The following is a 166,657-nucleotide window of genomic DNA, read 5'->3' on the forward strand; positions in this document are numbered from 1 at the left end:
ATTTGTTTCAGAGTTTCATTTTAAAACTTCACCTCACCAACCTTAATTAATTTCTTAGAAGTTGCCAATTGATTTGGATTTGTTCCTGGTTCGTCTTGCGGAACTTTTTTTCCTTTTTTACGATAGAAATCTATCCAAAAATCATCAATAATTCCAGTTTCTTTGTTTTTGAAATTCATGGGAATCAATTCAAAAATAGTATCATCACGAAAAGCTCTTTCCACAAAATCTGAACAATATAATTCGTCATCATTCAAAATGTATAACCAATTATAAGGTTTTCCGAGCATTGTTTTAGCTTTTTCAATTGCATGAGGAATTGTATATTGATATTCATTTTTGAGACGATAAATGACAATTTTATTATTCTTTTCGGTTTGAGAAATGTAAAAATGATGAATTTCCTCTCGTTGCGATCCGCCCATTGGAGCAGCATGTAGAACAAAAATAGAATCATCAGTTTTTTCGATTAAACCAACATGATCAAAATTGGTTTCGTCATTTATTTTTGTCACTCTATTTATCGCGCCCGAAAGTTCTTCTGTTTGCGCACCAACAAAAATCAAATCTCCATTTTGGATATTTTGTAATGAAATTGAATGTTTTTCTTTTAATATTTTTGCTTTTGTACAACTATTCATTGTCAATGTAAATAGAAGTAAAAAGATAGGAAATAAAACGAATATTTTTTTCATTCGGAATGAATTATTACTTTTAATCTACGAATTAACCAAAAAGATGGATTTTAAAAAAATTTTGACCATATCAATTGTCGTTTTATTGATTTTAGTTGGTGCTGCAATTATTATTGGAAGCAACAAAGATCGACGCGTTTTCTTTATTGAGAGCTTTAATAAACCAATTGAAAATGTTATTAATTCTCGTTTGGATACAGATTATTCGTACGAAATTGTAAAAGTAAAAGGTAAAACAAACGATACCATTTTGATTATTCCTTGCGAAGGTTGTCAACCATTGAAATTATCAGGAAAAATAAACGAAAAGTTTATGAACAAATTTGGTAAAGGAAAATCGGTTATGCGTTTCGAGCCGTATAAAGCGACGGAAGGGAATTTAAAAATTATTCATAAAATTAGATAATCTTCTATTAAAGAAATTTTCCTAACAATTAATTCCTTATTTTTGGGAGAATTATAAACTTATCAAAGCAAACAAACAATGAAAGTAACTGCATTAAACCAAAAGCACAAAGATTTAGGTGCGAAAATGGTTCCTTTTGCTGGATATGAAATGCCAGTGCAATACGCAGGTGTTAACCAAGAACACTTTGCTGTTCGAGAAAAAGTTGGTGTTTTTGACGTTTCTCACATGGGACAATTTTTTGTAAAAGGAGAAAAAGCAACAGACTTATTACAACACTTATTGACGAATGATGTAACGAAAGTTGCCATTGGTCAAGCTCAATATAATGCAATGCCAAACGAAAAAGGAGGAATTGTAGATGATTTAATCATTTATAAAATTTCTGATGATGAATGGATGGCAGTTGTAAATGCATCTAATATCGATAAAGATTGGGAATGGATGAACAAACACAATACGTTTGGTGCAGAGTTAACAAATAAATCTGATGAGATGTCTTTGTTAGCAATTCAAGGTCCAAAAGCAATTGAAGCAATGCAGTCGTTGACAGATGTTAATTTAGCTGAAATTCCGTTTTATCATTTCGCAATTGGTACGTTTGCAGGTATGGAAAATGTGATTATTTCTGCAACTGGTTACACTGGTTCAGGAGGTTTCGAGATTTATTTCGCGAATGAGCAAGCAAACGAAATGTGGGACAAAGTAATGGAAGCTGGAAAATCTTTCGATATTGAGCCTTGCGGTTTAGCTTCTCGTGACACATTGCGTTTAGAGAAAGGATACTGCTTATACGGAAATGATATCAATGATGATACAACTCCATTAGAAGCTGGTCTTGGTTGGGTAACGAAATTGGACACAAATTTTATTTCATCTGATATTTTAAAAGCTCAAAAAGAAGCTGGAGTTGAGAAGAAATTAGTTGGTTTCAAAATGATCGAAAGAGGAATTCCTCGCCACGATTATAAAGTTGTAGATGACAACGAGAATACAATCGGTATTGTGACTTCAGGAACGCAGTCTCCAATGTTGAAACAAGGAATTGGTTTAGCATATGTTCATACAGATTTTGCTAAAGTTGGAACAACAATTAGAATTCAAATTCGTGATAAAAATGTATTAGCAGAAGTTGTAAAAACTCCTTTTGTTTAAAACAATATAAAGTCAAAATACAAAAAAGCTTTCGAGGATTTCGAAAGCTTTTTTTATGAATTCATATTAATTGATACATTTATTGATGTCTTTTTTAGATAAAATTAATAAAATAGATTATTAACTACGAATATTATAAAATTGTTAATATTTCTTAAAAAAAACATAACTTAGATTTGCTTAAATATGATATATGTTATATTTATTGAGATAATAATATTACTGATCAGTAATACAATTAACACTAATTATGATTTTAAGACCTCTATTAGAGGTCTTTTTTATTTTTTAAAACTTTTGAGAATCAGCACTTGGTCCATAACTAGAAGGTAAATCTATTCCCAATAAACGATAAAATACCCCTAATTGAGCGCGATGATGTGTGATTTGATTTAGTGCATGACGAATTGCTTCATATTTTGTAAAATCTGCGAAGACTGTATCACCAGCAACAATTTTCCAATTATTATTCAATTCTTCATCCGTTGCGTTTTTCAAGGAATTTTCACCCGCTTCGTAATCTTCGTCTAATTTCTTTTGTAAATCTTGCACAGAAGTAAAACTTGTCGGTTTGTAATCTCCTGTAGCAAAATCTAATTTATCAGTTGTTAAGATCAAAGCTGGCCAAGCAAATATTTCAACCACATGATTTGTTAAAGTTGTAATATCCATACTTTTTTCATGAGGTTTGTATGTCGTTTTATCCTCAGGAAATCTTGCAATAAATTCTTTGGTAATTTGATACTCGTTTTGCAATTCTTTTGCTAATAATTCTACTATTTTCATGTTGTTTTGATTTGTAGTTAAAAGGTACAAATTTTTGAAATAATTCATAAAAAAACTGCTTTACAATTTAGTAAAACAGTTTATATTTTTAGATATCGTCTGTGTATAAATCAATAATTGGACGAGGCTTTTTTCGCTTGATTTGAGTTAGCCAATAGACAAAAATTCCTATTCCATTTCCAAAAATAATAATCGTAATCCAGACCAAACGATCATCACTTTTTATCAAATTTGGATTCTTTAAAGCATGCACAATAAAGTATACAAAAGAAATCACGCCAGTAAAAAAACTCATCAATACCAAAAAGATAAAAATGATAAGATTCCCTAATAACGCACTCAATAACGATTTAGAACTTCCTGAATGTCCTAGCTGCACATCGAGCGTACTAAACATCGAATAAAAAATTCCAAAATAACTTAACAAGCCAAGTACAAATAATGTGATAGGAACAATTGCCAAAGTGGCTTGTAGCTTTGGATTGTTCAAAAGAGACGTTAAATCTCTGTCAATTAGTAGATTTTTCATCATTCGAAAAATAATCTTTTATTTTTTTTGCTTTAGATTTTCCTATACAATCGGTTAATTCTAACAAAGATGCATTTTTTATTCGTTCGACCGATTTAAATTTTGTTAATAATTCTTTAATTGTTTGCGGACCGATACCTTCTATTTCTTCCAAAACCGAATTATAAGCGTTTTTACTTCGACGATTTCGGTGACGTGTAATTCCAAATCGATGCGATTCATCTCGCACATGTTGAAGCACTTTCAAGGTTTCAGAATTTTTGTCCAAATATAACGGATAAGGATCATCTGGATAATAAATTTCTTCTAAACGCTTCGCAATTCCAATCACCGAAACTTTTCCGCGCAATCCCAAACGATCAATCGATTTTAGAGCAGAACTTAATTGCCCTTTTCCACCATCAATTAAAATTAATTGAGGCAAAGATTCTCCTTCTGCCAAAACTCTCGAATATCGTCTTTCAATCACTTCTTCCATCGTTGCAAAATCGTTCGGTCCTTCTACGGTTTTTACATTGAAAATGCGATAATCTTTCTTACTTGGTTTTCCATTTTTGAATACCACACAAGCCGAAACAGGATTCGTTCCTTGAATATTGGAGTTATCAAAACCTTCGATATGTCGAGGTTCTGCGGGTAAACGCAAATCAACTTTCATCTGATTCATGATACGATTTGTATGACGATCAGGATCGACGATTTTGGTTTGTTTGAGCTGTTCTAAACGATAAATTCGTGTATTTTTTAACGATAAATCGACAATATGTTTTTTATCGCCAATTTTCGGAACGGTAATTTTTCTGAACGGAATTTCTAAACTCAATTCGAACGGAACATAAATTTCTTTCGAAGTTAAATTAAATCGATCCGAAAAATCAATAATTGCGCGTTCCAATAAATCTTCGTCCGTTTCATCCAATTTCTTTTTCCATTCCTCTGTATGGGACTGTATAATTGCGCCATGATAAATTTTCATAAAATTGACATAGGCATATTCTTCGTCCGACGTAATCGAAAAAACATCAACATTGGTAATCGTAGGCGAAACAATTGTAGATCGAGATTGATAATTCTGTAACACTTCGATTTTTTCTTTAATCATTTGCGCTTTTTCAAACTTCAAATCCAATGCATATTTTGTCATTTGGTTAATCAAATATTGCTTTGCTTCGTTAAATTCTCCTTTGATAATATTACGAATTGCCGAAATTTGCTCGTTGTATTCTTCTTCTGTTTGATAAGCTTCACAAGGTCCAAGACAATTGCCAATATGGTATTCCAAGCAAACTTTGAATTTATGATTTTCGATATTTTTTTCACTCAAATCATACGAACACGTTCTTAGTTGATACAATTCTTTGATCAAACCTAACAAAACTTTCATCGCTTTTCCGTTAGAATATGGTCCAAAGTATTCCGAACCATCTTTGATAACATTTCGAGTCGAAAAAATACGAGGAAATCGTTCATTTTTGATGCAAATCCAAGGATAGGTTTTGTCATCTCTTAACAGGATATTGTATCGTGGTTGATGCTCTTTAATCAAATTATTTTCCAACAACAAAGCATCATATTCAGAATTAACGTTTATCGTTTCGATGTTATCGATATTGCTCACCAAAACACGCAAACGTTTCGAATCGTGTTGTTTATTGAAATACGAATTCACGCGACGCTTCAAGTTTTTCGCTTTACCAATGTATAACAAATCTCCTTTTTTGTTATAATATTGATAAACACCGGGCGTTTCGGGTAAACTCGCTAATTTTAATTTTACATTTTCATTCATCAAAATACCTCTACAACATTTATTTTTTGCTGTTCATCATCAATATAAATCAAGATTTTGGTCTGAATATTATAACCTAAATTTCTAAAAAAATTGGCATATCTATTTACTTGAAAATGATGATCTAAATCGGGTTGACCAGTTTTATAATCGATAATCGAACAATTATTTTCTGCATCAATTACCACACGATCGGCTCTGAAAATTTGTCCATTTTCATCAATAAAATCGCGCTCATTCAAAACCGTTAAACCTTCAGCAAAATATGGAACTAATTTAGCATCTTGTAATAAATTTTGCAAGGTTTTTTGCAGATGTTCTACATTTTCGGCTGAAATTGTACCACGTTGTTTTTCACTTTCAATGATTTTTGGCAAATCATTTTGTGTAACAATTTGCGATAAAATGTTATGAACTGTATTTCCAAATTCGGTGAATTTCAACTTTTCTTGCGCTTTTTCCGAATTGGTATTAATTACTAAACGCGTATTCCAATCCGAAGAATAAATTTTTAATTCAGCCGAAGAATTTTCTATGATTTTTGGAGTTGAAATTCGTTCAGGAGAACCTTTCAAAATAATTTCATCCTCAGAAAAACCTTTATACGAAACAAACTCGTGTAAATAATTTGCAATATTTTTTGATTTCGAAGATTCTTTCGGTTTTAGCGCAATCATATACAATTGCTCTTTTGCACGCGTTGTTGCAACATAAAGTGTATTAATTTCATCCAATTGAACCAAATTTTCTTCTTCGTCAATCTTCGATTTTATCGCTTCGTTTTTGATTGATTTTAATTCATTATTAATTCCAACATAAAATGTTTCGAACGGATTTTCTTCATCTTTTTGTAATGGAATCCAAATTTTAGAATTCTTACTTTGCCAATCTAAAAACGGCAAAATTACAACTGGAAATTCCAAGCCTTTTGATTTGTGAATCGTCATAATCTGAATCGCATCGACACCTTTTGGCGTTTTGATACTCGCTTTATCTTTGATTGTCGACCAAAACTCAAGAAATGAATTCAGATCTGATTCATTTTTCGATGAATACTCTAAAATAACATCCAAAAAACTTAAAATATAAGCGGGCGAACGCTCTTGTAAATGTAAAGTTCGAATCGCTTTTTCTGTAAAATCATACAACGAAAGGTTTTGATCTTGAATAAAATCTAAATCTATCCCAACTGATTTGGTTAATTTTAAAAACTTTGGCAAATCTCCTTTTAAAGCTTTTTCAACTGTGATTGTTAAATCATCCGTTTTGAATAATTCTAATTCATAAGCCACCATCAAAAAACGAATTTTTGATTGCTCGTCTTGAGGATTTGAGGTGATTTTGAACAAATATTCAATCAATTGAATTTCGAAAGAATTTTTTAACAACAAAGCTTCATTTGAAATTACAACCAAGTTATTTTCGGTCAAATATTTCGCTAACAAAATCCCTTGCGCATTACTACGAACCAAAATTGCAATATCATTTAAAGAAAAACCATTTGCTCGACAATCTTCTATCGTTTTTAAAACTAATTCTAAATTTTGTTCTTTAAATAAATCTTTCGAACGACCTTCTTGCTCAATGAAGTTTATTTTGACAAACCCATCTTTTTGATGATTGGTCAATTGTTTATTTCCGATTTCGTACAAATATTGAAAACTCGGCAAATTGAGTTGTGGTGCGATAAACGAATACAATTCATTGTTAAATTGGATAATATTCTCGTGGCTTCGCCAGTTTTTTTCTAACTCTTCAACTTTTATATTTTCTTCCTCTTTTCGATCAATTAAATCAATCATTTGCGCAGGATTTCCACCTCGCCAACGATAAATGGACTGTTTTGCATCACCAACCAACATAATCGTATCAGATTGCGCGCGTGCATTTTCGACCAACGGATTCAGATTATTCCATTGTAACGTCGATGTATCCTGAAATTCATCAATAAAATAATGATTGTAACGTGAACCAATTCGCTCATAAATAAAATTAGCAGGTTGTTGTTGCAGATTTTTACTGATAATGGTATTAAATTCATTAATTAATAAAACATTTGAATCTTTTTTGATCGAATCCAATGATTTTTCAACTTCATTAATCAACGAAATCGAGGATATATTTTTCTGAATTGAGGTTAACAAAAGTAAGTGATCATTGATATTCGCAGCTTTTTCGAACAAATCTTTCACTTGAGGAAAAATAGATTCAGCAGTTGCATCTTTCACTTTCGAAAGGTAACCACCTTCCAAAATATCTTTTGTGTTGGCATCTGTTGGCAAAATCAAACCAAAACCATCAAAGTTTTTTAATTTTTGAAAAAAAGCTGCAATTCCACGACTTTTTCCTGGTAATTCATTTGCCGAAATTCCATTGTTTGCAAGTAATTCGAAAAACTCATTTCCAATTGTAATCAAACCATCTTTCAAAGTTTTTATATCATCAAAAATAACATTTCGATAACGAATAAATTCGTCTAACGAAATGTTTTTTAATTTTTCTAAATCTTGCAAATGACGATCATTAGAAATGTCCGAAGTGTCTGAAGAAAGTGTTTTTCGAATATCCCACGATTTATTTTCGTCCATATTATCCAACGCAATTTTGATCATTGTTTGCGTTAGTTTTTCGTCTTCTCCAATTTTTGAATACAACAAATCAACCGATTCATTAATGATTTCATTTGTATTCATTTCGACATCAAAATTCATCGATAATCCCAAATCTTGTGCAAAAGATTTCATTAATCGAAGATTAAATTTATCAATCGTAGAAATCGAAAATTTGGAATAATTATGTAGAATCGCAATCAGAATATTATATGCTTTTGTATTAATGATTTCAGGTTTCAAATTCAATTCCGAAGCTAATTCCAGAATATATTGATTTTCTTTTGGATTAGGATTTTTGGCGATTTCTTCTAACGTTTCGATGATACGTTCTTTCATTTCACCAGCAGCTTTATTGGTAAATGTGATGGCTAAAATATGTTCGAAATGATAATCGCTTTCATTGGTTAATAACAACGAAAGAAATTCTTTCACCAACGTATAAGTTTTACCTGCACCAGCGGATGCATTGTAAATTTTGAAATCGCCTGCTTGTAACAAATTCTGAATTTTTAGGAAAGTTAAACAATCTTCTCAAAAATAAGAAATCAGAATGCCAAAACATGACGTACTAAAAAAGGAAACCCGAACGAGTTTCCTTTTTTTTGAATATGTTATATATACTATGAAATTTTGATTATTTCTTAATTTCTTTTTTTAGCTGTTTTTGCCTTTTCTCAATCTATTTTAGCATTTTCTTAGTGTTTTTTTCTTGTAATTCAAGTTCTTTCTTTTTTTCTTCAAGATGTTTACTCATTTCTTTAGGATCTTCAGAATAGAATGTTTTTACAGTAAATGAACCTAATTTTTGTATTTCGGGATTTTTAGTATCAGTTTTTATAGCTGTAATATCATAACCTCTTGCTTGTGCTTCTTTTAATTGTTTTTCTATTTCCGCTTTATCAACTCCTTTATTTTTTGAAAAACTTAGACTATAACCATTATCAATTTCTTTTGATTTTAATTGATTTTCTAAATAAACCTTATCAATTTCAGAACTAATAATTTTATGCTCAACACCATTTTTATCTGTATAAATAGAATAACCATTTTTCAACGTAATATTATTTTTTAATGTTGGCATTTTAGCTGTTTTTACTTTTTTATCAATATTCGGAATGTCTTTTTCTGAATTAAAAATTTTGATGATACTTGAATCTTTTTTGATAATTTCTATCAAACCTTCATTACTTTTTACAAAAACTTTTTCTATTTCTTTGGGGTCAATTTTTTGCAAAACTTTTCCATCCGTTCCGTATAAAATCGTCGGAACCAACTCTTTTTTCAAGACAATATCTTTTATTTTGATAGAATCATTCAGAATGATATCTCCTGCGTCATTCAAGATAATTTTGTTTTGCGGATTACTTTTCAGAATCGTTTTTAGCTCATCTTTGGTAATCACTTTTTCTATTGGTGTAGCCGTTTTGACTTGATCTGTTTTGAGAAGCGAATCTCTTAAAGTAGTTGCTTGTCCAAGAAGAATTTCGGCCTGCGATTGAACAGGTTTTTCCAAAACTTGTTCTACTTTTTGAGCTTTTTTCTCAACTTCTTGTGCGAAAGATTTTTGAGAAAATAATACAAATGCACTCAATATAAAAGGCAAAGAAGCAAAAGACAGAATTTTTACTTTTCGTTTTGATGTATTTTTTGTCATCATAAGTAGGCGCTTTTTGGTTAGAATAAAATTGAAATTACTCGCCATCATCGATGGATTTTGCGTTGCAATACAATCCAAAATTTGATGTTGATAAGTTTTCAAATCTGAGTTTCTTTGCAAAACATATTCATCTGCCAAAAACTCATGATTTAGTTTGATTGATTTTTTATAGAAATAAATAAACGGATTGAACCAAAAAAGAATTTGAAAAATCTCTATCAACAAAATGTCCAAACTATGTTTCTGAATACAATGCGCTTTTTCGTGATCAATTAAGTTTTGATGCAAACTTTTCAGTTGCTTTTTCGGAATAAAAATATATTTCCAAAAACTATACGGCTGATTCGAATCTAAATCAAGAATATACGTAATTTCTTGATCTTTGATTTTTTCTTCCGTCTTAATTTTGAACATTAATTCGTACAAATTGTAGATAAATCTTACAAGAAAAATTACACCAACCAAAATGTAAATAACATTCAAAATATCACCAAAATTGATTTCTCTTTCTTGTTGCAACAATTCAGGATTTTGCATCAGAAAAGCCAATAATTCGGGCGAAATATTTGTTTCTGTCGCTGTGATAGGCAAATCAATTTTGTACAAAGGCGCGATTAACGAAAATATCAACGAAAACAACAGATAAAATCGATTGATTTTATACATGCTTTCACGTTCCAAAAAAAGTTTATAAAAGGAATATAAAAATCCGGAACAAAGAATAAATTTTATAAAAAACGCAACCATAGATTATTTCTTTTTACGGTCTATTTCATTATCGATAATGTCACGTAATTTTTCTAATTCTTCGACCGACATATTGTTCGATTTTGCAAAAAATGAAGCAAATTGTGTTGCCGAATTATTAAAGAAGTTGGAAATCATTCCTTTTACTTCTTTCGAAAAATAATCATCTTTTTTCACCAAAGCATAGTATCGACGCGAGTTTCCCATTTGTTCGTAATCGATATAACCTTTGTCGTGCATCCTTTTTAATAAGGTAGAAATTGTAGTATTCGCAGGTTTTGGATCGTCGTAAGAATCGATAATATCTTTTGCAAAAACTTGTTTTCCACTCCAAATAACTTCCATCACTTCCTCTTCTCTTCTTGATAATTTAACTTTCATATCTACAACTGTATTTTGATTACTACAAATATAGAATTTAATTTGACATAGCAAATTTATTTTGCAATTATTTAACGATAAAGCACAAAAAAAAGGAGCAAAAGCTCCTTTCAATATTTTGATTTGAAATGAATTACATTTCAGCTAATTTGTATGCTACACCAATACTAAAGTAAGTATTTGTAATTTTGTAATTGTCATTAACTGTTTGCGGATAATAATCATTAATATTTGACAATCCTTTCGTAAAACGAGCATTAATTTCTAGTTCATCACTTACTTTATAAGCAGCACCAAAATTTAATCCGAAATCAAATGTTTTGAAATTATCTACAAATTTTTCTTTTTCATTAATTTTTCCTTCTTCAGTTTTCTTTTTAGCAGAAACTAAGAAACCTAATTGTGGACCAAATTCAACATTTAATCCATCCATAATTTCATAACGTCCCATTAAAGGAATATTAATATTATGTGTAATTAATTTAGCTTTTGAGTTATCATTTGTTTTCAATCCAGCTCCTTGTTTAGAATATAATAACTCTGGTTGAAAACTAATTTGATCCGTTATCTTATAGTTGGCATAACCTCCCACATAAAAATCAGTTCTGAATTTAGTTTGATTTTGATATATTTGTCTTGAATCACCAGATAAAGTCGGGAAGTTAAGACCTCCTTTAACTCCTAAATCAATTTGCGCGTTTGCTGCACTTAATCCACCAAAAAGTGCTATTCCTAAGATTAGTTTTTTCATTTTTTTATTACTTAAGTCTGAGTTATAATATTTAATTCAAAAGTAAAGTTTTATTCATACAGAAGATTGATTTACACTTTAAAAAAATCAATAATACTTTTCTGATTCACAATTTCTGTGCCTTATTTGTTAAAAATTGATAAAATTTTAAGATTTACAAAATATCGTCTAAATATTCTAAAATAATTTTAGTTGCATTTGGTGAATCTTGAACAAAATCTCCAGCTTTTTTTCCACTTTCTTTTCGGAAATTTTCATCGTTCATCAAACGATTCATAATTGTATCAAATTCATGTCGATTAGCAATAGAAAATCCTCCGCCAACTTCTATCAAATCCACAGCTTCCTGAAATTTCTTGTATTTAGGACCAAAAACGACAGGATTTCCAAATGTTACAGCTTCTAACGTGTTATGAATTCCTGCACCAAAACCTCCGCCAATATAGGTAATATCTGCATAAGAATAGACTTTTGATAAAATACCAATTGTATTTAGAATAAATATTTTCGAATCGATTAACTCTTGATTGGATGTTTTTTCTAAATCAGAAAATTTAACAGCTTTTTGATTGATTTTATTCAGAAAAGAATTGATTTCAGCATCATTCAAATTATGTGGTGCAAAAACAATTTTCCAATCATTATTTAATTTTTGGTTGATTAAATTCACAAATAATTCTTCATCTTTTGGCCAAGAACTTCCAACAACAATTAATTTCGAATTTTGTTTAAAATCATTCATAAAATCCAATTCATTATCTTGATGAATGATCTGTTTGACACGATCAAATCGCGTATCGCCTGCAATTGTATTTTGTGTGATATTGATTGAATCCAGTAAATCTTTTGATTTTTGATTTTGAACAAAGAAATGATTTATCAAACTTAATTTTTTCGCAAACCAATTATTTCCGTCTTTTTTGAAAAAATTTTGACTCTCTCTAAAGATTGACGAAACCACTATTGTAGGAATGTTTTGCTGATGTAATTCGATAATCAAATTAAACCAATATTCGTATTTCACCAAAATCAAAATTTCTGGATGAAGCACTTTTATTAACTTTTCTGCATTTGATTTTGTGTCCAAAGGCAAATAAAAAATAACGTCTGCGCCTTGATAATTCTTTCTAATTTCATAACCAGAAGGAGAGAAAAATGAAACAGCAATTTTATGTGTTGGATAGTTTTCTTTCAATGCTTCGATCACTGGTCTACCTTGTTCAAATTCGCCTAAAGATGAACAATGTACCCACAAAACTTTATCGGTTTCTGAAATTTTAGAAGCTATTTTTTCTTCCCAATTTTTTCTTCCATCTACCCAAAGTTTTGCTTTTTCGTTAAAATTCGAAGCCAATTTTAGCGCCATTCCGTACGCCTTAATTGATGTGTTATAAAATCCTTGCACAATGTTGCAAAGTTAAAAATTTAGAATGAGCTTTTTTTGTACATTTGTTGTAATAATAACGACTTTTTAAAGTTGTAGATTTTGAAAGATTCATTAAGTTATGAAAAAAATACAAATGGTTGACTTACAAAGTCAATATCAAAAAATAAAAGGAGACGTTGATGCAGCAATTTTGAATGTTTTGGATTCGGCTGCTTTTATTAATGGACCAGAAGTAAAACAATTCGAAACTGAATTGCAAGATTACTTAAATGTAAAACACGTAATTCCTTGTGGAAACGGAACTGATGCGTTGCAAATTGCTTTGATGGCGCTAGGTTTAGAGCCAGGTGACGAGGTGATTACGGCAGATTTTACATTTGCTGCAACAGTAGAAGTTGTTGATTTATTGAAATTAAATTCAATATTAGTTGACGTTGATTATGATACTTTTACAATTGATACAGAAAAATTAAAAGCGGCAATCACGCCAAAAACAAAAGCAATTATTCCAGTTCATTTATTTGGTCAATGTGCGAATATGGACGAGATTATGGCAATTGCAAAAGAACATAACTTATATGTTGTAGAAGATACTGCACAAGCTATTGGAGCGGATTACAAAGGTCGAAAAGCTGGAACAATTGGTCACATTGGTTGTACATCTTTCTTTCCTTCAAAAAACTTAGGTTGTTATGGTGATGGTGGAGCAATTTTTACAAATGATGATGATATTGCACATCGTTTACGTGGAATTGTAAATCACGGAATGTACAAACGTTACTACCACGATGAAGTTGGTGTTAACTCTCGTTTGGATTCTGTTCAAGCAGCAGTTTTACGTCGTAAATTACCTTTCTTAAATGATTATAACGCTGCTCGTAACAAAGCTGCGGCTTATTATACAGAAGCTTTTAAAGATATTGATGCATTATTAACGCCTGTAAAAGGAGAAGACACAACTCACGTATTCCATCAATATACGTTACGTGTAACAAATGGTAAACGTAATGAATTACAAGCTTTCTTGACTGAAAAAGAAATTCCTGCGATGATTTATTATCCTGTTCCATTACGTAAACAAAAGGCGTATGATAACGGACATTATAATGATGCAGATTTTCCAAATACAAACAAATTGGTAGAAGAAGTAATGTCTTTGCCAATGCATACAGAGTTAGATGAAGAGCAATTAGCTTATATCACTTCTGCTGTTCGCGAATTTTTTGGAAAATAATTTATCCTAAAAATAATACGAAAAAGCTTCTGATTAGTTTCAGAAGCTTTTTTATTTTCCTAAATTTGGTTTCACTATAAAAACTAAATATTAAAAATGAGTAAAATATTAGTAACTGGAGGTTTGGGTTACATTGGTTCGCACACAGTTGTAGCTTTACAAAATGCAGGTTATGAAGTTGTGATTATAGACGACTTGTCGAACACAGAAATTGGCGTGTTGGACAAAATTACTTCTATTACTGGAACAAAACCAACTTATTTCGAGATTGACTTAAAAGATCAAGAAAAAGTAAACGAATTTTTCAAAATAAATAAAATAGACGGAATTATCAACTTCGCAGCGCATAAAGCAGTTGGAGAATCTGTTGAAAAACCGTTGATGTATTACCGTAATAATATTTTAGGTTTGATTAATCTTTTGGATGCGATGAAAGATTTTGATACAGATAATATTATTTTTAGTTCGTCTTGTACAGTTTACGGACAAGCGGATAAAATGCCTATTGACGAGCAAACTCCACTGAAAAAACCTGAATCTCCTTATGGAAAAACGAAACAAATGGGAGAGGAAATTTTAGAAGATTTCTCAGCAGCATTTGATAAAAATGTGATTTGTTTACGTTATTTCAATCCAGTAGGTGCGCATCCAACTGCTAAAATTGGAGAATTACCAAAAGGAATTCCAAATAATCTAATTCCTTATGTTACACAAACTGCAGCTGGAATCAGAGAAGCATTATCGGTTTGGGGAGATGATTATCCAACGCGTGACGGAACGGCAATTCGTGATTATATTAATGTAAATGATTTGGCTGATGCACACGTAAAAGCGGTAACTCGTTTGATCGAAAATAAAAATAAAGCAAAGCTAGAATTCTTTAATCTTGGAACGGGAACAGGATCTACGGTTTTAGAAGTTGTTCACGCATTTGAAGATGCCAATGATTTGAAATTGAAATACGAAATCAAAGAGCGTCGCGCAGGAGATATTATCGAAGCTTATGCAAATAACTCTTTAGCAGAAAAAGAATTGGGTTGGAAACCTGAAACAAAATTATCAGAAAGTATGCGTACTGCCTGGGAATGGCAAAAAAGTTTAGAAAAATAAAAGATGATTCAATTACCAACAGCGGGTTTATTAGTTATTAAAAATAATAAACTGCTTTTGACATTTAGCAAAAATAAAAAAGCGTGGTATTTACCAGGTGGAAAAATTGATAAAGGTGAAAATTCTGAAACAGCTTTGGTAAGAGAAATAAAAGAAGAATTGAGTTTGGATTTGGTAAGAGAAGAGCTCAATTTTTATTGTCATATTACAGCTGAAGCATATGGAGAACAGGATCTTATGATGGAACAAGATTGTTTTTTGTACGATTTGAACGAAGAAATAAAACCAACAAATGAAATTGAAGCTTACAACTATTTTACTTTTGAAGAATATTTACAAGAAGAAATTCAAGTAATTGGTGTGATCAAAGTTTTTGAAAAATTAACAAAAGATCATTTATTGAACTAAAATAATTTCAAAAATAGAAGGCAATCCGTAATCGAGATTGCCTTTTATTTTTTATTATTTAGTCTTTTTCAAGATGTATTTATCTTTCAAATTTCCTGTAATTTCTTTTCCTTGTTGATCCAAAACTTTCAATCTATTTTCTTCAACTTTCAACACTAATGGACTTACATTCGAATTTAAATGTAAAACATTGCCAGAAGCATCCCATTTATAAAATCCTTCGTCTTGGTAAACCGTTTCTTTTCCTAAATATTCTTGTTCAATAAAAAAGTTACCATCTTTTTTCAATTCAACAATATATTTTATTCCCTCGCAATCGGCGCAAGGTAAAGTTCCTTCATATTTTCCAGCCCAATCCAACGAATTCATAGAATTGTGTTCTTTTTTTACAGCTTCTGTAATTTCTTTAGAAGAATCTGTATTTTTTTGTTCTTGTTGAACACCTTTTGATTGGCAAGAGAATATAATGAAAGATGCGAAAATACTCGCGAAAATAGATTTTTTCATAAATTAATTTTATGATATTTTTAACAACAAATTTGATACCAAATTACGACTATATTTTTCTAACTTTCAACTAAAATTTTATAAAATGTTTCGCTCAAAAAAAATACAAACACCTCTTGGAGAAATGCTTGCCATAAAGTCGGAAAAAGGACTTTGTATGTTAGAGTTTTTTGATGGAAAATCGACCGAAAAACAACTCAAAGAAATAGAAAACTTAGGTGAAATTTTAGAAAAAGATGATGAAATTTTGAATCGTTTAGAAAATGAATTGAACGATTATTTTAAAGGAAATTTAAAAGAATTTACCATTCCACTTGATTTGATTGGAACAGATTTCCAGAAAAAAGTTTGGAACGAATTAATTAAAATTCCGTTTGGAGAAACAAGATCGTACAAAGAACAATCGATAGCTGTTGGAGATTTATTAGCGATACGAGCAGTTGCAAATGCGAATGGAAAGAATAAAATTGCAATTGTAGTACCTTGTCATCGCGTAATTGGCTCAGATGGTTCGTTAACTGGATATGCAGGCGGAAAGAAACGTAAACAATTTTTGTTGGAATTAGAATCGCAACAATTAAACTTATTTTAATATGAAAGACAGCTTAATTACTGTCTTTCATATTGATTTAATAATCTTACTTTTTTAATAAAATGTATTTATCTGCTAATGGACCTTTGATATCTTCACCTTCTTGAGATAGGATAATTAGTTTATTTTCACCTACTCTATAAAAATGTCGATTTTTATCTTTTGTATCTAAATACAAAGCATTATTATCAGCAGTCCATTGGAAACGACCTTCATCTATTAATTTTTGGTTACCTTTCATATATTCAGAAACTACTTTTATAGTTTCATCTTTATTTAAAGTTACAGTTGTTTTAATTCCAGGACAATCAGCACATGGTAAAATTCCTTCATAAGTTCCTACCCAATCAATAGAAGTTTTCGCGTTATGCGTATCAATAATATGTGTGTCTGACGAGTTTATTGGTTCTTTTTGAATAGTTGAATCTTTATGTTCAGTTGTTGCTTCTTCAGTTTTTATAAGATCTTTATCTGTCTTTGTTTCGCAACTATAAATTATTGAGCTAAAAATAAGTGTAAGGATAATTGAGTTTTTCATTTGTTATTGATTTTAACTGATTAAAATCCAAATAATATTCCAAAAAATGTTAAAAACTATATTTTTATTTCATTTATTTAGGATGTAATAGCTTTCGAAAAAACTTTGTAAATTAGCCAATCAGAAAAGTAATGTATGAGTGTTGAGCTATTACCAGATGGAAGAGTAAAAAAACCTGAATGGTTGCGTGTAAAATTGCCTACAGGGAAAAAACATCGCGAATTAAGAGGTTTAGTTGATAAATATAAATTGAACACAATTTGCCAAAGTGGAAGCTGTCCTAATATGGGCGAATGTTGGGGTGAAGGAACTGCAACATTTATGATTTTGGGAAATGTGTGTACGCGTTCATGCGGTTTTTGTGGTGTAAAAACTGGTCGTCCAGAGCAAGTGGATTGGGCAGAACCAGAAAAAGTAGCGCGTTCTATCAAATTAATGCAAATAAAACATGCGGTTTTAACTTCTGTTGACCGTGACGATTTAAAAGATATGGGATCTATTATTTGGGCAGAAACGATACATGCTGTTCGTAGAATTAGCCCAGGAACAACGATGGAAACTTTGATTCCAGATTTTCAAGGAATTGAAAAACACATCGATCGTATTGTAGAAGCTGCACCAGAAGTGCTTTCTCATAATATGGAAACGGTTCGTCGTTTAACGCGCGAAGTTCGTATTCAAGCAAAATATGATCGTTCGTTAGAAGTTTTACGTTATGCAAAAGAAGCAGGTCAACGTCGTACAAAGACTGGAATTATGCTTGGTTTAGGTGAGTTTGAAGACGAAGTTTTCGAAACAATTCAGGAAGTTGCTGATGCAAATGTAGATGTCATTACAATTGGTCAATATTTACAGCCAACGAAAAAGCATTTACCTTTGAAAGAGTTTATCACGCCAGAACAATTCAAGAAATACGAAGATTTCGCACGTGGATTAGGATTCCGTCACGTAGAATCTGGCCCATTGGTTCGTTCTTCTTATCACGCAGAGAAACATATTTTATAAATAGATTTATTATCATATTTTAAAGAGACACAAGTTATTGTGTCTCTTTTTTGTTATATTTAAATCTTAATTAAACTACTATGAAAAAACTATTAACACTAATTATCATCATTATTATTTCAAGTTTTGCGCAAGCGCAGTTTTATGAAATTACTTACGAAACACAAGTTCAAACGCATTACAATGAAGAAGGATTAAAATGGTTTGAAGAAGCAGTTGGCGGTGATAAGCTGGAAATCAAGAAAATGATTGAGATGAATCAAAATCCACCAAAGGAAACATTTAAGTTTATTTACAATGAATCGTTAAGTAAATCGGAATATATTCGTCGTATAAATAATAATCAAGATAATGAATCTATGATTTCTAAAGTACCAATGAATATGGGAGGGATTGTTGTAAATGATTATAAATTGAATCAATTCTCATACGAAATAGACGTTTATGGTAAAAATTATTTAGTTAAAGATAATTTAATACCGATTAATATTACTGATACAGGAAAAACAAAGGATATTATTGGTTTTAAAGCTTATGAAGCTACAGGGAAATTAAACGATATAGATATAATTGTTTGGTACACAAAAGATATTCCATATTTATATACACCTGATATTTATACGACTTCAAAAGGTTTTATTTTAGAGTTACACTATAAATTAAATTTTGATAATTCGGAAATGATCAATTCTTGGTTAGCAATTGCTAAAAAAGAATCTAAAAAATCGCCTAAAATAAGTGTGCCTAAAAAAGGAATTGAGGTAAAAGCAAATCAAACTGATGCAATTTATGATGAAGCTAATAAAAAAATGAATGAATTGAGAAACAATAGCGAAGGAGTTGATAAAAAATAATTAACATGAAAAAACTATTAATACTAATCATTCTCATTTCAAGTTTTGTACAAGCACAATTTTATGAAATAGATTTTGAAGTAAAACCTCAAATTCATTTTACGGATAAAGCTTTAGAAGAGATGAAGCAATATTATCCAGATCAAAAACAAAGAGACGAAGTTTTAGAAATGTCTAAAAATATTCCTTCGATTAATTATCAATTTTCCTATAATAAAACTCAAAGTCAATCAGTAAATATTCAAAAAATAGATAATTCTCAACAAGCACAAGGAGGCTCAATGGGAATTAGTCCAGATATAGGAGAAAAACCAATTTTTGATTACAAAGAGAAAGTTTTTTACAATGAAACAGATTTGTTTGTAAAGAAAATGATCATTTATGATTCGCTGAATTATGTAAATTTTACTGATACTGGAAAAAGTAAAACTATTCTTGGAATCGAAACCAAAGAAGCAATCGGGAAATACAAAGATGTTGATGTTATTGCTTGGTATGCGCCTTTAATTCCTTAGTCATATTCGCCAGATAAATATTATGGTACAAAAGGTTTGATTTTAGAATTGCATTATAAATACACGAAAGATGATGTAGAAGTGATGATTTCATGGAATGCGACAAAGAAAAAAGAATTAAAAAAAGCACCAATTTTTACAATAAATAATAAGTTACAAAAGGTATCCTATTCAGAATTTATGAGAATGATTGAAGAGGATAATCAAAAACAGTGCGAATTACATAATCAAGGTGTAGATAGAAAATAAAATCATATAAATAATGAAATCAAACTTGCTTAACTTTAAGCAAGTTTTTTTATATATGAAAATTAAAGCGACATTACTCACAATTGGTGACGAGATATTAATTGGTCAAATTGTAGATACTAATTCTGCATTTATCGCCAAACAATTGAATAAGATTGGGATTGAAGTGGAAGAAATTATTTCTGTTCAAGACGAAATGAGTCATATTATTGAAGCTTTCGAACGAGGAATTTCTAAATCAGATATTGTAATTGTAACAGGAGGTTTAGGACCTACAAAAGATGATAAAACTAAAGCAGCTTTGTGTCAATTTTTGAATTGTGAACTAGTTAAAGAGCCTAAAGTTTTAGAAAATATTGTTCAATTATTTGTTGCCAGAGGTTACTCAAAAGAGTTGAATAATCTTAATCAAGATCAAGCGTTAATTCCAAAAAAGTCTATATTTATTCAGAACAAATATGGAACAGCACCATGTCTTTGGACTACAATTAATGATAAAATTATTATCAATTTGCCAGGTGTTCCTTTTGAAATGAAAGGTTTGATGCGCGACGAAATTATTCCGAGATTACAAAACCAATTTCAATCAGAAACTATTTTTCATCGTGATATTTTGGTGAGTGGAATTCCAGAAAGTGATTTAGCAATTTTGTTAGAAGAATGGGAAAATAATTTGCCCGAATTTATTCATTTGGCGTATTTACCGAATCGAACTTCTATTGATTTACGATTTTCAGCGTTTGGAACAGATAAAGAATTTTTACAAAATGAAATTCAGCATCAAATCAATCAATTCAAATTAATTGCAGGAGAATTTCTAGTTTCTGAAAATTCAGGAAATGCGCAGCAAATTTTGGGTGATATTTTAAAAGAAAAAGGATTGACAATTTCGACTGCCGAAAGTTGTACTGGAGGAAATATAGCAAGTTTGATCACGTCTGTTTCGGGAAGTTCTGCTTATTATTTCGGAACAATTGTTTCGTACGACACTTCTGTAAAAGTAAATTTGCTAAATGTGAATCAATCTGACATTGATGAATTTACAGTAGTTTCGGAACAGATTGCTGAACAAATGGCAAAAGGTGTTCGAAATCAATTAAAAACGGATATTAGTATTTCTACAACTGGTGTCGCTGGTCCAAACAAAGGCGAAGACGGAAAAGAAGTTGGAACGGTTTGGATTTCTGTTACAAATGGTCATTCAACATTGAATAAAAAATATTTTTATCCCTATTTAGATCGAGAAGAATTCATTAAAATTGTTTCCAATAATGCGCTGAATTTAGCAATTCAGTTTGTGAGAGAGGAGTGTTAAAATAATGACTCTTGGGCAAACCAGAGTGACATAAAAAGATTATAAAATAATACTGCGGTCATTCTGAGCCTGTCGAAGAATAAAGCTTTGTTTATGAGAAAAATATATTATGTCTACATTATAAAATGTTCTGACAATTCGTATTATGTAGGGGTGACAAATAATCTCCAAAAAAGAATTAATGAGCATAACGATGGAATAGATTCTATGAGTTATACTTTTTCGAGAAGACCAGTTGAACTAGTTTTTAATCAAGAATTTTTAGACGTAAACTATGCAATAATTTTTGAGAAGAAATTGAAAGGTTGGAGTAGAGCTAAAAAAGAAGCTTTAATTAATAATAGATTTGAAGATTTACCTTTATTATCAAAAAATAGAAAAGACTCTTCGACAGGCTCAGAGTGACAATGTTCTTTTTATTTTGAACTTTTTTTAATTCATATAATTTCAAAGATTTAAAATATTTCCTAAAATATATTTAGTCTATTAAATTAATAGAGTTTATATTTGTCGCAAATTTTGTGTCAAATGTTAAAAAAGATTGCGAGCAATACATTATTTCGATTGCTTTTGGGTGTGATTGCCGGTTTGGTTTTAGGAAATTATCTGAACGAAAATACAATTCAAGTTGTTTTATCCTTAAAATATTTTACAGGGCAATTAATTTTCTTTTTGGTTCCGTTAATTGTGATTGGTTTTATCGTTTCTTCAATTACGAAATTAAGCGAAGGCTCTGCTAAAATAGTAGGTTTTTCATTATTAATTGCATATTTATCTTCAATAGGAGCGGGATTATTTTCCATGATTGCTGGATATCAAATTATTCCAAATTTATCAGTCCCTACTTCTGTCGATTCATTAAGAGAAGTTCCAAAATTATTGTTTCAGTTGGACATTCCTCCTATATTTTCGGTAATGACTGCCTTGGTTATCTCATTGATGTTAGGAATGGGGATTTTGATTACAAAAGCGAAGGAATTAGAAAAGATTTTTGATCAATTCAAAGACATTGTAATTCTTTTGGTAAACAAAGTTTTGATTCCTATTTTACCTTTTTTTATTGCTGCTAATTTTGCCATTTTGAGCTACGAAGGCTCAATAGAAAAACAATTACCCGTTTTCTTAAAAGTAATTTTGATTGTGATTGTTGGTCATTTTATTTGGATGACATTAATGTATACAATTGCAGGACTTTATCGTAAAACAAATCCAATCAACCTTCTAAAACACTATCCACCTGTCTATTTAACGGCTGTTGGAACAATGTCTTCTGCTGCATCTTTGGGTATTGCTGTGAAAGCAGTTGACGATAGTAAAGTAATCAAACCAACGATTGCTAATTTTACGATTCCATTTTTCTCGAATACACATTTATGTGGTTCGGTTTTGACAGAAGTTTTCTTTGTGATGACGGTTTCGCAAGTATTGTATGGTCATATTCCTGATTTAGGAACAATGGTAACTTTTGTTTTGCTTTTAGGCGTTTTTGCAGTTGGTGCACCAGGAGTTCCAGGTGGAACAGTTGTCGCTTCGTTAGGATTAATTTCAAATGTTTTAGGGTTTGATGAAGCTGGAGTAGCTTTGATCTTGACTATTTTCGCATTGCAGGATAGTTTTGGAACGGCGTGTAATATTACAACTGATGGCGCATTGAGCATGATTGTAGATAAATATGCTGAAGAGAAATAATTTTAACTCAACTATGAAAATATAAAAAAAATCACTTCGTCTCGAAGTGATTTTTTTTTGCTTTATTTTCTTCTTCCTCGATGAGGATTCTTTGGTTTCGTATCTTTTTTGGGTTTAAAACCTGTATTATTTTTCTTGAAATTATTATTGTTACTATTTGCGTCAGGTAATTTATAAAACTCTTTTGGTGTTTTAATCACCGTCACATAATTACCAATCAATTTCTCAATATTTGCCAAATCACCTCTTTCGTCAGCAGCACATAAAGAAATTGCTTTTCCTTCGCGTCCCGCACGACCAGTACGTCCGATTCGGTGTACATATGTTTCAGGAACATTCGGTAATTCGTAATTGATCACATAAGGTAATTGATCAATATCGATTCCACGAGCAGCAATATCAGTGGCAATTAATACTTTTAATTTTTCTTCTTTGAAATCATTTAAAGCACGTTGTCTTGCATTTTGAGATTTATCACCATGAATTGCCGCAGCAGGGATTCCTGCTTTTTCCAAGTGTCTTACCAAACGATTTGCGCCGTGTTTTGTACGTGTAAAAATCAAGGTACGATCTTCTGGATGCTCGTTTAAAATGCTAACCAAAAGTTTTACTTTCATGTCTTTGTCTACATGATAAACAAATTGCTCAACTGTTTCGGCAGTCGAAGAAACAGGTGCCACGCTGACTTCTTTTGGACGACGAAGAACTGAATGAAAAAATTTTCGAATGTTTTTTGGCATCGTTGCCGAGAAGAAAAGTGATTGTCTTTCTTTTGGAATGATTTCTAAAATCTTTTTGATTTCATGAACAAATCCCATATCCAACATACGATCGGCTTCATCTAAAACAAAAATCTCTATTTGATTAATTTTTAAATGTCCTTGTCCAATCAAATCCAACAAACGACCAGGCGTTGCAATTAAAATATCAACACCATTTTTGATGGCTCCAATTTGTGGATTTTGATTAACACCTCCAAAAATCGCTAAATGTTTTAATGGTAAATTTTTACCATATAATTTAAAACTTTCGTTGATTTGAATGGCTAATTCACGTGTTGGCGTTAAAATTAATGTTCTAATTTTTCTTCCTTTACTCGGAGAATTTGTTAAGTTTTGTAGAATAGGAATTGCGAAAGATGCTGTTTTTCCTGTTCCTGTTTGTGCACAACCAATAATATCATTTCCTTCTAAAACTAAAGGAATAGATTGCTCTTGAATTTCGGTTGGTTCTGTATATCCAGCCTCATCAATTGCTTTTAAAATTGGTTCAATTATATTTAATTCTGAAAAATTCATTGATTAAAATCGTGTAAGTTTTTATATAGAAATAGATAAGCACTTCCGTAGAAGTGCTTTATAATTAAAAATAAATCTATTCCATTTCTTTTGCGTTGCGATCAATTTTTTCCTCAGGTTCTGTTGCATGAACAGAGTTTGCCGAATAATTTCTCCAACGTTCTAAAATATCTATCATATCAGCAGGCATCGGGGATTCGAAATACATACGTTCTCCTGTTGTAGGATGATCAAATCCTAATGTGCGTGCGTGTAAAGCTTGGCGAGGACAAGCAGCGAAACAATTGTCAACAAACTGTTTGTATTTGTTGAATGTTGTTCCTTTCAAAATGCGATCTCCACCATAACGAGCATCATTGAATAATGGATGACCCAAATGTTTGAAATGCGCACGAATTTGATGTGTACGACCAGTTTCTAATTTACATTCGACCAATGTAACATAAGAAAAATTCTCCATTACTTTATAATGTGTCACAGCATGTTTACCTTGATCTCCATCAGGAAAAACTGCCATTTGCATACGATCTTTTAAGTGTCGACCAATATGTCCTGTAATTGTTCCTTCTTGTTCTGCCAAAACTCCCCAAACCAAAGCATTGTATAAACGGTCTGTTGTGTGAGCTGCAAATTGTTCTGCTAAACTTGTCATCGCAACTTCTGTCTTCGCAATAACCAAAAGTCCGCTTGTGTCTTTATCGATACGGTGTACCAAACCAGGACGTTCCATCTGATCTGACATTGATGGTAAATTATCAAAATGAAACTTTAAGGCATTTACCAAAGTTCCTGTATAATTTCCATGTCCAGGGTGTACAACCATTCCAGGTTCTTTATCAATTACGACAACTTGATCATCTTCGTAAATAATTTTGATTGGAATATCTTCTGCTATAACTTCATTCTCGCGTGGAGGAGTTTCTAACATAATCTGAATAAAATCTCCAGGCTTTACTTTGTAATTCGATTTTACAGATTCATTGTTCACTAAAATGTTTCCGTTATCGGCTGCTTGTTGAATTTTATTTCTTGTTGCGTTCTCAATTCTAATCATTAAGAACTTATCTATACGCAATAACGATTGACCTTTGTCAACCGTTATTGAAAAATGCTCGTATAATTTATTGTCGTTTTCCTCTTGTAAGAAATCTTCTAAATCTTCTGTCATTTATTCTCTTTCTATTCTATAATAATCTCTTCTGGAGCTTTAGGCGCTTCTGTAGGCTTTTGTTGCTCTGTAGGCTGATTATTTTGTTGTTGCTGTTGTTGCATATCTTTGATCTGCTGTTCAGCTTTTTGTGTTATAATATCTCTATATTGAGAACCGCTAATTGTATCTTCGCCAAAGTTTTTGTACTGAACATCCAATTCTTTTAACTGCGTTCTAATTTTATCGCGAGGTTCTGTTGATAACCAAATATCAATTGGTTGACCTTGATCGTAAGTATCCGTAGCAAATGGGAATTGATAAACAACTCTTGCGTTGATTGTATCATGAGAAGCTCCAATAAATTTGATTTGACCAATCTCGAAGAAATTATCTTTGATTGATTTTTTAGCTTCTGTCAATGTTAAATTAACCAAATTAGGCATTCTAACACCAGATAACATTCCGCGTCCTAATACCAAATCAACTGTCGCAAAACGAGGTAATTGTTCGCCTGCTTTTACAATTTTTCCGTTGTATAATATTTTAAGAACTGCATCTTTTGCTAAATCTGGTTCGTAAATGATTTTTCCGATTTTAAGACCAGAAATTTCTAATTGCGTAAAGGCCAAACGTTTTGATTTTCCAACTAAATCTGGTAATTCAACTGGACGATATGTTTTCGGATTTGACTTAATAAAGATACGACGACCTTCTTTTACACGCGATTCTGCTGCAGGATAAAAATCCATAATTGCAAAAGGTTTCGTATTTGGATCAAAACGAGAACTATCTACTTCGTATGTCAAACCAAGTTCTTCTAACTTAGCTGTAGCATCAGTAATATTCATTTTAGATAAATCCGGAACTTCAACAAATTCATTGTGATTTGTATACGAATCTAACCAAACGTTAAAAATAAAATGGTAAAGCCCAAATGATAGCGCTATTACAATAGCTACATTCAGCAAAACTTGAATGATTGATTTTACTCCTTTCATTGAAATGATAAATTGTCGCACAAATATAGTTTAAAAATAATATTTATGATTGATGTCAAAGTTCTATATTTGAATAAATTTTAAATTAAACATGTTAAGAGTAGCAGTTGTAGCAGGTGGATATACGGATGAAAGCGTGATTTCGTTGAAAAGTTGCGAGTTAATTTACTCAAGTCTAAATCCAGAAAAGTACGACAGAACAAGGGTTCGAATCTTAAAAGAAGGTTGGTTTGCCGAAATTGAAGGCGAAAAATATCCAATCAATAAAGGTGATTTTTCATTTGAAAAAAATGGAGAAAAAATTACGTTTGATGTCGTTTTTAATACAATTCATGGTACGCCAGGCGAAGATGGTTATTTGCAAGCGTATTTTGAAATGATTGGTTTACCATACAATGGATGCCCTTTTTATCAATCTGCCTTAACATTTAATAAAAAAGATTGTATTGCAGTATTGAGTAAATATGGAATTCCACACGCGAAATCTATTTATATTAATCAAGGTGATCAATATTCTGCAAAAGAAATTATCGATCAAGTCGGTTTACCTTGTTTCGTAAAACCAAATCGTTCAGGATCAAGTTTAGGAATTTCGAAAGTTCATAAAGAAGAAGAATTTGAGGCAGCAATGCAAAAAGCTTTTCTTGAAGATAAAGAAGTTTTGATCGAATCTTTCTTAGATGGAACAGAGGTTTCGGTTGGAGTTTTAAATTACAAAGGAGAAACAATGGTGTTGGGAATTACGGAAATTGTTTCGCACACAGAATTCTTTGATTATGATGCAAAATATAACGGTTTGTCTGACGAAATTACGCCAGCTCGTTTAACGCCAGAAGTTGAAGCAAGAGTAAGAGAAATTGCAGCTAAAGCATATAAATGTATTAATATGTCTGGATTTTCTCGTTCAGAATATATTATTGTAAATGGAGAACCGCATTTTATTGAAATGAATACGTTGCCAGGTTTTTCTCCTGCAAGTATTTTTCCTCAGCAAGCTGCTCATGCAGGAATTGCATTGGAAGATTTGATGGATAGTGAAATAGAATTTGCTTTAAATAGACCTTCAGCATGGATAGAGTAGCCGTATTTCCTGGGTCTTTTGATCCAATTACTTTAGGGCATTTAGATATTATAGAGCGTGCAGTTCCTTTATTTGACAAAATTATTGTTGCTATTGGAACAAATTCATCGAAGAATTATATGTTTTCTTTGGAGCAAAGAATTAAGTTTATTGAAGATTCGGTTGCGAAATTCGAAAATGTAGAAGTGATTGCTTATAAAGGTCTGACTGTAGATTTTTGTGATAAAGTAAATGCACAATTTATTTTACGTGGACTTCGTAATCCAGCCGATTTCGAATTTGAGAAAGCGATTGCGCACACAAACCGAGCAATTACAAATCATAATATCGAAACAATCTTTTTATTGACATCTTCTGGGAAAGCTTACATCAGTTCAAGTATTGTTCGTGATGTCATGCGAAACGGGGGAAAATATGAGATATTAGTTCCAGATGTTGTGAGGATTTAGAATAACGTTATATTATATATATAAAACGAGAACATTTATATAATGCTCTCGTTTTTATTTTCTATAAATCTAAACTTAATTGATCTGGTAATAACTTAAATGTCATCCTATGATAAGGAGTAGCTCCAAATTCTTTTATTGCTAATCGATGAGCTTTTGTTGGATAACCTTTATTTTTTTTCCAATCGTACATTGGAAATTCTTCATGGATTTTTTCCATATATTCATCACGATACGTTTTTGCTAAAATAGATGCTGCCGCAATATTCATATATTTTGAATCACCTTTTATAATACATTTGTGTGGGACATCATGATATTTATTAAAACGATTTCCATCAACAACAATCAAATCTTTCGGACAATCTAATTGATCAATAGCTCGATGCATAGCTAAAAAACTAGCGTTTAAGATATTTATTTTATCTATTTCATTCGGCCAAACAATTCCAATTGCCCAATATTTAGCATTTTCTTCTATAAATGTTCTCAACGAATTTCTTTTCTTTTCAGATAATTGTTTTGAATCATTAATAATTTCATTTTCAAAATCATTTCCCAAAATAACGGCTGCTGCTACAACAGGACCACTCAAACAACCCCTTCCTGCTTCATCACAACCTATTTCATATTCGTGATTTGATAAAACTTTATACAATTTTTTATTTTTTTAACAAAGTTATCAAAATTTAGCATAAAAAAATTTTGTAAATGTTAGAGAAATCTTAAATTTATGAAAGTTTTAAAAATGTTTTAACAGATGAGGAGAAATTTAAAAAACTTGTTTGTATTAGGAGGACTTCTTTTAGGAGCTTCTTTATATGCGCAAGAAAAGACAGTTACAGGAACTGTAACAGACTCTGATGGACTTCCAGTAGCTGATGCTGTTGTAAAAACAACATCAGGAAAAGAAGCTTACACTGACGAAAATGGGGTGTTTAGTATTGAAGCTAAGCAAGGAGATTTAGTAACAGTAGAAGCAATGGGATTGCCAACTCAAACTTTTTCAGTTGGTACTGGTTCAGAATATAAAGTAACTCTTAAGCCTTCTGAAACGGTAGAGTTAGAAGGGGCTGTAGTAACAGCATTAGGAATTACTCGTGATAAAAGATCATTAGGATATGCATCTCAAGAAGTAAAAGGAGATGTTATTCAGGCAGGTAGAGGAAGTAACGCGTTACAATCTTTATCTGGTAACGTGGCTGGAGCACAAATTACTGCACCTTCATCTTTAGGAGGTTCTACACGTATTACGTTAAGAGGTATTGGATCTATTACAGGAGAAAATAGACCTTTAATAGTTATTGATGGTATTCCATTAGCTAATAATAATGTTAATGATACAAATACTCAGCGTGGTGGCGGAGGTCGTGATTATGGTGATGGAGCGTTTGATATTAACCCAGATGATGTAGAGTCTATAAACGTTTTAAAAGGAGGACCTGCATCAGCTTTATACGGTTCTCGTGCTGTGAATGGGGTAATTATGATCAAAACAAAATCTGGTAAAAAAGGTAGAGAAGAAATTACTGTAAATACAGGTGTTGCTTTTGAGTCTATTAACCAAATTCCAAAATTACAAAGTTTATATGGAGGTGGAGGTTCAAGTGAATTTGAAACAGTTAACATAGGAGGTAAAGATTATCAAGTTGTAGATTATGCTACAGATGAATCTTGGGGACCAAGATTTAACAATCAAGAAGTTTTACAATGGTATGCTTTTGATCCTGAATTTGCTAGCGATTACATGAAAACAACTCCTTGGCAAGCTTCAAAAAATGATGTAAAGTCATTTTTTAATACAGGAGTCGCATATACGAATAGTGTATCGTTTACAAAATCTTATGAGGCTACTAATTTAAGAGTTTCGTTATCTAATGTTAACCAAACAGGTATCGTTCCAAATTCTAGTTTAGAGAAAACGACAGCAAGTATTAACTTATCAAATAAATTTAGTGATGTATTTACTGTAACAACTAATTTAACTTATACTAGAACTGACGGTTTCAATAGACCAGAGGTTGGATATGGAGATAACTCAGTAGCTCAAAAAATGTTCCAATGGGGGCAAAGACAATTGGATTATAATCAACTTAAAGATTATAAATTAGCGAATGGTAACCAACGTTCTTGGAATAGAACTTCTTGGGATGACGCTACACCAGCTTATTCTGATAATCCATACTGGGTAGTGAATGAAAATACATCAAAAGATAAAAGAGATCGTTTCTACGGAAATGTGGAATTTAAATATGACATCGCACCAGGATTATATGCAATTGCAAATGTAATGGGAGACACATATGATATGCAAATTTCTGAACGTGTAGCTGTAGGTTCTCAAGCAATGTCTAAATACTCTGAAGCTTATTATAAATTTACAGAGATGAACTACGAAGGACGCTTACATTTTGATAAAAAATGGGGGGATTTCTCCTTAAATGCTTTTGCAGGGGTGAACAGAAGACACAAAACACAAAGTAGATTATCATCTTCTACAAATGGTGGATTAGTTGTTCCTAATTATTATTTTATTGGAAATAGTTTAGATAATCCAACAACATCGAGTTTTAGAGAAACTTCAGAAGTGAACTCTATATATGGTATGATCTCTTTGGGATATAAGAATATGTTATTCTTAGAGGCAACGGGCCGTAATGACTGGTTTTCAACATTACCTATAATAAATAATAGTTATTTTTATCCATCTGTCACAGGGAGTTTTGTATTCTCTGAAGTATTTAAACCAAGTTGGTTAAATTTTGGTAAATTAAGAGCAGGTGTTTCGCAAGTTTCATCTGATTTAACTCCATATCAAACAGGGGATGTATTAGGTTCAAGTATAAACTTTAATGGAACGCCTACATTTATTCAGTCAAATACTAAGATGAATCCGTTATTAAAACCTGAGATTAAAGATACATGGGAAGTTGGTTTAGAAGCATCTATGTTTAATAATCGTTTCGGTTTTGATGTGACTTATTACAACGAAAAACGTACAGATTTATTAGTGCCGGTTCAACATTCATGGTCAACAGGATATGAATACAAATGGTTAAATGCTGGAGAAATGACTAACGAAGGTGTAGAAGCATTAGTAAATATCGTTCCATTAAGAAATCAAGATTTTGAGTGGAGAGTAACTTGGAACTTTGCGAAGAACAACAATAAAGTAGTTAAAGTTTCTGATGAAATGGATTCATACAACTTAACTAATGCTCCATTTAGTGTTCAACTTTGGGCTATATCTGGTCAACAGTATGGACAGATTATGGGTACAGACTTTGTTTATGATGATCAAGGTAATAAAGTAGTAGATGCAAATGGATTCTATGAAAAATCTGAAGTTAAGAATTTAGGATCAATTATTCCTGATTATAACATGGGTATTAGAAATACATTTACATACAAAGGTGTTGCTTTATCAGCTTTAATTGACATTCAAAAAGGAGGTAATTTCTTCTCTACTTCTCATATGTGGGGTATGTACTCTGGAATGTTAGAAGAAACCGCGGCTAATGGAGTTCGTGAGAATGGAGTTGTTGCAGATGGTGTAATGTGGGATGAAGGAACAAAATCATATGTTAAAAACACAACTGAAGTTTCTGCTTACGATTATTATAAAGCATATTATAATGGTGTAGATAGCCAAAATGTTTTTGATGCAGACTACATCAAATTACGTGAAGTAACTTTATCGTATACTTTCCCTAAAAAATGGGCAGGGCCTTTTGCTAACGTTACTGTATCTGCATTTGGTAGAAACTTAGCTACATGGGGATTAGATAAAAAAGGATTTGATCCTGAAATGGCTTCTTATGGTTCTGGAAATATACAAGGTATTGAAGGAGGGTCTTTACCATCTACAAGAACTTATGGTATGAATCTTAAGTTACAATTCTAAAAATTAAATTATTATGAGAATCAATAAAACAATTATATTATCAGCATTACTAGGAAGTGCTTTATTATCTTCTTGCGATAATGGATTTGAAGAAATGAATATCAGTCCAAATGCACCTGAAAATGCACCAACTTATACGATTTTTCCTATTGCTACAAAAATATTTGTAGATGAGATGAGAGATGGTTGGGTATCAGGACGTATGTTATTACCTTGGGTACAATATTCAGCACAGAGAAACTATACAGAAGAGGATAAATACGCTTATCGTACGACAACAGGAGATCAAGCATGGAACGCAAGTTATCGATCTTTATCTAACTTAAAAAAGGTAATAAGTATTTGTACAGATCCTGTTTTAGGACCACAACAAGCTGCTTACGGAGATGTTGATACACAGATTGCTGTAGCACGTATTATGATGGCTTACGAATTCTTGGATTTGACAAATTATTTCGGTGATGTACCTTATTGGTCATTAAGTGGTGCAAAGAATCCAGATTTTCAAGCTTTACAAATTGATACGTATGCTCAACCTAAATATGTTAAGCAAGAAGTTATCTTTAAAAATTTGTTACAAGAGCTAAAAGAAGCTGAAGCGCAATTGGATATTACTGAAAAGAATGTATTTACAAGTCCTGAGAATAAAATTGGTGACCAAATTTATTTTGGAGATGCATCTAAATGGAAAAAATTTGCAAACTCGTTACGTTTAAGAATTGCTAACCAAATTAAAGATGTATATCCTGAAGCGAAAGCTGAAATGCAAGATGCTATTGCAAAAGGAATTTTTACCTCAAATGAAGACAATGCTTTGCAACATTATGGAACATCGGCTGTGGAAGGTTCTCCATTTTGGAGTGAATTTTTTGTAAGAAATAGAAATGACTTCTATGTGAATAATCAATTAATAAGATTATTAAAAGGACAATCTGGTAATTATGGAGTTGATCCACGTTTACAAAAATATGCTGCACCTTTAGGAACATCAAAAGCTAACGCTGGTTCAGGTAACTATGTAGAAACGGATGATATTACAAAATATCAAGGAATTCCTTATGGATTACCTTCTGATCGTTTATCATCAAATAATCAGGTATCTAAAGTATCTCCATTTTCAAAAACTATTTTCTCTGCAGATTATGCTGAGGTTTTAATGGAATACTCTGAAGTAGAATTCTTGTTATCAGAAGCTAATGGTTGGAACCAAACTAATTATGTGAATGGTGTGATAGCATCTATGCAAAAATGGGGAGTAGATCAAGCTAAAATTGATGCTTATGTAGCTGCATTACCAGCTGCAAATAAAGAAAATGTAATTACTCAAAAGTATATTGCTTTGTATATGCAGCCTCAAACTGCTTGGGTAGAATATAGACGTACAGGATATCCTAATGGTAGTATTTTATTATTACCTGGTCAAACTGGATATGAAATAGATGGTACTCCATACGTATTCACTCCATTAGTAGCAGGTATGACTGATATTCCGTATAGAATTTCATATCCATTAGGTGAACAAACTCTTAATACTACAAATTGGAATGAAGCAGTTTCAGCTTATGGCGGAAAGGATCCAATTAATGGAAAATTATGGTGGATGACTAAATAATATAATATCCATTTTCTTTATAAAAGCAGCAAAATTATTTTTGCTGCTTTTTTTATTTTATTGATTTTTAATGAAATAAATTGTATATTGGATAGTAAATATTATGAGTATGTTAAAAATTAAAATATTTTGTTTTTTTGCTTCTTTTTGTTTAGGTGTCAATGCTCAACAAAATTTATTAACAGATGGGGTTGATAGAACTTTAAATGAAAGAATATCCCATCAAATAAGTAATATTCAAAATGAAATTGCTTTAAGAAATAAAGGTGAAGTCATAGAACAATACGAAGGAAGCCAATATTTTAATCCAAATTTTGAAGACATAGAGATTAAAGGGTTTAATCTTGACTTTTCTAAATTGAGATATAATGCTTATTCAGATGAGATGGAATTTGAAAAAGAAGGTAAAATTTTTAATTTAACCAAAGTTCCTGAGTTGATGATTTATTTTCCGTTAACTCAATATCAATTTCTTAAATATCCTACTAAAAATGGTAAAATTGAAGGTTATTTAGAAGTTTTGGTATATGATAAAGATAAATTTTCTTTGTATAAAAGAAATAAAAAGATAATAACTCATGGAGAATTTAAAAATAATGCCAATAAAGCAAATACAAAATTTTCATTAGTAAATGATAGTGATTTATATTTGATTAGATATAAAGAAGATAAGTTTTATGAGTTTCCTACAAATGAAAAACAATTAAATAAAATTCAAAATAGTCCTGAATTAGTAGATTTTGTAAATAAGAATAATTTGAATCTAAGTTTAGAGAAAGATAAAATTAAACTTGTTGATTTTATGAACAAGCTTTAAGATGAATATTAAACAAAATAGCAAGCCAATTGGCTTGCTATTTTGTTTAATATATTGATAATTCTTAATTCGAATAATTAGGAGCCTCTTTTGTAATGACAACATCATGTGGGTGAGATTCGTGTAAACCAGCACCTGTGATACGTACAAATTTTCCGTTTTCAATTAAATCTTGAATTGTTGGAGTTCCGCAATATCCCATTCCAGCACGTAATCCACCACATAATTGGTAAACAACTTCTGCAATAGAACCTTTGTGAGGAACACGACCTTCAATTCCTTCTGGAACTAATTTTTTCGCATCAGCTTGGAAATAACGATCTTTAGAACCACGTTTCATAGCAGCTAAAGAACCCATTCCTTGATATGCTTTGAATTTACGACCTTGGAAAATAATTTCTTCTCCTGGCGCTTCATCTGTTCCAGCGAATAAACTTCCTAACATCACCAAGTTTGCACCAGCAGCAACCGCTTTTACAATATCACCTGATAATTTGATTCCACCATCTCCAATAATCGAAACGTTTCTTGTTTTAGCGTAAGAATGTACATCATGAATAGCAGAAAGTTGAGGTACACCAACACCAGCTACAACACGAGTTGTACAGATAGATCCTGGTCCAACACCAACTTTTAAAGCATTTGCTCCAGCATCAATCAAAGCTTTTGCAGCTTCTGCAGTTACAATGTTTCCTCCAACAATATCTAATTCAGGGAAAGCATTTCTAACTTCAGCAACTTTACTAATAACTCCAGCTGAATGTCCGTGAGCAGAATCTAACGCTACGATATCAACACCTTTGTTTACTAAAGCTTGAACACGTTCTAATGTATCAGCACCAACTCCTACACCTGCTCCAACACGTAAGCGACCTTTTGTGTCTTTACATGCGTTAGGGAATTCTGTTAAGTTGTCAATATCTTTAATCGTGATTAATCCAATTAATTTATTGTTTTCGTCAACGATTGGTAATTTTTCGATGCGGTAACGAGAAAGAATTTCTTTTGCTTTCTTAAGGTCAGTATCAATATCAGAAGTTACGATATTTTCTTTTGTCATCACGTCTTCTACCAATTGATCGAAGTTTTCTTGGTAACGAATATCACGATTTGTAATGATTCCAACCAATGTTCTATCTTCTTCAACAACTGGTAAACCAGAGATTTTGTATTTCTCCATTAAGTTTACTGCATCTTGCAACTTGTGATGACGAGATAAAGTAATTGGATCAGAAATCATTCCGTTTTCCGAACGTTTTACCATATCAATTTCATTCGCTTGTTCTTCGATCGACATATTTTTGTGCACGAAAGATAAACCTCCTTCACGCGCTAATGCAATAGCTAATCTTGCTTCGGATACAGTATCCATTGCTGCAGAAACTATCGGAATGTTAAGGGTGATATTGTCTGTGAATCTTGTTTGTAGAGATACTTGGTTCGGTAATATCTCTGAGTAGGCAGGCACTAATAACACATCGTCAAAAGTGAAGCCCGTTTGTAGAATTTTGTCTGTTAAAGGCATTGCTTTTTGCATTGCAAATTTAGATGAAAAAAGTTTAGAATCAAAACTATTTGAGAAAATGTATCTTAATTTTGAAGGATTTGATGTTTTGTTAATATGTAAATGAATCGATTAGAAAATTTAAAATTAATTTTAAAATATTCGATAAATCTATATTGTTTAGATGAGATTCTAATCAGAATTTAATCATTTCAATCCTAAGCTATATCAATTTTTTATCTTATTTTCGCAAGATAGTTTATTAAAACAAAATGGATATAAATTTCAAAAAGTGGAACAACATCTTGGGTGTTGCGATGTTCTTGATAGCGACAATATTGTATTTGGCATCGATGGAACGTTACCTGAGTTTGTGGGATTGTGGTGAGTACATTGTATCATCAGCAAAATTGGGAATAACGCATGCACCAGGAGCAGCTTTGTTCCAAATAATGGGAGCAGTTTGGTCTGGTTTAGCTTTTGGTGACGGAAGCAAATACGCCATATTAATCAACAGTACATCTGCCTTGTATAGTGCAGGAACAATTATGTTTTTGTTTTGGACAATTACATATTTTGCTCGAAAAATGTTTGCAAAAACGCAAGATCCAATGAATGTTGATGCGATTGAACTAAATGCTTCTCAAAAAATTATAACATTAGGAAGTGGATTAGTTGGAGCTGCTATTTTTATGTTTAGCGACACATTCTGGTTTTCTGCGGTAGAAGGAGAAGTTTATGCAATGGCATCTTTCTTTACTGCGCTATTATTTTGGCTGATTACAAGATGGGATCAAGTAGCAGATACACCTAGAGGAAACAAATGGTTGGTAATTATTTCGTTGGTGATTGGTTTATCGGTTGGTGTTCACTTAATGGCAATGTTAGCAATTCCAGCAGTTTGTTTTGTATACTATGCTCGAAAATATAGATTTACAATCAAAAGTTTCTTAATCGCAAATGTAATTACGTTGATTATTTTAGCTTTTGTATTCAAAATAATTTTCCCAGTTGTGATGACATTCTTTGGAAGAACAGAGATTTATGTAGTAAATAATTTGGGAATGCCTTTTAATTCAGGAACAATTATCGCCGCTATCATTTTAATTGCAGTTTTCTATTTTGCGATTAAATTAACTCAGAAATATGGTTCAGCATTATTGAATACAATTTCGTGGTGTGTGATTTTTATGTTGATTGGTTTCTCATGTTGGTTAGTTATTCCGATTCGTGCAAACGCAAATCCTCATATGAATTTGAATGATCCTGATACAGCTTTGGGTGTTTTAGATTATTTTAATCGTGAACAATATGGTTCTTGGCCTGTGATGTACGGACCAGTTTTTACGGCTCATATTGCAAGTGACGGAATCAAGCGTGATACTAACGGAGCACCAGAAAGTACAGTTCGTAGTTCTGAATATATTAAGGATAAACGTACAGGAAAATATTTGAAAGTTTCGGATCGTTTAGATTATACATATGAAGATAAATATGTGAAGTTTTTCCCTAAAATGTTTAGTCCAGACCCAGGTGTGATGGAGAATTATGCGGCAGTTTATGCTTTTCCAAAATTCTCTTTGAATGCACAATATGCGGGTGATAAAGAAGCGCAACAAATGTACGCGCAATTGGTTGAGAAACGTCAAAACAGACAATTAAAAGTTGCAGAACTTAAGAAATATGGTGAGATTTTAGATATCGAACCACCTACATTTGGTGAACAATTTAATTACTTTATTGATTACCAAATCAACTATATGTTTATCCGTTACTTTATGTGGAATTTCTCTGGTCGCCAAAACGATTTAGAAGGTAATTTCGAGATTACAAAAGGTAATTGGATTTCAGGAATTCCATTTATTGATAATCCACGTTTAGGAGATCAATCAAAATTACCAGATGAATATAGAAATGATGGAACAAATGTATATTTCATGTTACCATTATTCTTAGGTTTAATCGGGTTATTTACACAATTAAACAGAAATTTTGTTAACTGGTGGTCATTGTTGTCATTGTTTATTTTAACAAGTGTCGGAATCATCTTTTACACATCTGTAAAACCTTTCGAACCTCGTGAACGTGATTATGCATTAGTAAGTTGTTTCTATGCATTTGCGATTTGGGCAGGATTGGGTGTACAAGGAGTTTATTTATTACTTCAGAAATTGATGAAGCAAGAATTGAAACCATCTTTAGCAATTGGAACGACTGTTATTTTAGCTGGTATTCCAATTTTAATGGGAGCTCAAAACTGGGATGATCACGATCGTTCAGAGCGTTCTGTAGCTTATTCTTTAGCTTACAATTATCTGAATCCGCTCGATAAAAACGCTATTCTTTTTGTCTATGGTGACAATGATACTTATCCACTTTGGGGATTACAAGAAACCGAAAATTTCCGTGATGATGTAAAAATTGCGAATTTAACGTTGGCTGCTTCTCCATGGAATTTAGAACAATTGTTACGTAGAACGTACAATGCAGCGCCTCTTCCAAGTGATTTGAAACCGAAAGATTATCAATCTGGAACTAACGATCAAATTTTTGTGGTAGGAGGTTCTATCAAAAATATTTTTGATCAATTGAATAGTTTCATCAAATCAGGATCTAATCAAACTTTGGAAACATTAAGTCAAATGCCAATTGAACAAGTTGCTCAATATTTATCTGATCCTGAAATTGATCCAAATCAAGTGATGTCAGTTTATAAAAGTTTAAAACCTTTACAAAAATATATCACAACAGATAGTATGACAGCTAAAGAAGCGATGGATTTTATTTTAGATAATAAATCACCAGAGAAACAAGCTTTAGCAGATTATTTTGGTTATCCAATTGGTGGAGCAAATTATTTACCTGTTTCAAAAATTGTTGTTCCTGTAAATAAAGCAAATGCGCTAAAATACGGAATTGTAAGTGCAAAAGATGCAGATAAAATGGTTGATTCAATCACAATTAATATCAAAGCGTCAAGTTTATTCAAAAACAATTTGTTGTTGTTGTCAATGATGGCGAAATACAATTGGGATCGTCCTATCTACTTTAGTGGAGGAGGAATTTCTGATCCTGAAAATACATTCTACATGAATGATTATTTATTGAATGCTGGAATGAGTTATAAATTAGTTCCTATTTATACACCTTTTGGTAAAGGAGGAATTATTGGAGCTTCTGATAATGATATGTTGTTAAGAACATTTAATTCATATAAATGGTCTGGATATAATAATCATGATGCGTCATTTAGTTTGACAGAGCGTAATTACACATCTTCTTATAGAAATACTGCAGTTCGTTTGGCAGATGATTTATTGAATGCTGGACGCAAAAAAGAAGCGATTGCAGTTTTAGACAAAGTGATGTTAGAAATTCCTGCTTTAGCGAAATACGATATTGGTTATGGAGTGAGTAGAATTGCTGGAATTTATTTGAAAGCTGGTGAGGATAAAAAAGCACAAGAATTGTTTGCACATGTTCGTAAAGAAGCGAATGCAAAAATTGCTTTCTTCGAGTCGTTACCTTCAGGAAAAGGATATTCAATTGGTTCAGATTTAGCCGCGGCTAAAAATGATTTGATGATGTCAATCTACAATGAAGCTTCCGCTTTAGGTGAAAGAGGTGACAAAGAAAAAGCATTGAAAGTTTTCGAATCTGCTTATAATCCTGTTTTAAAGAAATTCGAAACCTTATATAAAGAAGTTATTGCGGATGGAAAAGTTGATGCAGCTGATCAAGCAAAAATCATGAATCAGTTTAATTATTTAGACGAAATGATTGGTGTAGCAGCAGAAATTGATACCAATTATGCGAAACAACAACAGAATATTTTATACAAAATGGTCGGACAATAAGTCAAATCAATAAAAACAGAAAAGCTCCAAAAATTATTTTGGAGCTTTTTTTGTATAATAAAGTTTTGAATATTAAGTAATTGTTAATTTTAATATGTTTTATCATTATTGAATTTTGGAGTTTGGCACACAAATTGAAATTATACAAATAAGTTTAACAAAATTGTAAATATTTTAAAATATTATAAAAATGAAAAAAGTATTATTAACAGCTGCTTTCGCAGTAGCAGGTATGATTGGAGTTTCAGCTCAAACAACAGGTATTGAAGGTGGTGTTCATATTGGTATTCCAGTAGGAAATGCATCAGATGTTTCGTCTTTTAACCTAGGAGCTGATGTAGCGTATTTACATCCGGTTGCAAGTAATATTAAATTAGGAGCTAAAGCGGGATATGATCATTTTATAGGAAAAGATGGTGTAGATGATTTTGGTTTTATTCCATTAGCAGCTACAGCGAAATATGAATTTAAAAATAATGTATTCATTGGTGCGGATTTAGGTTACGCAATTGCTACGAAAAGTGAAATGGATGGAGGTTTATTTTGGCAACCTAAATTAGGTTATTCTGCAGCTAATTTTGATGTTTATGCAGGATATAAAGGAATTGCTACAAATAACGAGTATTTTGATGGTAAAAAATTTAATGCAGATGTAGTTTCTTTAGGTTTTGCTTATAAATTCTAATAACAAGAACAACTTATACTTGATACAAGCTACATCGAAAGATGTAGCTTTTTTATTTTAATTCAATTCTTTAAATGTTAAATATTTGAATTAAAACCATTGTTAATCATTGTTTTAAGATTGTTAAAGTGTTGTTTTAACATTATTTGGCACAGCACTTGAAATTATGAATGCATCATAATTAGAACTATAAAATTTAAAAAGATGAAAAAATTATTTTTTATTGCTGCTGCAATGTTAGGAGTTGTTAGTTTGAGCGCACAAGAAAAAACAACATCTGCACAATTTGGTATTAAATCAAGTGTAAATATGTCTTCATTTAACGGGAAAGACGTGAACAATAATGATTATAAGGTTGGTTTTGGAGCTGGTTTGTATGGACATTTTCCAATTACAGAACAGTTTGCAGTTCAGCCAGAGGTTAATTTTACACGAATGGGGGGACGAGAAAAAACTGACGTAACAGAAGTTGGAAACACGACGGTCAAAAATTACAATAAAACGACTTTAGATTATATTCAAGTTCCAGTAATGCTTCAATTTTATCCTGCTGGAAGTCGCTTTAATATAGAGGCTGGACCTCAATTTGGATACAATGTATATGCGAGTAATAAAACGCAAGTTAGTACTTATGTAAACAACACGGTGTACAATACGGAAGAAAAAACTGACATTAAAGATAATGTAAAAGATTTTGATTTCGGTGTTAACTTTGGTTTGGGATATAATGTAACAGATAATATCAATGTTGGAGCGAGATACTATATGGGATTAACTAAAATAGGAGATAATAACAACAACAATGTAGAAGTTGGTGATGTAAAAAATCATTCGTTTTCTGTAGGAGTTGGATATTCGTTCTAATCGAGAATATTTAAGTATAAATAAAAAGGATTCTGAGTTTTTCAGAATCCTTTTTTATGTTTTTATAATATTTAGCATTAATCTTTCAATGCAATTTTTTTGATCGATTGTGTCAAAATTATTTTATTAATGATGAATAAAATAATCACGATGATTAATCCAAAACCGATCACTTCCCAAACGTGAGAAGTTTCTGTTGCCATAAATTTTCCGACTTTTTCTTTGATAATATCCAAAACAAAATAAACCAATGGAATCGAAATGAGATAACTGATTAACATAAATATAATCGAAAATTTAAGATACGGACGAGTCAATTGATTGATGTTGTAACCAATCAAAAATAAATCTTTCGTTTTATGCTTGTTCTTTTCAATCATCAATTGAAAATTGATAATCATCAACCAAATCGCTGCAAAAACAATGATTAAACCAATAAATAAAACCAAGGAAAAAGCTAATTTTAAATAATACGTCAATTCATTATTTTTCAATTCATCTTTGTTGATATCATAATTTTGTTGCTCAAAATAAGTTGAAGCATTTTCATCTCCTTGAGATTTCGTTTCAACAACAATTCGTGAAGGTTCTGTATTTTTTTGAGGTGCATAAGTTTGATTTGCCCATTCCAAAAAGTTTTCAGGAACTAAAATCGTATTAATTTTTGTTGTAAAATCGACAATTCTTGCTTGATATACTTTCTGATTTTCTCCTTTTCCTAAAACCAATTGAAAAGGAATTTTAGTAAATAATCCTTCCGAAACTTGTGGTAAACCTTGACTTGTTGCAAAACCGAAATTGTACAAATTCAAATAACTTTTCGGAATAATAATCGGAATAAAATCTTGTCCTTCTTGCCATTTCCAATCTGATTCTTTTACATCAATGAAATCTTCTGGAACAGATTCAAAAAATAAATCAGTCGAAAAACCACGAATTCCAGCAACTCCACCAACTTGTAATTTCACAGGAAATTGACTGCTTTTGAATGTTCCGACTTTTGCTACAAAATTTTGCGATTTCAAATCGTTAATTTCATTTTCACTAAAACTTGGTTTTTCTCCAGTCAACGTTTGTAAAGACGATATTTTTTTGTTTAAGACCACATAATTTGCTTTCCAAACTGAACTATCTTCTCCAAAATTTTTGGCATAATCCAAATAAATTGTTCCTGCTAAAAGTAAGATGAAAAAACCGATAATAGAGAAAAAACAAAACGTTATAATTCGTAAGAAACTTAAGTTTTTACGAACTAATTTTTCGATTAAATTTTTAGAGTTGAATGACATTTGTAAGGCGTTTATCGTGAATTTCGTGTAAGCTTGTAAAAATAATTCCAGCGTTATTTTTTGTGGCTTCTTCGGTAACCAAATCAATCAGAAGTTGTTGATTTATTTCATCTAAATGACTAAAAGGTTCGTCCAAAAGTAGAAAATCAAATGGTTGACAAAGTGCGCGAATCACAGCAATTCGTTGACGTTGACCATAAGAAAGATGAATCGCTTTTTGATGTAAATGACTTTTTAAACCAACTTTTTCAATCCATTCAATAATTTGATTTTCGGATTGATGTTGTGTTAATACATTTTTTAATTGGATATTTTCCATCAAAGTTAATTCTTCAAACAAATGCAAACCTTGAAAAACATACGCAATTTTTTCGCGTCTAATTTTTGTCCAATCATTCAAAGAATAATTCTTAATATTTTGTCCATCAAACAAAACTTCTCCGTCATAATCTTTTCTATCACCGTACAAAATATTAATCAACGTCGATTTTCCAACACCAGAATGTGCAACGATTTGATAAATATTTCCGCTTGAAAAAGTGTATGTATTTTTCCAAATTTCAGATTGTTCGAACCCAAATTCTTTCAAAGGATGCGGAACAAGTTGACTGATTTTAATTTCCATTTTGTTGTGCAGCTTGATTGAAAAATAGTGAATAAGCTTGGTCCAAAAGTAAGAAAATCACTTCCAAACTATTTTTATCCGTCTTTTTCATATGTATTTTTCCTGTTTTTGTGTATTCATTCGAAACGCGGTAATCGATGTGATCAAAATAAGATAAAACCGTTTGCATTTCTTTCGTGTTTCCGAACGGAATTTGTTGATAAATATATTTTTGAACTTCTTTTGGATATTGATCAAAATTTAGATTCACGTAACCAAACATTGGATTTGAAGCGTTTGTAGCGTATCCTGTTGTGACAAAATTTGAAGAACTTACCATATTGTTCAAATATTGATTCATGATCGATTGATTATTTGTAATGTACATCAAATTGTTTTTGTATGTCATATAAATCTTCATATTTGTCGAAATTGGTAACATGTAATACGGTCCAATTTTCTGAATATTTTCTTGATGAGATTTAATAAATTCGTTGAAGAAAAGATCGTTTTTCATTTTTCCTCCCAAAACAAATTGCGGATAAACAACTTGCTTGATAAAAGCTTCTTTCTTACCAAAAAAATCATTTGGATTGAATGCTTTTCCGATCTCAAAATCATAAACACTAAACAAAGCTTCGCCTTCAAAACTTTGTTCTAATTTGTTCAAATCAATTTCATATTGTTCTAAAAAAGTAGTCAAGAAATTCTGATTTTCGAACACATAACGCGTGTTGGCAGGATAAATTCCAAGTCCAATATTCATGTAACTTTGCGCAGGAAAATACTTGAAAAAATCAGTATTGATTTTTGATTTCCACATTGGATGTTTTTGCAATTCAACTTTTGTAATCGCATCTGGATGAAATTTTTGAGTGAAACTAATTCCGTCCGAAGTAAATGAAATAAAATTGACCCAAGAACTTTTTGTGAAATCAAGGTTTTTCTTTTCAGAACTTTCATGTTTCGAGAAGTTTTTCAAGAAATTTCCAGTGTACCAAATGTTGATATCCTGCGAGTTTTTGACAAAATCTCCAAAGCTGTTATTTTCTTTCGCAAGTGAATGTTTATCATTGATAATTTTCGTGAAATAATCTTGAATCGCTTTTTCTCCAACACCAAATTCAGAAACAATCAATAAAAATTGAGATTTGTTCCAAGCTATAAACGGTTTATTGAATCCAGAAATAGTCGTAAAGCCATCTTTCTTTTCAAACGAAATTTCTTTTTTGTATAAACCTTTGTAAATCGTTGATAAATGTTTTTCAAATTGATCTTTGTCGCGCATATTTGTAATTAACGCAACCATATTTTTTCCATTAATTTTTTGCCCAAAAAGGTAAATAGGACTGATGATATCTACTCCCGAAGAAGTTGGATTGTTTTTAATATCATTTAATAATTGATCAAAAGTTGGGTCTTGATTTTTAAGTTCGCCTTCGGCTAATTGATAAATTTTATATTGTTCTAATTTCTGAAAATTACCTTTTTCTGCAATTGATTTTGGATTTATCAACGCAACAAAATCTACATCTGTAGGAATCAAAACCGTATAATCTTCGTTTTTGGAACAACTTGCAAAAAGCAAAATTAGAAATAGAATTGAGTAATATTTGAAGCCTTTTTTCATCGAAAAAATATCTTTAAAAATTGTTGTTAATTATTTGTTTAATCCTGAATTAAATCTGAAATCATCTGATTTTTATTCAAGAATTGTTAAATCTGTAATATTGGGATAAATTTAAGCAATTATTAATATGATTTTCGTTTCTATAACAATAAAAATATGTAAAAATTTCTTATATTCGCACTCCTTGATTTAGAAGAAATAAGAAAGAATTCGATGGCAAAAAAGTTTAGAGAATATAAGCACTTAGACTTGGTACAAGTCTCAAAAGAAACGTTAGAAGATTGGAAACAAAATAATGTTTTCGAGAAAAGTATTTCTACGCGTGATGGAAATCCATCTTTTGTGTTCTATGAAGGTCCTCCTTCTGCAAACGGAAAGCCAGGGATTCACCACGTTTTAGCACGTTCTATCAAAGATATATTTTGTCGTTATCAAACCTTGAAAGGAAAACAAGTTTTTCGTAAAGCGGGTTGGGATACGCACGGTTTACCAGTAGAATTGGGAACTGAGAAAGAATTAGGAATTACCAAAGAAGATATTGGAACTGAAATTTCAATTGAAGAATATAACGAAGCTTGTAAACGTACAGTAATGCGTTACACTGATTTGTGGAATGATTTGACTGAAAAAATGGGTTATTGGGTGGATATGGAAGATCCATATATCACGTATAAACCAAAATATATGGAGTCTGTTTGGTGGTTGTTGAAACAAATTTATAACAAAGATTTGTTGTACAAAGGTTATACAATTCAACCATATTCTCCGAAAGCTGGTACAGGTTTATCTTCACACGAGTTAAATCAACCAGGAACTTATCAAGATGTTACAGATACAACGATTGTTGCTCAATTTAAAGTAAAGAAAGATTCGACAGATTTATTTAATGATTTTGATGGAGATGTGTATTTCTTAGCTTGGACAACAACACCTTGGACGTTGCCATCAAATACAGCGTTAACAGTTGGTCCAAATATCGATTATGTTGTAGTTGAAACATTCAATCAATATACATTCGAACCAATTCGCGTAATTTTAGGAAAACCATTGGTTTCTAAACAATTCGGTAAACCATATTTCTTAGCAGAAACAGAAGAAGATTTCAAAGTTTATGCGGCAGGAAATAAGACAATTCCTTATAGAATTGTAGGAGAATACAAAGGTGCTGATTTTGTTGGAACTCGTTATGAACAATTATTACCTTGGGCGTTGCCTTACGAAAATGCAGAGAATGCTTTCCAAGTAATTCCTGGAGATTTCGTAACAACAGAAGATGGTACAGGTATCGTACACACTGCGCCTACTTTTGGTGCTGATGATGCGCGCGTTGCAAAAGATGCTGGTGTTCCACCAATGTTGGTATTAGATACGCATGGAAATGCTGTTCCTTTAGTAGATTTACAAGGTCGTTTTGTGGCTGATTTACCAGAAGGTTATGGAGGTAAATATGTAAAAAATGAATATTACGATGATGGAACTGCTCCTGAAAAATCGGTTGATGTAGAAATCGCGATTTTATTAAAAGAGCAAAACAAAGCCTTCAAAGTAGAGAAATATAAACACAGTTACCCACATTGTTGGAGAACAGACAAACCTATTTTATATTATCCATTAGATTCTTGGTTTATCAAGGTAACGGATGTAAAAGATCGTATGGTTGAATTGAACAAAGAAATCAATTGGAAACCTAAAGCGACTGGAGAAGGACGTTTCGGAAACTGGTTAGAAAATGCGAATGATTGGAACTTATCTCGTTCTCGTTATTGGGGAATTCCATTACCAATTTGGAGAACTGAAGAAGGAGATGAAGTAACTGTAATTGGTTCTGTTGAAGAATTAGTTGCTGAAATTGAAAAATCTGTTGCGGTAGGTGTAATGACTTCTAATCCTTTCCAAAATTTCGAAGTTGGAAATATGACAGAAGAAAACTATGATTTAATCGACTTACACAAAAATGTAGTAGATGAAATTACATTAGTTTCTGCATCAGGAAAACCAATGAAACGCGAAGCGGATTTGATTGACGTTTGGTTTGATTCTGGAGCAATGCCTTATGCGCAAGTTCACTATCCATTCGAAAATAAAGAATTGATTGATAATGGAACAATGTATCCAGCTGATTTTATTGCAGAAGGAGTCGATCAAACACGTGGTTGGTTCTATACATTGCATGCAATCGGAACATTAGTTTTTGATTCGAAAGCATATAAAAATGTAATGTCAAACGGATTGGTATTAGACAAAAATGGTCAAAAAATGTCAAAACGTTTGGGGAATGCTGTCGATCCATTCGATACATTGGCAACTTATGGTCCTGATGCAACACGTTGGTACATGATTGCAAATGCGCAACCTTGGGAAAACTTAAAATTTGATATTGCTGGAGTTGACGAAGTTCGTCGTAAATTCTTCGGAACATTATATAATACCTATTCATTCTTCGCATTATACGCGAATGTAGACGGATTTACATTTGAAGAAGAAGAAATTCCTGTAAATGAAAGAGCTGAATTAGATCAATGGATTATTTCTGAATTGAATACATTAACGAAAAAAGTTGATGCATTTTTAACAGATTATGAACCAACAAAAGCGGCTCGTGCTATTCAAGAATTTGTGATAGATAATTTATCAAACTGGCACGTACGTTTATCAAGAAGACGTTTCTGGAGAGGTGATTATTCGAAAGATAAAATTGCAGCTTACCAAACATTGTACAAAGTTTTAGAAACGGTTTCTATTTTAGGTTCTCCAATTGCACCATTCTTCATGGATCGTTTGTACAAAGATTTGAATGCAGCTACAGGTAAAAATCCTGCAGAATCTGTGCATTTAGCAGATTTCCCCGTTGCAGACGAATCATTGATTAAAACCGAATTAGAAGAACAAACGCATTTAGCACAAACGGCGACAAGTATGATTTTATCACTTCGTAAATTGAGTGATAACAAAGTACGTCAACCATTACAAAAAGTAATGATTCCTGTATTGAATGATACGATGAAAGCTAATTTGGAAGCTGTATCAGAATTATTGAAACAAGAAGTTAACGTTAAAGAAATTCAACTTTTAACAAACGAAGAAGCATCAAGTCTTTTAGTGAAATCTATTAAACCTAATTTCAAGACTTTAGGTCCGAAATATGGAAAAGAAATGAAAGCTATTTCGGCTGCTACAGCAGAATTAACGAATGAAGAAATTGTTAAATTAGAACAATCAGGTAAAATAGATTTGTTAATTGACAACAAAACATTAACTTTAGATTTAGAAGATTTTGAAATCGCTACAAAAGACATCCCAGGATGGACTGTTGCTTCTAATTCTACATTGACAGTAGCACTTGATTTAAAATTAACTGAAGTATTAATTAATGAAGGTGTTGCACGTGAATTGGTAAATAGAATTCAAAATATACGTAAAGAAACCGGACTAGAAGTAACCGACAAAATTATACTTAACTTAAAAAATGATGAATCAATCGTAAATGCAGTCGAGCAAAACAAAGATTACATTTGTTCTGAAACATTAGCTGAAGATCTTGTTTTACAAGACCAAGTTGCAAATGGAGCAGAGGTTGAAATTAATGGATTGATGACGCAAATTGCGATTACAAAACTGTAAGCGTATGGCAACAACAGATGAAAAAGTAAGGTACTCTGATGCAGAGTTGGAAGAGTTTAGAGCAATAATTCAAGAGAAATTAGATCAGGCTATAAAAGATTATGAATTATTGAAAGAAGCTTACACAAACGATAGTAACAATGGAACGGACGATACGTCACCAACTTTCAAAGCGTTTGAGGAAGGTTCTGAAACCATGTCGAAAGAACAAAATGCACAATTAGCAGCACGTCAAGATAAATTTATCCGCGACTTGAAAAATGCATTGTTACGTATTTCGAACAAAACATACGGTATTTGCCGTGTAACAGGAAAATTAATTAACAAAGATCGTTTGAAATTAGTTCCGCATGCAACATTAAGCATCGAAGCTAAAAATATGCAACGTTAATCAAGTATTTTGAAAAAAGTAGTACTCATTACCATTTTGGTTTTAATCATTGATCAAATTTCAAAATTTTACGTAAAAACACACTTTTTTTTAGGTGAAGACGTAGATGTTTTGGGTTGGTTTAAAATAGCATTTGTAGAAAATCCTGGAATGGCATATGGAATGCATTTCGGAGGAGAAACAGGAAAAATAGTTTTATCACTTTTACGAATTGCTTTAATCGGAATGATTATCTACTATATTAATGCATGGTCGAAAAAACTAAATAATAATTTCTTTATCATTCCGATTGCGCTTGTTTTGGCAGGGGCAATAGGGAATGTACTTGATGGAATTTTTTATGGCGTTATTTTCGATAAAGGAACTACTTACAATGAAATGTTTCAGGATTGGGTAGGCTATCAAGGTGTCGCACAAGCAAACTTTGCTGGTTATTCTGGTTGGTTTACAGGCTGTGTCGTAGATATGCTTTATTTCCCAATTGTGGAGTTCGATTGGCCTTCTTGGATTCCAATTGTAGGCGGGCAACATTATAAGTTCTTTCAGCCTGTATTTAATATCGCAGATTCGGCTATTTTTATTGGAGGACTTACTTTGTTTCTTTTCCGTAAAAAAGCCTTTACAACCGAAAATGGTGTAAGATTAAGATTTTAAAAAGATAAAAGCCTCGCTAATTAATTAGTGAGGTTTTTTTTAGAATCAGTAATCGTAGATAAAGATAAATAAATTATGAAACTTCAAAATGATTATTATTTCATTAGACAGATATATGCCCTTTTTGGATGTATTATAGCATTATCTATTTGTCTGTATTTCTATAACAGAAACATTAGAATTGCTACTCAGAATAAAGTTGTTACCACTACAATTGTTGAAAAGTCTTGTAGTGGATCTAAAGGGTCAAGTAGTGTGTATGTTTCTTATAAACAATTAATTTATAAGGTGAAATATGGAAGAAATGCTTGTGCGGAATTAAACCTCGGCGAAAAAATAAAACTTTATTATGATAATGAACGTAATATTCTAATAAAAAAAGAAGAAGCTAAACATAATCTATTTCAATTGACAGTTTCTTCAATAGCGATATTATTTTTTTTACTGCCTTGGAAAAAGATATTAAGTTGATGATGAATGAGCTAAAATAAACTTAGTATCGGTAATAATATAGATAACTGTATATTCACAATACTACCAAAGGTAAACATTGATTTACATTTGGTTATTTTATCAGTTTTTTTATTAGAGATAGAATTTTAACTTCTATAATATGTCATCCAGAGCTTGTCGAAGGATAAAAACGTTTTAAAAATATCCTTGTCAAGGTTTCAAACCTTGACAAGGATTTACATACTTCCGAACTTCTAATTTCGTAAAACATACAACTTAAAACGTATAACATTAATCTCGGTTGATTACACAGAGTTGTTTTATCCTTTCCTGAGAGTTATAAGCTTTACAGTACGAGTTTCAAAATTTAGCATTTACCGTAAAATAAGATGTGCTACTTGAATAGTTAAAACAAAAAAAACTCCTTTCAATTTCTTGAAAGGAGTTTTGTTGTGGTCCCTACTGGATTCGAACCAGTGACCCCCTGCTTGTAAGGCAGGTGCTCTGAACCAACTGAGCTAAGAGACCTTTTTAGAATTTTATTTGAAAGACTTTCTATTGTCTTTATGTGGTCCCTACTGGATTCGAACCAGTGACCCCCTGCTTGTAAGGCAGGTGCTCTGAACCAACTGAGCTAAGAGACCTTTTTAGAATTTTATTTGAAAGACTTTCTAATTGTCTTTATGTGGTCCCTACTGGATTCGAACCAGTGACCCCCTGCTTGTAAGGCAGGTGCTCTGAACCAACTGAGCTAAGAGACCTTCGTAATTGGATTGCAAATATAGGGCTGTTTTTGAATAATCCAAATAGTTAAAATGAAAAAAATTAAATAAAATTTAATGTTAGGACTTAACTCTTTTCATTTCAAAGAAATAATTTTTCAGATTTTAAAAAGAAATATTCGTCTTTTTCTTTTTCTCTTCAATTTTAACCCCTTTAAACAGGTAAATGATTCCGATAAATGAGATAGAAATGGTGATGATAGAGAAAATAAATGCCGCACTTGTTGCTAAAGTTTCATCAAAATTGAATCGATGAGCAGCGTACATAAATACAGCTTCTCTAATCCCAAATCCACTAAAAGAGATAATCGATAAAATTCCTGAAACTAAAAAAATCAATAAATAAATACTGAAATTCTCTGGATGAATATTCAATCCTTCTAATACAAAATACAACATACCAACTTGTATCAATTGTAATACAATCGAATAAATCATCGAGTTGTAAAAAGTTCTTTTATGAATAGGGAAAATGATTCCTAAAATAAATGGAACAGCTACAAAACCAACCAATGAAAAGATTAAAGAACCATATTGTATCCAAGGGTAATCTGTCAAATTTGAGAAAAATATTAGAAAAATGATGATTAACAACATTGCGCAAAGTCCAATAATTTTGTCAAGAAAAACCGCCTGCGAAATTTCTTTTAGACTGATTTTATAGTTTTTATTCAACACATAAACTTTGTATGCATCGCCACCAATTCCACCTGGAACAAAGGTATTGTAAAACATTCCTAAAAAATACAAACGTGCATTTGATTTATATGATAAATCAAGATTGATGTCCCGAAAATAATAGTCTAAACGAAAAACAGACAATGCTTGCGAAAGTACATAAAGGATAACAGCAATAAAAATATACGCCCAATTCGCATTTTTGTAATGACTGAAAATATCAAAAATATGTAGTTTAACAAAGAAGATATAATAGATTAACGCAATACTAATCGTTAATTTAACTCCTGTTATAATATATTTTTTAGTTTTTGGATTCAATTGAAATCTTTTGATAATTAACGCACAAATTTAGAGAATCTTCTAGTAACCATTCAAAAAATTATTTACCTACCAATATTTGTCTTATATTATGTAGTTTTGTGTTTAAATTAATCGAATCATGCAATCAAAAGTTATTGTAATTACAGGCTCTTCTTCGGGTGTAGGATTGACTTTGGCAAATTATTTTCACGATAAAGGACATCAAGTTTATGGTTTATCAAGAACAGCTAAAGGTCAAAAAAAATTTAAACATATTGCGACAGATGTTTCGGATAAAGAAAATGTAAAACGTAGTTTTCAGCAGATTTTTTCGGAAACGAACAATCAAATTGATGTATTGATTAACAATGCAGGAATTGGAATGTTAGGCGCTGTGGAAGATGCTTCAAAAGCTGATATCGAGAAATTATTGGACGTTAATGTGTATGGTCCAATTTATACAATGCAAGAAGTTTTGCCTACAATGCGTTCTCAAAAAAGCGGTTATATCCTAAATGTTTCTTCGATTGCGAGTAACAACGGTTTGCCGTTTAGAGGTTATTATTCGGCTTCTAAAGCGATGATTGATCGTTTGATTGAATCGGCTCGTTTGGAAAATCGTCACACAGGAGTAGAAATTGCTACGTTGAATTTTGGAGATATCAAAACCAATATTGCAGAAGGTCGTGTGAAAACTTTTGTGTCAAAATTTTATCAAAAAAGATATGATGCAATGGTTGCTGATATCGATCACGAAGTGCAAGATGGTACGCCAACAGAAGATTTGATTCCGATTATTGAAAATATTTTGGCTCAGAAGAATTTGAAACCACATTATTATATTGGAAAATCGATGCAGAAATTTTCGGTAATCTTGAAAAATATTTTACCTCAAAAAATGTTCGAAAATATTATTGCAAAATATTCAAAATTAGATTAATAGATGGAAAAGGTTATTTGGCATTATAAATCTTTTGACGATTTAACATCGAAAGAGCTATATAAAATAGTGCAATTGCGTAACGAAGTTTTTGTGATTGAACAAAATTGTATTTACCAAGATTGCGATGATAAGGATTTGGTTTGTGGACATCTTTGGGCAACGATTGGCGATGAGGTTGCAGCGTATTCTCGAATTGTTCCGAAAGGAACTTCATACGAAAACGAAGCTTCAATTGGTCGTGTAATTTCGAATCAAAAGTTTCGTCGTTATGGATTAGGGAAACAATTGATGAAAAATTCGGTTCAAATAATTGAAAATCAATTTAAAACGTCTTCAATCCGAATTTCTGCTCAATCTTATTTGAAAGAATTTTATTCTTCGTTTGGCTTCGAGCAAGTTTCGGAAGAATATTTAGAAGACGATATTCCGCATATCGAAATGTTGAGAAAATGAAATTTCTAAAATACTTTTTCATAACGCTATTTTCAGCTTTCATTGCATTGGTTTTGGTTGATGTTTATTATTCGAATCAACTCAAAAAAATGGCTTTGTTTAGCGGAGAAGTGCAAGAATGGAATCAAATAAGAGAAGGAAAAAAGACGAATGTTGAATTGGCTATTTTTGGTTCTTCGAGGGCGTTTATTCAAATTAATCCGAATATTTTAGAACAAGATTTAAAACTGACAACGCATAATTTTGGATTAAACGGAAGTAAATTCAAAATGCAATTGTATCGTTTCAATTTGTATTTAAATCATAATCCAAAACCGAAAATTGTTGTTTGGAATTTAGATACGTTTTCGTTTTCACACATTGATGAAGTTTTTCAACCAAATCAATATGCGCCATTTATGTTGTGGAATTTTAAATTGTATGAGGCGTTAAAAGAATATAAAGATACAAAGTTGGTTGATTTTATTGTGCCGCTTTATCGTTACAGAGATCAAACGTATTGGAAAGATCAAATTGCAAGGGCGAAGAAAGAAAAACTGCATAAAGACGGACTTTTTCGTGATGATGGTTTCAAATCATATAACCGAAAATGGAATGTTGATTGGGGGAAAATGAAAAAGAAAAACTCTGATTTTGACTTCTCAGATTATACTTTATTAGAAGAATTAATTGCAAAATGTGAGCAAGAAAATATTCAGCTTATTTTTACAATTGCACCCGAATTTTACAAAGGTCAAGATTATATGTTGAATCGAGAAGAAGTGATTAATCGTTATCAAACAACATTACAAAAGCATCATCTTCCGTTATTAGATTATTCGACTGATTCGATTAGTTTTAATCAAAAATATTTCTACAACACAACGCACATGAATTACGAAGGTGCGGATGCTTTTACAAAAGAATTAGCAAAAGATTTGAAAAAATATATAAAATAAAACGAACTTTAATAATGAAAAAAATACTATCCTTTTCTTTTCTTTTATTGACATTCGTAACGATGAATGCGCAATCTTTTCAACAAAATATAAAACGTGATTATATAGCCTATACTCAATTTGTTATAGAAAAAAAGTTTGATCAAGCTCTGGAATATACAGATCCAAGAATTTTTGAATTTTATTCAAGGGAACAGTTTAAATCTGCAATGGAAGCTATTTTTGCAACAGAAGGTTTAGAGTTGAAGCTGACTTTACCAAATTCGTTTAAAATTGGTGAGATTAAAAATATAGATAAGATTGATTATGTAAAAATGAATGTAGTTTCTTTTTATGAAATGAAGATAGCTGAAATAGATTTTGATAATGCAGATGAAGAGACTGTTAAATATGTTTTAACTGCGTTAGAAGAAGAATATGGTGATGGAAATGTTGTTTTTGATAAAGAAACTCAATTTTTTAAAGTAACAGATAATTCAGAAGTTATTGGAAGCTCTATAGATAATAAAATGACATGGAAATTTCTTGTAATTGATCCTAATTTGAAATCAATTTTAGGGAAAATAGTTCCAAAAGAAGTCTTAAATTAATAAAAATGCCTTACAAAGCTAGCTTTGTAAGGCATTTTTATTATGAAATATATTATCTAAATTACTTCAACTTTTTTTTCTTTTTTCTGTGTTAAATAAACGCCTGATAAAATCATTCCGAATCCAAATAAATGGATCCACATTATTTTTTCTCCAACCAAAAATCCCCAAAAAACAGAAACTACGGGCATTAAATAAGTAACCATTGAGGCAAACATCGAACCTGTAGATTGTATCAATCGGTAGAATAGTATCATCGCTAAAGCAGTTCCTAAAAGTCCTAAAATAGCAACAAAACCTAAACTTTTTAATTGTTGTTCTGTTCCTTCGAATACATCAAAAAATCCTGAAATAATTAAAATGAAAATTGAAGGTAATAACCAAATTGTGAATAGAGCCGAGGATAATTGAAATGATGGAACGTCGTTTAGATAGCGTGTTAAGATTAAACTATTCATTCCATAAAGCGCGGTTGCTAATACAATTAATAAACAATGTAAAAGACTATTTTCGCCAGAAAAACCATCGCCACCAATTAATAAAACAGCACCAATAAATCCGATTATAGCTCCCAAAACTTGATTTTTAGTTCCTTTGATATTGAAAAATAAGGCTCCAAATAGTAAAATAAATAATGGAACTAAAGAATCTAAAATTCCAGCCGTTGAACTAGAAACGTGTGTTTGCGCCATTGGAAATAAAAACATTGGAATGAAATTTCCGCAGAAACCAGCCAATGCGACATATTTTAATTTATTTTTCGGAATTTTAAATAGACTTGGAATTCCCCAAATTGCCAAAATTCCTCCTGCAATTGTTAGTCGTAATGCTCCAACTTGATATGGCGTGTACGCGACCAATCCTTGCTTGATGAGAATAAACGAGCTTCCCCAAGTTAGCGCCAAAACGCCAAGGATGATCCAATGTTTTAGTTCGATTTTCATTTTCTAAGTTTGCGCAAAGATGCACATTTCAGATGATTTTATTGAGTTGTTATTTACAAAAACAATCTGTTGTATGATCATTTACCATTCCGGTCGCCTGCATATGTGCATAAATAGTGGTTGAACCAAAGAATTTGAAGCCACGTTTTTTCAAATCTTTTGCAATTTGATCTGAAATTTCGGTTGTTGCAGGAACTTCTTTTATAGAATTCCAATTATTTATAATCGGTTTGTAATCAACGTATTTCCATATAAAATCGGAAAAGGAGCCAAATTCTTTTTGAATTTCTATAAATAATTTTGCATTATTAATTGCTGCCGAAATTTTTCCTCGATGACGAATAATTCCTTCATTTTGTACCAATTCATCAATTTTAGTTTCATCAAATTTGGCTACTTTCTCTACATTAAAATCAGCAAAAGCTTTTCTAAAATTTTCTCTTTTTTTAAGAATTGTAAACCAACTTAATCCAGCTTGAAAAGATTCGAGAATCAAAAATTCGAATAAAATTTTATCATCTTTTACAGGTTTTCCCCATTCATTATCGTGATAATCGATATAATCTTGGTCTTTGTTTACCCAAGCGCAACGTGTTTTTTTCATGGTTTTTTATTGTAAATTCTAAATATTTTTATAAGCCTCTTCAACCGAATAAACGGGTAATTGACACGTATAATTTTCGCAAATATGAATGGAAGTTTTATTTTCGATGAATCGATTTTGAGTGATTTCTAAATTCTCTGTTTTTGAAGCAACAAAAATTGCATTCGGAACATAACATTGTTGAATTTGCTTCGAGAATTCTAATGCATTTTCACCAACAATTACAATTTCTTTGAACGGATAAGCGAAATTTAGATATAATTGAATCCAATTTGCAAAACCAGTTGGATAATCGTGAATTTTTTCTTCGATATTGTTTAACATTTGTTTCGCTTGTTCAATGTATTTTTCGTGATTGAGAATCTTCCCTAATTTGAACAAATTATTTGCCATTACCGAATTTGATGATGAAATAACATTGTCATAAATCTCAAATGTTTCGTTAACCAAAGGCGTATCATAATGGGATTTGTACGCAAACATTTTATTCTTATGATTATAAAATTGATTGAAAACTTCTTCTGTTAAGGTTTGAGCAGTTTCTAAATAATGCATTTCTAAAGTAACTTCATAAAGCTTGATTAACGCTTCAATCATTAGGGCATAATCATCCAAAAATCCTGGAATTGTTGTTTGATTATCCTTATAATTTCTGAACAAGATTTCACCATTCCATTGATTTTCTAAAATAAAATTGGTTGCATTTTTTGCTAAATCAAGATATTCATCATTTTCAAAAGTGATAAATGCATCACACAAACTTTTTATGGTTAAAGCATTCCAAGAAGTTAAAACTTTTTCGTCGCGATGAGGTTTTATGCGCTGTTCACGAATTGGATTAAGAATTTTTTTCCATTGAGAAATTTTGGTTTGAAGTTCTGTTGTTTTAATGTTCTGCTTCGTAGCAAAATCTTCGTCTTCTGTCAATCGCATTAAAATATTATTACCATGTTCCCATTCTCCAAATTCATTAACATTGTAATATTGCTGAAATAAGTCAAAATCATTTTTCAAAATTGTTTTCAATTCATCCGATTTCCAAACATAATATTTTCCTTCTTCACCTTCAGAATCAGCATCAATAGCAGCATAAAAAACACTTTCAGGCGAAAGCATTTCATCTTTCAACCAATTAATTGTTTCTTCTACAACTGTTTTATATTCTTCTTCTCCAAAAACTTTATATGCATTTGAATAAAGCGAAAGTAATTGCCCATTATCGTAAAGCATTTTTTCGAAATGAGGAACTTTCCAATATGGATCAACTGAATAGCGCGAAAAACCACCTTTTAGTTGGTCGTAAATTCCACCAAAAGCCATTCTATCCAATGTTATTTTTGTTTGAATCAAACAATTTTCATTTTTTGTTTGTGTACCATATCGCAAAATGGTTTCCCAGGCATTTGGTAACATAAACTTTGGTGCACGATTAAAACCTCCCCATTCATCATCAAATTGTTGTTGCCAAAATTCAAATGTTTCATCAATTTTATTTGTTGAAAAAGTTGAAGAAGATTTCAATTCGATCGCCTCCATTTTATTCAAACCATCAGCAATAGAGTTGACGTATTCCATTGTTTTAGCTTGATTTTGATGATATAAATGATTGATATTTTCTAAGAGTTCAATCCATTGAACTTTCGGAAAATAAGTTCCGCCATAAAAAGGACGACCATCTGGCAAAGCAAAAACATTGAGTGGCCAACCTCCAGATTGATGAATTAATTGCGAAACATTCATATATAAAGCATCTAAATCAGGACGTTCTTCACGATCAATTTTAATGCAAACAAAATTATCATTCATCACTTTTGCGACTTCATCGTTTTCAAAAGATTGATGTTCCATCACGTGACACCAATGACAAGCCGAATATCCAATTGAAATAAGCAAAGGTTTGTTGACTTTTTTTGCATGATTCAAAACTTCGTCATTCCAACTTTGCCACCAAACAGGATTATTTTCGTGTTGTTTCAAATACGGACTTGTTGCTGATTTTAGATTATTTTGTTGAAAATTCATGATTCTTGTTTAGAAATTTAAAGTTCGTACAATTTTTGTGGATGAAAAATTATATTTTCGACAAAAATTAAAACACATGAACATTTACGAATACATTTCTATTGGTGCATATATGGCTCTGATGATTGGAATCGGGATTTATTCTTACCGAAAATCAACAAGTAACTCAGAAGATTTTTTGATCGGAGGAAGGAAAATGGGAGCAGCTGTAACGGCGCTTTCTGCTGGTGCTGCTGATATGAGTGGTTGGTTGTTAATGGGAGTTCCTGGAGCAATGTATTTTACAGGTTTGTCGAGTGCTTGGATTGCAATTGGATTGACAACAGGATGTTTTTTGAACTATATTTTTGTCGCACCACGATTACGAATCTATACAGAAATCGCTCAAAATTCGATTACACTACCCGTATTTTTTGAAAATCGTTTCAAAGATAAATCTCGTTTATTGCGAATTGTATCTTCAATATTAATCTTAGTCTTTTTTACATTATATACATCTGCTGGAATGGTTTCTGGAGGGAAATTGTTTGAATCTGCTTTTGGATTAGATTATATGACAGGACTTTGGATGACAAGTTTTGTAGTTGTATTGTATACTTTTTTAGGAGGTTTTTTAGCTGTAAGTTTAACTGATTTCGTACAAGGAACTATCATGGTTTTGGCTTTGGTTATTGTTCCGATTGTAGCGATTTCTGAAATTGGCGGAGTTGGAGAAACTTTTTCATTGATTAATGATAAAGGTGATAAGTATTTAGATTTATTCAAAGGGACAACAACAATTAGTATTTTATCGTTGATGGCATGGGGATTAGGATATTGTGGACAACCACATATTTTAGTACGTTTTATGGCAATTGGTAATCCGAAAGATTTAGCAAAAGCAAGAAACATTGGGATTACTTGGATGATCTTTACAGTGGGTGGAGCTCTTTTAGTTGGATTAGTTGGGATTGCTTATTTGATGAAATTTGATCAAACAACTATGCTGAAATTTGATGGTTCTAAAACAGAAGCAGAAACGATATTCATTTATTTTTCTCGTGTTTTATTTCATCCATTAGTTGGAGGATTTTTATTATCAGCAATTTTAGCTGCAGTAATGAGTACAATTTCTTCACAATTATTAGTAACATCAAGTTCGTTAACAGAAGATATTTACAAGGCATTTTTGAACAAAAAAGCCTCTCCGAAACAATTGTTAACAGCAAGTCGTTTATCGGTTTTAATTGTAGCAGTTATAGCAGTATTATTGTCCTTAACACCTAAAGATTCTATTTTAAACTTAGTTGGAAATGCTTGGGCAGGATTTGGATCTGCATTTGGACCAGTGATTGTTTTCTCACTTTTCTGGAAAAAAACCTCTTGGCAAGGTGCATTGGCTGGAATGTTAACAGGAGGAATTGTTGTTTTAGCTTGGGTTTATGCAAATCATGATTACAAAGATTGGTATGAAATGATTCCAGGATTTATTTCTTCAGTTATTGCAATTTATGTAGTTTCATTATTGACTCAAAAACCGAATCAAGAGATTGATAAAGAATTTGATGAAATGAAAGCTGTTTTGAAAGAGAATTAATGCAATAAAAATATAAAAAATTAGGTAGGCTTTTGTCTACCTTTTTTATTGTTAAAAATTATGAATTTATTATTCAAAAGTTAAAACTTAAAACATCAACAATTGTTGATAAGTTTCACTTATAGAGAATAAGGTCAAAAGAGAGATTTGTTTGTATATTTGTAAAGTTTGATTAAAAAAATAGTCAAAATTAAATCAATTTATACGAAAATATGAACGATATTATTCAATTACTGCCAGATCATGTAGCCAATCAAATTGCCGCAGGAGAAGTTGTACAACGACCAGCTTCTGTGATAAAAGAATTGATTGAAAATGCGGTGGATTCTGGTGCAACTTCTATTCAGGTAATTGTAAAAGATGCTGGAAGAAGCTTGATTCAAGTGATTGATAATGGTTCGGGAATGAGTGTGACGGATGTCCGAATGGCTTTTGAACGTCACGCGACTTCAAAAATAAGAAAGACAGAGGATATTTATAATATTCATACAAAAGGTTTTCGTGGAGAGGCTTTAGCGTCGATTGCAGCTGTTGCGCAAGTAGAAACGAAAACATGTCGAGAAGAGGATGAGGTTGGTTCGCAATTGGTGATTGAAGGTGGAGAAGTTCGCAATCAAGATCCTGTTGTTTGTCCAGTTGGAACGTCTATTTCGGTCAAAAATCTTTTCTATAATGTGCCTGCTCGTCGTAATTTCTTAAAATCTAATCAGGTTGAATTTCGTCATATTCAAGATGAGTTTCAACGTGTTTCGATGGCGCACGAAAACATTAGTTTCTTTTTACATCACAATGATGCAGAGGTTTATCATTTGAAAGCCGGAAATCTGAAACAACGTATTGCTCAAATTTTCGGAAAAAAATTAAGTTCACAAATTATATCCGTTGAAGAAGATACAGAAATTGTAAAAGTGAAAGGTTTTGTGGGGAAACCAGATGCTGCAAAAAAATCGCGTGGCGAACAATTTTTCTTTGTGAATAATCGCTTTATTCGTAGTGGATATTTGCATAATGCAATCGTAGATGCTTTTGAGAGTTTGTTGCCAACGGGGTATAGTCCTTCTTATTTTTTGTATTTAGAAATTGATCCGTCAAAAATTGATATTAACATTCATCCAACTAAAACAGAAATTAAATTTGAGGATGAAGCATTGATTTTTACTATTCTTAGAGCTGCTGTAAAACACGCTTTGGGACAATTTAATGTAATTCCTTCGTTGGATTTTGAACAGGATCCAAACTGGGCATTTATTCCATCTGCGACGGAAGATACAGAAATTAAAATGCCAGAAATTACGGTTGATTCTAGTTTTAACCCTTTCGAGCATCAACAAACAAGAGCGCCGAAACCGTCTGATATTCGTGCGAATATGGATTTTTATAAAGATGCTGTTGAGTTAGAAATCGAAAATAATCATGCGCATCAATTATTTGAATCTGAAGATTTTCATGATAGTTTTGAAGTAATTCAATGGATGAATCAATATTTGGTTGTTGAATATCGTGGCGAATTGTTAATCATCGATCAACATCGCGCGCATCAAAAAATATTATTCGAAAAATTTATACATTCAAATAATGGAAGTGCTTTGGTACAACAAATGCTTTTCCCGATTGAGTTGGAACTTTCGCCAAATGATCGTCAGAAATTAATCAATGTAGAGCATCAATTGTTGAGTTTTGGTTTTGATATTTCGTTGGATGAAGAAGCAATACAGATTAATGCGATTCCTGTTGATGTGCAACAAGAGGATGTAGTGTCTGTTTTTATGGATTTTATCGAGGAATTAGAATACCAAGAATCAATTGAATTAGAAAATACGTTTGCAAAAATTTTAGCAAAAAATGCGGCTGTTAAAAAAGGAGTTTCATTAAAATCTGAACAAATGCAAACTTTGGTTGAAGAATTGTTAAGACTACCAAATCCGAATTATACGCCATACGGACGCCCAATTTTTGTGCAGATGAATACGGCTGATATCAAAAAAACATTACAATAAACGAATGAGACAATCTATACCACCGATTACAAAGAATTTACTTATTATAAACGGTTTGTTCTTTCTAGCGACTTTTGTTTTTAGCACAAAAGGAATCGATTTGAGAGTGATTTTAGGTGCTTTTTATCCAGAATCTCCCAACTTCAAATTTTGGCAAATTTTGACGCATATGTTTATGCATGCCGATTTTTCACATATTTTGTTTAACATGTTTGCATTGTGGATGTTTGGTTCTGTGGTTGAACAAACTTTTGGACCAAAAAAATTCTTGACGCTTTATTTGTTAGCTGGTTTAGGAGGTTTTATATTGTTTAATGCAGTTAATTACTTTCAAATAGAGCAGTTAAAAGATGCTGTTCAAACGCAAGGAATAGGTTTTAGTCAAATTTATGAAGCTGCAAAATTAAATATGCAAGGTGGATATCATACGAATTCAATTATTCAAAATAACCAAGCTGCGTCAGAACTTTTGACAAATTATGTAACACCAATGGTTGGTGCTTCTGGTGCTATTTATGGTTTGTTATTGGCTTTCGCGGTTTTATATCCAGACGAAAAATTAATGTTAATCTTTTTCCCAGTTCCTGTAAAAGCAAAATATTTTATTCCAATTATGGTATTAATTGAGTTTTATATGGGATATCAAAACATTGGAAATGTAGCTCACTTTGCACATTTAGGAGGTGGATTGATTGGCTTCTTGTTAACAAGACATTGGAAAAAGAATTTATATAGATGGAATTAAAAAATGGCAAATAATATCTTAGACGATTTAAAATTAAAATATTCATCAGGAAATAGTGCAACAAAGTTGATTTACATTAACGTTGTGGTGTTTTTTACATTGTTAATTATTGATTTTGTTCTTCGAACGGTAGTAAATTCTACGATTACAACAACTGGTTTGTTTGCTTTGTCATCTTTCGATGATTTGATTGTAAGACCTTGGCAAATCCTAACATATTCTTGGTTACATGGCAATCTTTTTCATTTGATAATGAATATGGTTTTGTTGTATTTCGTTGGGCAAATGTTTTTGCAACAATTTCAGAACCGAAATTTAGTTACATTCTATATTTTTGGAGGAATCGCTGGTGGAATTTTCTTTTTATTGTTTCAGAATTTATTCAATTATTCACATTTATTAGTTGGTGCTTCGGCAGCGGTTTATGCGGTGTTTTTTGCAATGATTTCTTATAATCCGAAAATGCCCGTTCGTTTGTTGTTGATTCCAACTTCATTTCCATTGTTGTATGTTGGTTATGTATTTATCGCATTCGATGTGTATAATATTATTGCTAATCAAAATGCAGGCGGAAGTATTTCGCATTTGGGAGGTGCTATTTTTGGTTATCTTTATATGAAACAATTTGAGAGAGGAAATGATTTTTTAGGTAACTTTATTTTCAAAATAGAGCAGTTATTTAAGAAAAAAGAGAAATCAACTTTCAAAACATATAAAAATATTTCTTCAACTTCTTCGCGATCAAATGTTCCGAAAGATGATTACGATTTTAATCATCAAAAAGTTGAAAAACAAAAGAAAATTGATGTAATTTTAGATAAGATTTCTCGTTCAGGTTACGAGAGTTTGTCCAAAGAAGAAAAAGACTTTCTGTTTAGAGAAGGTAGGTAAAATGAGTATAATCAGTAAGTTTAAACTAAATTATTTCAATCGTTTAGTACTAACAATTAATATCGTTTTTTTGTTAGTGGCTTATTGTGTCTATTTAAATAAAATTTTTACGCCTACAGAAATTCCATATTTTAACTTTATTTCGATTGGTTTTCCAATATTATTTGCATTTGGAGCAATGTTTTTACTGTATTGGTTACTGTTTAGCTGGCGACACTTTTTGTTAATTTTAGTTCTTTCAGCCGGATTATTTTACCCAATTTATCTTTCATATCCAATTGTACAATTCAATAAAGTTAAAGATAAAAAAGCTGATTTATCTGTATTGACATATAATGTACATGGTTTTAAAGAAGAAGGAACAAAAGAACTTTTGATTAAGAATAAGGCAGATATTATGCTGCTTCAAGAAGCGTATGAAGGTCAACAGAAAAGTCTAAAAAATAAAGAATTCAAAAATTACTATTCAGAATTTTATGGTTTATTGACAATTTATAGTAAATATCCTATTATTCAAACCAAAAAAATAACGCCTGATGATAATGATGAATTGAATGGTCTTGCCGCATATGCAGATATCGATTTAGGGAATGATACGATTCGTGTAATTAATGTTTATCTTGAACCAATGTACATTGATAAAGCGATGGTAAAAGAAATTATTCAATCCGATGATTCGAGAACTGCCGAAATTTCGAGTCGAAAAGTTGAGTTAAAATTGGTGCAAGGAATGCAAAAACATCAAAAACAGTTAGAAGCGATTATTCCATATATCACATCTTCACGTTATCCAGTTATTTTGGGAACGGATCTTAATTCGACTCCAGTTTCGTACGAATATGAGAAGTTAAAAAAATATCTTCACGATTCTTATATAGAAGTTGGAAAAGGAAATGCGACAACTTTTCATGGATTTAAATTCCCTATTAGAATTGATTATTTATTTCATTCTAAATTATTTAAACCTATTGAGGCACATGTTATTCGAAAAAAATTCTCGGATCATTATCCAGTAGCTGTAAAATATAAAATTTCAGAATAAATTTTTTCTATATTTATTCAATAATCAATCAAAATGAACCAGAAAGAAAGCTTTATTCAAGAGATACAAAGTCGTTATTCTTTTAAAAACGATAAAATAATTTTAGGCAAAGCCAAATTAGATGGCGAAATTGTAGAAGAAGTTGAAATTTCAGTAGCATTAAAAACAATGAATCGTCACGGATTGATTGGTGGAGCAACTGGAACAGGGAAAACAAAATCTTTGCAGATTATCGCCGAGCAACTTTCTCTGAAAGGTGTTCCAACTTTGTTGATGGATATCAAAGGAGACTTATCTGGAATTGGAGCTGCTGCAAATTCGGAAGATAAAAATGCGCAAGAAAGAATGGAGGCGCTTAATTTACCTTTTGATCCGCAAGCTTCTCCTGTCGAGTTTTTGTCTATTTCTGATGAACCAGGTGCAAAACTTCGTGCAACTGTAAGTGATTTTGGTCCAATTTTATTCAGTAAAATTTTGGAACTGAATGAAACACAAGAAAGTATTATTTCAATTATATTCAAATATTGTCAAGATCGTAATTTACCTTTGATTGATTTGGAGGATATTCGACGTGTTTTGCAATATGTGACAGATTCTGATGAAGGAAAATCTGAATTAAATTCGAATTATGGAACAATTGCGCCAGCTTCTTTGGGAGCTATTTTGCGCAAAATTGTTGCATTAGAACAGCAAGGTGCAACAAAGTTTTTTGGAGAACCAAGTTTTGATGTTCAGGATTTATTGAAAACGAAAGACGGAAAAGGAATTGTAAATATTATTCGTTTGATTGATATTCAAAATCAACCTAATTTATTTTCAACTTTTATGTTGAGTTTATTGAATAAAATTTATTCTCAATTCCCTGAATCTGGAGATTCTGATAAACCGAAATTGGTGATTTTTATTGATGAAGCACATTTGATTTTTAAGGAAGCTACGAAAGCTTTGTTGAATCAAATTGAAACAATGGTAAAATTAATTCGATCAAAAGGTGTGGGATTATATTTTGTAACGCAAGTTCCTGGAGATGTTCCTGATGCAGTTTTGAGTCAATTAGGTCTTAAAGTTCAACATGCGTTAAGAGGTTTTACTGCGAAAGATCGTAAAGAAATAACAAAAGCAATTGAGAATTATCCGACAACTACCTATTATAAAGCAAGTGAAGTAATCACTCAATTAGGGATTGGAGAGGCTTTTGTGACTGCTTTAGACGAAAAAGGTATTCCAACTCCTTTGGCTTATACATATATGCGAGCGCCAAATTCGAGAATGGATATCTTGACTTCAAATGAAATCGATACGATTACCTCAAACTCAGATTTAGTGACAAAATATGCGACAGATATTGATCGTGAATCTGCAAATGAAATTTTATCACAAAAATTAGAACAACAAAAAAATATAGAGAAACCTGTTCCAAAAGCAACTTCAACAAGAAGTATTCCTAAAGAAAAAAATTGGACAGATAATCCTGTTGTGCGTGATGTAAGTCGTACTGCAACTCGAAAATTGATGGATTTTGGAATGAAAATGTTAACTAATTTTTTAAAAGGAAAAAAATAAGCAAGTGTACGCGATTTTAGATGTAGAAGCGACTGGCGGTAAAGTAGGAGAGGAATCAATTATAGAGATTGCAATTTATAAATATGATGGAAAAGAAATAGTAGATCAGTTTATATCATTAGTTAATCCAGAAAAAAAGATTGATCAATACGTACAAAAATTAACCCATATTTCGGATAAAATGGTGCTTAGTGCGCCTAAATTTCATGAAATAGCAAAGCGAATCGTTGAGATAACTGATGACTGTATTTTAGTAGGACATAATGTTATGTTTGATTACAGGATGTTAAAACAGGAGTTTGATCGACTTGGTTATAATTATGAAAAGGAGTGGATAGATACTTTTGAGTATAGTGAAAAACTTATTCCAGGATTACCATCTTATTCATTAGGAAAGCTTTGTCAATCTTTGGGAATTGTTGTAACAGATAGACATAGGGCTTCTGGAGATGCAAGAGCGACAATTTCTTTGTTTAAATTATTGTTAGATAAAGATTCGGAAAAAATAATCACGAAGAAAACAGGTTTAAAACAACCTAAAAAAGCACATTCTAAGTATCAGAAACTGCTTGAAGGTTTACCTAATTCTATCGGGGTTTATTATTTATACAATAGCCGAAAACAACTTATTTATATTTGTCGAAGCAATAATATTGCACGATCTATTAATCAAATTTTTACATCAAAAACTTTAAAAGCTAATAAGCTGAAACGTTATACACGTTCTATAAAATTCGAAGAAACTGGAAGTGGTTTTCTTGCTGCAATTAAAGAAAATAACGAGGTCTTGAATAATCAACCAATGTATAACGTAAAGTTAGTTGAGAATAAAGTTTATCCTTTTGGATTGTATTATTTGGAGTCTAAACGTGGTTATTCGAGATTAGAAATAGGGAAAGTTAGAAAGACACAACCTGTTTTGAAATTTAAAACTAAGGAACGTGCAAAAGAGGTTTTAGAAAAAATCGTTCACGATTATAATCTTTGTCAACAAGTAAATGCTGGAATTAAATCTGATGAATCTTGTTTCCAATATAAAGTAAATAAATGCAATGGAGCTTGTGTAAAAGAGGAATCTAAAGAAGTTTACAATGAACGAATTCAAAGTTTTATTAAAACAACTGAATATCCTTCCGAAACTTTTTTGATTATTGATAAAGGACGAAAAGGAATTGAAAAATCATTTTATTTAGTTGAGAATGGAGAATTTAAAGGATATGGTTATTACGAATATCATCATCAAATAAAAACGTTAGAAAAGATTCATAATATCTTAATTCCGATTAAAGAAACGGAAGAAATAAAAAATATGCTCAAATACTTTTTGTATAAAGTTTCTTCTAATTCTAATCAAATCATTATTATTGAATAATTATTTCGAATTATATTCTTTAAAAGAAGAAAATATATAATAATAAAAAAAGCTCAGTTAATTTTAACTGAGCTTTTTTGTATGATAAAATAAGACTATTTAATTTCTTTGAAAATTACTCGTCTATTTTCTAGGTTTTTCCATGCAGGACAAATAGTAACAGGGTTACACTCTGCCCATTTTAAATCAGATTTTCCTTTTCCAACAGAAGATAATTTAGTAGTATCTACACCTTTGTTCGCTAAATAACGAATAACAGAAGCAGCACGTCTTTCAGATAATTTTTGGTTGTAATCTACACCTCCAGCAGCATCTGTATGACCTTCAACTACGAATTTGAAATCAGGGTTAGCTAATAATACTTCCGCAGCATGGTTTAATTTTTCGTAAGATTGCTCTCTAATACGATCAGAATTGTAATCAAACTCAATACCTTCTAAATAAGCATTAATTGTTGTAGCTACATCTTCTCCCGAAATTCTTACAACTTTCTCTGGACAACCTCCATTTGTTGGTGGACCAGGAATTGTAGGACATTTATCTTCACTGTCAGGAACACCATCTCCATCAGAATCTAAAGAACAACCAGATCCGTCTACGCGAATACCTTCTGGTGTTCCAAGGCATTTATCCCATTGGTCACATACACCGTCTCTGTCTTCGTCAATACATTCGAAAGGAGTAGGAACGATCGGAGCTTGATAACCTAAAGGAGATACCCATTGTAATGCATCTTTATGTTTTCCTATTTTATAATGTAACCCTAAAGAGAATGTAATCATGTTATCATCGCGTCCTTCTTCTACATCAGCAGCAGTCCAATATCCTATTTCAGGTTTTCCTGAAGCATCAAATTCTTCGTCACCAGACATTACATACATTCCACGTAATTCAATATCTAATTTGTCACTTAATTTATAGCGTAAACCAGCTCCTACTTGAGAATAAACAGATTTGTCAGCTAATTTTTGATCTGTAACTAATCCATAATCATTTCCAGAACCATAGAAGTGTTGTCTGTAAGCTTTATATCCTAAAAAACCAAAACCTCCATATAAGTGCATAGCCCATTTGAATTCCGTTTTATTGTCAACTCTTCTTAATAAATTAGAAGCATTAATATCAGCTAAAATAGAGATTCCATGATATTCTGTTTTTCCATGTGCTTTTCCCGTGAAGGCATTTCCCCAAGGAGTATTATCATATATAGTACCTTTTTGTCTTGTTTTACCTAATTGATATTGTAAACTCAAGCCAAAAGCATGCGTAATTTGTTTGTTTACTTGAAATTGAAAATCGTATCCAGGAGTGAAGTATCCTCCGCCCATCCATGAAACTAAGTCACTATTTTGCAAAGCGTTTGCTCCTGCGAAAACAGAAAGCGACCAATCGTTAAATTCCTTTTTACTGTTGTTGAATGGTTTTTCATCGTACTTGGTTTGCGCACTAGCACATACCACAGCACCTAAGATTAATAAAGATAAAAGTTTTTTCATAGGTTAGAATTATTTTTATAACTAATATAGAACATATCTTAAATATAATTTCACAAAACTAATGAATTAATAGTTAATATCTTATAAAAATATAAACTTTTGATAAAATCTCTAGAATAATTTTGAGGATGAGGAATTTTCAAATAATTGCAATTAACTAAAACTTTATTATAGAATAATATATCAATATCTATTAAACGATCAACGTAACTCTCATTTTCTTTGGGTTTAAAATAGATTCTTCCCATTTTTTGTTCAATATTTTTAATTTTTTTCAAAACCTCAAATGGAGAATAACTTGTATTAATTTCTATTTTCTGATTTAAGAATAAATGATCCGTTGTAAATCCTTCAGCCTTATTTTCAAGAATATTAGATTCTTTTTTTATATTACCTACCTCTTTGTTTATAAGGTTTTTAGCTATTTCTAAATTATTTTTTTTGTCACCTAAGTTTGTACCAAGTAACAAAATGACTATATTTTGCGACATATAGAGCAAAAGTAATAATAAATTAAAAATGAAAAACTTTTTCGGGAGAGTATTCTCAACAATCATAGGAAATCTATTAACGATTAGTGTATTTGTAATACTTCTTATCGTTTTGATATTTGTTTCAGCATTATCTGCTCCAACAAAAAGTGTGAAAGATGGTTCTGTTTTAGAAATTTCGTTGGAAGATCCAATTATGGAAAGTGATATGGATCGTTCCGTTTCTATTTTTGATATGTCAGAAAGTCCAAATGTTTTTTTACAAGATATTATTCATTCAATTGAAGAAGCGAAGAATGATGATAAAATAAAAGGAATTAGTCTGAAATTGGATAAATTTTCTGGTGGAGCTACGCAAGCGACTGATATTCGTAATGCGTTAGAAGATTTTAAAAAATCTGGAAAATTTGTGTATTCATATTCTAATTCAGGAAGTCAGTTGTCATATTATATAAGTAGTGTATCTGATAAAATTTATCAAAATCCTTTGGGTGGAACTTTATTACAAGGTTTGAGTTCTAATATTATGTTCTTCAAAAATGCGGGAGATAAATATGGTGTAGATTTTCAGGTGATTCGTCACGGACAATTTAAGAGCGCGGTTGAGCCGTATTTGAGAACAAATATGTCTGATGAAAATCGTTTGCAATTATCAGAATTATTGAATGATATTTGGGGTAATGTTTCAAACTCGATTACTAAATCTCGTAAAATTTCTCCTGAACAATTCACTACAGTAACAGATAGTTTGTATGCTTTCATCCCAGAAACAGGAAAAGAAAATAAGATTTATGATGTATTGGCGCAAGAAAATGAATATCAAAAAATGTTATTCACAAAACTAGGTCTGAAAGAAGAAAAATCAAAAACTGATTTTGAAGTTCTTGAAAAACATACCATAAAAGTAGAAGATTATTTTGAAACCTTATCAAATAAATCTGAAAAAGATAAAATTGCAGTCTTATATGCATCTGGAACAATTACTGAAGGGGATGGTTTTGATGGTATTCAATCGAAGACTTATGTGGATGCGATTCGCAAAATCAGTCAAAATGATAAAATTAAAGCTTTAGTTTTACGTGTAAATTCTCCTGGAGGTAGCGCAAATGCATCAGAAGAAATTTTATATGAATTGATGCAATTGAAAACAAAAATGCCAATCGTAGTTTCTTTTGGTGATGTTGCAGCGTCTGGTGGATATTACATTGCACAAGCTTCTGACAAAATTTATGCACAACCAAATACAATTACTGGTTCGATTGGAGTTTTTGGAATGATCCCAAATGCGCAAAAATTATTCAATAATTTCGGATTAGATTTTGACGAAGTGAAAACAAATGCAAACGCAGATCAGTTAAAATCTTTGACAACACCATTATCACCAACAGCAAAAAATACAATGCAAAAATCGATTGTATTGATTTATGGAAAATTCGTAAATCACGTTGCTACAAATAGAAAATTAACATACGAGCAAGTTGATAAAATAGGTGAAGGACGTGTTTGGTCTGGAACTCGAGCAAAACAAATTGGTTTGGTAGATGATTTTGGAAGTTTAGATACAGCGATAAAAGAAGCAGCTAAATTGGCTAAAATTGAAAAATATTCGACAGAAAATTATCCAAAAAGAAAAGATTCTTTCGAAGAATTTATGGATAATCTTCAAGGAAAAAATACCGAAGCAGCAATAGCAAAAGAATTAGGTTCGGACGGAATCAGAATTTACAAAGAAATAAAGATGATGAATGAACAAAAAGGTGTTCAAGTTAGGCTACCTTACGATATTCAAATTCAATAAAAATCATAAAAAAGGGTTAAAATATTTTTAACCCTTTTTTATTGTTAAAATCTTACTATTTTAGTCAAAAAATTTAGTTGATAATAAAATTAAATTCTCTTTTATAATCATCTAAATTTATTATACTTTTGTACATTCATTTTTAATAATACTGAGACATAATCAACGATGGGATTATTTGATTTTTTCACGCAAGAAATTGCGATTGACTTGGGGACTGCTAACACTTTAATTATCCACAATAATAAAGTTGTAGTAGATAGTCCATCTATCGTCGCTATACATAGAAGAACAAATAAAGTTATTGCTGTTGGAGAACAAGCAAAACACATGCAAGGTAAAACGCATGATGATATAAAAACAATTCGTCCTTTGAAAGACGGAGTAATTGCAGATTTTGAAGCTTCAGAATTTATGTTGACAGAGTTCATCAAGAAAATTCCTGGAATTCAAGGGAAATTATTTTCACCTTCATTACGAATGGTGATTTGTATTCCTTCTGGAATTACAGAAGTTGAAAAACGTGCCGTAAAAGATTCTTGTGCACGTGTTAATGCTAAAGATGTTCGTCTTATTTACGAACCAATGGCTGCTGCGATAGGAGTTGGAATTGATATTACTCAACCTAAAGGTAATATGATTATTGATATAGGTGGTGGTACAACTGAAATTGCTGTTGTTGCATTAGGTGGTATTGTTTGTGACAAATCTGTGAAAATTGCAGGTGATGTTTTTACAAATGATATTGCATATTACTTAAGAACCCATCATAATTTATATATCGGAGAAAGAACTGCCGAACGTGTTAAAATTGAAGTTGGAGCTGCTGTAGAAGAACTAGAGCATGCACCAGAGGATATGCCAGTACAAGGACGTGATTTGATTACAGGAAAACCAAAAGAAATTACTGTAAACTACCGCGAAATTGCACGTGCATTAGATAAATCAATTTTACGCATCGAAGATGGTGTAATGGAAACGTTATCTCAAACTCCTCCAGAATTAGCAGCTGATATCTACAACACTGGTATCTATATGGCTGGTGGTGGAGCTATGTTGAGAGGTTTAGATCAACGTATTTCTAAAAAAACAGGTTTACCAGTTTTCTTAGCTGATGATCCTTTACGTGCTGTTGTTCGTGGAACAGGTATTGCACTTAAAAATATTGATAAATTCACTTTCTTAATGAAATAGAAGAGTAAAGAGCAATGCAATATATTCTGAATGCGATTAGAAGAAATGGAATGCTATTAATTTTTGTCTTTTTAGAGTTAATTGCGTTGTTTCTTGTCTTTAAGAAAAATATTTATCACGAAACTATTCTTGCTTCTGCAAGCACGTCGTTTACAGGTTATGTGGATGATAAAATTGCGAAGGTGACAAACTTTATTCATTTACCGAGTGCCAATAAAGATTTGATGGACGAAAATGCCTTTTTGCGTGAGCAATTGGTGCATTTAGGTATTAAAGATGCGAAAACTAAACAGTTTTACAAATCGGATACCTTAGGTTATCATCAAACGTATTCTTTTGTACCTACAGAGATTGTAAATAACTCGATTATCAAAACGCAAAACCTTTTGACGATTGATAAAGGAACAAATGATGGAATAGAAAAAGGTGACGGAATCATTACAAATAATGGTGTAATTGGTATTGTAACTTTTGCTGGGAAAAATTATTCTCGTGCAATTTCGTTGTTAAACAAGGATATCAATATCAATGCACGTATCAAAGGAAATCAATATTTTGGGACAGTGAAATGGGATGGAAAAGATCCTCGTTTTGTCCAATTATATGAAATTCCGAAATACATCGAAGTGAAAAAAGGAGATATTATCGAAACAGATGGTAAATCGCCAGTTTTCCCAGAAGGAATTATTATAGGTAAAGTTGTAAGCAAAGGAATTGATGAAACGGGAGAAATGAAAGTTCAAGTAAGATTGAAACAAGATTTCGCCAATTTAGCACAAGCTTATGTGGTCACAAACCTTAATAAAGTTGAAATTCAACAAGTAGAAAAATCAGATACAATAACAAGTCCACAGAATGTTCAATAAAGATTTTTTAATCAATATTATCAAGATTATCGTTTTAGCTTTGTTACAAGTTTTTGTGTTTAATCACATCAACTTTTTAGGAAGTTATCAACCATATATCTATATTGTATTTGTATTATTTTATGCGCCTTATCAAAATAAATATGCCTTACTAATCTTATCATTTATGTTAGGATTAATGATAGATATTTTCGAATACACAGGAGGAATTCATGCTTTTGCATTAACACTTATCGCATTTCTTAGAAATCCAATCATCAAACTTTTGGCAGGAAAACAAGATTACGAAATGGAATTTTTCTCTTTCAATTCGTTCAGTTTTGCGCAATGGTTGTTTTATTTGATTATTCTAATTCTTGCACATCATATTATTTTATTACTTCTTGAGAATTTTAAACCATCAGGAATTGGACCTTTGATGCTAAAAGCATTAATCAGTTCGGGAATAACTTTTGTGTTTGTCTTTATTTATAAAATTTTATTTAAAAATAAAGTTGGAGTATGAAAAAGTTGATGGTTGTTTATGCACTCATCCTGTTTATAGTGTTTCTATTTATAGGACGTTTGGCGTATTTGCAATTATTTACAGATCGTTATACGTTAAATGCATTTAATACTTCGATCAAACAAGAAATCATTTATCCCAATCGTGGTGATATTCTTGATCGAAACGGAAAATTGTTGGTGAGTAATACCTATTCGTATGAATTAGACGTTATTCCAGGAAAATTAATTGACAGTTATGGAGAATATATGAATGGTTTTGATAAACCTAAATTCTCTAAAATGATTGGAATTTCTACACAACAATTTGATTCTATTTTAGAAAAAATTGTTACCGCAAAAGATTACAAAAAATTATCTCCATACCCTTTTTTAAAGAATATTTCGCGCGAAAATTTTGCTCGTATGCAAGAGCAATTATATTTGTATCCAGCGTTTAGTATCATCAAACGTCCTGAACGTAAATACATGGTAAATTCTGCCGGAAATATACTGGGCTATATAAACGAAGCCAATCAAGCATATATCAAAACAGATTCTACCTATTATCAACCTGGAGATTTGGTTGGTATTGCTGGTGTTGAGAAATCGTATGAAAAAGATTTGCGTGGAGTAAAAGGTGTAAAAAACTGGATTGTAGACCGAACAATGAATGTTGTTGGTCCATATAAAAACGGTGACTATGATCGACCTGTAAAAAGTGGGAAAACAGTTCATTTGACAATTGATTATCGTTTGCAAGAATTGGCAGAACAAATGCTTCAAAATAAACGTGGGGCAATTGTCGCACTTGATCCTAATAATGGTGAAATTTTGGCTTTAGCATCCGCACCTACAATTAATCCAAACGATTATTTGAATACAAAGTTGAGAAGTGCATTAATCAATGATTCTATTGCTCGTCCAACTTATGATAGAGCTTTACAAGGAACTTATCCTCCTGGTTCTACATTCAAAATGGTAACGGCTTTGGCTGGTTTGCAAATGGGAACGATGACAGAAAAAACAACATATGTTTGTAAACACGGTTTCCGTTATGGACGTATGCACATTGGTTGTCACTGCGGAATGTATTATTCTCCACAAGGTTTAGAACATGCGATTGGAAAATCGTGTAACAACTTTTTCTCAGAGGCTTACCGAGATATTGTTCGTAAAGATCCGAATGATTATAGTGTCGGAATTAACGAATGGGCTTCCATTTTGAATAGTTTCGGATTAGGAAAATTTATGGGAACAGATTTACCGGTTGGTAGCAAAGGTCTTATTCCGACAGCTGAGTTTTACGACAATCGCTTTGGAGAAGGTGTTTGGAATCCTTACCGTATTATTTTCAATGGTATGGGACAAGGAGATATTAATACAACTCCGCTGCAAATGGCAAATTATACAGCAATTATTGCCAACAAAGGATTTTTCTATACACCGCATATTGTACATAGTATTGATGGAAAACCATTGACGGATTCTACTTATATGGTGAAAAAAAATACATTGGTTGATCCAAAACATTTTGACATCATTCAACGTGGTATGCGTAATGTATTTACAATGGGTACAGCTCGTAGTTTTGATACAAGTTCTTTTGTACAATTTGGTAAAACCGGAACTTCTCAGAACTCTCATGGACAAGATCACTCATTATTTGTATTGTTTGCTCCGGCAGATAAACCAAAAATTGCGATTGCTGCAATTGTAGAGAATGGTTCTTGGGGTACAACTTATGCTGGACCAATGGCGAGTTTGATGGCTGAATTGTATGTAACAGATACAATAAAAAGAACTCCTTTATTGCAACGTATGAAAAATGGTAATCTACAAGGCGAATATCGTCGTCAATGGATAGATTATCTGAAAAGAAAAGGATTATACGTAGAACCTGTTAAAAAGGATTCGATCGGAAATAAAATAGATAGTTTAAAATTAAAAAAAGATTCAACAAAACTAAAACATGAGCCAAAGCAGATTACTAAAAGGAATTGATTGGGCCGTACTGATCCTAGGGTTTCTGATAGTAACTTTCGGGATTATGAATGTGTATAGTGTCAATCCAGATTTAGGTGTAAAACAGCTAATTTGGTTTGGACTTGGAATGGTGATGATATTGATTTTGATAATTACGAGCGGAAACAATCGTAATTTCTTCGAAATTTATAGTCCAGTTTTTTACATTATTTCCCTCGTTTTACTCGTCGGAGTTTTGATTGTTGGAAAGGAAATTAATGGTGCAAAAGCGTGGTATCGTTTTGGTCCTCTGAGTTTGCAACCAGCCGAATTTGCTAAGATTGGTACAGCTTTGTTGATTGCTAATTTTATCAATCATTCAAATGCAAATCTAAAAGACTTAGGTTTTATAGGAAAAATATTGTTGATTATCGCAATACCAGTAGTTTTAATCCTTCTTCAACCCGATTTAGGATCAGTAATTATTTTCTGTTCATTAAGTATTGCTTTGTACAGAGAAGGACTTAATCCGTGGATAATTTTAGCGCCAATCATATTATTAATCATTTTCTTGATTTCGATTGTACAAATTCCTTTTTATGTTTTATTAGTTTTTGGATTTATAATTCTGACAATTGCGTTATTAATCTTAGCTTTCAATTATAATCAGAATGTAGTTGATGCAATGCATGGTGTTTTAATCGGCTTATCAATTTTCTTTTTATTATTGATTGGAATCTGTTATTTAGTAGAAGATTTATCAGAAACAACAAGAGAATCTTTTGGACATTTATTCCCAATGCGTTCCTTATTTTTCTCAGAACCGATATTTTTTAATACAACTTTCTTTGGATTGATTGGATTCTTTATATCAATTATTCCAGTTTTAATTTTAAAATTAACCGAACAAAAAGAAATTAATGATTCACCATTCAAAACACAATCTGGATTAGCTGCAAATGTTCTGAATTTTAGTATTATTGTGTCTGTTGTGTTGTTATTATTTGCAAGTACGGTTAGTTTTATTTCTCCGATCATTTTTGAGAAATTACCCAAACACCAAAAAGAGCGTGTGATGGTTTTGTACGAAGGAGAAGCAAAGTATCGTGATACTTCGGGATATAATTTATTGTATGCGAAAACAGCGATTGGTTCGGGCGAATTATATGGAAAAGGTTACAATCAAGGAACTATTAAAAAAGGAAGATTTGTACCAGAACAACAAACCGATTACATTTTTACAGCAGTTGGAGAGGAGTGGGGTTTCATAGGAAGTACAGCTTTGGTAATTGTCTACGCAATTTTTGTTGGACGATTATTTTTCTTAGCCGAACATCAAAAAAATAGATTTGCACGATTTTATGGATATGCAGTCGCCTCTATTTTATTTTTCCATTTCTTTATCAATATTGCAATGGTAATTGGGCTTTTCCCAACAGTTGGTATTCCGCTACCATTCTTTAGTTATGGAGGAAGTTCGTTGTGGGGATTCACTATTCTGATCGGAATTTTCCTAATCATTCATTACAAGAACAGTCAAGGATTTATTTAGAAAATAATTCAATAAAATAAAAAAGCTACATTGAAAATCAATGTAGCTTTTTCGTTATTATTTCGATACTTCTAACTCAGAAATATGATGAACTTTCTTAATTAATTTATTGTCTTTATCAACCAAAATTAGAGTAGGAGTAGACTCTATTCCAAACTCAGCTGCGATTGGTGAATCCCATCTCAAAAGATCAGTATAATTGTACCAAGGTAAATCTTTTGTAGCGTTATTAAACGCTGTTTGATCGTAGTCTAAAGAAATGGCAACAATTTCTCCGCCTTTTGATTTAAAGTTCTTGTAAAACTCTTTAATATGCGGGATCTCTTGTTGACAAGCAGGACACCAAGAAGCCCAGAAAACAATTAATTTTTGATCTGCTTTGATATCATACAATGATTTTTTCCCATTAACAGGTTGAGGAAAAGTGATATTAGGAACTTTACTTCCCACTTGCATAGAAGCGCTTTTTTCCACTTTCTTTTTCAATTGATCTGTTACATTAGAAGTCAAACTTTTTACTTTATCTACATATTTTTTATGAAAATTTGCATATTCTTTTTCAGGAACAAAGTTTAAGATAGTTGTCAATACATTTTGACCTCTTGTCGTTTTGATATCTGTTTTAGCCAAAATTTCGTCTGTAGCAGCAATTAAATTCCCTTCTACATCTTGATTGTTTGCAGCAGCTAATTTTCCATTAATATAAGCAAAAACTAAATCATTAAACATTCCAGATTGCTCCAATCGTACATCATCTTTTACAAAATGATTCACAATTTCATTTAGCGTTTCAGCATCTTTATTTGTTTGAGCTTTTTGTTTCAAATCATTCAACTCATTAATATAGGTAATTAATGGCGAAAAATTTTCGTTACGTTTCAACTCTTTTATACGCTTATCTTCTTTTATCATTGCTGTATAAAATTCATCAGTTGGTTTATACATTTGCATTAAATAAGGAAAAACCTGATTCTGAATTTCATTTAATGGTTGAAGTGCTAAAACTTTATTGTATTCCTTTTGTGTATCTCCCTCTAAAATTTCAAGTTTAGTAGATATTTCTTGCCCACTAACCGTTTTGAATTTTAGATTTTTGTTATCAGTTAATAACGAAAGATTTTCACCTGTTGGTAAATCAATACGTACAAAACCATTGTATTCTTTTGGAACTTTAACAGAAAAATTTCCGTTGTTATCAGTAATCGCATTGTTGATTAATTTCATTTCGGCATTGTCGAAAATTTTAACCAAAACAGGTTTGTTTGCATAATTTTCTATTTGCCCAGAAACGTTAAACTGTCCAAAAACAGAACTTCCTAAAACAACAAGCGGTAGTATAAATTTATTTTTCATAGTTTGTTTGATATAATAAAAAAACCTCAATCGAATAGATTGAGGTTTAAAAGTATGAATTTATTTTTTAATAATTTGTCTTTGTCTGTAGGAAAAATAGCCTGCAATTGTTACAGCTGTAACGATTAAAATAGGCGCATAATCATGAATCGGAACTTTTCTTCCTCCAGTTCCCCCTCCTTCTTCTTCACCACCACCAGAGCATTCAAAACCTGGTTCACAAGGCTCAGGTAAATTAGCAGCTTCTAATGTAGTAAAACTAAAAAATATTGTTATAATCAATATGTGTTTTAAAAAAAATTTCATAGTTAGGTTATTTGTTAATGGTTTTCTTCGTTACTACTTTACCATCTTTATATGTTATTTTAACAACATACATAGTAGGTATATTTGCTAGATTAAGTTTATAATCAGTATTTGTCATAATATTTGTTTTATAAAATATTTGACGTCCAGTTAAATCAAAAATTGAAATATCTGCTGTTGTATTTTTATCTTCAAATCTAACATACTGACTTCCATTATTTGTATAAAGAAAAGTAGCGTCAGTTCTAGTTAAATCACTTGTTCCTAACGTAGTTGGGAGTTCATTCCAATAAAACTCAAAACGTTCGTTAATTTTATCATCAGCAACAAAACTTAATTCAGTAGCCTCACTAACATCTATGGCTTTTTTTGTAACATTATCATATAAATAATACTTACCTAAGCTTAGGTTTTGTACTTTGTTTAAGATAGAATATTCATAAAGATTTAGGTTTAGTCGATAGTTTTTACCATTTTCTAAATTATAAAAACCTATTCTTAAAGGTTTACCAACATAATCTTCATTATTGAATTGATTAGTTAATGTTTGAGAATCTAACAATACATTTCCTTCTTTGTCTTCTTCATAGAAAAAAATAGGATTAGTAATTTTAGCAGGATTAGAAGAGCCTGTAGCCATAAAGTTAGCATTTAACAAATAAGCAGGACTTCCTTGGATTGTATTTTCTTGACTTAAATACAATTCCAATTGTGTAAAATCAAAATCTGTTACTAAACCATTTTCTTTTAATTCTTGATTATCAAGTAATGTGGTGTCTTGATTTGTTTGATTTTGTGAACTTCTACTATAAACAGGACTAGAAGTTCCTGTTGTGATAAAATTACTATTAAATGTTTTATTACTATCTTTAAGGTTTACATTAGCACTAACAATACGTCCTCCATTAACAGATGAATTAATAGCGTAATAGTCTACATAGAATGATTCATATGGTTTTACTAATAAAGCCTCAGGACTTCCTATCCAAAAATAATTATTATTTGATCCATTTTTTGATAAGTAAGCACTAAGTGCAGTTGTATTTCCTGTACTAGTATTTCCTGAATTACTATTCCATTTAATTATGTAATCATTAGCTACCTTGAATACTCTAAATCTTAATGCTCCCCAAGCATTTGCTGGTGATTGATTTGAGCCAGCAGTTGTAGCAAATGTAATCCATGAAGAATTAGTATTTACATTTGATAAATCTAAATTTGATGTAAATGGATTTGCTAGTCTATGTAAGTTTTTTCCAAAAAGTACATCAGTATCATATTTAGTTCCTGTTTGATTTCCTAAATAAGAATCATAAGACTCTGCATAATTATTGATTCTATTTTTCCAATCTTTCCAAGCAAGATTTGCAAAATCAGATGATTTTCCTTTTAATCCACTTTTTAGAGTATAATTTGTTTGATTGTTATTAGGAATACCAGCAAATACTAACGAATTAACAGCTCCTAAAGAATTAATTGTAGACTTTACATTAGTTCCATTTCTTAAATTTAATAAATATCTACGTTCTGGAGTAATAGTATGATTGTTATCAACAGCATCATATTCTGTTTCTTCTACATCCCATACAAAAAGAGACTGAGTATACCTTTTGTCTAAACCACAATCTACATTAATAGCACAATTTCCTGAAAAGAAATTACCTCCAGTCATAGAATTTATAACATCTTTTGCTAATGTGTTTTTGTATGGTAAAGAGATAATATATTCATCATTTGTTAAATCAGGAACAGATCTCTCAATAGCTACTTTTCCTTTTACATCAGCAGCGTCTTTAATAATTAATTGACCATAAGAAGTCGAACTTGTGTATTTATTCACGAAGTTTTTTCCAGTCGTATTAGCATTACTAAAACCACCTTGAATTTGAATATTCCCTTGGTTAATTATTTTTTCAGTTGTAGCTGTAGTAGTAGAAGCATCTGTGGCAACACTAACATTGCCTCCGTTGTAAAAAAGAGTGTTTGGATTAACTTTGACTATTACAGCGTCTTTGATATATGTATCTTGCGCAGAAGCGCTATATATCGCACCTAATGCGAATAAAGCAAGTAGATTCTTTTTCACAAATTATGTTATTTTGGTTGGTTTCTTTTAAAATTAAAGAATAATTTCATTACAAATATAAAAATATTTATTAATAAGTTACTATACAATAGATTATATTATAACTTTTTCTGGTAAATCTTTAATATTATACATCAAATCAGTAAAGATTTCTTCCGTAACTGCTCGCAATCCTCGAGCTCCTAAACCCAGTTCATTGGCACGGTCTACAATTTTATTTAGGGTTTCGTCCGTCACTATAAGCTCTTTTCCGTCTAAGGCGAAAAGCTTTGTATATTGTTTCATTAGAGAGTTTTTTGGTTCTGTCAAAATAGCTCTCATTGCTTCTTTATCTAATGCTTTAAGATATGTAATAATTGGTAAACGTCCTATTAATTCTGGAATGATACCAAAGTTTTTCAAATCTTGTGCATTTACTTCATCCAAAAGATTTTCGATTTCTTTGTGATCTTCGTTTTTGAAACCAATTACGTGTTTCTTCAAACGATCTGCAATGTGTTTTTCTATTCCAGAAAAAGCTCCACCAGCCACAAACAAAATATCTTTTGTATTAACTTCTATAAATTTTTGATCAGGATGCTTACGTCCTCCTTTTGGTGGTACATTAACAATAGTTCCTTCCAAAATTTTAAGTAAAGCTTGTTGTACACCTTCTCCAGAAACGTCACGTGTAATAGATGGATTGTCACTTTTACGTGCAATTTTATCTACTTCGTCAATAAAAACGATTCCTTTTTCGGCAAGCTCTACATTGTAATCAGCAGATTGTAAAAGACGCGTCAAAATACTTTCTACATCTTCTCCTACATATCCAGCTTCTGTAAGTACAGTTGCATCAACGATTGCAAATGGAACATTCAATAATTTAGCAATTGTTTTTGCTAATAATGTTTTTCCACTTCCTGTTTCTCCGACTAAAATAACATTCGATTTGTCAATCTCTACATCATTATCCTTGTCTAATAATATTCTTTTGTAATGATTGTATACGGCAACCGACAATATTTTTTTTGCCTGGTCTTGACCAATCACATAATCATCTAAAAACTCTTTAATTTCTTTCGGAGATTTTAGCGTTAAAGGTTTTATCAAATCGTTATTTTCGTTAAATTTCGATTCCTCTAAAACTATACCATGCGCTTGTTCTATGCAATTATCACAAATATTACCGTCGATTCCAGACACTAAAATATTTACTTCGTTTCTGCTTTTTCCGCAAAAAGAGCACTTATTTTCTTCCAATTTTCTATACTTAATTAAGATGCAAAGGTATTTATTTTCTTTTAGATAGAAAATATTTATTTGTTAATTTCTATCAGTATAAATTATGGTAAAATAAAGGATTAAATTATCCTATTTTAGACTATTGTTTTTTATGCTTCATTCTTATGATTTTACAAATTTTTAAGTATTTGTAAACGAAAAAAAGGATACTCAAAATTTTGAGTATCCTTTTTTTGTATTTGTATTGAATTTAAAATTATTTACGAGGCAATAAAACTTCGTCAATCATTCCATATTCTTTTGCTTCTGTAGACGTCATCCAGTAATCACGTTCACCATCTTTTTCGATTTGCTCGAAAGTTTGACCAGAATGAGTTGCAAGAATATCATATAATTCTTTTTTCAATTTCAAGATTTCCTTCAATGTAATTTCCATATCAGTTGCTTGTCCTTGAGCTCCTCCTAAAGGTTGGTGAATCATCACGCGAGAATGTTTAAGAGCCGAACGTTTTCCTGCTGCACCTGCACATAATAAAACTGCTCCCATAGAAGCTGCCATTCCTGTACAAATTGTTGCAACGTCAGGTTTTACTAACTGCATAGTGTCGTAAATTCCTAATCCTGCATAAACACCACCACCTGGTGAGTTAACATAAATCTGAATGTCTTTTGTTGCATCCACACTTTCTAAGAACAATAATTGCGCTTGAATAATATTCGCAATTTGATCATCAATTCCTGTTCCTAAAAAGATGATTCTGTCCATCATCAAACGAGAGAAAACGTCCATTTGTGCAACGTTCAATTTTCTTTCTTCAACGATGTAAGGCGTTGTATTTTGGATGTAACTCTCCATATGTAAAGAGCTAATTCCTTTGTCTAACAGAGCATATTTTTTAAATTCTTCTCCTACGTTTTTCATTATTAAATTTAGATTTTAAATGAAAGGTATAAAGAATTTTTTAGAAGTGATTAAGCTTCTGCTAATTCTTTATTTTTTTCTGTAATAATGTCAACAAACTCGTCAAATGTTACTTCTTTCTCGTTCAATTTTACATTGTTTTTGAAGATGTCTAACATTTTGTCTGTAAACACTTGGTATGATAAACGGTTGTATTCTTCTTGATTCTGTAAAGCAGACATTGTAATTTGTTGTAATGTTTCTTCTGGAATAGAAGTTTGACCGTACATTTTTAATTGATCTTTGATTGCAGCAAAAGCAGCTTCTTTTACTTCCTCAGCATTTACTTCTACATTGTTAACTTCAGCAATTTTAGCTTCGATTAATTGGTAACGTAAACCTTTGTCCATTTTTACCAATTCTTCTTTCGCTTGCTCTTCAGAAGTTACATTTTCATTAGAAGTAATTAACCATTTCGTTAAAAATTCTGTTGGTAAATCAAATTGAACTGTATCTAATAATTTAGCTACAACATCATTGATAATTTGTTTGTCAGATTCTTTGTTGTACATGTTTTCTGACTCTTCTTTGATTTTGTTACGGAAAGCTTCTTCTGAATCCACAGCCCCTTCTCCATAAACTTTATCAAATAATTCTTGGTTAACTTCAGCTTTTTCAGCTTTGTTAATTTCTTTGATTGTATAAGTAACATTAGTTCCTTCTTCAGAAACTTCTGTATTCAATTGTTGTGCAGCTTCTTCAGCAGTATCAAAAATATCGTTAGAATTTACTTCTACAACATCACCAGCTTTTTTACCAATAAATGCAGAAGCATCTTTCAATTCTTCTAAACGGATAAATGTTTGTTTAGTTTCTTGTCCTTCTACAGAAGCTTCTACTTTCAAAACAGCTTCAGCTTCAGCTTCAGTTAAAGATTTTAATGATCCAAAACGAGCAGCGAAATTATCTACATATTTTTGGATTTCGTCGTCAGCAACTTTTACTTTGTAGCTTTCAACTTCTACTTTAGATAAATCAACATCAAATTCTGGAGCTAATCCTAATTCGAAATCAAATGATAATTGATCAGCATCCCAATCAACATCTTTCATTACTGGAACTGGATTTCCTAATATTGATAATTTTTCTGTGTTGATGTACTCAGATACACTTTTTTGTAAAATTTCGTTAACTGTATCAAAAATAACAGCTTGTTCGTATTGTTTTTTTACAAAACTCATTGGAACTTGTCCTTTACGGAAACCTTTGATGTTAGCTGTTTTTCTGTATTGGTTCAATACGTCAACTACTTTTTCTTGATAATCTGCCTTATCAACAGTTACAGTTAATACTGCGTTTAATTTGTCTGTTGTATTTTTAGTAATATTCATCTACCTTAAATTTGGAGTGCAAATGTATAAATTATTAATGATTTTTAATAGTAAAAAGTAATATTACAATCAATTCATTCACTATAAATTAACAATTCGGATGGAATCTTATCAAATACTTGATATTTTGATTTTAGATGGAATGATTGAATTGATTATTTACTACTTTTCTGAGGTGATATTTTCAACAATTAAGCCATTTGATTTTTGCTGACACAATGACATAAAAAAATCCAGAATATACGTTCTGGATTTTCAATATTTCGAAAATTTAATTTCTTATAATTCTCCGTAATTTGCGTAAGATTCGTCAAAAACAAAATCCTCCATAAATTTAGTTGTGTAATTACCCGCGATAAAATCTGGATTATCCATCAACTGTAAGTGGAAAGGAATCGTTGTTTTGATACCTTCGATATAAAATTCCCCTAACGCACGTTTCATTTTTGCTATTGCTTCTTCACGCGTTTGTGCAGTAACAATGATTTTTGCAATCATAGAATCGTAATTTGGTGGAATTGTATATCCAGCATAAACGTGTGTATCAACACGAACACCGTTACCACCAGGAATATTAATATTTGAAATTTTCCCTGGAGAAGGGCGGAAGTCGTTATAAGGATCTTCTGCATTGATACGACACTCGATAGAATGTCCGTTTGGATAATAGTTTTGACCAGAGATTGGCTCACCATCCGCTAACATAATTTGTTCACGAATTAAATCGAAACCTGTTACTTGCTCAGTAATTGGATGCTCTACTTGGATACGAGTATTCATTTCCATAAAGTAGAAATCTCCGTGTTTGTCAACTAAGAATTCAATTGTGCCAACACCTTCATAACCTATATATTCACAAGCTTTAACTGCTGCATCTCCCATACGTTGACGTAATTCGTCTGTCATGATTGGAGAAGGGGTTTCTTCTGCTAATTTTTGATTACGACGTTGAATAGAACAGTCACGTTCTGATAAGTGACAAGCTTTACCGTTTTGGTCACTTGCAACTTGAATCTCGATATGACGTGGTTCTTCGATTAATTTTTCCATATACATTCCGTCGTTACCAAAAGCTGCAGCAGCTTCTGTACGAGCAGATTCCCATGCGTGTAATAAATCTTCTTCTTTCCAAATTGCACGCATACCTTTACCACCACCACCGGCAGTAGCTTTCATCATAACTGGGTATTTAATTTCGCGCGCAACTTCTAAGGCTTGCTCATAGCTTTCTAATAAACCATCAGAACCTGGTACTACAGGAACACCAGCTTCTTTCATAGTAGCTTTCGCATTGGCTTTATCTCCCATACGCTCGATATTTTCTGCAGAAGCACCGATGAATTTGATTCCGTTAGAAGCACAGATTTTAGAAAAAGTTGAGTTTTCAGATAAAAACCCGTAACCTGGGTGAATAGCATCCGCGTCAGTAATTTCTGCAGCCGCGATGATGTTAGCCATTTTTAGGTACGAATCTTTACTTGGAGCAGGACCAATACACACAGCTTCGTCAGCGAAACGTACGTGTAATGAAGTCTCGTCTGCTTTAGAGTAAACGGCAACCGTTTTGATTCCCATTTCTTTTGCAGTACGTATAATACGCATTGCAATTTCACCTCTATTAGCGATTAATATCTTTTTAAACATAATTTTTTAGATGTAATTGATTAAGCTGGATCAACTAAGAATAATGGTTGATCGTACTCAACTGGACTAGCGTCGTCCACTAAGATTTTTACAATTTTTCCAGAAACTTCTGATTCGATTTCGTTGAATAGCTTCATTGCTTCAACAATACATAAAACTTTACCTGGAGCAATAGCATCACCTACATTGATAAAAGGTTCTTTACCTGGTCCTGCAGCACGGTAGAAAGTACCAATCATAGGAGATTTAACTGTAATTAAATTACTATTTTCTTCTTCTGTTGATGTTGTAGAGTTATTTGCTGGTGCAGCTGCAGACGCTTGAGGAGCGGCAATTGGAGCTACAGGAGCTTGTGGTACATAAATTTGTTGAGATGCAACTTGTGCAGGTACGCTTGCTAAAGTTTTGATTTTGATTTCGATGTCATCTTGTTTGATGCTTACTTCAGCAACTTCTGCTTTTGATACGAATCTAATTAAATTTTGAATGTCTTTAATGTCCATATAATGCGGTTTTTTATTTGACCTTTTATGTTTGTTTTTTATAAAACGATTTCAAAGGTATTGAAAAAAAAATAAAAAAAGCTGTTTCTTTTTAGAAACAGCTTCAAAATCTTTCGAAGATTATATTATTCAGTAACTTCTTGTACTTTCTCTAATACTACTTTACCTTTGTAGTATAATTTTCCGTCAGACCAGTGAGCTCTGTGATATAAATGTGCTTCACCTGTTGTTTTATCGATTGCTAATTGTGGAGCTTCGATTTTGTAGTGTGTTCTACGTTTATCTCTTCTTGTTGACGACTGTCTTCTCTTAGGATGTGCCATATCTAACTACTTTTTTTTCTTTATTTCTATAATTTATTTTAATAATAAAAACCAATTAAGGTTTCAAATCTTTCAATTTTGCCCAACGAGGATCAATGTCGTTATTATCGTCATCGTCATCATTGTTGTTGTCTTCATCGTAATGCTCGTCTTCTGCATCTTCGTCTAATTCGTAAATGCTGTATTGGTCTAACAATTCAATCATTTCAGAATCGCTTTTGCCATTCAAGACATCGGGATGAATTCGTTTTGTTGGTACTGATAGCATTGCCAATTCATAAAGAACTTGCGCAATATTGATTTGGTATTCTTCTCTTGGAATTACCCACATCTCAAAATCAGTATCGTCAAACTCGTCGCCAAATTTAACAATTAATTCTGCATTATTCGAAATTTCTTGCTGAAACAATTCTCCAGTCAAATCACAAGGAACTGTAATGTTCCCTTTTAAGCTGATTTCTAACTCAAGCATTGTCGATTTTTTGTCTAAAATAATTGTTGCAATTAAATTAGGATTGTCAAAATCTTGCTCAATTTCAAATAAATCAAAGAACGATTGTGATAATTCGAATGTAAAATCACTCTTACCAAAAGGCAAGCTTGTAAATACAATATTATAATTTTTTAACTTGTCCATACCACAAAAAGGTGTGCAAAGATAATCTAATTTATTTAAAATTAATAGCTCTTTGCAACTTATTTTAATTTTTTATTCTTTATTATCGCCTTTTTCTAATTTTAGAGGAATATGTTGCAATACATTTTTTGTTAGCTCTTGGTATTCGTTTCGATTTTTATATAATTCGATTGCCGAAAAAATAGCTTCCTTAAATGATTCTTCGTTTGCAATTCCTTTTCCTGCGATGTCGTAAGCTACACCATGATCTGGCGAAGTTCGTACAAATTTTAATCCAGCTGTATAATTAACGCCTTCATCAAAACTAATTGTTTTGAATGCCACCAATCCTTGATCGTGATACATGGCCAAAACCGCATCAAAAGCGTCTAAATTACTTGGATTGAAAAAACTATCTGCCGAATAAGGTCCAAAAACTAATTGATTTTCGTTAATGCAACGCTCGATAACTGGCGAAATAATTTCTTTTTCTTCTGATCCTAACAGACCATTGTCACCTGCATGAGGATTAAGACCTAAAACTGCAATTTTTGGTTTTTCGATGGCGTAATCTTCAATCAAACTTTTATGAATTTGTTGAATTTTTGCATAAACAGATTTTGGATTAATTTGTTTTGCAACTTCGCTAATTGGAATATGTTGCGTTACTAAACCAACTCTCAATTTTTCTGAAACTAAGAACATCAAAGGTTTTCCTCCCCAAATTTCTCCTAAATATTCGGTATGACCTGGGAAATGAAATTCTTCGGACTGAATATTATCTTTATTAATTGGAGCCGTTACCAAAACATCAGTAAAACCATCTGAAACAGATTTTGCAGCCGCTTTTAATGATTGATAAGCGTGTTCACCAGCTTCTTTGGTTACTTTACCATAATGTACATCAATTTGATCTTTCCAAAGATTAACCACATTGATTTTTCCGTCTACAATTTGATTCGCATCTTGAATACCTTGAAAATTGATTCGGTCAAATTTTAAACGATCTTTTTGATACGATAATAATTTGGTTGAACCGAAAATAACAGGCGTAAAAAACTCTGTTATTTCTTTTTCTTGTAAGGTTTTTAAGATAACCTCAATTCCGATTCCGTTATAATCACCAATCGAGATGGCAACTCTAATTTTTCTATCTTTTTCAGACATAATGTTAGTTTAATATGATTGGCTGGATGGTTTGTATTTTTTGAAAAATTTCTTGTAAATCAAATCTACAATTAAACCTCCAATCCATGATGAAAAGAATAAAACTGGACAGATCGCAATTTCGTACCAAGTTGGGTGATAAGGCGTGAAAAGAACGTCGCCTAAAGCAACGATTAGCACAATAAAACCTACAAACATCGTGTAAGCTTGTTTAGCTCTTCTTACGATAAGTGCTGTTATGACACCTCCAACTAAAGCTGCAATTCCACTAATTGCTAGCATTGATCCAAAAAATTGAACTTCGAATTTTTTCCCTTCTTGGTGCGAAAAATATTTGATGATGTGTCTCCATTCCGGAAAAACTTTGTCGTCCCATCCTAATCTATCCGCGTTGTATATAAGACCAAATTGTATGATAGCATAGATTACAGCTAATCCTACTATTACAGCAATTGTGTTTCTTAATACAGTTTTGTCTTTTAGCATAATATTTTATTAGTCTGCAATGGCGATTACAGAAATTTCAACATTTACGTCGCGTGGTAAACGAGCAACTTCTACACATTCGCGTGCAGGATAATTTTCATCATTAAAATAAGAAGCGTAAACTTCGTTAACTGCGTTGAAATCATTCAAATCCTTAACAAAAATTGTTGTTTTTACAACTTGGTCAATTGTTGTTCCGCCAGCTTCTAAAATTGCAATTACATTTTTCATTACTTGATGAACTTCATCTTGAATACCTGTTGTAACCAATTCATTTTTTTCTACATTGAAAGGAATTTGTCCTGATGTGTAAATAAATCCGTTGTATTTTACACCTTGTGAATAAGGTCCAATTGCTTGTGGTGCTTTTTCTGTATGAACGATTTGTTTTTTCATATTAATATTTTTTTAGTAATTAAGTCTTGATCTATCGTTGTATTTTAAATCTTGTAAGATTGATGCTTTGATTCCGATAAAGAAATCATAACTTTTATATGTTCCCATTGGTGTCCAGTTGAATGATAAGGTAAAGCTTCGTAAATCTCTTTCAAAACCAAAACGTACATAAGTTATTTCACTTTTGATGAAATCGTAAGTTGCATTTGCAGAAATTGCCCAATATGGTGTTGGCGAAATTTTACCATTCATTGCAATAGAACCTGTGCTACTTCCTTTTCGTTCTGTTCCTTTGCTATAATTATAACTTAAATTAGCTGTTAAACTCCAAGGAATAGCAAATTGCGCATAATTATCGCTGTCATAATAGAAATTTTCATCACGAACTGTTCCACGTTTTTTATAGTTCTTGGCATCGAAACGTTTTCCGCCAAATGTACTATTGTCAAATGTATAACCAGTTCCTAATGTCATATTCGAAATACGAAGATTTCCTAAGCCAAGTTCATCAATGTATTGAGCAACTTCACTTCCTTCAGCATTCATGTAACGTTGAATTTTATATGGATTAACAGTTGACGAAAATTGTACGTTTACTTTTCTATCAAACAAAGATGTCATTCCGTTAATACTGATTGGAGAAAGTTTAAATTCATCTGCAGAGAAGTTATAAGATGAACTCAAACGTAAATATTCAAATATCTTTACTTTTTTGAAACCTTTCGGGTCATTTACATCTTTTACTTTCATCTCTAAGTTGTTCGAAATTCCAAAGTTTAATGAATTTGTCAAACCAGGAATTGATACACCATACAACATGTTTTGATATTGATTGTACCAAACTTCTTCTTGATTTTGGTTTTGATAAGCTTTGTAATATCCCCAAGATTGACTTTGGAAATCCGGCGTATAACTATAACCAATAGATGGTGTAATCACGTGCTGAATTCCTAAAATCTTAGCATCTTTATTTGGATTAAGATATAATCCATAAATATTAGTTGAAACAGAAGCATTGAAATTAAATGTTCGATATGAATTGAATCCTTTCAATGTTGTGTCCTCTATTTTTCCGTTAACAGAATTGTAATTTTTAATCAAACGATTATCACCCCAAACTTCATTATAGTCAGAAGAAAGTGTTAATGGGAAATAATTAGCAAGTGTAATACCTGTCTGCAAACCAATTTTGTGATTCGCACCCATTCGCATTTGATCTTTCCACATTTTGTCTGTAAAGATGTCTTTGTCGTTGGTGTTAACTTCATTTCCAGCTTGCATACTATACGTTAAACCAAGATTCTGAATTAAACCTTCTTTTGGCATATTTTTCTTTGCAAACGGGAAAATACGAGACATCGTCAAGTTGAAACGAGGAAATGCAATGTTAATATCTCCAGTATTGTAGTTTTGAGAGTGCGACATACTCAACTGAGCTGTTAATGGAGCATTCTCAAAGTTTTTCGTTAGGTTGATAGACGAGTTAACGTTGTTTGTAAAAACTTGTCCAGTATTGATGTATTGATTTCGTACAGATTCACGGTAATATTTCGAACTCGAAAAGTTAACATTGGCATTGAATAACCAATATGGATTTGCTTTCGGATCTTGGCTATGTGACCACATAACACCAAACATACTTTGTTTAGAAAAGGCATTAGAGCCTTCTGTAAGACCTTTGATACCAGTTAAGCGATTTTCTACATTCGCTGCAAGTCGCCCATTGTATTTGTAACGTTTTTTATAGGTAGACTCGGCTCTAGTAGCCCAACTACCTTTTGTATAGATATCTCCCGAAAGTTTTAAATCAAAATTATCTCCAAATGGAACATAAAATCCTAAATCTTCGATAAAGAAACCAAGATTTGTACGCTCACCTGGGCGAGGCATCAAAATACCTGCGGCACGTTTTGCACCCATCGCTGGGATGTAACCAAATGGTAATGCTAATGGTGTTGGTACGTCATAAATCCACATATTGATAGGTCCGGTAATCAATGTTTTTTTACCATTTTTATCAATCATTTTTCCTTCTTTGGCACGAAGAAAATAATCTGGTCGCGTATCTTTTCCTTCCTTAAAATAAGTATCCGTAGTAAAATCGGCACGTTTTAGTAACATTACCGAATCATTGACACGTTTCGCTTTATCTGCAATGATGATTCCATCTTCTTGCGTCATGCGAATGTTATATGCAATCCCAACTTTCGTTTTGAAGTTTACTTTGAAAGCATCTTGCAAAATTTCTTGTTGACCTTGTGTAAACTTTGTTTTTTCAATAATATTCCCAATAGAATCGCGCTTACCTTCGGCATATACATCTCCTGTATCCCAATTTAGTTCAATATAATCTGCATCAATAGTCATATCGCCGTAAACTACATGTGCCTTACGCAAAAGGTAAGTCATACGTTTTTTACGATTATGTATTTCGTCCTCGGAATTGTGCTCTACCACAAACTCTAATTTCTCTTTTACAGGGATAATAGTATCTAATTTTACAGAATCAGAAACTATCTTAGAGTGATCTTTATCGTTATTATTTTGCTTAACTTGTCCAAAAGAAACGGTGCAAACCATAACTGGACTAAAAAATAAAATCGATTTAATTGCCTTTGTAAACAAATTGAAAAACTTATTTTTTATAAATTGCGTCAAAATTAATCAAAAAAACAAACCTATAGTATGAGTTTAAAAATGATTAACATACAAAAGTATTTATTTTTTGCGATGATGATGGTATTTTCTACATTTTCATTTGCACAAAAAAAGCAAAATTTTGTAATTGTTATTGATGCTGGTCATGGTGGACATGATGCTGGAGCAAGGGGAGTCGCTGATTATGAAAAGAATATCACGTTAGATGTTTCGAAAAGATTGGCGGAATTAATTAAGAAAAATCACAAAGATGTTAAAGTTGTTTTAACACGTGATACAGATATTTTTTTAGAATTATGGGAACGTACACGAATTTCAAATGATAATCATGCGAATTTATTTGTCTCGATTCACTGTAATTCGGCTGATAACAAAAGCGCAACGGGAACAGAAACATTTGTAATGGGATTGAAACGATCTAACGAAACAGATGAAGTTTCTAAACGTGAAAACTCGGTTGTGTTTTTAGAGAAAGATCAAGAACGTTACGAAAAATTTAATCCAAATGATCCGGAAGCGGTTATCGCTTTCGAGATTATGAATGCAGCTTACAAAGAACAATCTATTCGTTTTGCAGATTTGGTAGAAAAAGGTTTCGTGAATCGTGATTTCAGAAAAAGTAGAGGTGTTAAACAAGCAAATTTTCACGTGTTGAGAGGAAATGCTTCTCCTTCTGTTTTGGTAGAGTTAGGATTTATTTCGAATTATGATGAAGGAACATTTTTAGCATCAGACGAAGGAAAAGATAAAACGACGACTACAATTTATGAAGCTTTTAAACAATTCAAAAAAGAATATGATCGTAGAAGTGGAGTAGAGGACGAGGACGAAAAACCTAAACCAGTTAAAAAAGTTGAAAAACCTGTAGAAGGAAAAAAATTGAAGGTAAGGGTAATGGAGTCTAAAATGAAATTTTCTTCAACTTCGCCGCAATTAAGAGGTTTAACAGATTTAGATGTAATTCAGGAAGGTGATAATTACGTGTATTATTACGGAGAAACAGATTTACAATCTCGTGCAGATGATTTGTTGCAAACGGTAAAACGTAAAGGATTTTCTGGTGCAAAAATTGTAGAATTTGAAACGAATAAAAAATTAGAAGGTGGTAAAAATTATCGTGTTCAGTTTATGACATCAAATAAAAAATATAAAGACAAAGACGAAAAATTTAATGGATTGACAAATGTGTTGCGAGTAAAAGAAGGTGGACTTCAGAAATATTATTATGGCTCTGATAAAACAATGGAATCTGCTCAAAAAACATTGAAACAAGTACAAGACAAAGGTTTTAGAAACGCCTTTATCGTTACATTTAATGGTGAAGAACCAATGTAAACGTAATATAAAATGTTTCTTTACAAATTAAATTTTATTTTTGCATAAAATCATAACAAGTGAAGTTATCTAAAGAATTAAAAATAGGAGTTGTTACCATCTTAACCTTAGTAGGTTTTTTCATGCTATTCAATTTCTTAAAAGGTCAAAATATTTTTTCATCAGGACGTTTGTTTACTGTAAAATACGAAAATGTAAGCGGATTAGCTCCTTCTAAACCTGTTTCTGTAAACGGTTTGAGAGTTGGTCAGGTGAAAGAAATTAAAATTATAGATACTGCAAAACCTATCTATTTTGAAGTCGTGATTTCTGTCGAAAAAGATATTCAATTTTCGAAAAAAACAATTGCAGAAATTTACGAACCAGGAATTATGTCTGGACCAGAAGTTAGACTTTTATTAGACTATGGACCAGATGTAGCAAAAGATGGTGATTATTTACAAGGTCGTATTGCAGGCGGAATGTTAGATGGTTTGACGAAACAATTAACGCCAACACAAGCAAAGTTAGATAGTGTTTTATTAAGTTTTAATCAAACATTAGGAAGTGTAAACAATGTTTTGGATCCGTCAACTCAACAAGATATTAAAGCAATGTTGAGAAACTTGAATCATACAATTGATTCGTTCGACAAAACAGCACAATCGTTGACTGCAACATCAAATAGTGCAAATAGTTTGATCAAAACAAACGAAAAAACATTGAACACAACACTTAGCAATGCAAGTGCTACAATGGCTTCTGCAAAGGCTACGGTTGACAAATTTGGAAAAACTGCGGATAAATTAAACGCGTTAGAATTAGATCAAGTGATTAAGAATTTCGAAAATGCATCTAAAAACTTAAATACATTGTTAGAAGATATGAACAATGGAAAAGGTTCTTTAGGAAAATTAGCAAAAGACGAAACGCTTGCTAACGAACTTGAAGCAACAATCAAAAATATGAATGAATTGGTAACAGACTTAAAGAAAAACCCAAGTCGTTATGTGAACATCTCTGTTTTTGGTAAAAAGCAACCAGTTCAGCCATAAGATCAAAACTAAAATTAAATACTCAAAACTCACAAAAAGACTAATAAAAAATGATGAAGTACATTCCAAATGTAATCTTTCTTCTAATTATGATAGGAAGTATTTGGTTCTTTGCGCAAAACGTAAAGAAGCTTATACGTAACATCAAATTAGGAAAAGAAATCGATCGTTTTGATCATCCTGCGGAAAGGTGGAAAACGATGGCTCGTGTAGCTTTAGGACAAGGTAAAATGACTGTTCGTCCTCTTGCTGGTATTCTGCATATCTTTGTTTATGTAGGATTTGTTTTAATCAATATCGAAGTATTAGAAATTATCATCGATGGTATATTCGGAACACACCGTATTCTAAGTTTCTTAGGAGGTTTCTATAACGGAATGATTGGATTTTTCGAAATTTTAGCCTTTTTGGTGATGGTTTCGTGTATCATTTTCTTCTGTAGAAGAAACTTTGTAAAAGTTGGGCGTTTCTGGAAACCAGAAATGAAAGGCTGGGCAAAAGACGATGCTAATTATATCCTAATTATGGAGGTTGCATTTATGTTGGCTTTATTTACAATGAACGGTGCAGATCAAGTGTTACAAAAAATGGGTGCATCTCATTATATCGAAACAGGATCTTTTCCAATTTCTTCTTGGTTAACGGCACCAATTATTAGTCAATTTAATGACATTACATTTATTACAATTATAGAAAGAGCAGCGTGGTGGTTTCACATCATCGGAATTTTCTTTTTCTTAAATTATTTATATTATTCAAAACATTTACACATCATTTTGGCTTTTCCAAACACATGGTTTTCTAAGTTAGAACCAAAAGGAGAATTCAATAATTTACAATCTGTAACAGATGAGGTAAAAATGATGATGGATCCAAATGCAGACCCTTACGCAGCACCTGCCGAACCACAGGGAGAGCCAGAAACATTTGGAGCAAAAGATATTTTTGATTTAAACAGAGTACAATTATTGAATGCCTACACATGTACGGAGTGTGGGCGTTGTACATCTGAATGTCCAGCAAATTTGACAGGGAAAAAATTATCTCCTCGAAAAATTATGATGGATACTCGTGATCGTTTAGAAGAAGTAAGTAAAAACATCGATGCAAACGGAAGTTTTGTGGATGATGGTAAAATGCTTGTCAACGATTACATTTCACCAGAAGAATTATGGGCATGTACATCTTGTAATGCATGTACACAGGCTTGTCCAGTAAATATCGATCCGTTATCAATTATTGTTGATTTACGTCGTTATTTGGTAATGGAACAATCTGCTGCACCAAACGAGTTGAACATGATGATGACAAATGTCGAAAACAATGGAGCTCCTTGGCAATTTAACAATGCGGATAGATTGAATTGGGCAAACGATTAAAATTGTAAAATACAATTACTCATTCTCAAAGAACTATTAATTTTTGTACATAACACACAAACACAGCACACATGGAAAATTTCTTAGAGGAAAAAATTGAAAACGGAGAAAGAGTAAGTCCTATTTTACCAGAAAATGTCAAAAATTATTTAATTGACATTGATGGAACAATTTGCGATGATATTCCAAACGAAGAACCAGAACGTATGCTAACTGCGGAGTTATATCCTGATGCTTTAGAAACGTTAAACAAATGGTACGACGAAGGACATATTATCACATTTTTTACATCACGTACAGAAGAACATCGTGAGTACACAGAAATTTGGTTGAAAAAACATGGTTTCAAATACCATGGACTTTTAATGGGAAAACCTCGTGGAGGAAATTATCATTGGGTTGACAACCATTTAGTAAAAGCGACACGATACAATGGTAAATTTACAGATTTGGTTGAAAAAAATGTTTCGATTCAAGTTTTTGATGATGGAAAACATTAAACCAAATCCATTCAAATAACACAAAGACTACAAAAAAATATGTCAAATATTACAGTTAAAACAATGGCTCAATATATGGCCGAAGGCAAACAACCAGAAGTTTTGTTTTGGGTTGGTTGCGCCGGAAGTTTTGATGACAGAGCTAAAAAAATAACACGAGCATTCGTTAAAATTTTAAATAATATTGGCGTAGAATTCGCCGTTTTAGGAACAGAAGAATCGTGTACAGGTGATCCTGCAAAGCGTGCTGGTAACGAATTTGTTTTCCAAATGCAAGCTATGATGAACATTGAAGTTCTGAATGCTTACGAAGTGAAAAAAATCGTAACGACTTGTCCACATTGTTTCAATACCTTAAAAAATGAGTACCCAAGTTTAGGTGGAGAGTATGAAGTTTTGCATCATTCTCAATATTTACAACAGTTAATCAACGAAGGTAAATTGAAATTAGAAGGCTCTGAAACGTTCAAAGGAAGAAGAATCACTTTCCACGATCCTTGTTATTTAGGACGCGGTAACGATGTGTATGAAGCGCCTCGCGAATTAATCGAAAAATTAGATGCCGAGTTAGTCGAAATGAAACGTTGTAAAACACGTGGATTATGTTGTGGTGCTGGTGGAGCGCAGATGTTCAAAGAACCAGAAAAAGGAAACAAAGACATCAATGTAGAACGTACAGAAGAGGCTTTAGAGAAAGAGCCGCACATTATCGCAACAGGTTGTCCATTTTGTAATACAATGATGACAGACGGTGTAAAACACTTCGAAAAAGAATCAACGGTTATGGTAAAAGACTTAGCTGAATTGATTATGGAAGCGAAAGATTTATAATCGAATTTATAAAAATAATATAAAAAAGCCATCTCAACGAGATGGCTTTTTTTGTACTAAAATTTTAACTTTCTAACATCTAACATCTAACATCTAACATCTAACATCTAACATCTAACATCTAACATCTAACATCTAAAATTTCCGTATCTTTGAAACACAAATTTTAAATAAAGAGAAAATGAATTTAGCAGACGATTCAAGAATTTGGATTTTTCAAGCCAATCGTAAATTCTCAACAGAAGAAAAGCAAGCTATTACAGCTAAACTAAATACTTTTATAGCAGATTGGAATGCGCATGGTGCTGAACTTTTAGCTGATTTTGATTTACCTTACGATCAATTTATTGTAGTTGGTGTAGACGAAAATCAAGCAACAGCAAGTGGTTGTTCTATCGATAAATTAACGAAAATCGTACGTGAAATTGATGCAGATTATTCGTTTGATTTATTGAATAGAATGTTAGTTTCGTATGAAAATGAGAAAGAAGTTTTTATTGAAAAATTACCAACATTCAAACAAAAAGTAAAAGAAGGAGAAATCAAAAATGTAAAAGTTTTCAATAATGGAATTTCTTCTTTGAATGATTTTAAAAATAATTGGTTGTTACCAATCGAAGAAAGTTGGGCAAAAACATTATTAAATTAAACGTTTAAAATGCAAAAAATATTAAAGCCGAGTTTAGAAATAAGCTCGGTTTTATTTTTGATAAAAAATTGTTTAAAAAACACTATTTTTACGTAATAATAAATTAAAAATACTATGAAAAACAAAGGATGTCTTATTGGCGGAGTGATTCTTTTAGTTCTTGCAGGAATCGTTTTCTGGGGAATTGGAGTTTCGAATACGATTAAAACAACAGACCAAGGTGTACAAAAACAATGGTCGAATGTAGAAAATACATATCAAAAACGTTCAGATTTAGTTCCAAATTTAGTGAACACGGTAAAAGGTGCTGCGAATATGGAAAAAGAAACGTTAACAGCTGTAATTGATGCACGTGCAAAAGCGACTTCTAATCAAATTAAAATTGATGATCCAAGTCAATTAACAGATGCAAATATTGCGAAATTTCAACAAGCTCAAGATCAATTAGGATCTACATTAAGCCGTTTATTGGTTTCTGTTGAAAAATATCCGGATATTAAATTCAATCAAAACTTTACTTCTTTACAAGCAGAATTATCTTCTATCGAGCAAGAAGTTTTATTTGAGAGAAAAAAATACAACGATGCTGCAGAGAAATTCAATAACATGATTATAACTTTCCCTAACAGCTTAATCGCTGGTTTTACAGGTGCTACGAAAAAAGGTTATTTCAAAGCTGCTGCAGGATCTGAAAATGCTCCTAAAGTAGAATTCTAATCATTATGGGAAATAAGAAACATAAATTTCTTTCCTCAAAAGATGAAAAAAAAATAATCGAAGCCATCCAAAAAGCGGAGAAATATACAAGTGGGGAAATTCGAGTTCATATTGAATTCGAATCTTCTCCCAATCATTTTGATAAAGCTTTAGAGGTGTTTGAACGATTAGAAATGCACAAAACCAAAGATAGAAATGGTGTGTTGTTTCATGTTTCACCAACCGATCATAACTTTACAATTATTGGTGATAAAGGAATTGATCAAGTGACACCAGATGATTTTTGGGATGATATAAAAGAAGAGGTCATCAAGCATTTCAAAAAAGAACATTATGTAAAAGGGCTTTGTGAAGGAATAAAAAAAACAGGCAAAGCACTTAAAAAATATTTTCCTTATCAAGAGGATGATACAAACGAATTACCAGATGAAATTAGCTACAGTTAAATACTTTTTTCTAACTTTTTTTCTAACTATTTTAACCGTTTTTGGGCAAACGCCTAAAGAATTGGTTAATATCAAGCATCCACCCAAAAAACTTGTGCAAGATTATGCACATGTTTTTGATGCAATGCAGTTGGATGAATTAGAACGAAAATTAGTAGCCTATGATGATTCAACATCTACTCAAATTTTGGTATTAACAGTGAAGTCTCTAGATGGTTATCCGTTAGAAATGTTTGCAAATGATATTGGTGAAAAATGGAAAGTTGGTACACAAGGAAAAGATAATGGAGTTGTAATTGTTTTAAGTGAACAAGATCGTAAGATTACGATTAGAACAGGTTATGGAGCTCAAATTTATCTACCACCAAGTGTCAACAAATCGATTATTGACAATGTTATTATTCCGTATTTCAAACAAGGTGATTATGCTGATGGAATAAATGCTGGAGTCAATTCTATTTTTCAAGCTTTTGCAGGAAAATACAAGCAAGACAAACCAAAATCGCAAGAACCAGAAATGGATTGGTTTGCATTGATTTTTGCAATCGGTTTTTTCATCTTTATTTTTATTATTATATCGAAAGGTAAAGGTGGTAATAATGGCGGAAATGGTGGCAGACGAAGAAGTTTGTTAGATGATATTATCATTATGAACACAGGAAGTTCTGTTTTCGGTGGCGGAGGTTTCGGCTCAGGAGGAAGTTCTTGGGGTGGATCATCTGGTGGCGGAGGCGGCTTTGGTGGTTTCGGAGGCGGAAGCTTTGGAGGTGGAGGTGCTTCTGGTAGTTGGTAGAAATAAAAGAGAATAATGACAATTAAAGAGGCTATTTTAAAAAGTTTAGAAGATTTAATAATTCCTGTTTATAATACAGAAGTTTATAATCATATTGTAAATAAGAATTATTACGAATTTTTGAATGGAAAAACTCCCGCATCAACAATTTCAGCTAAACTTGGAGATTTTATTAGAGATGGAGATTCTAGGGTAAAAAGAATAAAGAGAAGTAATGGTATCTATTATTACTATTTAACAAAAAATGAGAAAGAAATTGATTTAGAACTTTTGAATCAAAATAACAAAGATATTGAAGAGAAAGAAGTTCAAATTGTTAAAAGTAAGGTTTATGAAGAAAGAGATTTACATAAATTATTAAGTAGCTACCTTAAAAATTCTGATACTTATTCGAAAACAATTTTTCATGAGCAATCTAATGGAAAAGACAGTAATCAAATTTGGACACATCCAGATATTATTGGGATAAAGTTTTTGAATCTTCAATCTAAAATTAGTCAAAACTTCTTGAAATCAATTAATCGTGTTGATACTTTTAAATTAAGTTCTTATGAGTTAAAAAGAGAGATTAATAGCGATAGTGAATTAAAAAAAGCTTATTTTCAAGCAGTTTCAAATTCAAGTTGGGCAAATTATGGTTATTTGGTAGCTTTTGAATTTAGTGATAGTTTAAAAGAGGAAATGACAAGACTCAATCAATCATTTGGAATTGGAATAATAGAACTTAATGCTAATCCTTATCAAAGTAAAGTTTTATTTCCTGCTGTTTACAGAGAATTAGATTTTAAAACTATAGATAAGTTGTGTAAAATTAATAGAGAATTTGAACGATTTATTGAACAAACTGAGAAAATTTTGACAGCAAGCGAAAAATATGTTTCAGGAGTTGAAAAGGAACTAGATGAATTTTGTGATAGATATTTTTTGAATGATACTGAAATAGAAAAATATTGTAAAGAAAAAAATATACCATCTGAAAAATAAAACCAAAAATCCGAACGAAACCGTTCGGATTTTTTTATGACTGGACATTATTCGTTAAATTCGTTTTCTAAATCAGTTTATGGAACTTCTAAATCATATTTACACCAATCAACGCAGTAATACAAACGATACGTCGGATGCGAGATCAGAATATCAGCGCGATTATGATCGTATTATTTTTTCGTCTGCCTTTCGTCGTTTGCAGAACAAAACGCAAGTTTTTCCTTTGCCGGGAAGTGTTTTTGTTCACAATCGATTGACGCATTCGTTGGAAGTTTCGTCTGTTGGGCGTTCGATGGGAAATTTGGTTGGAACATTTATTTCCGAAAATTATAAATTGACTAAAGAATCGCAAGAGTTTTATAAATATAGTATTCACGATGTGATTTCAGCGGCGTGTTTATGCCACGATATCGGAAATCCGGCTTTTGGACATTCGGGTGAAGATGCAATTGCTTCTTATTTTGATCGTCACGAAACAGATTTGAAACAATATTTTACTGAAGCCGAATGGGCTGATTTAATCAATTTTGAAGGAAACGCAAATGCAATTCGAATTTTAACACAACAACAAAACGGAAAATCGGAAGGTGGTTTACGTTTGACGTATTCAACATTGGCTGCGATTGCAAAATATCCATGTGAATCGGTTGCAAAAGATAAAAATCAATTGCATCGTAAGAAATTTGGATTTTTTCAGGCGCAAAAGGAAGCTTTCCGAACAATTGCTGAAAAAACGAATATGATTTTGGAACAAGATTCACCAATTATTTACAAGCGACATCCGTTTGTGTGGTTGGTAGAGGCGGCTGACGATATTTGTTATTCGATTATCGATGTCGAAGATTCGCAACGTTTAGGAATTATTGATCATGATAAATGCCGAAAATTATTTTTGAATTTAGTTGAATCTTTAGATCCATCTCAAATTGATAAAACAAAAAATACATTAAAATCAATTTCAGATAAAAATGATCGAATAGCCTATTTACGTGCAAAATCAATTAATTTATTGACGCAAAAATCGGTTGAAGTTTACCAAAATAATTTTGATCAAATTGTAAAAGGAGAATTTAAAACGGCGTTATTAGATGTGATTAAAAATGAAACGGAACAAGTAACAAAAAAAGTTTTGGACGAAATTCAACGTTTCTCTATTGAAAATATTTACAACCATCGTTCTGTTCTCGAAATCGAAAATGCAGGTTATAATGTAATGTCCGAATTACTTTCACAATTTATTCCGCCAATTTTGAAAGATGAAAAAGAACGCAAAACGTTTGAGAAAAAAGCCTTGCGTTTAGTTCCTGCTCAGTTTCTATATGAGAAAGGAACAAAGTATCAAAAGGTAATGGGAATCTTGGATTATGTTTCGGGAATGACTGATAATTACGCAACAGAATTATATCGTCGTATCAAAGGAATCGAAATTGGAATGACGATTTAAGTACGAAGTTAGAAATACGAAGCTCGAATTTAGAGAAATTGTCATGCTGAACTCGTTTCAGTATCTCATCAAAAATTAGCGAATTTGTTATTCCGACGAATGGAGGAATCTATAGATTCTTCATTTCGCTGAAGCTATATTCAGAATGACAAAAAATAATGAATTCTACGTTTCGTAAACTAGATAACTAATTTCTAGTCTCGAATAACGAATAACTAAATAACATCACACAATAATGAAAAATGTAACAATACGAGAAGCAAGAAAAGAAGATTGTCCTCGAATTTTGGAATTGATTAGAGAATTAGCTTTATACGAAAAAGCACCAGACGAAGTAACGGTAACCTTAGAAGAAATGGAAGAATGTGGTTTTGGAGAAAAACCAGTTTGGGGTTCTTTGGTAGCAGAAGTGGACGGAAATATAGAAGGAATTGCGCTGCATTATGATCGTTATTCAACTTGGAAAGGACGCAGATTATATTTGGAGGATTTAATCGTAACCGAAAAAATGCGCGGTTCTGGAATTGGTAAATTATTATTGGATGAATTAATTGTTTACGGAAAAGCAAATAATTACAACGGAATGGTTTGGCAAGTTTTGGATTGGAATGAGCCTGCAATTAATTTCTACAGAAAATACAATGCTGATTTTGATCCAGAATGGATTAATGTTTCGGTGAATTTTTAACCAATAAAAAAGACTCAAATCATATGATTTGAGTCTTTTTTATTTTGCTTACCGCTATTTCATAAATCCTTCATACCATTTCCACAAAATAATTCCTGTACAAACAGAAACATTAAGCGAATGTTTTGTTCCTGATTGTGGAATTTCGATACACGTATCACATTGATCAATGATTGATTGTTGCACACCATCAACCTCATTTCCCATCACAATTGCATATTTCTGAGATTGGTCAACTTCAAATTCATTTAACAAAACAGAACCTTCCGTTTGTTCAATCGTTACAATTTGATAACCATCTTCTTTTAATTTAGCAACCAATTCATTCGAATCTTTCACATATTCCCAATCAACAGAATTTTCTGCACCAATGGCCGTTTTATGAATTTCTTTATGAGGTGGAGTTGCTGTAATTCCACACAAATAAATTTTATCAATTAAAAATGCATCCGAAGTTCTAAAAACTGCACCAACATTGTGCATACTTCTCACATTATCCAACACCACAACAATCGGGTGTTTTTCAATAGCTTTATATTCTTCCGCAGAAACGCGACCTAATTCGTCTAATTTTAGTTTTCTCATCACTTCGTTTTTAACTAACTTAGCTGTTCAAAATTTATAATAATTTGACAAAAGTAGTAAAGAATAAGGAAACTCCTCTAATGAAACAATATAACACCATCAAGGCGAAATATCCTGATGCAATGTTGTTGTTCCGTGTGGGAGATTTTTACGAAACATTTGGAGAAGATGCTGTGCGAGCTTCTCGCATTTTAGATATAGTTTTAACGAAACGTGCCAATGGCTCTGATAATAGCGCTTTGGCAGGTTTTCCTCATCATAGTTTGAATACTTATTTGCCGAAATTGGTGAAAGCTGGTTTGCGTGTTGCAATTTGCGATCAGCTCGAAGATCCAAAGATGGTAAAAGGTATCGTGAAACGAGGTGTTACAGAATTGGTTACGCCTGGTGTTGCATTGCAAGATGAGGTTTTGTCGTCAAAATCGAATAACTTTTTGATGGCTGTTCATCAAGGTGATAAAGCTTTTGGAATTGCGTTGTTAGATGTTTCGACAGGAGAATTTTTAGTTTCTGAAGGACAAGAAGATCAAGTGGCAAAAATTATTCAATCGTTTCGTCCAAGTGAAGTGATTTATCAAAAACGTGTCAAATATAATTTTTCTGATGTCAAAAGTAAATTTTTGTTGGATGATTGGGCTTTTCAATATGATTTTGCAATTGATAAATTAACCAATCTTTTCAAAACAAAGAATTTAAAAGGTTTTGGAATCGAAGATTTAAAAGATGGAATTATCTCTGCTGGTGCTATTTTAGCTTATTTGGATGATACGCATCATTTCGAAATTCAGCATCTAACATCTATTCAGCGTCTTAATCAAGATAGTTTTGTGTGGATGGATCCATTTACGATTCGCAATCTCGAATTGGTTTATTCTCCACATCCAAAAGGTGTTACGTTATTAAATGTTTTAGATGATACCAAAACTCCGATGGGTGCTCGTTTATTGAATCGTTGGATGGTGATGGTATTGAAAGATTTGAAATCAATTCAACGTCGTCAAAATATTGTCGAATATTTCTACAAATTTGGAGATTTACGTTACGATCTACGCGAAAAATTAGGTCAATTAACCGATTTAGAACGTTTGGCTGGAAAAGTTTCGACAGGAAAAATTACACCTCGTCAATTACAACAATTAGCACAAAGTCTTAAAATTTCGGAAGAAATAAAAGAAGTTGCTGAACAATCAAATATCAAAGAAGTTGCAGATTTATTTTCTCGAATCGAACCAATTGATCATTTAACGCAAAAGATTTTTGATACACTTTCTGACGAACCTCCGCATCAAATTGTAAAAGGAAATGTGATTAGAGAAGGTGTTTCAGAAGAGTTGGATCGATTACGAAAAATTCAGTTTTCTGGGAAAGATTATTTGGATCAAATGTGTCAACGCGAAACAGAACGAACTGGAATTTCGTCTTTGAAAATTGCGTTCAATAATGTGTTTGGTTATTACATCGAAGTTCGAAATACGCACAAAGATAAAGTGCCAGAAGAATGGATTCGTAAGCAAACTTTGGTGAATGCAGAGCGTTATATTACCGAAGAATTAAAAGAGTACGAAACACAAATTCTTGGTGCAGAAGAAAAAATTCTTGCAATAGAAAATCAATTATTTATTGAATTATTACAAGAAATTATCACCAAACTTTTACCTATTCAACAAACAGCAAAAGCAATTGCATTTTTGGATGTTTTGTCAACTTTTGCAGAAATAGCTGAGAAAAATAATTATACTAAACCGTCTCTTAATGATGGTTTTGAATTAAATATAAAAGAAGGTCGTCATGCTGTGATTGAGCAACAATTACCAATTGGCGAACAATATGTGTCGAATAATGTTGAGTTAAATCAAGAAAATCAACAAATTATTATGATTACGGGACCAAATATGTCTGGTAAATCGGCACTTTTACGTCAAACTGCCTTAATTGTTTTGATGGCGCAAATGGGAAGTTTTGTTCCAGCTCAAGCTGCAGATTTAGGAATTATTGACAAAGTTTTTACTCGAGTTGGTGCTTCAGACAACATTTCTTCAGGGGAATCGACGTTTATGGTCGAGATGAATGAAACAGCAAGTATCTTAAATAATATTTCGGAACGAAGTTTGATTTTATTGGATGAAATTGGTCGAGGGACTTCAACTTACGATGGAATTTCTATTGCGTGGGCAATTGCAGAATTTTTGCATCAAAGTGCCTTGAAACCAAAAACATTGTTTGCAACGCATTATCATGAATTGAATGAAATGTCAAAATCGATGGAACGTATCAAAAACTTTAATGTTAGTATCAAAGAAACAAAAGATACAATATTATTTTTGAGAAAATTAGTTCCAGGAGGAAGTGAGCACAGTTTTGGTATACATGTTGCTAAAATGGCTGGGATGCCAAAACGAGTGGTGGACAGAGCAAATGATGTGTTGAAAATTTTGGAAGCAACGAAAACAGATGAAGGAATCTCGAATAAAACGGAGAAAATAACGCAAGATAATATGCAATTAAGTTTCTTTCAGTTAGATGATCCTATTTTAGAATCGATTCGAGAAGAAATTATGAACACAGATATCAATACATTAACACCTGTTGAAGCATTGATGAAATTGAACGAAATCAAAAAGAAACTTGGTAAATAAACTTAAAAATATGAAGAAAATAATTTTAACCGTAGCAGGAGCTTTAGTCTTAGCTTCTTGTGCTACAAACCCTGTTACCGGACGTAAATCGTTGTCATTAGTTTCTAATGCAGATTTATTTCCGACAGCTTACAAACAATATTCTCAAATTCTTAAACAAGGGAAAGTAATTACAGGTACTGCCGATGCTAAAATGGTGCAAACAGTAGGGGAACGTTTAAAATATGCCGCTGAAAAATATTATCAAGAAAAGGGAATATCTTCTCAATTACAAGGTTATCAATGGCAATTTACGTTGTTAAATGCAAACGAAGTAAATGCATGGTGTATGCCTGGAGGTAAAGTTGCGGTTTATTCAGGTATTTTACCTGTTACCAAAGATGCAACTGGATTGGCTGTTGTTTTAGGTCACGAAATTGGTCACGCTTTGGCTGGTCATAGTGCGGAGCAAGCTTCTCAGCAAATGGCCGCACAAGGTTTAGGACAAATAGTTGGTGGATCCATTGGAAATGCAGAATATGCAAAAGTTTTTGAACAATTATATCCTGTAGGTGCACAAGTTGGTTTACTAAACTATTCTCGTAAAATGGAATTAGATGCTGATGTTACAGGATTGTATTTAATGGCGATGGCGGGTTATGATCCTTCTCAAGCAATTCCTTTTTGGGAACGTATGGCGGCGAAAAGTGGAAATGCAGGAGTTTCAGAATTCTTGAGTACTCACCCTTCGGATGCGACGCGTATGGCTAAAATAAAGGAAGCCTTACCAACTGCTTTAGCATATTACAATGCAAGTCCGTATAAAGAAAAATAGAATAGTTTTTATTCATTTGTAAAATATAGGCGAGTTAATTTGATAAATTGATTCGCTTTTTTTATATTTAGTATTCAAAACCACAATTAAAATTAAAATGATTAACAATTTTAGAATCAATTCGTTTTCTGAATATAAGAAAGCGTATAAAAAAAGTGTCGAGGAGCCTGAAAAATTTTGGGATAAAATTGCTGGAAACTTCGTTTGGCAAAAGAAATGGGACAAAACACTTGAATATAATTTTGAACAAGCAGATTTTAAATGGTTTCAAGGTGGACAACTAAATATTACCGAAAATGTTTTGGATCGTCATTTGGAAAAAAATGGAAACAAAACAGCTTTAATTTGGGAACCAAATAATCCTTTAGAAGAATCTCGAATTATTACATATCGTCAATTGCATTCAAAAGTTTGCCAATTTGCGAATGTCTTAAAAAATAATGGCGTACAAAAAGGAGATCGTGTGTGTATTTATATGCCAATGATTCCAGAATTAGCCATCGCGATGTTAGCTTGTGCTCGTATTGGCGCGGTACATTCTATTGTTTTTGCAGGATTTTCTTCTGCTGCTATAGCTTCTCGTATCAACGATGCGCAATGTAAGGTTTTGGTGACAGCAAACGAAGTTTTTCGTGGAACGAAATCAATTAACTTAAAAGCAATTTGTGATGAAGCCTTAAAAGATTGTGCTTCTATTCAGTCGTGTATCGTTTATCGTCGTGCTATCGAGCCTACTTCTATGGTTGGTGGACGTGATAAATTTTGGATTGATGAAATGCATAAAGTAGACGATAATTGTCCTGCGGAAATTATGGATGCTGAAGATCCTTTGTTTATCTTGTATACTTCTGGTTCTACGGGAAAACCAAAAGGAATGGTGCATACATGTGGTGGATATATGGTGGAAACGGCTTATTCGTTCGATAATATTTTCCAAATGGAACACAACGATATTTATTGGTGTACAGCAGATATCGGTTGGATTACAGGACATAGTTACATTATTTATGGACCTTTGGCTTGTGGAGCAACTTCGGTAATGTTCGAAGGAATTCCAAGTTTTCCAGATTTTGGACGTTTTTGGGAAATTGTCGAAAAATTAAAAGTGACACATTTCTATACAGCTCCAACAGCAATTCGTTCGTTAGCTCGTGAATCGTTAGATTATGTCGAGAAATATGATTTATCAAGTCTTAAAGTTTTAGGATCAGTTGGTGAACCAATTAACGAAGAAGCTTGGCACTGGTTTAATGATTATATTGGAAAAGGAAATTGTCCAATTGTGGATACATGGTGGCAAACAGAAACAGGATCTATTTTGATTTCGCCATTAGCAGGAATTACGCCGCTTCGTCCAACGTTTGCAACATTACCGCTTCCTGGAATTCAGCCAGTTTTAATGGATGAACAAGGAAAAGAAGTAGAAGCAGTAAATGAAAAAGCAGAAGGACGTTTAGCAATTAAATTTCCTTGGCCATCTATGGCTCGTACTATTTATGATGATCATAAACGCTATGTAGAAACTTATTTTTCAACATTTCCGGGCTATTATTTTACAGGAGATGGAGCATATCGTGATGTAATGGAAAATTATCGAATTACAGGACGTGTAGATGATGTGGTGATTGTTTCTGGACATAATTTAGGAACTGCGCCAATAGAAAATGCAATAAATGAACACGAAGCTGTAGCGGAAAGTGCAGTTGTTGGTTATCCTCATGATATCAAAGGAAATGCATTATATGCTTTCGTGATTTTACAAGATGGAGTACAAGGTTCACCAGAACTTGAAGCAGAAATAAAAAATGGAGTTTCTAAATTAATTGGAGCAATTGCAAAACCAGATAAAATACAGTTTGTTTCAGGTTTACCAAAAACGCGAAGCGGAAAAATTATGCGTCGTATTTTGAGAAAAATTGCAGGTAACGAAACTGATTTTGGCGATACTTCAACATTATTAGATCCAGATGTTGTAACTGTTATTCAGAAAGGAAAAATTTAAAGTAAGGCTGAGGTTAAGATTTAGCCTAAGTTTATCAGAATAATTTTCAAAACAAAAAGCATTACCCAAAAAGTAATGCTTTTTTGGTTTGATTATTTTGGATAAATTTTCTCTTCTAAATTTCCTTTATATAGCCGATATTCAATGCATTTTTTGTAATTTTGTTGACTTTTTAAAGGTATGATAAAAATTTCACCAGTTTTAGAATCGTATTTAGATCATCATGTGGATCAAGAACCTGAAATCTTGAGCCGATTACGTGTTGAAACCTATCAATGTACAACGCAGCCCCACATGATTTCGGGCGAATATCAAGGTCGTTTGTTAAGCATTTTGTCAAAGATTTTAGCTCCAAAAACTATTTTAGAGTTAGGAACTTTTACAGGTTACGCAACATTGTGTTTGGCAGAAGGTTTAACTACTGATGGAAAAATCATAACGATAGATAAAAATGATGAGTTAGAATATCTTTGCAGAAAGTATTTTGATGAATCAGAATTTGCCTCAAAAATTGATTTCAGAATCAATGATGCGCGTGAAGAATTGAACACAATTGAAAAAGATTCTGTAGATTTAGCTTTTATTGATGCCGATAAAGAGAGTTACCCTTATTATTTCGAGAAGGTTTTGGAACTTCTTCGTCCCGGAGGAGCAATGTTAGTTGACAATGTGTTGTGGTACGGAAAAGTGATGATGGAGGAGGAAGATAAAAAAGATCCTTCGACAAAAATCTTGAAAGAATTTAATGAGATGGTAACGAAAGATGAACGTGTCGAATCGATCATTTTACCAATTCGTGATGGAATTACGTTAATTCGAAAAAAATAATGAAGTACGCCATTTGTCAAGTAAGTGTTGCGCCATTGCGCTACGAAGCAAGAGATTCATCAGAAATGGTGAGTCAGGTTTTGTTTGGAGAAAAGTTGATTATTTTAGAAGAATTAGAAAAATGGACTAAAGTTCAGTTAGCTTTTGATGGTTACGAAGGTTGGCTAGATCCAAAACAAATTGTAGAAATTTCGGAAGAAGAATATAATAAAGATTCGATCGAGAAATTTGCAATTAATCCGTATAATCATGCGATGGAAAATGGCTTGCCAATGACGTTGACAATTGGAGCTGAAGTTCGCGCTTTGAATGAAAGTAAAATCAAAATTGGTCCAAAATGTTTTGAATATTTTGGGGTATATACTTCTGGTAAAAAATCAAAAGATCAATTGGTCGAAATAGCAAAAGCCTATCTAAATGTTCCTTATTTATGGGGCGGAAAATCTTCTTTTGGAATTGATTGTTCTGGTTTAACGCAACAAGTGTATAAAATAGGCGGTTACAAAATTCCGAGAGATGCTTATCAACAAGCGGAAATGGGTGAAGTTTTGAGTTTTGTAGAAGAAGCAGAACCAGGCGATTTAGCTTTTTTTGATAATGCAGAAGGTCTAATTATTCATGTCGGAATTATGTGTGGCAATGGTAAGATTTTGCATGCACACGGAAAAGTTCGCATTGATCCAATCGATACAAATGGAATTTTCAATACCGATTCTCAAAAATATTCGCATAAACTGCGATGCATTCGAAAATTAATTCCTTAATAATAGAGCAAAAATCATTTCGAAAGAAATGATTTTTTTGTTTTAATTGAAATCAAATCTAAATAGGATATAATCAAGTATTAAACTATTTTTTAATTGGATTTAGCTGTAACTTTAGTAAACACTAATCGATTGAAATAATGTCTATAAAAATTCCTGAAAATTTAAAAGGGTTATCTGATTCTGAAGTCAAAAAAGCTCAACAACAATACGGAGATAATGCTATAAAGGGTGAACAGAATTCTGCTTGGTATAGTTTATTATTTGATATTCTAAAAGAACCAATGACGCTAATTTTGATTGCTGTATCAATTATTTATGTGTTGGTTGGTGATTTGGGCGAAGCTGCATTTATGTTTGTGGCGATTGTTGCTGTGACAGGAATTTCATTTTACCAAGGTTCTCGTAATCAAAAAGCTCTGCAAGAGTTAGAAAAGTTGAACGAACCTTTGAGTTCAGTTATTCGTAATGGACGATTAGTTGAGATACCAACACACGAAATTACAATTGGTGATTTGTGTATTACGGAAGAAGGAAAAATGATTAATGCGGATGGAAATATTGTTCATAGTAATGATTTTTCGGTGAATGAATCGGCTTTAACAGGCGAAAGTATGTCAGTTTTTAAAGATATAGATCATCCAGAAATTTACAGTGGAACTTTGACAGTTTCTGGTTTGGCTATTTTTGAAGTGACAGCCATTGGAGCAGAAACGAAGTTGGGAAAAATAGGAACGTCAATTTTATCTATAAAAGAAGAAAAATCGCCTTTGCAATTGCAGATAGAAAAATTTGTGAAAGGAATGGCAATCATTGGAATTATTGTTTTTGCAATGGTTTGCGGATTCAATTATTTTCAAACAAAAGACATTGTAAGTAGTTTATTAAACGGTTTGACTTTGGCAATGTCTATTTTACCCGAAGAAATACCAGTTGCATTTACTACATTTATGGCATTGGGTTCATGGAAATTATTACGCGAAGGAATTATTGTAAAAAAGAGTAGCGTTGTCGAAACTTTAGGAAGCACAACTGTTATTTGTAGTGATAAAACAGGCACAATTACCGAAAATTCGATGAAATTGAAAGCGATTTATGATGCAAAAATGTCTACGGTTTTTGATGAAATTCAATTCAAAAATGTCGAAATTTCTGAGATTATACAATATGCAATGTGGAGTAGTGAACCTGTTCCGTTTGATCCAATGGAAAAAACGTTGCACCGAGTTTACGAACAAACACAGGTTGATGAGCGCAATCAATATCAAATGTTTTTCGAATATCCTTTATCTGGAAAACCTCCGATGATGACGCATTGTTTTAAAAATAAAGATAATCAACGAATAATTGCGGCAAAAGGTGCTCCAGAAGCTATTTTACAAGTTTCGAATCTTTCTGATCAACAAAAAGATCATTTACGAAACGTTATTCGCGATTTTGGAACAAAAGGTTTCCGACTTTTGGGTGTTGCAAAATCTACTTTTAATTCAAACGATTTTCCAAAACAACAACAAGATTTACCTTTTGAATTGTTAGGTTTTGTTGTCTTTTATGATCCGCCTAAAAAGGGAATAAATGAGGTTTTCGAGAAAATATATAATGCCGGAATAAAAGTAAAAGTAATTACAGGCGATAATGCCGAAACTACGATGAGTATTGCGAATCAGGCAGGAATTATTCATGCTGAAGATAGTATTACAGGAAGTGAAATTACACAACTTTCTGAAAAAGAATTATTAAAAGCAGCCGACGAAAAAGTCTTATTTGCACGAATGTTTCCCGAAGCAAAATTAGCCGTCGTGAAAGCTTTGAAAGAGGATGGAGAAGTAGTGGCAATGTTGGGCGACGGAGTAAACGATGGACCAGCATTGAAAGCCGCACACATTGGTGTTGCAATGGGCGAAAAAGGAACTGAAATAGCCAAACAAGCTGCGCAATTAATTTTAACAAATGATGATTTAGGAAAATTAGTTATCGGAATAGCTGCTGGAAGACGCATTTATACGAATCTTAAAAAAGCTGTTCAATACATTATCTCGATTCATATTCCAATTATATTAATTGTTTCATTGCCGTTGTTTTTAGGTTGGGCTTTTCCGCAAATTTTCACACCGGTTCATGTTATTTTCTTAGAATTGGTAATGGGACCAACCTGTTCTATTGTGTATGAAAACGAGCCTTTAGAGAAAAATTCTATGAACGAAAAACCTCGTCCTATGACGGAAACTTTTCTGAATTGGAAAGAACTTTCAACAAGTATTATTCAAGGAATTATCATCACATTAGGATTGCTTTTTGTTTATCAATACACTTATCAGTTAGGCGGAAATGAAGAGAAAACCCGAGCAATGGTTTTTACAACGTTGATTTTCTCAAATGTTTGGTTAAGTTTAACGAATAGATCGTTTTATTATAGCTTGTGGTCAAGTTTTAAAAATAAAAATAATTTAATGGTTGGCGTTACAATTCTTACATTGCTTATACTTTTTGCAATACTGTATATAAAGCCAATTTCTTTATTTTTTAAAGTTTCTTCGTTGAATCTAAAAGAATTAGGAATGGCGATGCTTGTAGCAATGTTATCTGTATTGTGGTTTGAAGTTTATAAATGGATTAAACGTAGGAGAAAAAATTGAGTAAAATGGTAATATTTAGGTTTATTGATTCGTTATAACGAATCAATAAACTCAACTGTTTTTACCAAAGTTGGCGTTCTATTTTCCTTGTAAGGCGTATGTTTTGCATCAGGAACAAGATAACTTTCTTTTCTTCCTTTTACATTGTTGATAATTCCATTTACTTGCTCAATCGAACCATATTCATCATCAATTCCTTGAATAACCAAAGTTGGACATTCGATGTTTTTTAATTCTTCTCGAATGTCAAAATCAATAAAATCTGGGCGTAACCAAGTTTCTGTCCACATCTCAAAAACTTTCTGCGTTTTATCGCCATGATATTTTGTCAAACGTTCTTTCAAATTAGTTTCTGCATATGCAATTTTTGCATCTCTGATTCCTTGTAAAGAAATTTCTTCTACAATAATGTGCGAACCAACTACAACAATTCCTTTTAAATTTTGATGATATTTCGAAGCATAAAGTAACGCAATCGATCCGCCATCGCTATGTCCAAATAAAATAATGTCTTTGAAGTTGAAATATTGAACCAAATCATTTAGAAAATCTGCTTCATCATGCATGTAAGTCAATTCGCGACGATCAATGGTAAAAGGCGACGATTTTCCATAACCTTTTCTATCGTAGATGAATAAATTACAATTTGTTTTTTCGGCAACTTCTTTTGGGAAATCTCTCCAAAGTTGGGTGCAACCTAAGGAATCGTGTAAAAAAATAAGTGTTGGATTTTCTGGATTTATTTCGTGGTGAACATAATGAATATTGGCGTTGTTGATTTCTAAACTATTTTCTATTTCCATTTTATGTAGTGATTTTTTCGAAAGCTAAAGATAACAAAAATGCCTCGATTTTATTTATTCGAGGCATTTATATCATGATGATTAAAAATTATTATTTAATAAAATCTGTAATAATTTCTAAGGTTTTTGCTTTTGCAGTTTCTAAATCGTCGTTCAATAAAATGATATCAAACTCTTTAGCTTTTTCCATTTCAATTCCTGCTTTATCAATACGTTGTTTCAATTTATCTTCGCTTTCTGTGTTGCGAGAAATTAATCGTTCTTTCAAAATTTCCAAAGATGGAGGATTTACAAATACTGTTAAACATTGATCTCCGTACAATTTTTTGATATTCAATGCACCAATAACATCAATATCAAAAATTACAGAATTTCCTTCAGATGTAATGCGATCAACTTCCGATTTTAAAGTTCCGTAAAAATTATCGCGGTAAACTTCTTCGTGCTCTACGAATTCGTCGTTTGCAATTTTTGCTTTAAATTCTTCTGGTGTTAAGAAATAATAGTCTTCTCCGTGAGTTTCACCTTCGCGTTTATCTCTAGTTGTACAAGAAATAGAAAATTTGATATTTTCCAATTGTTCTAAAGCGTAACGAACCAAAGTTGTTTTTCCTGCGCCTGATGGAGCCGAAAAGACGATTAATTTTCCTTTTTTCATTATAAAATGTTTAACGATTGTTCTTTAATTTTTTCTAATTCATCTTTCATCTGAACAACAATTTTTTGCATTTCAGAATGATTTGATTTTGAACCTAATGTATTGATTTCACGACCAATTTCTTGCGAAATAAATCCTAGTTTTTTTCCATTTGATTCAGTTCCAGCTAATTCTTTTAAGAAATATTCGCAATGATTTTTTAGACGAACTTTTTCTTCTGTAATGTCCAATTTTTCCAAATAGAAAATTAATTCTTGTTCGAAACGATTTTGATCAACATCAACTTTTAATTCTTCTAAACGTTTATTGAAACGTTCTTTTATAGTTTCAATTCGTTCTTTTTCAAAAGGGACAACTTGTGTTAAAAGCTCAAGAATGTTATTCAAGTTTAAAGTCAAATATTTCTCTAAAACTTTTCCTTCATCTAATCTAAATTGATTTAATGCGTCGATCGCATCAATAATTGTTGCGCGAATTTGATTCCATTCGTCTTCACTCAAATCGTCTTGCGTGTACGAAATAACGTCTGGAAGGCGCATTACTACAGGCAATAATTCACCATCAGTCACATTTGGTGTGATTGATTTAAATTCTGCCATATAACTTTTGATTAATTCAGCATTTATATTTTGATTTCTTGCAGCAGGATTTAACTCTACTAACATCGAAAAATCAACTTTTCCACGTTGAACTTTTTCTGAAATAAGGTTTCTGATTTCTAATTCTTTTTCACGATAAAAAGAAGGAATTCTCGTGTTTAAATCTAGTGTTTTACTGTTTAAAGAACGGATTTCTATCGTTACTTTTTTCTCAGGTAATTCCAATACGGATTTACCGTAACCTGTCATAGATGCTATCATAATTGTAAAATTATGCGAACAAAATTACAATAAATTAACGTAATGCGAACTGAATTATCATCTTTAATCATTTTAAAGTTTAACATTTTGCTAAAATTTTGATGAACTTAAAACATTTATCTTTAACAAAAAACAAACTAAAAATAACTATGACAAATCAAGAATTGTACAAAGGAATTGCAGAGGATGGATTGAGTTTACCTTCTACAATGGGAATTTTTCCTTCGTCGAAAGATTTTGTATTTTCAAGAGAATCAATTGAAAAAAGTCTAAAATCAACCGATTATTTTCAATTAATCAATTTTGATCTTATCGAGATTGATAAAGACGAAAATGGAGCTGTAAAGCAAGAATATCAACTTGTAGTGTCTTATTTGGAGGAAGAATTTGATGTGAATTTGTATGTTGTGGATGCGAGAAGTAACGATTATTCTGAATTTGGTTTTGGAAATATGATTTCGGACGAAGAAATGGAAATTGCAACGCAACAAGATTTTTATTTGGAATCTGTGATGTATTTTGGAAATGATGCATTGGATAGTTTTCATTTGCAATTAAAAATTATGCAAGCAATTGTTGAAAACCCGTCTATTGTTGTCGATTTTATGCCTTATCGTTTGCTTTCTGGTAAATGGGCTAAAGTGACAGCAGAGTCAGAAATTCCGCCTGCGCCTTCGTATTTATATGTGATTCATGGCGTTTATGATGAGGATGAAAATGGCGATCGCGTGTATTGGATGCATACGCATGGTTTGCATCGTTGCGGTTCTGTGGAATTGGAAATGTTGAACATCAAAGATGGAGTAGAGCAGATGAATTCGGCTTTGGATATGATTGTAAATGCGTTTATCAAACCAGATTTTCGTTCGCCAGAAAATGAAGAATTTAATATTGGTTATGATGGTTTGGATATTACATTTTGTTGGAAACGTTGGGAAGATGTTGTGAAAGATTATCCTGCAACAATTCCGGGAGGTTACAATGAACGTCAGCCAGAAAACGAAAATTATGAACCTTGTGGCGTTTTGTTAGCGGTGCAAGAAGGACATACATTGACACCAGAAGTTTATGCGGCGACAATTGCAGATAATCCGATTTTCTTTATTAGCGATCAGGAAACGGAACGAATGTCAGCCTTGGCTTATCAACGTTTTGAATTGTATAAAAAAGCATTTAACACATATTTTAATCCAGAAGCAGATGAAGAAAATTATTATCGATTTTTAATCAAATTAGGATTTGATGTCGATCATGAAATGAATAAGGAACATATTTGGTTTGATGTGTACGGAATCAATGAGAACAACGAAATTTTTGGTGTTTGTTTGAATCGTCCTTATGCTGTAGAAGGTTTGAATGAAGGAGATGAAGGTCTTTATCCGCAAGAAATGATTACCGATTGGTTAATTTACACGCCGACAAACACCATCACTCCTGATAATATTTACACTATTGATTAATCAACGCGCCATTTTTCCAAACATACGTTGGTTGTAATTGCCCTTGATAATAGATAATATTACGATAATCGAAGGTAGAGAAGCTGATAAAATCGGCTTTTTTACCTTTTTCTATTGTTCCACGATCAGCTAAATTCAATGCTTTTGCCGCACGAAAAGTAATTGCTGCTAAAACTTCTGCCATTGATAATTTCTCGAAAGTAGCCAAAACAGAAGCTTGTGTCAAAAGATTTCCCATCGGAGCAGAACCAGGATTCCAATCCGAAGCAATCGAAACGCAACAACCAGCATCTAACAATTTTCGAGCAGGTGCATATTGCATTCCCAAACCGATAGAAGCGCCAGGTAAAACAGTTGCCACAACATCAGAATTAGCAAGGTTTTTCACTTCTTCTTCTCCTGAAAATTCTAAATGATCTGCACTTAATGCGTTATATTTTGTCGCTAAATAACTTCCTCCAGCTGTAAATTGATCGGCATGAATCGTAATATCAAAACCTTGATTTTTTGCTTCATTCAAGAAATAATCACCTTCTTCAACAGAAAAAGCAGATTGTTCCACAAAAATATCGATACGATTTGCTAAATCATCAGATTTTAATTTAGGAAAAACTTCTTTCACCAAAAGTTCTAAATATTCTTTGTTCGAACCTTCAAAATCTTTAGGTTTCATATGCGCACCTAAAAAAGTAGGAATCAAATCGATTTCACTTTCTTGATTCGCCATATTTATCGCTTCTAACATTTTAATTTCACCTTCAACAGAGAGAGCATAACCCGATTTTACTTCAGCAGTTGTGATTCCTTGTTTAGCTAATTGCGCAATATGTTTTAGCGTAATATCTTTCAGTTCGTCAACCGTTTTTTTACGTGTTTCTGTTACTGTAGACCAAATTCCACCACCACTTTTGGCAATTTCTAAATATGTTTTTCCATCCAAACGCATTGCGAAATCTTTGGCGCGATTTCCTCCAAAACAAACATGTGTGTGTGAATCTACAAATCCTGGAAGAAGAATTTGTTCTGTTTCAATTCGTTCAATTTGGATGTTTGGATGTTGTTGAGAAAGCGTTTCGAAATTTCCTATTTCTACAATTGTTTCATCATCAATAATAATTCCCCCATCTTCGAGAACTTCGACTTGGTTTTCGTGAATAGCACCTTTTAAAGGTAAATTGGCAAGTGTTATAATTTGTTTGAAAGGACCGATTAATTTCATTTTTGTTGTTTTAATAACACAAGTTTACGAAATTTAAGGGAGAATTTGTAGATAAGCTGAACTTGTTATCAAATAAGATATGATTCTAAAATGAGTTTGGAATGACTTAATATTTATAGAATGTCACTCGATAATATAGCGTAGCCATAATTATCTGCCCAACCAGATTTTAGAGGAAGTAATTGTCTTGTATGCGCTTCTCGTATCATTCCAACTTTTTCAAGAACTTTGTAAGAACCAATATTTTCAATTGCGCATCCAGCTTCAATTCTATGAAGATTTAAAGTATTAAAACCAAAAGAAATAATTTCTTTTAAAGCTTCTGTAGCAAAGCCTTTATTCCAAAAATCTGGATGAAGTTTAAACCAAACTTCTGCATTCTTGTATTTAGCCCGACCTAAATTTAAAGAAATTAATCCAGCAAATTGATTGTCATTTTCGATAACAAAAGTATAAGCTTGTGGTTGTTCTCCTTGATTAGATTTTATTAAATCTTTTACATGAAGAATTGTAACCTCTATATTTTCTGGAATTCCTAAAGTGTTATATTGATCAACTTCTTCGATAGAATGTAATTGATGAATTGTTTCAGTATCATCAATTGTGACTGGTCTTAAAGTTAATCGTTCAGTTTTAAGAATTACATTCATAAAAATTACTTTTTCTTCAAATAAGTAGGGTCGTTAGGGTATTTGATAACTTTGACTAATGTAATAATTGTAAAAATAACGAAGATTAATATCACGATTGCGCTAAGAATGATGCGGTTATTTTGTTCGTTGTTGAACCCAAGGTAAAACTCGAAAGCTGCCCAAACAATCATTAAAATTTGTGGTAATAGTGCGCCGAAAATATTTTTTGTCATTTTATTCTTCTATTGAGCTTTAAAAATAAGAAAAATAAAAAACCTGCTTATTAAAAGCAGGTTGAAAATATTATTGAGTGACTAATTTTGTTTCATTAAGAATTGGTTCTCTTTTCAGAATATTTGTTGCTACTTCTACAGTTTCTTCTTTTTCTTCGAAAATTGGTGCTTCTTGCATAAATGCAGTTGCTGGAGCTTCTTCTATTTTTGGTGGAGTGTTATCAAATTTGTAATTAAATCCGATTCCAAGTGTTTGTTTTATCTGTGTTTTTTTGATTTGATCTTCATCATATAGTAAATTCAAACTTACTTGTGCCGAAACAAACTTATTCACTTTCATATCCAAAATTCCTTGATAAGCAATGTCCATATTTCCGAAATTTTTCAGATAATCAGCGTAAATTCCAACACGGTTATCATAAGAAATTCCTTCCATAATTTGTAGTTTGTATCGCGCACCTAAATATGCACCAAACTCGAATAAAGTTGTATCGCCATCATTTTTAAGTCCAAAGTTTCCTTTTTTCTGTAAATCTTTGTCCAAAACAAATGTCATTCTTGGTGTAAATGGATGAATATTAACTTGGAAATTTTCGTTTGGTTTGTAATCCGCACCCAAACCTAAGCTTAGATAACCTGGAGCCATCAAGCCTGAGATCTTCGTTTTTGGATCTGTTGAATAATCAAAACCATCTGTAAATTGTGTGCGAAAATTGATAGAGGCAGCTAAATACCAATGATTTCCGATGCTGTAACCATAAGAAGAAGTTAAGTCGATAACATCATTTGTTTTGCGAGAACTTTCGCCTTTATTGGTTTGAACTCCGTATCCTAAAACAACACGATTATCCCAAATATGTTTTTCTTTTGTCAAGTTAAATTCATAATCTAAACTTCCATTTAGCGCAAACGAATTTACACCTCCCGCAACCCAATTACTGAATGCACTTTGAGAAAATAAAAGTGAATTATTTCCTGAAACAAACCAGCCAGGTTGACGACCATCAAATTTTTGATCTTTTAAATAGCGCTTGCTATCAGTAGTTACTTTACCATCTTTTACTGTTTGCGCAAAAGTTATAGCACTTCCTAAAATTGCTAATACAAATAAAATTTTTTTCATATAGATTTGATTGATTTATATAAACTTACTCCAAAAATATGGATTCTGATTTAATATACGTTGATTTTTCGTCAATTGTATTTTTATCAAAAACTTGATCATAGTTTTGTTTATCCAGTTTTATTCTAGGTAAATTGACTGGGGAAATGCCAGATGTATCGAAATATGGGAGAATTTCCTTCTTTCTACGTTTCTTCTTATCTTTTTTCTTAGTATTGTCTATTTTATATGTTAAGCCAATCCCAAGAGCTTGTTTAAACTGTGTTTGCGCAACTTGATCTTCATCATAAATCAAATTGATAGTTAATTGCGTGGACATAAAATTATTAATTTTCATATCTAACAATCCTGCATACACAATATCGAGGTTATAAAATTTGTTGGAATAATTGGAGAAAATTCCAATATTATTATCGTAAGTGACATTATCAAAAAGTTTTACCTTATAACGTCCACCTAAATATGCACCAACTTCGAAAAGAAACGTATCTCCATCATTTCGCAAACCATAAGTTCCTTTCTTTTGCAAATCTTTGTCTGCTACAATTGTTGTTCTTGATGTTAAAGGTTGAAAACTGACAGAAAAATTAGAATTTGGCGTATAATTCGCACCGACCCCAATTGTTACATATGCAGGCGCAAATAAGTTTGATAGTTTTGTTTTTGGAGTTGTTCCGTAATTGTAACCTGCAGAAAACTGTGAACGAATATTAAGTGATGAGGTTAGATACCACTTTTCTTTTATCAAATATCCATAAGAAGTTGTGATATTTAGATTGTCAGCAGTCTTACGCGTTCCATTGGTTTTATTGTCTAAAAAACCATATTCAAAAATAAAACGATTGTCCCAAAAGTGTTTCTTTTTTCGGAAATTAAATTCGTAATCAGCTTTAGCATTTAGTGAAACCGAATTTTCACCTCCTGCCATCCAATTGGAAAAGGTATTTTGATTAACGGTTAAAGTATTTGCACCATAAATTTCCCAACCCGATTTTCGTCCTGTAGTATCCACTTTGGATTTCAGATATTTTCGACCATCAATAATTAGATTTCCACTAGTATCTAAAAATTGAGCCGAACTAAAAAGTGATAGGACTAAAAATATAATTGAGAAAATTAGTCTCATTTTAAAAAAAAATATCTTTGTTTAAAATTGAAAAATTCCAAACAAAGATATCTAATTTATTTTGTAAGGCTAAATACCTTTCTTAATTATTTTGCCAACCTTTCAACCATTTCACTAATGTATCCACCCAATCTTGACGATCATTCAAACAAGGGATATATGTAAATTGTTCACCACCAGCTTTTAAGAATTCTTCTCGACCTTCCATCGAAATTTCTTCCAAAGTCTCCAAACAATCCGAAACAAAGGCAGGGGTGCAAACCGCTAAATTCTTAACGCCTTGTGCAGGAAATTCTTCTAACATGTGGTCTGTATAAGGTTTAATCCAAGGGTCACGACCTAAACGAGACTGAAAAGAAGTGGTATATTTATCTTCTGGTAATTGCAAATATTCGGTTACCAAACGTGTCGTTTCAAAACATTGATTACGATAAGTTTCAATAGGTAATTTGCTCACTTTTGCAGCACGAAGTGCTTTATTATCGTGACGTTCTGGAATTCCGTGATAAGAAAACAATAATTTATCAAAATTCTCAGGTAATTTTTCTTTGATTGATTCAGCTAAAACTTTGATATAATCTGGATGATTGTAAAAAGCTTTCAAGAAATTAATCTTAGTGTCTTTGTAGCTTTTTTTCTGAATTTCAAGCACTTTATCCGCAACAGTTTCTGTAGAAGACATCGTGTATTGAGGATATAAAGGAACAACCAAAATGTCGCGAACTCCTTTGTCATAAAGCTCTTGTAAACCAGCTTCTATTGAAGGGTTTTTGTAACGCATTGCCAAAACAACTGGAATATCCATTTGTTTTTGTACCATATCTCTCAAAATTTTAGAGTAAACAATCAAAGGAGAACCTTCTTTTGTCCAAATTTTTCGGTAAGCTTCAGCAGATTTTTCGGGTCTTTTTGGTAAAATAAATAATTCAACAATAGTTTTACGAATAATCCAAGGAGAATCCAAAACTTTCTTATCCATTAAAAATTCGCGTAAATAAGTTCTTACGTCTTCAACATTGGTAGAATCGGGCGAACCTAAATTCACTAATAATATTCCTTTGCTCATAATTCTTTTTATCTAAAAAAATATTGCGTTCTTTGTAGTTGTAAAAGTACGGAGGATAATTTAATTTGTCCTTCGTAATATCATCATTATAATTTATATCATCATTTTATGTCAGATTTATTAAATCCTGATAAAGAATTTTATCCAGACGACGATCTAAATCACGAAAATACTGTTCGTCCGCAAAGTTTTGATGATTTTGCTGGACAAGCGCATATTCTAGAGAATTTAGAAGTTTTCGTAAAAGCGTCTAAACTTCGTGGCGAAGCATTAGATCACGTTTTGTTGCACGGACCTCCAGGTTTGGGAAAAACGACATTGGCAAATATTATTGCGAATGAATTAGGTGTAGGAATCAAAATTACATCTGGACCAGTTCTCGATAAACCGAGTGATTTAGCTGGTTTATTGACGAATTTGGAAGAAAATGATGTGCTTTTTATTGATGAAATCCATCGTATGTCTCCCGTTATCGAAGAATATTTGTATTCGGCAATGGAAGATTTTAAGATTGATATTATGATCGAATCTGGACCAAATGCACGTTCGGTTCAAATTGGTTTGAATCCTTTTACATTAATTGGCGCAACAACACGTTCTGGTTTATTAACTGCGCCGCTTCGTGCTCGTTTTGGAATTAATTTCCGTTTCGAATATTATAATGTTGAATTATTAAGTACGATTGTTGAACGTTCTTCTCGTATTTTAGATACACCAATTGACGAAAGAGCAGCAATAGAAATTGCAGGTCGTAGTCGTGGAACACCTCGTATAGCAAATGCTTTATTGAGAAGGACTCGAGATTTTGCACAAATTAAAGGAAATGGAAAAATTGATTTATCAATTGCTGAATTTTCTCTAAAAGCCTTGAAAGTTGATGATAATGGTTTAGATGAAATGGATAACCGAATTTTATCAACGATCATCGAAAAATTTAAAGGAGGTCCAGTCGGAATTACAACTTTGGCAACAGCAGTTGGAGAAAATGGCGGAACGTTGGAAGAAGTTTATGAACCGTATTTGATTCAAGAAGGTTATTTGATGCGCACTGCGCGTGGACGTATTGCAACAGAAAAAGCATACAAGCATATTGGGGTAAAATATCGTGGCGAAAATTCACCTCAAACTGATTTGTTTGATTTGTAATTTTGCTCTAAGTTCGCTGTCATTCTGAGCTTGTCGAAGAATCTTTATATGTTTCGATCCGATTTTTTTATTTTAACGAATAGAAAATCACTTAACACGACATATTATTCTTGCGTTAGGAGGAATCTAAGATTCTTCATTTCACTCACGTTTCATTCAGAATGATAAAATTTAATCTCGTCGATATAATAATTATAAATTCATAATTACGAATTAACTAATGCTCCTTCAAACAGAAGAACATATCAAAATAAAATGGTCCCAACGAATCAAAGAAAAAGCTGAAGCGTTGGGATTTATTTCTTGTGGTATAGCCAAAGCTGATTTTTTGGAAGAAGAAGCACCTCATTTAGAAGCTTGGTTGAAGAATGATTTTCACGGTGAAATGCAGTATATGGAAAATCATTTTGATATGCGATTGGATCCTCGAATTTTGGTCGAAGGAGCAAAATCTGTAATTTCGTTGGCGTATAATTATTACCAAAATTTAGATCGAAATCCAAATTCTTACAAGGTTGCGATGTATGCGCAAGGCGAAGATTATCATTTTGTCGTGAAGGAAAAAGTACGCGAATTATTAGATTTTATTCAAGAAGAAATAGGAGAAGTGAACGGAAGAGCTTTTACCGATTCAGCACCAATTCTGGAACATGCTTGGGCTAGAAAAGCTGGAATTGGTTGGGTAGGAAAAAATTCGTTAACATTGTCTAAACAAAAAGGCTCATTTTTCTTTTTATCCGAATTAATTATTGATTTGGATTTAGCTTATGATTCTCCAATTGAAACTGATCATTGTGGAAAATGTACGCGTTGTATTGATGCTTGCCCAACTGAGGCAATCTTACCCAATAAAACAGTGAACGGAAGTCAGTGTATTTCGTATTTTACAATTGAATTGAAAGATCAAATTCCGACCGAAATGAAAGGGAAATTTGATGATTGGATTTTTGGTTGTGATGTTTGTCAAGAAGTTTGTCCGTGGAATCGTTTTTCATTGCAAACGAAAGAAACTCGTTTTGTTGGTAACGAAAAGATTAATCAATTCTCGAAGAAAGATTGGGAAGAAATTACAGAGGATGTTTTTCGAAAAATTTTTAACAAATCACCTGTAAAACGTACAAAATTTGATGGTTTGAAAAGAAATATCGATTTTGTAAAATCACTATAATTCGTGAAAATTTTTGGTTTAGATTTTGTTAGCTTTACTTCAAGAAAATCGAATCAAAAAATGAAAAAAAGTTTATTCATTCTTACTACTTTTTTAGGCTATTTTGTGCAAGCTCAATTTGGGATTGTGCAAGATAAAGATGGTTTTGCAAATGTGAGAGATGAGAAAAATATTTCGTCTAAAATTGTTGCTAAAGTCAATTCAAATTCAATTTATCCAATTGATTCTGATGAAGAAAAATCGAAATGGTATTTGGTTGAATATCAGCCTGAAAAAGCTGGTTATGTTTACTATGATCGAATCAAAAAGTTAGAAGATTTTGAAACTATTTCACCAACTTCAGTCAATGATTCTAAAATAGAATTTTCGGTTGCTGATTATACCATTCAGCTCGAAACGAAAGAATTTAATTCGAAAAAACATAAAATTTTCAAGGAAAGTGATTTTGTTTATGCGATTGATGAAAAAGATTTTTTTGGTTCGGACGGAATGATTCCTCAAACAGAATTCAAATCGTTTAAAATATCATTCAAAGGAAAAGATATTATCATTCCAAAAGAATATTTTATCAATTTATATAATGCGAATTTATCAGCAACAAAACTTACTTACAATAAAGAGTTAAATCAATATTATTTGTTCGGTACATATAGCGATGGAGCTGGTGTTTATGATGCACTTTGGGTTTTGGATAATGGAAAAATTGTAAAACATATTGCTCAAATTAATGCTTATGCTTAGTCGTTTTTTTTCAATTTTAGGATGCTTTTTGCTATTTACTTCGATAATGTTTGCTCAAAAAGTAACGACTTCCAAATTTGGAGATATTTCGTACGAAATGACACAAAAACAAGTTGCAGCTTTAACGCCAAATAAATTAGCTCTTTATGATGTAAATAATCCTGAAATGCCTGAACAGGACATTGAGTTGAATGGAATTAAATATCATATTTCGTATTATAGAAATTTGAAAACGAAACAATTCGAAGTCTATATGGTTTCGTCTGTTAGCGCTCAACTTTCGACTTTATCAGGAATAAAAATTGGAAGTTCGTTGGATGATTTATGGAAAGCGTACAAAAAATATGATATTTCGGTGCAAGATATTTTTGAAGATGACGAAACAAAATCGGTCAGAGCTTTTGCAATAAATGATCTTGATAATGGATGTACATTAGATTTTTATTTAAAAAATAATAAAGTCGTAAAAATGGTTTTGTCAAATGAATCGGGTTTTTTAAATAACAATATTTATGAAAACTAAAATAGCTTTAGTAGGATTTTTCTTACTTTCAATAGTTGGATTTGGTCAGATTTCTACAACACGAATGAATGAACTGAAAATTGGTATGCGTCCGTTCGAAGTGTTGAAATTGTTAGGTGAAGAAATTGCTGCAATTGTTGATGAAGGAGAAACGAATGTCACCCTAAAAGGGATTGATTATACAATCGAAATAAGAAGTGGTTATTTGAGTAAAACAGAAAATGACACCTATTTAAGTTCTATTTCTACAACAAGTAAAAATATCAAAACTTTGTCTGGAATTGGAATTGGTAGTACGTTGGAGGATTTGTGGAAAGCTTATTCGTCAAAATATAATGTGTTTTTGGATAAATCGAATAATAATAACAGAGAATTTAGAATTGATGATAGAGAAAATGGTGTTATATTGACTTTTTCTTTGAAAAATGAAATTGTAACAACAATAAGATTGAGTTCTTATAACCCAGAAGAATGTACACTTTAAAATAATGATTAAAACCTAAATACATAAAAATGAAAAAAATATTTTTTATAGCTGCTTTTGTAGCTGGAATAGCTTTGCAAGCGCAAGTTTCTACAACTCGTATTAATGACGTAAAACTTGGAATGAAATTGTCTGAATTAGAAAAATTAACTGGACAAAAATTCAAAATAAAATTGAATGAATATGGTTATCCTGATGGTGATGTAACAATTGTCTCTAAAGGAGTAACATATAAAGTTGGATTGACAACAAATGGTGAGGAGACAGCAGGTTCTTCTACTTTAACTGTATATAGTGTAAAGTCTTCGGATTCTAGTCTTAAAACATTATCTGGAATTAAAATTGGCTCATCTTTGGATGAGTTAATTAATAAATATAAAAATCTGAATATTTCTATTTTCGATGGTTATGATGATAAAACGGATAAAAGAACAAAAGCTTTTCGTTATTTTAATGTTGAAGATTATGATAATGGATCGATTCTACAATTTTATTTAGTGAATGATAAAGTAGTTTCTTTCGATGTAATGTATAATGAAGGTTGTTAAAATGAATAAACAAAAAATTCCAACTCTTAGAGTTGGAATTTTTTGTTTAAAATTATTTCTTAATCACTTTTTTAGTGACGATATTTCCATCTTGTAAGTGGATAGCTAAAATATAGATTCCAGCCGGGTAAGGTTTTAAATCGACCTCTGTTCCTAAATTAGTTCCAAGTAATCGCCCGTTAAAATCATATAAATTGGCGCGAACAAAATTCTTCGCATTTATTTTAACCTTGTCAATTGTCGGATTTGGGAAAACATCTACAAGCGTTTGTTGATAATTGTAATCGTTCGCAGATAATTCAGTCCAAGTATTTTCGGCTTTATCTCCTCCCCAAATCAACGTTGCTAAATACGGATTATCAATAAATGGATTTCGACTTCCTTGCGTTTCGGCAATAATTTCGTTTCGGACTTTCTCAAATTCAGATACTTTATCCTCCACATTCCATTTCAAGAACATATCCGGCATTCCATCATTATTGGTTGTTGTCGTATTGTTGTACGCAACCAATTGCGGATCGGTTTCCAACCCATAATGTACATACATATACATAATAATTCGCGCCACATCTCCCGTCCATTCATCACCAGGATAAAAACCTCCATTGATCAATTTAGCTTGTCCTGTCACATCCTGTGCCCATTTTTCACGATAAGCATTGTTACTTCTAGTCGAATTTAATTGTCTATCAACTGCACGTAAATTGTGCGCATCTGTACCTGTTCCTGGATTATTAGTCGTTAAAACAGGATTTGCTAATGATTTTGGAAAAACATGTTCGCGTTCCCATTTTCCATTTGCATTTCCACCAGTATTGTTTTTGTTGTTTACATCGCGCGTGCGTTGTTCAGCATAAACAGTAGAATTATCAGTAAAACCATAGATCAATAAAACGCGACCTTTCGAATCTAAATCTAAGTCGGATTTATCTAAAATATTCCAAACTCCAGGCGAATAACTAACTGCATGATGCGTAGCATTGATTAAATCGTGTAATTCTTCCTTTATCGTTTTTCCATTTTGTTTAAAATCAATCCCTTCATAATAGTCGGGTTGCTGCGCAAAAGCGGCAAAAGGAAATAAAAGAAGTAAAAATTTTTGCATAATTATTTATAAATATTTGACAAAAGTAAGTATTTATAAGTAGTTAAACCGGAATATTTAGATTAGAAATCGTTAAACTTTTACTGAAATTGTTTAATGTATTGTTTAGGCGTTAAGCCATATTTCTTCTTAAATGCTGATATAAAATGTGATGGATTTTCGTAACCAATTTCAAACGAAATATCTTTTACCATTTGTTGATTCTCTTCTAATCTGTGTAATGCGAATTCTAATTTTTTATCCAATAAGTAGCCATAAACAGTAGTGCCATAAAGCTCTTTAAATCCTTCTTTAAGATGATATTCAGAGATTGAGAATTTTTCGCAAAGTTCTTTTATGGTCGGAGGATTTTTAAAGTCAGACAATAGAAAATCTTTGATTTCCTTGATGCGTTTTCCTTCATTTTCATCATTCAAGAAAGGACAATGCTCAGTTTGATTTTCGATTTCAGAAAAATAAAGCGTGAACAATTCGTACATTTTTCCAATCAAAAATAAATTTTGAAATTGCGGAGAAAGTTTCATTTGTTCAATTTGATTCAAAACTAATTTTATTGAAGGTCCAATTTCTCGTTCAATATAAAATTTTTCTTGCGTCATACTCGAAATCAAATTATTCTGAATTTGATATTCTGCAAACAATTGATGTAATTTCTGAATAGACAAAACCACAATATAAACCTTACTTTCTGCATTTATATTTAGCGATAATGGAATGTCTAATGTCGGATAATAAAACAAAAAACTTTTTCCTTCGTTCAAATTGATTTTATAAATACCATTATTAAAATTAAATGTCAGCGAACCTTTTGTACAAAAATAGAATTGTATATAACGCTTGTCAATTCCTTTCAGAATCGTGTCTGTAGAAGCTGTAAAGTTGTCTATTTGAGCGATAAATACGTCTGTTGACAATTTATACTCGTTAATTTTACTTTTATGGGTATTTTTTAATTCCATTTTGAATAATGAGGTTTGTCATATAAAAAACGTGATAATTGTCAACTTCGCTCTTTATAATGGTTTACATACAAATATAAACCTTTAATTTATAATTATTCTAAAAAAGCAAACTTTAATTTTTAGCGTTATTTTTTCTTTTTAAAGTTATTTTTCGAAGACTTTTGAAACTACTTTTGTATCAGTATTTGAAGAAATGGCAATTAGAGGTAATAAAACGGAAGAAAATTTTTACGTAATCGGAATCAGTTATGAAAAAGCTGACGCCATTACACGTGGTAAATTTACATTTTTCCCGGAACAAGTTGAAACGTTTACGCAAGATTCTAAAACGAATGGATTAGAAAACTTTTTTATTGTATCAACTTGTAATCGTACTGAATTTTATGGTTTTGCAGAAAACGAAGATCAAATCGTTGAGCAATATTGTAAATACACAGAAGGTAATGCAGATGAATTCCGTCAATTTATGATGGTAAAAGAAGGAGAAGAAGCGATTACACATTTATTCCGTGTTTCGTCGGGATTAGAAAGTCAGATTTTAGGTGATTTTGATATCATCGGACAAATCAAAATTTGGTTTTCTCGTTTCAAAAAACAAGGTGCATCAAATGCTTTTTTAGAGCGTTTGGTAAATACTGCGATTCAAATTAGTAAAAAAGTGAAGAACGAAACTTTCTTAAGTAACGGTTCTGCTTCGGTTGCATATTCAGCGGTTAATTTTATTCAAGCAACGCAAGGAAACTTAGTTGACAAAAATATTTTGTTGTACGGAATTGGTAAAATTGGTCGTAATACGTGTGCTAATTTGGTCAAACATTATCCAAATACAAACATTACGCTAATCAATCGTACAAAAGAAAAGGCAGAAATTCTTGGATTGAAATATGATATTACCGTAAAAGATCACAGCGAATTAAAAGAAGAATTACAAAAAACAGATATTCTAATTGTTGCAACGGGAGCAAGTAATTACACGATTACAGAAGAAATGATTCCGTTCGATAAGGAAATGACGATTATTGATATGTCAGTTCCAGAAAATGTAATTCATACATTGGCTGCTCGCGAATCTATTCAATTGGTAAATGTAGATGGATTATCTAAAATGGTAGACGATACAATTGCGCAACGTCGCAATGCAATTCCAGAAGCATTGGCAATTATAGAGGAGCATTCTACAGAGTTTTACGAATGGTTAGAAACCAGAGAATTGGTTCCAGCTATTCAATCTTTCAAAGATAGATTAGACTTTTTTCAGAGTTTTGCTTTAAATAACTTGAAAAAAGACAATGTAAATATCGACGAAAATGAAACGATTTTAACTGAAAAAGTAATTCAGAAAATTACAAATCAGTTTGCTTCTTATTTGATTGAAAATAAAGAAAATGCAGACGAAACAATTCAGTTAATCGAAAAAATGTTTCATTTAAAACAAGCTTAATACAATCATGAAAACAATAAAAATTGGTACACGTCAAAGTCCGTTAGCGCTTTGGCAAGCCAATAAAGTTGCTTCTATTCTTGAGGCAAAAGGTCATCCAACAGAAATCGTTCCGATTACTTCTGAAGGCGATGCAAATCTAAAACAACCCATTTATTCATTAGGTTTAACAGGTGTTTTTACGCGTTCATTGGACATTGCTTTGTTGAATGATCAAGTGGATATTGCGGTTCATTCGTTGAAAGATGTACCAACTGTTTTACCAGAAAAATTAGAGTTGATTGCATATCCAGAACGCGCAAGTTCTGCGGATATTTTGGTGTACAAATCGGAAGATATTTTCGAGAAAAAACATCGTGTTATCGCTACTGGATCTTTGCGTCGTAAAGCATTTTGGAATCATAAATATCCAAATGATACGATTGTAGATTTACGTGGAAATGTGCAATTACGTCTGAAAAAGTTGCAAGATAATGCAGATTGGGACGGAGCTGTTTTTGCTTTTGCAGGTTTGGATCGTTCAGAAATTTTAGATGAATTGGCAGAAAAAGGTCTTCATTATAAAGTGATTGATTGGATGATTGCTGCACCATCACAAGGAATTTTAGGAATTGTAGCCAAAGAAGGTTTGGATTTGAGTGATATTAATAATCCGCAATGTGAACTTTTTGCTACGGTAGAACGTCAATTCTTGAATGTTTTAGAAGGAGGTTGTACAGCGCCAATTGGTGCGTTAGTTGAAAAAATTGATGAAGAAAATTACTCGTTCAAAGGAGCAATTTTATCAATTGATGGACAAGAGATGATTTCAATCGAAAGACAATTCAAAGCAGATGAATATTTGACGAAAGGTCGTGAGTTTGCTGAAGAATGTATTGCGCAAGGTGCAGCAAAAATGATTGAAGAAATTAAAAAAGAAATCGGAACGAAATAGTGCGAACGAAAGTTTTATTCACGAAGTTTATTTCTCCTGAATTGCTTGAAAAAGAATTTGGAACTGATGTTGAGGTGGTTTGTAAACCAACTTTACAAATTGAATTGACTTCGAAAAATGAAATTTCTGCACAGGTTGATGAATCCGTTCATCAATTTATCGTGACGAGTCAAAATACAGTAAATGCCATTCAAGGATTGGAATTGAATGGTCATTTTTTTGTTGTTGGAAAAAAAACGGCAGAAAAACTAAAAGCACAAAACAGAGAAGTTGTGTTGGTTGAAGATTATGCAGAAGATTTAGCTCCGAAATTGATTTCAGGAAATTATTCTCCGAAATGGAATTTTTTATGCGGTTCTTCGCGCCGAGATTTGTTGGTAAATGAATTGTCAAAAGCAAATCACAAAGTCAATCAAATTATGACATATCAATCAGAACAAATTGTTTATCAATTAAATGAAACTTTTGATGCGTATGCTTTTTTTAGTCCGTTGTCATTCAAAGCGTTTCATCAACAAAATGAAATTTCAGAAAGTTCGCGTATTTTTACAATCGGAAATACAACAACCTCTGCGATACAAGAAGTTTATCCAAATTATGAAATTATAACTGCGCAAACACCTTTGGTGGAAGTGGTTATCGAAAATATAAAAAAATACATCAATGATAAAAAATGATTTGCTTTTAAAAGCATTGAGAGGTGAGGAGGTAGAGCGTCCGCCAGTGTGGATGATGCGTCAAGCAGGACGTTATTTACCAGAATTTATCGAATTGAGAGATAAATATGATTTCTTTACACGTTGTCAAACGCCAGAATTAGCGGCTGAAATTACAGTTCAACCAATTCGTCGTTTTCCGTTGGATGCAGCCATTATCTTTTCGGATATTTTGGTTGTACCACAAGCAATGGGAATGAATTTCGAGATGAAACCTGGTGTTGGTCCGTGGTTAGAGAATCCTATTCGTACAGCTCAAGATGTAGAAAAAGTTTATATTCCTGATGTTGAAGAAGAGTTAGGATACGTTTATGCAGCGATGGATATCACAAAGAAAGAGTTGGACAATAAAATTCCGTTGATTGGTTTTGCAGGTTCGCCTTGGACATTGTTGTGTTATGCAGTGGAAGGTCGTGGTTCTAAATCTTTTGATCAAGCGAAAGGTTTTTGTTTCCAAAATCCAGTTGCAGCACACCAATTATTAGAAAAAATTACACAAACAACGATTCAATATTTGTTGAAAAAAGTGGAACATGGTGCAAATGTGATTCAGATTTTTGATTCTTGGGGTGGAATGTTATCGCCAAAAGATTATGATGAATTTTCTTGGAAATACATCGAGCAAATTGTAAACGAAGTTTCTAAAGTAGTTCCTGTAACTGTTTTTGCAAAAGGTTGTTGGTTTGCTTTAGAGAAAATGGCCGATTCTAAAGCATCTGCTTTGGGTGTTGATTGGACGATTACGCCACAATTAGCGCGCGAGTTTACAGGTTTCAAAAAGACGTTACAAGGTAACTTTGATCCTTCTCGTTTGTTATCTCCGCCAGAAACTATTCAGCAAATGGTAAAAGAAATGATTGACGATTTTGGTCCGTATAAATATATTGCCAATTTAGGTCACGGAATTTTACCAAATATTCCAGTAGAAAATGCACAAGCTTTTATAGAAGCTGTTGTAAATTATAAGAGAGATTAAGAAACTCGATATAACAAGAAAACCTTCCGTAATGGAAGGTTTTTTATTGAATATATAATTTAAATTTTACGATATTATTTAGATCTTTTGTATAATAAGCGATCCAATAATAATTATTCTCTTTACTTAAAATTCTATATTGATATTTTTCTCCTTTTCTACTAAATGATTTTTTCATTGAATTATTGCTTTCTAAAAACTCAAGATTAAAATCATAATTATTCTCCCAATGTAATTTTAGTTTAGAAAAAGATTCATCAATAAAATATTCAATCCAATTATTATTTTCAATTTTTACAATTGTTTTATCTCCTTCATAATCAAAATAATATAATTCAGAAGCTGATTTAATTAATTTATACTCTTTTTTATTGATTGTTGATTTAGGCAAATTTTCTAAATTAATCCAGTTTTCATTATTTTTTTCAGAGAATTTTCTTATTATATCAGTGTATTCTTTACAATTTTTTTGAAATCTATAAAAAATAGCTTCTTCTTCAGCTTGAATTTCTTCTTTTGAAAAATCTTTAAAATATTCAACTAAACTAACATCTTGATTAACTAAATTAACACTTTCTAAATCATTAAGATTTTTATTTTTTGTAAGGATCTTACAAAGATTGTTAATTAACAAATCTCTCTTATCATCTATATTTTGAGAAAAAGATATTGAACAAATTAAAAATAGAATATAAGTTAAGTAATATTTCATTTTTGGTTTTTTATAATTAATAAAATAAGAATAATTAAAATATCTGAAATAAAATAGTGTTTATTTTGCAAAATTTTTTGAGAGTTTATCGCTGAAAATAATTCCAATAAATGAAAGTAGAATAATAATTGAACTCGAAATTAAATCAGAAGTTAGTCCATCTTGAAAAGAATCTTTTACACTAAAATACTTAATTGTTGTATTGATAAAAATAGGTAATTGAAAAATCAATAAAATAATCGAAACGATTATTATTGAAATCTGCGCATATTTTTGAATAGGAATTGTAAGATTTTCAATTCTTGTATCTTCAAAATATTTTTCGATTCTAAGAAATCTAATCATAATTTCTGTTTTATAAATGAAAGTATAATAAATCAAAAACAGTACAATGAATAGAATTATAAGCGTGATGTAAGGAAATAAAACGATATTTTGACTTTTTATTTCTTCAGGAAATATTACATCAAAGTTCATTAACAGATTGATTTGCTCGGGAAAAAATGTTATAAAAGTTTCTATAATAAAGAAAAAACCAATCAATTTGATTATGATTGCAAATAGATTTTTAATCGTCATTTTGTTTCGTGTTAATTATTATAAATGTAATAAAAATACATTCTAATCTCCATTTTAACAGAAAATTAAAAGAAATCAATTTTATATTCGATAGTTTTAGTATATTTTAGTAGAAATATTAATATCATAAGTAAACTACATAAAAGAATAAGATGAAAAAGGGTATATTTTTGATGTCAGTTTTGGGTGTTCTTTTCTTTGTTCAGTCATGCGAAACGAAGAAAGAAAATGCTGACTCAACAACTAAAGAAGTTGTAAAACAAGATACAGTGCAAGCTGCTGCAGAGCCTGTTGGAAATCCTACAGATGTTAAAGCTGACCCAGGAACTTTCCAAATTAAACCTTTAAAATATGGTTACGATGAATTGAACGAATACATTGATGCAAAAACAATGGAAGTTCATTTCTCTAAACATTATTTAGGATACATCAACAAATTGAATACAGCGCTAAAAGAAGCAAATATCAAATCGAATGATATTGTAGACATTTTGAAAAAAATGGATATGAATAATGCTGCTTTACGCAACAATGCTGGTGGATATTACAATCACATGCTATATTTCGATATTATGTCTCCAACGCCGCAGAAAGCGCCTACAGGAGATCTTAAAGCGAAGATTGATGCAACATTTGGTTCTACAGAAGAATTGATGAAGCAATTGGACGAAGCAGGTTCTAAACGTTTTGGTTCTGGTTGGGCTTGGTTGGTTGTGAAAGCGGACGGAAGTTTGGCGGTTACAACTACAGCAAATCAAGATAATCCATTGATGCCAGGAGCAGAGGTTGCAGGAACGCCAATTTTAGGAATTGATGTTTGGGAACATGCTTATTATTTAAAATACCAAAATAAACGCGATGATTATTTGAAAGCGTTTAACAATGTTTTGGATTGGAAACAAGTTGAAGATAATTACAAGAAAGCGAAATAAACTTTCGGGTAACGATATAAAAAAAGCTTCTCAAATTTTTGAGAAGCTTTTTTGTTTTATATGAATAATCTTAATTCTTAATTAACGATTGTGTTTCTGTTGTTCCATCTTCATTAAAAACGCGAACAATGTATTTTCCTTTTTTCAAACTTTGTACGTTAAAGTTTGCTTTCTGGCTTCCGTCTAATTTTTTATTCATCACTTCATTTCCAATAATCGAGTATATAGATACCGAACTTGCTTTCGATGGATTATCAAATTTTATTGTAAACGTAGAACTCGCAGGATTTGGATAAATGCTAACAGAGCCTTTGTCCTGATCAAATCTCGACTGAGCTGATGCAGATGTTATGGTGAATAAAAATATAGTTATAAATAGTATAAAGTGTTTCATATGCTTGTAATCCTAACAAATATAAAAATAAATAATTATAAAACAAACATTTCAAAATATATACCAAACAAAAAAGTGATGCTAAATTTTAGCATCACTTTAAGATATATAATAAAAATTATAAACTTATTATAAGCTGTAACGGATAAATCCAGTTACTTTCAAGTCAGCGTTAACAGCTTTAACGACATCTTGAACAGAAGTTTTTCCGTCTTTGATTGACGCTTGGTGAACTAATGTATTCTCTTTGAAGAATTTTTGTAATTTACCTTGAGCGATGTTTTCAATCATGTTTTCTGGTTTACCTTCTGCAACTAAAGTTTCTCTAGCGATAGATAATTCAGTGTCAATTACAGATTGAGCAACAGAAGTTTCATCTAATGCTACTGGGTTCATAGCAGCAACTTGCATAGCAACGTCACGAGCTACTTCAGAAGCACCTTCTACGTTAGCAGATAAAGAAACTACAGCACCAATTTTGTTACCAGCGTGGATGTAAGAATTAACGATAGCACCTTCGATAGCTTGGAAAGTACCAATTTCGATTTTTTCTCCAATAACACCTGTTTGCTCAGTTAATTTTTCACCAACTGTAATTCCAGCGAATGGTAAAGCTAATAATTCTTCTTTAGAGTTAACTGTTAAAGCTAAATCAGCGATTTCGTTAGCCATAGCAACGAAAGCTTCATTTTTAGCAACGAAGTCAGTCTCACAGTTCAAAGCGATAACGATACCTTTAGTTTGGTCAGCGTTAACTTTAGCGATAACTGCACCTTCTGTAGAATCACGGTCAGCTCTTTTAGCAGCTACTTTTTGTCCTTGTTTACGTAAAACCTCTACTGCTTTATCGAAATCTCCACCAGCTTCTTCTAAAGCTTTTTTAGAGTCCATCATTCCCGCACCAGTTGCGTTTCTTAATTTACTTACCTCAGCGGCTGTTGCTTTGTAGCTCATAGTAATATTTTTATTTTGTTTCTTAATATTTTAAATAAAAGTAGCTCGTACACCACAAAGTGGTGTAGGAGCTACAAGGTATATTATATCGATGAATTGATCATCAAGTTAATGTTAAGCTTCTTTTGTTTCAGCTCCTTCTTCTTTACCTTCTTTTGCTTTTTCTTTTTCTGCTTTACGTGTAGATAAACCAGCTTTGATAGAATCAGCTACTGTAGATAAGATGATATCGATAGATTTAGAAGCATCATCATTTGCAGGGATTGGGAAATCTACTTGACGGGGGTCAGTATTTGTATCAACCATTGCAAAGATTGGAATACCCAATTTTTGAGCTTCTGCTATAGCGATGTGCTCACGTACAATATCTACAACAAATACTGCAGATGGTAAACGTGTCATATCAGCGATAGAACCTAAGTTTTTCTCTAAAGATGCTCTTTGACGATCAACTTGTAATCTTTCTTTTTTAGATAGTGTTTCAAACGTACCGTCTTTTTTCATACGATCGATTGAATTCATTTTTTTAACTGCTTTACGGATAGTAACAAAGTTAGTTAACATCCCACCAGGCCAACGTTCTGTAATATAAGGCATGTTGATTTCTTCAGCATGCTTAGCTACAACATCTTTTGCTTGTTTTTTAGTTGCAACAAAAAGAACTTTACGTCCAGATGCAGCAATTTTTCCTAAAGCTTCAGATGCTTCATCTAATTTCACTGCAGTTTTGTGAAGGTCGATGATGTGGATTCCGTTTTTCTCCATAAAAATATAAGGAGCCATAGCCGGATTCCATTTTCTTGTTAAGTGACCAAAGTGCACACCAGCACCTAATAAGTCCTTTACATTTACTTTTGCCATTTTCTTTTTTTTAGTTTACGTTCCGTTATCTCAACAAGCAACAAACAAGTGGTCGAAAAATTCTAGCCTTATTTGTTTAGATGCTAAACCAACGGAAAATGGATTTTTTAATGAATTGAATAAATTAACGTTTAGAGAATTGGAATTTCTTACGCGCTTTCTTTTGACCGAATTTTTTACGTTCAACCATACGTGGGTCACGTGTTAATAACCCTTCTGGTTTTAATTGTAAACGAAAATCTGCGTCAACTTCACATAAAGCTCTAGAAATTGCTAAACGAATTGCTTCAGCTTGACCAGTGATTCCACCACCAAATACTTTGATATCTACATTGTATTTCTCTTTTGTACCAGTGATTAAAAATGGTTGTTCTACTTTGTATTGTAATACTGCCGTAGGGAAGTAGATTGCTAACTCGCGCCCGTTAATGAAGATTTCTCCATTACCTTCTTGTAAGTATACACGAGCAACAGATGTTTTTCTACGTCCGATTTTATGAACTATTGCCATGGAATTAGATTATAAATATTCGTTAATATCGATTTGTTTTGGTTGTTGAGCTTCGTGATTGTGCTCAGTACCAACAAATACATGTAAATTAGTCAATAATTTACTACCTAATTTATTTTTAGGTAACATTCCTTTTACTGACTTTTCGATTAAGCGTACAGGATCTTTTGCAAAAACTTCTTTCGCAGTTAAAGATCTTTGTCCACCTGGGTAACCTGTGTGACGGATGTATAATTTGTCATCCCATTTGTTACCTGTTAATTGAATTTTGTCAGCGTTTAAAACAATTACATAATCTCCACAATCTGCATGAGGAGTGAAGTTTGTTTTGTGCTTACCTCTGATAAGCTTCGCAACACCTGACGCTAAACGACCTAATGATAAGTCAGAAGCGTCCACAACTACCCATTCTTTCTGAGCAGTTTCTTTGTTGGCTGATGAAGTTTTGTAACTTAACGTGTCCACTATCTTGATTTTTAATATTTTATAAATTACCGACAATCCGATCGGGGTGCAAATGTACAAAATGATTCTGTTTTCCCAAAAGATTTTAGGAATTATTCGTCACTTTGATGGATTTGTACCATTTAGACGGTTGTCAAAACGTTTGCAAAATTACGTTAATTAATTGAATATCCAATATTTTTTTCGAATTAGACGTTCTATTTAATTGATAGATTGTTTTAAAATCAATAATTGATTGGATGAAAAAGAATACGTTTTATCGTTTAATCAATTAAGTATGATACTAAACAGAAGTTAAAAACGTGCAATTCAAATTTTGAATTGCACGTTTTTTTATTGTAAGATATCTTATTTTTAACCTCTTGAGAAAGGTAAAATAGTTTGAGTTGTAGAACCTAAACCATCAATTCCATACTCGATAACATCTCCTGGTTTTAACCAAACTTGAGGTGTTTTTCCCATTCCTGATCCTGCAGGTGAACCTGTAGAAATAATATCTCCAGGTAAGAAAGACATAAATTGAGATAGGTAAGAAATTAATTTAGGAATGCGGTAAATAAAATCACTTGTATTACCATCTTGCATTAATTCTCCGTTTAATTTTAACCAAACACGTAAATTATTTACATCCTCGATTTCGTCTTTTGTTGCAATAAAAGGTCCAACAGGTGCAAATGTATCACATCCTTTTCCTTTGTCCCAAGTTCCTCCACGTTCTGTTTGGAAAGCACGCTCAGAAATATCATTAATTAAGGCATAACCATATACGTGATTCATTGCCTCTTCTTCCGTTACATTATTTGCTTTTTCACCAATAATAATACAAAGTTCTGTTTCCCAGTCCATTTTTGTAGAACCATTTGGTTGCATAATTCCGTCTTCTGGTCCGTTATACGATTGATTCGCTTTGATAAACATAATCGGTTCTGCTTGTTGTTGTAAACCTGTTTCTTTTACGTGATCATCAAAGTTAAGACCTACACAAACAATTTTTCCTGGGCGAGTTAAAGGTGTACCAATACGTACATCATCTTCAACTAATGGCAAGCTGTTAATGTTAAGCTCGATATATTTTTGTAAAGTTTCTTGTTTTTCTGTATTTCCAAAAAAATCATCATCATAAATAATTCCTGATGCTGAAACATCGAATTTTTTCTCATCGATGATTACACCTGATTTCTCCTGACCTTTTGGTCCGAATCTAAAAATTTTCATCTTCTTTATATTTTTTCCGCCACAAATATACGACGTATTGTTTTTTGATTAAATAAATAAAAAAAGACATCTGTCATTAACAGATGTCTTATAAAGATAAAAAATAATTATATTTATTTAAAATTATTTAGCAATTCCTCTCGAAATTACAATTTTTTGAATTTCTGATGTTCCTTCGTAAATCTGAGTAATTTTTGCATCGCGCATCATACGTTCTACATGATACTCGCGAACATAACCATTTCCTCCATGAATTTGAACGGCTTCCGAAGCAACTTCGTTCGCTGTTTTAGAAGCAAATAGTTTTGCCATTGCACCAGAAATAGAAATGTCTTTTCCCTCATCTTTCTCAACCGCAGCTTTAAAACATAACATACGAGCAGCTGTAATATTAGTTGCCATATCTGCTAATTTGAATGCAACAGCTTGGTGATTGATGATTTCTGTTTTGAAGGCTTTACGAATTTTTGCATAATCTAACGCTAATTCATAAGCACCTTGTGCAATTCCTAAAGCTTGAGAAGCGATACCAATACGTCCTCCGTTTAAGACATTCATTGCGAAAGCAAATCCAAATCCGTCTTCACCAATACGGTTTTCTTTTGGCACTTTAACATCATTAAAGAATAATGAATGTGTGTCAGAACCACGGATTCCCATTTTTTGTTCTTTTGGTCCAATTTCGAAACCTGCCCATCCTTTTTCTACGATGAAAGCATTGATTCCTTTGTGACCTTTTTCTGGATCAGTTTGAGCGATTACTAAATAAGTAGAAGCTGTTCCACCATTCGTAATCCAGTTTTTTGTACCATTTAATAAATAGTAATCTCCCATATCTACCGCAGTAGTTTTTTGAGAAGTCGCATCAGAACCAGCATCTGGCTCAGATAAACAAAATGCTCCAATCACTTGACCAGAAGCTAATGGTACTAAATATTTTTGTTTTTGATCTTCGTTACAATATTTTTCCATACCAGCACAAACCAAAGAGTTGTTAACTGACATGACAACAGCAGCAGAAGCATCAACTTTAGCGATTTCTTCCATTGCAATGACATAAGAAACGCTATCTAAACCAGATCCTCCGTATTTTGGGTCAACCATCATACCTAAGAATCCAAGTTCTCCCATTTTTTTTACTGCATCAGTTGGGAAAGTAGATGTTTCGTCGCGTTCGATAACTCCTGGTAATAATTCGGCTTTAGCGAAATCACGAGCAGCTTCTTGAATCATTAATTGTTCTTCCGATAATTGAAAATTCATGTGATTATATTATTTATGGTTTTTATTATTTTATGATTATGACTTTAAATTTTTATTCAAATTTTAGAGAAAAAACAAATGCTCTGGTTGATAATGAATTCAAACTTCCTGTCCAATAAGGATCTGTAGAAGGTTTATCAGGAACAATTTCATTATTAAAGAAGAACATACCTTTTAGGGCTGGTGTAAGTTTAAATCGTTTGAAATAAATTTCAACACCAATTTCTGCTTGCCAGTTAAAGTTATTCGTTGTTGTTCTGAAAACTCCAGTAGCGTTATCGTCTTCTTTATTTTCGTTCGATTGTAAATTCATTAGATAACCCAAACCTCCTTGAATATATGGACGTGTATTGAACCAACGATCTCCGTGAAAGTTAAGTAACAATGGGATTTCGATATAAGTAGATTTTACTTCGCGTTTTACATTAGAATCTTCTAAATCTCCTTCGTAAGTACCAGTTGATGTTCCAGCTAAAGGGGCGTTACGAAAATGTAAAATACGTTGTGCAAAATGCAATCCTGGTTCAGACTTTAAGTCGATGTAATCATTCACACGCATTTTAGCGATTAATCCAACAGAGAAACCAGCTTTACTTTCTTGATCTAAATAAACTAAACCGTGTTCATTTACTCCATCATCTTCTGGAATTTGAGGAGCTCCAGGGACAGGGTTAGTTTGTGCTTTAGGAACAATCTTGTAACTCATCATATTAGTTCCCAAGAAATATCCAAAACTAAATTTTTTCTGATCAGTTTCAGTTCTGTTTTCGCTTCTGTCATTATTAGGGCGAAACTGCGCATTTGCAATGCTAGCAACAGTTAACGATAATGCGATGATTAGATTTTTTCTCATAGACTTTCAACGAATAACAAGCAAATTTATTTTATACTTTTATAAATGCTTGCAATACCAAAAGTAAGTTTTTTATCAATAGGTTGTGTAAATTTTACACTTTTCAGAATGTTTTTCATTTCTTCTCCATGTGGAAAAGCACGAACTGAATCTGGTAAATAGGTATAAGCACTTTGATCTTTCGAAACCATTTTACCAATTGCAGGTAAAATATTTTTAGAATAAAATGTGTACAACTGTTTCATTGGAAAAGCTGTAGGATAAGAAAATTCTAAAATAACGAAAGTTCCTCCAGGTCTTAAAACACGATTAATTTCTGCTAAACCTTTCTCTAAGTTTTCAAAATTACGAACACCAAAAGAAACGGTCACACAGTCAAAAGTGTTATCAGGAAAAGGTAAATTTTCCGAATCACCTTGCACCATTTCGATACGATTTTCTAATCCAGCTTCTTTTACTTTTTTGCGACCAACTTCCAACATTCCGTTAGATAAGTCTAATCCAGTAATTTTTGCATCGGTATTTTTACCCATCATAATCGCTAAATCTCCTGTTCCAGTCGCGATATCTAAAATCGTTTTTGGTTGAGAAGCTTTTACCATTTTGATAACATCTTTTCGCCATTGAATGTCGATTCCCATTGATAAAACACGGTTTAATAAATCGTATTTTGGCGAAATATTATCGAACATTTGCTCGACTTGTTTCTTTTTATTTAGATCTGATGCTTCGTAAGGAGTTACTGCATCGTGTTGATGATTTGCCATTTTGTAAAGTTATAAAATCTAAATCTTATTCGTAATTCTCGAAATAAAATTGTTTAAAATCTTCTTTGTTAAATATTTTCGATAAATCAGTTGCTTTCTCGCTTCCGCCACTTTTTATGAACATTTTAGGATAATCCTGATCAATGTTATAGTAAAAGTTTTCGATGTATAATTGAGAAGATTTTTCGATAATTCCGTGATAAACCTTGTTATCTATTGCAATGTTGTTTGATAAAAAGATAGAATCTTTGTTTTTTCTAACACCATAAGGTCGTGTAAATGTATAATATTCTTGATGTGTAGGATTTATAAAACCATTTGCTCTTGTAATATCTACAACCGTATCTACATTTTTATTATTAAAACTATAAACGATATGCGCTTTTCCTTTTTTCAGGTCTACTCGTGCATTTTGTTGCGGTGCAATTGTAAAATCTTTATCGTTAATTTTGATTGTCAAGGTTTTGTTTGATGGATTGTCAATCACATACCCATCTTTTTTGCTCAAAAAAGTGTTATAAATAACAACGATCAAAGCAGCTAATCCACAGACGATTAAAAGACCAATTAATGAAGGATTTTTTTTCATGCTGCTAAATTAAATATACTTTATTAATTTCGGTATGAGTTATTACATATTTTTCATGACTATTTTAATGAAATGTGTAACTTTGTCGCTATTATTTTTTTATTAAAATTGAACAATATTAATATGATAAACTCTGTAATTACAGGTTCTGGACACTATTTACCGAATAGAATTGTTACGAACGAAGATTTTGTTAACCACGAATTTTATGACGAAAGTGGAAATCGTTTGGATAAAACTGGTGAAGAAATTACGCGTAAATTTGAGGAAATTACAGAAATCAGAGAAAGAAGATATGTAGAAGATGATTTATTAAATTCTGATATCGCAACTTTTGCTGCTAAAAAAGCAATTGAAGAATCTGGTGTTAATCCAGAAGAATTAGATTATATAATCGTTGGGCACAACTTTGGAGATATTGATCCTGTTGGTCATCAAATTGATATCATGCCGTCAATTTCGGCAAAAGTAAAACACAATTTAGGAATCAAAAACCTAAAATGTAAGCCTTATGATATGACATTTGGTTGTCCAGGTTGGATAGAATCATTGATTTTAGGACATCAATTTATTCAAGCAAATATTGCAAAGAAAGTTTTGGTAATCGGTTCTGATACGTTATCTCGTGCTGTAGATCCGCATGATCGTTCTGCGATGATTTTTGCAGATGGAGCAGGAGCAGTTGTTTTGGAAGCGAAAGAAGCTGATTATAAATATGGAATCATCAATCACGAAACGTTAAGTTATACAGGTGATGAATTGGCTTACTTGACAAATGGACGTTCTGCAAATCCAGATTATAAAGGTTCAATCAAAACAATTAATATGAAAGGTCGTAAAGTTTACGAATTCGTATTAAAAAATGTTCCACCAGCAATTAAAGAATTGTTAGATGAAACAAATTTATCAATTACCGATATTGATAAAATTTTATTGCACCAAGCAAATGCAAAAATGGATCATGCAATGATAGAGCGTTTATACAAATTATATGGTGTAGCTGTACCAGAAAAAATTGATCCAATGACAGTTCAATTCTTAGGAAATACATCTGTAGCAACGGTTCCTACAATGTTTGATTTAATCAAAAAAGGAGAATTAGCTCCTCATCAATTTCACGCAAATGATAAAATTATTTTAGCTTCTGTTGGAGCTACAATGAATGTTAATGCAGTGATTTATCAATTCGAAAAATAAAAACAAAAAACACATATACTATTGTGAATACATTCGGAAGACTATTTAAAATTTCAACTTTTGGCGAAAGTCATGGTGTAGCGATTGGAGGTGTAATTGATGGCGTTCCAAGTGGAATCGAATTAGATTTTGATTGGATACAAGCGCAATTAGATCGTCGTAAACCAGGACAATCTGCAATTGTGACACAACGAAAAGAACCAGATACAGTACAATTTCTTTCAGGTATTTTTGAAGGAAAAACAACAGGTGCTTCTATCGGGTTTATTATTCCGAATGATAATCAAAAATCTCACGATTACGATCATATAAAAGACGTTTTTCGTCCTTCTCATGCCGATTTTACATACGAAACCAAATATGGTGTTCGCGATCATAGAGGTGGAGGAAGAACTTCTGCGCGAGAAACGGCTAATTGGGTTGTTGGTGGTGCTGTTGCAAAACATGTGATTCCAAATATCAATATTACAGCTTATGTAAGCGGAGTAGGTGAGTTGAAGTTGGATAATGATTATTCTACATTAGATTTTTCTAAAATTGAAGAAACGGCAGTTCGTTGTCCAGATCTAGAAATGGCAGAAAAAATGATTAATCGTATCAAAGAAATTCGCAAAGAAGGTGATACAATTGGAGGTGAAGTAACTTGTGTTATTCAAAATGTGCCAGTTGGTTTAGGTGAACCAATTTTTGATAAATTGCATGCACGTTTAGGACAGGCGATGATGTCGATAAATGCCGTAAAAGGTTTTGAATACGGCGAAGGTTTTGCTTCTACATCGATGAAAGGTTCAGAAATGAATGATCAATTCAACCAAGATGGAACAACAAGAACCAATTATTCTGGAGGAATACAAGGTGGAGTTTCAAATGGAATGGATATTTATTTTAAAGTTGCTTTCAAGCCAGTTGCGACATTAATGCAAGAACAAACAACGTTGAATGCAGATGGCAAAATGGTAGAAATGCATGGAAAAGGTCGTCACGATCCTTGTGTTGTTCCAAGAGCCGTTCCTATTGTAGAAAGTTTAGCTGCGATGGTTTTGGCTGATATGTTGCTGATACAACGAACAAGAAATATATAAACAAAAAACTCCAACCTTTAAAGTTGGAGTTTTTTGTGATTGTCATTCTGAATGCAGTGTTAACGAAATGAAGAATCTGAGATTTTTCGACAAGCTCGAAAAGACAAGTATTTTTTGTTCTTAATAATTCTTAACCAAAATCCTTCATTTCTTTTCGATAAGTTTCTCCAATTGGTAAAATTTTCTGATTGAGATAAACAGAATTTCCATCAATAGAAGTTAAAAAATCAAGATTGATGATATACGAACGATGAATTCTTTTGAAATGATTTGGTAATTTTTCTTCGAAAGACTTCATGGTTTCTAAGACTAATATTTTTTCAGTTTTGGTATGAATTCGAATATAATCTTTCAAACCTTCAATGTAAATTAAATCTGAAAAATTAATTTTTACTTGCTTTCCATTTGCTTTTACAAACAAATAAGTCGACTGATTTTTAGTTGATGTCGTTTGAAAAAAATCAACATATTTTTTTATAGAGGCATCAAAACGTTCTTTCGTAATAGGTTTCAATAAATAATCAACCACATGAAAATTAAAACTTTCTAAAGCATAATCTTGATAAGCTGTTGTGACAATGAATTTCTGAGAATGATCAAGGATTTTCATCAACTGAATTCCAGTCAATTCGGGCATTTGAATATCTGTGAAAATAAGATCAACTTTATTATTTTTGAGAAAATCAATTGCTTCAAAAACTTCAGTTGTTGCAAGTGAAACAATTAAATTTTCATTTTCAGAAGCATGTTTTTTCAATAATTCAACAGCTAAAGGTTCATCGTCTAAAATAATACACTTAATTTTCGTCATTTAATGGAATTTTTAAGTAAATATGAAAGGTTTCATAATCGTTTTTAATTTCGAAAGTATAATTATTTCCGAAATAATAATTCAATCTTTTTTTCAAATTCGTTAATCCAATTCCTGAAGTTTCATCTTTTTGATGTTGATTAATTTTATTTGAAACGGAAATCTCAAGGTATTCAGAATTAGTTTTTAAATTGATTTTAATTGGATGATTAATGTCTTTTACAACACCATGTTTTATTGCATTTTCGATTAAAGGCGAAATAATATATGGATGAATTAATTTTTTAGAATTCTCAATCAAAAATTCTTTTTCGACATAAAATTTTTCTCCATAACGAATCTGCTCCAAATCTAAATATTGATTGATGTAATCAATTTCTCGTTCAATTTCAATTTTATCTTTATTGGTTTCGTAGGTTGTAAAACGCATAATTGCACTCAAATTTTCGATTGCTTTTAACGAATGAGGAGAATTTACACTCACCAAACTATAAATATTATTGAGTGTATTAAACAAAAAATGAGGATTAATTTGAGATTTGAGAAAATTAATTTCAGCTTCTTTTTTCTCTTTTTCAATGATGTTATTTTGTTTTAGTGTATGGATTGAATGGAATGTCATCCATAAAAAAAGTGACGAAAAAACGATAAAAGAACCATAATGTAAATTGTCGTAAATGTAAAAACTAATCGTTGTTCCTTCAAAATAATTGACTTTATGGAACAAAAAATCTGTAATAATTTGCTCAATAAAATAACGAACAATAATGAATGTTGTAAAGGAACATATTATAGAGAATAATATCGATTTCCAATTGATTTTTTTAAGAAAATAGGGGGCAATAAAAAAATAGATAATAAAAATTGTAATTAACTGAACAATATACATTGTTGATGCAAATAATGTAATTGATTTAAAAAATGAATTTCCGTTAGTTAGATTAACTAATCCAATTGTTATGTAATCAAACAGAATGTAAATAACCCAAAAACCTAAAAGTATAAATACGCTTTTTTGATTTGAGAAGCTTAAATTTTTTTTATCATCTTCCATTGTTTTTGTTTTTTGTAAAATTAGATTCTTTTCTACATAAAAGTGAAGTGATTCGTCGATTATTCAAATGGGTTAGTCGATAAATAAAAGTCAATTTTTTCAGAATCACAGAAATTTGAATCATAATTAAAAATTAACTCAAATGAAAAACTTATTTATTGCAATTGCTACATTTATTGGTACTATGAATTTATCTGCTCAAACAAAATATCAATTTCAAACAAAATTTGATGATGCTATTCCAGTTCTTAATATGGGAACTTTTCACATGGGATATACTCCAGATGCAAGTACGACTGAATTTGATGAGAATAACCAAGATAATGTTCGTCAAATACATGAAATAGCAAAGCAGATTGCGGCTTTTAAACCTACAATTATTTTAGTTGAACAAAATCCTTCTCGCAATAAAGTGTTGAATAAACTTTTTCAAGATTATTTACTTAATCCTAAAATGAAGTTTGAAAATCCAAACGAAGTTGAGTTATTGGCTTATGAAGTTGGGAGACTAAGCGGATCGAAGAAAATTTACGGAATTAATTATCAAGAAGATTATCTTTATATGCTTGGTGATTTGTTGAAAGAGCAAGATGATTCGATTACATTCAAAAAATACATTGAAATGTTCCGAAATAATGATTCAAAAAATGGAATTACAAAAAAAGATGTGAAATTGAAAGAGTTATTGCAGTACTATAATCAACCAGAATTTTTAGATTTTTCTGTTGCAGTTAATGCGGATATGTTAACGACGGTTTCATACAAAAAATATCCAGTAGGAGCAGAGCAAGCGGCGAAATATTATCATAGAAATTTAGCTATGTTCTCAAATATGAACAATGTGCCGATTACAAAAGACGATCGTATTTTTGTATTAATGGGTGCTACGCATACGGCTTTCTTCAAAGATTTCTTACGACGTTCGCCAAAGTTTAAAGAAGTAAATACGTTAGATTATCTAAAATAAAAGCATAAAAAAACCTCGCAAACTGCGAGGTTTTTTTATATATAGTTGAATAATAATTATTCTTCTGTAGATGGAGTTTCTTCTGTAACAACTTCTTCAGATACTTCCTCTTTTTTTGCTTTCTTGTCGTTAGCGTAAATAGGGTTATCATAGTTGAAGAAAGAACCTTCTTCTTTAGTAGCATTAGCTGCTTTTTGAGCATCTAATTTAGCTAATTCTGCTCTAGTTTTAGCAGCTTCTTCAGCAGCTTTGATAGATGCAGCATCTGGTACAATTTCAAATCCGAAATCTACTTCAACATCTCTGTGGAAACGAACTTTAGCTTCGTATTTTCCTAAACGTTTGATAGTATTTCCAGGGATTCTAATGTTTTTCTTCTCGATTTCAACACCAGCTTTTACTAAAGTTTCTGCTAAATCTGCATTGTTGATAGATCCAAATAATTTGTCTCCAGAACCAACTTTAGCGTCGATTTTAACAACTAAACCATCTAATTTAGCCGCTTTTTCTTTCGCTGCAGAGATTAATGTAGCTTCTTCTGCTTTACGAGCGTCTAAAACTTCATTTAATTCTTGTACATTTTTTGGAGTTGCAACTGATGCTAATCCACGAGGGATTAAGAAGTTACGTGCGTATCCAGGTTTTACTGAAACAACTTCAAATTCAAAACCTAAACCTTCTACATCTTGTCTTAAAATTACGTTCATGATATTTTAATATTTAGGTTATTATTTTAATTGATCACCAATAAATGGCATTAATGCTAAGTGACGAGCTCTTTTGATCGCTTTAGAAACTTTTCTTTGGTATTTTAAAGATGTTCCTGTGTAACGACGAGGTAAAATTTTACCTTGCTCATTCACGAATTGAATTAAGAAATCAGCGTCTTTATAGTCAACGTATTTGATTCCAAATTTTTTGAAACGACAATATTTTGAGTTTGATTGTGTTTCGATATCTAAAGGAGATAAATAACGGATTTCTGATTCGCTACCTCCAGCTGCTTTTTTTGCTAAATCGTCAATTGCCATAGCTTTGCTTATTTGTTAGAGTTAGACTTTAATTTTGTTCTACGTTTTTCTGCCCAGTCCATACCGTGTTTGTCTAATTTCACAGTTAAGAAACGGATTACACGCTCATCACGTTTGTAAGCAACTTCTAATTGAGAAACTAACTCGTTATTGTCTGATTTAAATTCTACTAAGTGGTAGAATCCATTTCTTTTGTTTTGAATTGGGTAAGCTAATTTTTTTAAGCCCCAGTTCTCTTTTGCTACGATTTCACCACCGTTAGCAGTAACAAAGTCATTGAATTTATTAACTGCTTCCTCTACCTGAGAATCAGATAGAACGGGAGTCAAAATGAAAACAGTTTCGTAATGTGTCATTTTTAACTTCTTTTAAGTTATTATTTATACTAAAATTCGAGGTGCAAATATAAGAATAATTATTTGAATATCGCAAATGAATAATTATTGATTTTTTATAGATAGCTTATTTGTTGAATATTATCGTTTTATCATATTGACGTTAAAAAAATATTGACTTTTTTTAAAAAAAATTTGCAGTTTAAAAAAAGTAGCTTACATTTGTCAACATAAAAGGCTAATGGCTTTTTCATAGGTTTAGGTTGGTTAAGGTTAAAACCCTCGTTTCTGCGAGGGTTTTCCTTTTTTTTCTAAAAACATCTTCTTAAATTTGGTCATAATAATTAATGTAAAATTTTATGACAACAAAATACAATCCTATTCCAAGCGAATTATTCGTAAAGAACAGAGCGAAATTTGTAAAAGCAATGAAACCTCGTTCTCTTGCTATTTTCAATTCTAACGATATTTATCCAATTTCTTCAGATTCTACGTTACCATTTGCACAACATCGTGATATTTTTTATTTATCTGGAGTTGATCAAGAAGAATCTATCTTATTAATTTTTCCTGACGCTTACGATCCTAAATATAAGGAAGTATTATTTGTTCGTGAAACAAACGATCATATTGCAGTTTGGGAAGGAGAAAAATTATCAAAAGCTCAAGCAACAGAAGTTTCTGGAATCAAAACTGTACTTTGGTTACAAGATTTACCAAATGTTTTGCGCAAATTGATGGTAGAAGCAGATAATGTTTATGTAAATAAAAATGAGCATTATCGCGTAACAGAAGCACCTCAAGTAGAAACGCGCGAAGATCGTTTTGTAAAACAATTGAAAGTAGATTATCCTGGACATACTTATTTACGTTCAAATCCTATTTTGCAACGTTTACGTTCTGTAAAAGAACCAGAAGAAATTCAATTGATTCAACAAGCGTGTGATATCACAGAAAAAGGTTTTCGTCGTATTTTAAATTTCGTAAAACCTGGAGTTTGGGAATTCGAAATCGAAGCTGAGTTTGTTCACGAATTTCTTCGTAATCGTTCAAAAGGTTTTGCATACACGCCAATTATTGCGTCTGGAAATAATGCAAATGTGTTGCATTATATTCAAAATAATCAAGAATGTAAAGACGGTGATTTGATTTTGTTTGATGTTGCAGCTGAATATGCAAATTATTCATCAGATATGTCACGTACAATTCCAGTTAATGGAAAATATACAAAACGCCAACGCGAAGTTTATGATGCAGTTTTACGTTGTAAAAAAGAAGCGGAAATGATGTTAGTTCCTGGGAATAATTGGTACAAATACCACGAAGAATTAGGAAAAGTTTATACGTCTGAATTGTTAGGTTTAGGTTTGTTGGATAAAGCAGATGTACAAAACGAAGATCCAGCTTGGCCAGCTTACAAAAAATACATGATGCATGGAACGTCTCATCATATGGGATTAGATACACATGATTATGGTTTATTGACTGATGATTTTGTGGCTGGAATGGTTTTCACAAACGAGCCAGGATTCTATATTCCTGCAGAAGGTTTTGGAATTCGTTTGGAAGATGATTATGTAATTCAAAAAGAAGGAAAACCTTTCAACTTGATGCAAAATATTCCGTTAGAAGCAGAAGAAATCGAAGATTTAATGAATAAATAATCTTTCATTATATTAAATGATAACAAAAATGGAACTCAATATTGAGTTCCATTTTTTATTTTAAAGAATATTCTTAATCATTTTCTGGCGCATCATGTGATGGAATATCATCTAAATCTAACATTTCTTTTGCAAGAGCAATCATACGTGGAGTTCCTGTGTGTTTATTTTTTTCGTCCGAAAGTTTTACAACACCAGTCCATTTTATATCTATCGAAGAAATTTCGGTTAATTTCATCACGATATTCATAGGTTTTAAATCAGTGTCATTTGTTAAGTTCGTTCCAATTCCAAATGATAATCCAATTCTTCCTTTGAAAGCTTTTGTAATCATTTCCACTTTTTCTGAATTTAATCCATCCGAGAAAATAATCGTTTTGAATAAAGGATTGATGCCCATTTTTTCGTAATGCGCAATTGTTTTTTCTCCAAATTCAATTGGATCTCCAGAATCGTGGCGAACGCCATCAAATAATTTAGATAGTTTTTTATCAAATTGTCCAAAGAAAACATCCGACGTATACGTATCTGTCAAAGCAATTCCTAAATCACCATAATAAACTTTTACCCAACGATCTAAACTGATTGAATTCGCAATTTTGAATCCGTAACGTGCACCATGAAACATAAACCATTCGTGAGCGTGTGTTCCAATTGGTTTTACACCATATTTATGCGCAAAGTGAACATTCGAAGTTCCAACAAAGCTTTTTCCTTTATGGTTTGTTAATTCTTTCATTACGACATCATGAACTTCGTAACTGTGACGACGACGGGTACCAAATTCCGCAACTGTAACGCCAAGACGATTGTATAAATCAACTTTATCGCTTGTACGTTTTGTGATTTCTTCGTTTGTGATGCGTTTTGCATTAGTTAATTTGTAAAAAACTTCACTAATTAAGCAAAGAATTGGAACCTCCCATAGAATTGTGCGGTACCAATATCCTTCTACGTGAACTTCTACATCAGCACCATTTTGAGCGATTTTTACTTCATTTGGATCATAACGATAACCTTGCAAAAAGTCTAAATAAGCAGGACTCAAATAAGGGCAATTTGTTGTGAAAAAGTCTTTTTCGTCTTTGGTTAAAGCAAGTGAAGCCATTGCATTGATTTCTTTTTGCAATTCTTCTGCAAAACCTTCAGGAAATTGATGTTCACCACGGTTAATGAATTTATAGCGCGCCATTACATCTGGATACAATTTTGTAACGCCAAATTGCATGGTGAATTTATAGAAATCGTTATCGATAATAGATTTTATTATACTCATTTTTTAGGTTTAATTCTAATACATTTTGAAATTTAAAGATAAAAAAAAACCATCAATGTAGATGGTTTTTGTAAGATTATCTTGTTTTGAAGATAATTATTTTGTTGTTCTTTTCTCGATTTTAGGTAATTCGAAATTGAAAATTATAGTTGCGTCTCTGTATGTTGAATATTCAGTTAACCCTGATCCAGAAACGTAGAATTTATTTCGTGCATAAGCTAAACGAGAAGGTAAAATAATTACACCTTGAAAGTTATACAAATCAGTTGTAGCACGTTCAGTTGTTTTAAAATGTTTCAATCCTTCAGCGAAATTTTTCAATTCGACATGTTCTCTTTTTACTCCATTTTTAATTTCTGTTTCAGTTGGGATAAAATAATAAAAACTAGGATCTTTCACAGCCGATCCATCTCCAGTATTTATACTTGAGGGATAAAATTGACCCAAATAACCATATTTTCTTTTATAATCTGTACTGTTTGTAGCTACAAAATATGTAGTAACTGAGCTTAGGTAAATTGAAGTACTATCATTAGATACAATAGTTTCTCCTGTTCCTTTATGATTAGGATTTTCGGCATACCAAATTCCTAAGTTATCTTGTTTTGCTAAACTTTTTAATGTTGGATAGGCATCATCATCGTTTCCTTTGATAGTATCGAACTTTTTAAGTTTTCCATTTTTAGGATTGAAGTAAAAATCTTCCATATATTGTTGAATCGCTTCATCATCTAAAGCATTACGTTCCTCAATTGGAATTTTAGTTTCTTTATTCACACCGTTATCATCATCATTATTACATCCTACTAAAATAGCAGAACATGCAATTAAAGTAACGAAGAATTTCTTTATCATGTTATTTCGATTTATATTGCGAATTTAGAAAAAATATTAGTTTAACCTAACAAATATTCAGTTTTAAATGAGATTAGATAAATTTCTTTGGAGTGTTAGATATTATAAAACCAGATCTTTAGCGGCTGATGCGGTAAAAAAGAATCGTGTAAAAGTGAATGGAGATGTTGCAAAAGCGTCGCGAGATATAATTCCTGGTGATGCGATTGAGGTGAGAAAAGATCAAATTAATTTATCTTTTAAAGTGTTGCAAGTGCCAAATAATAGAATTGGAGCTAAATTGTTAACCTTGCATATTGTGGATACAACGCCAAAAGAAGAATATGAAGTTTTAGAGCTTCGCAAGCTTTCGCAAGATTATTATCGTGAAAGAGGTGAAGGTCGACCAACGAAAAAAGATCGCCGAGATTTGGATGATTATTTAGAAGAAGGTGGAGAAGATACAGAAGGTATCATTATAAAAGGAGAAGATTTGGATTAATTCCAAATCTTCTCCTTTTTAAGATGTTTCATAATTTCGTCCAAAATCTCTAATGTACTTTGGTTTGAAATACTGATTGTATATTTTGCCTTTTCATAAAACTGATTGCGCTCAAACAAATGTTTCGCAATAAACTCCATCATTTCTTCATCAGAAAGATGAGCAATCAAAGGTCGAGTTTCTTTTTTATTTTCCAATCGTTTCACCAATTGTGGTAATTGCACACGCATAAAAAATGAAATTGAATTGTTGGCAATTTCATTCATATTATCGAAATAAACAGGAGTTCCACCGCCTAAAGAAAGCACAATGTTTGTTGAAGTCAGAACTTCTTTTAAGGCTTCTCGTTCTTTTTTACGAAAACCTAATTCGCCTTCTTTTTCAAAAATCTCACTAATTTTTGTTTGATATTTTTGTTCGATAAAATCATCAAGATCAATAAATTCGAAACCCAATGCTTTGGCTAAATCTTTTCCGGTAGTCGATTTTCCGCTACCCATATATCCTACTAAAGAAATAATCATGATTAGTCTACTGGTAAGTCTTCTGAATAAAAAATAGTTAATCTCGCATATCCATCAAACGTATCAATTTGATACGAATACGTATTTTCCAAACGTCTTGCATCATAACGTTCCACATTATAAGTTACTTGATAATCTTCGTTAGTAACGATTGAATTTGAATGATGATATTTAGATTTTGGCGCATCTTTTTTGATTTCTGCTCTATATTGATTCAAGAATTTAATAGGAAAAGAATATGTTAATTTATAAACAATCTCTTGTGAAACCTGTATTGCTGTTATTTTATTCAAAAACATTGTTCCTTGATTATTGTTTTTAATCTTCAAAGAATCTAAACGATCTGAATTTTGAATGTATAAATTTTTTCCAAGTTTAGAAACCTTGAAACAACGATCATTCAATTTTTGATGAATAATCTGTGGTTGATCTTTTATTAATTCCTTTAATTCTTTCAATGCAAAATTAGACAAATGTGCATCTTTTGTTTCCTGATTACAATTGTTTGCATATTCAGAATCGGGTACGTCTGCCTCTGGGTTGTCAGATTTTTTACACGACACTATCGAAAACAAAGCAATAATAATATATAGTATATTCTTCTTCATTCTAAAATTTCAATCTTTAAATAGCGTTCCGAAAATAATTTCGGTTCACATAGATTTAGATTTGCTGGATGACAAATATAGTATATAAATCATTTATCAAATATATAAAATGATGTTTCTATGGCTTATTTTTTCAGTTTTCTTATCCGAAATTCTATCTTTCAAAAAAAAACTAAAAATTTATCTAAATTTAAGTTCTTAAAACCGAAATGATTAATTAATAAATTGTAAAAAACTTCACAAAACGTTTGTTAAATTAGTATTAAACGCCCTATATTTGCACTCGATTTAAGAAACCGACCTGGTAGCTCAGTTGGTAGAGCACAACACTTTTAATGTTGGGGTCCTGGGTTCGAGCCCCAGCCAGGTCACTTAGTCAAAACGTTCTTTTTTATATAAGAAAAATAAAAACGTCTTTCGTTTTGTAAACTCAGATATAATCGTATATTTGCAGTCCGAAAAAACGGAGACCTGGTAGCTCAGTTGGTAGAGCACAACACTTTTAATGTTGGGGTCCTGGGTTCGAGCCCCAGCCAGGTCACAAACTTCTAGTTATTGAGAAGTCTAAAAACAGTAACAACTCCAAAACGGAGACCTGGTAGCTCAGTTGGTAGAGCACAACACTTTTAATGTTGGGGTCCTGGGTTCGAGCCCCAGCCAGGTCACAAACTTCTAGTTATTGAGAAGTCTAAAAACAATAACAACTCCAAAATGGAGACCTGGTAGCTCAGTTGGTAGAGCACAACACTTTTAATGTTGGGGTCCTGGGTTCGAGCCCCAGCCAGGTCACAAGAAGCCAAACAGAAATGTTTGGCTTTTTTTATGCAAAATAATTGAGGTCAACATGATAAATGTTGCGGTAAATAAATATCGTATTGTTTTCGATTAATTTATATTCTCAGTTACTTTGTTCAACCGATTTTAGTGATTATGAAGAAGAAAAAAACAGTTCTCTCAAAATTAATGAAAGTAGTCAAGATTACTGGATTTTCTTTGGGTGGAATTGCATTGGTTTTGTATGTTTCGCCTTATTTTTTTAAGGATCAAATTAACGAAGGTATAAAAAGCGTTGCCGAAAATTATGTAAAAACTGAAATTGAATTTAAGGATTTGGATATTTCGTTTTTCAATCATTTTCCTAAGCTAACGGTTACCCTAACGGATTCTTCAATCAAAGGTTCTACGCCATATCAAACCGAAAATTTAATCTCTGCGAAAGAAATTGCACTTGGTGTAGATGTCAAAACGTTGTTTGATGATAAAATAATTTTTAATGAATTATTTATTACAGATGCAGCGATTAATCTGAAAATAGATAGTTTAGGTCGTAATAATTTTGATATTGTTAAGCCTTCTGATGAGGTTGAAAAAGAAGAAGAATCGAGTGTAGGATTAGCGTTGAATAATTTTAAAATTGCTAATTCTAACTTTTTATACGATGATCAATCATCTAAAACCTATTTAAAATTAGATCAATTTGATTACGATGGACTGATAGATTTTACAGAAAATCAGTTAACATTAAATGCAAAAACGGATATCAAAAATGTCAATTTTAGTTTTGATGAGCAGAAATATGTTAAGAATTTACCTTTAAAAGGAAAAATCAATTCGAAAATTGATTTAAATAATTTATCTTTTTATTTTACTGAAAATAATCTCGAATTAGGTCAATTTCCTTTTTCGTTGAAAGGTTCTTTGTTGATGCCAAATGAAAGTAAAGTTTTTGATTTAACAATTTCATCAGAGAAAAATGATTTGCAATATATTCCTGCGATTATTCCAGAAGCGTATCAAGAATGGGCAAAAGACGTGGAACTGAAAGGTTCTTCGACGATTCTTTTCACGATGAAAGGGGTAATGAATTCGATGACGAATCAGAATCCAGATATTCATATTGATGCAAAAATTGATGATGGATGGATGAATTATAAGAAATCATCTTCTCCAATCAAAAATATAAATCTTGTTTCTACTGTTGATTTACAAGCGTTAGATCCTGATAAAATGCGTGTGAAAATGGATAATCTTGATTTCAAATTGTTAGATGGAACAACTAAAACTAATTTCACGTATTGGGCGGGAAAAACAATGTTTTCGGAAGGAATTATCGAGTCAAGTATTGATTTGGAAGCCTTGAAAAATGCAACAGGTTTCAATCAATTTGACGCAAAAGGAATTCTTGATATGGAAGGAAGTTGGAAAGGTTCAATCGTTCAAAATGCGAAAAATCCTTTAAAAAAAATTCCAACGTTTTATCTAAAAGCTAATCTTGAAAATGGTTATTTCAAAATGAATGAAATGCCTGCGGCTTTGGATCACATTAATTTGGATTTGACGATGAAAAATACAGATGGAAATATCAAAAATACGTCTGTTTTGGTTCATAAAATTGATGCAAAAGCGATGGATAATTATATGATTGGACGATTAGAATTGAAGAATCTGAATAATTTTCCGATTAATGCAGATTTTGGTGCTAAAATTCATTTAGAGGATATCTACAAAATTTATCCAATAAAGAATATTGATATGCGAGGCGATTTGCTTGTGAAAATGAAAGCAAACGGGACGTATGAGCCAAAACGTAAAAAAGTTCCGGTTTCTAATTCGGTCGTTATTTTGAAAAATGGTTACATCAAATTACACGAATATCCGAATTTACCTTTAGAAAATATTACGGTAGAAACGCATATAAAATCGGGTAGAGGTTCGTTTAACGATTTGTCAATAGATGTTTTGCCAATCAAATTTACGTTGGCAGGAAAACCATTTATGGTGAATGCAAATCTGAAGAATTTAAACAATTTAGATTATCGAATTCATTCAAAAGGTGAATTGAATTTAGCGAATATTTACAAATTATTTCCAATTGAAGGTTTAGATGTTGATGGATTAATTGAAACTAATTTTGGTGTAAAAGGAAATAATGGAGCGCCTTTGGAGAGTTTTCAAAACAAAGGTTTTGTGAAAATTCAGAACATTAAGATTAATACAAAATTCTTTCCGAGCAAATTTGTTATCAAGCAAGGAGATTTCCGATTTGAAGGAAGTCATTTGACTTTTAAAGATGTAAAAGCGCGTTATAAAAAGAATGTTTTTGTATTTGATGGAGATGTTTCGAATTACATCAATTATGCGTTAAAAGATAATGAAACATTAAAAGGAACTATTAATTTCAAAACAAATCGTGTCAATATTGATGATTTTATGGCATTTAATACCGAATCGACAGCGACTAATTCGGTTGCTGCGGAAGAAGGTGTGGTTTTGTTGCCAAAAAATGTAGAATTGTCGATAAAAGGTCAAGCAAAAGAAGTTTTATTTAAAGATATTACGTTGCAAAATTTCGAAGGAGATTTAGGTTTGAAACAAGGGAATCTTGAACTTCAAAATACGAAGTTTAATTTGATTGGTTCTGAATTTACAATGAACGGAAATTATGTGCCAACAAATGCGAAAAAAGCGAAATTTAATTTTACTGTAAAAGCCAATAACTTCGATATTCAGCGTGCTTATCACGAAATTACGTTGTTTAGAGAATTGGCAAGTGCAGCGGAAAAAGCGCATGGAAAAGTTTCGATGGATTATCAGCTCGAAGGTGATTTGGGCGCAGATATGTTCCCAAAATTGAAAACCATAAAAGGTGGAGGGAATTTTACGTTAGAAGAAATTAAATTTTTAGGATTTAAAGTATTCAATTCTGTTGCGGAAAAAACGTCGACAGACGCGTTGCATGATGCGAATGTGAAGAAAGTGACGTTCAAAACGAAGATTGAAAATAATGTAATTACAATAAACCGTACGAAATTTAAAATTGCAGGTTTTCGTCCACGAATCGAAGGTCAAGTGACATTAGATGGTTATATGAATCTTGGTATGCGACTTGGTTTGCCTCCGTTTGGGATTATTGGAATTCCGATCAAAATTACTGGTCCAGCAGATACGTTTGAGGTTGAAGTGGGGAAATATCATAAAGAAGATTTAAATGAAACGGATGACGAATTCGGTGAATATCAAAAATCATTAGAAGAAGAAAAAGCGAAGCAAGAAGCTGCTCAAGTCAAATAATAAAAGAAAGGGTTAGGTTTTGAAAATTTATCTTTAATCCGTTGTGTATTTTTAATTAAAATTTGTCAATTCGAGTGATTTTTAGAAATGAAATGAATAAAAATAGTATCGAGAATTAAGATGAATTTTATCTTCTAAAACCTTATTCTCGATACAAAATTCTTGCAGAATTTCACTCGAATTGACGGTTTAATTGCTAAAATTATCAAAATGCACAACGGGTCAACCTTTATTTTTGACAGCGTTTTGTTTATAATACATTGTCCTTGTCATCCAGAGTTTGTCGAAGGATAGCTTTATACAACATTAGAACTTAAATATATTATATAAAATCTTAATGAATGAAAATTAAACTATCTAAAACACAATCATATTTTTTAGGAATATTAGCAGTAGTTATTGTATGTGCTTTTATATATAGAGAAAAACAGAAATCATTTACAAATATTTTAAAAAAATCTAGATATACTATAGGTAATATTTCTAAAATAAATTATTATAAAGGAGATGATTACTATCATTATGAATATTATTACAATAATATCCTATTAGTTGCAGGAATAAGCGAGTCATCCTCAAATAACCTTTTTGTAGGCAAACGATATTTTGTAGTATTTGAAGAAGGTAATCCTGAGAATTCAATGCTGATTCCTTTCCTATTTGTGCCAGATAGTATAACAAAAGCACCAGCAGAAGGTTGGCAAGAACCGCCAATTCCTATAGATAAAAATGAAATAAAAAAGTTTTTGGATAGTTACTAAAAAGTGAGGATTATTATCCCAAAAGTTATTCATTCAATACACATAATACTACTTTAAATACTCTTCGATAAGCGCATCATCTTTTCGTAAAGAATTAGAAAAAGATTTGAGGGCGTATCTAAATCTCATTGTTGCAATGAAAGACGTTTCGGAATGGACGATTTTATATTTTGAATTGAATGAAATTGTAAAATCAGCAAGAAATAGCAGCTTATTTACTAATAAAAATGAAGAAGGTTAATGAATAAAATTGTACTTTTAAGATTCAAAATCAACTAAATCTGAAACTTGCAACTGCAATAAAAAATACCTCGTGGTGGAAAATACTACTTTTCCTTGTTTGGCTTTACTTCTTCGGATTAATGCTGCAAATCACGTTGCGTTATATTCCGATTTCGTCGGATGTTTCTTTTTTAGCCATCAAACAAGATGAGGTGACAACAATTCCAAGTTATTTAACCATTTTTTACATTCACGTTTATTCAGCAATATTTACATTGTTTTTTGGAATTGTTCAATTCATTAAAATTACCAATCAACAAATCAGAAAAATTCATCGGCTTCTCGGTAAATTTTATTTTTATATTACTGTTTTATTTGCTGCGCCGAGCGGAATTTATATTGGGTTTTATGCAAATGGAGAATTAATTGCGAAAACTGCTTTTGTAATTCTCGGTATTCTTTGGTGGATTTTTACTGTGATTGCAGTTGTTAAAATTAAGCAGAAAGATATTCAATCGCACCGAAATTTTATGCTTCGTAGTTATGCGTTGGCTGTTTCTGCACTTACGTTACGCGCTTGGAAAGTGATTTTGGTTTATTTTTTTCATCCTGCGCCCATGGATGTTTATCAAATTATAGCATGGTTGGGATTTGTACCTAATTTATTGCTCGTAGAATATTATATTTATAAAACTAAACAATCTAAAATATGAAAAAAATAGGACTACTTATTTGCACTACGCTTGTTGTTTTTAGTTGTAAAGAAGACAAAAAAGATGCCGTTAAAAATAATGATATTAATGATACAATTTCATCGATTCATATCGAGCCAACGCAAGAAGATATCGGGCTATGGTCTGGTATTTTTGAGGCAGATTCAGTTGATTATGATAAAGGTGATAATTGGTCGCTTCGAAACCGAATTAGTATTGTTATTCAGAAGATTAATAACAATAATACTGTCGAAGGGTATAGTGTTTCGGCTGGAAATATAAGACCATTTAAAGGTGATTTGGTGAAAGAAGGAAACTCACGTTATGTGATGGCGAATGAACCAGGCGATCAAAAATATGATGGAACATTTAAGTTTAATATTTCTGAAAAAGATGATTCAATTTATGGAATTTGGATTTCGAAACGAAAAGATTTACCTGTACTTTCTCGAAAATTTAGTTTGAAAAAAACAACGTTTAACTATGATCCTAAAAATATTTTAATTCAGCCAAAATATGGTGTAGATGAAGAATATGCGGATGAATACGATAATGTAGATTGGGTGAATTCTAAAAAGAAAAAATATGACGAATCAGATGGAGAAGAGTATTTTGTAGATGTGCAACGTGCTGCTTCGGATGAAATTTATAAAATAAATGGATCAACGCAAAAGTTGACGGAAAAACAACTGAAAAATTTACATAAGTTAGATTTAGAAATTATTCGCAATACAATTTATGCGCGTCATGGCTATTCGTTTGCGAATCGTGGTGCACGTCAATTTTTTGATTATGTAGATTGGTATGTGCCTTTGTATACAAATGTTGAGGATAAATTGTCGTCAATCGAAAAAGATAATATTGCGTTATTAAAGCGTTTTGAGAAATATGCAACCGATAATTATCAACAATATGGACGCTAAAATTTAGAATTTTGATTAAGATAGAATGAGTTAAAACTCAATCCGAAAATAGGATAGCAGGATTATCATTTTGCTTTATAGGTTAAATTGAAGAATACAATTGTTTTTACTCGATAAAACCTTTGTTCTGAAAGAACTTTGCAGAGCAAACCAAGAAAATTTTGTTTGTTGTGTTTATCAATTTAGGCTCGTTAGCTTAGCTGGTAGAGCACGAAACTCTTAATTTCGGGGTCCTGAGTTCGAGCCTCAGACGAGTCACGAAAAAACTGCTATACTTTTGTGTAGCAGTTTTTTTTGTTTTTTATAATTATGATTAAGAATTATAGGTGAAATCGTTAAAATTTTTCAATGAAAAAATAGTTTTCATTAATCAATCTGCAAATAAATCAACGTTTTACTAAAAAGTATTCAGTAATATTAAATTTTTCTAAATTAATTATTGCTAAAATTAAATAAAATCAAAAGTATAGTAATAAAAAATAAATTTGTCGTAAATTTGCACCCATAATTTTCAAGGATGCAAAACATTAGAAATATTGCGATTATCGCACACGTTGACCACGGTAAAACTACATTGGTTGACAAAATTCTTCACAGCGGAAACGTTTTTAGAGAAAACCAAGAGTCTGGTGAATTAATCATGGATAACAATGATATCGAGCGTGAGAGAGGGATTACGATCTTTTCTAAAAATGCTTCGGTAGATTATAAAGGTGTAAAAATCAATGTGATTGACACTCCTGGTCACGCGGATTTCGGTGGAGAAGTTGAGCGTGTGTTGAAAATGGCTGATGGGGTTATCTTATTAGTAGATGCTTTCGAAGGACCAATGCCACAAACGCGTTTCGTTTTGAGTAAAGCATTAGAATTAGGTTTAAAACCATTAGTTGTAATTAACAAAGTTGACAAAGAAAACTGTCGTCCTGATGAGGTATATGACAAAGTTTTCGAATTATTCTTCAACTTAGATGCAACAGAAGAGCAATTGGAGTTTCCAGCATTCTATGGTTCATCTAAACAAGGATGGTTCAATACAGAAAATGTACGTGTAGACGATATTTCTCCATTAATGGATGGTATTCTTGAACATGTTCCTGCTCCAGAAGCTTACGAAGGTTCTTTACAAATGCAAATTACATCTTTAGATTATTCTAAATTCTTAGGACGTATTGCAGTTGGTAAAGTAAGCCGTGGTGTTATTAAAGAAGGGGATTGGGTTGCTTTAACAAAACCTGATGGAACGTTCAAAAAACATAAAATCAAAGAATTATATACATTTGCTGGTTTAGGTAAAGTAAAAGCTACTGAGGTAAAAGCGGGTGATATTTGTGCTGTTGTTGGTATCGATGGTTTCCAAATTGGAGATACAATTGCAGATCCAGAAAATCCAGAAGCATTACCAGTTATGCATATCGACGAGCCTACAATGAATATGTCTTTCGGAATTAACAACTCTCCATTCTTTGGTAAAGATGGTAAATTTGTTACTTCTCGTCACTTAGTAGAGCGTTTAGAAGATGAGTTAGAGCGTAACTTAGCTTTACGTGTAGAGCCAACAGAAGATTCTAATACACAATTAGTTTACGGACGTGGTATCATGCACTTATCTGTATTAATCGAAACGATGCGTCGCGAAGGTTATGAGTTAACAGTTGGGCAGCCACAAGTAATCTTAAAAGATATTGATGGTGTAAAATGTGAACCATATGAAACATTAGTAATTGATGTTCCAGATGATTATTCTTCTAAAGCAATCGACTTAGTAACTCAACGTAAGGGTGATTTATTAGTTATGGAGGCGAAAGAAGGAATGCAACACTTAGAATTCGAAATTCCATCTCGTGGATTAATCGGATTACGTTCTCAAATGTTAACTTCTACTGCTGGTGAAGCTGTAATGGCACACACTTTCTTAGAATATAAACCATTCAAAGGAGCAATCGCTGGTCGTTCTGCAGGTGTAATTATTTCAAAAGATCAAGGTACATCAACTCCTTATTCTATTGATAAATTACAAGATCGTGGAAAATTCTTTATCGAGCCAGGTGAAGAAGTTTACGAAGGAATGATTATCGGAGAGCATTCTCGTAACAATGACTTAGTAGTAAACGTAGTTGAGGCTAAGAAATTAAATAATATTCGTGCAGCTGGTAAAGATGATTCATCTTCTATCGCTCCAAAAACAGAAATGACTTTGGAAGAATGTATGGAATATATCCAAGCTGATGAATGTATCGAGGTAACTCCAAACTTCATCCGTTTACGTAAAATTCACTTAAAAGAAGTAGATCGTAAACGTTTCGAAAAATCAATGAGCTAATCATTTGAAATTATATATAACAAAAAACCAGAAGTTAATCTTCTGGTTTTTTGTTTTAAATAGATTCGATTTTATTTTTAAGTGCTTTAATTGCGAAATTTAATTCATCTTTAGAAGCGTTATATTCTACTATTTCACCTTTAATTTTGAATCTCGAAACATTAAAACCTTCTTCAATATCATTGTACCAAATCAAATAATTTTCGCATAAAGCAACGACCCAAAAATTATCCTCAATAACATCATTACATTTCCATATTTCAGGAGAGATTTTAATTTCATTCCAAAATAATAAAGTTTCGTCTTCCATATTTTGTTCCGAAAAATAAATTTCGAGCACCAAATCCTTTTTTGGGAAATTTATCCAATTATCCATTAATAAGTACTTTTTAATAAAATCCAATCTTCAAATTTTTGGATTTGAGTTGAATTTGGTTCAGTCCATTCGATAATATACCAATAACTATCAGAAGGAAGTGTTTGCCCATTCAGTTTTCCATCCCATGTATAATTATTAGCTTCAGAACCTGTAAATAATAATTTTCCTTTTCGATTATAAATGACAAATTTCGGATTGATTTTACTTTTTAATTGAGAATAATCCAACACATCATTTTTACCATCACCATTTGGAGAAATAAAATTGATTAGTTTAATCAGCGAAAATTCTTTCGAAATAGGCGTACAATTAGCCGCAGATTTTACATAAACTGTATGAATTCCTAAAGTTACATTTGTGAAAATATTTGAAGATTGAAAAGCACCATTATCCAACGAATACAGATATGGCGGTGTAGATCCAGTAACTTTTATAGTCACCGTAGAACCTTGAATTTCGATGGATTGAATAATTGGATCTTCGGCTTCAATAACTTTTACTTCTTGGGTATAAAAACAACCATTTAATCCTAATTTTACATAATAAGTTCCAACAGAAACATTTGTAATAGATTGATTTTTATTACCATTATGCAACCATTCGTAAGTGTCAAATCCTGTACTTGCATCCAAAGTAGTCGTTGTTCCTTTGCAAATTGTAACATCTTTTAAGGTTGATGATTTTCCAGATTGTTTGAAAATAAAATGAATTGGAGCAACATTTTCGCATAAACCATTTTGTTTAAATCTTACCCAAAATGTTTGATCTGAATTTATTATTTGTGTCGCGCTGATTGCATTTCGACTATTTTTTGCATCAGCTTCGCTTAAATAATAAGTTGGAGATCCGTATATATTCGTAATCAAGTCATCAATATAATCGGATAAAACAATTTCTTCATCGTTACTTAAATCCTCGTCACAAATTTCTATTGGAGGAATTATGTTTGCAATACTTAGATTATTTAATGTAAAAGTAATTTTTTTTATAACTGGATCACAAGTCCCGATTTGAACACGAATCCAAACTTCTTTAGATGTCTGAATTCCATTTAGTTCAAAATTCGTTATTCCTGCAGAAATATTATCTTTAGCATCTTGTTCGGTATCAAAATATTTCACTTGATGAGCAGAATAATAATCTTCTACAATTCGATCAGTATATTCGTCTAAATTTATTTGTGTTTTTCCATCTAAATCATCATCACAAATAGAAAAACGATCTTGATAAATTTGCGGTTCTTCTTGTACAGAAACATTAATATGACCTTTCAAAGAACAACCAGTATTCAATGTGATTTCTACTTCGTAATAACCTGTTTCATTTACCACTAATGTTGCATTTGTTTCACCACTAATTTCCACACCATCTTTGTACCATTTATAAGCTGTAGCATTTGTAGTTGTCGCATCTATTGTTTCAGATTTTCCAGGACATAATACAACATCAGAACCTAAACTTTTTGATCCTACAAAACTTCCAGCTTTCAAGAAAACAGCAGAATCATAAAGGCCATAACTATCTCCATGGTCAGCAATTACCAATTTTATGTGGTATTTTACGCCTGCTACAATTTGTGCATTTGCTTTCAAAACTTTTGTTTGTCCATTGAAATTTGTTGGACTATTCCTAGAATTAAACCCTCCAAAATATTCTTGGAAACTTTTACATCTATCTGCTCCATTAATTGTTTTAGTTGTTACAGGAATAGTTGTATTTGGAATTAATGCAATGTTTTGATAAGGTTCAGAATTATCTGCTTTTTTGATTAAGAAGGCAAAAGCATCAGAATAATCACAATTATCAATTCGATATTCTTCTGAAAGAAACATGTACTCGAAACTAATTTGATCTGTTGTAAGGTTTGATACAAAATCAAATTCGAGAGATGTAGCATTTAAAATTTTGTCATGAGGTAAATTAGATTGTATCAAAATATCAATTAAGTCTTGATCTCCTCCCCAATTAATTCCATAAAAACTTTGTAAAGTAGCATTTGGACCTTCAGCAGCTTTTGCTTTTCCAGTAGATAAAATAATTCCTTCGGAAAGATCAAAATTACTAGTTCCTTTTGTAAAATAACCATAGCTTATTTCATCATAAGATCTATTGTATCCAGAAATATTAATATTAGAAATAGTAATACAACCTGTGTTTGTTCCAATAAATTTATCAATTAATT

Annotated in this window: 155 protein-coding genes, 8 tRNA genes and 1 pseudogene; 87 read left to right on the top strand and 77 right to left on the bottom strand. The window is 31.9% G+C overall.

Annotation, left to right across the window (positions count from 1 at the left end; genetic code table 11):
* Window positions 1-20: 20 nt before the first annotated feature.
* Entirely contained in the window at window positions 21-695 is a 675-nt protein-coding gene (locus tag N5D03_RS03825) for a YiiX/YebB-like N1pC/P60 family cysteine hydrolase (RefSeq protein WP_257467987.1), read from the bottom strand.
* A gap of 43 nt (window positions 696-738) precedes the next feature.
* Between N5D03_RS03825 and N5D03_RS03830 the strand changes: the two genes are divergently transcribed.
* Together N5D03_RS03830 and gcvT are read left to right on the top strand one after the other, a co-directional pair.
* Complete coding sequence (locus N5D03_RS03830) at window positions 739-1,101, top strand: hypothetical protein (RefSeq protein ID WP_219033679.1); 363 nt, start codon at window positions 739-741, stop codon at window positions 1,099-1,101.
* A 78-nt stretch (window positions 1,102-1,179) separates the two neighbouring features.
* Window positions 1,180-2,256: a glycine cleavage system aminomethyltransferase GcvT gene (gene gcvT / locus N5D03_RS03835; protein ID WP_125348617.1), complete on the top strand. Its 1,077-nt coding sequence runs from the start codon at window positions 1,180-1,182 to the stop codon at window positions 2,254-2,256.
* A gap of 288 nt (window positions 2,257-2,544) precedes the next feature.
* Here gcvT and N5D03_RS03840 read toward each other — a convergent pair whose 3' ends face one another.
* From N5D03_RS03840 to N5D03_RS03875, 8 genes are all read right to left on the bottom strand, one after another.
* Entirely contained in the window at window positions 2,545-3,042 is a 498-nt protein-coding gene (locus N5D03_RS03840) for a DinB family protein (RefSeq protein ID WP_280050977.1), read from the bottom strand.
* Window positions 3,043-3,130: 88 nt separating this feature from the next.
* Entirely contained in the window at window positions 3,131-3,571 is a 441-nt protein-coding gene (locus N5D03_RS03845) for a hypothetical protein (protein ID WP_236688169.1), read from the bottom strand.
* On the bottom strand, window positions 3,552-5,360 hold the full coding sequence (uvrC, locus tag N5D03_RS03850; RefSeq protein WP_125348623.1) for an excinuclease ABC subunit UvrC: 1,809 nt from the start codon (window positions 5,358-5,360) through the stop codon (window positions 3,552-3,554). Before uvrC ends, N5D03_RS03845 begins: the two co-directional genes overlap by 20 nt.
* The gene (locus N5D03_RS03855; RefSeq protein WP_280050978.1) at window positions 5,360-8,470 is read right to left on the bottom strand and encodes a UvrD-helicase domain-containing protein; all 3,111 of its coding nucleotides are present in this window, start codon (window positions 8,468-8,470) and stop codon (window positions 5,360-5,362) included. Before N5D03_RS03855 ends, uvrC begins: the two co-directional genes overlap by 1 nt.
* 181 nt (window positions 8,471-8,651) lie before the next feature.
* Window positions 8,652-10,295, bottom strand: a complete 1,644-nt coding sequence (locus tag N5D03_RS03860) for a M56 family metallopeptidase (RefSeq protein WP_280050979.1) — start codon at window positions 10,293-10,295, stop codon at window positions 8,652-8,654.
* A gap of 84 nt (window positions 10,296-10,379) precedes the next feature.
* Window positions 10,380-10,757 carry a BlaI/MecI/CopY family transcriptional regulator gene (locus tag N5D03_RS03865; RefSeq protein ID WP_038331851.1) on the bottom strand — a complete coding sequence of 126 codons (378 nt, stop codon included), beginning with the start codon at window positions 10,755-10,757 and terminating at the stop codon, window positions 10,380-10,382.
* A 133-nt stretch (window positions 10,758-10,890) separates the two neighbouring features.
* Window positions 10,891-11,508 carry a porin family protein gene (locus N5D03_RS03870; RefSeq protein WP_280050980.1) on the bottom strand — a complete coding sequence of 206 codons (618 nt, stop codon included), beginning with the start codon at window positions 11,506-11,508 and terminating at the stop codon, window positions 10,891-10,893.
* Between the two features lie 154 nt (window positions 11,509-11,662).
* The gene (locus N5D03_RS03875; RefSeq protein ID WP_280050981.1) at window positions 11,663-12,913 is read right to left on the bottom strand and encodes a glycosyltransferase N-terminal domain-containing protein; all 1,251 of its coding nucleotides are present in this window, start codon (window positions 12,911-12,913) and stop codon (window positions 11,663-11,665) included.
* A 100-nt stretch (window positions 12,914-13,013) separates the two neighbouring features.
* Between N5D03_RS03875 and N5D03_RS03880 the strand changes: the two genes are divergently transcribed.
* The 3 genes from N5D03_RS03880 to N5D03_RS03890 all read left to right on the top strand — a co-directional run bounded on the left by N5D03_RS03880 (window position 13,014) and on the right by N5D03_RS03890 (window position 15,647).
* Window positions 13,014-14,129: a DegT/DnrJ/EryC1/StrS family aminotransferase gene (locus N5D03_RS03880; protein ID WP_180905055.1), complete on the top strand. Its 1,116-nt coding sequence runs from the start codon at window positions 13,014-13,016 to the stop codon at window positions 14,127-14,129.
* A gap of 96 nt (window positions 14,130-14,225) precedes the next feature.
* Window positions 14,226-15,239, top strand: coding sequence for a UDP-glucose 4-epimerase GalE (galE, locus tag N5D03_RS03885; RefSeq protein ID WP_221854190.1), 1,014 nt, complete (start codon window positions 14,226-14,228; stop codon window positions 15,237-15,239).
* Window positions 15,240-15,242: 3 nt separating this feature from the next.
* Window positions 15,243-15,647: an NUDIX domain-containing protein gene (locus tag N5D03_RS03890; protein WP_115001561.1), complete on the top strand. Its 405-nt coding sequence runs from the start codon at window positions 15,243-15,245 to the stop codon at window positions 15,645-15,647.
* Between the two features lie 54 nt (window positions 15,648-15,701).
* Here N5D03_RS03890 and N5D03_RS03895 read toward each other — a convergent pair whose 3' ends face one another.
* Window positions 15,702-16,154: a copper resistance protein NlpE gene (locus N5D03_RS03895; RefSeq protein WP_115001559.1), complete on the bottom strand. Its 453-nt coding sequence runs from the start codon at window positions 16,152-16,154 to the stop codon at window positions 15,702-15,704.
* A gap of 85 nt (window positions 16,155-16,239) precedes the next feature.
* Here N5D03_RS03895 and N5D03_RS03900 point away from each other — a divergent pair, with 85 nt between their 5' ends.
* Window positions 16,240-16,746 (top strand): methylated-DNA--[protein]-cysteine S-methyltransferase, encoded by a 507-nt coding sequence (locus N5D03_RS03900; RefSeq protein WP_180905057.1) that lies wholly within the window; start codon window positions 16,240-16,242, stop codon window positions 16,744-16,746.
* Window positions 16,747-16,792: 46 nt separating this feature from the next.
* Here N5D03_RS03900 and N5D03_RS03905 read toward each other — a convergent pair whose 3' ends face one another.
* On the bottom strand, window positions 16,793-17,284 hold the full coding sequence (locus N5D03_RS03905) for a copper resistance protein NlpE (protein ID WP_219033666.1): 492 nt from the start codon (window positions 17,282-17,284) through the stop codon (window positions 16,793-16,795).
* Between the two features lie 135 nt (window positions 17,285-17,419).
* Between N5D03_RS03905 and lipA the strand changes: the two genes are divergently transcribed.
* The 7 genes from lipA to N5D03_RS03940 all read left to right on the top strand — a co-directional run bounded on the left by lipA (window position 17,420) and on the right by N5D03_RS03940 (window position 22,911).
* Window positions 17,420-18,289: a lipoyl synthase gene (gene lipA, locus N5D03_RS03910; protein WP_280050982.1), complete on the top strand. Its 870-nt coding sequence runs from the start codon at window positions 17,420-17,422 to the stop codon at window positions 18,287-18,289.
* A gap of 80 nt (window positions 18,290-18,369) precedes the next feature.
* A complete protein-coding gene (locus tag N5D03_RS03915; RefSeq protein ID WP_115001555.1) occupies window positions 18,370-19,143 on the top strand; it encodes a GLPGLI family protein in 774 nt (257 codons plus the stop codon).
* A gap of 5 nt (window positions 19,144-19,148) precedes the next feature.
* Window positions 19,149-19,658 (top strand): GLPGLI family protein, encoded by a 510-nt coding sequence (locus N5D03_RS03920; protein ID WP_115001553.1) that lies wholly within the window; start codon window positions 19,149-19,151, stop codon window positions 19,656-19,658.
* 48 nt (window positions 19,659-19,706) lie between these two features.
* Window positions 19,707-19,907, top strand: a complete 201-nt coding sequence (locus N5D03_RS03925) for a hypothetical protein (protein ID WP_148097314.1) — start codon at window positions 19,707-19,709, stop codon at window positions 19,905-19,907.
* 55 nt (window positions 19,908-19,962) lie between these two features.
* A complete protein-coding gene (locus N5D03_RS03930; RefSeq protein ID WP_280050983.1) occupies window positions 19,963-21,222 on the top strand; it encodes a CinA family nicotinamide mononucleotide deamidase-related protein in 1,260 nt (419 codons plus the stop codon).
* Window positions 21,223-21,315: 93 nt separating this feature from the next.
* Window positions 21,316-21,627, top strand: a complete 312-nt coding sequence (locus N5D03_RS03935) for a GIY-YIG nuclease family protein (protein ID WP_038331876.1) — start codon at window positions 21,316-21,318, stop codon at window positions 21,625-21,627.
* A 123-nt stretch (window positions 21,628-21,750) separates the two neighbouring features.
* The gene (locus N5D03_RS03940) at window positions 21,751-22,911 is read left to right on the top strand and encodes a dicarboxylate/amino acid:cation symporter (protein ID WP_280050984.1); all 1,161 of its coding nucleotides are present in this window, start codon (window positions 21,751-21,753) and stop codon (window positions 22,909-22,911) included.
* 62 nt (window positions 22,912-22,973) lie between these two features.
* Here the strand turns inward: N5D03_RS03940 and N5D03_RS03945 are convergent, their stop codons facing one another.
* The 3 genes from N5D03_RS03945 to N5D03_RS03955 all read right to left on the bottom strand — a co-directional run bounded on the left by N5D03_RS03945 (window position 22,974) and on the right by N5D03_RS03955 (window position 26,357).
* On the bottom strand, window positions 22,974-24,209 hold the full coding sequence (locus N5D03_RS03945) for a DEAD/DEAH box helicase (RefSeq protein ID WP_280050985.1): 1,236 nt from the start codon (window positions 24,207-24,209) through the stop codon (window positions 22,974-22,976).
* 76 nt (window positions 24,210-24,285) lie between these two features.
* On the bottom strand, window positions 24,286-25,377 hold the full coding sequence (locus tag N5D03_RS03950) for an RluA family pseudouridine synthase (protein ID WP_115001543.1): 1,092 nt from the start codon (window positions 25,375-25,377) through the stop codon (window positions 24,286-24,288).
* Window positions 25,378-25,388: 11 nt separating this feature from the next.
* Window positions 25,389-26,357, bottom strand: a complete 969-nt coding sequence (locus tag N5D03_RS03955; RefSeq protein ID WP_125348649.1) for a PASTA domain-containing protein — start codon at window positions 26,355-26,357, stop codon at window positions 25,389-25,391.
* Window positions 26,358-26,448: 91 nt separating this feature from the next.
* Between N5D03_RS03955 and N5D03_RS03960 the strand changes: the two genes are divergently transcribed.
* Complete coding sequence (locus N5D03_RS03960; RefSeq protein WP_280050986.1) at window positions 26,449-27,438, top strand: D-alanine--D-alanine ligase; 990 nt, start codon at window positions 26,449-26,451, stop codon at window positions 27,436-27,438.
* Window positions 27,426-27,887, top strand: a complete 462-nt coding sequence (gene coaD / locus N5D03_RS03965) for a pantetheine-phosphate adenylyltransferase (protein ID WP_280050987.1) — start codon at window positions 27,426-27,428, stop codon at window positions 27,885-27,887. Before N5D03_RS03960 ends, coaD begins: the two co-directional genes overlap by 13 nt.
* A gap of 61 nt (window positions 27,888-27,948) precedes the next feature.
* On the opposite strand, the gene N5D03_RS03970 is transcribed toward coaD, so the two are convergent.
* Window positions 27,949-28,545, bottom strand: coding sequence for a ribonuclease HII (locus N5D03_RS03970; protein ID WP_280050988.1), 597 nt, complete (start codon window positions 28,543-28,545; stop codon window positions 27,949-27,951).
* Between the two features lie 102 nt (window positions 28,546-28,647).
* Between N5D03_RS03970 and N5D03_RS03975 the strand changes: the two genes are divergently transcribed.
* From N5D03_RS03975 to N5D03_RS03985, 3 genes are all read left to right on the top strand, one after another.
* A complete protein-coding gene (locus N5D03_RS03975) occupies window positions 28,648-31,791 on the top strand; it encodes a SusC/RagA family TonB-linked outer membrane protein (protein ID WP_280050989.1) in 3,144 nt (1,047 codons plus the stop codon).
* A gap of 13 nt (window positions 31,792-31,804) precedes the next feature.
* The gene (locus N5D03_RS03980) at window positions 31,805-33,403 is read left to right on the top strand and encodes a SusD/RagB family nutrient-binding outer membrane lipoprotein (protein WP_280050990.1); all 1,599 of its coding nucleotides are present in this window, start codon (window positions 31,805-31,807) and stop codon (window positions 33,401-33,403) included.
* Window positions 33,404-33,512: 109 nt separating this feature from the next.
* Window positions 33,513-34,220 (top strand): hypothetical protein, encoded by a 708-nt coding sequence (locus N5D03_RS03985; RefSeq protein ID WP_280035975.1) that lies wholly within the window; start codon window positions 33,513-33,515, stop codon window positions 34,218-34,220.
* Window positions 34,221-34,284: 64 nt separating this feature from the next.
* On the opposite strand, the gene guaB is transcribed toward N5D03_RS03985, so the two are convergent.
* A complete protein-coding gene (gene guaB, locus N5D03_RS03990) occupies window positions 34,285-35,745 on the bottom strand; it encodes an IMP dehydrogenase (RefSeq protein ID WP_115002117.1) in 1,461 nt (486 codons plus the stop codon).
* 251 nt (window positions 35,746-35,996) lie between these two features.
* On the opposite strand from guaB, the gene N5D03_RS03995 reads away from it, so the two are divergent.
* The 3 genes from N5D03_RS03995 (at window position 35,997) to N5D03_RS04005 (ending at window position 41,130) form a co-directional block, all read left to right on the top strand.
* Window positions 35,997-39,581: a DUF2723 domain-containing protein gene (locus tag N5D03_RS03995; protein ID WP_280050991.1), complete on the top strand. Its 3,585-nt coding sequence runs from the start codon at window positions 35,997-35,999 to the stop codon at window positions 39,579-39,581.
* 190 nt (window positions 39,582-39,771) lie between these two features.
* A complete protein-coding gene (locus N5D03_RS04000; protein WP_280050992.1) occupies window positions 39,772-40,266 on the top strand; it encodes a hypothetical protein in 495 nt (164 codons plus the stop codon).
* Between the two features lie 204 nt (window positions 40,267-40,470).
* Window positions 40,471-41,130, top strand: a complete 660-nt coding sequence (locus N5D03_RS04005) for a porin family protein (RefSeq protein ID WP_280050993.1) — start codon at window positions 40,471-40,473, stop codon at window positions 41,128-41,130.
* A 77-nt stretch (window positions 41,131-41,207) separates the two neighbouring features.
* On the opposite strand, the gene N5D03_RS04010 is transcribed toward N5D03_RS04005, so the two are convergent.
* The 3 genes from N5D03_RS04010 to N5D03_RS04020 are packed head-to-tail and all read right to left on the bottom strand — an operon-like array spanning window position 41,208 to window position 44,653.
* Window positions 41,208-42,419 (bottom strand): ABC transporter permease, encoded by a 1,212-nt coding sequence (locus tag N5D03_RS04010; protein WP_280050994.1) that lies wholly within the window; start codon window positions 42,417-42,419, stop codon window positions 41,208-41,210.
* The gene (locus N5D03_RS04015; protein ID WP_280050995.1) at window positions 42,403-43,044 is read right to left on the bottom strand and encodes an ATP-binding cassette domain-containing protein; all 642 of its coding nucleotides are present in this window, start codon (window positions 43,042-43,044) and stop codon (window positions 42,403-42,405) included. Before N5D03_RS04015 ends, N5D03_RS04010 begins: the two co-directional genes overlap by 17 nt.
* Window positions 43,034-44,653 carry a DUF4836 family protein gene (locus tag N5D03_RS04020; protein WP_280050996.1) on the bottom strand — a complete coding sequence of 540 codons (1,620 nt, stop codon included), beginning with the start codon at window positions 44,651-44,653 and terminating at the stop codon, window positions 43,034-43,036. Before N5D03_RS04020 ends, N5D03_RS04015 begins: the two co-directional genes overlap by 11 nt.
* Window positions 44,654-44,866: 213 nt before the next feature.
* On the opposite strand from N5D03_RS04020, the gene ileS reads away from it, so the two are divergent.
* The 4 genes from ileS to N5D03_RS04040 all read left to right on the top strand — a co-directional run bounded on the left by ileS (window position 44,867) and on the right by N5D03_RS04040 (window position 49,790).
* Window positions 44,867-48,274 (top strand): isoleucine--tRNA ligase, encoded by a 3,408-nt coding sequence (gene ileS / locus N5D03_RS04025; protein ID WP_280050997.1) that lies wholly within the window; start codon window positions 44,867-44,869, stop codon window positions 48,272-48,274.
* Between the two features lie 4 nt (window positions 48,275-48,278).
* Window positions 48,279-48,665, top strand: coding sequence for a TraR/DksA C4-type zinc finger protein (locus N5D03_RS04030; protein ID WP_115001530.1), 387 nt, complete (start codon window positions 48,279-48,281; stop codon window positions 48,663-48,665).
* 9 nt (window positions 48,666-48,674) lie between these two features.
* Window positions 48,675-49,319: a lipoprotein signal peptidase gene (locus N5D03_RS04035; protein WP_115001529.1), complete on the top strand. Its 645-nt coding sequence runs from the start codon at window positions 48,675-48,677 to the stop codon at window positions 49,317-49,319.
* A 75-nt stretch (window positions 49,320-49,394) separates the two neighbouring features.
* Window positions 49,395-49,790, top strand: a complete 396-nt coding sequence (locus N5D03_RS04040) for a hypothetical protein (protein WP_115001528.1) — start codon at window positions 49,395-49,397, stop codon at window positions 49,788-49,790.
* A gap of 435 nt (window positions 49,791-50,225) precedes the next feature.
* Here N5D03_RS04040 and N5D03_RS04045 read toward each other — a convergent pair.
* The 4 genes from N5D03_RS04045 to N5D03_RS04060 all read right to left on the bottom strand — a co-directional run bounded on the left by N5D03_RS04045 (window position 50,226) and on the right by N5D03_RS04060 (window position 51,553).
* Window positions 50,226-50,300: transfer RNA gene (locus N5D03_RS04045), tRNA-Val, on the bottom strand.
* A 41-nt stretch (window positions 50,301-50,341) separates the two neighbouring features.
* Window positions 50,342-50,416: transfer RNA gene (locus N5D03_RS04050), tRNA-Val, on the bottom strand.
* A gap of 42 nt (window positions 50,417-50,458) precedes the next feature.
* Window positions 50,459-50,533: transfer RNA gene (locus N5D03_RS04055), tRNA-Val, on the bottom strand.
* A 126-nt stretch (window positions 50,534-50,659) separates the two neighbouring features.
* Complete coding sequence (locus N5D03_RS04060; RefSeq protein WP_280050998.1) at window positions 50,660-51,553, bottom strand: lysylphosphatidylglycerol synthase transmembrane domain-containing protein; 894 nt, start codon at window positions 51,551-51,553, stop codon at window positions 50,660-50,662.
* Between the two features lie 121 nt (window positions 51,554-51,674).
* Here N5D03_RS04060 and N5D03_RS04065 point away from each other — a divergent pair, with 121 nt between their 5' ends.
* Genes N5D03_RS04065 through N5D03_RS04080 form a run of 4 tightly spaced genes read left to right on the top strand, consistent with a single transcriptional unit; the run spans window position 51,675 to window position 54,459 of the window.
* Window positions 51,675-52,475, top strand: coding sequence for an SDR family NAD(P)-dependent oxidoreductase (locus N5D03_RS04065; protein WP_280050999.1), 801 nt, complete (start codon window positions 51,675-51,677; stop codon window positions 52,473-52,475).
* Window positions 52,476-52,478: 3 nt separating this feature from the next.
* Complete coding sequence (locus N5D03_RS04070; RefSeq protein ID WP_280051000.1) at window positions 52,479-52,931, top strand: GNAT family N-acetyltransferase; 453 nt, start codon at window positions 52,479-52,481, stop codon at window positions 52,929-52,931.
* Window positions 52,928-53,869, top strand: a complete 942-nt coding sequence (locus N5D03_RS04075; RefSeq protein ID WP_280051001.1) for a hypothetical protein — start codon at window positions 52,928-52,930, stop codon at window positions 53,867-53,869. Before N5D03_RS04070 ends, N5D03_RS04075 begins: the two co-directional genes overlap by 4 nt.
* A gap of 14 nt (window positions 53,870-53,883) precedes the next feature.
* A complete protein-coding gene (locus N5D03_RS04080; RefSeq protein ID WP_125348682.1) occupies window positions 53,884-54,459 on the top strand; it encodes a hypothetical protein in 576 nt (191 codons plus the stop codon).
* A 56-nt stretch (window positions 54,460-54,515) separates the two neighbouring features.
* On the opposite strand, the gene N5D03_RS04085 is transcribed toward N5D03_RS04080, so the two are convergent.
* From N5D03_RS04085 to N5D03_RS04095, 3 genes are read right to left on the bottom strand one after another with little or no spacing between them, the layout of a single operon-like run.
* Entirely contained in the window at window positions 54,516-55,403 is an 888-nt protein-coding gene (locus tag N5D03_RS04085) for a DMT family transporter (protein ID WP_280051002.1), read from the bottom strand.
* 49 nt (window positions 55,404-55,452) lie between these two features.
* A complete protein-coding gene (locus N5D03_RS04090; protein ID WP_280051003.1) occupies window positions 55,453-56,007 on the bottom strand; it encodes a DNA-3-methyladenine glycosylase I in 555 nt (184 codons plus the stop codon).
* Window positions 56,008-56,025: 18 nt separating this feature from the next.
* Window positions 56,026-58,029 carry a thioredoxin domain-containing protein gene (locus N5D03_RS04095; protein ID WP_280051004.1) on the bottom strand — a complete coding sequence of 668 codons (2,004 nt, stop codon included), beginning with the start codon at window positions 58,027-58,029 and terminating at the stop codon, window positions 56,026-56,028.
* A 76-nt stretch (window positions 58,030-58,105) separates the two neighbouring features.
* Between N5D03_RS04095 and putP the strand changes: the two genes are divergently transcribed.
* From putP to N5D03_RS04130, 7 genes are all read left to right on the top strand, one after another.
* A complete protein-coding gene (putP, locus tag N5D03_RS04100) occupies window positions 58,106-59,605 on the top strand; it encodes a sodium/proline symporter PutP (RefSeq protein ID WP_280049116.1) in 1,500 nt (499 codons plus the stop codon).
* A gap of 212 nt (window positions 59,606-59,817) precedes the next feature.
* Complete coding sequence (gene mutL, locus N5D03_RS04105) at window positions 59,818-61,602, top strand: DNA mismatch repair endonuclease MutL (RefSeq protein ID WP_219033639.1); 1,785 nt, start codon at window positions 59,818-59,820, stop codon at window positions 61,600-61,602.
* Between the two features lie 4 nt (window positions 61,603-61,606).
* Window positions 61,607-62,347 carry a rhomboid family intramembrane serine protease gene (locus tag N5D03_RS04110; RefSeq protein ID WP_125348696.1) on the top strand — a complete coding sequence of 247 codons (741 nt, stop codon included), beginning with the start codon at window positions 61,607-61,609 and terminating at the stop codon, window positions 62,345-62,347.
* Window positions 62,348-62,350: 3 nt separating this feature from the next.
* The gene (locus N5D03_RS04115) at window positions 62,351-63,238 is read left to right on the top strand and encodes a rhomboid family intramembrane serine protease (protein ID WP_280051005.1); all 888 of its coding nucleotides are present in this window, start codon (window positions 62,351-62,353) and stop codon (window positions 63,236-63,238) included.
* Window position 63,239: 1 nt separating this feature from the next.
* Window positions 63,240-64,280 carry an endonuclease/exonuclease/phosphatase family protein gene (locus N5D03_RS04120; RefSeq protein ID WP_052217546.1) on the top strand — a complete coding sequence of 347 codons (1,041 nt, stop codon included), beginning with the start codon at window positions 63,240-63,242 and terminating at the stop codon, window positions 64,278-64,280.
* Between the two features lie 33 nt (window positions 64,281-64,313).
* Window positions 64,314-65,843 (top strand): helicase HerA-like domain-containing protein, encoded by a 1,530-nt coding sequence (locus N5D03_RS04125; protein ID WP_125348700.1) that lies wholly within the window; start codon window positions 64,314-64,316, stop codon window positions 65,841-65,843.
* A gap of 4 nt (window positions 65,844-65,847) precedes the next feature.
* Window positions 65,848-67,215: an exonuclease domain-containing protein gene (locus tag N5D03_RS04130; RefSeq protein WP_280051006.1), complete on the top strand. Its 1,368-nt coding sequence runs from the start codon at window positions 65,848-65,850 to the stop codon at window positions 67,213-67,215.
* 95 nt (window positions 67,216-67,310) lie between these two features.
* Here N5D03_RS04130 and N5D03_RS04135 read toward each other — a convergent pair whose 3' ends face one another.
* Window positions 67,311-68,711 carry an OmpA family protein gene (locus tag N5D03_RS04135; RefSeq protein ID WP_280051007.1) on the bottom strand — a complete coding sequence of 467 codons (1,401 nt, stop codon included), beginning with the start codon at window positions 68,709-68,711 and terminating at the stop codon, window positions 67,311-67,313.
* 50 nt (window positions 68,712-68,761) lie between these two features.
* Window positions 68,762-69,181: a 2-amino-4-hydroxy-6-hydroxymethyldihydropteridine diphosphokinase gene (gene folK, locus N5D03_RS04140; protein WP_280051008.1), complete on the bottom strand. Its 420-nt coding sequence runs from the start codon at window positions 69,179-69,181 to the stop codon at window positions 68,762-68,764.
* Window positions 69,182-69,230: 49 nt separating this feature from the next.
* On the opposite strand from folK, the gene sppA reads away from it, so the two are divergent.
* From sppA to rodA, 6 genes are all read left to right on the top strand, one after another.
* Window positions 69,231-71,000 (top strand): signal peptide peptidase SppA, encoded by a 1,770-nt coding sequence (gene sppA, locus N5D03_RS04145; RefSeq protein WP_280051009.1) that lies wholly within the window; start codon window positions 69,231-69,233, stop codon window positions 70,998-71,000.
* A gap of 168 nt (window positions 71,001-71,168) precedes the next feature.
* Window positions 71,169-72,194 (top strand): rod shape-determining protein, encoded by a 1,026-nt coding sequence (locus tag N5D03_RS04150; RefSeq protein ID WP_019975837.1) that lies wholly within the window; start codon window positions 71,169-71,171, stop codon window positions 72,192-72,194.
* A gap of 14 nt (window positions 72,195-72,208) precedes the next feature.
* Window positions 72,209-73,060, top strand: coding sequence for a rod shape-determining protein MreC (gene mreC, locus N5D03_RS04155; protein ID WP_115001503.1), 852 nt, complete (start codon window positions 72,209-72,211; stop codon window positions 73,058-73,060).
* Complete coding sequence (mreD, locus tag N5D03_RS04160; RefSeq protein ID WP_115001501.1) at window positions 73,050-73,565, top strand: rod shape-determining protein MreD; 516 nt, start codon at window positions 73,050-73,052, stop codon at window positions 73,563-73,565. The genes mreC and mreD overlap by 11 nt, the downstream gene beginning before the upstream one ends.
* Window positions 73,562-75,547 carry a penicillin-binding transpeptidase domain-containing protein gene (locus N5D03_RS04165; RefSeq protein WP_280051010.1) on the top strand — a complete coding sequence of 662 codons (1,986 nt, stop codon included), beginning with the start codon at window positions 73,562-73,564 and terminating at the stop codon, window positions 75,545-75,547. Before mreD ends, N5D03_RS04165 begins: the two co-directional genes overlap by 4 nt.
* Complete coding sequence (gene rodA / locus N5D03_RS04170) at window positions 75,516-77,060, top strand: rod shape-determining protein RodA (protein ID WP_280051011.1); 1,545 nt, start codon at window positions 75,516-75,518, stop codon at window positions 77,058-77,060. Before N5D03_RS04165 ends, rodA begins: the two co-directional genes overlap by 32 nt.
* 57 nt (window positions 77,061-77,117) lie before the next feature.
* On the opposite strand, the gene N5D03_RS04175 is transcribed toward rodA, so the two are convergent.
* The 14 genes from N5D03_RS04175 to N5D03_RS04240 form a co-directional block, all read right to left on the bottom strand.
* A complete protein-coding gene (locus N5D03_RS04175) occupies window positions 77,118-78,413 on the bottom strand; it encodes a TlpA disulfide reductase family protein (RefSeq protein WP_280051012.1) in 1,296 nt (431 codons plus the stop codon).
* A 60-nt stretch (window positions 78,414-78,473) separates the two neighbouring features.
* Window positions 78,474-78,695, bottom strand: coding sequence for a hypothetical protein (locus tag N5D03_RS04180; RefSeq protein ID WP_219033630.1), 222 nt, complete (start codon window positions 78,693-78,695; stop codon window positions 78,474-78,476).
* Window positions 78,696-78,726: 31 nt separating this feature from the next.
* Entirely contained in the window at window positions 78,727-80,805 is a 2,079-nt protein-coding gene (locus N5D03_RS04185; protein WP_280051013.1) for a T9SS type A sorting domain-containing protein, read from the bottom strand.
* A 93-nt stretch (window positions 80,806-80,898) separates the two neighbouring features.
* On the bottom strand, window positions 80,899-82,047 hold the full coding sequence (gene clpX / locus N5D03_RS04190) for an ATP-dependent Clp protease ATP-binding subunit ClpX (RefSeq protein ID WP_280051014.1): 1,149 nt from the start codon (window positions 82,045-82,047) through the stop codon (window positions 80,899-80,901).
* 238 nt (window positions 82,048-82,285) lie between these two features.
* Window positions 82,286-82,951, bottom strand: coding sequence for an ATP-dependent Clp endopeptidase proteolytic subunit ClpP (clpP, locus tag N5D03_RS04195; protein ID WP_115001487.1), 666 nt, complete (start codon window positions 82,949-82,951; stop codon window positions 82,286-82,288).
* Window positions 82,952-83,001: 50 nt separating this feature from the next.
* The gene (locus N5D03_RS04200) at window positions 83,002-84,321 is read right to left on the bottom strand and encodes a trigger factor (RefSeq protein ID WP_280051015.1); all 1,320 of its coding nucleotides are present in this window, start codon (window positions 84,319-84,321) and stop codon (window positions 83,002-83,004) included.
* Window positions 84,322-84,600: 279 nt separating this feature from the next.
* On the bottom strand, window positions 84,601-85,965 hold the full coding sequence (gene accC, locus N5D03_RS04205; RefSeq protein WP_038332000.1) for an acetyl-CoA carboxylase biotin carboxylase subunit: 1,365 nt from the start codon (window positions 85,963-85,965) through the stop codon (window positions 84,601-84,603).
* 20 nt (window positions 85,966-85,985) lie between these two features.
* Window positions 85,986-86,468 carry an acetyl-CoA carboxylase biotin carboxyl carrier protein gene (gene accB / locus N5D03_RS04210; protein ID WP_125348723.1) on the bottom strand — a complete coding sequence of 161 codons (483 nt, stop codon included), beginning with the start codon at window positions 86,466-86,468 and terminating at the stop codon, window positions 85,986-85,988.
* 125 nt (window positions 86,469-86,593) lie between these two features.
* Window positions 86,594-86,791 (bottom strand): 50S ribosomal protein L32, encoded by a 198-nt coding sequence (gene rpmF / locus N5D03_RS04215; protein WP_019975824.1) that lies wholly within the window; start codon window positions 86,789-86,791, stop codon window positions 86,594-86,596.
* 55 nt (window positions 86,792-86,846) lie between these two features.
* Window positions 86,847-87,428 (bottom strand): DUF177 domain-containing protein, encoded by a 582-nt coding sequence (locus N5D03_RS04220; RefSeq protein ID WP_280051016.1) that lies wholly within the window; start codon window positions 87,426-87,428, stop codon window positions 86,847-86,849.
* Between the two features lie 72 nt (window positions 87,429-87,500).
* On the bottom strand, window positions 87,501-88,574 hold the full coding sequence (pdxA, locus tag N5D03_RS04225; RefSeq protein WP_280051017.1) for a 4-hydroxythreonine-4-phosphate dehydrogenase PdxA: 1,074 nt from the start codon (window positions 88,572-88,574) through the stop codon (window positions 87,501-87,503).
* 9 nt (window positions 88,575-88,583) lie between these two features.
* Entirely contained in the window at window positions 88,584-89,060 is a 477-nt protein-coding gene (locus N5D03_RS04230; protein WP_038332010.1) for a hypothetical protein, read from the bottom strand.
* 9 nt (window positions 89,061-89,069) lie between these two features.
* Window positions 89,070-89,456 carry a RidA family protein gene (locus N5D03_RS04235; protein WP_125348731.1) on the bottom strand — a complete coding sequence of 129 codons (387 nt, stop codon included), beginning with the start codon at window positions 89,454-89,456 and terminating at the stop codon, window positions 89,070-89,072.
* 12 nt (window positions 89,457-89,468) lie between these two features.
* Window positions 89,469-92,081, bottom strand: coding sequence for a putative LPS assembly protein LptD (locus N5D03_RS04240; RefSeq protein WP_280051018.1), 2,613 nt, complete (start codon window positions 92,079-92,081; stop codon window positions 89,469-89,471).
* A 72-nt stretch (window positions 92,082-92,153) separates the two neighbouring features.
* On the opposite strand from N5D03_RS04240, the gene N5D03_RS04245 reads away from it, so the two are divergent.
* The 12 genes from N5D03_RS04245 (at window position 92,154) to N5D03_RS04300 (ending at window position 102,917) form a co-directional block, all read left to right on the top strand.
* Complete coding sequence (locus N5D03_RS04245) at window positions 92,154-93,449, top strand: N-acetylmuramoyl-L-alanine amidase (RefSeq protein WP_257467976.1); 1,296 nt, start codon at window positions 92,154-92,156, stop codon at window positions 93,447-93,449.
* A 59-nt stretch (window positions 93,450-93,508) separates the two neighbouring features.
* The gene (locus N5D03_RS04250; protein WP_280051019.1) at window positions 93,509-94,483 is read left to right on the top strand and encodes an MlaD family protein; all 975 of its coding nucleotides are present in this window, start codon (window positions 93,509-93,511) and stop codon (window positions 94,481-94,483) included.
* 53 nt (window positions 94,484-94,536) lie between these two features.
* On the top strand, window positions 94,537-95,862 hold the full coding sequence (locus tag N5D03_RS04255; RefSeq protein WP_181816344.1) for a (Fe-S)-binding protein: 1,326 nt from the start codon (window positions 94,537-94,539) through the stop codon (window positions 95,860-95,862).
* Window positions 95,863-95,933: 71 nt separating this feature from the next.
* The gene (locus N5D03_RS04260; RefSeq protein WP_125348737.1) at window positions 95,934-96,362 is read left to right on the top strand and encodes a phosphoheptose isomerase; all 429 of its coding nucleotides are present in this window, start codon (window positions 95,934-95,936) and stop codon (window positions 96,360-96,362) included.
* 39 nt (window positions 96,363-96,401) lie between these two features.
* Window positions 96,402-97,193, top strand: coding sequence for a (Fe-S)-binding protein (locus N5D03_RS04265; RefSeq protein ID WP_038332021.1), 792 nt, complete (start codon window positions 96,402-96,404; stop codon window positions 97,191-97,193).
* Window positions 97,194-97,374: 181 nt separating this feature from the next.
* Window positions 97,375-97,842, top strand: coding sequence for an ABC transporter ATPase (locus N5D03_RS04270; protein WP_115001473.1), 468 nt, complete (start codon window positions 97,375-97,377; stop codon window positions 97,840-97,842).
* 114 nt (window positions 97,843-97,956) lie between these two features.
* A complete protein-coding gene (locus tag N5D03_RS04275) occupies window positions 97,957-98,559 on the top strand; it encodes a LemA family protein (RefSeq protein WP_125348741.1) in 603 nt (200 codons plus the stop codon).
* Between the two features lie 5 nt (window positions 98,560-98,564).
* Window positions 98,565-99,005 carry a TPM domain-containing protein gene (locus tag N5D03_RS04280; protein WP_219033625.1) on the top strand — a complete coding sequence of 147 codons (441 nt, stop codon included), beginning with the start codon at window positions 98,565-98,567 and terminating at the stop codon, window positions 99,003-99,005.
* Window positions 98,986-99,798 (top strand): TPM domain-containing protein, encoded by an 813-nt coding sequence (locus N5D03_RS04285; protein WP_280049130.1) that lies wholly within the window; start codon window positions 98,986-98,988, stop codon window positions 99,796-99,798. Before N5D03_RS04280 ends, N5D03_RS04285 begins: the two co-directional genes overlap by 20 nt.
* A 120-nt stretch (window positions 99,799-99,918) precedes the next feature.
* Window positions 99,919-100,782 carry a hypothetical protein gene (locus N5D03_RS04290; protein WP_280051020.1) on the top strand — a complete coding sequence of 288 codons (864 nt, stop codon included), beginning with the start codon at window positions 99,919-99,921 and terminating at the stop codon, window positions 100,780-100,782.
* A gap of 79 nt (window positions 100,783-100,861) precedes the next feature.
* A complete protein-coding gene (locus tag N5D03_RS04295; protein WP_280051021.1) occupies window positions 100,862-102,229 on the top strand; it encodes a deoxyguanosinetriphosphate triphosphohydrolase in 1,368 nt (455 codons plus the stop codon).
* 235 nt (window positions 102,230-102,464) lie between these two features.
* Window positions 102,465-102,917: a GNAT family N-acetyltransferase gene (locus N5D03_RS04300; RefSeq protein WP_280051022.1), complete on the top strand. Its 453-nt coding sequence runs from the start codon at window positions 102,465-102,467 to the stop codon at window positions 102,915-102,917.
* 54 nt (window positions 102,918-102,971) lie between these two features.
* On the opposite strand, the gene N5D03_RS04305 is transcribed toward N5D03_RS04300, so the two are convergent.
* Complete coding sequence (locus N5D03_RS04305; RefSeq protein ID WP_038332036.1) at window positions 102,972-103,502, bottom strand: RNA methyltransferase; 531 nt, start codon at window positions 103,500-103,502, stop codon at window positions 102,972-102,974.
* Window positions 103,503-103,582: 80 nt separating this feature from the next.
* On the opposite strand from N5D03_RS04305, the gene mutS reads away from it, so the two are divergent.
* From mutS to N5D03_RS04335, 6 genes are all read left to right on the top strand, one after another.
* Window positions 103,583-106,138, top strand: coding sequence for a DNA mismatch repair protein MutS (gene mutS, locus N5D03_RS04310; RefSeq protein WP_280051023.1), 2,556 nt, complete (start codon window positions 103,583-103,585; stop codon window positions 106,136-106,138).
* Window positions 106,139-106,148: 10 nt separating this feature from the next.
* A complete protein-coding gene (locus N5D03_RS04315) occupies window positions 106,149-106,952 on the top strand; it encodes a M48 family metallopeptidase (protein WP_280051024.1) in 804 nt (267 codons plus the stop codon).
* Window positions 106,953-107,049: 97 nt separating this feature from the next.
* Window positions 107,050-108,954, top strand: coding sequence for an acetate--CoA ligase (gene acs / locus N5D03_RS04320; RefSeq protein WP_280037598.1), 1,905 nt, complete (start codon window positions 107,050-107,052; stop codon window positions 108,952-108,954).
* Window positions 108,955-109,134: 180 nt separating this feature from the next.
* Window positions 109,135-109,782: a class I SAM-dependent methyltransferase gene (locus N5D03_RS04325; protein ID WP_219033620.1), complete on the top strand. Its 648-nt coding sequence runs from the start codon at window positions 109,135-109,137 to the stop codon at window positions 109,780-109,782.
* Window positions 109,782-110,546, top strand: coding sequence for a C40 family peptidase (locus N5D03_RS04330; protein ID WP_280037594.1), 765 nt, complete (start codon window positions 109,782-109,784; stop codon window positions 110,544-110,546). Before N5D03_RS04325 ends, N5D03_RS04330 begins: the two co-directional genes overlap by 1 nt.
* Window positions 110,547-110,686: 140 nt before the next feature.
* Window positions 110,687-113,182, top strand: a complete 2,496-nt coding sequence (locus N5D03_RS04335) for a cation-translocating P-type ATPase (protein ID WP_280051025.1) — start codon at window positions 110,687-110,689, stop codon at window positions 113,180-113,182.
* Window positions 113,183-113,214: 32 nt separating this feature from the next.
* On the opposite strand, the gene N5D03_RS04340 is transcribed toward N5D03_RS04335, so the two are convergent.
* The 3 genes from N5D03_RS04340 to N5D03_RS04350 form a co-directional block, all read right to left on the bottom strand.
* Window positions 113,215-113,985, bottom strand: a complete 771-nt coding sequence (locus N5D03_RS04340) for an alpha/beta hydrolase (RefSeq protein WP_280051026.1) — start codon at window positions 113,983-113,985, stop codon at window positions 113,215-113,217.
* Window positions 113,986-114,076: 91 nt separating this feature from the next.
* A complete protein-coding gene (gene gmk, locus N5D03_RS04345; RefSeq protein WP_221854349.1) occupies window positions 114,077-114,643 on the bottom strand; it encodes a guanylate kinase in 567 nt (188 codons plus the stop codon).
* Window positions 114,643-115,503, bottom strand: coding sequence for a YicC/YloC family endoribonuclease (locus N5D03_RS04350; protein ID WP_280051027.1), 861 nt, complete (start codon window positions 115,501-115,503; stop codon window positions 114,643-114,645). Before N5D03_RS04350 ends, gmk begins: the two co-directional genes overlap by 1 nt.
* A gap of 149 nt (window positions 115,504-115,652) precedes the next feature.
* Here N5D03_RS04350 and N5D03_RS04355 point away from each other — a divergent pair, with 149 nt between their 5' ends.
* Window positions 115,653-116,963, top strand: a complete 1,311-nt coding sequence (locus N5D03_RS04355) for a DUF4026 domain-containing protein (RefSeq protein WP_038332152.1) — start codon at window positions 115,653-115,655, stop codon at window positions 116,961-116,963.
* Here the strand turns inward: N5D03_RS04355 and hutI are convergent.
* From hutI to hemH, 6 genes are all read right to left on the bottom strand, one after another.
* A complete protein-coding gene (gene hutI / locus N5D03_RS04360; protein WP_280051028.1) occupies window positions 116,953-118,182 on the bottom strand; it encodes an imidazolonepropionase in 1,230 nt (409 codons plus the stop codon). The two genes, N5D03_RS04355 and hutI, sit on opposite strands and share 11 nt — an antisense overlap.
* Window positions 118,183-118,295: 113 nt before the next feature.
* The gene (locus tag N5D03_RS04365; protein WP_125348758.1) at window positions 118,296-118,832 is read right to left on the bottom strand and encodes a GNAT family N-acetyltransferase; all 537 of its coding nucleotides are present in this window, start codon (window positions 118,830-118,832) and stop codon (window positions 118,296-118,298) included.
* 5 nt (window positions 118,833-118,837) lie between these two features.
* A complete protein-coding gene (locus N5D03_RS04370; RefSeq protein ID WP_125348759.1) occupies window positions 118,838-119,047 on the bottom strand; it encodes a hypothetical protein in 210 nt (69 codons plus the stop codon).
* A gap of 70 nt (window positions 119,048-119,117) precedes the next feature.
* Entirely contained in the window at window positions 119,118-120,170 is a 1,053-nt protein-coding gene (locus N5D03_RS04375) for a DUF3078 domain-containing protein (protein WP_280051029.1), read from the bottom strand.
* Between the two features lie 25 nt (window positions 120,171-120,195).
* Entirely contained in the window at window positions 120,196-121,296 is a 1,101-nt protein-coding gene (locus tag N5D03_RS04380; RefSeq protein WP_280051030.1) for a DUF3078 domain-containing protein, read from the bottom strand.
* Between the two features lie 82 nt (window positions 121,297-121,378).
* Window positions 121,379-122,362: a ferrochelatase gene (hemH, locus tag N5D03_RS04385; RefSeq protein ID WP_125348762.1), complete on the bottom strand. Its 984-nt coding sequence runs from the start codon at window positions 122,360-122,362 to the stop codon at window positions 121,379-121,381.
* 108 nt (window positions 122,363-122,470) lie between these two features.
* On the opposite strand from hemH, the gene ruvB reads away from it, so the two are divergent.
* From ruvB to N5D03_RS04415, 6 genes are all read left to right on the top strand, one after another.
* Window positions 122,471-123,508 (top strand): Holliday junction branch migration DNA helicase RuvB, encoded by a 1,038-nt coding sequence (ruvB, locus tag N5D03_RS04390; protein ID WP_115001446.1) that lies wholly within the window; start codon window positions 122,471-122,473, stop codon window positions 123,506-123,508.
* A gap of 220 nt (window positions 123,509-123,728) precedes the next feature.
* Window positions 123,729-124,676 carry a tRNA epoxyqueuosine(34) reductase QueG gene (queG, locus tag N5D03_RS04395; protein WP_280051031.1) on the top strand — a complete coding sequence of 316 codons (948 nt, stop codon included), beginning with the start codon at window positions 123,729-123,731 and terminating at the stop codon, window positions 124,674-124,676.
* Window positions 124,677-124,736: 60 nt separating this feature from the next.
* Window positions 124,737-125,417 carry a hypothetical protein gene (locus N5D03_RS04400; protein WP_280051032.1) on the top strand — a complete coding sequence of 227 codons (681 nt, stop codon included), beginning with the start codon at window positions 124,737-124,739 and terminating at the stop codon, window positions 125,415-125,417.
* A 46-nt stretch (window positions 125,418-125,463) separates the two neighbouring features.
* A complete protein-coding gene (locus tag N5D03_RS04405; protein ID WP_115001438.1) occupies window positions 125,464-125,940 on the top strand; it encodes a hypothetical protein in 477 nt (158 codons plus the stop codon).
* Window positions 125,930-126,424 carry a hypothetical protein gene (locus tag N5D03_RS04410; RefSeq protein WP_280051033.1) on the top strand — a complete coding sequence of 165 codons (495 nt, stop codon included), beginning with the start codon at window positions 125,930-125,932 and terminating at the stop codon, window positions 126,422-126,424. Before N5D03_RS04405 ends, N5D03_RS04410 begins: the two co-directional genes overlap by 11 nt.
* A gap of 29 nt (window positions 126,425-126,453) precedes the next feature.
* On the top strand, window positions 126,454-126,972 hold the full coding sequence (locus N5D03_RS04415) for a hypothetical protein (RefSeq protein WP_052217554.1): 519 nt from the start codon (window positions 126,454-126,456) through the stop codon (window positions 126,970-126,972).
* Between the two features lie 52 nt (window positions 126,973-127,024).
* Here N5D03_RS04415 and N5D03_RS04420 read toward each other — a convergent pair whose 3' ends face one another.
* Together N5D03_RS04420 and N5D03_RS04425 are read right to left on the bottom strand one after the other, a co-directional pair.
* On the bottom strand, window positions 127,025-128,077 hold the full coding sequence (locus N5D03_RS04420; RefSeq protein WP_280051034.1) for an endonuclease: 1,053 nt from the start codon (window positions 128,075-128,077) through the stop codon (window positions 127,025-127,027).
* 80 nt (window positions 128,078-128,157) lie between these two features.
* Entirely contained in the window at window positions 128,158-129,036 is an 879-nt protein-coding gene (locus tag N5D03_RS04425) for an AraC family transcriptional regulator (RefSeq protein ID WP_280051035.1), read from the bottom strand.
* A gap of 196 nt (window positions 129,037-129,232) precedes the next feature.
* On the opposite strand from N5D03_RS04425, the gene hemA reads away from it, so the two are divergent.
* From hemA to hemE, 4 genes are read left to right on the top strand one after another with little or no spacing between them, the layout of a single operon-like run.
* Window positions 129,233-130,480 (top strand): glutamyl-tRNA reductase, encoded by a 1,248-nt coding sequence (gene hemA / locus N5D03_RS04430; protein WP_219033603.1) that lies wholly within the window; start codon window positions 129,233-129,235, stop codon window positions 130,478-130,480.
* Between the two features lie 7 nt (window positions 130,481-130,487).
* Window positions 130,488-131,414, top strand: a complete 927-nt coding sequence (hemC, locus tag N5D03_RS04435; protein ID WP_280051036.1) for a hydroxymethylbilane synthase — start codon at window positions 130,488-130,490, stop codon at window positions 131,412-131,414.
* Complete coding sequence (locus tag N5D03_RS04440) at window positions 131,414-132,091, top strand: uroporphyrinogen-III synthase (protein WP_280051037.1); 678 nt, start codon at window positions 131,414-131,416, stop codon at window positions 132,089-132,091. Before hemC ends, N5D03_RS04440 begins: the two co-directional genes overlap by 1 nt.
* Window positions 132,078-133,106: a uroporphyrinogen decarboxylase gene (gene hemE, locus N5D03_RS04445; RefSeq protein WP_125348769.1), complete on the top strand. Its 1,029-nt coding sequence runs from the start codon at window positions 132,078-132,080 to the stop codon at window positions 133,104-133,106. Before N5D03_RS04440 ends, hemE begins: the two co-directional genes overlap by 14 nt.
* Window positions 133,107-133,149: 43 nt before the next feature.
* Here the strand turns inward: hemE and N5D03_RS04450 are convergent, their stop codons facing one another.
* The gene (locus N5D03_RS04450) at window positions 133,150-133,818 is read right to left on the bottom strand and encodes a hypothetical protein (RefSeq protein WP_280051038.1); all 669 of its coding nucleotides are present in this window, start codon (window positions 133,816-133,818) and stop codon (window positions 133,150-133,152) included.
* 60 nt (window positions 133,819-133,878) lie between these two features.
* A complete protein-coding gene (locus N5D03_RS04455; protein WP_147280018.1) occupies window positions 133,879-134,163 on the bottom strand; it encodes a hypothetical protein in 285 nt (94 codons plus the stop codon).
* A 386-nt stretch (window positions 134,164-134,549) separates the two neighbouring features.
* Between N5D03_RS04455 and N5D03_RS04460 the strand changes: the two genes are divergently transcribed.
* Window positions 134,550-135,329, top strand: a complete 780-nt coding sequence (locus N5D03_RS04460; RefSeq protein WP_038334476.1) for a superoxide dismutase — start codon at window positions 134,550-134,552, stop codon at window positions 135,327-135,329.
* A gap of 70 nt (window positions 135,330-135,399) precedes the next feature.
* Here N5D03_RS04460 and N5D03_RS04465 read toward each other — a convergent pair whose 3' ends face one another.
* From N5D03_RS04465 to N5D03_RS04510, 10 genes are all read right to left on the bottom strand, one after another.
* Complete coding sequence (locus N5D03_RS04465; protein WP_115001418.1) at window positions 135,400-135,723, bottom strand: T9SS type A sorting domain-containing protein; 324 nt, start codon at window positions 135,721-135,723, stop codon at window positions 135,400-135,402.
* A 129-nt stretch (window positions 135,724-135,852) separates the two neighbouring features.
* Window positions 135,853-136,677 carry a translation elongation factor Ts gene (gene tsf / locus N5D03_RS04470; RefSeq protein WP_038334478.1) on the bottom strand — a complete coding sequence of 275 codons (825 nt, stop codon included), beginning with the start codon at window positions 136,675-136,677 and terminating at the stop codon, window positions 135,853-135,855.
* Window positions 136,678-136,791: 114 nt separating this feature from the next.
* Complete coding sequence (gene rpsB, locus N5D03_RS04475) at window positions 136,792-137,538, bottom strand: 30S ribosomal protein S2 (RefSeq protein ID WP_115001416.1); 747 nt, start codon at window positions 137,536-137,538, stop codon at window positions 136,792-136,794.
* A 124-nt stretch (window positions 137,539-137,662) separates the two neighbouring features.
* Window positions 137,663-138,049, bottom strand: a complete 387-nt coding sequence (gene rpsI, locus N5D03_RS04480; protein ID WP_038334481.1) for a 30S ribosomal protein S9 — start codon at window positions 138,047-138,049, stop codon at window positions 137,663-137,665.
* A gap of 9 nt (window positions 138,050-138,058) precedes the next feature.
* Window positions 138,059-138,514: a 50S ribosomal protein L13 gene (gene rplM / locus N5D03_RS04485; protein ID WP_038334665.1), complete on the bottom strand. Its 456-nt coding sequence runs from the start codon at window positions 138,512-138,514 to the stop codon at window positions 138,059-138,061.
* Window positions 138,515-138,868: 354 nt separating this feature from the next.
* A complete protein-coding gene (locus tag N5D03_RS04490) occupies window positions 138,869-139,729 on the bottom strand; it encodes a fumarylacetoacetate hydrolase family protein (protein WP_280051039.1) in 861 nt (286 codons plus the stop codon).
* A gap of 123 nt (window positions 139,730-139,852) precedes the next feature.
* Window positions 139,853-140,992: an acyl-CoA dehydrogenase family protein gene (locus tag N5D03_RS04495; RefSeq protein WP_219033597.1), complete on the bottom strand. Its 1,140-nt coding sequence runs from the start codon at window positions 140,990-140,992 to the stop codon at window positions 139,853-139,855.
* Window positions 140,993-141,044: 52 nt separating this feature from the next.
* Window positions 141,045-141,845, bottom strand: a complete 801-nt coding sequence (locus N5D03_RS04500) for a porin family protein (RefSeq protein WP_038334485.1) — start codon at window positions 141,843-141,845, stop codon at window positions 141,045-141,047.
* Between the two features lie 26 nt (window positions 141,846-141,871).
* Entirely contained in the window at window positions 141,872-142,612 is a 741-nt protein-coding gene (gene ubiE / locus N5D03_RS04505; RefSeq protein ID WP_038334486.1) for a bifunctional demethylmenaquinone methyltransferase/2-methoxy-6-polyprenyl-1,4-benzoquinol methylase UbiE, read from the bottom strand.
* Between the two features lie 25 nt (window positions 142,613-142,637).
* The gene (locus N5D03_RS04510) at window positions 142,638-143,201 is read right to left on the bottom strand and encodes a hypothetical protein (protein ID WP_115001408.1); all 564 of its coding nucleotides are present in this window, start codon (window positions 143,199-143,201) and stop codon (window positions 142,638-142,640) included.
* Between the two features lie 123 nt (window positions 143,202-143,324).
* Between N5D03_RS04510 and N5D03_RS04515 the strand changes: the two genes are divergently transcribed.
* Together N5D03_RS04515 and aroC are read left to right on the top strand one after the other, a co-directional pair.
* Complete coding sequence (locus tag N5D03_RS04515) at window positions 143,325-144,398, top strand: ketoacyl-ACP synthase III (RefSeq protein WP_038334667.1); 1,074 nt, start codon at window positions 143,325-143,327, stop codon at window positions 144,396-144,398.
* Between the two features lie 23 nt (window positions 144,399-144,421).
* The gene (gene aroC / locus N5D03_RS04520; protein WP_115001405.1) at window positions 144,422-145,480 is read left to right on the top strand and encodes a chorismate synthase; all 1,059 of its coding nucleotides are present in this window, start codon (window positions 144,422-144,424) and stop codon (window positions 145,478-145,480) included.
* Window positions 145,481-145,610: 130 nt separating this feature from the next.
* Here the strand turns inward: aroC and N5D03_RS04525 are convergent, their stop codons facing one another.
* Both N5D03_RS04525 and N5D03_RS04530 read right to left on the bottom strand, forming a co-directional pair.
* Window positions 145,611-146,291, bottom strand: a complete 681-nt coding sequence (locus N5D03_RS04525) for a LytTR family DNA-binding domain-containing protein (RefSeq protein WP_125348776.1) — start codon at window positions 146,289-146,291, stop codon at window positions 145,611-145,613.
* A complete protein-coding gene (locus N5D03_RS04530) occupies window positions 146,278-147,018 on the bottom strand; it encodes a histidine kinase (protein ID WP_185144074.1) in 741 nt (246 codons plus the stop codon). Before N5D03_RS04530 ends, N5D03_RS04525 begins: the two co-directional genes overlap by 14 nt.
* A gap of 469 nt (window positions 147,019-147,487) precedes the next feature.
* Here N5D03_RS04530 and N5D03_RS04535 point away from each other — a divergent pair, with 469 nt between their 5' ends.
* The gene (locus N5D03_RS04535) at window positions 147,488-148,312 is read left to right on the top strand and encodes a DUF5694 domain-containing protein (protein WP_280051040.1); all 825 of its coding nucleotides are present in this window, start codon (window positions 147,488-147,490) and stop codon (window positions 148,310-148,312) included.
* A 209-nt stretch (window positions 148,313-148,521) separates the two neighbouring features.
* Here N5D03_RS04535 and rplI read toward each other — a convergent pair.
* From rplI to rpsF, 3 genes and pseudogenes are all read right to left on the bottom strand, one after another.
* Window positions 148,522-149,019: pseudogene (gene rplI, locus N5D03_RS04540) on the bottom strand (50S ribosomal protein L9); the annotation flags it as partial.
* 21 nt (window positions 149,020-149,040) lie between these two features.
* Window positions 149,041-149,343 (bottom strand): 30S ribosomal protein S18, encoded by a 303-nt coding sequence (gene rpsR, locus N5D03_RS04545; protein WP_019976570.1) that lies wholly within the window; start codon window positions 149,341-149,343, stop codon window positions 149,041-149,043.
* Between the two features lie 8 nt (window positions 149,344-149,351).
* A complete protein-coding gene (rpsF, locus tag N5D03_RS04550; protein WP_038334492.1) occupies window positions 149,352-149,699 on the bottom strand; it encodes a 30S ribosomal protein S6 in 348 nt (115 codons plus the stop codon).
* 338 nt (window positions 149,700-150,037) lie between these two features.
* On the opposite strand from rpsF, the gene N5D03_RS04555 reads away from it, so the two are divergent.
* Window positions 150,038-151,342, top strand: a complete 1,305-nt coding sequence (locus N5D03_RS04555) for a Xaa-Pro aminopeptidase (protein WP_280051041.1) — start codon at window positions 150,038-150,040, stop codon at window positions 151,340-151,342.
* Window positions 151,343-151,415: 73 nt separating this feature from the next.
* On the opposite strand, the gene pncB is transcribed toward N5D03_RS04555, so the two are convergent.
* Complete coding sequence (gene pncB / locus N5D03_RS04560) at window positions 151,416-152,618, bottom strand: nicotinate phosphoribosyltransferase (RefSeq protein WP_280038007.1); 1,203 nt, start codon at window positions 152,616-152,618, stop codon at window positions 151,416-151,418.
* Between the two features lie 96 nt (window positions 152,619-152,714).
* Complete coding sequence (locus N5D03_RS04565) at window positions 152,715-153,473, bottom strand: hypothetical protein (RefSeq protein WP_280051042.1); 759 nt, start codon at window positions 153,471-153,473, stop codon at window positions 152,715-152,717.
* Window positions 153,474-153,540: 67 nt separating this feature from the next.
* On the opposite strand from N5D03_RS04565, the gene N5D03_RS04570 reads away from it, so the two are divergent.
* The gene (locus tag N5D03_RS04570; RefSeq protein WP_038334500.1) at window positions 153,541-153,954 is read left to right on the top strand and encodes an RNA-binding S4 domain-containing protein; all 414 of its coding nucleotides are present in this window, start codon (window positions 153,541-153,543) and stop codon (window positions 153,952-153,954) included.
* Here N5D03_RS04570 and N5D03_RS04575 read toward each other — a convergent pair.
* Window positions 153,951-154,478: a shikimate kinase gene (locus tag N5D03_RS04575; protein WP_280051043.1), complete on the bottom strand. Its 528-nt coding sequence runs from the start codon at window positions 154,476-154,478 to the stop codon at window positions 153,951-153,953. The genes N5D03_RS04570 and N5D03_RS04575 overlap by 4 nt on opposite strands.
* A gap of 2 nt (window positions 154,479-154,480) precedes the next feature.
* A complete protein-coding gene (locus tag N5D03_RS04580; RefSeq protein ID WP_115001390.1) occupies window positions 154,481-155,086 on the bottom strand; it encodes a hypothetical protein in 606 nt (201 codons plus the stop codon).
* A 298-nt stretch (window positions 155,087-155,384) separates the two neighbouring features.
* Here N5D03_RS04580 and N5D03_RS04585 point away from each other — a divergent pair.
* From N5D03_RS04585 to typA, 10 genes are all read left to right on the top strand, one after another.
* Window positions 155,385-155,457, top strand: a tRNA-Lys gene (locus N5D03_RS04585).
* Between the two features lie 97 nt (window positions 155,458-155,554).
* A tRNA-Lys gene (locus N5D03_RS04590) sits at window positions 155,555-155,627 on the top strand.
* A 51-nt stretch (window positions 155,628-155,678) separates the two neighbouring features.
* A tRNA-Lys gene (locus tag N5D03_RS04595) sits at window positions 155,679-155,751 on the top strand.
* 51 nt (window positions 155,752-155,802) lie between these two features.
* Window positions 155,803-155,875, top strand: a tRNA-Lys gene (locus tag N5D03_RS04600).
* 174 nt (window positions 155,876-156,049) lie between these two features.
* Window positions 156,050-159,157: an AsmA-like C-terminal region-containing protein gene (locus tag N5D03_RS04605; RefSeq protein ID WP_280051044.1), complete on the top strand. Its 3,108-nt coding sequence runs from the start codon at window positions 156,050-156,052 to the stop codon at window positions 159,155-159,157.
* A gap of 341 nt (window positions 159,158-159,498) precedes the next feature.
* Window positions 159,499-159,918 carry a hypothetical protein gene (locus tag N5D03_RS04610; protein WP_280051045.1) on the top strand — a complete coding sequence of 140 codons (420 nt, stop codon included), beginning with the start codon at window positions 159,499-159,501 and terminating at the stop codon, window positions 159,916-159,918.
* A gap of 362 nt (window positions 159,919-160,280) precedes the next feature.
* Entirely contained in the window at window positions 160,281-160,853 is a 573-nt protein-coding gene (locus N5D03_RS04615) for a DUF2306 domain-containing protein (RefSeq protein ID WP_280051046.1), read from the top strand.
* On the top strand, window positions 160,850-161,776 hold the full coding sequence (locus N5D03_RS04620) for a YARHG domain-containing protein (RefSeq protein ID WP_280051047.1): 927 nt from the start codon (window positions 160,850-160,852) through the stop codon (window positions 161,774-161,776). The genes N5D03_RS04615 and N5D03_RS04620 overlap by 4 nt, the downstream gene beginning before the upstream one ends.
* A gap of 185 nt (window positions 161,777-161,961) precedes the next feature.
* A tRNA-Lys gene (locus N5D03_RS04625) sits at window positions 161,962-162,034 on the top strand.
* Between the two features lie 259 nt (window positions 162,035-162,293).
* Window positions 162,294-164,096 (top strand): translational GTPase TypA, encoded by a 1,803-nt coding sequence (gene typA / locus N5D03_RS04630; protein WP_221854374.1) that lies wholly within the window; start codon window positions 162,294-162,296, stop codon window positions 164,094-164,096.
* A gap of 55 nt (window positions 164,097-164,151) precedes the next feature.
* Here the strand turns inward: typA and N5D03_RS04635 are convergent, their stop codons facing one another.
* Window positions 164,152-164,472, bottom strand: coding sequence for a hypothetical protein (locus N5D03_RS04635; RefSeq protein WP_280051048.1), 321 nt, complete (start codon window positions 164,470-164,472; stop codon window positions 164,152-164,154).
* Window positions 164,472-166,657, bottom strand: a 2,186-nt coding sequence (locus tag N5D03_RS04640; protein ID WP_280051049.1) for a choice-of-anchor L domain-containing protein, incomplete at its 5' end; no start/stop codon positions are given. The genes N5D03_RS04640 and N5D03_RS04635, both read right to left, overlap by 1 nt.

The organism is Empedobacter sp. GD03861 (genome assembly GCF_029840885.1).
Lineage (GTDB): Bacteria > Bacteroidota > Bacteroidia > Flavobacteriales > Weeksellaceae > Empedobacter > Empedobacter falsenii_B.

Excerpts from the sequence above, each read along its gene's own strand:
- N5D03_RS03825 (WP_257467987.1), bottom strand. The coding sequence starts at position 695 with ATGAAAAAAATATTCGTTTTATTTCCTATCTTTTTACTTCTATTTACA.
- N5D03_RS03830 (WP_219033679.1), top strand. The coding sequence starts at position 739 with ATGGATTTTAAAAAAATTTTGACCATATCAATTGTCGTTTTATTGATT.
- gcvT (WP_125348617.1), top strand. The coding sequence starts at position 1,180 with ATGAAAGTAACTGCATTAAACCAAAAGCACAAAGATTTAGGTGCGAAA.
- N5D03_RS03840 (WP_280050977.1), bottom strand. The coding sequence starts at position 3,042 with ATGAAAATAGTAGAATTATTAGCAAAAGAATTGCAAAACGAGTATCAA.
- N5D03_RS03845 (WP_236688169.1), bottom strand. The coding sequence starts at position 3,571 with ATGAAAAATCTACTAATTGACAGAGATTTAACGTCTCTTTTGAACAAT.
- uvrC (WP_125348623.1), bottom strand. The coding sequence starts at position 5,360 with ATGAATGAAAATGTAAAATTAAAATTAGCGAGTTTACCCGAAACGCCC.
- N5D03_RS03860 (WP_280050979.1), bottom strand. The coding sequence starts at position 10,295 with ATGTATAAAATCAATCGATTTTATCTGTTGTTTTCGTTGATATTTTCG.
- N5D03_RS03865 (WP_038331851.1), bottom strand. The coding sequence starts at position 10,757 with ATGAAAGTTAAATTATCAAGAAGAGAAGAGGAAGTGATGGAAGTTATT.
- N5D03_RS03870 (WP_280050980.1), bottom strand. The coding sequence starts at position 11,508 with ATGAAAAAACTAATCTTAGGAATAGCACTTTTTGGTGGATTAAGTGCA.
- N5D03_RS03880 (WP_180905055.1), top strand. The coding sequence starts at position 13,014 with ATGAAAAAAATACAAATGGTTGACTTACAAAGTCAATATCAAAAAATA.
- galE (WP_221854190.1), top strand. The coding sequence starts at position 14,226 with ATGAGTAAAATATTAGTAACTGGAGGTTTGGGTTACATTGGTTCGCAC.
- N5D03_RS03890 (WP_115001561.1), top strand. The coding sequence starts at position 15,243 with ATGATTCAATTACCAACAGCGGGTTTATTAGTTATTAAAAATAATAAA.
- N5D03_RS03895 (WP_115001559.1), bottom strand. The coding sequence starts at position 16,154 with ATGAAAAAATCTATTTTCGCGAGTATTTTCGCATCTTTCATTATATTC.
- N5D03_RS03900 (WP_180905057.1), top strand. The coding sequence starts at position 16,240 with ATGTTTCGCTCAAAAAAAATACAAACACCTCTTGGAGAAATGCTTGCC.
- N5D03_RS03905 (WP_219033666.1), bottom strand. The coding sequence starts at position 17,284 with ATGAAAAACTCAATTATCCTTACACTTATTTTTAGCTCAATAATTTAT.
- lipA (WP_280050982.1), top strand. The coding sequence starts at position 17,420 with ATGAGTGTTGAGCTATTACCAGATGGAAGAGTAAAAAAACCTGAATGG.
- N5D03_RS03915 (WP_115001555.1), top strand. The coding sequence starts at position 18,370 with ATGAAAAAACTATTAACACTAATTATCATCATTATTATTTCAAGTTTT.
- N5D03_RS03920 (WP_115001553.1), top strand. The coding sequence starts at position 19,149 with ATGAAAAAACTATTAATACTAATCATTCTCATTTCAAGTTTTGTACAA.
- N5D03_RS03930 (WP_280050983.1), top strand. The coding sequence starts at position 19,963 with ATGAAAATTAAAGCGACATTACTCACAATTGGTGACGAGATATTAATT.
- N5D03_RS03935 (WP_038331876.1), top strand. The coding sequence starts at position 21,316 with ATGAGAAAAATATATTATGTCTACATTATAAAATGTTCTGACAATTCG.
- N5D03_RS03940 (WP_280050984.1), top strand. The coding sequence starts at position 21,751 with ATGTTAAAAAAGATTGCGAGCAATACATTATTTCGATTGCTTTTGGGT.
- N5D03_RS03945 (WP_280050985.1), bottom strand. The coding sequence starts at position 24,209 with ATGAATTTTTCAGAATTAAATATAATTGAACCAATTTTAAAAGCAATT.
- N5D03_RS03950 (WP_115001543.1), bottom strand. The coding sequence starts at position 25,377 with ATGACAGAAGATTTAGAAGATTTCTTACAAGAGGAAAACGACAATAAA.
- N5D03_RS03955 (WP_125348649.1), bottom strand. The coding sequence starts at position 26,357 with ATGAAAGGAGTAAAATCAATCATTCAAGTTTTGCTGAATGTAGCTATT.
- N5D03_RS03960 (WP_280050986.1), top strand. The coding sequence starts at position 26,449 with ATGTTAAGAGTAGCAGTTGTAGCAGGTGGATATACGGATGAAAGCGTG.
- coaD (WP_280050987.1), top strand. The coding sequence starts at position 27,426 with ATGGATAGAGTAGCCGTATTTCCTGGGTCTTTTGATCCAATTACTTTA.
- N5D03_RS03975 (WP_280050989.1), top strand. The coding sequence starts at position 28,648 with ATGAGGAGAAATTTAAAAAACTTGTTTGTATTAGGAGGACTTCTTTTA.
- N5D03_RS03980 (WP_280050990.1), top strand. The coding sequence starts at position 31,805 with ATGAGAATCAATAAAACAATTATATTATCAGCATTACTAGGAAGTGCT.
- N5D03_RS03985 (WP_280035975.1), top strand. The coding sequence starts at position 33,513 with ATGTTAAAAATTAAAATATTTTGTTTTTTTGCTTCTTTTTGTTTAGGT.
- guaB (WP_115002117.1), bottom strand. The coding sequence starts at position 35,745 with ATGCCTTTAACAGACAAAATTCTACAAACGGGCTTCACTTTTGACGAT.
- N5D03_RS03995 (WP_280050991.1), top strand. The coding sequence starts at position 35,997 with ATGGATATAAATTTCAAAAAGTGGAACAACATCTTGGGTGTTGCGATG.
- N5D03_RS04000 (WP_280050992.1), top strand. The coding sequence starts at position 39,772 with ATGAAAAAAGTATTATTAACAGCTGCTTTCGCAGTAGCAGGTATGATT.
- N5D03_RS04005 (WP_280050993.1), top strand. The coding sequence starts at position 40,471 with ATGAAAAAATTATTTTTTATTGCTGCTGCAATGTTAGGAGTTGTTAGT.
- N5D03_RS04010 (WP_280050994.1), bottom strand. The coding sequence starts at position 42,419 with ATGTCATTCAACTCTAAAAATTTAATCGAAAAATTAGTTCGTAAAAAC.
- N5D03_RS04015 (WP_280050995.1), bottom strand. The coding sequence starts at position 43,044 with ATGGAAATTAAAATCAGTCAACTTGTTCCGCATCCTTTGAAAGAATTT.
- N5D03_RS04020 (WP_280050996.1), bottom strand. The coding sequence starts at position 44,653 with ATGAAAAAAGGCTTCAAATATTACTCAATTCTATTTCTAATTTTGCTT.
- ileS (WP_280050997.1), top strand. The coding sequence starts at position 44,867 with ATGGCAAAAAAGTTTAGAGAATATAAGCACTTAGACTTGGTACAAGTC.
- N5D03_RS04030 (WP_115001530.1), top strand. The coding sequence starts at position 48,279 with ATGGCAACAACAGATGAAAAAGTAAGGTACTCTGATGCAGAGTTGGAA.
- N5D03_RS04040 (WP_115001528.1), top strand. The coding sequence starts at position 49,395 with ATGAAACTTCAAAATGATTATTATTTCATTAGACAGATATATGCCCTT.
- N5D03_RS04065 (WP_280050999.1), top strand. The coding sequence starts at position 51,675 with ATGCAATCAAAAGTTATTGTAATTACAGGCTCTTCTTCGGGTGTAGGA.
- N5D03_RS04070 (WP_280051000.1), top strand. The coding sequence starts at position 52,479 with ATGGAAAAGGTTATTTGGCATTATAAATCTTTTGACGATTTAACATCG.
- N5D03_RS04075 (WP_280051001.1), top strand. The coding sequence starts at position 52,928 with ATGAAATTTCTAAAATACTTTTTCATAACGCTATTTTCAGCTTTCATT.
- N5D03_RS04080 (WP_125348682.1), top strand. The coding sequence starts at position 53,884 with ATGAAAAAAATACTATCCTTTTCTTTTCTTTTATTGACATTCGTAACG.
- N5D03_RS04085 (WP_280051002.1), bottom strand. The coding sequence starts at position 55,403 with ATGAAAATCGAACTAAAACATTGGATCATCCTTGGCGTTTTGGCGCTA.
- N5D03_RS04090 (WP_280051003.1), bottom strand. The coding sequence starts at position 56,007 with ATGAAAAAAACACGTTGCGCTTGGGTAAACAAAGACCAAGATTATATC.
- N5D03_RS04095 (WP_280051004.1), bottom strand. The coding sequence starts at position 58,029 with ATGAATTTTCAACAAAATAATCTAAAATCAGCAACAAGTCCGTATTTG.
- putP (WP_280049116.1), top strand. The coding sequence starts at position 58,106 with ATGAACATTTACGAATACATTTCTATTGGTGCATATATGGCTCTGATG.
- mutL (WP_219033639.1), top strand. The coding sequence starts at position 59,818 with ATGAACGATATTATTCAATTACTGCCAGATCATGTAGCCAATCAAATT.
- N5D03_RS04110 (WP_125348696.1), top strand. The coding sequence starts at position 61,607 with ATGAGACAATCTATACCACCGATTACAAAGAATTTACTTATTATAAAC.
- N5D03_RS04115 (WP_280051005.1), top strand. The coding sequence starts at position 62,351 with ATGGCAAATAATATCTTAGACGATTTAAAATTAAAATATTCATCAGGA.
- N5D03_RS04120 (WP_052217546.1), top strand. The coding sequence starts at position 63,240 with ATGAGTATAATCAGTAAGTTTAAACTAAATTATTTCAATCGTTTAGTA.
- N5D03_RS04125 (WP_125348700.1), top strand. The coding sequence starts at position 64,314 with ATGAACCAGAAAGAAAGCTTTATTCAAGAGATACAAAGTCGTTATTCT.
- N5D03_RS04135 (WP_280051007.1), bottom strand. The coding sequence starts at position 68,711 with ATGAAAAAACTTTTATCTTTATTAATCTTAGGTGCTGTGGTATGTGCT.
- sppA (WP_280051009.1), top strand. The coding sequence starts at position 69,231 with ATGAAAAACTTTTTCGGGAGAGTATTCTCAACAATCATAGGAAATCTA.
- N5D03_RS04150 (WP_019975837.1), top strand. The coding sequence starts at position 71,169 with ATGGGATTATTTGATTTTTTCACGCAAGAAATTGCGATTGACTTGGGG.
- mreC (WP_115001503.1), top strand. The coding sequence starts at position 72,209 with ATGCAATATATTCTGAATGCGATTAGAAGAAATGGAATGCTATTAATT.
- mreD (WP_115001501.1), top strand. The coding sequence starts at position 73,050 with ATGTTCAATAAAGATTTTTTAATCAATATTATCAAGATTATCGTTTTA.
- N5D03_RS04165 (WP_280051010.1), top strand. The coding sequence starts at position 73,562 with ATGAAAAAGTTGATGGTTGTTTATGCACTCATCCTGTTTATAGTGTTT.
- rodA (WP_280051011.1), top strand. The coding sequence starts at position 75,516 with ATGAGCCAAAGCAGATTACTAAAAGGAATTGATTGGGCCGTACTGATC.
- N5D03_RS04175 (WP_280051012.1), bottom strand. The coding sequence starts at position 78,413 with ATGAAAAATAAATTTATACTACCGCTTGTTGTTTTAGGAAGTTCTGTT.
- clpP (WP_115001487.1), bottom strand. The coding sequence starts at position 82,951 with ATGAAAAACGTAGGAGAAGAATTTAAAAAATATGCTCTGTTAGACAAA.
- N5D03_RS04200 (WP_280051015.1), bottom strand. The coding sequence starts at position 84,321 with ATGAATATTACTAAAAATACAACAGACAAATTAAACGCAGTATTAACT.
- accC (WP_038332000.1), bottom strand. The coding sequence starts at position 85,965 with ATGTTTAAAAAGATATTAATCGCTAATAGAGGTGAAATTGCAATGCGT.
- accB (WP_125348723.1), bottom strand. The coding sequence starts at position 86,468 with ATGGACATTAAAGACATTCAAAATTTAATTAGATTCGTATCAAAAGCA.
- rpmF (WP_019975824.1), bottom strand. The coding sequence starts at position 86,791 with ATGGCACATCCTAAGAGAAGACAGTCGTCAACAAGAAGAGATAAACGT.
- N5D03_RS04220 (WP_280051016.1), bottom strand. The coding sequence starts at position 87,428 with ATGGACAAGTTAAAAAATTATAATATTGTATTTACAAGCTTGCCTTTT.
- pdxA (WP_280051017.1), bottom strand. The coding sequence starts at position 88,574 with ATGTCTGAAAAAGATAGAAAAATTAGAGTTGCCATCTCGATTGGTGAT.
- N5D03_RS04230 (WP_038332010.1), bottom strand. The coding sequence starts at position 89,060 with ATGCTAAAAGACAAAACTGTATTAAGAAACACAATTGCTGTAATAGTA.
- N5D03_RS04235 (WP_125348731.1), bottom strand. The coding sequence starts at position 89,456 with ATGAAAAAACAAATCGTTCATACAGAAAAAGCACCACAAGCAATTGGA.
- N5D03_RS04245 (WP_257467976.1), top strand. The coding sequence starts at position 92,154 with ATGATTAACATACAAAAGTATTTATTTTTTGCGATGATGATGGTATTT.
- N5D03_RS04255 (WP_181816344.1), top strand. The coding sequence starts at position 94,537 with ATGAAGTACATTCCAAATGTAATCTTTCTTCTAATTATGATAGGAAGT.
- N5D03_RS04260 (WP_125348737.1), top strand. The coding sequence starts at position 95,934 with ATGGAAAATTTCTTAGAGGAAAAAATTGAAAACGGAGAAAGAGTAAGT.
- N5D03_RS04265 (WP_038332021.1), top strand. The coding sequence starts at position 96,402 with ATGTCAAATATTACAGTTAAAACAATGGCTCAATATATGGCCGAAGGC.
- N5D03_RS04270 (WP_115001473.1), top strand. The coding sequence starts at position 97,375 with ATGAATTTAGCAGACGATTCAAGAATTTGGATTTTTCAAGCCAATCGT.
- N5D03_RS04275 (WP_125348741.1), top strand. The coding sequence starts at position 97,957 with ATGAAAAACAAAGGATGTCTTATTGGCGGAGTGATTCTTTTAGTTCTT.
- N5D03_RS04280 (WP_219033625.1), top strand. The coding sequence starts at position 98,565 with ATGGGAAATAAGAAACATAAATTTCTTTCCTCAAAAGATGAAAAAAAA.
- N5D03_RS04285 (WP_280049130.1), top strand. The coding sequence starts at position 98,986 with ATGAAATTAGCTACAGTTAAATACTTTTTTCTAACTTTTTTTCTAACT.
- N5D03_RS04295 (WP_280051021.1), top strand. The coding sequence starts at position 100,862 with ATGGAACTTCTAAATCATATTTACACCAATCAACGCAGTAATACAAAC.
- N5D03_RS04300 (WP_280051022.1), top strand. The coding sequence starts at position 102,465 with ATGAAAAATGTAACAATACGAGAAGCAAGAAAAGAAGATTGTCCTCGA.
- N5D03_RS04305 (WP_038332036.1), bottom strand. The coding sequence starts at position 103,502 with ATGAGAAAACTAAAATTAGACGAATTAGGTCGCGTTTCTGCGGAAGAA.
- mutS (WP_280051023.1), top strand. The coding sequence starts at position 103,583 with ATGAAACAATATAACACCATCAAGGCGAAATATCCTGATGCAATGTTG.
- N5D03_RS04315 (WP_280051024.1), top strand. The coding sequence starts at position 106,149 with ATGAAGAAAATAATTTTAACCGTAGCAGGAGCTTTAGTCTTAGCTTCT.
- acs (WP_280037598.1), top strand. The coding sequence starts at position 107,050 with ATGATTAACAATTTTAGAATCAATTCGTTTTCTGAATATAAGAAAGCG.
- N5D03_RS04325 (WP_219033620.1), top strand. The coding sequence starts at position 109,135 with ATGATAAAAATTTCACCAGTTTTAGAATCGTATTTAGATCATCATGTG.
- N5D03_RS04330 (WP_280037594.1), top strand. The coding sequence starts at position 109,782 with ATGAAGTACGCCATTTGTCAAGTAAGTGTTGCGCCATTGCGCTACGAA.
- N5D03_RS04335 (WP_280051025.1), top strand. The coding sequence starts at position 110,687 with ATGTCTATAAAAATTCCTGAAAATTTAAAAGGGTTATCTGATTCTGAA.
- N5D03_RS04340 (WP_280051026.1), bottom strand. The coding sequence starts at position 113,985 with ATGGAAATAGAAAATAGTTTAGAAATCAACAACGCCAATATTCATTAT.
- gmk (WP_221854349.1), bottom strand. The coding sequence starts at position 114,643 with ATGAAAAAAGGAAAATTAATCGTCTTTTCGGCTCCATCAGGCGCAGGA.
- N5D03_RS04350 (WP_280051027.1), bottom strand. The coding sequence starts at position 115,503 with ATGATAGCATCTATGACAGGTTACGGTAAATCCGTATTGGAATTACCT.
- N5D03_RS04355 (WP_038332152.1), top strand. The coding sequence starts at position 115,653 with ATGACAAATCAAGAATTGTACAAAGGAATTGCAGAGGATGGATTGAGT.
- hutI (WP_280051028.1), bottom strand. The coding sequence starts at position 118,182 with ATGAAATTAATCGGTCCTTTCAAACAAATTATAACACTTGCCAATTTA.
- N5D03_RS04365 (WP_125348758.1), bottom strand. The coding sequence starts at position 118,832 with ATGAATGTAATTCTTAAAACTGAACGATTAACTTTAAGACCAGTCACA.
- N5D03_RS04370 (WP_125348759.1), bottom strand. The coding sequence starts at position 119,047 with ATGACAAAAAATATTTTCGGCGCACTATTACCACAAATTTTAATGATT.
- N5D03_RS04375 (WP_280051029.1), bottom strand. The coding sequence starts at position 120,170 with ATGAAAAAAATTTTATTTGTATTAGCAATTTTAGGAAGTGCTATAACT.
- N5D03_RS04380 (WP_280051030.1), bottom strand. The coding sequence starts at position 121,296 with ATGAGACTAATTTTCTCAATTATATTTTTAGTCCTATCACTTTTTAGT.
- hemH (WP_125348762.1), bottom strand. The coding sequence starts at position 122,362 with ATGAGCAAAGGAATATTATTAGTGAATTTAGGTTCGCCCGATTCTACC.
- ruvB (WP_115001446.1), top strand. The coding sequence starts at position 122,471 with ATGTCAGATTTATTAAATCCTGATAAAGAATTTTATCCAGACGACGAT.
- queG (WP_280051031.1), top strand. The coding sequence starts at position 123,729 with ATGCTCCTTCAAACAGAAGAACATATCAAAATAAAATGGTCCCAACGA.
- N5D03_RS04400 (WP_280051032.1), top strand. The coding sequence starts at position 124,737 with ATGAAAAAAAGTTTATTCATTCTTACTACTTTTTTAGGCTATTTTGTG.
- N5D03_RS04405 (WP_115001438.1), top strand. The coding sequence starts at position 125,464 with ATGTTTGCTCAAAAAGTAACGACTTCCAAATTTGGAGATATTTCGTAC.
- N5D03_RS04410 (WP_280051033.1), top strand. The coding sequence starts at position 125,930 with ATGAAAACTAAAATAGCTTTAGTAGGATTTTTCTTACTTTCAATAGTT.
- N5D03_RS04415 (WP_052217554.1), top strand. The coding sequence starts at position 126,454 with ATGAAAAAAATATTTTTTATAGCTGCTTTTGTAGCTGGAATAGCTTTG.
- N5D03_RS04420 (WP_280051034.1), bottom strand. The coding sequence starts at position 128,077 with ATGCAAAAATTTTTACTTCTTTTATTTCCTTTTGCCGCTTTTGCGCAG.
- N5D03_RS04425 (WP_280051035.1), bottom strand. The coding sequence starts at position 129,036 with ATGGAATTAAAAAATACCCATAAAAGTAAAATTAACGAGTATAAATTG.
- hemA (WP_219033603.1), top strand. The coding sequence starts at position 129,233 with ATGGCAATTAGAGGTAATAAAACGGAAGAAAATTTTTACGTAATCGGA.
- hemC (WP_280051036.1), top strand. The coding sequence starts at position 130,488 with ATGAAAACAATAAAAATTGGTACACGTCAAAGTCCGTTAGCGCTTTGG.
- hemE (WP_125348769.1), top strand. The coding sequence starts at position 132,078 with ATGATAAAAAATGATTTGCTTTTAAAAGCATTGAGAGGTGAGGAGGTA.
- N5D03_RS04450 (WP_280051038.1), bottom strand. The coding sequence starts at position 133,818 with ATGAAATATTACTTAACTTATATTCTATTTTTAATTTGTTCAATATCT.
- N5D03_RS04455 (WP_147280018.1), bottom strand. The coding sequence starts at position 134,163 with ATGATTAGATTTCTTAGAATCGAAAAATATTTTGAAGATACAAGAATT.
- N5D03_RS04460 (WP_038334476.1), top strand. The coding sequence starts at position 134,550 with ATGAAAAAGGGTATATTTTTGATGTCAGTTTTGGGTGTTCTTTTCTTT.
- N5D03_RS04465 (WP_115001418.1), bottom strand. The coding sequence starts at position 135,723 with ATGAAACACTTTATACTATTTATAACTATATTTTTATTCACCATAACA.
- tsf (WP_038334478.1), bottom strand. The coding sequence starts at position 136,677 with ATGAGCTACAAAGCAACAGCCGCTGAGGTAAGTAAATTAAGAAACGCA.
- rpsB (WP_115001416.1), bottom strand. The coding sequence starts at position 137,538 with ATGGCAAAAGTAAATGTAAAGGACTTATTAGGTGCTGGTGTGCACTTT.
- rpsI (WP_038334481.1), bottom strand. The coding sequence starts at position 138,049 with ATGGCAATAGTTCATAAAATCGGACGTAGAAAAACATCTGTTGCTCGT.
- N5D03_RS04490 (WP_280051039.1), bottom strand. The coding sequence starts at position 139,729 with ATGAAAATTTTTAGATTCGGACCAAAAGGTCAGGAGAAATCAGGTGTA.
- N5D03_RS04495 (WP_219033597.1), bottom strand. The coding sequence starts at position 140,992 with ATGAATTTTCAATTATCGGAAGAACAATTAATGATTCAAGAAGCTGCT.
- N5D03_RS04500 (WP_038334485.1), bottom strand. The coding sequence starts at position 141,845 with ATGAGAAAAAATCTAATCATCGCATTATCGTTAACTGTTGCTAGCATT.
- ubiE (WP_038334486.1), bottom strand. The coding sequence starts at position 142,612 with ATGGCAAATCATCAACACGATGCAGTAACTCCTTACGAAGCATCAGAT.
- N5D03_RS04510 (WP_115001408.1), bottom strand. The coding sequence starts at position 143,201 with ATGAAAAAAAATCCTTCATTAATTGGTCTTTTAATCGTCTGTGGATTA.
- N5D03_RS04515 (WP_038334667.1), top strand. The coding sequence starts at position 143,325 with ATGATAAACTCTGTAATTACAGGTTCTGGACACTATTTACCGAATAGA.
- N5D03_RS04525 (WP_125348776.1), bottom strand. The coding sequence starts at position 146,291 with ATGACGAAAATTAAGTGTATTATTTTAGACGATGAACCTTTAGCTGTT.
- N5D03_RS04535 (WP_280051040.1), top strand. The coding sequence starts at position 147,488 with ATGAAAAACTTATTTATTGCAATTGCTACATTTATTGGTACTATGAAT.
- rpsR (WP_019976570.1), bottom strand. The coding sequence starts at position 149,343 with ATGGCAATTGACGATTTAGCAAAAAAAGCAGCTGGAGGTAGCGAATCA.
- rpsF (WP_038334492.1), bottom strand. The coding sequence starts at position 149,699 with ATGACACATTACGAAACTGTTTTCATTTTGACTCCCGTTCTATCTGAT.
- N5D03_RS04555 (WP_280051041.1), top strand. The coding sequence starts at position 150,038 with ATGACAACAAAATACAATCCTATTCCAAGCGAATTATTCGTAAAGAAC.
- pncB (WP_280038007.1), bottom strand. The coding sequence starts at position 152,618 with ATGAGTATAATAAAATCTATTATCGATAACGATTTCTATAAATTCACC.
- N5D03_RS04565 (WP_280051042.1), bottom strand. The coding sequence starts at position 153,473 with ATGATAAAGAAATTCTTCGTTACTTTAATTGCATGTTCTGCTATTTTA.
- N5D03_RS04570 (WP_038334500.1), top strand. The coding sequence starts at position 153,541 with ATGAGATTAGATAAATTTCTTTGGAGTGTTAGATATTATAAAACCAGA.
- N5D03_RS04575 (WP_280051043.1), bottom strand. The coding sequence starts at position 154,478 with ATGATTATTTCTTTAGTAGGATATATGGGTAGCGGAAAATCGACTACC.
- N5D03_RS04580 (WP_115001390.1), bottom strand. The coding sequence starts at position 155,086 with ATGAAGAAGAATATACTATATATTATTATTGCTTTGTTTTCGATAGTG.
- N5D03_RS04605 (WP_280051044.1), top strand. The coding sequence starts at position 156,050 with ATGAAAGTAGTCAAGATTACTGGATTTTCTTTGGGTGGAATTGCATTG.
- N5D03_RS04610 (WP_280051045.1), top strand. The coding sequence starts at position 159,499 with ATGAAAATTAAACTATCTAAAACACAATCATATTTTTTAGGAATATTA.
- N5D03_RS04615 (WP_280051046.1), top strand. The coding sequence starts at position 160,281 with ATGCTGCAAATCACGTTGCGTTATATTCCGATTTCGTCGGATGTTTCT.
- N5D03_RS04620 (WP_280051047.1), top strand. The coding sequence starts at position 160,850 with ATGAAAAAAATAGGACTACTTATTTGCACTACGCTTGTTGTTTTTAGT.
- typA (WP_221854374.1), top strand. The coding sequence starts at position 162,294 with ATGCAAAACATTAGAAATATTGCGATTATCGCACACGTTGACCACGGT.
- N5D03_RS04635 (WP_280051048.1), bottom strand. The coding sequence starts at position 164,472 with ATGGATAATTGGATAAATTTCCCAAAAAAGGATTTGGTGCTCGAAATT.